Genomic DNA, 229,939 nt, shown 5'->3' on the forward strand with positions numbered 1-229,939 from the left:
GACATTGCGTCAGAGCTGCGCGCGCATCTCGCGCATGGCCTTCTTGCGGACCGCCTTGTCCAGACGGTCGAGGTAGAGCATGCCGTCCAGGTGGTCGGTCTCGTGCTGCAGGCAGCGCGCCATGAGGCCGGTGCCCTCGACCGTGATCTCGTTGCCGTCGAGGTCCATGCCCACGACACGTGCGTACCAGGCGCGTCGCGTCGGGTACCACAGGCCCGGGACCGAGAGGCAGCCCTCGTCGCCGTCCTGGATCTCGTCGGAGAGCTCGACGATCTTCGGGTTGAGGACGTAGCCGATCTCGTCCTCGATGTTCCAGGAGAAGGCGCGCAGGTTCACGCCGATCTGGTTGGCGGCGAGGCCCGCGCGGCCTTCGTAGTCGACGGTCTCGACGAGGTCGGCGACCAGCGAGCGGACCCGGTCGTCCACGGTGGTGATCTCGTCGCACGGGGTGCGGAGGACGGGGTCCGGAATCACGCGGATCTCTCTCATCGCCATGGGCGTCATTGTTTCATGACGCCCGTGCCGGTCTCACATCCGCGCGTACCGAGCACGCGCGAACGAGTACACCCCGTACGCCGCGAAGCCGACGCCCGTCGCGGTCAGGAGGAACGCGCCGAACGGCTGCGCGCCGATCGTCCGCAGCGCGGTGTCGAGACCGCTCGCCTTCTCGGGGTCCGCAGTGGCCGCCGCAGTGACGACGAGCACCCCCAGGACGGCCAGGGCGATGCCCTTGGCGATGTAGCCGACCCGTCCCAGGACGACGACGGCGTTGCCGACCTGCCCCTTCGCGTTGCCCTCGAGGTCGCGCAGGAACCACTTCTTCCAGCCCTTGACCACGTGGTAGACACCCGCTGCGGCGATGCCGACACCCACCACCCCGACGAGCACCCGCCCGGCGCCGTTGGCCAGGAGCGAGGCCGTGAGGCTGTCCTGACCGCCGCCGGAGCCCGAGCCGCTGACGACCTGGAAGGTCAGCACCCCGAGCGCGAGGTAGATCACGGCCTTGCCGACCGACTTGGCCCGGAAGGTCGCCTGGTCCTTCGCGTCACCGCTCGTCCCGGCGACGGCCTCGAGAACCTGCCAGACCCCGAGGGCTGCGAACGCGACGACGGCGAACCACAGGACGAACGCTCCCCCGGTCGTGCTCGCGACCTCCTGGAGGGCGCCGGTCTGGTCGGCCTCTCCGCCGCCCGATCCCGTCGCGATCCTGACCGCGATGACCCCGATCATGATGTGGAGCAGGCCGCTGACCGCGTACCCGGCCCGGGCGAGTGCCCGCAGCCCCTTGCTCTGCTGAAGCCGCTGGGCGGTCCCTGACGTCGTGCGGTTCGAGCCGGTGCTCATGGTGCATCTCCTTCAGGTCGTCGGACGTGGCATCGTGTCACGACCGGCCGTCACTCGCCCGCTGAACGGGACGATCCGGGCGTCAGGGAGGTATGGGGCGCTTCGGTCTCGATCGGTCGTGCGCGACCCTCTGGAGGCGCGCGGAGGGGTGCCGGTGCCCGGGGCCGGTCCTGTCCGGGTCGGTCGGTCCGGGACCGAGCACGAGGTTGCGACCGTTCTGGCGGCGAAAGCGACCGCAACCTCGTGCTCGACCGCACGCAAGGTCGTTCTCGGCAGGGTCCGGCCGAGGCAGGGGCCCGTCGAGTCAGCGCCCCGTCGCCTCCAGGTAGTCGCGCAGCACCACGGCCTGGTTGTCCTGCTCGTCCTTGGCCCCGTACAGCAGCGTCACGACGGGGTGCTCGGCCACGATCGCGCGCAGCTCCTCGACTGCCGGGTTCTCGTCGAGCTCGGCACGGTAGCACACGACGAACTCGTCGAACAGGGAGCGGTCGTGGTGGAACCATGTCCGGAGCTCGTTCGAGGGCGCGACCTCCTTGAGCCACCGGTCGACGTGCGCTCGCTCCTTGCTCACACCGCGCGGCCAGAGGCGGTCGACCAGGACGCGGTACCCGTCGTCGGGCGTGGCGGCGTCGTAGACGCGTCGGATGCGGAGGGGCATGCCTCCATGGAACGACGGGTGCGGTCTCTACGCACGACGACGGCGCGGTCCACACCAGGCCCCTCGGCGACGGATCTGCCGCCCGAGCCGACCACCGCCGTCGCGTGGCATCGAAGGGCAACCGCACACGCGGTCGACCTTGCCGCCACGCGCACCCGTCAGTCGCGCGGTCGGTGGCCCGTGGCGGCCTCGTACAGGTCGGGGTCCACGTCGAGGTAGTCGGCCGCGTGGGCCCGCACGACCCGGAACCCGGCGGCGCTCAGCACCCGGACCATCGACGCTCCGGCCGGAGCGTTCGTCGTGTGCACGACGACGATCCCGACCGCGACGGGCGACACTGTCGCCGCCCTCATCGACCGCGTCGCCAGGACGTTCGGGCAGGTCGTCGCCGCCACGATCGTCGCAGGCATCGCCTGGGGCGACATCCGCTGGGCAGACCTCCTCGTCCAGGCCACCGTAGCCGCACTCGGCACGCTCCTCATCGACCTGACCAGCACCCTCCCCGAAGTCCCCAACGACGTCCCAGCCCCGCTCGAGCGCGCCCACCACGTCACCGTCCGTCTCACGAGCCAGGGCGGGACGATCTCCTACACCGAGCAGCGCGACGACGGCTGGCACTGCGGCGTCCAGCTCGACGGCTCCGACCTCGTCACGATGTACCGCACGAACGACCTCACCTGATTCTCAACATGACGAAGCCCCGCCTTCGCTCCCTTCTGGGAGCAAGGCGGGGCACTCCGTCGTAGCCAGTGGGGCTACTCTTCCCCCGTGACCTCCTCGACTCTTGCAGATCTCCTTCGTGACTCTGAAACGCGCGGCTGGGCGGTGGCCGAGCCCAAAGGACCACATTTCATGGTGAAGCACCAGCTCACCAGTGAGGCCGAACTACTTGGGTGGAGACCTATTGAGAATCGACGTGGAGAGGACCCGGTCGCGATCCTGAAGCCCCAGACTCAGAAGGAGGCGCACCCTGCATCAATCAGTGCCGAGGTTGGCCTAGGGCAACAGCCCCTTCATACCGACGGGGCCCACCTGCGCAAGGTGCCGGACTATGTCTTGTTGTGGTCCATGAATGTGAGCACTACGCCAACCCGTGTCTGGGACGCCACGAAGTCCATCGAGCCTGCAGACCGCGACGGGATTTTCTCGGTCACATCTGGCGGTGAGACATGGCTGACCCCAGCTTGGGATGGGGGGCTGCGATTCGATCCAGTTTGCATGAATCCCCTGGATGCTTTTGCTCGAAGACTTGCTGTCATGCTTGAGAATCCGCCAGATGGTGCCGTAGATGAGATCGCCTGGAACACGGCGGGGAAAGTTCTTCTGATCCGGAACCGGCGGGTCCTGCACGGTCGAGCGGCGATAACTGATGGTGACACCGGCCGACGAATCGGGCGAGTCGCTTACCACGTCGGAGGAGCACGATGAGCGCGTTCGATGCTGACGCATTCTGGGTAAAGGCGCGACTCTTCGTGAACCGCGCTATGGAGCCGGGCGACGAACGAAGCCAGGACGAACGTCGGCTCTGGGCGGCGCTCGCCCTCGAGCTCCTTGCAAAATGGGCACTCGCGGAAACTTCACCGACGCTCGTCGCCGATCCGGTCAATGCTGGCGGCGACCAGTTGCTGAAGGCGCTAGGACTCAAGGAGGGTGGACCTTCCGTCACCGTGAGTGCGTCGACTGCATTCAAGCGTTGCCAGTCCATCTACCGCCCGTTCAGCGAACAGGATGCGTCCAAGTTCTCCAAGGCACGCAACGACTATCTGCACGGCGCGGAGTTCGCACTTGTTGGCCCTCCGGACAACGCATGGTGGTCAAGGTACTGGTCTCTCATTCATGTCTTGCTCACAGCACACGAGCGCCCTATCGACGACTTCGTCGGATCGGCACGCGTTGCAGAAGTAGAGGAACACCTCGCCCGTAACGCGATGCGCACTAAGCACCAGTTCGAGGCAGCCGTTGAAGCGGCACGCCGCAACTTGGCCCGCTTCGAGGCGGGGCAGATGACGGCGATCGAAACGCAACGCTGGGCGTTGCTGAGCGATCGCAGAGCGTGGCTTTCGTATAGCGACCAGGCGACTTGTCCAGCTTGCGGAGCCCTGGGCACAGTCGAATCTGACGATGCACTGGATCGGAATGTCAGTTACGAATACGACGACGGCTACGCCACGGTTGATGTGACGTTCGTGCCAGACCACTTTAGTTGCCCGAAATGTCACCTTCTGCTCGACGATCACGAACTCATCACAGAGGCCGGACTAGATGAGGAGCACGTGGTTCCTTCCGACGAGGATCCATACGACGAGGGTGAGTACGGGAACGACTGACGGGCGCAGGTGCCGCGAGCCCTTGCATCGCACCGACTGGCTGGCGATCACTAGTGCCCGCGGCATCCCGCCCATGCGCAGATCCAGAAGGTAGCCCTGGACCTGATCCCGGTCACCGTCAGAATCGCGTGGGAGTGCGACGGGCTCGAACTCGTCGACGCCGTCGCGCCGGCCGGGCCTCACGCCTGTTCCTGGCGACCATGTTCTATCGCCGCTCGCACGATCGGGGCGTCTGGTTCGGCCCGCCCTACGTCCGCCAGAGTTTGCCGCTAGCCTGGGCCGCACCTACCGAAGAGAGGCGGCCCAGTAGTGGCTGAGACGGCAGCACGCGCATGGATCGACTCGGGCTGGGGGTACGAGGTGAGAAGTCGAGATCAGCTTCTCAGGACGGTCGGTCGCGTCTCAACTCTTCGCAACGGTCGGATCTACGCGTGGAGAGGGCAGAGTCGAGCTCGCTACGACCTCTCATCGTCTCTCTACCGTCACCTCGCGAAGTCGGGCCCTGTAGACGAGGAGCGAATGCGAGAGACAGAGAAGAGGATCATCCGCGAGGCACGACGCTTTGGGCTTGGTCGTGATCTCGGGGCGTCGAACTCGGACGCTCATCTACTCGCCAGCCTGCAGCACCACGGCGTGCCCACCAGACTCCTGGACGTCACGTCGAATCCGTTCACCGCCCTCTGGTTCGCGACTCGTCGCCCGAAGGCCGGCCAGAACAGCGCCGGCGTTCTGTTTGCCATCGACGTCACCGAGATGCCATGGGCGCATACCTTCGCCCATGACGCAATAACATACGCCCAGGCGGCCGAGCCCCTGAGTGCTCAATTCACTCTTCTGCTCATGAAGTCGTTCGCAGAACGACAGCCGTTCCGGCTCTATCCCGCCATCCCGGACGACCGCATGCGCGCGCAGGAAGGGTACTTCATCGGTAGCCCAATGCCCGATGCACCGCAAGTCCCGCGCGTTCCCGACTTAGATCTCGCGGCAGGGAGTCCGCCAGGCGCCGACGCCCTTCTTCGCCTCGCTGAAGACTCCGATCGCGGAGTAGGGCGCCCTGCGCGCCTGCCCTTCCTTGCGCTCGTCATTCCTCCCAAGGTCAAGGCTGCGATGGATGACCCCCTCACCGGCACATTCAACCGTCGGCGCCGCGTCCTCTTTCCGGATGTCGACGGATTTCGTGATGCGTTCAATTACGAGGAACTGGATCTCAAGTCGCCCGGACCCTCCTACCGCTTTGAGGTGTACGACCGCTAGCGGCCGGCCCGTGGCCTCTGCTTCTCGTTCATCGCTTGGTTGGCCTTGCCCACTGTGGACTGGGCGATGCGGCAGGTCCGGCACCGGCGCCGGGCCCCAGCGTCGGACGGGAAGCGGTAGGTGTTCTCGGGCGGGTACTCATGCCCCTGGGGGCGGTGGGTCGTGGCAGCCTGTCTGTCGCCTCCGGACGAGCGCTCGGTGCGGCCCGTGCGCAGGCGCCGCTGGTAGTGCATCTTGCACACGTCCTGCCGGCCGGACCGCGGACGCTCGCACCCCTCGACGCTGCACGGCGCAGGTGCTCGCGGTGTGCGCAACGGGGCGGTCTGCTCGAACCGCTTGAACACCGCGGCCGCCTGCTCGTCGTCGAGGATCCACGGGCCCGACGTCGGCCGCTCTCAACTCTGCTCCGCGATCCACGACCACACACTCGGCGCGACACCCCGGCCTCGCGCGCGAGCTCACGAATCGTCCATCCCCCTGCCATGCCGGGAACCTACCCGTGCGGAGCCTCGATCCCCCGTCGCCCGGTCACTCTGGTAAAACTCGACGCTATCCCCTAGCGTTCGGACATGAGCAGACGATGGCGAATCACCGGGATTTCGACAGCAGCGGGCGGCCTTCAGTGGGAGTATCTCGACGGTGACGCGGAGATCGCACGGAGGGTGATCTCGATCCTCGAGGACAAGCGGATGCTGTGGGAGGACTTCGCATACGAGGTCCCAAACCACGTGCTGGAATCGGCGAGCCAAGCTCGAGACGACCTCACCGAACAAATCAGCACCAAAGGCATCTCTCCCGAACTTGCCAGTCTGCTGAAGGAGATCCGCAAACTGCTGGCGAACTTTATGACGACTGCGCCACTCCAAGACAACGGCTTCGCGGTCCTGAGGCCGGAGCCGTTCTTCGTTGCGCTCGGCGGGCTTCGAGCAGCGGTTGGCGAACGGCTAGCACTGCTGACCTCACGGTACAAACTCGACGTCGACGACGATCTCCGGAGCATCATCCCCGATACAGGGGCCTGGTTCTTCGAAGCGTTTGATGCGTAGCTCGGCACAAGAGATGGCAACCGGTCGAGTCGCACGACCGTGCCCGAGCCGCCTGCATCGGCCGGTGGTCCCGATCCTCCCGCTTACGCGGGATAGGTCTCCTCCACGAGCTCGAACCGCTCGCTAGCTGCGCGGACCTCGCGGACGATCTCGCAGACCCGCGTCCGTCCGAGCCCGAGGTCGCGGGCGATCTCCCGACCGGACGCCCCCTCGCGGACACGGCGCTCGATGTCCGGACAGACGGCCTCGACGGACACGGACGACCGTGCCGAGCGGACGGACACCGTCCGGGTGTCCGCATCGCTGTCCACCCGTCCGTCCGCCACGTAGGCGCTCGCGGCCATGACGGTCAGCTCGTCGACGACTTCGACCTCCGGGCCGGCCTGCTCGATCTACTCGAGCACGACGAACGGGTCCGGCATCCGCCCGTCCGCGTCCGTGTCGCTGTCCGTCCGGCTGTTCGCGTCCGTCTGCCTGTCCGGCTCGACGGCGCTCGCGGCCACGAGGGCCAGGCGTCCGATCATGATGCGTGCTGCGGTGTGCGAGGTGACTTGGGTCCCGATCGGGAAGAACGCGACGAGGCCAGCCCCGGCGATGCCTTCCCAGCCGCACGGGCCGGACGACCAGGCGTACGCCGCGTTGGCGGACGCGGACACGAGCGTCCAGAACGTAACCCACGTCCAGGCCCACGGTGTCGACTCGCTGCGGGCGAAGTGGATGAACGCCGCGAGGATGAAGTCGATCTGAGCTGCGTCGATCGAGACTGGGATGAGCCATGCGCGCCCGGGCCGGACTACCGCCCAGGGCGCGACGGCGGACAGGCCGTCGAAGCTGAGCAGGAACGACGTCGCGGCCAGGAGCCCAGTCAGGGACGCCGCGACGACGAGCACGGCGAGGTGGTCGGGGTTGATGCGTGCGGGGCTGTGTGCGGTCGTCTGGGCGGTTATGACGGGCCTCTCGGTGTCGGGGCGGCGCGGGAGAGTCTGGGCGGCTGCGGTGGCGCTCATGCTGCGATCCGGCGGTGTGCGGCGGCACGTACTGCGGCGATGGTCTCGGGGCTGGCGGGACGTGCGGTGGCGTGGGCGTCGTGCTCGGCCAGGAGTCGCTGCACGGCGGAGGGCCCGCGCTCGGCGACAGGGGTGACGGTGACGGGCTGCGGCGGGGTGCTGGTGGCGAGCGCGGCGAGGCGGTAGCGGAGCAGGCCGGGACCGCGGGCTCCGGTGAAGTCCTGGGTGCGCAGCTCGTGGCCGAGCGTCTCGCGGGTCCAGCCTGCGGTACGCAGCGAGGCGGCGTGTGCGCGGGTTGCGGTGGCCGTCAGGCCGATCGCCAGGGGGTGGGAGCGGATCTCCTCCACCAACCCGACAACGTCGTCGTCCTGGCCCTGGTTGGTGGGATGGGGAGAGGGATAGGTCAGGGGATCGGGGTCGTCTGCCGACACGATCTCGTCGCGAGGCGACACCCTTTCGTCGTGAGGCGACACGACCGGCGGCGTGCTCGTGCTCGTCGTCGTGGGGACCGGCATCGTCGCGGCGACCTCGTCGGGGATCGTCAGGGCGTACCTGGTGGCCACACCGGTGCTGCCCGGGGTCGTGACCTTGAGCCACCCGGCCGCGGCCAGCCGGCGCAGGGCGCCCGTCGTCGACGTGCGCTTGAGGGAGGTCCGCTGACGCAGGCGCTCGGGGCTCACCCAGACGCGCAGGGTGCCGCTCGAGGCGTGGTCGGCGTAGGTGAGCGCGACGAGCTTCTCGGTCGCGGTGAGGTCCGATGCCCAGATCGCGTCGCGCCAGGCGTACATGCGCCGCGCGGAGTCGATGGGGTGGTGCGCCGTGCCCGGCAACGATGCCGTAGGCAGGCTGATAACGTGTGCGTCAGCCATGGGAGAGCCCTAACTCTTCAGTGGTGAGGCCCCGGCTGAGTGTTCCACCACTCGTCGGGGCCGTTCTATGTCGTTGTGGGCGTCACTGTAGCGCAGATTCCCGCCGTTTACGCCAGAGCCCCGGCCCTCTTCGGAGGGTCGGGGCTCTGCGCGTATGGTTGCTGCATTTTTGCTGCACGACTGAACACGCATCAGTCAAGACCTGGCAAAACCCGCAGGTCACAGGGGTAGGGCAGGTGGGGCTTGAACCCACGACCGGCGGATTATGAGTCCGATGCTCTGACCGACTGAGCTACTGCCCCTCGGCGGACAAGCGTACCGGCAGGTGCGCGCCCGTCGGGCAGCAGGGCAGTACCGTGTCTGACATGGCTCTGTTCGCCCGTAGCTCCCTGCCCGACGACGCCCGCAGGTCCCTGCGCCTCGCCCCCAAGGACGCGGTGCTCGCTGCGGCGCAGCTCGTCGACGGCTCGTGGGCCGCGGCGACGCGCACGGTCCTGGCCACGACGGGTGAGGACGGCTCGTCCCGCCCCTGGTGCGACGTGGACCGCGCAGGCTACGACCCGGTCACCGCGTCGATCACGGTCGAGTGGGTCGACGGCGCCGCTCCCCTGGTCCTGCGTCTCGCCGACTCGCGGCGCACCACGCTGGCACAGACCGTCCGGGAGCGCGTGCAGTCTTCGGTCGTGCTCGCGGAGGTGGTCGCTCTCGGGGCCGGCCGGTCGGCCAAGGTCGCGGTCCGCCGCGACACCGACGGCTCGCTCTTCTCGCAGGTCGTCGCCGAGGCCGGGGTGGACCTCGACGACCCGCGGACACGGGCTGCGATCGACGCCGCGGAGGACCGGGTCCGCTCGATGTCCGGACTACCCCTCTGATGCTGATAGAGTTTTCTCCGGTCGCCCAACCGGTGCAAAACGGTGGGTGAGCGGTCCCGCGTAGCTCAGCTGGCAGAGCATCCGACTGTTAATCGGACGGTCGTAGGTTCAAGTCCTACCGCGGGAGCACGACGAGAGGCCCCTGATCTGCGGAGACGCAGGTCAGGGGCCTTTGTCATCCCTCGGGTCACCTCGAGCCGGCGAGAGGTGTGACCTTCATCTCAACGGGCTGAGCGGCTGTGCGCCACGACCTACCTGGGCCGGGACGAGGCCTCCTCCGGTACCTGCTCCCTCGACACGGCGCGGCATCACGGCGACCCGGAACGCGAGGTAGCGGTCGACGTTGGCGACCGCCCGGTAGAGGCCGACCAGGAAGGTCGCCAGTCCGGACAGGGCCACGAGACCACCGAGGACCAGGAGCGCAGCCACCCCCGAGGCGTCAGGCGACCCGCCGTAGGACGATGCGCCGTACGTCGCGGCCCCGTCGAGCGCGAGGGCTACGACGACGAGGAGCTGAGCGAGAGCCAGGGCGGACACCCCGCCCACGATCAGAGGGGCACTGCGGGCAAGGGTGGGTACCGCGACGACACGTGACATGAACGGTCTCCTCGGAGAGAGCCTGGAGCGACGGGGGTCCTCCCCGCGGTGGTGCCGGCCGGCACCCACCATCCTCACCCGGTCGAGGCGGCTCTCGGCCGCTGTCCACAGCACCTTGTGCGGGTCGATCGCACCGCGGACGGACGGAGGGCGGCACGCGTCACCCTCGACGACCGGGCGCGTCACCCTCGTCGACCGCGCGCACGCCACGTCCTCAGGCGCCTTCGCGCAGCTCTCGACGTTCCCGCTCGACGGCCAGGAGCTCGGCGAACGCCGCACCGTAGGCATCCTGGTCCCCCGCAGGGTCCAGGCGCTGGAGGCGGCTCTTGGCGTCCGCGACGCGCCGTGTGAGGCCCAGGTCGACGAACGCCTTGATGACACCCTTGACGTACCCCTGGATGACGTTCTCGCGGTCCTCGGGCAGCGGGGCGACGGCCAGCTGGTTGACGATGCCGCGCACCGTCTCCGGGGACTGCTCGATCACGGCCTCGACCCACTGCCCTGCCGGGTGCGCGGCCGCTCCGGCCATGCCGCCCGCGGCCCGGATCGCGTCGTGCACGGCTCGCCACGCGGGCGTCGCGAAGGCCGACTCGGAGAACGCGTCGAACTCCTCGGCGGGCACGAACTGGGGGTACTGGAGCGCGACGACGAGCGCCTGCCGCTCGAGACGGGCCACGGGGTCGCGCGGGTCCGGCGGAGAGAAGACCGGGCCCGACGGCGCGGCCGGAGCTGCGTCGTCGGGCGAGGGGGAAGGCGGGCGGACCGGGGCCGGCAGCGTCTGCGGGACCCCCGCCTTGCCCGCCGCCGCGACCGCGCGGCGCACCGACTCCGAGTCCATGCCGATCCAGCCCGCGAGCATGCGCGCATACTCGGGCCGCAGGGCCGTGTCGCGGATGCCCGCGACGACCGGGGCCGCGGCGCGCAGCGCGGCCACGCGCCCCTCGGCGGTGTCCAGGTCGAACGTGTCGAGCGTGGTGCGGATGACGAACTCGAACAGGGGCTGGCGGCCCTCGACGAGCGCGCGGACACCCTCCGGGCCGTGCGCCATGCGCAGCTCGCACGGGTCCATGCCGCTCGGCTCGACCGCGACGAACGTCTGCGCGTAGAAGCGCTGGTCCTCGCCGAACGCGCGGACCGCGGCCTTCTGGCCCGCCGCGTCGCCGTCGAACGTGAAGACGATCTCTCCCCCGAGCGACGCGCCCGACGCGAGCTGGAGCCCGCCGCCCGCGGTCGTGTCACCCAGGAGGCGGCGCACGATGCGCGCGTGGTCCGAGCCGAACGCCGTGCCGCACGTCGCGACGGCCGTCGTGATGCCCGACAGGTGCGCGGCCATGACGTCGGTGTACCCCTCGACGACCACGACGCGCTTGTTCTTGGCGATCTCCCGCTTCGCGAGGTCGATCCCGTAGAGCACCTGGGACTTCTTGTAGAGCGTGGTCTCCGGGGTGTTGAGGTACTTGGGGCCCTGGTCCTCGTCGAAGAGCTTGCGCGCACCGAACCCGATGGTCTCGCCCGTCACGTCGCGGATGGGCCACACGAGACGTCCGCGGAAGCGGTCGTAGATGCCACGCTGGCCCTGGCTCATGAGGCCCGACGCGATCAGCTCCGCCTCGGTGAAGCCGCGCCCGCGCAGGTGGCGCAGCAGCGCGTCCCAGCCCGTCGGCGCGAACCCGACACCGAAGCGCTCGGCGTCCGACCGGTCGAAGCTGCGCTCGGCCAGGAACGTGCGCGCGACCGTGGCGCCCGGAGCGAAGAGCTGCTCGGAGAAGAACTGCGAGGCCACGCGGTGCGCCTCGAGCAGGCGCTGTCGCTTGCCGGGCTCCTCGGTGCGGCGCGGGCCGCCGCCCTCCTCGTACCGCAGCTGGATGCCCACGCGGTCCGCGAGGTACTCGACGGCCTCCGTGAACGTCATGCCGTCGATCTTCTGGACGAACGAGATGACGTCGCCGCCCTCGTTGCAGCCGAAGCAGTGCCAGCGCCCCACCTGGGGGCGGACGTGGAAGGACGGGGAGCGCTCGTCGTGGAAGGGGCACAGGCCCTTGAGCGAGCCGACACCGGCCGGCTTGAGCGTCACGTGCGAGGACACGATCTCGTCGATCCTCGCGCGTTCGCGCACCGCATCGACGTCCTCGCGTCGGATCAGACCTGCCACGTACCCGAGTGTAGGTGCCGCCGGTGACGTCTCGCGCCGGGCCCCGTCCGATCAGCCATCAGCCGCGCCCACCGACCGCTCGGGTGACCTCAGGAGGACACGAGCTCGAGCAGCCTGGCCCGGGATTCCGCGCACCGCCGCGCGTACGCCCCGGGGGTGTGACCGGTCACGGAGACGAAGTCCACAGCCAGGTGCGCCTGGTCGTAGTAGCCCACGTCGACCGCGAGCGCCGACAGGTCCTGGCCGGGGTCCTGGGCGAGCCGCTCGGCCGCGAGGTGGACGCGATGGCGTTGCAGGACCCACTTGGGCCCGACGCCCAGCCGCTCGCCGAGCAGCCGCTGGAGGCTGCGCGTGCTCGTGCCCGCGACCCGGGCGAGGTCCGCGACGCGCGCTCGGGGTCCCAGGTCGCCCGAGGTCGCGGCGTCCAGCACGCGCGAGACCTGCGCGAGGTGCTGGTCCGGGGCGAGCCGCTCTCGCACGAGCCCCGCGAGGACGCGGACCGCGTCCTCGTCCTCGCCGCGCTCGGCGAGCGCGAGGGCGCGCTCCCCCGCCTCGTCCGCACCGGCGCCCAGCACGCCCGACGCCGGCACGGACGTCCCGCGCGGGACGTTCAGCGCGCCCGGACGCAGCTTGGCGGCCACGACGACGCCCGTCCCGACGAGGGTGCGGTCGAAGAGCCCCTCGGGGATGCCGTGGGCCGCGAACCCGCTGGGCTCTGCCACGAGGTTGACGCACGGGTGCGGGATGACGGTCTGCGTGAAGGACTCGCCCGCCGGCAGGTCCCACCGCACGAGCCAGAACCAGTCGACGCGGTCGGCGAGGTCCGCGGGAGCCGGGAACCGTCCGAGGGCGAACGCTCGGCGCGCGGCGACGGGGTCCACCACGCCGTAGGTGGTGGACGGGACGCCGGAGACCCCGGGGACGCTGCCGCGTTCGTGTCGCATTCCTCCAAGACTGCCACCGCGCACCGACAGACGATGGGGACATCAGCACCCGAGCACTGGAGGAACCATGGACATGTCCGCCCTGCACCCCAACCTGGCCGTCAGCGACGCCCGCGCGGCGATCGACTTCTACACCGCGGCGTTCGGCGCCGAGGTCGACGACGTGATCACGGCAGGGGACGCGATCATCCATTCCGACCTGCGCCTGCCCACGACGTCCGGGTTCTCGACGTTCACCGTCGCGCAGGAGTTCCCGGGGGCCGGCTCCGCGGCACCGGATCCCGAGGGCCCGACGCCCGTGTCGTTCACGGTGCCCGTCCCCGACACGGACGCGGCCTACGCCCGCGCGATCGCCGCGGGGGCGACGAGCACGGCCGAGCCCGCCGACTGGTTCGAGGGCTTCCGCCAGGCCGCGGTGCGCTGTCCGTTCGGGCACCGGTGGTACTTCGTGACGGTCGCGGGCTCGGTCACGCCCGAGGACGTGCAGCGGGCCAGCGACGCGTGGATGAGCGAGCAGCCGACCGGCTGAGCGCTCGCCCGTCCGCCCCGCCAGGGACGGTCGACCAGGCCCGGCCGACCAGGCCCGCCCGCCCGGCACGGGCGGTAACGTCCTGCCCATGACGAGCACCGAGCACCCCGGGAGCATCCGCATCTGGGGTGCTCCGTCGTTCACCGAGGAGCCCGCGGTGCCCTACCGGGCGCCCGAGGGGCGGTTCGTCGCCGACCCGTGGAGCCTCGCGACCAACGTGTTCGAGCCCGGCCACGCGCGCGAGTGGCCCGACGAGGTGCACTACGAGCACGAGCTCGTCTGGGGCGAGGGCGGGCCGCTCGACGTCGAGGCCACGGGCCGGCGGTGGCTGGTCCCGCCGAGCCTCGGCATCTGGTTGCCCGCCGGGACGCGCCACAAGGTCCGGGCCGACCCCGACGTGACCGTCTACGCGACCTACCTGAATCCCGACCAGGTCGCGCCGCGGTGGGAGAGCGTCGTGGGGGTACCGGTCAGCGCCCTGCTGCGCGAGCTGCTCCTGCACGACACCACGGCCGTCATGCCGGACACCAGCCGGCACAGCCTGCAGGCGCTCGCGATCGAGCAGATGCTGCCCCTGCCCGTGGCGAGCATCGAGCTGCGCATGCCGCGCGACGTGGACCTGCTGCACGTCGCCGAGCGGCTGCTCGCGTCCCCCGGCGACGGCCGGTCGCTCGACGCCTGGGCGTCCGACGTGGGCATGAGCCCGCGTTCCTTCATGCGGCGGTTCGTCGCCGAGACGGGGTTGTCCTTCGCCCAGTGGCGCATCCTCGCCCGGACGGGGGCCGCCCTGGTGCTGCTCGCCGAGGGCCGCTCGGTCCGCGAGGTCGCACGGACCGTCGGGTACTCGAGCCCGAGCACGTTCGTCACGGTCTTCCGTCGCACCACGGGCATGTCGCCTGCGGCCTACGCCCGCCTGCTCGGGGCCCCTGGCCACTGACCCTGGCGGGAAATCGGTCCGTGCTGGCAGGATTTCTCGATCCGGCCCGGGTTAGCCTCACCTTTGTTCCGCCAACTAAGGCTAGGCTCATCTAACTACCGAGCGCCTCGCATCGCGAGACGCTCGACGGAGGACCTCTTCATGACCCCGACCAGCTCCCGCCGACGGACCACGCCGCGGCACCTCCTGGGCGCCGTCGCCTCGCTCGTGACGCTCGCCGCGCTCGCGGCCTGCTCGACGGGTGGCACCGACTCCGCCACGTCCGCCCCCGCGGGGGGTGGCGACGTCGCCGCGACCCGCCTCGCCGAGGCCGACGCGTTCCCGGTCTCGATCGACCACGCCTACGGGTCGACGACGATCGAGAAGGAACCCCAGCGGGTCGTCACGATCGGCTGGAGCAGCCAGGACGCCGTCGTCGCGTTCGGCAAGGTCCCCGTGGGCATCGAGAAGTTCACGGGCCCCGGCATCGAGGACGACATCCTGCCGTGGCTCACCGAGACGTTCGAGGGCGCGACCCCCGAGCTCCTCACGTCCAACCCCGACGTCCCGTTCGAGCAGATCGCTGCGCTGCGCCCCGACGTGATCATCGCGGTCTACTCGGGGATCACGGACACGGCCTACGAGCGCCTCACGGAGATCGCGCCCACGGTCGCGTTCCCCGGCTCGGCGTGGGAGACGTCGTGGCAGGACCAGACGACCATGATCGGTGCGGCCCTCGGACAGCCTGCCCGTGCGGACGAGCTCGTCGAGGGCGTCGGGACCACGGTCGCCGAGACCGCCGCGGCCCACCCCGAGCTCCAGGGCAAGACCATCACGTACGCCATGAACGGCGAGGGCGGCGTCATCGTCTTCTGCCCCTCGGACCCGCGCATCGAGCTGCTGACGCAGATCGGGCTCGAGCCCTCCCCCGGCACGCTCGCGGTCTGCGGCGCCGAGGACGCCTCGTCGGTCTCGGTCAGCTCGGAGCTGATCCCCACGCTCGACGCCGACGCGTTCATCCTCATCGACGTCGACGAGACGGTCTACGACACCCTCCTGGGCAACCCGCTGTTCGCCGCGCTGCCCTCGGTCGTCGACGGCCGGGTCGTGCGGGTCGTGGGCATGGACTACGCCATGGCCACGTCCGCGCCCACGGTCCTGAGCATCCCCTACGCGCTCGACGAGTTCGTCGCGCAGCTCACCACGACGCTGGGCTGACCAGCGGCACGACGGCGGCCCGCACCCTCCGGGGCGCGGGCCGCGGTCGTGCGGTGGATCAGCGCGGCGACACCCACCGGTCGTGCAGCTGGTAGGCGCTGACGTCGGTGAGCGACGCGACCTGGTCGACGACCACGCGGAGGCGAGCGGCGTCGTCGGGCGCCTCGAGCCAGTCCGCCGCGAAAGGCGCCTCGAGCGCGTCGGGCGCCTTGTCGCTGAAGACCTCGACCAGGTCCGCGAGGACCTGGCGCTGCTGGTGGTGCAGCGGCTCCAGCTCGCGCGGGGCCATGACGTACGCCACGGCCATGCCCTTGAGCACCAGGATCTCCGCGGACGTCGTCGAGGGGACCACGAGGCGGGCCGAGTAGCGCGTGAGCAGCCCGTCGCCGTACTCCTCGCGCGTCGCGGCCTGGGCCGACCCGCTGAAGCGCCCGATGAGCTGGCTCGTCGAGTCCTTGAGCGCCGCGAGCGCCCGGCGCGACCCGTCGAAGCCGCGCATCAGGTGACCGGTCGCCTCGAGACGGGAGATCGCGGCGTCGAGCTCGGCCTCGTCGTAGGCGTCGCCGTACCAGGCGCGCACCGCGGCCACGACGCGCCCGCGCTCGTCGGGGTCGGCCAGGACCGCGAGGTCGAGCTTGCCGCCCACGATCGCGTCCTCGACGTCGTGCACCGAGTAGGAGATGTCGTCGGCCAGGTCCATGACCTGGGCCTCCATGCACTTGACGTGCTCGGGGGCCCCCTCGCGCAGCCACGTGTAGACGGGCACGTCGTCGGGGTAGACGCCGAACTTGTGGGTCGTGGTCCCGTCGGGGCGCCGCGGCCCCTCGCCCCGGCGCCACGGGTACTTGACGCTCGCGTCGAGGCTCGCGCGGGTCAGGTTGAGCCCGACGGGCGTGCCGTCCGCCGCGAAGACCTTGGGCTCGAGGCGGGTCAGCAGGCGCAGGGTCTGGGCGTTGCCCTCGAACCCGCCGTGCTGGGCCATGATCTCCGCGAGCGCCCGCTCGCCGTTGTGCCCGAACGGCGGGTGCCCCAGGTCGTGGGCCAGGCACGCGGTGTCGACGACGTCGGGGTCGCAGCCCAGGGCGCGGCCCATCTCCCGGCCCACCTGGGCGACCTCGAGGCTGTGCGTGAGACGCGTGCGCACGAAGTCGTCCGACCCCGGGCCCAGGACCTGGGTCTTGGCGCCGAGCCGGCGCAGCGCCGAGGAGTGCACGACGCGCGCCCGGTCGCGCTCGAAGGGCGTGCGGGACTTGCTCTTGGGCGGCTCGGGGACCCAGCGCTCGACGTCGGCGGCCGAGTACCCGAGGGCGTTTCCTGGCGTGGTGTGCGGCACGGGTCCCACCCTATCGAGGCGCACGGCGCGCGGTGGCGCGCCGCCCCCGCGCCACCACCGCGCCGAGAAGTGCGTAGGTGCCCCTGATCGCCGCGGACCAGGGGCATCTGCTCACTTCTCGTCGAAGACCACGTGTGCGTAACGGCTCAGCCGATCCGCCACACCCCGACGCCCGGTCCGTCCCCGGCCAGGTCGAGCCCCTCGGCGGTGACCTCGAGACCGAGCTCGCCGTACAGGCGCTCGGGCTCGGTGCCCGTGAGCAGGTGCCGCGGCAGCCGCGCCCCGGCCCACGCGTCGCGCGCGACGACGACGAGCACGCGCTCGTCGGTCGTCTCGCGCAGGTACGCCACGGCGTCGTCGTCGACCAGGAGCCAGCGCAGACCGCCCTCGCGCAGGGCGCGGCTCGCGCGGCGCATCGCGACGAGCCGCCGGTAGACCTCGAAGGTGTCGCTGTCCCAGCGCTCCGAGCGGCCCCACGGCATGGGCACGCGCGCGTGCTCGCCGTTGGTGCCCGTCAGGCCCACCTCGTCGCCCGCGAACATCACGGGCGTGCCGGGGTAGGTCAGCAGGAGCGTCGCGGCGACCTCGACCATCTCGGCCGACCCCACGATCGAGCGCAGGCGCGGTGTGTCGTGCGAGCCGAGCATGTTCCACTGGCGCGACGTGACGGCCCACGGCAGCACGGCGTCGAAGTCGCGCATGGTCTCGACCATGCTGCGCCCGCCCCGCCGCGGGGTCGTGACGGGCAGCCCGAGGAACGGGACGCTCGAGTCGTGCGGGGCGAGCCACGTCCAGACGGGACGCGTGAACGCCGAGTAGTTCATGTTGGCGTGCCAGCCGTCGCCAGCCAGGTCGAGCGACGCGTCGTGGAAGTGCTCGCTGACCAGGACCGAGTCCGGGTTGACCTCGGTCATGGTCGCCCGGATGCGGCGCGCGATCTCGAGCGTGCGGTCCTCGTCGGCGTAGCGGCCCGTCATGTTGGCGACGTCGATGCGCCAGCCGTCGAGCGAGAAGGGCTCGCCCAGGTACCGCCCGACGACGGAGCCCGGCCCGTCGATCATCCTCGCCCCGAGCGTGGGCGAGCCGTAGTTGAGCTTGGGCAGCGACGCGTGCTCGAGCCAGCCCACGTAGCCGGGCTCGCCCGGCGTCCAGTAGAACCAGTCGCGCTCGGCGCTCGACGCGTCGGCGTGCGCACGTTCGAACCACTCGTGGCCCGCGCCCGTGTGGTTGGTCGTCAGGTCGCCGAGCAGCCGCATGCCGCGTGCGTGCACGGCGCGCGAGAGCGAGGCGTAGGCCTCGTCGCCGCCCAGGAGCGGGTCGACGTGGTCGAACGTGCTCGCGTCGTAGCGGTGGTTGGAGCGCCCGGGGAAGACCGGGGTCAGGTAGACCGTCCCCACCCCGAGGGCCTGGAGGTGGTCGAGGTGCTCCTCGATGCCCCGCAGGTCTCCGCCGTAGTACTGCGTCCCCACGCCGGGGCCACCCGCGAGGGGCTCGTCGTCCCAGTCCGCGGGCTGGCCCCAGTCCGGGACCGGCCGGTCGTCGGCCTCGGCCGAGCGCGCGAACCGGTCCGGGAAGACCTGGTAGACGACGCCGTCGCCCATCCAGGACGGCGCGGGCGGGTGGACCGTGAGGCGGAAGTCCGCGGCGTCGGGCACGTCGCGGTCGAAGACCCCGCGCCCGTTGAGCCACTGGTACCCGCCCGGGTGGTCCAGGAAGAAGCGGTAGCTCGTGACCGGGTTGTGGACCAGGACGTCGGCGACGTACCAGGACTCGTGCTCGTCCTCGCGCTCGAGCCGTGCCTGCGACAGGCGGGGCTCGCCGTCGCGGACCGTCCGCAGCCACACGGACCGGACCTGGGCGGCGGGACCGCCCGGCACCCGGGGCACGCGGACCCGGACGAGGACCACGTCCCCGAGGGCGGGCGTGCCCCCGTGGACGTAGACCTCGGAGCCGTCGTGGTGCGCGGCCAGGGCGACCACCTCGCGGGGCGAGGCGGCCGACCCGGCGGACGTGACGTCGTCGGGCAGGGAGGTGCTCATGCTCAGCCCTTGACCGAACCGGCCGTCAGACCGCCCACGATGTACTTCTGCAGGTAGAGGAACAGCGCCAGCACCGGCAGCGCCGAGACCACGGCGCCGGCCGTGAACAGGCCCCAGTTCGCCTCGCGCAGCGACGAGACCCAGCCGTACAGGCCCACCGCGAGCGTCCAGTTGGACTCCGACGTCAGCACGATGCGGGCGATGATGAACTCGCCGTACGTGCTGATGAAGGACAGCAGCGCGACCACCGCGAGGATCGGGGCGACCAGGCGCAGGATGATCGTCCAGTAGATCTGCGCGTGCGTGGCGCCGTCGAGCTTGGCCGCCTCGTCGAGCTCGCGCGGGACCGTGTTGAAGAACCCGTACATGAGGAACGTGTTCACGCCCAGCGCGCCACCGAGGTAGACGCAGATCAGCGACAGCTTGCTGTCCAGGCCCAGGGCCGGGACCACGTCGCCGAGGCTCAGCAGCAGCAGGAAGATCGCGATGAACGCGAGCATCTGCGGGAACATCTGGATGATGAGCAGCGACGTCAGGCCGGCGCGACGCCCCGAGAAGCGGAAGCGCGAGAACGCGTAGGCCGCCGCGGCCCCCATGAGGACCGTGCCGATCGAGGTCACCACGGCGATCACGAGCGTGTTGAGCATCCACGTCCAGAACAGCGACTCGCTCAGCTGCGCGTAGTTCGCGGTGCTCACGTCGCTGAAGAGCGTGTTCGAGCCGGTCAGCGTGCCGTTCTCCGAGAGCGAGGCCGACAGGACGTAGACCAGCGGGAACGCCGCGAACACGACCGCGACGACGCCCACGAGGTGGCGCCAGCCGAGCTCGCTGAACCAGCGGCCGGGCTTCATGCGCTGACGGCCGACACCCGAGCCGGACGGGGTGCCCGACGAGCTGCCCGAGGACGAGCCGACGGAAGGGGAGACAGAGGTGGTCGCCATGTCAGTTGATCTCCTCGAACTTGCGGGTGCTCCGGAAGGCCAGGGCCGAGATGGTGCCGACGATCACGAAGATGACGATCGACAGCGCGCTCGCGAGCCCGAAGTTCTTGGGGGCCGAGCCGTCGACGCCGGAGATCTGGTAGACCATCGAGATCAGGATGTCCGTGTGGCCGAGCGGCACCGAGGCGTCCGCGAACCGTGGACCACCCCCGGTGAGCATGTAGATGAGCGTGAAGTTGTTGAAGTTGAACGCGAACGACGAGATCAGCAGCGGCGCCGTCGAGATGAGCAGCAGCGGCAGCGTGACCGAGCGCCACGTGCGCCAGCGCCCGGCGCCGTCGATCTTCGCGGCCTCCATGACGTCCGACGGCAGCGACTGGAGCGCGCCCGTGCAGATGAGGAACATGTACGGGAAGCCCAGCCACAGGTTCACGAACAGGACCGAGAGCTTCGCGAGGACCGGGTCCGTGAGCCACGGGATCTCCGCTCCCCCGAAGATGACCTCGTTGATGAAGCCGAACCGTGTGTTGAGCAGGCCCGACCACAGCAGGGCCGCGAGGAACCCTGGGATCGCGTACGGCAGGATCATGAGCACGCGGTAGATCTTGCGACCGCGCATGCGGACGTCGTTGAACGTGATCGCGAGGAACAGGCCGAGCAGGAACGTGGTCGCCACGGACCCGATCGCGAAGACGAACGTCCAGGCGAGGATCTTGACGAACGGCTGCGCGTAGCGCCCGTCCGAGAACGCGGTGACGAAGTTGTCGAACCCGACCGCGACGCGCCAGCCCACGGCCAGGGTCGAGCCGTCCTCGGCCTCGAACTGCCCGTCGTCGTTGGGCGTGTAGACGGTCCCGGTGGTCGTGTCCGTCATGGTGTCGCTCGCGGCGTCCCACTCGAGCGTCGAGGTGTAGACGTAGCCCGTCATGGCGTCGGGCGTGCGGATCGACCCGTCCTCGGGGTCGTCCGACACAGGCACCCGGAGGTTCGTGACCTCCTCCTGGCGCTCGAGCACCTGGCCGCGCTCGAGGACGTCGTAGCCCGGGACCTCGGCAGCGCGGCCGCCCACGACCTCGGCGCCGTCGACCACCGTGAGGGGCTGCTCGGCCGTGCCGACCTCGACGTCCCCGTCCGGGGTGACGATCGCGAAGGCGAGCTCGTCGCCGTCCACGAGGACCGTGAGCGGCGCGGACTCGGAGCCCTCGACGCGGCGCTCGTTCTGCACGAGCAGCGCCTCGACCGCCTGGTCCTTGGTCGTGTTGTGGCCCGTGCCGTAGTTGGTGAAGGCGATGTAGCCCGTGTAGGCCACGACGAAGATCTGGTAGGCCAGCAGGAACAGCAGGCCCGGCAGGATGTACTTGAGCGGCAGCGCCCGCTTGGAGAAGTAGACCCAGTTGGCGGCGACGAGCATGGCCAGCATCGCCGCGAGGATCCCGTACGACTCCGCGCTCCACGCGGACCAGACCACGTACACGCCGAGCGCGTCGATGACGGCCATGAGGGCGAGCTTGACGAAGAACCCCGGGCTGTAGTTCCGGGCGTGCGAACCGTCACGGTCCCGACGGGGGCGCTGTGCGCGGGGCCCCTGGGGCGGCCCGGAGTCCTCCGGAGCGCCGACTTCGCTGTCGGTGGGCGTGATCTGTGGGGCGGACATCGAGCCTCCGTAGTCGTGCGACACGGGGGTACGGCCCGCGTCATGGGGCTGGCGCAGCACCGCTGGTGCGGTCCGCGCCGACGGCTCGTGGCCGTGGCGCCAGGCGCCACGGCCACGAGGTCAGGTGATCAGGAACCGATCGCTGCCTGGATGTCGGCGATCATCTTGTCCCAGGTGGGGATCGGGTCTGCGCCAGCGACGATGGCGGCCTCGGTCACGCCCCAGAAGCTCCACACGGAAGCCATCTCGGGGATCGAGGGCATCGGGACGGCGTCGGCACCGACGGCGCGGAAGCCCGCGATGATCGGGTCCTCGGCAGCGGCCTTGTCAGCCGAGACGGTGAGCGCCGGCGAACGGTTGCCCGCCTTGTACAGGGCCGTCTGGGCTTCCTCGGTCGAGAGGAAGTTGACGAGGAAGTCGTTGGCGACGAGAGCGTTCTCGCTCTGGTTGCTCAGGTAGAAGCCCTGCACGCCCACGAACGGCTGGGCGGGCTGGCCACCGGCGCTGGGGACCGGGTCGATCGAGAGGTCCAGGCCCTCGAAGGACTCGATCATCCACGGGCCACCGACGATGAAGGGCGACTCGCCGTTCTTGAAGGCCTCGACCGCGATGTCGTACGTCGTGTCCTGGCTGAGGTTGCCCGCGGCACCCTGTGCGCCGAGCCACGTCGCGAACGCCTGGCCCTCGGGGCCGCCCATGGCGAGCTCGGAGGTGTAGGAGCCGTCAGCGTTCTGCGAGAACACCGGGGCGCCGAACGACGTCTGGAAGGGGTAGTGCGTGTACGGGTCGCCCTTGGCGCCGTCCGACTGGACGAGGATCGGGAACTTGGTCCCGGCGGCCTGTCCGGCGGCGATGGCCTCGTCCCACGTGGCGGGGGCCGCGGGGGCGAGCGCGGTGTTGCGGATGAGCGCGATGTTCTCGATCGCGTAGGGCAGGCCGTAGACCTGGCCGTCCTGCGTGAAGGCCTCGATCGAGACCTTCTCGAACTCGGACGCCTTGTCGCCGAGCTCGAGGGGGGCGACGACACCGTTGGTGGTGAACTCGCCGAGCCAGTCGTGCGCGCCGACCGTGATGTCGGGGCCCTTGCCGGTCGGGACCTGCGCGAGGAAGTCCGCGCGGATGTCGTCGAAGTTCTTGAGGACGACCTCGACCTTGGTGCCGTTCTCGGCCTCGAAGGCCTTCGCGGCGTCGGTGACCGCGGCCTGGCGGGTCTCGTCGACCCAGACCGTCAGCGCACCGGTCGAGCCGGTCGAATCGCCGGACCCCGAGGTGGTCTCGTCGTCTCCGCTGCCGCCGCCGGAGCAGGCAGTGAGCGCCAGCGTGGTGCTGAGCGCTGCGGCTAGAAGGATGCTCCGTCGCATCTGAGTCACTCCAAGCATTCGAGATGTCAGCCAAGGGTGGCGAACCTGCCCTCCTTGGCCCTGATGTGGACGACCGTACGACGTCGGGTAGCCATCGTGCAAGCGCTTGCGGTAACTTTCATGCAACGCTTTACACACAACGGCGAAACAAGCTCGTCGCACACAGTCGCCTGTCCAGAACCATCCGACCGGCGAGCAACCAGGACGAGGAGGTCCGGTGTCACCTACACTGCCCCACGTGCGTACCCGTCTCACAGATCTCGCCGAACAAGCCGGCGTCAGTACTGCGACGGTCTCGCGCGTCCTGAACGGGAAGGCCGGTGTCGCCAGCGAGACGCGCCAAGCAGTGCTCGCTGCGCTGGACCTCCTCGGCTACGAACGTCCCGAGAAGCTCCGCAACCGGTCCGCAGGCCTGGTCGGCCTGATCGTCCCGGAGCTGACGAACCCCGTCTTCCCCGCGTTCGCGCAGATCATCGAGTCGCTGCTCTCCGAGCACGGGTACACCCCTCTACTGTGCACGCAGTCCCCGGGGGGCACCACCGAGGACGAGTACGTCGAGATGCTCCTCGACCACGCGGTCGACGGCATCGTCTTCATCTCGGGCCTGCACGCGGACACGCAGGCGAGCCACGACCGCTACGAGCGCCTGCGCAGCCGCGGGATGCCCATCGTCCTGGTCAACGGCTACGCACCAGGCGTGGACGCCCCGTTCGTCTCGCCCGACGACGTCGCGAGCGTCGAGCTCTCGGTGCGCCATCTCGAGTCGCTCGGCCACCGAAAGATCGGTCTCGCGATCGGCCCCGGCCGGTTCGTGCCGGCACAGCGCAAGCTCGCCGGCTTCGCCGACGCGCTCGTGCGCCACGGGCTGGTCTCGGACGTGGCCGAGGCGCAGGAGCACATCGTGGTGACCCTCTTCACGGTCGAGGGCGGTCAGGCCGCGGCCGGCGAGCTCATCGACTCGGGGCACACCGCGATCGTGTGCGGCTCGGACCTCATGGCGCTCGGTGCCATCCGTGCGGCCCGCGCTCGCGGCCTGCGCGTCCCCGAGGACGTGTCAGTCGTCGGCTACGACGACTCGCCCCTCATCGCCTTCACCGACCCTCCGCTGACGACGGTGCGCCAGCCCGTGTCCGCGATGGGCCAGGCGGCGATCAGCGCCCTGCTCACCGAGATCTCCGGCGACAGGGCCCCGCGGTCCGAGCTGCTGTTCCAGCCCGAGCTCATCGTGCGCGGGTCGACGGGCGCGGCACCGGGCCCCCGACTCGACAACCCCTAGCCGCAAGCGCTTACACTCGGACGACGGCTCGTCGGGCCCGCCTCCTTCATCGGTCGCGCCCACGATCCCCGTACCGGTGATCCTCCGGGCCACGACGCCCGGTTTCCCGCACGGACCGCCTCGCCGCACCAGGCGCCCCGGACCGTCGGCCACCGTCCCCAGAACGCGCTCCACCACGCCACACCCCGCACACAGTGAGGACCTGTACTCCATGTCTCGTATCGATTCGATCCCGGCGGCCGAGGTCGACTCCGCACCTGCACTGACCGCCACCCAGCTCGTCCACGCGGCCCACGAGGGCCCGGGCGAGTGGTGGCGCGACGCGGTCATCTACCAGGTGTACCCGCGCTCCTTCGCCGACGGGAACGGCGACGGGATCGGCGACCTGCCCGGCGTGACCGCCCGCCTGCCGCACCTCAAGGCACTGGGGATCGACGCCGTCTGGCTCTCGCCGTTCTACCGCTCGCCCCAGAAGGACGCCGGCTACGACGTCTCCGACTACCGCGACGTGGACCCGCTGTTCGGCACGCTCGCCGACTTCGACGAGATGCTCGCCGCGGCGCACGCGATGGGCATCCGCGTCATCGTCGACGTCGTCCCGAACCACACCTCCGACCAGCACGCCTGGTTCCAGGAGGCGCTCGCAGCGCCCGAGGGCTCGCCCGAGCGCGCTCGCTACCTGTTCCGTGAGGGCAAGGGCGAGAACGGCGAGCTGCCCCCGAACAACTGGCAGTCGATCTTCGGCGGCCCGGCCTGGACGCGCGTGACCGCGGGCCCCGGCGCGCACGTCGTGACCGGCGCCGAGGGCGAGGTGGCAGGTCAGTGGTACCTGCACATGTTCGACTCGACCCAGCCGGACCTCGACTGGACCAACCCCGAGGTCCGCACCGAGTTCGAGGACGTCCTGCGCTTCTGGCTCGACAAGGGCGTCGACGGCTTCCGCATCGACGTCGCGCACGGCATGGTCAAGCAGGACGGGCTGCCCGACTGGGACGGCTCGGTCTCGATGGTCGAGGGCACCGACGCCGGCGCTCCCGAGGACGGTTCCACGGGCGCGGGCAACTCCGGCCCCATGTTCGACCAGGAGGGCGTGCACGACATCTACCGCGCCTGGCACAAGGTCCTGGCCGAGTACGACGGCGACCGCGCCCTCGTGGCCGAGGCCTGGGTCGAGCCGCTCTCGCGCCTGGCCCGCTACGTGCGCCCCGACGAGATGCACCAGGCCTTCAACTTCTCGTTCCTGACCACGGCCTGGGACGCCGCTCCGCTGCGGGCCGTCGTCGCCGCCTCGCTGCACGCCTCCGACGAGGTCGGCGCGCCCACCACCTGGGTGCTGTCCAACCACGACGTCGTGCGCCACCCCTCGCGCCTGGGCCTGGCCGAGCCCGGCCTGCGCCCCAACGGGATCTTCGCGCACGAGCCCCAGCCCGACGAGGAGCTCGGCCTGCGCCGGGCCCGCTCTGCGAGCCTGCTCATGCTCGGCCTGCCGGGCAGCTCCTACCTCTACCAGGGCGAGGAGCTCGGGCTGCCCGAGCACACGTCGCTGCCGAACGAGGTCCGCGAGGACCCCGCGTTCTTCCGCACCGAGGGTGCCGAGGCGGGCCGCGACGGCTGCCGCGTGCCGCTCCCCTGGTCCGCCGAGGCCCCCGGGCTCGGGTTCGGGGCCACGGACAAGACCTGGCTCCCCCAGCCCGAGTCGTACAAGGCCCTCGCGGCCGACGCGCAGTACGGCGTGGCCGGCTCGACGTTCGAGATGTACAAGGCCGCGCTCGAGATCCGCAAGGCGGAGAACCTCGGTGCGGGCTCGCTCGCCTGGGTCGACGCCTACGCGGACTCCACCGACGTCATCGCGTTCCGCAACGGCGACGTGGTGGTCCTGGCGAACCTGGGCTCCGAGCCCGTCGTCCTGCCGCACGGCGCGCAGGTGCTCGTCGAGAGCGGACCCACGTTCTCCGACCGCAGCGCCGACCCGCAGGTGCGCGTGCCCTCCGACACCACGGTGTGGTTCCGCGCGTGACCTTGTAGCCCGTCGGGCCGCGCGAGCAGCCCGACGAGCCCACGACCGCCCCCGGGAGCACGAGCACCCGGTACGCGACGACGGCCCGGTGCCGGAGGAGATCCTCCGGCACCGGGCCGTCGTCGTCGGGCGTGCAGCGTCCTGCGGGCCTCAGCCCCCCGAGACGCTCAGCTCCGCCTCGCGCAGCTTCTCCTCGAACTCCTCGGAGAGCTCGCGCGAGTCGAGCCAGCCGTAGGGCAGGTGCGGCTTCTTGGGCGAGCCCGCGCGGCCGCGCTGCCCCTCGGCCGCCTCGCCCGGGTAGGGCTGGTCGAGGTCGAGCGCGTCGAGCTTGCCGCGCAGCTCCTCGAGGGTCGAGACCATGGCGAGGCCCTGCCGGGCCTCGCCACCCACCGCGTACCCCTTGAGGTACCAGGCCATGTGCTTGCGCAGGTCGCGCATGCCCTTGCCCTCGTCGCCGCCGAAGTACTCGATCATGAGCTCGCCGTGACGGTAGATGGTCTCGGCGACCTCGCGCAGGCCGGGGGTCACGCGCACGTCCGAGCCGGAGAAGGCCGCGGCCAGGTCGGCGAAGAGCCACGGACGCCCCTGGCACCCGCGCCCGACGACGACGCCGTCGCAGCCCGTCTCCCGCACCATGCGCACGGCGTCCTCTGCCGACCAGATGTCTCCGTTGCCGAGGACCGGGATCTCGGTCACGGTCTCCTTGAGGCGCGCGATGGCCGACCAGTCCGCGGTGCCGCTGTAGTAGTCGGCGGCGGTCCGCGCGTGCAGCGCGACGGCCGCGACGCCCTCTGCCTGGGCGATGAGCCCGGCCTCGAGGTACGTCAGGTGGTCCTCGTCGATGCCCTTGCGCATCTTGATGGTGACGGGCACGCCGTACGGCTCGGCGGCCTTGACCGCAGCCCGGACGATCGAGGTGAACAGGTCCCGCTTCCACGGCAGCGCCGAGCCGCCGCCCTTGCGGGTCACCTTGGGCACGGGGCAGCCGAAGTTCAGGTCGACGTGGTCCGCCCGGTCCTCGCCCGCGATGATCTTGACCGCGGCGCCGACCGTGGCCGGGTCGACGCCGTAGACCTGGGCCGAGCGCGTCGCCTCGTCCTCCTCGAACGTGACGATCCGCAGCGACTCCTCGTTGCGCTCGACGAGCGCCCGGCTGGTCACCATCTCCGCGACGTACAGGCCGGCGCCGTGCTCGCGGCACAGCCGACGGAAGGCCGCGTTGGTCACGCCCGCCATGGGGGCGAGGACCACGGGGGTGTCGACGACGTGGGGCCCGATCCGCAGGGGCGGCAGCACGTGTCCGGTTGCGGGCGCCGGGGTCTCGGGCGCGCGCGAGGCGTCGGAAAGGGTGGGGAGGGTCACCGGGCCATTCTCCCACCATCCCCCCAGCAGGCGAAAAAGGGCCGCCGTCCACGGGTGGACGGCGGCCCTTCGCTGCCCCGCGGGGCGGACGCGCTAGGCGCCGAGGAGGCGCGCTGCCAGGTAGGCGGTCACCTGGTCGAGCGCGACGCGCTCCTGCTCCATGGAGTCGCGGTGACGGATCGTCACGGCCTGGTCCTCGAGCGTGTCGAAATCGACCGTGATGCAGAACGGCGTGCCGATCTCGTCCTGGCGGCGATAGCGACGACCGATCGCGCCCGCGTCGTCGAAGTCGACGTTCCAGTACTTGCGGAGCTCGGCCGCGAGGTCGCGCGCCTTGGGCGAGAGCTGCTCGTTGCGGCTCAGCGGCAGCACGGCGGCCTTGACGGGCGCGAGGCGCGGGTCGAGGCGGAGCACCGTACGGACGTCGGTGCCGCCCTTCGCGTTGGGCGCCTCCTCCTCGTGGTACGACTCGACGAGGAACGCCATGAGCGAGCGCGTCAGGCCCGCGGCGGGCTCGATCACGTACGGCACGTACTTCTCGTTCGTGACGGGGTCACGGTAGGTGAGGTCCTTGCCGGAGTGCTCCGAGTGCGTCTTGAGGTCGAAGTCGGTGCGGTTCGCGACGCCCTCGAGCTCGCCCCACTCGGACCCCTTGAAGCCGAAGCGGTACTCGATGTCGACCGTGCGGGTCGAGTAGTGCGACAGCTTCTCCTTCGGGTGCTCGTAGAGACGCAGGTTGTCGCGCGAGATGCCGAGGTCGACGTACCAGCTGGTGCGCAGGTCGATCCAGTACTGGTGCCACTCCTCGTCCGTCCCGGGCTCGACGAAGAACTCCATCTCCATCTGCTCGAACTCGCGCGTGCGGAAGATGAAGTTCCCGGGCGTGATCTCGTTGCGGAACGACTTGCCGATCTGGCCGATGCCGAACGGCGGCTTCTTGCGTGCCGCGCCCACGACGTTCTGGAAGTTCACGAAGATGCCCTGCGCGGTCTCGGGGCGCAGGTAGTGCATCCCGGACTCGTCCTCGACGGGGCCGAGGTAGGTCTTGAGCATCATGTTGAAGTCGCGGGGCTCGGTCCACTGACCACGGGTGCCGCAGTTGGGGCAGGCGATCTCGGCGAGGCCGCCCTCGGGGGCGCGGCCCTTCTTCTCCTCGAACTCCTCGATCATCTGGTCCTCGCGGAACCGCTTGTGGCACGAGAGGCACTCGGTGAGCGGGTCGGTGAAGACGCCGACGTGGCCCGAGGCGACCCAGACCTCGCGCGGGAGGATCACGGAGGAGTCGAGGCCCACCACGTCGTCACGGCTCGTGACCATGGTGCGCCACCACTGCTTCTTGATGTTCTCCTTGAGCTCGGTGCCCAGGGGCCCGTAGTCCCATGCGGAGCGGGTACCGCCGTAGATCTCGCCCGAGGGGAAGACGAACCCGCGCCGCTTGGCGAGGGAGACGACGGCATCGAGTCGAGAAGGCGCAGTGGCCACGGGCGATCACTCCAGGAAATCGTGTGTACCCCGCACGTGGCTTCGTGCGGGACGGTGCAGGACAGGCGCCCCGGTCGCCGCGTCGAGGCGGTCGAGGTCCGTGGGCGCCAACGTCCCAGGCTACTCGGTCTTTCCTGGCGAGGTGAGCCCGGGGTGGGCCGCAGGCCCGACGGCGCAGGCGCCGTCGGACGGTCGCGTCCCCCTGGGCGCGGTGTCACCCAGGCCACACCCACCCTTGTTGACATCCGTTATCAATATCAACGACGATGGGGACATGCCCCTCCTCTCTCGATCGCACCGTGCCGCCCTCGTCAGCTCCGTCGCCCTCGCGACCACGCTCACCCTGGCGGCCTGCGGCTCCGGGGGGACGTCGGGCGGCGGCGGGTCGGGCGGCGACGCCGCGGGAGACACCGTGCAGGTGCTCGCGTCGTTCTACCCCCTGCAGTTCGTCGCCGAGCGCGTGGGCGGGGACCGCGTCGAGGTCTCCAACCTCACCCCGCCCGCGGCCGAGCCCCACGACCTCGAGCTCTCGCCCGCCCAGGCCCGCACGGTCGGCACGGCCGACCTCGTCGTCTACCAGTCCGGCTTCCAGGCGGCCGTCGACGAGGCCGTCGAGGGTCGTCAGCCGGCGCACGTCGTCGACGCGTCCGAGGCCGCAGGCCTCGAGGAGCACCCGGGCGAGTCGGGCACGGGTGCGAGCACGACGGGCACCGAGGACGCGCACGACGACCACGCGGACGACGGAGACGCCGACGACGGGCACGACCACTCGTCGCACGGCGGCCTCGACCCCCACTTCTGGCTCGACCCCACGCGCCTGGTCCCGGTCGCCGAGCAGGTCGCTGCCGAGCTCACCGCGATCGACCCCGACGGCGCCGACGAGTACGCGGCCAACCTGGCCGAGCTCACGGCCGACCTGACCGCGCTCGACACCGAGTACAGCGAGGGGCTCGCGAGCTGCGCGAGCCCCTACCTCGTGACCTCGCACGAGGCGTTCGGGTACCTCGCCGAGCGCTACGGCCTGGAGCAGATCGGCATCACCGGGATCGACCCCGAGGCCGAGCCCTCCCCTGCACGCCTGCGCGAGGTCGCGGACGTCATCCGTGACCACGGCATCACGACGATCTTCTTCGAGACCCTCACGAGCCCCAAGGTGACCCAGACCCTCGCGCAGGACGTCGGCGTGCAGGCCGCGGTCCTCGACCCCCTCGAGGGCCTGAGCGACACCGGCAGCGACTACCTTGACGTCATGCGGAACAACCTGGAGGCGCTGCGCACCGGCCTGACCTGCGCATGAGCACCTCACCCCTGAACCCACCGGCGATCGAGGCCACCGGGATCCACGTGACCCTCGGCAACAGCGACATCCTGCGCGGCGTCGACCTCACGGTCGAGCGCGGCGAGGTCGTCGCGCTGCTCGGCGCGAACGGCTCGGGCAAGTCCACGCTCGTGAAGTCCCTCGTCGGCATCGTGCCGCTCGCGGCGGGCCACGTGCGGCTCCTGGGCGCGGACCTGGGCCCCCTGGTCCCGTGGGCGCAGCTCGGCTACGTCCCCCAGCGCGTCTCCGCACAGGCGGGCGTGCCCTCGACGGCCGAGGAGGTCGTCGCGTCGGGCCTGCTCCACGGGCGCCGCATCCGGCTGCCTCGTGGCTGGCGCGCGACGGCCCGCGAGGCCCTCGACCGCGTCGGCCTCGCCGACCGCGCGCAGAGCGCGGTGCACGAGCTCTCGGGGGGCCAGCAGCAGCGCGTCCTCATCGCCCGGGCCCTCGCGCGCGACCCGCGGCTGCTCATCCTCGACGAGCCCGTCGCGGGTGTGGACCAGCCCAGCCAGGAGGCGTTCGCCGCGACGCTGACCGAGCTCACGCGCGACGGCATGACGGTCCTGGTCGTCCTGCACGAGCTGGGCGCGCTCGCGCCGCTCATCCAGCGCTGCGTGGTCCTGCGCCACGGCCTGGTCGTCCACGACGGCACCCCGCCCCAGGTCACGTCGGCGCACGCCGGGCCGGACCACGAGCACCTGCACCCGCACGGCGACGACCCCGAGCGCAGCGCCTCGCCCGGTTCGGACATGGGCCTGACCGACGCCCCGCTCACGCGCCACTCCCCCGCCCCCGCCCGTATCGACCGTGGAGCCGCCTCGTGAACGCCCTGGACGAGCTCGTCGGGATGCTCTCCGACCCCTTCATGCAGCGCGCCCTGATCGCGGCCGTGCTCGTGGGGGTCACCGCACCCGTCATGGGGACCTACCTCGTGCAGCGCAAGCTGTCGCTGCTCGGCGACGGGATCGGGCACGTCGCCCTGACCGGTGTCGCGCTCGGCTGGCTGGTGGGCGGCGCCATGGGTGTGGTCCCCAACGACGCGCTCGCGATCCCCGGCGCCGTGGTCGCGGCCGTGATCGGCTCGGTGATCATCGAGCTCGTGCGCGAGCGCGGGCGCACGAGCGGAGACGTCGCCCTGGCCCTGATGTTCTACGGCGGGATCGCGGGCGGCGTGCTGCTCATCGGGGTCGCCGGCGGCAGCTCGGGCAACCTCATGCAGTACCTGTTCGGCTCGATCTCGAGCGTCTCGCCCACCGACCTGTGGCTCACGCTGTTCCTGGGCGTGCTCATCCTCGCGGTCGGCATGGGCCTGCGGGCGGCCCTGTTCGCGGTGAGCTACGACGAGGAGTTCTCGCGCGCGTCGGGCCTGCCCGTCCGGGCGCTCAACATCGCGATCGCGGTCATCGCGGCTCTGACCGTGACCGTGGCCATGCGCGTCGTGGGTCTGCTGCTCGTCAGCGCGCTCATGATCGTGCCCGTCGCGATCGCCCAGCTCGTGACCATCTCGTTCCGCCGGACCATGGCGCTGGCCATGGTCATCGGCGTCGTGGTCTGCGTGGTCGGGCTCTCCGTCACGTACTGGCAGACTCTGTCCCCGGGGGCCACGATCGTCGTCCTGGCGATCGCCCTCTACGCGGTCGTGGCGATCCTGCGGCCAGTGCTCGTGCGGCGCAGGCCGCGCACGTCGCACGACCCGCACCCCGACATCCCCGACGACGTCCACGTGGAAGGTGGCGAGCGATGCAGCGCATGACCCGGCAGCGGGCGGCGGTCTCCGAGGCTCTCGAGGACCTGCCCGACTTCCGCAGCGCGCAACAGCTCCACGAGCTGCTGCGCGCCCGCGGCGATGCGGTGGGTCTGGCGACGGTCTACCGCACCCTGCAGACCCTGGCGGAGGGCGGGCACGTCGACGTCCTGCGCACCGAGGACGGCGAGAGCCTGTACCGCAAGTGCGAGCGCAGCGAGCACCACCACCACCTGGTGTGCCGCGCGTGCGGCACGGCGGTCGAGATCGACGGCCCGACCGTCGAGACCTGGGCCTCGCAGGTCGGCGCGGCCCACGGCTTCACGGACATCCAGCACACGATCGAGCTCTTCGGTACCTGCGCGGCGTGCCGGGCGAAGCAGGACGCATGAGCGCGGTGTCCGCGCTCGCGGGCGCGCTCTCCGTCCCGACGGCGTCGCTCGCCTCCTCAGGCCCCGTCACCTCGGTCGTCTCGGCGGCCGGTGACGAGTCGTCCGGGATCTTCTCGATCGACGGCGTGCCGTACTGGATCATCTACGCCGCAGCGTTCGCGATCGTGTTCGTCCGCGCTCAGGCGACCTACTGGGCCGGTCGCGGTGTGGCCCGGGGCACGGTCAACACGTCGTGGTCGCGACGGCTCGAGAGCGAGCGCGCCCAGCGAGCGATCTCGACGATCAACACGTGGGGACCCATCGCCGTCACGCTGTCCTTCTTCACCGTGGGCGTGCAGACCGTCATCAACCTGACGGCCGGCTACACGCGCATGAAGTTCTCGCGCTACCTCGCGGCGCTGCTGCCCGGCTGCGCCATCTGGGCCGCGATCTGGACGACGATCGGGATCGCGGCGTTCAACACGGCCGTGCTGCTCGCGGCTCGCAGCCCCGTCGGGCTGGCCGTGATCGTGCTCCTCGTCGTCGGGCTCGTGGCGTGGATCGTCGTCGCCTCGCGGCGCCGTCGCCGCGCCCGCGCCCTCGCGTCGGACGCCGCGGACGGGACGAGCGGCTCGCCCGAGGGCGACGCCATCGCGACGGACGACCAGCCAGGGGCGGACGGGGCGGCGCGTTCGCGGCCGGCCGGTGCCAACCCGTTCGGCGACGTGGCGGACCTGCTGCTCGACGCACAGGACGACCCGCAGGACCACGCGCGTGGCACGCGCGGTCCGGACTCGACGCCCTCGCAGGCCCACCGCCCGCGCGACTGACGAGGTACCGGCGCGACCGCTCCCCGGGGACAGCGCGTCGGCGGCCGGTTCGGCCGTGTCCTCGGACGCGGCCTCGTCGGTCGTCCGCGAGGTACGTGACCGTCCGCCGTCCGCTGCGTACGCGACCACCCGCCACGACGCGGCCGACGGTCACGCCCCCGCCGTCAGGAGATCTCGGTAGCCGTCTCGTCGGGCTCGCCCAGGCAGAACTGGTTGCCCTGCGGGTCGGTCAGCACCGACCACCGGTAGCCCGGGATCGTGTGCTCTGCCACGAGGCCCGCACCGTCGGCGACGAGGCGCTCGACCTCGGCCGCCCGGTCCGGCGCGGACAGGTCCAGGTGGATCTTGTTCTTGCCGGGCGTCGGGTCGTCGACCTTCTGGAATCCGAGCACGGGCCCCTGGCCGTCGCCCGCAGGCACGACCTCGAGGAACCAGCCGTCCGCCTCGTCGACGAGGCGACCGCCCGTCTGCCGTGCCCACCACTGCGCCAACGGGCGAGGGTCGGTCGAGTCCACCGTGACCATGCCGATCGAAAGAGTCATACCGGGCAGGCTAGCGAAGGGCACCGACACGCGCAGGACGACGCCCCCGCCGTGCGGGAGGGACCCGTCGGGGGGAGGGTCGGACCCCTCCCCCCGACGGGAGACCTCGACCCAGGCCTCAGGGGAGGTCGGCCGACTTGTCGATCGCCCCGCCGTAGCGCCGGTCACGGCTCGCGTACTCCTCGACCGCGCGCCACAGGCTGCGTCGGTCCACGTCCGGCCAGTGCTCGGGCAGGAAGACCATCTCCGCGTACGCGGCCTGCCAGATCATGAAGTTGGACGTGCGCTGCTCGCCCGAGGACCGCAGGAACAGGTCCACGTCCGGCAGGTCCGGCTCGTCGAGGTACTTGGCGACGGTCTTCTCGGTGACCTTCTTGGGGTCCAGCCGACCGGCCGCGACCTCCTGCGCGATCGCCTGCGCCGCGTCCGCGATCTCGGCGCGGCCGCCGTAGTTCACGCACATCGTCAGGGTGCAGGTGTCGTTGCCCGCGGTGAGCCGCTCGGCGTCCTCGAGCTCCTTGATGACCGAGCCCCACAGGCGCGGGCGGCGACCCGCCCAGCGCATCCGCACGCCCCAGCTGCTCATCTCGTCGCGCCGACGACGGATCACGTCGCGGTTGAACTGCATGAGGAAGCGCACCTCCTCGGGTGAGCGCTTCCAGTTCTCGGTCGAGAACGCGTAGGCCGAGACGTGCGTGACGCCGATCTCGATCGCGCCCGCCACGACGTCGAGCAACGCGGCCTCGCCGGCCTTGTGCCCTTCCGTGCGCGGCAGCCCGCGCTCGTTGGCCCACCGGCCGTTGCCGTCCATGACGATCGCCACGTGGTTGGGCACGAACCGCGCCGGGATCCTGGGCGCGACGGCCCCCGACGGATGAGGCGGGGGCGGCTGGATCGGTCGGGCCATCAGGCCTCTCCTCCGGCCCGCGGAGTGACCGCTCCGTCTCGTTCCACCATCCGCAGTGATCGCAACGTTCTCTCCAGGTGATATTGGCTGTAGGCGGCCACGAGGCCGCTGGCTTCCTTGCGGTGGCGCGCGTCGGACGCGTCCGCCACGTCCCACTCGCCCGCGAGCAGCGCGGCGAGCAGCGAGAAGGTCTCGGGGGCGGGAGCTGTGGACCCCGGGGGCCGGCAGCGACCGCACACGGCTCCGCCGAGCGCCACCGCGAACGAGCGGTGCGGCCCTGGCTCGCCGCAGCGCGAGCAGTCCGTGAAGCTGGGTGCCCACCCCGCGACCGCGAAGGCGCGCAGCAGGTAGGAGTCCAGGACCAGGCCGGGGGCGTGGGCGTTGACCGCGAGAGAGCGGACGGCCCCCGCGAGCAGCCAGAACTGCTGCACCGCGGGCTCCTTCTCGGCCTCGACCAGGCGGTCGGCCGTCTCCAGCATCGCGGTCCCCGCGGTGTAGAGGCCGTAGTCCTCGCAGATCGCCCGGGCGTAGGGCCCCACGGTCTCCGCCTGCGTCACGACGTCGAGGCTGCGCCCCACGTGGAGCTGCACGTCGACGAACATGAAGGGCTCGAGCCGTGCTCCGAAGCGCGACGACGTGCGCCGCACCCCCTTGCCCACGGCCCGGACCTTGCCGTTCTCCCGCGTCAGCAGGGTGACGATGCGGTCGGCTTCGCCCAGCTTCTGGGTGCGGAGCACGATCGCTTCGTCTCGGTAGAGGACCACTCCCCTATTGTCCGCCATGCCACCCACGTCCCGGTGCACGCGCACCGCCTCGTGGGCCTACGTGCACAGGTCCCTCACGGGCCCGTGCCCGTGGGGGTGGAGCTCGTGCGCGCCGCGCCAGGCGTGTCGCGCACGAGCTCCGCCCCCACCGGAGGCCGGCAGGCTGCGAGGTCAGACCGCGACGCGCTCTGCGCGGTTGACGGCCGAGACGATCGCCTTGAGCGAGGCCGTCGTGATCGACGGGTCGATGCCGACGCCCCACAGCACCTCGTCGCCCACCTGGCACTCGACGTAGGCCGCGGCGTTGGCGTCGCCGCCCTCCGACAGCGCGTGCTCGGCGTAGTCCAGGACCCGTACCTCGACCCCGACGTGCGCGATCGCGTCGACGAACGCCGCGACCGGCCCGTTGCCCGAGCCGTCGAGCGTCAGCTCGTCACCGCGGTCCAGGACGTCGACGGCCAGGGTGTCCGGGCCGTCCTCGGTCGACGACGCCCGGGTGCCGCGCAGCTTCAGGCGGCCCCAGGGCTCGAGCCCCGAGTCCGGGTCGACCGGCAGGTACTCGTCCGAGAAGATCCGCCAGATGTCGTCGCCCGTGACCTCCTGGCCACCCGCGTCGGTGAACGCCTGGACGACGCGCGAGAACTCGATCTGCAGCCGGCGCGGCAGGTCCAGGTGCCGCTCCGACTTGAGCAGGTAGGAGATGCCGCCCTTGCCCGACTGCGAGTTGACCCGGATCACGGCCTCGTACGAGCGCCCGACGTCCTTGGGGTCGATCGGCAGGTACGGCACGCCCCAGACCAGGTCGTCGACGCCCTTGCCCGCGGCCTCGGCCTGCGCGGCCATGGCGTCCAGGCCCTTCTTGATCGCGTCCTGGTGCGAGCCGGAGAACGCCGTGAACACCAGGTCACCCGCGTACGGGTGACGCTCGTGGACCGCGATCTGGTTGCAGTACTCGACCGTGCGGCGCACGCGGTCCATGTCGGTGAAGTCGATCTGCGGGTCGATCCCCTGGCTGAACAGGTTCATGCCCAGCGTCACCAGGCAGACGTTGCCCGTGCGCTCCCCGTTGCCGAACAGGCAGCCCTCGATGCGGTCCGCTCCGGCCTGGTAGCCCAGCTCGGCCGCCGCGACGGCCGTGCCGCGGTCGTTGTGCGGGTGCAGCGACAGGACCACGTTCTCGCGGTGCGCGAGGTGGCGGTTCATCCACTCGATCGAGTCGGCGTAGACGTTGGGGGTGGCCATCTCGACCGTCGCGGGCAGGTTGATGATGACCTTGCGGTCCGCCGTCGGCTCGAAGACCTCGATGACCTCGTTGCAGATCCGCACCGCGAACTCGAGCTCGGTGCCCGTGTACGACTCGGGCGAGTACTCGTAGAAGACAGCCGTCTCGGGGATGGTCTCCTCGAACTTGCGGCAGAGCTTGGCGCCCTCCACCGCGATGTCGACGATGCCGTCCTCGTCGGTGCGGAACACGACGTCGCGCTGCAGGCGCGACGTCGAGTTGTACAGGTGCACGATCGCCTGCTTGGCGCCGCGCAGCGACTCGTACGTGCGGGCGATCAGGTGCTCGCGCGACTGGGTCAGGACCTGGATCACGACGTCGTCCGGGATGTGCCCGTCCTCGATGAGCAGGCGCACGAAGTCGAAGTCCGTCTGGGAGGCCGACGGGAAGCCGACCTCGATCTCCTTGTAGCCCATCTCGACGAGCAGCTGGAACATCTTCAGCTTGCGCTCGGCGTTCATGGGCTCGATCAGTGCCTGGTTGCCGTCCCGCAGGTCGACCGCGCACCAGCGCGGGGCCTTCTCGATGCGCTTGTCCGGCCACGTCCGGTCCGGCAGCGACACGTCGAACTGCTGGTGGAACGGCTCGTACTTGTGCACGGGCATGCCGGACGGCTGCTGTGCGGAGCGGGGGCTGGTCTGGGGGGTCTGCGCCGTGGTGCTCATCATGTCCTTCGCGATCTCTTCGTCGGTGCTGTTCAGCCGGCACACCAACCACCGCGACGAGGTTGCGGCCTAGAGGGCCTCGTCGCGGCAACGAAGGAGGAGCAGCTGCGTCAGGTGCACGTTGTCACCATACCCCCGTCCGGGGCCATGCTCAGGGACGTCCCGCAGGATGACATGCGAGAGGCGGGCCCGACGCGTCGCGTGAGCGACGTCGTCGGGCCCGCCTCAACGGGTCGCCGGGGTCAGCGTCCGCGCGAGCGCAGCGCGGCGTCGACCGCGGGGTCCCCGAGGTTGCCGAGCCACTCGAGCAGCGCCGGGTACGTCGACGGGTTCGCCGCGACCTGGGGCCGCAGGTGCGGCGCCTCCTGGACGATCTGCGCGAGGACCTCGAGCGGCGTCGACGGGTCGAGCGCCTGCGCCGCGCTGAAGCCGACCGGCTGCGGGTCCTGGTAGGCCGGCAGGACCGCGGTCTCCCCGGCCGCCTGGGCCGCGTAGCCCGGACGGGCCGCGTAGCCAGAGCGCTCCTGGACGGCCGGCTGCACGGGGCGCGCGGACTGGACGCCCTGTGCAGGCAGCACCTGGGTCGGCTGGTACTGCTCGACCGGGCGCGCAGGCTGCTGCTGGGGCTGGGCCGGGCTGTACGGCTGCTGGCTCGGCTGCGCAGGACGGTACTGCTCCTGCGCGACCGGCTGCGTGGGCTGCTGTGCCGGCTGCGCCGGACGGTGCGGCTCCTGCGCGACCGGCTGGGCCGGCTGGGCCGGCTGCTGAGCCGGGGCCGGGCTGTACGGCTGAGGGCTCGGCTGGTAGGGCGCCCGCGCGCCGGGCTGCGCCGAGGTCGGTCGCGACACGGGGGCCGCCGGGTCCTGCTCGCGGGCGCCCGCGGCCGGACCGTAGCCGTCAGGACCGGTCGCATAGCTCCCGCTGCCGTACGGGCCGGCGACAGGCTCCTGGGCGGGCTGGGGGCGCACGGGGCGAGGCGCGGGCGGCTGCCACACGTAGGCGCTCGGTGCCGCGTCGGCCCCGACGACGGACGTCGGACGGTTCTCGGCGAAGTGCGTGCGGACCTCCGCGGGCACCGTGAGCGCGAACGCCGTGATGGCAGGCAGGCCGAAAGCCAGCAGCAGCAGGTCGGTCCCGACACCGATCCCCAGGCCGGACTGGTTCGCGACGACGATGAGGAGCACGATGCCGAGGACCGCCACGACTCCCGCGCCGCCCAGCGCGAGCGTCCTGCCCGACACGGCGTCCCGGGCGAGAGCACGACGAGCGACGAGGCTCACGCCCACCATGAGGAGGCCGAGCACGAGCGCGAGGATCACGACGACCCCGCTCAGCCCGGCGGCGAGCCACAGGATCGCCTGGAGCGTCAGCACCGCCGCGACGACGAGGACCAGGTCCAGGGTGTCGACCGCCACGGCGACCCACGTCGCGACGGGGGACGCGGACGCCGTGCTGCGGGCGACCGCGGGCGAGGCGGCGACCGCTGCGGCCGCCGGGATCAGCAGCAGGCCGAACTGGCCGCCGCGCAGGCTCTCGTAGCTCACGAGGAAGCTGCCCGTGTTGAGGACGTAGAGCACCACGAGCGCGATCCCGAGGCCGACGAGCACCAGGCGCCAGGACTCCTGCTTGCGCAGGATCCCCCACACGGGCAGCCCGACGAGCCCGACCGCGAGCGCGGCGACGACCAGACGCGCGAAGATCCCGACGACGCCGAGGCCGAGCGTCAGGCTGAACACGAACGCGACGACCGCACCCACGACCGCGAGCGCGCCGATCCCGATCAGGACCTTGACCCAGGTCTGGGACACGGCCCGGTCCTGGTCGACCGGGCCGAGCTCCGCCTGGCGCGGCTGCGCGGCCAGCACGGCCCCGGCGAGACCGAGCGCGAGACCCGTGCCGAGTCCGCCCCACCCGTTGCCGGCCGTGCCGTTCACCAGGTCCAGGACGACGTAGACGGCGACCAGCAGCCCGTAGGGCGCGTTCGCCAGGAGCCGGACCCTGCGGGTCGTGTGCACCGTCCACGTCGTGGGCAGGACCCCCGTCCGCGCCAGGTACGGCAGGGCGAGCGAGAGCAGGGAGAGGACCGAGACGAGGATGACCTCGACCTTGTCCGAGGCTCGGTTCGCGAAGTCCCACGGCATGGTCAACGAGACGAACAGCAGGAGCGCCGCGACGCCGTCGCGCACGTAGTCGCTCACCGGGATCCCGGCGAAGGGGTTCGCCGGCGCGGAAGGTGACGTGGTGGCCGGCGCGGACGCCTTCTCCTCGGGCTGCTCGGACGGCTTGGCGGACGACGTGGCCGCAGGGTCCGCCGACGACGCCGGGGCGCTGCCGGGAGCCGACTCGTCGGACGTCCGAGCCGTGGCCCGGGCGAGCGGCCCGGTCCCCCCGGTCGGTTCCTGCTGATCGGGGCCGGGCCCCGGGTCGGTCTCGTTGGTCATCGTGCTCTCCCTACAGGTCGCCCCGGCCTCGGGATCGGTCGAGCACCGGATTCAGGCCATGACGGCCCCGTCAGTTTCTACCGGTTGATCACCGATGGCTCAAGTCTCCCACCAGGAGACCGGCCGACCCCTCAACCGATCCGGACCACTTCCGTGTCCGTGACCGCGAAGAGCTGTCCCTGCGCCGAGACGACTTCTCGGTACGTGGGATCCAGGACGTCTCGCCACTCGAGACCGCCGTCGAACAGGTTGAGCGAGACGAGCTCGGACGTCCCCACGTCCGGGTCGTCCCGGCGTCCCGTGATCGTGCTCGTCAGGAGCAGGGAGTCGCCGTCGGTGAAGGCCCGGTGGACCTCGCTCGGCAGCCAGCGCCGCCAGAGGTCTCGACCCGTGCGGGTCTCGATCGCGATCAGCCGGGAGCCCGACTCGACGACCAGGACGTCGTCGGTCTGGAGCCAGATCATCTCTGGCCACTCCTCCCGGTGCCACAGGCGGCGCCCCGAGAGTGCGTCGTACCCCGTGAACCCGGGTGACCGGACGACCAGGACGTGCGGCACCGTCCCGTCGGTCACCGCCGGGACGAACGGCTCGCCCGGCAGGACGTACCGCTCGCTGCCGTCCGCGTCGAGCACGTGCACCTCCTCGACCTGGCCCGAGCGGGGGTCGAGCGCTGCCCGGACGCGCAGGTCGCCCGGCAGGGGTCCGCCGGCGGCCCAGCCTCCGGGCACGGACCGGGGCCGCGCATAGCCGGTCGCGTACTCTCCGGACGCGTCGAAGGTCTCGCGCAGGTCCGGCGCCCGGACGTGGAGCAGCCCGCGCAGGCCGTGGAGCGCGATCGTCCCCGCGTCCCGGTCGCCCTCCCGGGTCGTCGAGCCGACGGCGTCGACCGGATAGCCCGCCGCGTGCAGGACACGCGTCCGCACGAGCGCCCCGTCGAGGGCCTCCTCCCAGCTCACGACCGCACGGTCGCCGTCCCGTCGGGCCGTCGCCACGAGCCCGCCGGCGAGGGGGGCGGCCGCGTCGGTCGTCCCCGCGAGCACACGGGTCCCCACGACCTGGCCTGCCGGGTCGAGGACGGTCACGACGAACGTGGCGCGCGAGGTCGACGGCTCGGAGGCGTCGACCGGGCCGTCTCCGGCGCCCGACGGCTCCCCTGCCGGCGCCGGGTCGACCTCCGTCACGCACACGAGGGGCGATCCCACGCTCCCCGGGTCGAGCAGGTCGGGGCCGCACACGCTCGCACCCTGGGGCAACGAGGCCGACCACAGCGGCTCGCCCGTCGCGACGTCGAGGCCCTGCAGGACGCCGTCGGCCTCGAGCACGACCTGCCCCTCCACGGCCGCGGGCCACCCTCCGTCGGTCGGCGCCCGCCAGACGACGTCGGGATCGGGGGCGACCGACCACAGACCGCCCGGCTGGGTCGCGACGAGTCCGGCCCGATGACGGTCGGAGAGACCCCCGACGACGAAGGACGCGCCCGTGCCCGCCACGGCCACGGCCACGGCGGCGACGACCAGGGCACGCACCGGGACCCGGCGGGCACGGGAGGGCAGTGCGGACCCGTCCGGCGCTGACGCACCGGCCGAGCCCGCCGAACCCACGGTGCTGCTGGAGACGCCGGTGCCGGGCGTGTCCGTGCCCGCACGGCCGCCACGTCGCGGGCTCGGGTTCCCCGGGCGGCCTCGATCCGGTTCCGGCGGCGACCCGTCCCTGCCCCCTCCCGCGGCGGCCCGCCCCCCAGGTGCCGGCCCCCAGGCCGCGTCGAAGTCGTCGTCGAGCTCGGCCACTTCGACCAGCTCGACGGCGTGGGCGGAGTGCTCACGACGGCGTGGGGCCACCCTTTCCACGGTAGCCCCGATCCGACGGGATGGAGCCGCCGAGCGTCGGCCTCCTCTCAGCCCAGTCCCAGGAGCCCGCCCTCGTCGGTCACGAGCACGAGCCGGCCCCCGGCACTGAACGTCCAGGTCGAGAGCTCCGGGACGTCGGTCGCCCAGAGCACCTGGCCCGACTCGACCGAGATCGCCGTGACCCGCGTCGCACCGGTCCCGCTCTGCCCGACCAGGTAGAGGTCCGTGCCGTCGGTGAAGGACTGGCCGTACGGCAGGGCTCCTTCGGCCTCCCAGACCCGCTCGCCGGTGGCCAGGTCGGCCCCCCACAGTCGCCCGGCGCCCGACAGGACGCCGACGTCCCCGACCTGTGCGACCGCACGGTCGAGAGGCCCCTCGCCCGTCCAGAGGGTCTGCCCGGTCCGGCGGTCGAGAGCCGAGAAGACGGGTCGGGCGATCGTCCCGGCCGCGTCCATCACGTCGCCCCCGTCCGAGACGAACAGGGGGGCGTCCACCGACCCGTCGGTCACGTCGAACGGCACGACGTTCCCCTCGACGCTGAACGACTCGCGGCCGTCAGGGGCGAAGACCGTCCAGGTCCCGTCGCCTTCCATCGAGACCCTGCCTCCGTCGGGGAGCGTCGAGTCCCACGACCCTGCCGCACGCCTGCCGACGGAGGCGCCGTCCGCATCGAGCGTCACGCTGAGGCCGGTCGCCTCGACACGGAGCCCGTCGCCGTCGGGCCACCCCTGGAGATAGCGCGCGCTCACCGCGCTCTCCTCGCGGTCGGGGAGCAGCTCTCGGGTCCACCGCACCTCCCCCGTGGCCAGGTCCTCGAGCGTCACCACGACCTGGCCTCCCGCACCCCACGCGAACGTGGCCAGGCCGTCCGTGAACGCGACGGTCGCCGCGGTGGTCTCCCCGTCGACGGCCCGCGAGGTGACCACCTCACCGGTCGCCGGGTCGATGACCTCGACGCCGCGCAGGTGCGCCTCCTCGGAGGTCTCGCCGAAGATGGTCACGGGGCGGAAGTCGGACGTCGTGCAGACGACGGGGCCCCGGTCCCAGCGCGGGCCGCTGCCGCTGCAGCTCGTCTGGTCCCCGCTGCGGGACGCGCTCGCCGCCGGCACCGACGACTCCGCCACCCTCCACAGACGCTTCCCCGTGACCGGGTCGTACCCCGCCACGGGATCCCCTGGGACGACGAGCACCCCGTCCACCAGGATCGGCTGGCTCCACCGGCCCAGGTCCGGGGCGTTCCCGCCCGCGACGGGGTCGATGCGCCAGAGCACCGCGACGTCCGCGCCCAGGCTCCGGACACCGCCCGGCGACGCCAGGACCCGCTCGATGCGTGCGGCCTCGTTCCGTTCTCCGACCACGAGCCCGCCCACGACGAGCACGAGCACGGCGGCGACAGCAGCTCCCAGCAGCCCACGGGCCCTGCGCGACAGGCGCCGACCGGGCCGTGTTCCTCCGGACGACCCGCCCGACACCGGACCGCGGCCCGCGGCCACGAGGTGAGCTCCGTCGTCGGGCACCTCACCGTGAGCCGGTGCGGTGCCCTGCACCCCCGGGCCCGGCAGGACCCGGGCAGGCTCGTCGAGGTCGTCCTCGACCTCCTCGAGCGCGAACGAACGCATCCGCCCCTCGGCCCCGTCGCGCGCGCGTCGTCCCATGCCTCGACCCTAGGCGCCCGACGCGTCCGGCGTCAGATACCCAGCTGGTAGACGCCCCAGTACGCGAGCGTGACGAGCAGGATCGTGGAGCCGGCGACCGTGGCCCACAGCGTCGTGCGCGCACCCACGCCCGTCGCCGGACGCACCACGACCCCGCCACCCTCGGGAGAGGCCAGGACCGCCTTGCGCGCCTGGCGCAGGTCCGACAACCTGTTGATGATGAACGCGGCCGCGACGACCGTCGCCAGACCGAGCAGACGCACCGCGATCCACCCACCCTGCACGACCCACGAGTCCGTCTTGTAGTCGAGCGCGAGCCGCGCGACCGCGACCAGGTACACGACCAGTCCCGCCATCGTCGCGACCGACCCCACGGCCAGCCCCACGAGCGGCCACCGCAACCCCGGAGCGAGACGACCGGCAGGGTGCGGGGTGCGCCGGACCCTGCGCACCACCCCCGTCACCAGCCACACCAGGGGGCCCACCACGAGCAGCACCCCGCCCACGATCACGAACCCGATGACGATGTCGCCGTTGCCGTACCAGCGCGGGTTCGGCACGGCCGAGGCCAGGTAGAGCTGGTTCGGCTGCCCGCCCGCGACCGTCGGCGGCGCGCCCGCGGTCCCCGGCAGACCCTGCACCCAGGCGCTGACGTCCCGCGGGAACTCGGGGACCATGACGTCGTCGATCTTGATGCCGTGGTTGGCGCCCTCGTAGAAGCGGACCGTGACGTCGTGGTTCCCGTTGGCCCCGGCGTCGGCGATGATGCGCAGCGCACCCTGCTCGACGGGCATCGACGGGTCGGCCGTGCCGTACGCCACGAGCGTCGGCACCGAGAGCCGCGCGAGGTAGGGCGTGACGTCGAAGTCCGCGTACTCGAAGCCCCCTCCGGGCATCTCCATGCCGACCGCCCGCGGGATCGCCCGGAAGACCCCCTGCGGCACCCCCGTGTTGCGCAGGTACGAGTCCACCGCGAACCCCGCCTGCTGGCGCGGCGGCACGACCGGGGCCGAGACCAGGACCACGAACGAGACGTCCTGGTCCTGGTCCGCGAGCACGGGCGCGACCCAGGTGCCCTCCGACTCGGCGTACAGCCCCACCCGCTCGGGGTCGACCGACGGCCTGGCGCGCAGCAGGTCGACCGAGCGCTCGTAGTCGTCGGCCATGTCGACGTAGTCCCGGTGCCGCGTCGTGTACGTGTCGAGCCGCTTGGACGGCACGAGCGTGACCACGCCCGCGCTCGCCAGGTCGGTCGCGACGTCGACGAACGCCTCGTCGGCCGAGCCCGTGCCCGCGCCGTGGAGGAAGACCACCCCGGGCAGGCCCTCGGGAGCGTCGAGGGGCTCGCGCACGATCCCGTCGACGCTCGTCCCGTCGAGCTGGACGACCACAGGGGTCTCCTGCACGGCGTAGGTCCCGACCGGCTGGACGTCGGGCCCCTGCCCGCCGATCGTCGTGTCGGGCGTCGAGGGCTCGAGGTGGTCGGTCACGGGCACGGGATCCCACTGGGGTCCCGTGACCGCACCGACCAGGGCGAGGCCGATCGCGAGGGCGGCGCTCGTGGCGGCGGTCCGGAAGATCACGTCAGGATCGTATCGAGGTGGGCTGGGGTCCCGCCTGCGTTCGAGGAAAGAGGCGGGACGTCCCGAGGGCGGACCGGGGGCCCACCCTAGAAGCCGAGCCTGCGCAGCTGCTTGGGGTCGCGCTGCCAGTCCTTGGCGACCTTGACGTGCAGGTCCAGGTAGACGCGCGCGCCGAGCAGCGCCTCGATCCCCTTGCGCGCCTCGGTGCCGACGTGCCGCAGCCGCGACCCGCCGCGCCCGATGATGATGGCCTTCTGGCTGTCGCGCTCGACGAACAGGTTGACGCGCACGTCCAGGAGCGGGGGCTTGCCCGTCGCCGGGTTGCCCGAGCCCTCGCGCGGCAGGATCTCGTCGACCACGACCGCGAGGCTGTGCGGCAGCTCGTCGCGCACGCCCTCGAGCGCGGCCTCGCGCACCAGCTCGGCGACCATGACGGCCTCGGGCTCGTCGGTCAGCTCACCACCGGGGTAGAGCTCTGGGCCCTTCGGCAGGTGCTTGACGAGGACCTGCTCGAGGACCTCGACCTGGAAGCCGTCCACGGCCGAGACCGGGACGATGTCCTGCCACTCGCCCAGCTGGTCGACCGCCAGCAGGTGCTTGGTCAGCGTCTCGCGGTCCACGAGGTCCGCCTTGGTCACGACCGCGACGACCGGGGTGGGTCGCCGGCCCTTCATCAGGTCGGCGAGCTGCGCCGCGATGTACTTGTCGCCCGGGCCGACCTTCTGGTCCGCGGGCAGGCAGAAGGCGATCACGTCGACCTGCGCGAGCGTCTCGCGGACCAGGTCGTTGAGCCGCTCGCCGAGGAGCGTGCGCGGGCGGTGCAGCCCGGGCGTGTCCACGAGGATGAGCTGGGCGTCGGGACGGTGCACGATGCCGCGGATCGTGTGCCGGGTCGTCTGCGGGCGCCCGGAGGTGATCGCGACCTTCTGCCCGACCAGTGCGTTCGTCAGCGTGGACTTGCCCGCGTTGGGTCGTCCGACGAAGCACGCGAAGCCGGACTTGTGCTCGGGTGCTGCTGGGTCGTTCTGGGTCACCGGTGTGCTTCTCTCTCGTTCGTCTGGCCCGCGCGGCGCGGGTCCTCGCTCGTCCTCCCGGCGCGCTCTGCACGCTCGGGGTGTGTCTGGTGGTCGCGCTCGGAGCGCTCCCGGTGGTCGTGGCGCTCCTGGCGGTCGGTACGGCCCGACGGCGTCTCGTCCGCCCCGTCCGTCTCGTGCTCCGGGGCGACGGCGCGCACGAGGACCGTCGCGAGCTGCTTGCGTCGTCCCTCGACCCGTTCGCCGATCATGTGCACGCCCTGCGCCTCGGCGACCGATCCCGGGAGCGGGACCTTGCCCAGCGCCTTGGCGAGCAGGCCGCCCACGGTGTCGACGTCGTCGTCCTCGATGTCGAGGTCGAACAGCTCGCCGAGCTCGTCGAGCGGCAGCCGCGCCGGGATGCGGAACTCCCCGTCGCCCAGGTCCTCGATCTCGGGACCGGACTTGTCGTGCTCGTCGGTCAGCTCGCCCACGATCTCCTCGAGCGCGTCCTCGATCGTCACGAGCCCCGCGACCCCGCCGTACTCGTCGACGACCATCGCGATGTGCGAGGCCGAGGCCTGCATCTCGCGCAGCAGGTCGTCGACGGGCTTGGACTCGGGCACGAAGATCGCGGGCCGGGCGACGTCCGCCACGCGCCGCGAGCCGGCCTCGGGCGAGGCGTTGACGACCTTGACGACGTCCTTGAAGTAGACGACTCCCACGAGGTCGTCGACCGACGTGCCCGTGACGGGCAGGCGCGAGAACCCCGAGCGCAGGAACAGCGACAGCGCCTTGGACAGCGGGGTGGTGGCCGGGGTCGTGATCATGTCGGTCCGAGGGACCATGACCTCACGGGTCAGGGTGTCGCCCAGCTCGAAGACGGAGCGGATCATCTCGCGCTCCTCCTCCTCGATGATCTCGGACTCGTTCACGCGGTCCACCATGTCGCGCAGCTCGCGCTCGTGCGGGCCGTCCGAGTCCTCCTTCGAGCCCGTGACGCGCGCGACCCAGCCCGTGAGCACGACCGCGGGCGCGAGCACGCCCGAGAGCAGGAGCAGGACCTGCACGGGGTGCCGGCGCCCCAGCGCGCGGGGCGCGATGCGCGCGAACACGAGCGCCACGACGACCGCGAAGACCAGCGCCGCGAGCAGCGCCTGCCACCAGTCGTCGAGCCACACCGAGACCAGGAGCGTGACGCAGGCGGCGGCCACCATCTCCGCGACGACCCGCAGGAACGCGAGCGCGGCCGCGGTGTGCGGAGGGTCCTCGGTCAGGGACTGGACGCGTCGCGCGCGGGCGACGCGCGGCGGGACCGGGCCTCCGGCCCCGCCCCCGGACGCACCAGCGGTCCCCGTGCCGGCCTCGGCCTCCGCGAGCGCCTCGGCGACCGCGGCTCGCGTGACCCGCATGACCGCGCTCTCGCCCGCGCCGAGCGCGCCCGCGAGGACCACGCAGAGCACGGCCAGGACGAGGAGCAGCGCGACGGGGACCTCGGTCATCGGCTGGCGAGGAAGGTCAGCAGGAGCTTGCGCTGGAGCGCGAACATCTCCTTCTCCTCCTCGGGCTCGGCGTGGTCGTACCCGAGCAGGTGGAGGATCCCGTGCGTGGTGAGCAGGAGCATCTCCTCCGCGGTGGAGTGGCCGGCCGTGACGGCCTGCTGGGCCGCGACCTCGGGGCACAGGACGATGTCGCCCAGCTCGCCGGCCGGGGTCACGTCGCCGTCGCGACCCGGACGCAGCTCGTCCATGGGGAACGACAGGACGTCCGTGGGTCCGGGCTCGTCCATCCACCGCACGTGGAGCTCGGTCATGACGTCGGTCTCGACGAAGCGGATGCCGAGCTCGCTCTGCGGGTGCACGTGCATGGCGTCCAGGACGTAGCGCGCCAGCGCCGCGAACTCGGCCTCGTCGACCTCGTAGCCGGACTCGTTGTTGATCTCGACGCTCATCAGCGTGCCCCTTGCTCTCGTTGGTCTCGTGGTCTGCCCTGGCGGGAGGTGCCTCCGCGCGCCGAGCCGTGCTGGTGGTTGCCGCCGTCGCGTGCGGGCCGTGCGCTGCTCACGTCCCAGCGGGCGTAGGCGTCGATGATCTCGCTCACGAGGCGGTGGCGGACGACGTCCGTCGACGTGAGCCGGCAGAACTCGACGTCGTCGACCCCGGTCAGGACGTCCTCGATGACGCGCAGCCCCGAGGTGGTGCCCCCTGGCAGGTCGACCTGCGTCACGTCGCCCGTGATGACCATCTTGGAGCCGAAACCGAGGCGCGTGAGGAACATCTTCATCTGCTCGGTCGAGGTGTTCTGCGCCTCGTCGAGGATGATGAACGCGTCGTTCAGCGTCCGGCCACGCATGTAGGCCAACGGGGCCACCTCGATGGTGCCCGCCTCGATGAGCTTGGGGATCGACTCGGGGTCGATCATGTCGTGCAGCGCGTCGTACAGCGGGCGCAGGTACGGGTCGATCTTCTCCGAGAGCGAGCCCGGCAGGAACCCGAGCCGCTCGCCCGCCTCGACCGCGGGGCGAGTCAGGACGATCCGGCTGACCTGCTTGGCCTGCAGCGCCTGGACGGCCTTGGCCATCGCGAGGTAGGTCTTGCCCGTCCCCGCAGGACCGATCCCGAAGGTCACGGTGCTCGCGTCGATCGCGTCGACGTAGCGCTTCTGACCGACCGTCTTGGGACGGATAGTCCGACCGCGGTTCGAGAGGATGTTGAACGTCAGGACCTCGGCAGGCCGCGACGCCGTCGCGGCCGTGAGCATCGCGATCGAGCGCGTGACGACGTCGGCCGAGAGCTGCGTGCCCGACTCGACGACCTCGACGAGCTCGTCGAGCAGCCGCGAGGCGAGCGCCACGTCGCCGACCGGCCCCTTGACCACGATCTCGTTGCCCCGCGCGTGGACGTCGACCGAGGGGAACCCGGCCTCGACCGCACGCAGGACCGAGTCACCGCTGCCGAGCAGGGCCGCCATGGAGACGTGGGACGGGACGACGATCCGGTGCTCGACCCGTGTGCTGGGGTGCTGGGCGCCCGGCGCCCCCCGGTCGTCCGTGCCGTTCGTCTGCTCGGAGCGCGCGCGCCCCGGGTCGCGGGAGGAGCCTCCGGGGCCGGGCGTCGACGAGCCGTGCGGCAAGGGTGGTGTCGAGGATGGCATGAGCCGGCTTGCGCCGAGGCACTCCTTCTGCAGGTCGGGGAGATTTCGTGGTGCATCCATGGTAACGAGCGCAGGGCGACGGGTCAGGGCGAATTACGCCCTGAGCGGGTGTGTCCTGCGCCCGGCACCCTCCGCGGGTCGTGACGAGGTCAGGCCGGGGTCCAGCCCAGCTCCTTGCCGCCGATCACGTGTCCGTGGACGTGGAAGACGCTCTGGCCTGCGCGCGGGCCCGAGTTGAAGATGAGCCGGAACTGGCCGTCGGCCTGCTCGCTCGCCACGGCGTCCGCGAGCGCGACGACGCCCGAGAGCAGCTCGGGGTCCGCGGCCGCGAGCTGCGCGATGTCGCCGTGGTGCGCCCGTGGCACCACGAGGACGTGCAGCGGGGCCTGGGGGTTGATGTCCTTGAAGGCGACCGCCTGGTCCGTCGAGGCGACGACCGTCGCGGGGATCTCCCCCGCGACGATCTTGCAGAACAGGCAGTCCGGGTCGGTGGGCCGGGAGGTGTCGTTGCTCGTCATGTCGGCAGGCTACCCCCGGTCGCCGGGCCACAGCCCGGCGACTGCACGCTCCGGAGCGCGTCCGCTCACGCGGGCGTCCCGTCCCAGCGGCCGAGCCGCTGGACGAGCAGCGCGATCGCGACGGGTCCGGCGGTCGACGTGCGCAGCACGTGCGGCCCGAGCCGCGCGGTCAGCGCGCCGGCCTCGGTGAGGGCCTCGACCTCGCGGTCGGAGATGCCGCCCTCCGGCCCGACGACGACGAGCACCTCGGGCGCCCGGCCCGCCAGGGACTCGTGCTCGGACGCGGGGACGGGCAGGGTCACCTCGGCGAGCGGGGCGCTCGCCTCCTCGTGCAGGACGATCACCGCGCCGCCCGACGCGACGACCTCACGCGTGCGCTCGACGAGCCCGCGCGTGTCGATCGCGACGTCGACGCGGGGCAGGCGCGCACGGCGGGCCTGCTTGGTCGCTGCGCGCACGGTCGCGAGCCAGCGGGCCCGCGACTTGGCGGCACGGTCCCCTCGCCACACGACGATCGAGCGCTCGGCCTGCCACGGGACGACGGCGTCGGCCCCGACCTCGGTCGCGGCCTCGATCGCCATCTCGTCCCGGTCGCCCTTGGCGAGGGCCTGGACGAGGGTCACGACGACGTCGGGCGCCGGCTCCTGCACGACCTCCTCGACACGCAGGCTGACCTGGGCGGCCTCGACGAGCTCGATGACGCACCGCAGCCGCAGCCCGTCGCCGTCGACGACGTCGACGTGCTCACCGACCCCGCGTCGCTGGACGACGCCCGCGTGGCGCCCCTCGGCGCCGTCGAGCACGTAGAGCGAGCCCGCAGGGTACCCGGCGAGGCCGCTCGCGGTCGCACCGTCCGACGAGCCGCCCGCCTCGGCGAGGAAGACCGGTGCGCTCATGCCTCAGCGCCCCGAGAGCTTGTCGCGCAGACGGGAGAAGACCCCCGGGTGCGCGGCCGACAGACGCGGGTCCGGGCGCTCCTCGCCGCGGGCCTTGGCGAGCGAGCGCAGCAGCTCCTGCTGCTCGTCGTCGAGGCCCGTGGGCACCTGGACCTCGACGTGCACGTTGAGGTCACCGCGGCCACCCGTGTGCAGGTGCCCGACACCGAGGTTCTTGAGCGTGACGATCTGGCCGGGCTGCGTGCCGGGGCGCAGGTCGATCTCCTGCGGTCCGTCGAGCGTCTCGAGCTCGAGGACCGTGCCGAGCGCGGCAGCGGTCATGGGGACCTGGAGCGTGCAGTGCAGGTCGTCGCCGCGGCGCACGAAGATCTCGTGGTTGCGCTCGCGGATCTCGACGTACAGGTCGCCCGCGGGGCCGCCGGCCGGGCCGACCTCGCCCTGGGACGTGAGCTTGATGCGCGTGCCGGTGTCGACGCCCGCGGGAACGTTCACGGTCAGGGTGCGGCGGCTGCGCACGCGCCCCTCGCCCGCACACTCGGCGCACGGCTCGGGGATGACGGTGCCGAAGCCCTGGCACGCGGCGCACGGGGCGGTCGTCATGACCTGGCCGAGGAACGAGCGGGCCACGCGCTGGACCGTGCCGCGCCCGTTGCAGACGTCACAGGTGCGCGGCGAGGTGCCGGGGCGACAGCACGAGCCGCTGCACGTCCCGCAGACCACCGCGGTGTCCACCTGGAGCTCGCGGCGCGCCCCGAAGGTCGCCTCCGAGAGGTCGATGTCGAGCCGGACCAGGGAGTCCTGGCCACGGCGGGCGCGCGGGATGGGGCCGGACTGCGCCTGTCCCCCGCCGAAGAACGTCTCGAAGATGTCCTGGAAGCCGAAGCCCCCGCCCATGCCGCCACCGGCGGCGGACGGGTCCGAACCGAGGTCGTACTGCTGGCGCTTGTCCGGGTTGGACAGGACCTCGTACGCGCGGGACACGTCCTTGAACTTGTCCTCGGCGGCCTCGCCCGCGACGTCAGGGTGCAGCTCACGGGCCAGCTTGCGGTAGGCCTTCTTGATCTGGTCCTGGCTCGCGTCCCGGGGCACGCCCAGGATCTCGTAGTAGTCGCTCACAGGTCACTCTCTACTAGCGCACGCCGACGGTGGATCGGCGACTTCCGACAACGCCCCGCGGCACGTACCTGGCCCGAGGGCCCGGTCGCCGCGCCCGGTGGCGCAAGAACCATGCTCATGCAGTCAGGACGCGCGACAGGTACCGCGCCACGGCGCGGACCGAGGCGATCGTCCCTGGATAGTCCATGCGGGTCGGTCCGATCGAACCGATCAGCGCGACCGAGTCGCCCTCGTTACCGTATCCGCTCGTCACGACCGAGGTCTCCGCGAGGCCCTCGAGCTGCGTCTCGTGACCGATCCGCACGCTCACCCCGGACTCCGCGGCCATCTCGGTCAACAACCCGAGCAGCACGACTTGTTCCTCGAGCGCCTCGAGGACCGGCCGCAGCGCGTGCTCGAACCGCATCCCGACCCGGGCCAGGTTCGCGGTGCCGGCCAGCACGATGCGCTCCTCGGACTCCTCCGAGAGGGTCTCCTCGACCAGCAGCGCGAGCGAGCGGGCCAGGTCCTGGTGCTCGGGACGGAACTGCTCGGCGACCTCGGCGAAGCCCTGCCCGAGCTCGGCGAGACGCTTGCCCGCGGCGACCGCGTTGAGCCGCGAGCGCAGCTCGGCGAGCGTCGCCTCGTCCGGGCCCGCGGCGACCTCGAGGGTGCGCTGCTCGACGCGGCCCGTGTCCGTGATGATCACCACGAGCAGGCGGCGGTCACCGACCGGCACGAGCTCGAGGTGACGCAGCCCGGAGCGGCGCAGCGACGGGTACTGGACCACGGCGACCTGCCCCGTGAGCTGGGCGAGGAGACGCCCGGCACGCGCCACGACGTCGTCGAGGTCGACCGCCTCCGACAGGAAGGTCTCGATCGCGCGACGCTCGGGCGACGACAGAGGCTTGACCGTCGAGAGCCTGTCCACGAACAGGCGGTAGCCCTTGTCCGTGGGGATGCGCCCGGCCGACGTGTGCGGCTGGGCGATGTAGCCGTCCTCCTCGAGGGCGGCCATGTCGTTGCGGATCGTGGCCGGGGACACGCCCAGGCGGTGCCGCTCGGCGAGGACCCGCGACCCCACCGGTTCCCTGGTGAGGACGTAGTCCTCGACGATCGCACGCAGCACATCGAGCCGTCGTTCCTCGCTCATGTCCACCTCCTGCCGATCGTCGCGCGTTCGCACTCTCTACCGTCGAGTGCTAATTCTACGCGGTCGCGGGAGACCGACGGGCGCCGTGCACATCCTCCTCACGGGGTCTGCGGGAAGGGTCCCCACCGGGGGGCGTGCCGCACCCGACCACACCACGCACGCTCCGCCGTCGGGCCTGGTGCGTTCGCCCGGCAGCACCGCGCGGCGCACGACGTGCCCAGCCCGACGGCGGAGCTCACGTCGCGGACGGCACCTTGCCCTCGGGAGCGCCCTGCTGGTGGCGCGCCCGCAGGTCCACGACCGCGACCACGAGCGAGACCGCGACCAGCGCGACCGTGATGAGCATCGCGGTGCTCGCGGCGACGGCGCCCGTCGCGCCGCCCGCCTTGAGCGAGTAGTACGTCGAGAGGACCACCGCGATGCCCATGGCCGAGCCCACGCGCTGCCCGAGCTGGAGCATGCTCCCCGCGACCCCCGCGAGCTCGACCGGCACCCGTGCGAGGGTCAGCGTCTGGTTCGGGGAGATGACGGTGCCGCTCCCGATCCCCGCGACCATCATGGTCAGGGCGATGGCCCACCCTCCGGCCGAGACGTCGTCGCCCGTCACGCGGATCGCGAGGATCACGCCTGCGAGCCCCACGAGCACCACGACCAGCCCGGCCACCACGAGCGGACGCCCCCAGCGCGCGACGCCGCGCCCCGCGAGCCACGACGCGACGCCCGACGCGATCGCGAACGGCATGCCGATGAGCCCCGCGTGCAGGGGCGTGAAGTGAAGGTCGTTCTGCAGGTAGAGCGTCGCGACGAGGAAGATCCCCGTGAAGCCCGCGAAGTAGGTGATCCCCAGCAGCGTGCCGTTGCGGAACGAGGTGAGCGACAGGACCCGCGGGTCCAGGACGGGGGCGCCCGTGGTGCGCTGGTAGCGCCGTTCCCACACCACGGCCGCGGCCACCGCGGCCGCCCCGACCGCGAGCCACCACCAGCGCCCCGGGTCGTCGTCCTGGCCCGACGTCGTGACGAACGGGAGCATGACCGCGACCGTCGCGACCGCGATGAGGACCAGGCCCACGGGGTCGAGCTTGCGCGGCCCGGGCTTGCGCTGCGTCGCGGGCAGGAAACGGATCGCGAGCGGCAGGACGACCGCGATGATCGGGACGTTGATCCCGAAGATCCACCGCCATCCGTTCTCCTCGCCCGCGACCTGGAGGATCAACCCGCCGAGAAGAGGCCCGAGGGCCGTCGAGACGCCGATCGTCGCGCCGAACATGCCGAACGCCTTGCCGCGCTCGTACCCGGAGAACATCTGCTGGATGAGCCCGATGACCTGCGGGTTCAGCATGCCCGCGCTCGCCCCCTGCAGGAGCCGCGCGATCGCGAGCCACTCGTCGCTCTGCGCCAGGCCCGCCGCGAGGCTCGTGAGCGCGAAGCCCACGAGCCCGACGATGAACAGCGTGCGGCGCCCGCCCGCGTCACCCAGGCGACCCGCGGGGACGAGCGCGAGACCGAACGCCAGCGTGTAGCCCGCGACGATGAGCTGCAGCTCGGTGGGGCCCGCGTCGAGCGCCTTCTCGATCGACGGGAGCGCGACGTTGACGATCGACACGTCGAGCATGGTGATGAAGCCGACCGCGAGACACAGCCCCAGGACGCGCCATCGCTGGGGGTCGGGCGCGGCCTGACCGCTCGAAGTGCTCACCGGCCAGTCGTACCACGGGCGGCGCCGCGGCACCCGGCGAGCCGTGCGGCGGTTCACGGGTCGCCGCGCGCCCCTTCCGGGCGGGGGGCCGACCACCGCCTAGGGTGAGTCGGGTGAGCTTCGATCGCTACGGTGCCGACGTCCTGTCCAGCGCGACCCCCGCCCCGGTCCCCCACCGCAGGCGCCCCGTCTCGCGTCCGCAGCCCGCCAAGCGCGGCCTCGTCGTCGAGGACGTCGAGACCGGCTGGGTCGGCGCGGTGGTACGGGTCGAGAAGTCGGGCGGCATGCACATCGTCGTCCTCGAGGACCGTGCGGGACGGACACGCACCTTCCCCCTGGGCCCCGGCTTCTGGGTCGACGGCGAGCCCGTCGAGCTGACGGCACCCGTGACCTCGCGAGCCCCCGCCGCGCCCACGCGCACCGCGTCGGGCTCGCGCGCGGTCGCCGACGTCCGCGCCCGCGTCGCCCGCGGTTCGCGCATCTGGGTCGAGGGCAAGCACGACGCCGAGCTCGTCGAGAAGGTCTGGGGCGACGACCTGCGCATCGAGGGCGTCGTGGTCGAGCTCCTCGACGGCGTGGACAACCTCGCGGAAGCTCTCAAGGACTTCAGCCCGACGGCGGAGCGCAAGGTGGGCGTGCTGGTCGACCACCTGGTCCCGGGCAGCAAGGAGACGCGCCTGGTCGCCGAGGCGCTGCGAGGCGTGCGCCCCGGCACGGTCAAGGTGCTGGGCCACCCCTACGTGGACGTGTGGCAGGCCGTGCGCCCCGAGCGCGTCGGCCTGACCACCTGGCCCGTGATCGAGCGCGGTACCGAGTGGAAGCGCGGGATCCTGCGCGAGCTCGGGTGGCCCGCGGCCGAGCAGGCCGACGTCGCCCGGGGCTGGCAGCGCATCCTCGGCACCGTGCGGACCTACGCCGACCTCGAGCCGTCCCTGCTGGGCCGGGTCGAGGAGCTCATCGACTTCGTGACGGTCGACTGAGCTACTTCACGATCCGCACGTCGACCGGGTAGCTGGTCGCCTGGCCCTTGCCGACGGCCTGGAAGTTCAGGACGCCGAACACGAGCGACGTGACCCACACGCCGAAGATCACGAGGCCCTCGAGGAGGCCGGGGAGCACGAGGTTCGCACCGACCAGCACGATCGCCACGAGGATCTGGAAGTTGAGGGCCTTCTTGGCCTCGCCGTCCACGACGTAGCTGCGCTCACGGAAGACCAGCCAGATCACGAGGGGCGCGAGGAAGCCGAGGATGCCGCCCAGGAGGTGCGACAGGCTGGCCCACGTCTTGGTGTCCGCCGGCGAGAGGGGCTGGGCCGGTCCCGGCTGGCCCTGCGGCGGGTACTGCCCGAACTGTCCGGTCGGCGGGTACTGCCCCTGCTGTCCCGGCTGCTGGCCGGCGGACGGCCCGTAGCCGCCGGGCTGACCGGGATAGCCGTTCTGGCCCGGATGTCCCTGGGGGCCGGGGGCGCCGCCCTGGTCGGCCGGCGGGACGTACTGCCCGTAGTCCGGAACCTGGTCGGAGGAGTGCTGGTCGCTCATCGTGGCCTCTCTGCGGTCGAACCGGACCCTTCGTGACGGACCGGGCGCCTCACGCTAGCCGGTCGCGATCGCCCGGGGCCACCCTGCCCGGGGGCTGGGCGCACCGGTCCCGCCCACGACCTCGCCCGACATGGCGCCGGGCCCCGGCGCCGCTCCACGAGAGCGGCACCGGGGCCCGGTGACCTTGGTCTGCTGTTCCGGTCAGACCGGCTGCTCGCCGATCAGACGGCGGTAGGCGTAGGCCACCGCGATGTAGGACAGCGGGAGCGTGACCAGCAGTCCGATCAGGCACACGAGGAAGCCCACGATGTTGATACCGAGGAGCGCGAGGAGCAGCAGGAAGACCGACCCGAAGTTCTTCGCGACGAGGGACCAGCTCGACTTGATCGCGGTGATCGCGTCCTGCTGCTTGTCGAGCGTGAAGTAGTAGACGAAGGCCGAGAAGATGCCGACCGCGATCCCGGGCAGGATGCACAGGAAGTAGCCGATGATCGACATCACCGCGACGAAGAACGCGGCCAGCAGGACGTTGCCCACGTTCGCGATCCGGAAGAAGGCAGCGACGTCGGGCTTGCGCCCCTGCGTCTCGTCGAGCGCCCCGCGCGAGTAGAACGCCGCGATCAGGTAGCTGATGATCACCCCGACGATCGTCAGCAGGATGCCGAGGAAGCTCAACCCGAACGACGCGAACATGCCGCTGTCACCGTAGTTGTCGGACGTGTAGTCGCCGAGTCGGTCGAACCCGCCGGAGAGCCAGCTGAAGAGCGTGTTGATCAGCAGGAAGATCAGCATCGCCAGGACCCACGGCCAGGGGTTCGCCCAGAACTTCTTCCAGCCGAAGCCGATCGCGTCACCGACCGCGAACGGCGCGGCGCCCGCGTAGGCGGGCTGCCCCGGAGGCGGGTACGCGCCACCGGGAGGTGGGTACCCACCCCCTGCCGGCGGGTAGCCGCCACCCGGGGGCGGATAGCCACCTCCGCCGGGAGGCGGAGCGACCGGAGGCTGACCTCCGGCTGGTGCGCCGTAGGGCGGTGCGGCCGGGGACGGGGTCGGTGCCCCGTAGGGGGGCGGGGCGACGGGCGGTGCTGTCGGGGGCGTGACCGGCGGTGCGGTCGGCGGCGTGGGCTGTGCGGGCGGGGTCACCGGAGGCGTGACGGGCTGCACGGGCTCGGAGGGAGGCGGCGCGGCGTCCGGGTCGGGCGTGCTCGCGTACGGGTTCTGCGGCGTGGGCTCGTTCTCTTCCGGCGGCGGCCCGCCTGCGGTGTTGTCGCTCATCGGGATCCCTCGGTCGTCGGGGTGCGGCAAGCCACACTGTGAACAGACTGTGACGATCGAACATTTCACAGATCGCTATCAACGATGACGCTTCGGGACGTTTCCCGCCACAGGAGCGCCGGGTGACGTCGAGGGCCAGGGGCGCCGGCACCTGTATGGCCGGGGGGTCCCGAACGCCCACCGCAGGTGACCGGTCCGGACAGCGCGGACCAGGGCCTCGCAGAGCGGAGGACGGTCAGCCGCGGAGCGCGACCGCCTGCGCGAGGCCGGCCGCGACCACGCTCGCGTAGAGCGCGGTCCCCTCCCCGGCCGGGTGCACGCCGTCGGGCCCCAGGAGCGTGGGCTGGGCCGCGATCGCCGCGCTCCAGTCCGCGACGACGACGTTGCCGAACCGCTGGGAGGCCCCGATCATCTCGGCGTTGGCGACAGGCACCCAGGACCTGTCGGCGTACCCCGTCACGAGCACCACGGTGTGGTCCGGTCCGATCGTCGCGAGGACCCGGTCCATCATCGCGGCGTCGACCGTGCTGTTCGTGCCCAGCGAGACCACGACGTAGGGCCGCAGGTTCCCGGCCGCCCGGACCGCGTCCACGAGCCCACCGGCGTCCTTCATCTGCCGGGAGACCGCGCCGTCGATGAGCACCCCGGGCAGTGCAGCCGCGAGCGCCGGTGCGCTCGCGAGGGTGACCGAGTCGCCGATGATCGTGACCTGGTCGCCCGGTGGGGGTCCTGGGACCGCGGCTGGCGCCGCGGGTTCCTGGACCGCCGGGTCCGGAGGCGCGGGCTCCGGGGCCGCTTCGGGGACCGGCGCCTCCTCGACCGCCGCTCCACCCGGCTGCTGCGTCCCCGCCGCCACCTCCTGCCCTGCGAGGATCTGCGACTCGACCGAGGAGACGGCCGGGGCCCGCACGAACCCCGCGACGGCCAGCCCCACGACGAGCACCGACGCCGCGAGCGTGACCCACCCGTGCACGGGCAGCGGGTTCCGCCCCGCGGCACCCCGCCGGGCCCACGCGACGACCGTGCGGACGTAGCCGCCGAGCCCTCGTCCCATGACCGGCCGTTCGACGAAGCGGTAGGACAGGGCCGCTGCGACTACGGTCACGGCCGTCGCGGTCAGAGCGACCCACGGACCGGGGGTCGCGTACAGGCCACCGCCGCCCGCGATCGCGGCGACCAGGACGAGCACGGGCCAGTGCCACAGGTAGAGCCCGTAGGAGCGGGCGCCGATCCAGCCTGCGGGGCCCTTGTCGAGCACCTGGCCCAGCCGAGGGGCGTGCAGGACGAGGTTGACGACCCCGGCGGTGGCCAGCGACACGACGAAGAGCCCGCCTCGGTAGGTCACCGCTGCGTCCCACGGCATCCGGAGCATCGCGAGCACCAGCACGACCGCGCCCACGATCCCCGCACCGAGCACGAACGCCGCGCCGCGCGTGGTCGACGTCCGCGGGGACTCGCGCACGAGCGTCGGGCGCCCGGTCCGCAGGTGCCAGAAGGCCAGGAACGCACCGATCATGAGCCCGAACAGGTGCGTGTCGGTGCCGAAGTAGACCCGGGTGGGGTCCGTACCCGGCACGTACAGCAGCGACATCGCGACGGCGGAGACCACCGCGAGAGCCCCTGCCAGGACCAGGGCCCGGCGCCGGGTGATCCGCAGCGCGAGCACCCCGAGGACCGCGAGCGGCCAGAGCAGGTAGAACTGCTCCTCGACCGCGAGCGACCACAGGTTGGCGAAGAGCTGCGGCGCGAGACCGCCCGAGTACGTGCTGCCCTGCGCGACGTAGACCCAGTTGCTCGTGAAGGTGGCCGCCCCGGCGACCTGCGCGCCGATCCCGACCAGGACGTCGCCGCCCACGAGCCCCGCGACCGCCGTGCTCGTGAGCACGACGAGCGCGAGCGCGGGGAGCAGTCGACGCGCCCTGCGGATCCAGAACCGGCTCAGCGAGAGCGTGCGCCGCTCCCGGAACTCGCGGACCAGGAGCGTCGTGATGAGGAAGCCCGAGAGCACGAAGAAGACGTCGACCCCGACGTACCCGCCCGGCAGCAGCTGCGGCGCGAAGTGGAAGAGCATGACCGAGACGACGGCCAGAGCCCTCAACCCGTCCAGGCCGGCGATCCGCCGGTAGCGGACCGTGGGACGGGCGGGGCGGGAGGGGCGCTCGGGCCTGCGCCCGGCAGGTACTTCACGGCCCGACGGCGGAGCGACGGCCCCGGTGGTCGGGTCCGCGAGCGATCCTGGACCCAGCAGCTCGGTCGGCTGCAGTCGTTGCCACACGTCGACGTGCTCGGTCGACGTCCTGGCCACCCCGGTCTGCACCGAGGCCGACTGTCCGACCATCGTCACCCGTCCGTCAGCTCCCGCACGACCGTGTCTGCCAGCAACCTCCCGCGCAGGGTCAGGACCCCGCGGCCGTGGATCGCCGCCCTGCCGTCGAGGAGGCCTGCCGCGACCATCCCGGCCACGTTGCGCCGGCCCACCTCGGTAAGGACGCTCAGGTCCAGTCCCTCTCGCAGCCGCACCCCCAGCATGACGCGTTCGAGGTGCGCCTCCTCGAGCGTCAGGAGCTCGCGTCCGGCGGCCGGGCTCTTGCCCGCCTCGAGCAGCGCCGCGTACCGCCGCGGGTGCTTCACGTTCCACCATCGCACGCCCTCACGGCCGCCCTGGACAGGCTCGCCCGACGCGTCCGACGAGTCGGTCGTCGACTCCGACGACGTGGTCAGCGTGCCGCTGACGTCCGTACGGTTCGCCGCGCCTCCGATGTACGAGTGGGCCCCTGGGCCGATGCCCCACCAGTCCTCACCACGCCAGTAGGCCAGGTTGTGCCGGCACGCGAAGGCGGGATCCGGGCCGACCGCCGCGCCGACCGCCGCGGCACCGGCGGCACCGGTGGACCGCCGCGCCCAGTTGCTCACCTCGTACCACTCGAGCCCGGCAGCGGTCAGCAGCTCGTCCGCGAGCTCGTACTTCTCGGCCTGGTCGTCCTCGCTCGGCAACGAGATCTCTCCACGGCGGACCTGGGCCGCCATCTTGGTCCCCTGCTCCACGACGAGCGCGTACGCCGAGACGTGGTCGACCCCGGTGGCCAGGGCCGCCTCGAGGCTCGTGCGCCAGTCGTCGAGCGTCTCGCCCGGCGTCCCGTAGATGAGGTCGAGCGACACCGCGAGCCCCGCCTCGCGGGCCCAACGCACCACGTCGGGGATGCGCCGGGGGTCGTGGGTCCGTTCGAGCGTCGCGAGCACGCGCGGCACCGCCGACTGCATCCCGAACGACACCCGTGTGAACCCCGACTCGGCGAGCTGCGCGAGCGACTCGGGGGTCACCGAGTCCGGGTTGGCCTCGGTCGTGACCTCGGCGCCCGGAGCCAGGCCCCACGCGTCGCGCACGCCCGCGAGCATCCGACCGAGGTCGCCGGCGGGGAGCAGCGTCGGCGTGCCACCGCCCACGAACACGGTCGAGACCGGACGCGACGCCAGGCCCGCCTGCTCCATGACGCGCGCCGCGAGCTCGATCTCCCGCAGGGCCGTGTCCGCGTACGAGGCCTGGCTCGCACCGCCGCCCAGCTCGGAGGCCGTGTAGGTGTTGAAGTCGCAGTACCCGCAGCGCACCGTGCAGAACGGCACGTGCAGGTACACCCCGAACGCGCGACCCGCGTGGTCGTCCGACCCGGCCCCGCCGGGACCGGGCCCCACCCACGCAGGGAGAGCGCCGTCGTCGGGCACGGGGATCCCGTCCGGGAGCGCCGGGCTCATGCCCGCACCCCGGACGCCGCAGAGCGCGCGGTCCCCGCGACAGCGAGGACCACGCGCTCACCAGGAGAGCAGCACATCACTTCTTGGACTTGTCCTTCGCGTCCTTGCCGCCGCTGCTGCCCGCGCCGTCGGAGGACAGCGCCGCGATGAACGCGTCCTTGGGGACCTCGACCGTACCGATCGTCTTCATGCGCTTCTTGCCCTCCTTCTGCTTCTCGAGCAGCTTGCGCTTGCGGCTGATGTCGCCGCCGTAGCACTTGGCGAGCACGTCCTTGCGGATCGCGCGGATGGTCTCGCGGGCGATCACGCGCGCGCCCACGGCGGCCTGGATGGGGACCTCGAACTGCTGGCGCGGGATGAGCTCCTTGAGCTTCTCCGTCATCATGACGCCGTACGAGTACGCCTTGTCCTTGTGAACGATCGCGCTGAACGCGTCGACCGTCTGGCCCTGGAGCAGGATGTCGACCTTCACCAGGTCCGCCGCCTGCTCGCCCGAGAGCTCGTAGTCGAGCGACGCGTAGCCGCGCGTCTTGGACTTGAGCTGGTCGAAGAAGTCGAACACGATCTCTGCGAGGGGCAGCGTGTACCGCAGCTCGACGCGGTCCTGCGAGAGGTGGTCCATGCCGCCCAGCACGCCACGCTTGCCCTGGCACAGCTCCATGACCGCACCGATGAACTCGGTGGGGCACAGGATCGTGGCCTTGACGATGGGCTCACGGATCTCGCCGATCTTGCCGCCCGGGAACTCGCTCGGGTTGGTGACCGTGACGACCGAGCGGTCCTCGAGGGTCACCTCGTAGACGACGTTCGGCGCGGTCGAGATGAGCTCGAGGTCGAACTCGCGCTCGAGGCGCTCGCGCACGATCTCGAGGTGCAGCAGGCCCAGGAAGCCCACGCGGAAGCCGAAGCCGAGCGCGACCGAGGTCTCGGGCTCGTAGTTGAGCGCCGCGTCGTTGAGCTTGAGCTTGTCCAGGGCGTCGCGCAGGACCGGGTAGTCCGAACCGTCGATCGGGTACAGGCCCGAGAACACCATGGGCTTGGGGTCGCTGTAACCACCGAGCGCGTCCTCCGCCGGCTTGCCCGCGTTGGTCACGGTGTCACCGACCTTGGACTGGCGCACGTCCTTGACGCCCGTGATGAGGTAGCCGACCTCGCCCACGCCGAGCCCCTTGGTGGGGTGAGGCTCGGGCGCGCTCACGCCGATCTCGAGGAGCTCGTGCGTCGCGCGCGTCGACATCATGACGATCTTCTCGCGCGGGTTCAGGCTGCCGTCGACCACACGGACGTAGGTCACGACACCGCGGTAGGTGTCGTAGACCGAGTCGAAGATCATGGCGCGCGCCGGGGCGTCGGCGTCCCCTTGAGGGGCCGGCACCTCCTGGACGATGCGGTCGAGCAGCTCGGTCACGCCCGTGCCCGTCTTGCCCGAGACCTTCAGGACCGTCGAGGGGTCGACGCCCACGAGACCAGCGATCTCCTCGGCGTACTTCTCGGGCTGCGCGGCCGGCAGGTCGATCTTGTTGAGCACGGGGATGATCGCGAGGTCGTTCTCCATCGCGAGGTAGAGGTTGGCGAGCGTCTGCGCCTCGATGCCCTGCGCGGCGTCCACGAGGAGCACAGCCCCCTCGCACGCGGCGAGCGAGCGCGAGACCTCGTACGTGAAGTCGACGTGCCCGGGCGTGTCGATCATGTTCAGGGCGTAGGGGACGAGCGGCGCCGACGTGTCGTCCGGGTCGTCACCCTCTCGCACGGCCCACGGCATGCGCACGGCCTGCGACTTGATCGTGATGCCGCGCTCGCGCTCGATGTCCATGCGGTCGAGGTACTGCGCACGCATGGCGCGCGCGTCGACGACGCCGGTCAGCTGCAGCATGCGGTCGGCCAGCGTGGACTTGCCGTGGTCGATGTGCGCGATGATGCAGAAGTTGCGCAGCAGCTCGGGCGGCGTCGCCGCGGGCTGGATGCGGGTGCTCAGCTGGGCGCTGGGGATCGGGGACAACGGGGGTGCGCTCCTGTGGTGGGTCAAGACGGGGCGGCGGACGGCGCCCGGACCTGCGGCTCGGTGCTCGACGACGGAGCGTGAGCCGCCGGGTTCTGCTCGGCAGGTCGCTGGTCGCCGCGCGCAGGGTCGGACAGCAACCATCATTGTCCCACGAGCCCGCACCCGGCCCGCACCCGGTGGCCCACGGCGGGCCGCGCGGGCCCGAGCCCGCCCGTGCGCAGGTCGGACCCCCGGCGCGCGACCCGGGGGCCCGGGCCGCGTCCCGGCCCGGCTCCCCCGGGCGGCCCGCGCCGCCAGGTGTCAGGCCGTGCGCGTGATCTCGACCGTGACCTCCAGGTCGCTCGCGGCCGCGCCGGCGTACACGCCCTTGAGCGGTGCCACGTCCTCGTACTCGCGTCCTCGCCCGAGCACCACGTGGTCGAGCCCCGCTCGGCGGCGGTTGGTCGGGTCGTAGCCGCGCCACGCGCCCGTCCACCACTCGATCCAGGCGTGCGACTCCCCCGTGACGGTCTCCCCGACCACCCCGTCCGTGACCGGGTACAGGTAGCCCGAGACGTAGCGGGCCGGGATGCCGACGCTCCGCAGCGCACCTGCGCACAGGTGCGCCATGTCCTGGCACACGCCCTTGCGCGCCAGCCACGCCTCGGCTGCGGGCGTGTGCGCCGTGGTCACCCCCGGGACGTAGTCGAGCCGGTCGCGCAGCGCGAGGCAGATCGCCTCGGCCGCCGACTCGGGGTCGAGCCCCGCGGCGACGTCGAGCGCGAGCGCCGCGACGTCGTCAGGCACCGCGGTGGTCGCACTGTCCGTGAGGTACGCCGCCTGGGCGTCCACGACGTCCTCCCCGCCGAGCTCCTCCCACGTGGCCTGCCCCCCGCCGCCCGGGGGTGGGGCGACCTCGACCGTCGCGGTCGCGACGATCGTCAGTCGGCGGTGGGGCTCGAGGACCTCGAACGCGGTCACCGTCGTGCCCCAGTAGTCGACGTACTCGTGCGACCACGTGGTCGGCTGGACCGCGACGGAGGCGTCGAGCACGTCCTGCGCCGGGCCCGCCGCGGGCGTCATGCGTGCCTCGTTGTACGACGCCGTCACGGGCGCCTCGTAGTCGAACGTCGTCGTGTGGACCACACGCAGGGTGCGCCTGCCGGCGTCCTCGATCGTCTCGGTGCTCACAGCGCCTCTCCTACCCATGTCGTGGCGGCAGCAGACGGGAAGTACCGCTGCTTGATCGCGTCGCTCGCGCGCGAGCAGGCGCGCTGGACGCGCTCCATCGCGGCGGGCAGGTCCTCGAGGACCTCCTCGAGCGGCGCGAACTCGAGGCTCGCACGGACGCTGCCGAGCTCGCGCCGCGCGTCGTCGCTGACCCCGTGCCGCCCCTCTGGCTCGAGCTCGCGCAGGCACGCCTCCGCGCTCTCGAGCGCGCACACGATCGAGCGCGGGAACAGGCGGTCGAGCAGCAGGAAACCCGCGGCCCGCTCGTCCGAGGCGATGCCGCGGTAGACCCGCAGGTACGACTCGTAGGCGCCGCACGAGCGCAGCAGGGTGGTCCACCCCGGCCCCGCGTGCCCCAGACGGGTCTGGGTCGTCACGAGCCGAGCCGTCATGTCCGCCCTCTCGATCGACCGGCCCAGGAGCATGAAGTGCCACGTCGCGTCCCGGCTCGTGGCCGAGTCCATGAGCCCCGCGACGATCGCCGCCCGCTCGCGCACCCACGAGAAGTAGTCGTGCGGACGGGCCAGGCGGATGCTGCCCGAGACCTGGTTGCGGGTCGTGTTGAGGCACTCCCAGAGCTCGGTCGAGATGATCTCGCGCGCACGCCGGGCGTTCTCGCGCGACGCGACGAGCGACCCCGCGATCGACGACGGGTTGAGCTGGTCGTGGGCCAGAACGCGCAGGACGTGGGCCCGGTCCACGAGCCCGGTGCCCGGCTCGACCGGGTGGTCCATGACCGTCAGGAGCGACCGGCAGGCCAGATCCTCCGCGGCCCACGGGTCCTCGCTGAGCATCTGGACGTGCACGTCGAGGATGCGGGCCGTGTCGTCCGCGCGCTCGACGTACCGACCGATCCAGAAGAGGGACTCCGCGATCCGGCTCAGCATGGTCGTTCCCCGTCCGTCGCCACGTGGCCCGGGGCCGGTGCGGCCTCGGGCTCGGGAGGGACCGCGCCCGGGCGGTCGCTCGCCTGCTGCTGCTGTTGCTGCTGGTGCCGGCTCCCCGCGCCCAGGGCCGCGTCCGCGGGGTTGGTCGCGATCGGGACGCCGACCGACGACGCCCCGGACGCCGCGAGCGCCACGGGCGCGACGTCGTCGACCACCTGCCGGGCCCCCTCGCCCAGGACCCACGTGTCCTTGGACCCTCCACCCTGGGAGCTGTTGACGACGAGCTGCCCCTCGGGCAGGGCCACGCGCGTGAGCCCGCCCGGCAGGACCCAGACGTCCGTGCCGTCGTTGACCGCGAACGGGCGCAGGTCCACGTGCCTGGGGCGGAAGCGCCCGTCGACGAAGGTCGGCGCGGTCGAGAGCTGCACCACCGGCTGCGCGACCCACCCGCGAGGGTCTGCCTGGAGCCGCCGACGCATGGCGTCGAGCTCGGCACGAGATGCCGCCGGACCCACGAGGATCCCCTTGCCCCCCGAGCCGTCGACGGGCTTGACGACCAGCTCGTCGAGGCGGTCGAGCACCTCCGCGAGCGCCTCGGGCTCCTGCAGGCGCCATGTGTCGACGTTCGGCAGCAACGGCTCCTCGGCCAGGTAGTAGCGGATGAGGTCCGGGACGTAGGTGTAGACCAGCTTGTCGTCCGCGACCCCGTTGCCCACGGCGTTGGCGAGCGTCACGGTGCCGAGCCGCGCGCACCCGAGCAGCCCCGGGACGCCCAGGATCGAGTCGGCACGGAACTGCACCGGGTCGAGGAAGGCGTCGTCGACCCGTCGGTAGATGACGTCGACGCGGCGGCGGCCCTTGGTGGTGCGCATGTAGACGCGCCCGCCCGCGCAGAACAGGTCGCGCCCCTCGACGAGCTCGACGCCCATGAGCCGGGCGAGCAGCGAGTGCTCGTAGTAGGCCGAGTTGAAGACGCCGGGGGTCAGGACGACGACCGTCGGGTCCGGGACGCCGTCGGGGGCCGCGGCGAGCAGCGCGGCCAGGAGCCGGCGCGGGTAGTCGATCACGCGACGGATGCGCAGGCTCGAGAACAGCTCGGGGAAGGTCTGCACCATGGCCTGCCGGTTGGAGATCACGTAGCTGACCCCGCTCGGGACCCGCACGTTGTCCTCGAGCACCCGGAAGTCGCCCGCCTCGTCGCGGATCAGGTCGATCCCCGAGACGTGCGCGCGCACCCCGTTGGGCGGCTCGATCCCGTACGCGGCCCGGTGGAAGTCGGCCGAGGACAGGATGAGCCGTTGCGGGACCACCCCGTCCCGGACGCAGCGCTGCGGGCCGTAGACGTCCGCGAGGAACGCCTCGAGCGCCCGGACCCGTTGGGCCACCCCCGCGGAGATCCGGTCCCACTCGTCGGCCTCGATGACCCGCGGGACCACGTCGAGCGGGAAAGGGCGCTCCTCGCCCGCGACGTCGAACGTCACGCCCTGCGCGAGGTAGGAGCGGGCCAGGGCCTCCGCCCGCGAGGAGACCTCGGCCGCGGTGAGGCGGGTCATGGTCGTGTGCACACGCTCGAACCGGGGACGCAGCCCGCCGTCCTCGTCGAGCATCTCGTCCCAGGCCCGTGAGCGGGGATAGTCGTCGAAGAGGTCTGCCATGACCGGGACCGTAGTCACGCGGTGTTCCCGTGGCGTGTCCCGCGTGTTACCGGTCGCGTCCGGGTGTGACGGGCGGTCGACGCAGGGGCTGGTCCCCGGCGGTTCGGCCACAGGTGCGGTGGCCGGTGCGTGCCGGGCGGCGGCTTGCCGACGGCCCGTGCAGGCCCGCTCGGGGCGCCGTGCCGGATACGGGTAGATTGCGGGCGTGGCTCAGAACAAGTGGATCTCCCTGCTCACGGACGCGGCCCGCGCGATCCTCGGCGCGCTCGGCGGCTCGTCGCGGTCGGGTGGCTCGGGCACGGGTCGTACGACCTCCGGCCCGACGACGCCGGGCACCCCGCGCGGTGTCGCTCCCCGACCCGGGTCCGGTGCGCCGTCGTCGGGCACGGCCCGCCCCAAGCCTGGACCGCGCACCACCGCGGGAGCCTCGCCAGGGGCCGCGAGCACGCGGCCTGCGGGCCGCAAGCCCGCCCCCGCCCAGACGCGCGGGCCCCAGCCCGGCGCGGGCACCTACCCCGGCGACTACACCGGCCGGGTGCGCGCCGAGTACGCGCCGCAGCTCGACGGCGACCCGGACCCCGGCGAGATCGTGTGGACCTGGGTCCCCTACGAGGAGGACTTCACCCAGGGCAAGGACCGTCCCGTGCTGCTCGTGGGGCGTGACGGCGGCTGGCTGCTCGCGATCATGCTCACGAGCAAGGACCACTCCCGCGACGCCGCGGACGAGGCCCGCTGGGGCCGGCACTGGCTCGACATCGGCTCCGGTCCCTGGGACGCTCAGGGGCGCGACTCCGAGGTGCGCCTCGACCGCGTGATCCGCGTCGACCCCGGCGCCGTGCGCCGCGAAGGGGCCGTCATGGGCCGCTCGACGTTCGACACGATCATCCGCGAGATGGGCAAGGTCTGAGGCTCCGTCCCGGCACGAGACCGTGCGGTCGGGGTCTGCTGGCCCCTGCGCAGGGCGCCGCACGGGGCGCGCGCGGGCGGCGTGAAGGGCGGCGCGGGCCGCACGAAGGGCGGCGTTCCAGCGTTCTGGCTGATCCTGCGGTCGGCTGGTAGTCTTGGTGGTCGCGTGTCCGCCCAGGTCGGCGGGCACAGTTCCAGCTCCTCTCCAAGGGTTCCCCACCCCCAGTCCCGGAGCTGGAATCGCCCTCTACGACCTATTCGATCGCTTCGGCGAACACACCAGAAAGTCCACACGTGGCTAACATCAAGTCTCAGATCAAGCGCATCAAGACGAACGAGAAGGCTCGTCTGCGCAACAAGGCTGTCAAGTCGGAGCTCCGGACGAACGTTCGCCGCGTTCGCGAGGCCGTCGCCGCCGGTGACAAGGAGGCCGCAACCAGCGCCCTCGTCGTCGCGTCGAAGAAGCTCGACAAGGCAGTCTCCAAGGGTGTCATTCACGAGAACCAGGCTGCTAACCGCAAGTCGGCACTCGCGAAGGCCGTCAACGCTCTCTGAGCCTGACACTCCCTTCCACGCGTGACCTTGTGCGCCCCTGATCCACCTCGGGCAGCACGGTGAACGTCGAGAGGCGCTGCTCCCTCCACGGAGCAGCGCCTCTCGTGTGTCCGGGGTTGGCTCTCAGGCTTCCTGAGGCATCCCGTCCAGCCCGGCCCGCAGCAGCACGCCGCTGCCTCCCGTGAACTGGATCGTGTGGAACGACGTGGCGCGCGCCACCTCGTGGAACCCCCACCGGCGGTGGAGCGCGATCGACGCGGCGTTCGTCGCGTTCACGACGTAGCAGACGAACGAGGCGCGACCCGAGACCCAGTCCATGCGTGCCTGGGTCAACGCGGCCCCGACGCCCCGACGGCGGGCCTCCGGGTCGACCGTGATCCCGCGCAGGTAGTGGCCGACCGGAGCGGGGCCGCCGGCGTACTGCCACCAGTGCGTCTTCGCCCACCCCGCCACGGCATCGTCAATCGTCGCGACGACCACGAACCGTCCCGGGTCGGCCATGGCGAGGCGCACCTGGTCGAGGTTTGCGCCGCGCGCCGCGCGGCGTTCGATTCCCGCGATGCTCGCGAGGTCGTCCTCCCCGGCCGGCCTGACCCGGATCGAGCTGCGGCCCGGGGTATCGCCGCCGGCGATGCTCCGGGGCCGGGTCACCGACCGGTGCCGTGCGCTCCCGCGATCACCAGGACCGCGCGCTCGACCGCGAACACCGGGTCGCGTCCGCCGCCCTTGACCTCGGCGTCGGCCTGGGCGACCGCCGTGATCGCCGCCGCGAGGCCTTCAGGGGTCCAGCTCGAGAGGTCTTTGCGGGCCCGGTCGATCTGCCACGGCGCCAGGCCCAGGTCCTTGGCCGACGCCCCTCCCCGCCCGCGCATGGCCGCGACCTTGGCGAGCGTGCGCAGCTTCATCGCGAGCACCGCGACGAGCGGCACCGGGTCCGCGCCGGTCGCCAGCGCGTGGCGCAGCAGGGACACGGCCTCACCAGCCTTGCCCGCCACGGCCGCGTCGGCCACGCGGAAACCGCTCGCCTCAACGCGACCGCCGTAGTACTTGTCGACCGTCGCGGCGCCGATGGTGCCGGTCGTGTCCGCCACGAGCTGGGCGCACGCGCTCGCGAGCTCGCGCAGGTCGTTCCCGAGCGCCTCGACGAGGGCCTTGACGGCCGCTGCGTCGGCACGGCGACCCGCCGCCTTGAACTCGGCTGCGACGAACGAGAGCTTGTCGGCGTCCTTCTTGATGGCCTCGCACGCCACGACCGGCGCGCCGCTCGCCCGGATCGCGTCGAGCATCTTCTTGCCTCGGACGCCGCCGCCGTGCACGATCACGACGGTCGTCTCCGGGTCCGGCGAGGCGACGTAGTCCACCACGTCGGGGATGAGCGCGTCGGCCGCGGCCTCGGCGCCCCGCACGACCACGAACTTGGGCTCACCGAAGAGGGACGGGCTCGCGGCGACCGTCAGCATGCCCGACTGATACGTCACCGCCTCGATCTCTGTCTTCTCCGCCTCCGCATCGCGGGCCCGTGCGAGCTCGAGCAACGAGTCGACGGCACGCTCCGCGAGCAGACCCTCCGGCCCCTGCACCAGCACCACAGGGGCGAGCTCGACCGCGTTCCAGGGGAGCGTCGCGGACGGGCGGGCAGAGGTGCGGGAGGGAGCGGGAGCCATGGGCACAACGATCCCACGGGCCACCCACCGAGGGCACATCGCCGACGCCTGGCGGGGCACGACTCACCAGCGCGCGGCGCCTGGGGGCGGGCCCTCAGCAGCCGACGCCCGGCTCGTCCGTCGCCGTCACCCGTCCTCGCACCCCGCGACCGCGAGCGCCCCGTCGCGCACGACGAGCGCGAAGGTCCCGCATCGGTCCGTGCGGAGGACTGCGGCTCCCACGCCCGCGTAGAGGTCGAGGGCCTCCTGAGTAGGGTGCCCGTACGTGTTCTCACCCGAGCTGACGATCGCGACCGCCGGGCTCAGCGTCGCGGCAAGGCGTGCGGACTGGACGCGCGAGCCGTGGTGCGCGACCTTGACGACGTCGACCGACGGGACGCCCGCGCGGGCTCGCAGCGTCCGGTCGAGCGTCTCCTGTCCCCCAGCCTCCAGGTCGCCGAGCGCCACGAGCGTGAGCCGCGGGGTCACGACACGCAGCGCGATGCTCGCGTCGTTGGCTCCCCCGTCGGCCTCGGCGAGACGGGGACGTCCGTCTCCGGAGGCGCCGGGACCGGGCGTGGAGCCCGCCTGCAGCACCTCCCACGACACGTCGCCGAGCGTGCCGCCCGCACCGGGTTCGGCCACCTCCACGGGAACACCTCGGTCGGCGAGGTCGTCGAGCACCCACTCAGCCTGCTCTGCGGGGTCACCGAGCCCGGTCACGAGCGCTCGTCCCACCTGGCGCCCGTCGAGCACCGCGCCGAGCCCCCCGACGTGGTCGGCATGGAAGTGGGTCAGGACGAGCAGGTCGAGGCGCTCGATCCCCAGGTCGTCGAGGCACCGCCCTGCGGCGTCTCCCGCCGGACCGACGTCGATCATGAGTCCGCGCCCGTCGCCGGTCCGGACCACGAGCCCGTCCCCCTGGCCGACGTCGCACGCGGCCACGGCCCAGTCCGCCGGGACGTCCCGGCCGGCCGGTGCGATCCAGCGGGGCCACGCGATCACCACGCACCCGACCGCTCCCACGGCGACCACGGCCCACGCCGCGACGAGGCGCAGGGTCGCGCGCCGCCGTCGGGCAGCCAACGCCTCCCGGACGCCCGCGCGCACCGCCGTGCGCCACGTGTGCGGCCAGCCGCTCCCCCGGCTCCACGGGACCCGCACGCCCAGCAGGCCCGCCACACGCCGCCAGCACCACACCAGGACCAGCGCCGCGAGGGTCAGCAGGGCGAGCGCCACCGCTCCCAGCGCACTACCCGGCCACGGCACGCGCGCCCCGGGCAGCCCGGTGAAGAACCGGGCGACCGCCGCGATCCACCAGGACGCGAGGCCCGCGGGCCACGCGAGCACGACCCCTCCCAGCGGGAACCAGGGGGCCACGAGCGTGGCGAGCACCCCGAGCACCGTCGCGGGCACGAGCGCGGGCGCCGCGACCAGGTTCGCCGGTACGGCGTACGTCGCGATCGACGGGTCGAGCAGGACCAGGACCGGCGCGCACGCGAGCTGGGCCGTGAGCGGGACCGCGAGCGCGAACGCGGGCCCCTTGCCGATCCACGGCGCGAGACGTCGTGCCACGGGCTGGGTGCCCAGCACGAGGGCGGCGGTCGCGACGCTCGACAGCACGAACCCGTACGAGCGCGCGAGCCACGGGTCGAGCACGAGCAGCACGACGACGACGGCCGCGAGCGCGGGCACAGCGCGCGAGGGACGCCCCAGCCCGATCCCGACCAGCCCGACCACCCCCATGGCCGCGGCACGCAGCACGCTCGGGTCGGGATGGACGAGCAGCACGAACCCCGCCATGACCGCGCCAGTGACCCCGATGCGCACACCGCGCGGCGCCCGGGCCAGCGCGCACAGCGCCGTCACGGTCGCCATGACGATCGCGAAGTGGCCGCCCGAGACCGCGGTGACGTGCGTCAGGCCGGTCGTCCTGAGGGCCGCGTCGAGCTCGTCGTCGATGCGCGAGGTGTCGCCGACCGCGACGCCCGGGAGCAGCGCACGGGCGTCGGCGGGCAGACCGTCCGAGGCCGTCAGCAGGTCCGCGCGGAGCACGCCCACGACGCCCAGCGCCCGGGAGGGCGGCGCGGTCACGACCGGCGGCCCGCTCGCGACGAGGGTGGCCACCGTCCGGTCGCCGGGGCCGGCAGGCAGGAGCCGGCCCGACGCGCGGACCTCGGCCCCGTAGTCGGCCTCGCCCCAGGCGAGGTCGCCCAGCACCCCGATCCGGCCCCCACCCGGCGCGACGACACCTCTCCCCTCGACCGTGGTCAGGTCCAGGGCCGTGCGGACGCTGTCCGACGCGCCCGACCACGGGTTCACGACCACGACGGGCTCCTTGACGACCCGTCCCACGACCTCGACCGTCGCCCCCTGGCCCGCGAGGTCCGCGGCTCCCCCACGCTCCCGCGCGACGAGGTCGGCCGTCCCGCCCAGCAGGACCGCGAGCGCGCACGCCGTCACGAGGACGCACTGACCGAGCCCACGGGGTGGGCGGGCCCGCCGCACGAGCAGCAGCACGCCCATCAGCGCGAGCAGTCCGGCTGCTGCCGCCGCTCCCACGAGGGCCGTCCTGGGCCCTGCCGCGGTGAGCCACCACGCGACTCCCCAGGCCACGAGCGCACCCGGGACCAGCCGCAGGTCGGTGGCCGAGACCTGGCGCGGCGTGGGCACCGGGGCCACGCCCGGAGCGGGGATCGTCGGGGCGCTCGCGGACACAGGGGCGCCTCTGGCCGGGGATCGGTTCCCCACCTCAGACCCGTACCTGGTCGCGCAGCCTCGCGAGCAGCGCGTCGCCGATCCCGCTCACCTCCCCGAGCTCCTCGACGCTCGTGAACCTCCCGTTGGCCTCGCGCCACTCGACGATCCGGGCCGCTAGCACGGGCCCGATCCCCGACAGGGCGTCGAGCGCGGTCTGGTCCGCCGAGTTGAGGTCGACGGGTCCGGCCTCGCTGCCCGGCGCGGTCGCGGGACCGGGCGCCGCAGCGACGACCTCCCCCGGGCGGGGCACGACGATCTGCTCGCCGTCGACGACCTCGCGCGCCAGGTTGACTCCCGCGAGGTCCGCCTCAGCCGTGGCGTCCCCTGCGGCGGCGAGCGCGTCGGCCACGCGTGACCCCTCGGGCACGGTCACGAGCCCGGGAGCACCCACCGCGCCGACCACGTGCACGACGACGTCGCTCGCCCCGGCCGCACCGGTCGCCCCGACGTCGCTCGCCCCGGTCGCACCCGGCCCGGTCGAAGCCCCGTCGTCCGAGGCCCTGGTCTCGCTCGACGCCTGCCCGCCCGGCCCGGCGCCGCCCTCGGAGGCGGCCGCTGGGTCGGCGAGCGTCGCCACAGGGCGCAGGTCGCCATCTCCCCGAAGGGTCCACGCGCCGACACCGACCGCGAGCAGCAGGACCGTGACCGCCGCCACCACGGCCGTCCGCGCGGCCACGGACCAGCGGCGGGGACCGCCGTCGGGCACGTGCTCGAATCCCGCGTGCGACGTCGGGTGGCCGTTCGCCGCGGTGTACGCGGCGGCGACCGCGTCGAGCGCGCCGCGTGTCCCGGCGGGGCCGTCCTGCACGCTCGACGGCTGCGGTCCCCCGTCGTCCAACCCTCGACGTGAGGTCGAGCGTAAGGGGCCGCGTCCCTCCTCACCGGGCCCTCGACCGTCGGTCGAGGGTTCGGTCGCCACGCCCGCCGAGACGCTCCACCACGCCGGTTCCGGCCCGGGGTCCTGCCGCTCCTCCGGCCTCAGGTCCGGGTCGAGAGTCACGGACGAGAAGCTGTCCGCAGGCTCGGCCCCCCGCACCGACGGGGCCGACGCACCCCGGACGGCCGCGGGCCCGGGTGCCGCACCCGGGACGCTCCGCAGCCTTCGCAGCCGGGCCGCGCCGTCCTCGCCCGGCGGCTCGGCGAGCGGGTCAGCAGGCGTCGTGTCGTGCGGGCGGCGCACGCGGGAGAAGGTCACCCCGGCACGCTAGGCGCGTCCGCTCACGCCTCGCGGGGCATCAGGGATCCCCTGTGGAGGAGGGGCCTTCGAACCCGCCTGTGCACGGCCAGACACCGCCCAGAGCCTCAGGTCGCGCGGTCGGCCACGACGATCGCCAGGACTCCCGGCCCCGCGTGCACGCCCACGACCGCGCTCACAGGAGTCACCGCAGCCCGCACCCCGGTTGCGTCGAGCAGCCGCTCGGCGACCTCGGTCGCCGCGGCGTCGTCCCCCAGGAAGTGGACCGCGAGCTCGGGCTCGGCGCGCCGCTCGACCGACTCGACGGCGACGTGCACGAGCCGCTCGACCGCCGCAGCCCGGGTCCGGACCTTCTGGATCACCTCGATCCGACCGTCGCGCACCGCGAGGAGCGGGCGCACGCCCAGCACCGTGCCGAGCGCAGCCGCCGCGGCCCCCAGGCGTCCGCCGCGCCGCAGGTGCTCGAGCGAGTCGACCATGAAGATCGCGCGGCTCGAGTCGGCGACCCCGATCGCCCTCCGGGCCACCTCGTCGATCGTCGCACCGGCCGCCGCGGAGTCGGCCGCGGCCAGCGCCGCGAAACCCAGGCCCATGGCCACGGTCCGGGAGTCCACGACGCGCACCGGGATCGGAGACCGCGTCGCCGCGAGGGCCGCCGCGTGCACGGTGCCCGACAGGTCTCCCGAGAGGTGGATCGAGACGACCGAGCGCGCCCCCGCACGGGCCGCCGCCTCGTAGGCCTGCACCAGGGCGTGCGGCGTCGGCTGGGAGGTCGTGACGCGCTGGCCCGAGCCGATCCTGGCGGCGACGTCGTCGGGTGACACGTCGACGCCCTCGAGGAACGTCTCGTCACCGACCAGCACCTGCAGCGGCACCACGGACAGGGACGGGCGGTCACCCGGGGGAAGGGAGGCGGTCGAGTCCGTGACGACGTGGACGGCCGGAGGCTTGGCAGGACTCATCTTCGGGAGATCCTACGTGGCGTGCCCCTGCGGTCGCACGCGGTCGGCCCGCGAGGGCGTGCGTGCGCCGCGCGCTCACCCCGGCGCCGCCCTAGGATCCGAGACATGCCCGACGACGCAGCCCCCTCCCCCGCAGAGCTCGCCGCCCTGAAGGCCGCCGCCGCACAGGCAGCCGCCGAGGCGGCCGAGGCGAAGGCAGCCGCGGCCCAGGCCGCGCTCGAGGCGGCGCAGGCCGCTGCAGCCTCGTCGGCCCCGGGCGCGCCGGCCGGTGGCGCACCGTCGGGACCCGCCGTCCCGGCCAGGTCCGAGGCCACCGCCGAGGCGAGCGCCGTAGCCGCGGACGCTCCGCCGTCGGGCAGCGACGAAGCCGGCCCCGCTCCGACGGACGCCGCTCCTCCCGCGGACGCTCCGCCGTCGGGCACCTCCCCCGGGCCGCTCGAGGGGTACCCCGCCGAGGTCGCCGCGGGCTACGCCACCAAGGGAGGGACGCTCGCGCTCGGCGCGCTGCTCGAAGCGCCCGACCGGACCCCCGGCGACCCCGTCCCACGCGCCGACGTCCAGGTCGGGTTCGCGCTCGCGATGCTCAACCGGCACGGGCTCGTCGCCGGGGCCACCGGCACGGGCAAGACCAAGACGCTGCAGGGCATGACCGAAGGACTCTCCGACGCCGGGGTGCCGACGTTCGTCGCCGACATCAAGGGCGACCTGTCCGGGCTCGCGGTGCCGGGCGCGAGCGGCGAGAAGATCCTCGAGCGGACCGCGAGCATCGGGCAGGACTGGAAGCCGACCACCTATCCGGTCGAGTTCTACTCGCTCGGCGGGCTCGGCAAGGGCATCCCGATCCGGACGACCGTGAGCGACTTCGGGCCCCTGCTGCTGTCCAAGGTGCTCGGGCTCAACGACACGCAGGAGTCGAGCCTGGGCCTGATCTTCCACTGGGCCGACACGCAGGGCCTCGCGCTGCTCGACCTCAAGGACCTGCAGTCGACCATCGCGTACCTCACCTCGGACGACGGCAAGGCCGAGCTCAAGGGCATCGGCGGGCTGTCCGCGGCCACGGCCGGGGTCATCCTGCGCGAGATCGTGACGCTGCAGGCACAGGGGGCGGACGTGTTCTTCGGCGAGCCCGCGTTCGACACGACCGAGCTCCTGCGCGTCGCGTCCGACGGCCGCGGCACCGTCTCGGCGCTCGAGCTGCCCGCCGTCCAGGACCGGCCCGCGCTCTTCTCGACGTTCCTCATGTGGCTGCTCGCGGACCTGTACCAGGACCTGCCCGAGGTCGGCGACCTCGACAAGCCCAAGCTCGTGTTCTTCTTCGACGAGGCGCACCTGCTCTTCACAGGCGCGTCCAAGGAGTTCCTCCAGCAGGTCGTGCAGACCGTGCGTCTCATCCGTTCCAAGGGCGTGGGCGTGTTCTTCGTGACGCAGAGCCCCAAGGACGTGCCCGCCGACGTCCTGGCCCAGCTCGGCAACCGGGTCCAGCACGCGCTGCGCGCCTTCACGCCCGACGACGCCGCGGCCGTGCGGACGTTCCCCACGTCCCCGTACGACCTGGAACAGCTGCTCCAGTCGCTCGGGACCGGCGAGGCCGTGGTCACGGTGCTGACCGAGAAGGGCGCCCCCACGCCGGTCGCCTGGACCCGGGTCCGGGCGCCCCAGTCGTCCATGGAGCCGGCGCCCGAGACCGTGATCGACGGGATCGTGGCGGGGTCGCCGCTCGCCGCGCGGTACGCCGTGGCGGTCGACAACGAGTCGGCGTACGAGCTGCTCACCGCGCGCATCGCCGCGCAGCACGCCGCGGCCGAGCAGGCGGAGCTCGCCGAGCAGCTCGCCAAGGAGCAGGAGGCCGCCCAGAAGGAGGCCGACAAGGCGGCCAAGAAGCAGGCCGACGAGCTCGAGAAGATGCGCGCCAAGCTCGAACGGGACGCGGCGCGCGCCGGGAGCGGGACGCGGACGAGCACGGCCCGGAAGTCGACCGCGTCGTCGGGGCTCGACAAGTTCCTGGGGTCGATGGCGACGCAGCTCGGCCGGGAGATCACGCGGACGGTGTTCGGGACGCGGCGGCGGTGAGCGCCGGGCTGTCCGGTTGAGTGCGGAGTAGTTGTCGTCGGTCTGCCCAATCGGCAACATCTACTCCGCACTCAGCGACGTGGTTGTCCACAGATTCCTCGGCAGCGCTCCGCGACCGCCTCCATGTCAGCAGCATCGTGTCCGTGGATACTGACGCGTTCCGAACCTCCGACGCCCTTGCCGCGGGCGTGAGCCCTGGTGTTCTCCGTGGCCCGCGCTTCACCACGCCGACCCGCGGGGTCCGCTTGACCGATGCGGCGCCCGACCTGACCAGAGCCTGTCGTGCCCTGTCGCTCGTCCTGTGCCCCGCCACGGCTCTGCACCTGCTAGGGGTCGAGCTTCCCTGGCGCCTCTCCCGCGACCGAAGCATCCACGTCGTGGCCGCCGCACGTCATACCCGCCCGGCGCGCAAAGGTGTGGTCTCGCACTACTGCGGTCAGTCGAACCTGACGACGGTGCTGCATCACGGACTGCTCGTGACGTCGGCCGCCCAGACCTGGCTCCATCTGTCACACCGGCTCACCATCGACGAGCTCGTCGTCCTGGGCGACGCGATGCTCCGGCGCAAGGGAGCGGCCACGAACCTCGCCGACCTGCGCACCCTCACGGACTCGACCCATAAGATGAAGGGGCTGACGAAGGCCCGCGCTGCGCTCGATCTCGTCCAGCCCGGTACGGACTCCAGCATGGAGACCAGGGCCAGGCTCCTGCTGGTCCACGCCGGGCTTCCCTGCCCGGTCGTCAACCGGGCGGCGATCGACGACCAGGGCCGTTTCCTCGCCCTGCCCGACATGTCCTACCCCGAGCGACGCATCGCGATCGAGTACGACGGCGACGTCCACCGCACCGACCCCGCCACCTGGCGGCGCGACGTCGAACGCCGCCAACGCCTCGAGGCCGCAGGCTGGATCATCATCACCGCCACCGCCGACGACGTCCTCCGGCACCCCGAACGGTTCGTCGCCCGCGTCCGGGCAGCCCTCCAGAAACGCTGAGTGCGGAGTAGTTGTCGCAGATCATCTCGATCCACGACAACTGCTCCGCACTCAAGCGACGAACGTCAGGCCGGGACCACGTTCACGAGCTTGGGCGCCCGCACGATCACCGTGCGGATCCCGCGCCCGTCGAGCGTGCGCTGCACGTTCGCGTCCGCCAGGGCCAGCTCGCGCAGCTCGTCGTCCCCGATCGAGGGCGAGACCTCGAGCCGGCTGCGGACCTTGCCCTGGACCTGCACGACGCACGTCACGGTGTCCTCGACCAGGTACTCGTCGAGAGCGACCGGGAAGGGCTCGTGCGCGAGCGACTGCGGGTGACCGAGCCGGGACCACAGCTCCTCCGCGATGTGCGGCGCGATGGGCGCGACCATGAGGATCAGCGGCTCGATCGCCTCGCGGGGCACCCGGTCCAGGCCCGTGAGGTGGTTGTTGAGCGCGATGAGCTTGGCGATCGCCGTGTTGGAGCGCATGTGCTCCATCTCGACGCGCACGTCGGCGATGGTGCGGTGGACCAGGCGCAGGGTCGCGACCTCCGCGGGCTCCTCCGAGACCGTCGTCTCGCCCGAGTCCTCGGACACGACGTTGCGCCACAGCCGCTGCAGGAAGCGCTGCGAGCCGACGACCGCGCGCGTGTCCCAGGGGCGCGACAGGTCGAGCGGTCCCATGGACATCTCGTACACGCGGAACGTGTCGGCGCCGTAGGCCTCGTACATGTCGTCGGGCGTCACGACGTTCTTGAGCGACTTGCCCATCTTCCCGTACTCACGGTTGACGGGCTCGCCCTTCCACAGATACCGGACCTCATCGCCGCTGCTCTCCTCGACGACCTCTTCCGCGGGCACGTACGCGCCACGCGAGTCGGTGTACGCATAGGCCTGCACATAGCCCTGGTTGAAGAGCTTGTGGAACGGCTCGGTGCTGGTCACGTGCCCCAGGTCCAGGAGCACCTTGTGCCAAAAGCGCGCGTAGAGCAGGTGCAGCACGGCGTGCTCGACGCCGCCCACGTACAGGTCGACACCGCCCGCGGGGCCGGCCGTGGCGTTGTGCCCGGGGCCGGTCCAGTACTTCTCGAGCTCGGGCGAGGCCATGTGCTCGGTGTCCGCCGGGTCGAGGTAGCGCAGGTAGTACCAGCACGACCCTGCCCAGTTGGGCATGGTGTTGGTGTCGCGGCGGTAGGTCTTGGGGCCGTCGCCCAGGTCGAGCGTGACGTTGACCCAGTCCTCGTTGCGGCCCAGCGGCGGCTCGGGCGAGGAGTCGGCGTCGTCCGGCTCGTAGGTGCGCGGCGAGTAGTCCGGGACCTCGGGGAGGTTGACGGGCAGCAGCGAGTCCGGCAGCGCGATGGGCTGGTCGTTCTCGTCGTAGACGATGGGGAACGGCTCGCCCCAGTAGCGCTGACGGCTGAAGAGCCAGTCGCGCAGGCGGTAGGTCACGGTGCCGCTGCCGATGCCCTTGGCCTCGAGCCACTCGATCATGGCGCGCTTGGCGTCGGGCACGCTCAGGCCGTCGAGTGAGATCTCGTCGTTGGACGAGTTGACGATCTCGCCGTCGCCGGTCCAGGCGCCCTCGTGGTCCTCGGGGGCCGCGACCGTGCGGACCACGGGCAGCTCGAAGGCCTCGGCGAACGCGTGGTCGCGATCGTCGCCGCCGGGGACCGCCATGATGGCGCCCGTGCCGTAGCCCATGAGGACGTAGTCCGCGGTGAACACGGGGATGAGCACACCGTTGACGGGGTTCACGGCGAGGTGGCCCGTGAACACGCCGGTCTTCTTGCCCGCGTCGGCCTGGCGCTCGACCGCGGTCTTGGCGGCGGCCTCCTTGCGGTAGGCCGCGACGGCGTCGATCGGGGTCGCGTGCCCGCCGGTCCAGACGTCGTGCGTGCCGTCGGGCCACTCGGCCGGGACCTCGTCGAGCAGCGGGTGCTCGGGCGAGACGACCATGAACGTCGCGCCGAACAGGGTGTCGGGGCGCGTCGTGAAGACCTCGACGTCGCCGACGGGGCTGCTCCCGCCGATCGCACCGTCGATCGCGAAGCGCACGGTGGCGCCCTCGCTGCGACCGATCCAGTTGCGCTGCATCGACTTGACCTTCTCCGGCCAGTCGATGAGGTCCAGGTCGTCGGCCAGGCGGTCCGCGTACGCCGTGATGCGCATGTTCCACTGGCGCAGGCTGCGCTGGAAGACGGGGAAGTTGCCGCGCTCGGAGCGACCGTCGGACGTGACCTCCTCGTTCGCGAGCACGGTGCCCAGGCCCGGCGCCCAGTTCACGGGCGACTCGGACACGTAGGCCAGGCGCTGCGGGTCGATCACGGCGCGCTGCGCGACGCGGTCGAGGTCCTCCCAGCGGGTGCCCTCGGGGTGGCCGGGGACGGCACGCGTACCTGCGGCGTACTCGGCCACGAGCTCGGTGATGGGGCGCGCACGGCCCGTGCCGCCGTCGGGACGCTCGGCGTCCTCGTCGTACCAGGCCTCGAAGATCTGCAGGAAGATCCACTGGGTCCAGCGGATGTACTCGGGGTCGATCGTCGCGAACGAGCGGCGCGAGTCGTGCCCCAGGCCGAGCCGGCGCAGCTGGCGCTTCATGTTGGCCATGTTGGCCTCGGTCGTGACGCGCGGGTGCTGGCCGGTCTGCACCGCGAACTGCTCGGCGGGCAGGCCGAACGCGTCGTAGCCCAGCGCGTGCAGCACGTTGTCGCCGCACATGCGTCGGAAGCGTCCGACGACGTCGGTCGCGATGTACCCGAGCGGGTGGCCCACGTGCAGGCCCGCGCCCGAGGGGTACGGGAACATGTCCATGATGAAGTACGGCGAGCGGCCGTCGGCGTGCCTGCCCTCGCCGTCGGTGAGGTGCCCCGAGGGGTTGGCCGCGAAGAACGTGCCGCGCTCCTCCCACGCGTCCTGCCACCGGAGCTCGATGTCCTGCGCGAGGGCGGGCGTGTAGCGGTGGGAGGTCGTCTCGAGCGAGGCCGCGGGGGCGGTGTGCGCGGACTCGGCGGGGTTCTCGGGGGCGGGGTTCTCTGGCGTGCTCACCCCGCGAGTTTACCGTTCGGCGCGGGGGCGCCCGGCAGCGTCGTCGCTGCTGGGCACGGGGTGCTCCGGTCGCCGCCCGCCGGGGTGTGACCGGCCCGACGGCGCAGCGCACCCCGCGCTGCCCGGTCGCTGTCCGTCCGGGTCTCCCGGGCGAGCGGGGGCGGGTCACCGGGCCGGTGGTGCCGGCCACCGGCCCGGTGGGTTCTGGACCTGTCAGGTGCTGCCGAGGGCCGTCCGGCCCCTCCGGCCGCCGATCAGGTGCTCTGGAGGTAGGTGACGATCGTGGGGCCCATCTCCAGGAAGACCCAGGCCACGAGGAGGACGTACATCACGGCGAGCAGGATCCCGCGGTTGTCGACGATCAGCCGCTTCGCGCCCTCGCCGACCGGGAGGTACCCCTCCTGCACGGCGTGCACGACCTGGTACCAGAACAGCGGGATCATCGCGGCCCACACGACCATGCAGAAGGGGCAGAGCACGACGAGCACGTAGAGGCTCGTCCACACGAGGAAGACGATGAGCCCCATCGCGACCGTCGTGACGGCGAGCATCGTGAGCCAGAACCAGCGCGGCAGACGCGCACCGGTCAGCACCACGACGCCGATCGTCATGACCACGGGGAACGCCGCTACCCCGAGGTAGGGGTTGGGGAACCCGAGCAGGGTGCCCTGCCACGACGCCATCGCGGGACCGCAGTCGAGGAACGGGTTGAGCGAGCACGACGCGACGTGGTTCGGGTCGATGAGCTTGAGGTACTTCTCGATCGCGAGCCAGGCGGCGCCGACCAGGCCGATCGCGCCCGCCACCACGAGGACCCACCCGAAGGCTCGGGTCGAGAGGTTCTTGGCGTCGACGTCGGGCAGCTCTGCGGCTGCGTCCGGGCGCTGCGCGCGGGGCGCCGGGGTGCGCCCGGCACGGGAAGGACGGGTGGGGCTCTCGCTCACGAACCGCTCCTGGAGGTCTGCGTGTGCACTTCCGGCACACAGGTGGGCCCAAGGTACCGGCGAACTCTGAGGTTTGGCTGGAGGTCTCGCCGGTCCGTCACCTCAGGACGCGGCGACCGTCTCCTCGACGGGCGCGTCTGCCGGGACCACGTCCTCGCGGACGTGCGCGACGCGCTGGCGACCGAAGGCCACGATGATCGCGAGCCCCACGAGCGTCAGCGCGAGCCCTGTCCAGGCCGGGGCGAGGTAGCCCCAGCCCGCGGCGATCACGAGACCGCCGAGGAACGCCCCGTTGGCGTTGCCCACGTTGAGCGCCGAGTGGCACAGCGCGGCGCCGAGCGAGGGGGCGTCCGGCGAGAGGTCCATGAGGCGGGTCTGGAGCGCGAGCCCCAGGATCTGGGAGGTCACGCCCAGCAGGAACAGCGCCGCGACCGCGGGCACGGGGCTCTGGCCCGTGAGCGCGAACGCGACGAGGGCCGCGGCCGTGGACCCGAACCCGATCCAGACCGTGCGCATGACGTCCTTGTCCGCGAGCCTGCCCCCGACGACCGTCCCGAGCGTCATGCCCAGGCCGAAGATCGCGAGGACCACGGGGACCACGCCGAGCGAGAGCCCGGTGACCTCGGTCATGGTCGGGGCGACGTAGGAGTAGACCGCGAACATGCCGCCGAACCCGATCGCCCCACCCACGAAGCTGATCCAGAGCGCGCCGTTCTTGAGCGCCGCGAGCTCCTGGCCCACGCTCGACCCGGTGTCGCCGGACCCGGCCGGGACCCAGCGCCACAGGGCAAGGAGCGTGATCCCGCCCAGGACGCCGATGAGCACGAACGCCGCGCGCCACCCGAGCACCTGCCCGGCGTAGGTCGAGAGCGGCACGCCCACGACGTTCGCGACGGTCAGCCCCGTCATCATCATGGCGACGGCGTGGCCGCGGCGTCCGGGGCCCGCCACGGCGGCCCCGACGGCCGCCCCGACGCCGAAGAACGCGCCGTGCGGCAGCCCGGCGAAGAACCGGCCCGCGATGAGCCACTCGAGGCTGGGGGCCGCGGCGGACAGCACGTTGCCGAGCGTGTAGGCGAGCATGAGGCCCACGAGGAGCTTCTTGCGCGAGACGCGTGCGGCGAGCACGGTCAGGAGCGGCGCGCCGACCACGACGCCCACGGCGTAGGCCGTGATCGCGTGCCCGGTCAGGGGGATGGAGGCGTCGAACGCGGTCGCGATGTCGGGCAGCAGGCCCATGGTCGCGAACTCGGTGGTGCCGATCGTGAAGCCGCCCACGGCGAGCGCGAGCAGCGCGAGGCCTGCGGTCCGGGTGCTGCGGGGTGCGCCGCCGGTGCGTGCCCGACGGCGGTCCGCGCCCGGGACGGGCGCGTCGGAGCGGGTGTCGGTCGTCCCGGGCAGGCCGGTGCTGTCGACGGTCAAGGCGCCCCCTTCAAGGGTGTCGTTGCAAGGATCGAATCGTTTCGAACGCAGCGCCGGCGCCATCGGCAGCGTGATGCGGGAAGACCGTCAGTCTAGACCGGGGCGGAGTCCGTGGCGAGAGGCGCGGGCACGACCCACACGCGCGACGCCGCCGGCAGTCCCAGGTGGACCGGGCTCGCGTCGCTCCCCCACGTGATCGCCATGGTGCCCGCGTACTCGCGCCGCTCGTGCACGCGGACCTCGGCGTCGAGGCCCAGGCCCAGCTCGGCCAGGTAGCGCAGCACGTCCGGGTCCGAGTCCGAGATCCGCGCCACGACCGCGCACGCCCCCGCGTCGAGCTCCGAGAGCCGGATCGCCGCCGGACGCGGGACGAACCCGGACGCCGTGGGGATCGGGTCGCCGTGCGGGTCGCGCGTGGGATGGCCGAGCAGGGCGTCGATGCGGTCGAGCATCAGGTCCGAGACCGCGTGCTCGAGCACCTCGGCCTCGTCGTGGACCTCGTCCCACGAGTAGCCCAGCTCCGAGACCAGGTACGTCTCGAGGATCCGGTGCCGACGGACCATCGCGACCGCGTGCGATCGCCCGAGGTCCGTGAGCTCGATCGCACCGTAGCGCGCGTGCACCAGGAGCCCCTGCGACGACAGGCGGCGCACGGTCTCCGAGACGGTCGAGGCCCCGACGCCGAGCCGGTCCGCGAGGAGCTTGGTGGTCACCGGCTCGTCGGACCACTCCTGCGCGGACCACACCACCTTGAGGTAGTCCTGGGCGACGGAGGTCAGGTCGAGGGGATGGTCCACGGCGCCCACTCTATTTCACGGCCCTCCCCCAGGGCCGGGAGGACCGAGGTCCGGACGCCGGCGCGCACCCGGCGCCCGCCCCCTCGCCACGCCCCGGCCACCACCTCACCCCGCGACCAGCTCCGCGGGCTCGCGCTCCGCCGTCGGGCCGGAGGACGGCACGACGCGCGGGCGGCGCGCCAGGTGCACCACGTACGCGACCGCGAACACGACGCCCTGCGCCACCACGATCGTCGCGGCGCTCGCGGTGTCGAGGTAGTAGCTCGCGTAGATCCCCACCACGGCGCACCCGACCGCGACGAGCGGCGCGACCACGAGCATGCGCGACATCCGGTCGACCAGGAGGTAGGCCGTCGCGCCCGGCGTGATGACCAGGGCCACCACGAGCACGACCCCGACCGCCTGGAGCGCGACCACCACGGTCAGCGCGAGCGACCCCAGGAGCAGCGCGGACAGCCGCCGCGGCGAGATCCCGACGGCGTGCGCGTGCACGGGGTCGAACGCGAACAGCGTCAGGTCGCGCCGCTTGAGCACGAGCACCACGGTCGTCAGCGCACCCAGGACCACGACCTGCCACAGGTCCGTGTCGGTGATGCCCAGCATGTTGCCGAACAGGATGTGCCCCAGGTCGATCTGGCTCGGGGTCACCGAGATGAGCACGATCCCGATCGCGAAGAGCGTCGTGAAGACCACGCCGATCGCCGCGTCCTCCTTGAGCCGGCTCGTGTCGCGCACGGTCCCGATCAGCGCGACCGCACCGACCCCGAACACGAGCGCCCCGATCGCGAACGGCACCCCCACCACGTACGACAGGACCACACCGGGCAGCACCGCGTGCGAGACCGCGTCGCCCAGCAGCGACCAGCCGATCATGATGAGCCAGCAGCTCAGGAGCGCGCACACGATGCTCGCGACGACCGCGACGAGCAACGCGCGCTGGACGAACTCGTACCCGAGCGGCGCGGCGAGCCAGTCCCCCGCGCTCGCGAGAAGGTCGACGGGGTTCAACGGGCTGCTCCTTCGGACGGGGCGTCGGACAGGTCGGCGACGGCCGAGCCGTGGTCGGCGACACCAGAGGTGGTGGTCCAGGCGACCGAGCTGTCGCTCGCACCTTCGCGGCGCGCCGACGCGAGCGGGTCGATCCCGAACGTGCGCGCGAGGTTCTCGGGGCGCAGCACCACGTCGGGCGGCCCGGTCATGATGATGCGTCGCTGGAGGAGGATCGCGTCGTCCACGAGGTCGGGCAGCGACGCGAGGTCGTGCGTCGAGACGAGCACGGCGCAACCCGCGGCGGCGAGGCTCCGGAGCACCGAGGTGATCTGCGCCTCCGAGACCTTGTCGACCCCGGCGAAGGGCTCGTCGAGCAGCAGCAGCCGCGCGCCCTGCGCGATCGCGCGCGCCACGAAGACGCGCTTGCGCTGCCCGCCCGACAGCCTCCCGATCTGCCGGTGCGCGAGGTCGGCGAGCCCCACGCGGTCCAGGGCGTCGGCCACGGCCCGCCGGTCCTCGGCGCGGGCGCGGCGCGTGGGTCCGAGCCCCCCGTAGCGCCCCATGGTCACGACGTCGCGCACGTCGACCGGGAAGGACCAGTCGACGTCCTCGGACTGCGGGACGTATCCCACGAGCCCGTCCTTGCGCGCCGCGTCGGCGTCTCGGCCGTAGATCCGGACGTCTCCCACCTGGGTGACGCCGCTGCCGCGCGTCATGCCCATGACGGACCGGAAGAGCGTCGACTTGCCCGAGCCGTTGGCCCCGATGAGCCCGGTCACGGTGCCCGGGGCGAGCGAGAGGGCGACGTCCTCGAGGGCCAGCGTCTCGCGGTAGCGGACCGTGAGCCCGCGGACCGCCAGGGCTGCAGGTGCAGAGGGCTCAGCAGGCTCGACCGGTGCAGCGCTCCGGGCCAGGGCCGACCCCGCGTCCGTCCCTGGTGCCACCGCACCGCTCCCGACACCCGCGCTCACGACTCGCCCCGCAGACCCTCGCTGATGACGCGCGCGTCGTAGGCGAGGAGGTCGAGGTAGGTGGGGACGTCGCCGTCGGGCCGGGAGAGCGAGTCGACGTAGAGCGTGCCCGCGTACGTCGCGCCCGTCTCCGCGGCGACCTGGCGCTGCGCGGAGTCCGAGACGGTCGTCTCGCAGAACACCGCGCGCACGCCGTTGTCACGCACGTGGTCGATCACGCCCGCGACCTGCTGGGGCGTGCCCTGCTGGTCGGCGTTGACCGGCCACAGGAACTTCTCGTCGAGCCCGACGTCGCGCGCCAGGTAGGAGAACGCCCCCTCGCACGTCACCAGGACGCGCGACCCCGCGGGCACCTGCTCGACCTCGGCAGCGAGCTCGCGCCCCACGGTCTCGATGCGCTCGGCGTAGTCGGTCGCGTTCGCCCGGTAGTCCGCAGCGTGCGCAGGGTCCGCGACGGCGAACGCCTCACCGATGTTGCGCGCGTAGATCGCGCCGTTGACGGGCGACATCCAGGCGTGCGGGTTGGGCCGCCCGTCGTACGCGCCCGAGGCGATCGAGAGGACGTCGACGCCGTCCGAGACCGTGACGTGGGGCGCGTCGAGGCGTGCGACGAAGGGTTCGAACCACTTCTCGAGCCCGAGCCCGTTGTCGAGGACCAGGTCCGCGCTCGCAGCGCGCCGCAGGTCCGCGGGTGTGGGTTCGTAGCCGTGGATCTCCGCGCCGACCTTGGTGAGCGAGGAGACCTCGACGTGCTCTCCACCGACCTCGCGGGCCATGTCGGCCAGGACGGTGAAGGTCGTCAGGACCTCGAGACGCCCGACGGCGTCGCTCGCCGCCGGATGGTCGGCGGAGGTTCCGGCGGGCTCGCCCGGGGCGGTGTCGGCCGCGCACGCCGCGGCGAGGAGCAGGGCCGTCAGGCCTCCGAGGAGACCTTTCACCCCTGTGCGAAGTTGAAAGTTCGGCATACCGAACTTTAACCACGAACGAGGTGCCGCGTCGAGTCCTCAGGGCGGATCGAACGGGTTCCTCGAACAGGTTCAGGGCGAGGTGGGCGCCGGGGACGGCGCCTCCGGGACACGCTCGAGCTCGAGCAGCATCTCGACCGTCCCCGAGGGCTCGACCGTCACGAACGGCAGCTCGGGCAGGTGCACGCCGTAGTCGACGAAGGTCACGGGGATCGCACCGCTGACCTGGACCCCGTCGCCCGAGCGCCGCGCCTCGAGCGTCACGGTCACGGGCTCGGTCACGTCGCGGATCGTCAGCGTGCCGCGCGCCTGGACCGTGAGGGGCTCGTCGCGCTCCTCGACACCCTCGAGGTCGACCGGCTCGGTGAGGATGAACACCGCGTCGGGGAAGACGTCGGTCTCGAGCAGGCGCCGGAACGCGTCGTCGCGCACCACGCTGCTGCTCGCGATCGACCCGGTCTTGACCGTGATCTCGGCCCGGACGAGCTCGCCGTCCGTCACGACGAGCGTCCCTCCGACCTCGTCGGTCCGGCCGACGACCGTGCCCTTCTCCCCGCTGAGCACCTCGTCCACCCGGTAGCCCGCCTGCGACCCGGCGCCCACGACCCAGGTGCCGTCGGGGTCGAACGGGCCCGGGTCCGGCGTGGCCGTCGGGGAGGCCGTCTCCCCCGGGGTCTGGAGCCCGAGGGGCGGCGGGGCCGTGCCGGCCGAGAGCCGTGCGACCAGGTATGGACCCGCGAGCACGATCACCAGCGCCGCGACGATCGCGGCGAGGATCCATCGGGCACCTCTGCTCATACCGCGTATTCTGCCGCGTCCGCGGTCGGGGTCGGGACCGCGACCGGTCGATTCACCCGCTCCGTCGGAGTCGCGCACGAGCCCCTCACTCCTCCTTCGCGGAGTCGTCCGTGATGGTCGCGGCGGGCGCCCCGTCCGCGCCGTCACCGGTCCCGTCGACGCCGTCACCGGTCCCCGTCCCGTCCGGCGCCTCGGTGCCCTCGCCGGTCCCGTCGAGGACCTCCTCCGGCACCGGCACGGGGAACGCCTCGCGGGCGCCGACCTGCGCGGAGCCGTCGGGGAAGACCTGCACGAGCTGCCAGTCGACGAACTCGCGCAGCACGGGGTCGAAGCGCAGGACGGTCATCTCCGCGACCCCCTTGAGCGGCCCGACGGTCGGCTCCCCCGACTCGGCCCCCGCGGTGCTCGCGTTGACGTACCGGATGCCCAGACCGAACTGCTCGGGCCCGCTGCGGCGGTGCGTGTGCCCCGAGACCTGCAGCGGGACGCAGCCCGTCTCGAGGGCCTCGTTCCCGGCACGCGGCGAGTGCACGAGCAGGAGGTCGATCCCGTCCTTGGCGTCGCACGCGGTCTGCGCGAGCCGCTCGGCCTGCTCGGCGGGGGTCTCGGGACGGGCGGCCTTGGACCCGGCACCGATCCTGGTCTCGAGCGCGTCCCGGTCTCCGAGGATGCGGACCCCGTCGACCTCGATCACGTCGCCGTCGAGGATCTTGACGCCTCGCTTGCGCTCCTGCGCCGAGGTCTCGACGCTGTCGTGGTTCCCGTCCGCGACGACCATCGTGGCGCCGTCCGGGACAGCGGACGTGAACGAGTTCACGCAGAACTGCTCGACGCTCGTGCCGTTCATGGTCGTGTCGCCCGCGTTGAGCACGACGCTCGCCCCGGAGCGCTCGGCCGCGGTGCGGATCAGCGGGGTCATCCCGATGTTGCAGTGCAGGTCGCTCACCACGAGCATCGAGACGAGCTCGTCCTCGGGGGTCGCGGACGGCGACTCGGTCGAGCCGTCCGAGGGGGTCGCGCCTCGACGCGCAGCAGGGCCTTCCGCGCCCTCGGTCACCTGGTCGCCCTCGCTGCCCGACGGCGCCTCGCCCGCAGGGTCCTGGGCCGCACCGTCTGCGCCGGTCGGGTCGTCCGGGCCCACCTGGTCGCCCGCGACGCCGCCGTCGACCCCCTGCTGCCCTTCGGCGGGCGGTTCGGTGGCTGCGTCCCGCGCGGCCTGCTCGTCGGCCTCCCGCTGGGCGGCGGCCTCCTCCTCGAGCACGTCGCGCTCGTCCCACGCGACGCCCAGCGCCGTGTTCGCGCGGGCGTAGAAGGCCTCGTTGTCCTTGTAGGCGTTCATGAGCATGCCGCCGTAGGTGTCGACGACGCCCGCGAGGCGGCCCGTGATCCGGGCTCCCTCGAGCGGGGTGCCCGCGAAGACCGCCGATGCGGGGCGCGAGTCGGTCGTCGACGGTTCCTCGGCCGAGGCGGACAGCGCACCGAAGACGAGCGAGACCACGACGACGCCCGCGGTGATCTCCCAGGTCCTCGGCGCGACCGCCTCGCCGATCTCACGCCGTCGGGCCGCTCCGAGGAGCAGGTAGAACCCCGCGCCCGCGGCCGCGACCACCAGGATCGCGAGGCCCGTCCGCCGCGCGGCGTCGGCCACGAGGCTGCGCGTGACCTGCTCGATCGTGTCCTGCGGCCCGCCGAAGAACTGCAGGTACCCCTGGAGGTCCTGCGTCAGGGCGGCGATGGTCGTCGCCTGGTCGAACGCCGTGAGGTCCGCGGGGATCTCCTCGACCGTGATCCGTGCACCGAGACCCACGGGGAGCGGCGAGTCGATCTCGAGCGTGCCGAGCGGGCCGAGGTCGACCACGACGAGGCTGTCGGTCGTCACCTCGTACCGGGCCTCGTGCGGGCCCAGGCTGAGGTCCGCGGTCGCGGTGGTCACGCCGAACACGACGCACGGGACGAGCAGGGCGACGACGGACAGCGTGTAACGGACCCAGCGGGGCGGGGTGCGACGGGGACGATTCATCACCTCTCACCCTTGCGGATCGGACGCCCGGATGCCAGCGGGCACGCTCGCCGGCATCCGGGTGAATCTCACGCGCGTGCGGAACGCAGGGCCACGAGCGCGATGACCGACGCCACGAGCATGAGCCCGAAGCCGATCCAGGACGTGGTCCCGACGCCGCTGCCGAACGCCTCGTGCGCCGAGGCGAGCAGCGCCTGCGCCTGCTCGGTCGGCAACGTCTGCGCCACCTGCGTGGCGCCGCCGAGCGTCTCGGCGGCCGCCGCCGCGTCCGCGGCGGGCACCCCGTCAGGCACGACGACGTTGCGGTGGTAGGAGGCCGTGAGGATGCTGCCCAGCACCGCCGTGCCGAGCACGGCCCCGACCTCGTACGCGGTCTCCGAGATCGCCGAGGCGGCGCCCGCCTTGTCGGCGGGGACCGCCGAGACGATCAGGTCGTTCGACACGGTCTCCGCGGCGCCGATCCCGATCGCGAGGACCACGAACGCGACCACGAGCCCGGTCAGGGTGCTCGCCCCCGCGGTCAGGGCGACCATCGCGTACCCCGCGGCGGCGAACAGGATCGCGACCGCCACGACGTGGGACGGGCGCACCCTGCGCACGACCCGGACCACCAGGAGGCCCGCGACCACCATCGCGACCAGGCCCGGCAGCAGGGCGTAGCCCGCCTTCATGGGGCTCAGCCCCAGCACGAGCTGCACGTCCTGGGACACGAAGAACAGGAAGCCCACGAGAGAGAAGACCGAGAGCAGGTTGATGACCACGGCCCCCGAGAACTCGCCCTTGCGGAACAGCCGGACGTCGATCATGGGGTCCGGGCGCCCGAGCTGACGGCGCACGAAGACCCAGCCCGCCACGAGGCCGAGCACGAGCGCCCCGAACGCCAGCGCGCTGGGACCGGACTTCGCGAGGGTCTTGATCCCGAGCACGATCGGCGCCATGGTCGCCATGGAGAGCACGATCGAGACCACGTCGACGCGGCCGGGGTTCGAGTCCCTGGACTCGGGCACGAAGACCGGCGCGAGCACGAGGAGCAGCACGAGGACGGGCACCGCCAGCAGGAAGACCGAGCCCCACCAGGCATGCTCGAGCAGGAACCCGCCGGCGATGGGCCCGATCGCGTTGCCCGCGGCGAAGCCCGCGGCCCAGATCGCGATCGCGAGCCGCCGCTCCTCACGGTCGGTGAAGATGTTGCGCAGCAGCGAGAGCGTGGGCGGCATGATCATGGCGCCGAAGAACCCGAGCCCCGCGCGCGAGGCGATGAGCGCCTCGGCGCTCGGAGCGTAGGCCGCGACGACGGAGAGCAGAGCGAACCCGACCGCGCCGACGAGCAGGAGCCTGCGCCGGCCGATCCTGTCCGCGAACGAGCCCATCGAGACGAGCAGGCCCGCGAGCACGAGCGGGTAGATGTCGATCATCCACAGCAGCTGGGTCCCCGTGGGGCGCAGCGCCTCGGAGATCTGCGGCAGCGCGAACGTCAGCACCGTGTTGTCGATCGAGACGAGCAGCACGGGGAGCATGAGCACGGCGAGCGCGACCCACCGGCGCCTGCGGGTCAGGGGCGTGCCACCGGTAGGGGTCGTGGGGTCCTGCGGTGCGCCGACGGGGCCGTTCGGGTCCCGGGGCGTCCGGTTGTCCTGGACGAGAGTCACGGGAGCGTCCTTTCACGTACGAGGACGGCTGGGGCGGCGCTGTGGCGCCGGACTGCCAACCGTCCAGACGGTATAGTAACCGTCCGGTCGGTACACTTTCAAGATGCCGCCGCCCCCCGCCGCTCGCGCCAAGGTCCTCGAGGCCTTCGCCACCCTGCTCGTGACCCAGGGAGAGCGCGCGACCACGCTCGACGCGGTCGCCGCCGAGGCCGGCGTGTCCAAGGGCGGCCTGCTCTACCACTTCGGGTCCAAGGTCGCGCTGGCCGAGGGGCTCATGGAGCACCTGCGAGACCTCACGGCGGCCGACGTCGACGCCATGCGCACAGCCCCCGCAGGCCCGGTGGACTACTTCATCCGCACGTCGGCCGACTCCGACAGCGACTTCGAGCTCGTCTACGTCGCGGTCTCGCGGCTCGCTCAGGGCAGCTACCCGCAGGCACGCGCCGCGCTCGACGACGCGCACGACGCCTGGGCCGGGGCCGTGCTCGAGGTCGTCGGCGACCCTGTGCTGACCCGCGCGATCATGCTCATCGGCGACGGCCTCTACGCCCAGGCGAGCGAGCACTTCGCGAGCGGCGCCTCGCCCGCGAACGCGGCGACACCCCAGGGCGGGTCGATCGACGACCTGCTCGCCCTGATCGACCAGATGATCGCGCTGCGCGCACAGCGCGCCTGAGGACGCCGGGCCCGGCCGGCCACAGGCAGGCGGCGCGTCGCCGTCGGGCAGGGCGCTCCTTCGTCGCCGGACATGCGAGAGGCGCCGTTCGCCCCCAGTGGCAACCGGCGCCTCTCCCTCCCGCACACCTCTATGCGGTACCCCCGCCCTGCGAGCAGCGCGGGGGATTCCCTCGTGCCTCGCCCGGGGCTCCCACGGTCCGTAGCGTGGTGCGTCCGGTACGACGACGGTCAGGGGGCCCGAGGGCCCACGAGCCAGTCTCCACTGTCTCGGCCCTGACCGCCAGGGTGACACGAGGCCGGAGGTCGGTTCGCACCGACCTCCGAGCAGCGGCAAGGCGTCCGGGGACGCCGTCGGTCGAGCCTCGGCCCGCCCGACGGCATCCCCGTCCCCCTCGTCAGGTCAGCCGACCCCGCCGTACGCGACGGTCCGGTCGACGCTCACCTTCTTCCCGTCCACGGTCCTGGTCACGGTGACCGTGACCTCACCCGCGGGGATCGTCGCGGCCCGAGCGTTGAAGCTCTGGCTCGCACTCTTGCCCGGCAGCACGCCGACGAACGTCTTGGTGCCGAAGGGCGTCGTGACGGCGACGTCGACCGGGACGTCCTCCTCGTTGACGGCGCGCACCGACAGGAGCACCGAGGCGCCGCTGCGCTTGGCCGAGGCCTCGGCCGAGAAGGCGATCTCCGGGGCAGGCTCGGCGCACGTGAACCTCGCGTCGCCCCACACGCCGTGCGCGCCGTTGATGGCGCCCGGGCTCGTGGGGTCGACGACCAGGTCGATGTACTGGGCCCCCGTGACGTCGACCGAGACCTGCTCGGTCGGGAAGCCCGCCTGGAACGTGGTGCCCTGGTACCGGTTGGCGCCGTCGACGTCCACCTTGAAGATCACCGACCCCTTGAAGGGGTCCTCGAGCCCGACGTCCGCGGTGAACGCCGTGCACTGCCCGCCGAGGTAGTACGTGACCTTCGACGCCGCGTGGACGCCCAGCCCCTTGGTGTAGGTCTTCTTGAGCTCGGGCGTCGTGTTGATGACGAGCGGCTTGTCCGGAGAGGAGGCCGAGTCCTTGTTGGCGACGTCCTTGCCGATCACGCCGTAGCCGTTGGTCGCCGACGTCCACGTGAGGTCGGAGGCCCAGACCGTCCCCTGCGGTGCCTCCGGCAGCCCGAGCGTGGCGACCTTCATCGCGAACAGCTTGGCGTTGGTCTGCACCGGGAACGTGACGGACCGCAGCTCCTTGGCCGGGTTGAGGATCACGGTGTCGGAGTAGACCTGGTACTTGTACGTCGGGTACTCGTACCCCGCCGGGTTGTTCTTGTTGTTGCGGCCCTGGCTCGCGACCGCGACGCTCGACCCGTTCAGACCGCCCTGGAGCAGCCAGTTCGGGAAGAAGAACGACTGCTTGGACGTGGTGCCGTCCGCGTAGGTGATGGTCACCTCGGGAGTGACGCCAGCCCCGGCGGACGCCGAGCCGAGGAACGCGAGGTGCGTCCCCTTGCCCGAGAGCGCGACCGTCTGACCGTCGAGGGCCATCGAGTTGGCGACGCCCGGCGCTGCCGCGGGCCACGTGTACTCGATGGTGTCCTCGCCGCTCGTCACGGTCAGGGGTTCGCCCCACGTGGCCCCGGCGGCCGCGAGCGCGTCCTCCGAGAACGAGGCTCCCCCGCCGTCGAAGTTGCCGGCGTCCTTGGTCGCGAGCGACGTGACGGACACGTGGTTGAAGGCTGCCGCCAGGGTGCCGTAGGCGACGTAGAGCTGGTTGGCCCCCGCCACCGTGCGCTCGTCGCCCGCCGCGTCGCGGTAGGTCGCACGCGCACCCACGGTCTGCTGCCCGGCCGCGGACCCCGCGGCCGGCGAGACCACCACGCGGGCCGTCACGCTCGCCCCCGGCGCGACCGAGGCCGCCGTCGTCCCGGTGCTGCTCACGAGCGTCCAGCCCTGAGGGAGGACGGGTTCGATCACCAGGTCGGTCTTGGCCTTGGTGCCGGTGTTGGTGAAGGTGAGCTCCGCCGTCGTCTCCTGCCCCTGGAAGACCTGGGCCGCGAGGCCCACGGTCACCGAGGCACGGCCCGCGTCGGAGTCCTTGCCGCCGACCGCGCTGGTCCCGGCCAGGACGACGGTCGCCGAGGCGTCGGACGAGATCGCGCCGAGCTTGACGCGGACCACACCACCCGGTGCCGACGCGTCGTAGAACCATCCCGTCGTGGCGGACTCGAGGGCCGCCGCGTCGGCGACCTGCGTGAGCGCCGCTCCCCCGACCGTGACACCCGAGGGCGCCGAGCCGGTGTGGACGTCGAGCAGGTACGGGCGCGCCGCAGCCTTGCCCGCGTAGTCCCCGACCCGCTCGCCGACCGTGACCGTCACGTCACCACCGTCCTGCTCGGGGGCCGAGACCGTGAGCTCCTGGGACGACGTCGCGTCGTCCTTGTAGGCACGCGTGAGCTTGTCGTCCTCGTACAGCGTGAAGCTCTCGTCGCCCTGGGGGTAGACGTCGAGCGTGATCGCCGAGTCCTCGGGCACGAGCGACGCGTTGCGCGCCACCAGGCCCTGCGGGACGACCGCACCCGCCCGCACGAACACGGGCAGCGTGTCGAGCGGGGCGCTGTACCCGTTGAGCACGCGACCGCCGTCGAGCACGTCGCCCGTCCAGTAGTCGACCCAACGCCCCTCGGGCAGGTATATCCCGTTGCGGATCTCCGAGTCGGAGAACACGGGCGCGACGAGGAAGTCCTCGCCGAGCAGGAACTCGTTGTTCGCCTCGGCCCCGTAGGACATGGGGTCCTGCGGGTACTCGAGCGCGAGCGAGCGCATCATGGGCGTGCCCGTCTCGTGGGACCCGGCCGCGAGCGTGTAGATGTAGGGCATGAGCCTCTGCCGCAGCTGGAGGTACTTGCGGTTGATCTCGGTGGCCTCGTCGCCGTAGAGCCACGGGCGCTTGTCGACCGACGCCCAGCCGCTCATCGAGTACAGGGCCGGCGCGAAGGCCTTCCACTGCAGGTCGCGCACGTAGGACTTCGTGGACCCACCGAAGATCCCGTCGACGTCGCCCGTGCTGAACGCGAGCCCCGAGTTCCCGGCCCCCGTGAGCGCCGAGATCTGCCAGCGCACCGCGTCGAGGTTGCCCGAGTGGTCACCCGTCCACTGCATGCCGCACCGCTGCGACCCCGCCCATCCCTCGACCATGAGGGACGTGCCGCGCGCGTCCGAGTAGTCCTCGAAACCCTTGTAGGCGGACTCGCAGCCCGTCAGCGCCATGCGGTAGCCGTTGCCGACCCACGCGACGTCGAGCTTGCGCATGCGCACGCCCGCCTCGCCGACCTCGTACTCCTGGTTCGTGAGCGACCGCTGGGTCCACAGGCCCGTGACCAGGTCCGAGTCCTCGGCGATCTGGGCGACCGTCTCCGGCAGGTCCTGGTACTCGCAGCCGTAGCCGTCGTTGACGAGCATCCAGCCCGCCGGCATGTCGTTCTCCTTGAAGCGCGCGGCCGTGATCGCCGCCTGCGGCGTCTTCTGCTTGATCCCCTCCGGGTCGCCGAAGCCCGACGACGAGTACGTGGGGTTGGAGCGGTTGTAGCAGTCGGCGTCCCCGTACTCGAGGGCGTAGACGGGCGGCATGAGGGGGCGGCCCGTGAGCTGGGTGTACCCGTCGAGCGCACCCTTGTAGTCGCCGACGAAGTAGTAGGCGTCGAAGCGCCGCTCCTCGTGGGTCGTCGTGGCCTCGTCCGTGAAGGCGTAGGTCCCTCGGGCGAACGTGTTGCGCAGCGCTCCGTAGCCGTTCGACGTCATGTAGTACGGCACCGCGTTGGGGTAGCCGTCGTCGTCCCAGTCGAAGTTCCGCGCGATGTTGATGGTCGCGCCCGTGTGGATCGAGCGGCCGTTCTGCATGCCGCCGCCGAGGAACTGCTCGTCCGACGCCGTGCGCAGGTGCTGGGTCGCGGACGAGGCACCGAACGAGAGGGGCGCCGACTCGTCCCAGACCACCGAGCCGTCGGCACGCACGAGCGTCATGCGGCCCGTGGTCTTGTCGATCTTCAGGGTGACCTTCGCGGTCGCGAGCGTGATGGTCGCGCCTTCGGTCACGGTCGGCGTGGCGCCTGCGAACTCGTCGAGCCCGACGACGATGTTCGCCGTGCGCGTCGCGTCGCCCTGGGGCGTGTTCGCCGGGTCGGAGAACGTCCCCGAGGGGTCGGCCTCGACGCGCAGCGTCTCGTCGTCGAGGAACGTCACACGGTAGGCGCCGGTGCCCGCCGTGAGAGTCACCTTGTTGCCGACGGCCGTGACCTGGGTGATCGCCCCGAGCGGCTTGCCCGCCGCATCCACGGGGACCTCGGGGGTCACGGGCTTGGGGGCGGCGGCGGCTGCCGCGAGCGAGGTCGCTGCCGGCGCGGCGGGTGCCGCGCCGGCAGGGACGGAGACGAGGCCTGTGCCCACGAGCGCCAGTGCGGCGATCGAGGCAGCGAGGACTCGGGATGAAGGCGGTGCGCCGCGACGGGGGGTCGCGGGGCGGCGCTGTACGACCGGTTTCATTGAGCTCCCTTGCCTAATGACTGGTTGTGCGTGTTTTAGCCTTGAACCACGCACTAAGAATCAGTCACCTCGACGCCGGAGGCAAGAGATACGGAAGTACTAGCGCAGATGTACAACTTTCAACCAGGCCTCGGCGAGGAGGTCGTGGCCCGCGGGCGTGGGGTGGACACCGTCGTACGCCCACGCCTGGGGACCCAGCCCGCTCGTCGCGACGGCCTGGGCGAAGGGCCCGTCGGTCGCCACGAGCGGCAGGCCGTAGGCCCCGGCGAGCCGGCGCACGACCTGGATCTTCGGGTCGAGGTCCTCGCGCCAGCCCCACTGCTCCGGGCGCACGGGCACCAGGAACGGCTCGACCAGGACGAGCGCCGCCTGCGGAGCACCGGCGAGCGTGCGGTCGAGCAGGTCGCGATACCCGGCCTCGAAGTCCTCGGCACTCGTCTCGTCGCCCGCGTCGTAGCGGCGCCACGTGTCGTTGATGCCGATCTTGATCGAGACGAGGTCGGGCTCCAGCGCGAGGACGTCCTGGTCCCAGCGCGCCTGGAGGTCGACCACCCGGTGGCCACCCACCCCCCGGTTCAGGACAGTGACGCCGCGACGCCCGCACACACCCGCGACACGGGCCGCATAGCCGTGCCCCAGGCCGAACTCCCCCTCGGCGAGGCGACCCGCGTCGGTGATCGAGTCACCGATCAGCACGACCCGCGAGCCCGGGCCGAGCGACGGGCCGCTCACACGACACCGCCCCGCACGCCCTGGGACTCCTGGGCACCGGCGGCCGTTGCCGCGGCGACGCGCCCCTCCTCGACCGTCGAGGCCATCTGCGTGAGCGCGTCCCGGAGGGGCGCGTAGTGCGCGACGACGGCGTCGCGGTAGGCCTCGGCGTCCCCGGCCTCGGCAGCGCGGAGCATGGCCCCGTGCGCCTTGGCCGTGAGGTCGATCTGGTCGGGGGCCGGCAGGCCGAGCTTGGGCGAGACGACCTGGTGCACGTCCCAGAAGGCGGTGCCGAGCTGGGCCACCAGGAAGTTGTCGAGGTGGGCGAGCAGGTGCGAGTGGAACGCGCGGTCCTCCTCGAAGAAGTCCTCACCCGCGCGCGCCTTGCGCTCCATCTCCGCGACGAGCCGCTCGAGCTCGGGGTTCCTGCTCCCGGCCATCTCCGTGACGATCTGCTCGGCCATCGAGATGTCGAGCGCCTGGCGGACCTCGACGACCTCGCGCAGCGCCGAGAAGTCGTCCCCCGGGATCAGGACCCCGCGGAAGACGAGCCCCTCGACCAGCGGCTTGAGCGAGAGCTGCCCCACGTACGTGCCGTACCCGTGCCGCACCTCGACGATGTCGAGCGCCGCGAGCGTCCGGATCGCCTCCCGGACGTTCGACCGGCTGACGCCGAGCAGCGAGCACAGCTCGGCCTCGGTGGGCAGCAGGTCACCGGGCCGCAGGTGGGCCCGCAGGATGTACTCCTTGATCTGCTCCGTCGTCGTCGGGGGACGAACCCCCTGTCGAGCGAATCCCCCATGATCCACGGGATCGGTAGCTGTCATGCGCCTTGACCTCCTCAGGAATTGCCTCTACCGTTCAACCCTACCAGCGTCAGACATCAGACGTCCTATATCTGGAGAGTTCATGGCTACCTCGATGGCGAATAGCACGAACGCGACCGACACCTCTCGCCGCAGCTTCCTCAAGCTCGCCGGCGTGATCGGCGCAGGAGCGGTCCTGGCGAGCGCGGTCGCCGCCTGTGGCGGACCCGCGTCCACCTCGGCCGACCCGCAGACCACCCCCGCCGGCAGCGGGGCCAAGCCCAACCTCGACGGCACGATCGAGGCCGGCATCTCGTACGCCCTGTCCACGGGCTTCGACCCCATGACGACGTCGGGCGCCGTGACCATGGCCGCCAACTGGCACGTCCTCGAGGGGCTCGTCGAGCTCGACCCCGCAGCCCGCACGCCCTACGCCGCGCTCGGCAAGGAGCTGCCCAAGAAGATCGACGAGACCACCTGGGAGGTCACGCTCCGCGACGGGGCCACCTTCCACGACGGCTCCCCCGTCACGACCGACGACGTCGTCTTCAGCTTCAACCGCGTCCTCGACCCGGCGAACGCCTCGCTCTACTCCCAGTTCCTGCCGTTCCTCGCCTCGGTCACGGCAAAGGACGACAAGACGGTCACGTTCACGCTCAACTACCCGTTCGGGCTGTTCGTCGACCGCGTCTCGGTCGTCAAGATCGTCCCGAAGGCCATCGTCGAGGCCGACCCCAAGGCGTACGACTCGCTGCCCGTCGGCACCGGCCCGTACAAGCTCACGAGCGCCACGGTCGACGACAAGATCACGTTCGAGCGCTTCGACGCGTACAACGGTTCGCGCCCGGCGCTCGCCAAGGCCATGACCTGGAACCTGCTCTCCGACGCGGCCGCCCGCGTGACCGCGGTCGAGTCGGGTCGCGTCCAGTCGATCGAGGACGTGCCCTACCTCGACGTCGAGCGCCTCTCCAACGCCGTCACGGTCGAGTCGGTCCAGTCGTTCGGCCTGCTCTTCATGATGTTCGACTGCACCAAGGCGCCGTTCACGGACAAGCGCGTGCGCCAGGCGTTCTTCCACGCGCTCGACATGGACAAGATCATCAGCACGGGCCTGCTGGGCAACGCGACCGCGGCCACGAGCTTCCTGCACAAGGAGCACCCGTCCTACGTCGAGGCCGGCACGGTCTACACGTACGACCCGGCCAAGGCCAAGAAGCTCCTGACCGACGCCGGCGTGAGCGACCTGTCGATCACCCTCCTGACGACCGACACGAGCTGGGTCAAGGACGTCGCCCCGCTCATCAAGGAGGACCTCGACGCGGTCGGGATCTCCACGACGCTCGACATCGGCCAGTCCGGCGGCCAGTACAAGAAGGTCGACGACGGCCAGCTCGAGGTCATGGTCGCCCCGGGCGACCCGTCGGTCTTCGGCAACGACCCCGACCTCCTCCTGCGCTGGTGGTACTCGGGCTCGGTGTGGCCGGTCAAGCGCTACCGCTGGGCCAGCACGCCCGAGTTCGCCGAGGTCACGCGCCTGCTCGACGCGGGCGCTGCCGAGCAGGACGCGACCGAGCAGAAGAAGACCTGGGGCGAGATCTACGACATCCTCTCGGACGAGGTCCCGCTCTACCCGCTGCTGCACCGCAAGCTCCCCACGGCCTGGGAGGACTCCGCGCTCACCGGGTTCAAGCCCATCCCCGTCACGGGCCTGTCCTTCCTGGACGTCTCCCGCACCGCCTGACGTCCCCGTGTTCCGGGTGGCGGCGGCGCCCCTCCCTGCGCCGCCGCCACCCACCCCGACCCCGAGGAGTACCGCGTGACCGCGCTCCTACGACTGACCGGACGACGTCTGCTCGCCCTGCCCGTCATGATCCTGGGCATCACCCTGCTCGTCTTCGTCGTCATGCAGTTCGCGCCCAGCGACCAGGCGACCAACGCCCTCGGCGAGTCCGCCACGGACGCGGCCAAGGAGGCCTACCGCGCGGCGAACGGTCTGAACGACCCGATGCTCGTGCAGTACGGCAACTTCCTCGCCGGCCTCGTGCGCGGCGACATGGGCATGACCGTGCCGCCCTCCCAGCCCGTGAGCGAGCTCATCTCGAACGCGTTCCCGCTCACCCTCCAGCTGACCTTCATGGGGCTGGCGATCGCCGTCGTGCTGGCCCTGGTGCTCGGCGTGAGCGCCGCGCTCTACCGCGACCGGTGGCCCGACCAGGTCATCCGCGTCCTGTCGATCGCGGGCGTCGCGACGCCGTCCTTCTGGCTCGCGATCCTCCTCATCCAGCAGTTCTCGCTGCGCCTCGACTGGTTTCCCTCGGGCGGCTACACGAACCCCGCGGACGACTTCGGGATGTTCCTCGCCTCGATGTTCCTGCCCGCGCTCTCCCTCGCGATCCCCGTCGCAGCGTCGCTGACCCGCGTGGTCCGCACCGCCATGGTCGAGGAGCTCGACCGCGACTACGTGCGCACCGCGATCGGCTCGGGCCTGCCCCGCGGCGTCGTCGTGGGACGCAACGTCCTGCGCAACGCGCTCATCACGCCCATCACGGTGCTGGGCCTGCGCGTCGGCTACCTCATGGGTGGCGCGGTGATCATCGAGGTCATCTTCGACCTGCCCGGGATGGGCAAGCTCATCCTCAACGGCGTGACCGCGAGCGACACGGCCCTGGTGCAGGGAGTGACGCTGACCGTAGCCCTGACCTTCGTGGTCGTCAACATCCTGGTCGACCTCCTCTATCTCGTCGTCAACCCTCGAATCCGGACGGTGTGACATGCGTCGGAAGCTGACAGAACGACTGTCCCGCCCGGGTCTGCGCCTCGCCGCTCTCCCCCTGGGCTCCAAGATCGCCCTGGCGTTCGTGCTCCTGGTCGCGCTCCTGGCGATCTTCGCCCCGCTCGTCGCGGCCTACGACCCGCTGCAGTCGGGCACCCCGGCCCAGCCGCCCTCGGGCGAGCACTGGTTCGGCACGGACCGCACGGGTCGCGACATCTTCTCGCGCATCGTCTACGGTGCTCGCTACTCGCTCGTGATCGGCCTGGGGGCCACTGCCGTGGCCCTGGTCGCCGGTGCGATCCTCGGCTCGGTCGCCGCGACGGCCCACAAGGCCGTGAGCGAGACGCTCATGCGCATCCTCGACATCATCATGGCCTTCCCGGGCATCGCCCTGGCCGTGGTCTTCGTGGCCGTGTGGGGCAAGTCCCTGCCGGTCCTCATCTTCACGATCGCGTTCCTCTACACCCCGCAGATCGCCCGCATCGTCCGCGCCAACGTCCTGAGCCAGTTCGGCGAGGACTACGTGTCGGCCGAGAAGGTCATCGGAGCGCGGACGTCGTTGATCCTGATGAAGCACGTGGCCCGCAACTGCATCGCCCCGATCATGGTGTTCGCGACCGTCCTGGTCGCCGACGCGATCGTGTTCGAGGCGAGCCTGTCGTTCATCGGCGCGGGCGTGCAGGACCCCGAGCCCTCGTGGGGCAACGTCATCGCCTACGGGCGCAACCTGCTGCTCAACGGCGGCTGGTGGGCGACGTTCTTCCCGGGCATGGCGATCCTCCTGACGGTCCTCTCGCTCAACGTCCTGTCCGAGGGCCTGACGGACGCGATGGTCCGCCCCGCGGCCCGCAAGCCGGCCGAGGCTCGTGCCGCGGCCGCTGCGTCCGAGGACGCCGCGCACGCCACGGACCCGCTCACGGAGCCCGACGCCGACGCTCCCCTCGAGTACTCGGGTGCGGCCGACCTGCGCGAGCCTCGCGTGCTCGACGAGCTGGTCGCGGACACCTCGGTCATCCCCGACCCGCAGCTCGCGGTCGCGGCGGCCGCCGCCCAGCGCGAGGCCCTCGCGGTCCAGCTCGAACGCCTGCGGGTGGCCGAGCGCGAGCGCTCCGACCGCCTGGTCTACACGGGCGACGCCGCTCCCCTGCTCGAGGTCAAGAACCTCTCGATCCGGTTCCCCGAACGGCACGGCGACGTGGCGGTCGTGGACGACATCAGCTTCGCGGTGCGCCCCGGGGAGACCATGGCGCTCGTGGGCGAATCGGGCTGCGGCAAGTCGCTCACGAGCCTCGCGGTCATGGGCCTGCTGCCCGCGTCCGCGCAGGTCACGGGCGAGATCCTGCTCGACGGCGTGGACCTGCTCACGGCGACCCCGGCCCGCCGGAACGCTCTGCGCGGCCACGAGATGGCCATGGTCTACCAGGACGCGCTCAGCTCGCTCAACCCGTCGATGCTGATCCGCACCCAGATGGCGCAGCTCGTCAAGCGTGGCGGGACGCGCACCGCGGTCGAGCTCCTCGAGCTCGTGGGCCTCGACGCCCAGCGCACGCTCAAGAGCTACCCGCACGAGCTCTCGGGCGGCCAGCGCCAGCGCGTGCTCATCGCGATGGCACTGACCCGCGACCCACGCCTGGTCGTGGCCGACGAGCCGACCACGGCCCTCGACGTCACGGTCCAGAAGCAGGTCGTGGACCTGCTCAACGAGCTGCGCGACGAGCTCGGGTTCGCCATGGTCTTCGTGAGCCACGACCTGGCGCTCGTCGCCTCGCTCGCGCACCGCGTGACGGTCATGTACGCGGGCCAGGTCGTCGAGTCGGCCCCCGTGCCGAGCCTGCTCATGAACCCCCAGCACGAGTACACGCGGGGTCTCCTCGGGGCGGTCCTGTCGATCGAGTCGGGCGCCGAGCGCCTGCACCAGATCCCCGGCACGGTCCCGTCCCCGCGCGACTTCGCGACGGGCGACCGGTTCGCGCCTCGGTCCTCTCGACCGCAGGACGCGTTCGTGCCCCGGCCCCCGCTGCGCACGCTGCCGGGGACCGACCACCGCTATGCGAGCCACACGGAGTCGACCGAGAGCGGTCTCCTCGTCCAGGAAGGTGCCCGATGAGCGACGACACGCCCGTGCTCGAGCTGAAGGACGTGCACGTGGTGCACAAGGCCCGCACCGGCAAGCTCTTCCGCCCGGACCGCGTCCACGCGGTCGCCGGGGTGGACATGGCCGTGCGGCGCGGCGAGACCATCGGGATCGTGGGTGAGTCGGGCTGCGGAAAGTCGACGCTCGCGAAGGTCATGGTGGGCCTCCAGGCCCCCACGAGCGGCGACGTGGTGTTCAACGGCCGCAGCGTGCTCAAGCGCAACGCCCGCACCCGCAAGGAGTTCGGGCGCGCGATCTCGATCGTGTTCCAGGACCCGTCGACGGCCCTCAACGGCCGCATGCTGGTGCGCGACATCCTGCGCGACCCGCTCGACGTGCACGGGATCGGCTCGCCGCGCGACCGCGAGAAGCGCGTGTCCGAGCTGCTCGACCTCGTGGGTCTTCCCCAGTCGGCCCTCGACGTGCTGCCGAGCCAGGTCTCGGGCGGCCAGCGCCAGCGCGTGGCGATCGCCCGCGCCCTGGCGCTCGACCCGGACGTGATCGTCGCGGACGAGCCCACGTCGGCGCTCGACGTCTCGGTGCGGGCCCAGGTGCTCAACCTGCTGACCGACCTCAAGGCGCGCCTGAACCTCGGGCTCGTGTTCATCTCGCACGACATCCAGACCGTCCGGTACGTCTCGGACCGCATCGCGGTCATGTACTTCGGGAAGGTCGTCGAGGAGGGCACGGCCGAGGAGGTCTTCGACCACCCGACGAACGACTACACCCGGACCCTGCTCGGCGCCGCGCCGACGCTGCTCTGACGGTCCCCCCCTCATCCACCCGGTGCCGGGCGGTCGTCCCGCCCGGCACCACCGCACCATCCTTGGAGTCCGCTGTGCCCACCCCGACCACGCCCACCTTCTCCGGCGTCATCCCTCCCGTCGTCACGCCTCTCACGGCGGACGGCGAGCTCGACCGCGCATCGTTCGAGCGCGTCATCACCAGCCAGCTCGACGCGGGCGTGCACGGCCTGTTCGTGCTCGGCTCGTCCGGTGAGGTCGCCTATCTCGACGACGCCCGTCGCTCCCAGGTCATGGAGGCCGCCGTCGAGATCACGGCCGGCCGCGTCCCCGTCATGGCGGGCGTGATCGACCTGACGACGCACCGCGTCGCGGACCAGGTCCGGCGCGCGGTCGACGCGGGCGTCGACGCGGTCGTCGCGACCGCCCCGCTGTACATCCGCACGAACGACGACGAGATCGAGCGTCACTTCCGCGGCGTGGCCGCGGCGAGCGACCTGCCGTTGTTCGCGTACGACGTCCCGGTGTGCGTGCACTCGAAGCTCGACCTGGGCATGCTGGTGCGACTGGGCACCGAGGGCGTCATCGCGGGCGTCAAGGACTCGAGCGGCGACGACGTCGGCTTCCGCCGCCTGGTCGCGGCGAACCGTGCCGCCGGCAGCCCGCTGCGCCTGTTCACGGGTCACGAGGTCGTGGTCGACGGCATGCTGCTGCTCGGCGCCGACGGCGTGGTCCCCGGCCTCGGCAACGTCGACCCCGCGGGCTACGTGCGCCTGTGGGATGCGGCGCAGGCCGGCGACTGGACCGCGGCGCGCGACGAGCAGGACCGGCTCGCGGCCCTCTTCGAGATCGTCTTCCAGCCTCGCGGCTACAGCGGCGGCGCGAGCGGCCTGGGCGCGTTCAAGACCTCGCTCCAGCTCCTCGGCCTGATCGAGTCCAACGTCATGACGACGCCGGCCCCCGCCCTGGAGGGCGAGGTCGTCGACCAGATCAAGGTGATCCTCGCGGAGGCCGGGCTGCTGTGACGAGCTCCCCGATCAGCCACCGCACCGCCGTCGGGATCGACCTGGGCGGCACCAAGATCGCCGCCGGGCTCGTGCGCGACGACGGCACGGTCCTCGCCCGGGCCGGGGTCCCCACCCCGGCCCGGGAGGGGGCGGCCGCGATCCTCGACGCGGTCGCGCGCCTGGTCGGCCTCGTCCTGCCCGACGGCGCCGACGCGCCCGGGTCATCCGGCTCGCCCGACCTCCTGGTCGGGGTGGGCATCGGCTCGGCCGGGGTGATCGACTCGGGCCGCGGGACCGTGGTCTCGGCGACCGACGCCCTCACGGGCTGGGCCGGGACCGACCTCGCGGGCGGGGTCGCGGCGCGGCTCGCGGCCTCCGGCAGCCTCGCGGCGCGCCTGCCCGTGCTCGCCGAGAACGACGTGCACGCCCACGCGCTGGGCGAGCACTGGCTCGGCGCGTGCGCGGGGACGCGCACCGCGCTCGTGGTCGCCGCGGGCACGGGGGTCGGCGCGACGCTCCTGCTCGACGGCTCGCCCCAGCACGGCGCCCGGCACGTCGCGGGCCACCTGGGGCACCTTCCCGCGGCCGAGGCCGCAGGGCTCGCGTGCACGTGCTCACGCACGGGCCACCTCGAGGCCGTCGGGTCCGGTCCCGCGCTGCACGCGCTCTACCTGCGGCTCGGCGGCGACCCTGCGCACACGACGGCACGGGCCGTGTGCGAGGTCGCCGACGTCGACACGACCGCGCGGCACGCGGTCGTCGTCGCGGCGACCGCGCTCGGTCGCACGGTCGGCGGCGTCGCGAACATGCTCGACCCGGAGGTCGTCGTGGTCAGCGGCGGGCTCGCCGGGGCCGGGGCGCTCTGGTGGGACACCATGAGCGCCGCGCTCGCCTCCGAGCTCATGCCTCCGCTCGTAGGTCTGCCCGTGGTCCCGGCCGTGCTCGGCGGGGACGCCGCGGTCCTCGGTGCCGCCCGGCTCGCGCTCGCCGCGCACGACCGGACCCCTGGCGGTGCCACCGCCCTCCCGCACGACCCCGAGGTCGGCCTCGACCTCGTCACCGCTGTCCCGTCCGCCCCCTCGGCTCCCCGGAGGAACTCGTGACCGACCGCTCGTCGACGCCGCCCGGCGCCCCCGCCCAGGACCCCTTGATCGCCCTGCGCGGCGGGCTGGTCGTCTCGTGCCAGGCCTACCCGGGCGAGGCCATGCGCGACCCGCGCACCATGACCCAGGTCGCGCTCGCCGCGGTCGAGGGTGGTGCGGCGGGCATCCGCGTCCAGGGCATCGCCGACATCGAGCACGTCACGCGTGCGTTCGCGGAGCGCAGGATCACGGTGCCCGTCACGGGGCTGTGGAAGGACGGGTCCGACGGCGTCTTCATCACCCCGACCCTGCGCCACGCGGTCGCGGTCGCCGAGGCCGGCGCGACGATCGTCGCGATCGACGGGACCCGCCGCCCGCGTCCCGACCGCCTGAGCCTCGCGGGCACGGTCGCCGGGCTGCGCGAGCACACGTCCGCCCTCGTCATGGCCGACTGCGGGAGCCTCGACGACGCGCTCGCGGCCCTCGACGCCGGGGTCGACGTGGTCGGCACCACGTTGTCGGGGTACACGGGCGAACGTCCCCGCACCGACGGGCCCGACCTCGAGCTGCTCGCCGAGCTCGTCGACCGCCTCGACCTGCCCGTGATCGCCGAGGGCCGCGTCCACTCGCCCGCCCAGGCCCGGTCCGCTCTCGACGCGGGCGCGTGGGCGGTCGTCGTGGGGACCGCGATCACGCACCCCACGAGCGTCACGGGATGGTTCGTCGACGCGCTGACGCGCTGACGCGCTGACGCCCCCGCTCCTCCCGCCCGAACCCGCCCCGTCCTGGGTCGTCCGCACCGCCGCCGACGCCCCGGGCCCAGACCGGACGCCCTCACCAGCACCACGGGTCGCGACGACCACGACGGTCCCGCACCCTCCCGCCCGACGCACGCTCCGCCGTCGGGCACCTCGCACCAGGAGCACCACAGACCGGACCCCCGCACCCGACTCGGTGCCGAGGCGGAGGTCCGCGCCGTGCTCGCCCCGCGCCCCGGGGCAGGCACGGCACCCGCAGGACCGCACCGTGCACCAAGAGCTCTGACCCGACGAAGCCAGGAGTATCTGATGCCACTGCACCCTTCCACCCCAGCGCCCCCGCCCGACCCGCGCTCACCGGCGTGCGCCCGCCGCCGCGGGTCGCGCACGGCCCTCGCGGCCGGGCTGTCCCTGCTCCTCGTGGCCCCGGCCGCGAGCGCCCAGGCGTTCGACCCGTTCCCTCCCGCCGCGACCGACGGGCCGGGGACGTTCTCCGAGCAGACCCTCGCGGTCGGCGGCACGGGGGGCTACGCGAACTACCGCATCCCCGCCCTCACCACGACGAACGACGGCACGATCCTCGCCTCGTACGACGGGCGCCCGTTCAACGCGGGCGACGCCCCGCAGCCCAACTCGATCCTGCAGCGCGTGAGCCGTGACGGTGGCGCGACCTGGGAGCCCACGACCGTCGTGGCCGCGGGGTACGGGACGAACTCTTCCCCCGACAAGTACGGGTTCTCGGACCCCAGCTACGTCGTGGACCGCGAGACCGGCACCATCTTCAACTTCCACGTGAAGTCCTTCGACCAGGGCTTCGGCGGGTCGGCCACGGGCATCGACCCGACCAACCGCCAGATCCTGCACGCCGCGGTCAGCGTCTCCGAGGACGGGGGCGAGACCTGGGAGGGGCGCGTCATCACCGAGGGCGCCAAGGACCCTTCGTGGGCCGGCATCTTCGCGGCCTCGGGCGAGGGCATCCAGCTGCGCTACGGCGAGCACGCCGGACGCCTGGTCCAGCAGTTCACGGCCCGCACGGGCGGGACCTACAAGGCCTACAGCGTCTACTCCGACGACCACGGCGCCACGTGGCAGCACGGCGAGGCCTTCGGCACGGGCATGGACGAGAACAAGTCGGTCGAGCTCTCCGACGGGCGCGTCATGATGAACTCGCGCGACTCGGCCGGCAGCAAGTACCGCAAGATCGCGTTCTCGAGCGACGGCGGGCACACCTACGGCCCCGTCACGCTCGACCGCCAGCTCCCCGACCCGACCAACAACGCGTCGATCTCGCGACTGTACCCCGACGCCCCCGAGGGCTCGGCCGAGGCGAAGATGCTGCTGTTCAGCAACTCCAACAGCACCACGGGCCGCGAGAACGTGACCGTACGTCTCTCGTGCGACGACGGTGCGACCTGGCCGGGCTTCCGGGTCGTCAACCCCGGGTCGGGCGCCTACTCGACGCTCTCGCCGCTCGGCAACGGGCGCTTCGGGCTCCTGTACGAGACGCAGGGCATGAACGCCATCTCGTTCGCGAGCTTCGACCAGGCGTGGCTGAACGCGACGTGCGCCTCGACCGTCGTGCCGGACACGACCGTCGCGACGGGCGCCACGGTCCAGGTCCCCGTCCGCGTCACCAACCAGAACCAGGCGCCGCTGGCCGCCTCGCGCCTGACGATCGACGCCCCCGTGGGCTGGAGCGCGACGACGGTCGACGTGCCGGCGCTCGCGGTCGGCGAGACCGCCACGGTGCAGGTCGCGCTCACGGCGTCCGCGACCGCTGCGGCGACCACGGCTGCCAACCCCGTCCGTGTCCAGAGCGTCCTGACCGCGGCCGACGGCACGCAGGCGCGTGCGTACGGCTACGTGACCGTGACCGGCGGCCCCGCGGGGGGAGCCGTGACCTCGCTCGCGGTGTTCGGGAAGTACACGACCGACCGTGACGTCGCGGCCCAGCCGTACACGGTCGGCGAGCGCGTCCCCTACTCGTTCCGCGTCTACAACACCGGGACCACGGCCTACCGCTCGACCGCGACGGGCAACCTGACGAACCTCTCCCCGGGCTGCAACTGGAGCAGCCTGCCCGCGGGCGGCACCTACCTGTGCGCGCTCGCGTACCGCGTGGTGACGGCAGGCGACCTCGCGGACGGCTTCTTCGTCCCCGAGACCCGCTGGTACATGAACGCGGACCAGGCCTCGTCGGTCTCTCTCACGGGCGAGCCCGTCGACCTGGTCGACCGCCGCCCCTCGCTCGCGGTGACGGTCGGCGAGCCCACGGTCGAGGACACCGACGGGACCGGCTCGGTGAACGCGGGCGACGTCGTGGTCAACCAGGTCACGGTGCGCAACACCGGCAACGTGCGGCTGACGGGCGTCGGGGCCACGGGCCTGTGCACGCTGCCCGAGCTCGCGGCAGGAGCCGAGGCCTCGTGCGGCACGGTGCGACGCACCCTCACCGCGGCGGACGTCGCGGCAGGCTCGCTCGCGGGCCGGACCGTCACGGTGGATGCCGCGAACGGCGACCTCGCCGTGACCGGACGGGTCGACGTGGCGCCCTACGAGCTGCCCACGACTCCCGTCTCCCCCGTGGCCGTGGACGTCACCGCGAGCGCCCAGTGCGTGGCGGGCAAGGTCCAGCTCACGGGCCGCGCGGTCAACGCCGGGGACGAGGCGGTGGACGTCACGATCCGCACGAGCGCGGGCTCCAAGTCGTTCGCGGGCGTGGACGCCGGCCGCAGCGCGTCGCAGCGGTTCGCGACCCGTTCCGCCTCGGTCGCGGCCGGCGAGGTCGCGTTCGACGTCATGGCCGGTGGGTCGACGGCGACGCTCGTCGCACCCTACGACGCGACGTCGTGCTGATCGGCGGCTGATCCGCGACTGGCCCACCTCGGGGTGCGGCGCCCTGCCTGGCGCCGCACCCGCACCACAGACCTCGGCCCTCGTCCCCATGCCGGCGGGGACGAGGGCCGAGCCTCGCGCGGCACTGTCGCTAGGAGAGCACCACGACGACGACGGCGCACTAGCTCCCTGCGAACGCAGCCCGCAGCGCGGGCATCTCGAGCTTGATCATCTGCATCATGACGCCCATCATCCGCGCCACGGCCTCCTGGTCGTCGGACTGAGCGAGCTCCTCGAACTCGACCGGCACGACCTGCCACGACAGCCCATAGCGGTCCTTGAGCCAGCCGCACTGCGACTCGGTGCCGCCGCCCGAGAGCAGGGCGTCCCAGTAGCGGTCGACCTCCGCCTCGTCCTCGCAGCGCACGATGAACGAGACGGCCTCGCTGAACGGGAACAGGTGGCCGGGGCCGCCGTTGATGAGGTTGAAGGGCTGCCCCTGCAACGTGAAGTCGATGGTGACGAGTGTGCCGTCGGGCATCCTCAGGGAGTCACCGACGGAGCTGTCGGGGAACACCGAGGTGTAGAAGGCCACGGCCTCCTCGAGTCCTCCGTTGAACCACAGGCTCGGGACGATCGGTCTCATCGCACTCCTCCTCCCGCGCGGCGCGCGGTGCGTCGCGCTCTTCAGGTTCGACCGGCAGGGACCGGCGAACTCATCGGTCGGCGCACCCGGTCAGGCGCGGCGGCGCGGCGGGCGCGTCAGGCGGCGGTCCGCAGGAACGTCCGCAGGGCCTCGACCACGAGCAGGTGGTCGTCGCGCTGGGCCAGGCCGGACACGGTCACGACGCCGATCACCCCGACGCCCTCGACCCGCAGCGGGAAGGCCCCGCCGTGGGCCGCGTACTCCTGGAGCGACAGCTCGTGCTGCGCCGTGAACGTCGTCCCCTTGGCCTTGGCGCGCAGCCCCATGAGGTACGACGACGCGCCGAACCGCTCGACCACGCGCACCTTGCGCTGGACCCAGGAGTCGTTGTCGGGCGTGGTGCCCTCGGTCGCGGCGTGGAAGACCTGCTGCGGCCCGCGGCGCACGTCGATCGTGATCGGCAGGGACCGCTCCGCGGCGAGCTCGACGAGCAGGCAGCCGAGCCGCCACGCGTCGTCGTGCGTGAAGCGCGTGAGCACGAGGTCGCGTTCGTGCTGCTCGGCCTCGGCGACGAGGCGGGCGAGGTCGGGGTTCTCGGGCTGGTCGTGAGTCATGGCGTCAGCCTGGCACGCCGGGGCTCGTCACGCCGAGGCCTTCTTGCGCGTCGTCTTCTTCGCGGGTTCCTTCGTCGAGGCGGGCGCCTTGGTCGAGGCGGCCTTGCCGCCCGAGGCGCGCGACGCCGTCGGGCGCTCGCTCTTCTTCTTCGTGGTGCCCGACGACGCAGCCTCCTTCGCTGGCACCTCACCCTTGGCGTCACCCGACTTCTTGCCGCGCGAGCTCTCGACGCTGCGGCGCAGCGCCTCCATCAGGTCGATGACCTCGGCGCCGTCGCCGCCCTTCTCCTCCTGCTCGCCGAAGGTCTCTTCGGTGCTGAACGTGTCCCCTGCTTCGATCTTGGCCTCGATGAGCTGGCGGAGCTGGGCCTGGTAGTCGTCCTGGTACTCCTCGGGCGTGAAGTCGGCCGCGAACGACTCGACGAGCTGCGACGACATCGCGAGCTCCTTGGCGCTGACCTTCGCGGGCTCGTCGAGCGTCGGGAACGCGGCCTCGCGCACCTCGTCGGCCCACAGCAGCGTCTGCAGCACCAGCACGTCGTCGCGCACGCGCAACGCCGCGAGCCGCGTGCGCTGACGCAGCGCGAACTTCACGATCGCCGTGCGGTCGGTCTCCTCGAGCGTGCGGCGCAGCAGCACGTAGGCCTTGTTCGAGGACGAGTCCGGCTCGAGGTAGTAGCTGCGGTCCAGGAGCATGGGGTCGATCTGGTCGGTGGGCACGAACTCGACGACCTCGACCTCGCGACTCCGCTCGGCGGGCAGCGACCCCAGGTCCTCGGCCGTGAGCACGACCGTGCGCTCGCCGTCGTCGTACGCCTTGTCGATGTGCTCGTACGCCACGACCTCGCCGCAGACCTCGCACCGTCGCTGGTAGCGGATCCGACCGCCGTCCTTGTCGTGCACCTGGTGCAGCGGCACGTCGTGGTCCTCGGTCGCCGAGTACACCTTGATCGGCACGTTGACGAGACCGAACGTGATGGCACCCTTCCAGATGGCCCTCATGTCTCCATGGTGCGCCCGGGCGCGGGGGCTGGCGAGTCGTCAGACCATCTGGAGCCGGTGGTGCGGGCCCACGGGCAGCTCGACCCCGATCACGTCGCCGACCGTCTCGCCCCTGTGGGCGGCGCTCGGCATCATGGGCGCATGGTCGGCACCAGGTACGAGTTCGAGGCGGAGCTGTGGCGCTGGACCGCGCGCAGCGAGAAGTGGGTCTTCGCGTCGCTGCCCGACGACGTCAGCGACGAGATCGCCGACTCCCCGCTGCCCCCGGCAGGGTTCGGGTCGGTCAAGGTCGAGGCCACGATCGGCAGGACGCGCTGGTCCACGTCGATCTTCCCGGACGCCGGGCGCAGGACGTTCGTGCTGCCTGTCAAGGCCGCGGTGCGTCGCGCGGAGGACGTCGACGTCGGGGACACCGTGCGGATCGCGGTCGAGACGCTGATCTAGCCCGCAACCCCTGAGGCTCCGGCGGTGTCCTCGGAACCGGGAGCGTCCGTGGCGCCTTGTCCTCCCGGGGTGCCCCGCAGGTAGGAGTCGAGCAGGTCCCACGAGGGCGCGAAGGGGCTGGCCCCCTTGCCCTCGGGGTGCTCGGTCGCGGTGTCGCGCGAGTGCTGGAGCACCTCGTCGTGCAGTCGCTCCATCTTCTCGTCGAGCGCGGAGGCCGCGAGCGAGGCCTCCTTGAGCTCGTCGAGCAGGCGCTGCGGGACGGCCTTGTCGTACTTGTAGTAGATCTTGTGCTCGAGGCTGGCCCAGAAGTCCATGGCGATGGTGCGGATCTGGATCTCGACGACCACGGGCTGCACGCGGTCGGACAGGAACACGGGCACCTCGACAATCAGGTGCAGGCTCTTGTACCCGTTGCCCTTGGGGTGGGAGATGTAGTCGCGCTCCTCGAGCACCACGAGGTCCTGCTGCGCCGCGATCATGTCGCGGACCTTGTAGATGTCGGACACGAAGCTGCACGTGACGCGCACGCCCGCGATGTCGAAGATCTCGGCGCGCAGGGCCTCGATCGTCAGGTCCACGCCCTTGCGCCGCGCCTTGGCGAGCAGCGACTCGGGCGACTTGAGGCGCGAGGACACGTGCTCGATCGGGTTGTACTCGTGGGCGTAGGCGAACTCGTCGCGCAGGATGGTGATCTTGGTCATCACCTCGTCCATGCCGAACCGGTACGTCATCATCAGCCGCGTGAAGTGCTCCCGCAGGGCCCGTAGCTCTGCCCCGACCTGGGGTTCACCGCTCATGAGTTCCTCGCTGCTCGTGCTGACACCGACCATCTACCGTCGCACACCGCGCACCCCCGGAGGGACCACGTCCGCCCTCGCCCCCGGGCCGTCTCACGTCGTGGCGGGGGGCGAGCGGCGGGGCACTGCCCGGTCGCGGGCCCAACGACCCAGTTCTCCGGGACCTACGTCCTGACCTGCCGGAACACTGTTGACGCTGTGTCAATAGCGGTCCTAGCGTCGGTGTCATCAGCTCGGGAAGGAGCCCCAGATGACCGACGCCACGAGGCCCAGACGCCGACGTTCGGCGCCCGAGGTGCGGGCCGAGGAGATCGTCCTCGCGGCGCGCGACCTCTTCGCCGAGCAGGGCATCGCCCACACCTCGACCAAGGACGTCGCCGAGCGGGCGGGCGTCGCGCGAGGGCTCGTCTACTACTACTTCCCCGACAAGGACGCGCTCGTCGACGCGGTGCTCGAGGGGTACGTCGCCGAGTTCGTCGAGGCCGTGCACGCGTGGGACGCGGCCCGCGAGCCGGGCAACATCGACAAGGCGCTCGTCGACTGCGTCGCGATGTTCCGCACCCACCTGCGGTCGGTCGACCCGCTGCGCGACGACCTGCAGCGCGCCGAGCACACGGGGCTGTACAACCGGTTCCTCGACCGCGCCGTGCGCGCGGTCGTCGAGTGCGTCGAGGCCACCACGGTCGAGGCCTACGCGGCCCGGCACCAGGTCCGCATCGAGCACGTGCCCGAGACGTTCTACGTCCTGGTCTACGGCCTCGTGGGCCTGGCCCGGAACTGTCCCGAGGTCGACGACGCGGTGCTCGTGACGATCGTGCGGCAGGCACTGCACCTCGAGGGGGCGCGGGCCGATTCCGAGTGACGCGACAGCACGGACCACACCGGTGCGCCAGGGTCCGCGCCCGTCCACCTGGCGCACCTCCCCCACCCGCCGGGACGACACCTGCCGTCCCGCCGTCCTGAGAAAGGGAGCGACGTGTTCCTGTTCGACTCCATCCCCTGGCAAGCCGCCGTCATGTGGTTCGTGGTGCTCGCGGCCCTCGTCGGCCTCAACGAGCTGGTCCGCTGGTCCAAGGCCGCCGCGATCGGGATCTTCATCGTCCTGCCGGTCCTGCTGACGATCTTCGTGTGGCCGCACACCGCGGGCGCCGGGTCGTCAACCGGCACCTGGTTCCACTGGGTCAAGGTGTACTCGGCCCTCGCGGGTTGCATCGGCTTCATGCTCATCCGCTACAACCCCCGCATCGCGGCCATGAAGTACGCGTTGCTGTTCCCGCCGGCGATCCTGGGCCTCAACATCCTCGAGGCCGTGATCCGCGACTTCCAGGTCTCCGGCATGCACGGCATGGTCGACGGCGTCTTCATGGTCGGCGGCTCGTGGAACATCATGAACGGCGTCGCGGGCATCCTGAACCTGCTGACGATCTGCGGCTGGGCCGGCATCTACATCACCCGCGACCGCTTCAAGGACATGGTCTGGCCCGACATGATGTGGTTCTGGATCATCGCGTACGACCTGTGGAACTTCGCGTACGTCTACAACTGCGTGGGCGACCACGCGTTCTACGCGGGCGCGGCGCTGCTCATCAGCTGCACCATCCCGGCGTTCTTCCTGCGCAAGGGCGCCTGGCTCCAGCACCGCGCTCACACGCTCGCGTTCTGGATGATGTTCACGATGGCCGTGCCGACGTTCGTGTCGGACTCGTCGTTCGCGGTCGACTCGTCGCACAACCCGACGGCGCTGTTCGTCGTGAGCCTGGTCTCGCTCCTCGCGAACGTCGCGGTCGCGGTCTACCAGGTCAAGGTCATCGTGACCAGGCGGCGCAACCCGCTGCGCGACGAGCTGTTCACCGACCACCGGTCGTACCAGGAGCTCGCCAAGGACCGTCCCGCCCCGAGCCCCGTGGCGGCGACAGCGGGCAGCGCGGCGACGGCCTGAGGTCCTCGGGCCACGAAGCACAGAGGGACCTCCTGCCGCGGCCGGAGGTCCCTTCGTGCGCGGTGGGTCTACCGCTCGCGGTGCTGCGGCCCGCTGGTCGCGTCCTCGAGGGGCCCGACGGCGTCGCTCGCCTCGTCCTCGTCGGTCACCAGGAGCTGGCCCTCGGCCAGGGACTCCGCGGCGATCTCGTGCTCGACCGAGGTCGCGAGCGGCTTCTCGTGGACGAAGCACAGGGCGATCGCCGCGATGATCGCGAGCGGCACCATGTAGAGGAAGAGCGGCACGAGCGCCTCGTTGTAGGACTCGATCACGAGGGCGCGCACGCCGTCGGGCAGGGACTGGACCAGGTCCGGGGTGAGCGAGCCTGTCCCTCCCGCCGAGCCCGTGCCCTGCGGGAACTTCTCCGCGATGAGCGTGGTCAGGCGCGAGATGAAGACGCTGCCGACCACGGCCGAGCCCAGCGTGGCGCCGACCTGACGGAAGTAGTTGTTGGCTGCGGTCGCGGTGCCGACCTCGCGCAGGGGGAACGAGTTCTGCACGATCAGCGTGAGGATCTGCATGCTGCTGCCCAGCCCGATCCCGATCACCCCGAGGAACACGCAGATCATGGGGGTCGGGGTGTCGGCCTTGACGGTCGAGAGCAGGGCCAGGCCCACACCCAGGATCAGCGACCCGACGATCGGGAGGACCTTGTACTTCCCGGTCCGCGAGACCATCTGCCCCGTGACGACCGAGGTGACGAGCAGGGACCCCATCATGGGGATCATGAGCAGGCCCGCGACGGTCGCGCTCGCGCCGGTCGCCATCTGCAGGTACGTCGGCATGTAGCCGATCGCGCCGAACATCGCGATCCCGGTCGCGAGGGCCGCGATGGTCGTGACCGTGAAGTTGCGGTCGGCGAACAGGTGCAGCGGGATGATCGGCTCGTCGGCACGCTTCTCGACGAGCACGAACGCCACGGCGGCCACGACGGCCAGCGCGATGAGCCCGAGGATCGTCGCCGAGCCCCACGCGTACTGCGAGCCGCCCCAGGTCCCGACCAGCACGATCGCCGTGGTGGCCACGGCCATGAGGGCCATGCCGAAGTAGTCGTGGCGCACGCGCTCGGGGCCACGCTGCTTCTTGGGCAGGTGCAGCAGGAAGATCGCGGCGAGCGCTGCGAGGATGCCCAGCGGGATGTTGATCCAGAACACCCAGCGCCAGCCCGGCCCCTCGGTGAACCATCCGCCGAGCAGCGGGCCGGCGACCGAGGAGACCGCGAAGACGGCGCCCATGATCCCCATGTACCTGCCGCGCTCGCGTGCGGGGATGACGTCGGCGATCGCGGCCTGCGACAGGATCATGAGACCTCCGCCGCCCAGGCCCTGGACCGTGCGGCCCACGATCAGCATGTTCATGTCGCCCGCGACGGCGCCGATCACCGAGCCCGCCATGAACAGCAGGATCGCGGTGATCAAGAGGGGCTTGCGCCCCAGGACGTCGGAGATCTTGCCGTAGATCGGCATGGTGATGGTCGAGGCGAGGATGAAGGCCGTGATGACCCAGCTCATGTGCTCGACGCCGTTGAGCTCGCCCACGATCGTCGGCAGCGCGCTCGAGAGCACGGTCTGGTTGAGGGACGCGAGCAGCATGGTGACCATGAGGCCCATGAAGAGCAGGACGATCCCGCGGTCCTTCTGCGCGACCTGTGCTGCGGGCGCTGCCTGGCCGGGCGCGGTGGGAGCCGCGCCTCGCGTGGGTGCCGGCGTGCTGCCGGCTCGGGTGGGGTTGGTCATAGCGTGGCCTCGAAGACCTCTCGGAAGATGGTGATCGCTTCGCTGATCTCGGCTTCGGCGTCGGCGTCGCTCAGGGCGGCTCCGGGGTCGCGCGAGTACGCGAAGCGCATGATGGTGCCGGCGAGCATGAGGAGCGCTCGCGCGGTGTCGGGGCTGTCGGGCAGGCCCAGCGACGCGAGCTCGCTGAACCCCGTCCCGTCCTCGGCCCGGTCCGACAGCAGGTCGTTGACGAGCCCCTCGACCTGGGAGACGTAGCCCATGGCGTGCCGCCGCAGCTCGGGGTGCTCCCGCACGAGCGCCTTGCGCTCGGCGAACGGCACGCCGGGGTGCAGCGTGGACCGCAGGATCGAGAGCAGGAACCGCACGACCCGCTCGAACGCGGGCCCCTCGGTCTCCGCCCGGAAGGCTGCGAGCGCCTCGTCGGAGACGCGCGGGGGCACGAGCCCCAGGATCGCCTCTTCCTTGGTCGCGAAGTAGTTGAAGAACGTCCGCTGCGAGACACCCGCCGTGGCGGCGATCTCCTCGACGGTCGCGTGCTGGAGCCCCTTCTCACGGACCAGCGCGGCGGCTGCCTGATGGATCGTGAGCCAGGTCTCGGCGCGCTTGCGGTCGCGGAGGGACGTCGGGGCGTTGTGCATTACTGCACTATATGCAGCACTGCAATGATTGCACAACTGCACCTTTGCGCAGCGGGGCCTGCTGAGTGCGGAGCGGCTGTCGCCCGACGGACAGATCGACGACAGCCACCCCGCGCTCAGGCGCGTCGTCGCCGCGCTCGCCGGCTCCGGTTCACATCCCCATTCCGCCGTCCACGGGAAGGCCCGCGCCGTTGACGAACCGTGCCGCGTCCGACGCGAGGAACACGACGGCGTCCGCCATGTCCTCGACCGTCCCCAGGCGTCCTGAAGGAGTCAGGTCGACCACGGCGCCGACCGCCTCCTCGGCCGAGCCGTACAGCCCCAGGGCCGCCATGTCGTTCGCGAGGCCCGCACCCATCGCGGTCGGTACGAGGCCGGGGTAGACGCAGTTGACCCGGACGCCGTAGCCGAGCTTCCCGCTCTCCATCGCGGCGACCCGCGTGAGGCGGTCGACCGCGGACTTGGTGGCCGAGTAGACGGAGATGCCGGGGAACGCGATCGTGGCCGCGACCGAGGAGACGTTCACGATCGCGCCGCCGGACCCCGCCGCCCCACCCGGGCGCATCGCCCGCAGGCCGTGCTTGATCCCGAGCGTGGTGCCGAGGACGTTCACCTCGAGCATCCGCCGGACGTCGTCGGGATCGACCTCGGTGAGCAGACCGGAGATCTCGATGCCCGCGTTGTTCACCAGGATGTCGAGGCCACCCAGGGCATCGACCGTCGCGGCGATCGCCCGTTCCCAGTCCGGCTCCGCCGTGACGTCGAGGCGGGTGAACGCATGGTGCTGGCCCCCGCCTGACGGCAGTCCGGCCGCGACCTGCGCCCCGCTGTCCTGCAGGTCTGCGATCACGACGCTCGCGCCCGCCGCCGCGAGCGCGCGGGCCATCCCTTCGCCGAGGCCCTGGGCCCCGCCGGTGACGAGGGCCCGGCGCCCGGTGAGGTCGAACACGGTCATGGCGTCTCCTGTGGTGTCGGCAGGGCGGCCGGGACAGGGAGGACGAGCCGCCCGCGGGCCGCTCACCGCCGCCGAGACGGCCGAGAAGTGGTGCGGGTCACATGCTCGTCGAGTCCCCGGTGCCCGTCAATCGCTCGCTTCCCGCCCACCGACCGAAGCCCTCACCGAGCGCGACCACCCGCCCCGGGCAACCATGGACCCATGGCCTCCTCGACGGCGGCGCAGACCGTGAGCGTCGGCGGTCATCGCCTCAAGCTCACCAACCTGGACAAGGTCCTGTACCCCGCCACGGGCACGACCAAGGGCGAGGTCCTGGCCTACCTCGCGGCGGTCGCCGACGTCCTGCTCCCCCACGCCTCGAACAGGCCGGCGACGCGCAAACGCTGGCCCAACGGTGTCGAGGGGCCCGTGTTCTTCCAGAAGAACCTCGACGCGGGAACCCCCACGTGGGTCCGGCGCCGCACGATCCAGCACAAGCACAGCACCAACGCGTACCCGCTCGTCAACGACCTCGCGACCCTCACGTGGCTCGGGCAGATCGCCGCCCTGGAGATCCACGTGCCGCAGTGGCAGTTCGGCCGGACCGGGGTCCAGAAGAACCCCGACCGCCTGGTCCTCGACCTCGACCCCGGCGAGGGTGCGGGCCTGCCCGAGTGCGCCGAGGTCGCCCGCCTGGCCCGTGACGTGCTGCGCGGCATGGGCCTGAACCCCCTACCCGTGACGAGCGGCTCCAAGGGCATCCACCTGTACGCGGCGCTCGACGGGCACCAGACCACCGACGAGGTCAGCGCGGTCGCGCACGAGCTCGCCCGCTACCTCGAGGCCGAGCACCCGGACCTCGTCGTGAGCGACATGAAGAAGGCGCTGCGCGGCGGCAAGGTGCTCGTCGACTGGAGCCAGAACAACGGCAACAAGACCACCATCGCGCCCTACTCGCTGCGGGGCCGCGCCCACCCCACGGTCGCGGCACCGCGCACGTGGGACGAGCTCGACGACCCCGACCTCGCGCACCTCGACAAGGACGAGGTCGTCGAGCGGGTGCGGACGATCGGCGACCCGCTCGCGGCCCTCACCGCGGGCCACCTGGCCTCGCTCGAACCCACGCCCGAGCGCATGGCGACGTTCGCGCGCAAGGGGGCGACGCCGTCGGGCAGCACGCGCGGGAGGAGCGGCGAGGCCGAGCAAGGCGGCGAGGCCGACGCCGCTCCCCGGCGCGACCGCCTCGAGACCTACCGCGCCAAACGCGACGCCTCCCGGACCCCCGAGCCCGTCCCGGGCACCGCAGAGCCGGCCGACGGGTCGCCAGGGGGCAACAGCTTCGTCATCCAGGAGCATCACGCACGCCGCCTGCACTGGGACTTCCGCCTGGAGCACGACGGCGTGCTCGTGAGCTGGGCCCTCCCGCGCGGCGAGCCGACCGACACGAAGCAGAACCACCTCGCGGTCCAGACCGAGGACCACCCGCTCGCGTACGGCTCGTTCGAAGGGACGATCCCCGCGGGCGAGTACGGGGGCGGGGAGGTGACCATCTGGGACGCGGGCACGTACGAGCTCGAGAAGTGGCGCGACGACGAGGAGGTCATCGTCACGCTGCACGGCGAGCAGCACGGCACGCGGAGGCTCGCGCTCATCCACACGGGAGGTCATCAGGAGCGCGGCTCGTCGGGCAGTGCGGGCAGAGCCGAGGAGAACAGCTGGCTCATCCACCTCATGGCCCCGCGCGACGAGGCGCACCCCCCGAAGCGAGCGGGGCACGGCAGCGCGACACTCCGCCCCGCGGAGCCCGACGACGAGCCCGCCGGTCCCGCCCTGCCCCGCCCCATGCTCGCGACCGCCGGGACGGTCGAGACGCTGACCGCCGAGGGCGACCCCGACGACTGGGCCTACGAGATGAAGTGGGACGGGTTCCGCGTGATCGCGCAGGTCACGGGCGCGGCCGACGACGCCACGGTCCGCCTCGTGAGCCGCAGCGGCAAGGACATGACCCTGACCTACCCCGAGCTCCAGGACCTCGCGGCCCGCGTCCCTGCCGCGGACCTGCCCGTGGTCCTGGACGGCGAGATCGTGGCGCTCGACGCGCGCGGGCGGCCGAGCTTCCGCCGCCTGCAGCAGCGCGCGAACCTCACCAAGGCGGGTGACGTCGCGGCGGCCCGCGCCAAGGTCGGGGTCGAGCTCATGCTGTTCGACGCCCTGTCCGTCCGAGGGCGCTCGCTCGTCAGGCGAACGTACGACGAGCGGCGCGAGATCCTCGAGGACCTGGTCGACGGGTCGGGGATCGTGCACGTGCCGCCCGCGTTCGACGGCGACCTCGCGGGGGCCGTCGCGACGAGCAGGCAGCTCGGCCTCGAGGGTGTGGTCGCCAAGCGGCGCACGAGCACCTACACGGCAGGGCGGCGCTCGCGGAGCTGGATCAAGGTCAAGCACTCGCACACCCAGGAGGTCGTGGTGATCGGCTGGCGTCCGGGGCACGGGGACAGGTCGCACCTCGTGGGCTCGTTGCTGCTCGCGGTGCCCGACGACGAGGGGCTGCGCTACGTGGGCCGCGTCGGGTCGGGTTTCACCGAGAAGGACCGGCGCGACCTCGTGACCCGGCTCGGCCGGATCGAACGGGTCACGAACCCTGCTCTCGACGTGCCGGCCGCGGACGCCTCGGACGCCCGCTGGGTCACGCCGCACCTGGTCGGCGAGGTCGACTACGCGGACTGGACGAGCGCCCCCGAGGGCGACGGCAAGCTGCGGCACGCGGTCTGGCGCGGCTGGCGCCCGGACAAGTCGCCCGAGGACGTGCGCCGGGAGGGCTGAGCCCTCAGTCCTGCGGTGCGTCCCGTCGCGCGACCCCGCCGCGCTGGGCGAGCCGCGCGCGCGCCGCGTCGCGGCTGGTCCGCAGGTGCCCGACGGCGAGCCGCGCCGCCTCCTGCCCGTCGCCCGCGCGGATCGCAGCCAGGAGCGCACGGTGCTCGTCGACCATCTCCTGGAGGTCGACGTGCTGCCCGAGCAACCAGCGCAGCCGGCTCGCGGTGATCGCGCCGATCTCGTCGAGCAGGGGGCTCGCGGCCGTGGTCGCGACGAGCTCGTGGAAGTCGGCGCCTGCCCGGTGGGCGGCCGTCGCGTCGCCCTCCCGCGCGGCGCGCTCCTCACGGTCGAGCGCGGCCTCGAGCTCGACGAGACGCTCGGGGGTCCTGCGCTCGGCCGCGAGGCGGAACGTCAGGGTCTCGATCGCGGAGCGCACCTCGATGAGGTCCTCGACGTCGGCTTCGGTGAAGGTACGCACGACCGCCCAGGTGCGGGGGCGCGGGGTCACGAGCCCCTCGGCGATGAGCGTCTTGAGCGCGTCGCGCACCGGGACGCGGCTCACGCCGAGCTCGGTCGCGAGGTCGCGCTCGACGAGCTTGTCCCCCGGGGCCCGCTCGCCGTCGATGATCTGCTCGCGCACGATCCGGGCGACGCGCTCGGCCTCGGGCTCGAACTGCTCCGCTGGGCTCATCCCACCATTCTTCCCGGTCAGCCTCTCCAAAAATGGTATACCGTTTGAGCGCAGGCTGCTCCGGGGGGTGGGCCGGCCTGCGATCGCCGAGCACCGCCCGAGGAAGGACCTCTCATGCCCCCGTTCTCCACCACGCCGCAGGTCGCCGTGTCCGTGCTGCGCAACGTCCGCCCCTGGGGCGGCGACGCCGTCGACCTCCACGTCGCGGACGGGCGCATCACCCAGGTGACGCCCCACGTCCCGGCCGCCGAGGCGCCGTCGGGCAGCACGACCGCCGTCCCGGGTGAGGTCGACGGGCGCGGCCTCCTCGCCCTGCCCGGGTTCGTCAACGCGCACGCGCACGTCGACAAGAGCTGGTGGGGCAAGCCCTGGGTCAGCTACGGCGGCGAGGCCACCACGCAGGGGCGCATCGCGCACGAGCGCGAGCACCGCGACGAGCTCGGCATCCCCGGCGTCGACGTCACGGTCGCGGTCCTGCGCGAGTTCCTGCGCCACGGCACGACGGCGATCCGCACCCACGTCGACGTCGACCTGGGCCTCGGGCTGCGCGGCATCGACGTGGTCCGTGAGTCGCTGTTCGTGCTGGGCGGCGCGGTCGACGCCGAGATCGTCGCGTTCCCCCAGGACGGCGTCCTGCGCCGGCCCGGCGTGCTCGAGCTGCTCGACGCCGCGGCTGCCGCGGGGGCCGAGCACATCGGCGGTCTCGACCCCGCCTCGATCGACCGCGACCCCGTGACCCAGCTCGACGGGCTGTTCGAGATCGCCGAGCGGCGCGGCGTGGGGGTCGACGTCCACCTGCACGACGGCGGCGAGCTGGGCGCGTTCCAGATCGAGCTCATGATCGACCGCACGATCCGCGCCGGGCTCCAGGGCAAGGTCAACGTGGCGCACGGCTTCGCCGTCGGGCAGCTGCCCGCGACCCGCATGGCCGACCTCGTCGAGGCCATGGGCGACGCGGGCATCAGCATGACGACCGTCGCCCCGATCGGCGCCACCCCGCTCCCGCTGGACCTGCTGCGCGAGCACGGCGTGCGCGTGGGCCTGGGCACCGACGGCATCCGCGACCTGTGGGCCCCCTACGGGACGGGCGACCTGCTCGCGCTCACCACGCGCCTGGCCCAGCTCGCACGCTTCCGCTACGACGAGGACCTGGTCCGCGCGGCCCGGCTCGCGACGAGCGACGCGGGCTTCTTCGTGGGCCACGACGTCCACGACCTGGTCGTCGGGTCGCGGGCCGACGTCGTGCTGGTCGACGCCGAGAACACCCAGGACGCCGTGGTCCGCGCGCCGGCCCGTGCGCTCGTCGTCGCGGCCGGCCAGGTCGTGGCCCGCGACGGCGAGGTGCTGGTCTGACGCGTCCGCCGAGATAGAGGGCTCGCGTCGAGGTGGAGGGCTGCGACCCTCTACCTCGACGCATCCCCTCTGTCTCGGCGCCAGGGGCTCCGAGGAGCACCGATGAGTTCTCCGGGGGTGCCCGGTCTACACCGACGACACCCTGTCCTCGCCGACCGGAGCAGCACCCGGCGGCACGTCCGAAGGAGAACGTCATGGCCGGAACCCAGATCTTCGTCAACCTGCCCGTGGCAGACCTCGAGAAGTCCAAGGCGTTCTACACGCAGCTCGGCTTCTCGATCAACGAGCAGTTCACCGACGAGAACGCGTCGTGCGTGGTCATCAGCGACACGATCTACGTGATGCTCCTGACCCACGAGTTCTTCCGCCGGTTCACGCCCAAGGCGATCGTCGACGCGCAGGGCGCGACCGAGGCGATCAACGCGATCAGCGCCGAGTCCCGCACCGGTGTCGACGACCTCGCCGACCGCGCGCTCGCCGCGGGAGGGGCGCAGACCAACCCGCCGCAGGACGAGGGCTTCATGTACTCGCGCAGCTTCTCGGACCTCGACGGCCACCTGTGGGAGGTCATGTACATGGACCCCAGCGCGATTCAGGGCTGACCTGCCGGGACGCGACGGGCGGCGGAGTCGGGGAATGCCTCGGCGCCGTCGCCCGTTGCCGCCTGCATGCGAGCCATCACCTACTCCCGCTTCGGCGGAGCCGACTTCCTCGAGCTCAGCGAGCTCCCCACGCCCAAGGTCGGACCGGACACCGTCCTGGTCCGGGTCAAGGCCACGAGCGTGAACCCCGTGGACTGGAAGGTCCGCGAGGGCTACCTCGACGCGATCATGGACACCACGTTCCCCGTGGTGCCGGGCTGGGACGTCGCGGGCGTCGTCGAGCGCGTCGGCCTGGACACGCCCGAGCTCTCGGTCGGCGACGAGGTGTTCGGCTACGTCCGCAAGGACGTGGTCTCCGGAGGCACCACGGCCGAGCTCGTCGCGGCCCCGGTCCGCACGCTGGCCCGCAAGCCCGCGTCCTGGACGTGGGAGCAGGCCGCGGGCGCGCCGCTCGCCGGGCTCACGGCCCTGCAGACGATCGACCGCGCCGGGGTGACGAGCGGCCAGACCGTGCTCGTGCACGCGGCCGCGGGCGGCGTCGGGTCGATGGCCGTCCAGATCGCGGTCGCGCGCGGGGCGCGCGTGATCGGCACCGCGTCCGAGCGCAACCACGAGTACCTGCGGTCGCTGGGCGCCGAGCCCGTGACGTACGGCGACGGCCTCGCCGAGCGCGTACGTTCCCTCGCGCCCGACGGCGTGGACGTCGTCCTCGACTACATCGGCGGCGAGGCCCTGGCCACCACGCCCGACGTCCTGCGCGAGGGCGGGACGGTCGCCTCGGTCGTCGACGCCGCGGCCCGCGACGAGCTCGGCGGACACTACGTCTGGGTCCGGCCCGACGTCGAGGGGCTCACCGAGCTGGCCCGCCTCGCGGACGCCGGACAGCTCACGGTCGACGTCGCCGAGGTCTACGACCTGGCCGACGCCGCGAAGGCCCACGAGGCGAGCCGGACCGGGCACGTGCGCGGCAAGGTCGTCATCACGGTCTGAGCCGCCCGGCCGCTGAGTGCGGAGCTCTTGTGCGACTCGCCGGGCGTGTCGCACAAGAACTCCGCACTCAACCGCGAAGGTGTCCGGGTGAAGCACCACGAGACCGGCGCGCCTGACGACGAAACTGCGGACGGTCCCGACGACGTCGATCACCCCAGAGCGCCCCTCGACGCGCATTCCGCGCACCGGATCGCGCTCCGCTATCGCGAGTGGTCCCTCCTCGACCGAGGCGGACGCGCTGGACGGCTCGAGGCAGACCGCCGCATCGAGGACTCGGAGGAGGTCAGCCAGCGGGTCCTTTACGACCTCGATCCCCTGCCGCTGCTCGACGCCCTGGTCGCACTGGGTGTCGAGACCGACGACGACGGGGCCTTCCTCGACCGGGTCAGCACGGGCGCCGTCGAGGACGTCCTGAACCACCGCGCCGACCTGCACCAGCAGATCGCGGCCAGGTGCCGCACCGATCCCCGCTGGTCCCACGCCGTGCGCGGGGCCTCGATCGACGACGAGCTCGCGTCTCGGCTACCGTCACCGCTCCCGGACCTCTTCCCCGTCCCTCCCCCGCAAGTGCTGGGCACCGGCGACCGACGGCGTCGGAACGGCCGCAGGCCGTCCCTCCGGCAGGACCGCACCGGCCGACGCGGGGGCCGCACGGTTTGACCGTAGCGCGGCCGTGCTGCACCGTGAAGCCCATGCCCGCCACCGTCCCCGCCCTCGTCGCAGCCGACTCCGCACGCCTGCGGACCCGCGCCGCACGGCACGCCCGCTCGCTCCCGCTCGCCGCAGCAGGGGTCGCGACCCTGGTGATCACGGGGCTGAGCCTGCTCGCGGGCGACTGGCTGTGGCTCATGGTGCTCGTGCCGGTCGCGGCGTTCCTGCTGACCTTCCTGGCGGCGTTCGTCCTGCGACTTCCTACCGGGGTAGGGGTCGGGAGCGACGGGTACGGGATCGCGATCGTCCTGAGTGCCGTGATCGCCTTCCTGCTCCCCTCGATCAGTTTCTGGATCGGCGTGCCGTCGATCCTGGGGATGGGGCTCGCCGTCCTGGGGCTGCGGGCCTCGGACCGCTTCCTGTGGCTCGCAGGCATCGCGACGATGGCGGTGTCCTTCGTGCTCACCGCGACGGGTGACGCCCTGTTCGACCCGTCCGCCCCCACAGCGGTCGGCGGTCTCGCCCTCGGCCTGGCCCTCCTCGTGGTCGCGGGCCTCGCGCTCCGCGGCGAGCGGCAGACCCTCGCGAGCGGCGGCGACGCGCTGAGCATCGGCGACCCCGCGACCGACAACCTGCGCGTGCTCGCGGTGCTCGGGGACGCCGACGAGGCCGACCAGCCCGCGCTCGCCCGCCTCACGGGCGTCGAGGAGCGCAACCTCGCGGCACGCCTGCACGACCTCACCGAGGCCGGACTGGTCCATGCCCGGATCACCAAGAACCGGAACTGGGCGCAGATCACGCGCGAGGGCCGCGAGGAGCTGCGGACCCGGCGCGAGGCGCTGCGCGGCGTCGCGGAGCACCGCAAGGCCTGAGCCCCACCTACGGCGGACGGCGGCGCCCGGGCCGCGCTCCACCGTCGGGCCCCTTCTGCGCCGGTGCGACCCGCTCGTCCGGCGCGTCCGCGCCGCCGGTGGCAGGCTGACCCCATGAGGGAGTTCACCGCACAGGACTTCGCCGCGCGCATCGACCGCGCCGCTGCCCAGGCCCGCGACGCCGGCCTCGCCGGGGTGCTCGTCACCCCCGGCCCGGACATGACGTACTTCACGGGGTACACGCCCACGGCCATGACCGAGCGCATCACGCTGCTCGTGGTGCCGGCCGAGGGCGAGGCGTCGATCGTGGTGCCCGTCCTGGAACGGCCGGACCTGGACCGCGCGGCCGGCGCCGCAGCCCTGCACGTCACCCCGTGGACCGACGGCGTCGACGAGTACGCGGTCACGGCCGGCCTGCTCGACGCCGCGGGGCGCTACGCGATCTCCGACTCGGCCTGGGCCATGCACCTGCTGGGTCTCCAGCGCACGCTGCCGGGCTCGTCGTACTCCGCGATGACGCAGGCCCTGCCCATGCTGCGCGCGGTCAAGGGGCCCGACGAGATCGAACGGCTCGCGTCCGCGGGAGCGGCGAACGACGCGACGTTCGCGGACATCGTCGAGATCCGGTTCAGCGGACGCCGAGAGCTCGACGTCGCCGCGGACCTCGCGGGCTTCCTGCGCGATCACGGGCACTCGCAGGTCGACTTCACGGTCGTCGGCTCGGGGCCCAACGGTGCCAACCCGCACCACGAGGCGGGCGACCGGGTCATCCAGGAGGGCGACATGGTCGTGCTCGACTTCGGCGGCCTCAAGGACGGCTACGGCTCGGACATGACGCGCATGGTGCACGTCGGGGGCGACGTCACGGACCAGCAGCGCGAGGTCTTCGAGATCGTCCGGGCCGCGCAGCAGGCCGGCGTCGAGGCCGTCCGCCCGGGGGCGACGTGCCAGGACGTCGACCGCGCAGCGCGCGCCGTCATCACCGAGGCCGGGTACGGCGAGCAGTTCATCCACCGCACGGGCCACGGGATCGGCCTGACGACGCACGAGCCGCCGTACATGATCGAGGGCGAGGAGCAGCCGATCGTCTCCGGCATGTGCTTCTCGGTCGAGCCGGGGATCTACCTCCCGGGGAACTTCGGGGTGCGCATCGAGGACATCGTGGTCGCGTTCGGCGACGACGTGCCCGACGGCGCCCGCCGCCTCAACAACGCGCCGCACGAGCTGCACGTGGTCGAGTAGGCCGGACTGCGTCTCAGGTGGCCGGAGCGTCGGCGACGCCGCCCGCGGCCACGACCTGCTCGTTGCGGATGCCTACCCAGCTCACGAGACCGCCCGCGACGAGCAGCGCGGCCGTGACGATCAGTGCCCGGTGGAACCCGGCGACGTCGAGCACGGGACCGATCACGATCCCCGCGCACGCGATGACCACGAGGCCCGCGATGCGCGACACCGCGTTGTTGACGGCTGAGCCGATGCCCGCGTCCGCCGCAGGGATGGAGCCGAGGATCGCGGCTGTCAGGGGCGCCACCGTGATCGCGAGTCCCAGGCCGAACAGCAGGATCCCGGGGAGGAGCTGCGTGAAGTAGCGCGCCTCGGCGGTCGTCGTGAGCATGAGCAGGTAACCGCAGCCCGCGATCAGCGGGCCCACGGTCATGAACAGGCGCGGCCCGTACCGGCCCGCGAGCGCCCCGAAGCGCGAGGACAGGAACAGCATGAGGAGCGTCACGGGCAGCAGGGCCAGGCCCGCGAGGGTCGCGCTGTACCCGGCGACCTGCTGGACGAACAGGGTCACGGCGAACCCGCCGAACGCGAGCGCCCCGTAGATCGCGGCCGTCGCGACGTTGCCCGCCGCGAAGTTGCGCACCGAGAACAAGGACAGCGGGAGCATGGGGTCGGGGGCGCGTCGCTCCCAGCCGAGGAACGCCACGAGCGCCACGATCCCGACGACGAGCGGCACCCAAACGACGGGGCTGGCCCACCCGAACCGCCCGTGCTCGATGAGCGCGAAGACGGGCCCGGCGAGCCCGACGGCCGCGAGCACCGCGCCGCGCACGTCGATCCGCCGCCCGGTCGCGGTGTCTCCCTCCTCCAGTCCGCGCAGGATCCACAGGGTCACGGCCACGGGCAGCAGGTTGATGCCGAACACCCAGCGCCACGAGAGCGTGTCGACGAGCACACCTCCGAGCAGCGGGCCCGCGATCATCGCGGTGCCCGTCCAGGCCGTCCAGGTCCCGATCGCCTTGGCCTGCGCCGCGCCGCTGAACGCCGAGATGATCATCGCGAGCGAGCTCGGCACGAGCAGTGCGCCCGCGACGCCCTGGAGCCCGCGCGCGATCACGAGGACGACTCCGGTGGGCGCGAGCGCGCACAGCACCGAGGTGACCGCGAACCCGACGAGCCCCCACCACATGACGCGGCGGCGGCCGTGGACGTCGGACAGGGAGCCGGCCACGAGGATGAGCGAACCGAGCGTGATGAGGTACGCGTCGACGACCCACTGCTGGAGGGCGAGCCCTCCGAGCGCTCCCCCGGCCAGCTCGTCCGCGATCGCGGGCAGCGCGACGTTGACCACCGTCCCGTCGAGGAAGGACACGAACGAGGCGAGGATCGCGACGAGCAGCACGCGGCGTTGAGCGGGCGTCACGCCTCCACGCTAGCCCCGCCGTCGAACCTCCACCGGGTCGCGGTGTAGTCCTCGCCGCGCCCGTACGCGTGGACGGTGACGGGGCGCACCTGGAAGACGAACGCTTCCCCGGCAGCATGCTCGTCGGAGGGCGTGCCCTCCGAGGGCGCCTCGCTGTCCCAGAACGCCCCGTCACGCACCTCGAAACGCCAGTCGTACTTGCACGCCCAGCGGTCGGCCAGGCGTCGGAGCACATGGTCCTCCGTGAGGCGTCGAGCGGCTCCGGCGAGCACGACGTCGAGCCCCTCGTTCATGAGGTTGGTGCCGGTGGTCAGCACGCACCAGGGGTTCTCCTCGAGGTTGCGCGCCTTGCGCTCGGTACGGCCCGTGCAGAAGTGGAGCGCACCGTCGGCCCAGACGGTGATGAGCGGCGTGACGTGGGGGCGCCCGTCGGGGCGGACCGTGGACAGCCAGAAGATCTCGGCGGTCTGGAGCACGGTCAGGGCGTCCGCCCAGGAGGTGGGGGCGGCGCCCGAGGACGAGAAGTCGGTCATCAGCTCTCCGACGGGACCGTCGTCGGGCGACTCCGCGGGGGCGGGCTGGACAGGTTCTACGACCATGGGAGGTCCTCCGTCTCTCGGGTGGCTCCGTCGCCACACCGTCCTCCTTCGACCGGCGCGGGGCCCCGAACTCATCGGCGGGTTCCGCAGGTCATCACCGCCGAGACCAGGACGAGGACGGCGAGCGGGAGGACGACCGACCACGGCGGCACGACGTGCCACACCTGCGCAAGGGCAGCAACGGTCGCCGCGGCCCCGAGCCCGGTGCCGAGGGCGACGGCCGCACGGTGCACCCCCGTCCGGGCGGTCCGGAAGACACGGTTCGCCACCGCTCCGAGCACGCTCGCGACGACCGCCGCAGCCGCCCCCGTGAGCGCCCCGAGGAACATCGACCACGTGGCCCAGGCCGGGTCGGTCAGCCCGAAGGCCAAGCCGGCCACAGCCCCGACCAGAGGACCCGCCGCGAGCGTAGCCACCGGTCGGTACCAGGCCTCGGGCGTTGCTCGGCCGGCCTGGTCGACCGCGGTCGGAGTCTTCGGGTCGTCGACGCGCATGGCTGCCATCCTGCACTGAGGACACCGTGGGCACGAGCAGCGGCCGCGTAACGGTCGGGCCCGAGTGACGGAACTCACGCGTTGGGGGCGACGGACGTCCCGGGGCCGCGGCGACGAACCGTCACGCCGGTCTCGCTCGACGGAGCACCGGCGCCGCTCCCCACGATCGCCGTGTCGTGCTCGTCCGGGAGTGCCGTGGCTCGTCCATCACCGTCGGCCCCCTCCACCACGAACCCTCCGTCGGCGAGCAGGTCGAGGTCCGCCTGCGCCGCCTGCCCCTCGCTCGTGAGGTAGTCACCCAGGAAGATCGAGCTCACGATCTCCAGCGCGAGCGGCTGGAGCGTGCGCAGGTGCACCTCGCGGCCGGCCGCGAGCCGGAGCTCGGCAGCGGGGCACACGAACCGCAGCATCGCGAGGATGCGCAGGCACCGCTGGGGCGTGAGGTCCCAGGTTCCCGCGAGCGGGGTGCCCTCGAACGGCACGAGGAAGTTGACCGGGACGGAGTCCGCGCCGAGGGCGCGCAGCGCGAGGGCCACGTCGACCAGGTCCTCGTCGCTCCCGCCCATGCCCGCGATGAGCCCCGAGCAGGGCGAGAGCCCCGCTCCCCGCGCCCGCTCGACGGTCTCGACGCGGTCGGCGTACTCGTGCGTCGTGCAGATGTCGGCGTATGTCGCCTCGGACGTGTTGAGGTTGTGGTTGTAGGCGTCGGCGCCTGCCGCGGCCAACCGCTCGGCCTGCCCGTCGCGCAGCAGCCCGAGGCACGCGCAGACCTCGACGTCGGGGTGCTCGCTCTTGATGCCGTCGACCATCGCGGTCACGCGCGTCACGTCGCGTTCGCTCGGCCCGCGTCCGCTCGCGACGAGGCAGACGCGACGCGCTCCGCCCGCGATCCCGGCCCGGGCCGCCGCGAGCGCGTCCTCGGTGCTCAGCCACGAGTACTTCAGGACCTGGGCCGTCGAGCCGAGGCGCTGCGAGCAGTACGTGCAGTCCTCGGGGCACAGCCCCGACTTCAGGTTGACCAGGTAGTTGAGGCGCACGCGTCGGCCGAACCGGTGACGACGGACCCGACCGGCGGCGGCCACGAGGTCGAGCAGGTCGTCGTCGGTCGTCCGCAGGACCGCGAGCGCCTGGGCGCGGGTCGGCGACTCGTCGCGCAGGCCCTGCGCGACGAGCACGTCGAACAGTGCGCGGGCATCGTGAGGATCGTCGTGGTCCGGCGCGAGGCGGTCGGTGTGGAGAGCGGGGAGCGGGTTCACGACCCACGATCCTTCTCGCCCGGACTCTCCTTCTCCCCGGCCGACCTCCACAAGGCGACCGGCCGCTCGTTGGGCGGGACCGCAGCGGGTGGTGGGCTTCCTCCAAGAACCCGGCCCACGGGTTGGCGCCGGCCCATCTCTCGACACCATACCTAGAGGTAGGTATGGTGTCGGCATGAGCGATCCCGACCTTCCCCGCCGCGAACGCCTGGTCCGCGCGGCACGCGACCTCTACTGGGCCCAGGGGGTCGAGGGCACGAGCCCGCGCCAGGTCCTGGAGGTGAGCGGCGTGGGGCAGGGCAGCCTCTACCACCACTTCCCTACCAAGCACGACCTCTCGCTCGCCGCGATCAGCGCGACGACGCAGGAGGCGCTGGCCTCGGTCGAGGGGGACCTCACCGACACCGACCGCCCGCCCGTGGAACGGCTCGTGGCCTATCTCGAACGGCCGCGACCGGCGCTCGCCGGGTGCAAGGTGGGGCGTCTGACGAGCGACCGGTCGGTCATGGCGGACGAGGAGCTGCGCTCGCCGGTCCACGCCTACTTCGCGGGGCTGGTCGCGCGGGTCCAGGAGGTCTTCGAGGAGACCGGCCTGCCCGACGACGTCGCTCACGACCGCGCGTACGCGGCGGTCGCGATCGTCCAGGGCGGGTACGTGCTCGCGCGCGCCCTCGACGACCCGGCGGCCCTGACCGCAGCGGTCGAGGGATTCGTGTCGATGCTCGAACCGGTACTCGAGACCGGCACCGCGGTGACCCGATGAGCGACCGGTCGCAGAACCTCGCAGGAGCGGGACACGGCCAGGCCCGGACGGCCGGTCGGACCGAGGGCCCCGGGGGCGCGGGCGGCAGCACCGAACCCGCGCCTGCGACCTTCCGCGAGCGACTGCGCGCCCTGCCGACGTTCGGCCCCGGGCTACCGACGCTCGACCCGGCCACGGCGCCGCCGGACCCCGCGACGCTGTTCCTGGAGTGGATCGGGCAGGCGATCGACGCCGGGGTACCTCTCCCCCATGCCATGACGCTGTCCACCGCGGGGGCCTCAGCTCGGGTGACGGCGCGCACCGTGATCCTCAAGGACGTCGACGCGTCGGGCTGGTGGTTCGCGACCAGCTCGTCGAGCCCCAAGGGCCACGACCTCGCGGAGAACCCGAACGCCGCCCTCACATTCCTGTGGCCCGCGCTCGGGCGTCAGGTCAGGATCGTCGGGCCCGCGCTCCCGGCCGACGCCTCGACGAGCGCGGCGGACTTCCTCGCCCGCTCGGACGGTTCGCGTGCCGCGGCCCTCGTGGGCCACCAGAGCGAGGACCTCACGTCGCGGCAGAAGTACTGGGACGCCTTCGCGGGCACGCTCGCGGCGGTGCAGGAGGACCCCACGGTCCTCGCACCCGCCTGGACCGCGTACGCGCTGGCGCCCACGTCGGTCGAGTTCTGGCAGGCGTCGGACGACCGCGGACAGACCCGGCTGCGCTACCGCGCGGCCGGACGCCACTGGGAGAAGGGGCTGCTCTGGCCATGACAGGGACCACGCAGGACACGACCGCACCGCACGCCGTCGACCCGGCACGCACGGGCCCGCTCGACGCCCCACCGGCAACGGGCCGCGAGGACCTCCCGGCAGTCCGGCGTGACGCGGCAGCCGCGCTGCGCGCGGTCATCGAGGCCGCCCACGACCTCGACGACGACTCGCTCGGGTCCCCGAGCTCCCTCGACGGGTGGACGGTCGGGCACGTGCTGTCGCACGTGGCCATGGTCGGCGAGGCGCTCGCCCGGCAGGCCGAGCTCGCCGCCCAGGGCGAGACCGCCGAGGTCTACGAGGGCGGGGCCGAGGGGCGTGCGGCGGGCATCGAGGCGGGCGCGCACCGCACCCGGGACGAGCACGTCGACGCACTCACCGCGACAGGCACGAGGCTCGAGGCCGCGTGGTCCCTCACGGACAGCACGGGGTGGGACGCCCCGGTGACCTACCGCGAGGGGACCGTCGCCGACGTCCTCGACTGCTGGTGGCGCGAGGTCCGCATCCACGCGACCGACCTCGGCGAGGTCAGCGCCGCCCAGCGCCTCACGCCGTCGCAGACGTGGGAGCTCGCGTTCACGGACCACCTGCTCGACTTCCTGAGCCCGCGCCTGCCCGGCCCCGTGGTCGCGGTGCGCCACGAGGACGGGGCGCGCTCCGTCGTCGGGCCCGAGGGCGTGCGGCCCGCCGCCGAGGACGCGGGCGACGACGACCTCACCACCGTGACCGGCAGCGCGGCGGACGTCGCCGCGTGGCTCGCGGGACGCGCGACGGCCACCGACCCGACGGCGCACCGGCACGGCGAGACCGTCGACCTTCCGGCGCTCGGTCCGTGGCCGTCGGGCGTCCCCGTCCGGCGCTAGGTGCGACTCACGCCCGGACCAGGACCGTCCCGTCCTCGACCGCGACCTCGAAGGTCCGCAGCGCCTCGGGCTCCTTGCCGCTCGGGTCGAGGCACTCGCCCGTCGTCAGGTCCCACACCTGCTTGTACATGGGGGACGTGATGGTCGGTGTCTCGCCCACCGAGCCCACGATCCCGCGCGAGAGCACGTTCGCCCCCGAGTACGGGTCACGCTGCTGGACCGCGAGCACGCGGTCGTCCGCCAGGCGGTAGACCGCGACCTGGGTCCCCTCGACGAGCGCAGCGACACCGCGCTCGGGGACGAGCCGCTCGAAGGGGCAGACCGTGGTCCATGCCGTCGCGCTCACTTGCGAACCTCCACCGTGCGGGCGATCACCGGGTTGTTGTCCGAGGGCTCGCCCGGGCGGGCCGGGCGCACCTGCCCGCGCACGCCCACGTAGGCGAGGTCGGGGTCGTGCTGGTCAGGGGCGTTGACGAACGACACGAACCGCGACAGGCGGTCCGGGTCGTCGAGTGTCTGGGCCCACTCGTCGACGTACGACTCGACGTGATGCGCGATCTCGGCCTCGAGGTCGGCCGCGATGCCGAGCGAGTCCTCGACCAGGACCTTGCGCAGCTCGACGATCCCGCCCGGGAAGTCCGCGACCCAGGGAGCCGTCCGCTGCAACCGGTCCGCGGTCCGCACGTAGTACGCGAGGAACCGGTCGATCACGGCCACGAGCCGTTCGTCGTCGAGGTCCTCCGCGAGGAGCTCGGCGTGCCGCGGGGTGAAGCCGCCGTTGCCGCCCACGTACACGTTCCAGCCCTTCTCGGTCGCGATCACGCCGACGTCCTTGCCGCGGGCCTCGGCGCACTCGCGTGCACACCCCGAGACGCCGACCTTGAACTTGTGCGGCGAGCGCAGCCCGCGGTACCGCAGCTCGAGGCGGACGGCCATGCCCACCGAGTCCTGGACCCCGAACCGGCACCACGAGGAACCGACGCACGACTTCACGGCCCGCAGCGACTTGCCGTAGGCCTGGCCCGACTCCATGCCGGCGTCGACCAGGCGGCGCCAGATCTCGGGGAGCTGGTCGATCCGCGCCCCGAACAGCCCGATGCGCTGGGCTCCCGTGACACGCGTGTAGAGCCCGAAGTCCTTCGCGACCTGCCCGATCACGATGAGGTTCTCGGGGGTGATCTCCCCGGCCGGGACACGCGGCACCACCGAGTAGGTGCCGTCCTTCTGCAGGTTGGCGAGCGCCCGGTCGTTGGTGTCCTGCAGCGCGGCCTGCTCGCCGTCGAGGATGTACCCGCCCCACAACGACGCGAGGATCGAGGCCACGACGGGCTTGCAGACCACGCAGCCGCGACCCGTGCCGTGCGCCGCGACGATCTGGGTGAAGGTCCGCAACCCGTCCTGGCGCACGAGGGCGAACAGCTCGGCGCGCGACATCGAGAAGTGCTCGCACATGGCCTTCGACACCGTCACGCCGCTGGCCTCGAGCGCGGTGTTGACGATCTTGGTGAGCACCGGCACGCACGACCCGCACACCGTCCCGGCCTTGGTGCAGGCCTTGACCTCGCCCACGCTCGTGCAGCCGTGCTCGGTCACCGCCCCCCGGACCGTCCCGGCCGTGACGTTCGCGCACGAGCAGACCACGACGTCGTCGGGCAGGTCGCCCCCGATCGCCGGTGCCCCGCCCTCCGGGGCGAGGAACGCCGACGGGTCCGCGCCCAGCGAGCGCCCCAGCATGGGGCGCAATGACGCGTACAGCGCCGCGTCCCCCACGAAGACCCCGCCCAGCAGCGTGCGCGCGTCGTCCGAGACGACGAGCTTGCGATACGTGCGGGCGACGGGGTCCGCGAACGTGACCTCGAGCGCTCCGGGAGTCAGCCCGAACACGTCGCCGAAGCTCGCAGCCTCGATGTCCACGCCCTTGAGCTTGGTCCCCTCGGGGGCCGGGGAGTACGTGGCGCTGCCGCCCAGCAGCCGGTCCACCACGACGTCGGCCATGGCGTTGCCCGGCGCGACCAGGCCCACGCACTGGTCCTCGAACGACGCGCACTCGCCCGCGGCCCACACGGTCGGGTCCGAGGTGTGGCACGCCGCACCCACGACGACGCCGCCGCGCTCGCCGATCGCCAGGCCCGCCTCGCGCGCCACGCGGTCACGCGGCCGGATGCCCGTCGAGAAGATCACGACGTCGGCCGGGATGCGCGACCCGTCGGAGAGGTCCATGGTCCCCACGGCACCGTCGCCCGCGGCCGTGAGCCCCGTCGCGCCCGTCGACGTCCGCACGTCGATACCGCGGTCCGTCACGAGCACGCGCAGCGCCTCGCCTCCCGCGTCGTCGAGCTGGACGCTCATGAGCCGGTCGGCGAACTCCACGACCGTCGCGTACGTGCCGAGCCCCTGGAGCGCGGCCGCGGCCTCGAGCCCCAGCACGCCTCCCCCGACCACGACGCCGTGCAGCGTGCGCCCCAGCCGCTCGGTGCGCAGCTCGACGTACTCGCGCAGCGCCTGGACGTCGGCCATGGTCCGGTAGCTGAAGACCCCCGGCAGGTCCGTGCCCTCGGTCCGCGGCGTCCACGCCCACGAGCCGGTCGCCAGGACCAGGTGGTCGTACGCGAGGACCCGGCCCGACCGCGTGGTGACGGTCTGCGCCTCGCGGTCCACGGCCGCGACCGCGTCGCCCGTGACCAGCTCGGTGCGCGGGTCCTCCCAGACGGCAGGGTCCATCGTGAGGTCGTCGGCCGAGCGGCCGCCGAAGAACTCGGACAGGTGGACGCGGTCGTAGGGGGCACGGTCCTCGTCGCCGACGACGGACACCCGCCACTCCCCCTCGGGCGAGCGTGCGATCATCTGGCTCACGAATCGGTGGGCGACCATGCCGGCGCCGACCACCACGACGCGACCGGGGGTGGGAGTGCTCATCTGGGGGGCCTCACAGGACGTTGGGGTGTGACGTGGAGCGACGTGACGAGTCGAGGCCGACCGGGGCGAGATCTGCCTCGCGCACCATCCTCGTCCATAGATACGAGGGATCCTGGTCAAAACTGCTGATCAGCGCGTCGTGAGGACCTTCGAGGGGCTGTCGAGGGACCTTGGTCCCGAGAAAGTGTGACCCACGACCGTGACGGACCGCACACCATGTGCACTCCTTCACAAGCGTAAAATCGAGCGCGTGGCGACTAAGAAGACAACGGGTCAGAACACCATCGACGTAGCCCTCATCGGCGGCGGCATCATGAGTGCGACCCTCGGCGCCCTCCTGAAGCTCCTCGAGCCCTCGTGGACCATCAAGGTCTTCGAGCGCCTTGACGCGGTAGCCCAGGAGTCCTCCAACCCGTGGAACAACGCTGGCACCGGCCACGCCGCGCTCTGCGAGCTGAACTACACCCCCGAGAAGGCCGACGGCACCGTCGAGATCTCCAAGGCGGTCGCGATCAACGAGCAGTTCGAGGTGTCGCGCGAGTTCTGGCACCACCTGCTCACCGGCGGCCACCTGCCAGAGCCCGCGAGCTTCATCAGCCACACCCCGCACATGACGTTCGTGCGCGGCGCGGCCAACGTGGACTACCTCAAGCGCCGCTTCACCGCGCTGAGCGCCCACCCGCTGTTCAGCGAGATGGAGTTCACCGACGACCCTGCGGTCATCGCGCAGTGGGCCCCTCTCCTGGTCCTCGACCGGGACAGCGACGAGGCCGTCGCGGCGACCCGCGCGACGAGCGGCACCGACGTCGACTTCGGCGCCCTGACCTCCCAGCTCTTCGCCTACCTCACGGCCAACGGCGTCGAGCTGAACCTCCAGCACGAGGTCAACCGGCTCAAGAAGCGCAAGGACGGCACCTGGGACGTCACCGTCAAGGACGTGTCCTGGAACGCCAAGGCCGCCCCGCGCACCGTCAACGCGCGCTTCGTGTTCGTCGGTGCGGGCGGTGGCGCGCTGCCGCTCCTGCAGAAGGCGGGCATCAAGGAGGCCAAGGGCTACGGCGGCTTCCCCATCAGCGGTGAGTTCCTGCGGACGGACGACCCGGAGCTCGTCGCGCAGCACCAGGCCAAGGTCTACGGCAAGGCCGACGTCGGCTCGCCGCCCATGTCCGTCCCGCACCTCGACACCCGCGTGGTCGACGGCAAGACGTACCTGATGTTCGGCCCGTACGCCGGGTTCAGCCCCAAGTACCTCAAGAAGGGCTCGCTGCTGGACCTGTTCACCTCGCTGCGGACCCACAACATCGGGTCGATGCTCGGTGCGGGCCTCAAGAACATCGACCTCACCCAGTACCTGGTGGGCCAGCTCCTCGCGAGCCCCGAGTCCAAGTTCACGGCGCTCCAGGGCTTCATGCCCACCGCGCACCCCAAGGACTGGGAGAAGATCACCGCGGGCCAGCGCGTCCAGGTCATCAAGAAGGACCCCAAGAAGGGCGGCGTGCTCGAGTTCGGCACCGAGGTCATCGCGGCTGCAGACGGCTCGATCGCCGGCCTCCTGGGCGCCTCGCCGGGCGCCTCGACCGCGGTCCCCGCGATGATCGACCTGCTCGAGCGCTGCTTCCCGCAGCAGTTCGCCGCCTGGCGTCCCGAGCTCGCGACCATGATCCCGAGCCTCGGCCAGGCCCAGTGGGAGGCGACCGAGCTCGACTCGCTCTCCGCTGCCGCCGGCCCCTCGGAGGAGGCGGTCGGCGCCCGCTGACCCCGCTCCGCAGAACGCACCGACGCCCCGGTCTCCACACGGAGACCGGGGCGTCGTGCTGTGCGGCGCCGTACCGTCCGATCGCTCGTAGCCCGGGCGTCGCTACCGCCGCGCACCGACCAGGTCGACCTGCCGACGCGGGTCCCCCCGACCGGCCGGCGGCAGGGTCCATCCGTCGTTCGTCCCGGCGGGGAACCGGCCTCCTGCCGGCGGGCGCCGCAGCGCCATCACCACGAGCGGCGCCACGAGCGCCGCGATCACGACCAGTCTCATCACGAGCTCCAGGATGTCCATGCCTCCACCCTGGTCCGGCCGCGCGGCGTGCACGAGTGGCAGGAGGGACAGGTATCGACAAGATCCTGCCAGCGGCGTAGCGTCGAAGGATGTTGCGCACCGTGGCGGCCGTCGTGGCCGACGGACTGGCCCCGTTCGAGTTCGGCGTCGTGTGCGAGGTCTTCGGCCTCGACCGCACGGACGACGGGGTACCCCTGGTCGACTTCCGCGTCTGCGGCCCGGTCGCGGGAGTCCCTGTCCGCACGAGCATGGGCGCCTCGCTGATCCCCGACCACGGCCTCGACGCGCTCGAGGACGCGGACCTCATCGCGATCCCCGCGCTCCTCATCCGCGACGAGTACCCGCAGGAGATCATCAACGCCCTGCGCGCGGCCCACGCCCGCGGCGCGGTCCTGCTGAGCGTCTGCTCGGGCTCGTTCCTCCTCGCCGAGGCGGGGCTCGTCGACGGACGCCGCATCACGACGCACTGGCGCCACGCCGACGAGCTCACGGCCCGCTTCCCGCAGGTCGAGGTGGACCCGGACGTCCTGTTCGTGGACGACGGCGACATCATCACGAGCGCGGGCACGGCCGCGGGGATCGACGCGTGCCTGCACATCGTGCGCAAGGAGTTCGGCAGCGCGGCGGCCAACGCGATCGCGCGCCGCATGGTCGTCCCTCCCCAGCGCGACGGCGGCCAGCGCCAGTACATCGACCGCCCCGTGCCGCAGTGCGAGGAGCAGAGCATCCGCGAGGTGCTCGCCTGGATGGACGAGCACCTCGACGAGCCCCAGACCGTCGAGGACCTCGCGCGCCGCGCCCACCTGTCGACGCGCACGTTCGCGCGGACGTTCGTCGCCGAGACCGGCACGACCCCCATGCAGTGGCTCGCGACCCAGCGCGTGCACCACGCGCGGACGCTGCTCGAGGAGTCGGGCCTCGACCTCGAGGAGATCGCGCGCCTGAGCGGGTTCGGGTCGGCTGCGCTGCTGCGCCACCACTTCCGGCGCGCGGTCGGCGTCCCGCCGACCGACTACCGCCAGACGTTCCGCCACGCGTCCTGAGTCGCGCCCGGGTGAGGTGACCGGCCGGGCGCGCGGCGCCGTCGGGCACGGTTCTCCACGTTGCACGACGGCGGCACGCGCCTAGGGTCGAGAGGGTCCGGTCCCGTACGATGTGAGGCGCGCTCCATGACCATCCCCACGACCCTGCTGTCCTCGGGCCACCCCATGCCGCTCCTGGGCCTGGGCACCTGGCCGCTCGACGACCACGCCTCGGCGCGGGCGGTCGAGAGCGCGATGGGCCTCGGCTACCGGCTCGTGGACACCGCGTCCCGCTACGAGAACGAGGTCGGGGTGGGGCAGGGCCTCGCCGCGTCGGGCGTTGACCGCGCCGAGCTGTTCGTCACGACCAAGCTCCGCGGGGCGGACCAGGGGTACGACGCGACCCGCGACGCTCTGCACGCGAGCCTCGACCGGCTGGGGCTCGACTACGTCGACCTCTACCTGATCCACTGGCCCCTCCCCCGCCTCGACCGGTACGTCGAGTCCTACCGCGCGATGATCGACCTCGCCGCAGAGGGCCTGGTCCGCAGCATCGGCGTCTCGAACTTCCGCGAGCACCACCTGGACCGGCTGATCGCGGAGACGAGCCACGTCCCGGCAGTGAACCAGATCCAGCTCTCGCCCGCGCTCGCACGCACCGACCTGCGCCGCTACCTCACCGACCGCGGCATCACGGTCGAGGGCTGGAGCCCGCTCGGGCAGGAGGAAGGCGTGCTGACCGAACCTGTGATCCAGGAGATCGCCGCCGCCCACGGACGCTCGCCCGGCCAGGTCGTGCTGCGCTGGCACGTCCAGCAGGGCATCGTCACGATCCCCAAGTCCGCGAGCCCCGAGCGCCAGCGCTCCAACGCCGAGATCTTCGACTTCGCCCTCACCGAGGACGACATGGCCCGGATCGCGGGCCTCGACCGCGGCGAGGACGCCGCGCGCGACTCCGACGAGCACGAGGAGTTCTGATGAGCGACCTGCCGACCGTCACCGTGCTGGGCACCGGGACCATGGGCACGGGCGTGGCGCACTCGCTGCTGCGCGAGGGCTTCGACGTCACGGTGTGGAACCGCACCGGGTCGCGCGCCGCGCCGCTCGCCGACGCCGGAGCACGCGTGGCACCGACCGCGGCGCAGGCGGCCCACGGTGCCGACGTCGTGCTCAGCATCCTGTTCGACACGGCCGCGGTTCTCGACGTCCTCGATGCCGCGGGCCCCTCGGTCGGCACCGGAGCGGTATGGGTCCAGGCGTCGACGATCGGGCGCGAGGGGACAGCCCTCGTGGTCGAGCGCGCGCGACAGCTCGGCGTGACCCTGGTCGAGGCCAACCTGCTCGGCACCAGGCAGCCCGCCGAGGAAGGGAAGCTCACGGTGCTCGCAGCGGGCGACCCCGACGTCCTGGCCGGCGTCGCCCCCGTGCTCGACGCGATCTCGGCCAAGGTCGTGATCGCGGGCACCGAGGTGGGGCAGGGCACCGCCCTCAAGCTCGCGTGCAACGCCTGGCTCGCGACGATCACGGCCGGCACGGCACAGTCGATCGCCCTGGCCCGCGCCGAGGGGATCGACCCGCACCTGTTCCTGGACGCCATCGCGGGCGGCGCGTCCGACTCCCCCTACGCCCACCTCAAGGGAGCCGAGATGATCGCGGGCGAGTTCGCCCCGCAGTTCGCGCTCGACGGGCTCCGCAAGGACATCGGCCTCATCTCGGAGGCCGCGGCCCAGGCGCACCTGGACCCCGCGCTGCTCGACGCGCTGACCGACCTCTACGGCAGCGCGGCCGCGCGCGGGCACGGCCGCGACGACATCGCGGCCGTGTACACGGCGTTCGGCACGGCCCGCGCGCCGTCGCCGGCTCGCGGCTGACCTGCACGCCGGCGGCACCTCCGGGCACGCAGGCCGGGACCCCGACGAGATGTCAGCAGGCCGGGCCGTCTGCGTCGACTGCGCGGCGCGGCGCCGCGCCGCGCCTGCGCCCGCGCCAAGACGTCGCAGGTCAGGCCGCGGCGCGTCCGTGACGCCAGTACCCGATGAAGTCGACGTGCGCCTTGGGGACCCCGCGGTCGTTCACGAGGTGACGGCGCGCCCCCGTGACGAGGCTCGACTCACCGACCACGTAGGCGTAGACGTCGCCGGACGGAAGGTCCGCCCGCTTCAGCACGTCCAGCGCGAGCCGCCCGGGGACCGCGTGCGGGTCGGACCCGTGCTCGTCGCGCGCGACCCACCGGAGCTCCACCCCGGCCGGGACGCGGAACTCCTGGGCGTCGGCCGCGTGCGGGAGCTCGACGATCGCGACCCCGCGCGCGTCGTCGGGCAGCGAGGCGCAGATGCCCGCGACCGCGGGCAGGCCCGTCTCGTCCGCGACCAGGAGCGTCCAGCCGTGCGGGACGCGCGGGTTGTAGCCGACCCCCTGGTCGAGGATGCCCACGGGATGACCGGCGCTCGCTCCGAGCGCGAACGCCGACGCCGGCCCGCCGTCCTCGTGCGCGACGAAGTCGATGTCGATCTCACGATCCGCCGGGCGCGCGTCCCGGACCGTGTAGTTGCGGACCCACGGCCGCCGCGCCCTGGGCGTCGCGAGGTACTGCACGTACCAGAGCCCCGAGGTGGCGGTCGGCAGTCGTAGCGACTCCTGCTCGTCCCGGGGCAGGAAGAGGCGGAACCACTGGTCGAACCCCATGGGTGAGAAGTGCTCGACGCCCTCGCCCCCGACCGTGACCCGCACGATCGACGGACTCACCCGCTGCGAGGCGACCACCTCCGCGGCGATGACCTGCACGACGGACGGCTTGACCATCTGGAACCCGGCCACGACACTCCTCTGCTCGGAAAGAAGGCCAGGCTAACCTAACTGCCGACCGGTCGTCACCGTCGTCCACGAGCGCGGCACAGGCCGGCACGGCCCTCGCTTCCCGGCCCGCGACACGCCCGAGCAGGCGTCCCGACTGGGCTGCGCGACGTCGTTGTTCCCGTACGGACTCGGCCAGGTCAGCACCGGACCTTCGTCCTTTCTCCACGCCGATGCCGACGCCACACGTAGACTCGGGCCATCTGTACAACGGGCATCTCGCTCACCCCGCGGCTGGGAAGTCGACCCCCAGCCCTGTGAGGGACGCATGACCGACGCAGCCGTTCTCCCCGGATTCCGCCCCACCAAGCCCCGCACGGGCGACGGGACCAGCATCACCAGCACCTACACGGACCTGTCCAAGCGCGTCCGTGAGGCCGGGCTCCTCGAGCGGACGCACGGGTACTACGGCTGGGTCGCGGCGATCCTCACGGTCGCACTGGGCGGGGCCGTGGCCGGCTTCGTCCTCCTGGGCGACTCGTGGTTCCAGCTCCTGATCGCGGGCGCCCTGGGCCTGATCCTCACGCAGTTCGCGTTCCTGTCGCACGAGGCAGCGCACCGCACGATCCTGACCTCGGGCCCCGCGAACGACCGTGTGGGGCGGTTCCTGGCCAACGGCGTGGTCGGCATCAGCTACTCGTGGTGGATGAACAAGCACACCCGCCACCACGCGAACCCGAACCGCGTGGGCAAGGACCCGGACATCGAGACGGACACCATCTCGTTCCTCGAGGAGAGCGCGGCCGAGCAGAAGGGCTTCCTCGCCCTCATCACGCGCCACCAGGGCTGGCTGTTCTTCCCGCTGCTCACGCTCGAGGGCATCAACCTGCACATGATCTCGATCCGGTCGCTGCTCTCCTCGGCCAAGAGCCGCGCACGGACCATGGAGCTCGTGACGATCGCGCTGCGCCTCACGCTCTACGTGGGCGTCGTCTTCTGGTTCCTGCCGCTCGGCATGGCGTTCGCGTTCCTCGGTGTACAGCTCGCGGTGTTCGGTGTGTACATGGGTGCGTCGTTCGCCCCCAACCACAAGGGCATGGCGATCATCCCCGCGGACAGCAAGCTCGACTTCCTGTCCAAGCAGGTCCTGACCTCGCGCAACATCACGGGCGGACGCGTCATGAACGTCCTCATGGGCGGGCTCAACTACCAGATCGAGCACCACCTGTTCCCGAGCATGCCCCGCCCGCACCTCGCCAAGGCCCGCCTCATGGTCCGTGAGCACTGCGCCCGCCTCGGCATGCCGTACACCGAGACCAACCTGCTCGCGTCCTACGCGATCGTGGTCCGCTACCTCAACCAGGTGGGCCTCGCGGCGCGCGACCCGTTCGACTGCCCCCTGTTCAACCAGCTCCGCAAGGTCTGAGCGCTCGCGGGGGCCGGCCCCGCACCGGTCAGAGGGGACGGACGGGCTGACGCAGCACCGTCCGCAGCTTCTCGGGGGCCGTCCGGCGCACGTCGCTGAGATAGACCTCGTGGTGCGGCCCGTTGAACGTCAACCCGTGCTCGGGCAGGTACTCGTCGTGCAGCCGCGCGAGCGTGGGCGCCTCGTCGTCGTACGACCCCACGTGCAGGACCTGCACGCAGTCGCCCTCGTCGTACGCGGCGAACCGCACGCGATCGAGCGCCGGCAACCCCTTCTTACGACGCGTCGTCTCGGCCACGTCCGCGACGAACGCGTCGTCGAGCCAGCCGGGCTGCAGGACCATGAGCGTCCAGCTCCACGCGTCCTTGTCGCGGCGCACGAACGCCGCGGGGTCCTCGGCGGTCCACAGGCCTTCGAGCGGCCCGACGACGTAGTCCCTGCCCAGGTCCTTCTTGCTCGCGAACTTCACGGCGTACGCGAGCGAGAAAAGCGCCTCGACCGCCTCAGCGTAGGCCGGGGCCGAGTTGGGGTCGCCCTCGCCGTCGATCTGCAGGTAGGTCAAGGGCGGCACGACGACCCGGACGAACTCACGGGGCGGCGCGTAGAGCTCGCGGTACTCCTTGCGCAGATCGACCTTGTCCATGGGGTCCTCCAACGGACGTCGTGGTGGCTCATCGGTGCGTGGGTCGGCATCGGGTGCTCGAGGTCGGCGTCACGCACGGCCCCGGGTCGGCACCATGCTCCACCCGGCCCTCGCTCCGGGCCACCCGACGGCGAACGGCTCGCTCCGCCGTCGGGCGGGCGGACGACGAGGAGGCGGGCCCGTCGCCCTGCCTGACGACCGACCCACCTCCTCGCTCCCCTCACCTCACGCGGGTCGCTCCACCCGCGCCGGGCCTCAGAGCGCCTGGATGATGTTCTCCACCTGGTCCTTGGCGTCTCCGAAGAGCATCGCGGTGTTGTCCTTGAAGAACAGCGGGTTCTGGACCCCCGCGTACCCCGTGGCCATCGACCGCTTGAACACGACGACCTGCTTGGCCTTCCAGACCTCGAGCACGGGCATGCCCGCGATGGGCGAGCCCGGGTCGTCGAGCGCTGCCGGGTTGACCGTGTCGTTGGCCCCGATGACCAGCACGACGTCGGTGTCCGGCAGGTCACCGTTGATCTCGTCCATCTCGAGGACGATGTCGTAGGGCACCTTGGCCTCGGCGAGCAGCACGTTCATGTGCCCCGGCAGACGCCCCGCGACGGGGTGCACGCCGAACCGGACGTCGACCCCTCGCTCGCGCAGCCGCCGCACCAGGTCCGCGACAGGGTACTGCGCCTTGGCGACGGCCATGCCGTAGCCGGGCGTGACCACGACCGAGCGGGCGTGCTTGAGCAGGTCCGCGACCTCGGCCGCCTGGATCTCGTGGTGCTCACCGTAGTCCTGGTCGGACGCCACGACCGTGCCGCCCTCGGCCCCGAACCCGCCCAGGATCACGCTGATGAACGAGCGGTTCATGGCCTTGCACATGATGTAGCTGAGGATCGCACCCGAGGAACCCACCAGTGCTCCCGTGATGATGAGCAGGTCGTTGCTGAGCATGAAGCCCGCCGCGGCCGCGGCCCACCCGGAGTACGAGTTGAGCATCGAGACGACGACCGGCATGTCGCCGCCGCCGATCGAGGCCACCAGGTGCCAGCCGAGCGCGAGGGCCACCACGGTCATGAGGACGAGCGGCACCAGTCCGTGGCCCGCGATGAACCAGGCCATGAGGCCGCCCGAGGCGACGAGCGCCCCGAGGTTCCACCAGTTGCGCCCCGGCAGCATGAGCGGGTTCGACCGGATGCGCGCCGACAGCTTGAGGTAGGCCACGATCGAGCCCGTGAACGTCACGGCGCCGATGAGCACCCCGAGGAAGACCTCGACCAGGTGCACCACGTCGCCCTGCTCGGTCAGGTACGAGTTGAAACCGACGAGGACCGCAGCGAGGCCCACGAAGCTGTGCAGGAGCGCGATCATCTCCGGCATCTGCGTCATCTCGACGCTGCGCGCACGCCACGTCCCGACGACCGCGCCGATCACGAACACCATGCAGATGAGCAGCAGCGTCACCATCACGGGACGCTCGCTGTCCTGCAGCGCGAGCGCGACCGTGGCCACGAGGGCGAGCCCCATGCCCGTCATGCCGAGCAGGCTGCCGCGACGGGCCGTCTCCTGCTTGGACAGGCCCGCGAGGCTGAGGATGAACAGGACGGCTGCGATGACGTAAGCAGCCTGGACCAGGGAGGTCAGCACGGGTCAGGCCTCCTTCCGGAACATGCCGATCATGCGGTAGGCCACGAGGAACCCACCGAAGATGTTGACGGAGGCCAGGGCGGCCGCGACGAAGGCGATCGTGGTGACCACCCAGCTCGAGTCGCCGATCTGCAGGAGCGCGCCGACCAGGATGATCCCGGAGATCGCGTTCGTCTGGGCCATGAGAGGGGTGTGCAGCGAGTGGCTCACGTTGGAGATGACGTAGTAGCCCACGACCACCGCGAGGGCGAACACGGTGAAGTGCCCCACGAACGCCGGGGGCGAGAACGTGATGGCCAGCGCGGCCAGGACAGCGGCCAGGGCGTACCCGACCGCCCGGCGGGTGCCGCGCCGTCGGGCGTCGTCCAACGCGGTCGCCGCGTCGAGCGCGGCCTGGGCCTCGTCGACCACGGGCGCTGGCGGGGCCGCGGGGGCCGCGGCCGAGACGGCGACCGGGGGCGGCGGCCACAGGACCTCGCCCGCGCGCGCGACCGTCATGCCGCGCAGCACCTCGTCGTCCAGGTCGAGCACGACCTGTCCGTTGCCGCCCGGGGTCAGGAGCTTGAGCAGGTTGACGATGTTCGTCCCGACGAGCTGCGACGTGTGCTTGGGCATGCGGCTCGTGAGGTCGGTGTAGCCCAGGATCACGACGCCGTTGTCCGTCACGACGCGCTCCCCCGGCACCGTGAGCTCGCAGTTCCCGCCGCCCGAGGCCGCGAGGTCCACGATCACGCTGCCGGGCCGCATCGCCGCGACCATCTCGGCGCTGAGGGTGCGCGGCGCGCGGCCCCGCACGAGCGCCGTGGTGATGACGATGTCGGCGCGCGCGCTCTCCGCCGCGTACATCTCCGCGGTGAGGCGCTCCTGCTCGGCCGTCAGCGCACTCGCGTAGCCGTCGGTGCTGACCTCCTGGCGCGCGCCCTCGGCCTGGACGAACTCGGCGCCCATCGACTCGATCTGCTCACCGACCTCGGGCCGCACGTCGAACGCACGCACCTGCGCACCGAGGCTCGCGGCCGTGCCGATCGCCGCGAGACCCGCGACGCCGGCGCCGATCACGAACACGGTCGCGGGCGCCGTCTTGCCCGCCGCGGTGACCTGGCCGGCGAACATGCCGCCGTACTCCTCCGCGGACTCGACCACGGCGCGGTACCCCGCGACGTTCGACATCGCGCTGAGCACGTCGAGCGACTGGGCGCGCGAGATGCGGGGCACGGCGTCGAGAGCCAGGGCCGTGACGCCGTGGTCCGCGAGCTGCTGGACGAGCGCCTCGTTCGAGCCGGGGGCCAGCATCGCGATCAGGGTCGCATCCTCCGGCAGCGACGCGACCTGCTCGGCCGACGGGCTGTTGACGGCCGTGACGACATCGGCTCCCCACGCCTGCGCCGCGTCGCCCAGGCTCGCGCCCGCCTCCACGTACGCCTCGTCGGGGTAGCTCGCGCGCTTACCGGCGCCGCGCTCGACCACGACGTCGTACCCCAGGCCCACGAGCTGGGCCACGGTCCGGGGCGTCGCGGCGACGAGCCGCTCGCCGGGACGGGTCTCTCTGGGCACGCCGATGCGCATGCTGACCTCCTTGCTCGGATGGCTGCACGGTATCGGTACGGCAAAGGATCTGCCGCAAAGCACGCATCGTGGACGGATGTCGTCCATGCGATTGAAGGTCCGGGACGCGAGGCGGGTGGCCCCGCGCCCGCTACTCCTGCCCGACGGCGTCAATCACCTGGCGTGGTCTGTGCGCCCTTGGCTACGGTCGCCGCATGAGCAGATCTGGCCCGCCCGACGCACGCGGGCGACTCGTCGACTCCCCGTTCGACCACCGTGTCACGGCGTCTGGCTCCGTCCACGCCTACCGCGGGGGTCGGCTGGTCGCGACGATCTCCGGTGCCCGGGCCGACCGGCTGATCGCTGCACTGGAGACCGCTGACGAGGACCGGACGCAGCACCTGCTGGCACGGGCCACCGGGAACTACCGTCGAGGGAACGAGCGGCGGTGACCCCTTCCTCCTCATCGTCGGACCACGTCCGGCTGGTCGTCGACCCGCACGCTCACCGCGTCCACACCGTCATCGTGCACGCTCCTCAGACTGGCCAGCACCCTCAGCCCCCGCCCCCGTCGGCCAAGGACCCAGGCCGGGATCGGAGTACAGGCAGGGCAGCGGCCGGTCTGCCGTCACGGCCAGCTCCAACGACTCCTCGACACTCGACCCGAGCTCCCAGATCCACCCCATCCCGGCGGCGACCACTCTTCCCCGAGATTCGACGAACACACTGGAATGGCTGAGCCACTCGCCGATCGGGAAGTACCGTCCGCCGAGGACACTCTCCAGCTCCGTGGCCAGTGCACGTTGGCCGAGGCCGGCCCCGAACGGGTCGAAGCTGTACGGCTCGTCGTTCATGAAGTTCGGCCCAGCCCGGTTGACGGGTTCGATCGACAGCCCCCAGCCTCCGGAGGACCTCCTCGGCTATCGGGTGCACCCGATAGCCCTCGCCCTCCAGCGGGCCCACCCATCGATCGACGTCGACAGCCCGTCCGGGGCTCCACCCGGATGCGGCGAGAGCCCGACACGTCGTCTCGCTCAGCGCATCGAAACGAACGAGCGACAAGTGCCCGTCTCCCGCGTCTTCAGACATGGGTTGCAAGGCTAGCGGCCATACGACTGGACTCCCGCTGCCTCGACACTGCGGCACTGACGCCGTGCCTCGACGCCGGCACAAGGGCATCGACGTGCCTTCGCCGAAGGCTCCGTCCTGCCGGGGAGCGAGCAGGCACCACCTGTACAGGTACAGAGTCCACGGTCCAGTCGGGCTGAACTCGCAGGGCGGATCAAGACTCCGACAAGAAGTGATGGCTGGAGCAGAGACCAACGGCGCATACAGAACCAGGAGAGTCCGTGAGCGGGCACCATCTCCCCTAACTCCTCTCGATAGAGCCCCGAGATCACGCCTTCTTCACTATCGACCGTTCCGACATCCGCCCACTTCAGGAGTTCTGCCCGGACAGGTGCCTGCTCAACGCGGACCGGCAGAGGCACCGGCCGACACCAGTTACCACGGAACCGCAAGTAGATGGAGAAAACGGTGCAGATTCTGAAACGCCGCTCCTCGGCTCGCGCGGACTAAGATCACTGCATCTCCGTGAGTACGATCCAGAGCTGTGACGATTCCTCCGCATCGTCCCCATACACGTCAACGGTGTTTCGCTCTCTCGCAACGGGTAGACGAAGGTCGACAGCCCCATCTGGATCATAGATGGCTAGGCTTGCACCTGGAAGGACGAGGTCTCCGGTGTACATCCGGCCAACCCCCTCGGGTACGTACGGGCCTTCTACGCACGCAATACTCACCATTCCGCCCACTGCCGGTTGGATCGATATGTAGAGAGAATCCGGACCGGCGTGAAGTGGCTGCACGCTCGGATCCCAATCACTGTGCGCATCGGTGCTAGCGGGCGCAGACACGACCACGAGCCCAAAAGTAAACCTGGCCACACAAGCTCCATAGAGTCGATCCATCACCAGGTCCACATCAGCGCGCTGGAAAATCATATTATTCCCTCAGATCCCATTGACAATTCTAGCCCGCTGACGAGAATATGCACCACCATGCGGAAACCCGCGAGTTTCTGGACTCCTAGAGGCTTCCCATCCGAAGCGGCTTCGGCCCTCGCGCGACCAGATTCACGCCCAAAGCCCCGAGCCCTTCCCCCACCAAAGTGGTCTCACGCTCTCCGCGCTGGCGCCGGCAGACGAGGACCGGGCGCAGCACCCTCATGCTCGGGCGACCGGGACCTGCCGTCGGCGAACGAGCGGCAGAAACCTGAGCCCCGGCACCGCAGCAGCGTAACGCCCCCGGCCACGAGAAGGCTGAGCACGACCTCGTCGTGCCTGTGCGAAGAGCGCTGCCACGGACGAGTCGAGGCGCAGCACGAGTCCCCGACACAGGCGGACGCGTGTCCGGCTTGTCCAGGGGCTAGCAGCCTCACCATGAATTGCGCACACCCCCTGCCTCGTCATATATGACGAAAGCGGGGTCATCAACCAGAGTCTCAGTGATTGCCACCATCGAAGAAAGGTCCGGATCTCGCCCTGAAGCCGTCCAGGATACAATCACGTTGGGACGGGCACGGTCAACGAAGAGAGTCTTGGCCACGCCGTCGGCGTACCAGTTTAAGAGATCCTCCCACAGATCAATCTCCACATAGAGACGGCCGTCACCATTACCGACGTAGAAATCCAACTTCTCACGACTCGGATTTCGCAGGTTGAAGAGTTCCCACTTGCTGCACATCTCACTGACAAAGCTGGCGTCTACCAGCCTTCGTGGGCGCGAGCTCACGGCAATTACCATCAACTGATACATCGATTTATGTCGCGTCTTCTTACCGCACTAGCGTGGCATACGAGGCCCTGCGGGTTGTGAGGTCTTCGACATCCCCACCAAGCCCGCCGGCCTTCCCACGTGACGACCGGAACGAGCGCCAACGTCATGACAGGGTACACCTAGTCGGCTTGCATGCCCACTAACACTGCGAGCGCCTCCGAGCGACGCTCATCCAAGGCCGTCGCCTCGAGACGAATCAGGGCTGAGGTCCGAGGAGACGCTCCTAGCTCGGAGATGAGCACATTCAGGGAAGATCGGACCGCCCAGTCCACCCACTCCCCGTGGCCGACTTCTGCCATGACCAGATCCTCCTCCCTCTCAAACTCACGTGGCGTAATAGCAACAATCACGCAAGGCGACCCATCCGCGCGTTCATTCACCAGCACCTGAGCGACGCGTCTCGCAGGGTCGGCACCGCAACACTCACCCCGACATGAGAGTATTCACCAGGAGCCACATCGCACGCGCTCGCAGTTTCAGCGAGCCCTCCAGGTTGGAACCCAAATGGGAACAATGGGTCGAGCGCCGGGCGAACTTGCTGGAATCGCCTGGCACCGCCACTCGCAATCGCGAACTCCGATATCCCCCCGTTCCCTGATTGGGCGGACTCAGCAACTGAGAACCTGCCGCCACATCGTCGGAGATGCTCGTCAGTGTCGGCGCTTCGTGGTCGACTCGATCAGCGCAACCGCGAGCCAGTGTCCACCCAGTCGCGCCATGTGAAGTGCCGATCCACCAGGTGCAAGGGACGAGGCGAGTGGATCGGCGCCCCGAGCGAGCAGGTAGGCCGTGACGTTGACCTGTAGCGGCTCTCCGCTTTGAACATGTCCGTCCAGCTCGACGTCGATCGCATGCTGCAGCAGCGTCAGGCCACCTTCGATCTCCTCGACGTCGACTCCACCGTCCAACAGGTCTCGAAGGCGGAGAAGGTCCCCGTGCTCGACCGCCTCATGCGCCGGTGTCATCCTGCACCCCCCTGTTCACTCTCGTGTCACACCGCACGCGGCCGTCGCCAACGCACGATGCATCCACGCCTAACCGGCCAGATCGTGATCGCCGAAGTCAGTGTGGCAGGTCAGTCTCTCCCTTTTCGACGACGCCGACAGCAACGACTCGGACGATTGACCCCGATCGAGTACGAGACCATCATGACCACTCAGGTAGCACTCGCCGCCTGAGAACCACTGTCACCTATCCGTGCAGCAGACCCAACTTTGCCGGAGCCCTGACACGACCCCGCCCGACGCCATCTTGCAGTTTGCGCCCACACGCAGCAGCCCGAGATCGACCCCCATCGTGCGGACGTGAGGATCCGGGCCTTCAATCAGGACCTCGAGTACCGCGAGCGGAATAGTCTAGTTCGAGAATTCATCATTCCGAGAGGAAGACAACAAAGAAGTCCAGGTCATCGCGACGCAGAACGTCCTCCTCAACAAGACCGCTCAACACTTCTCGCACACCAGAATCCACTTTCCACATTGCACCCAGCAGCTCTTCGGGGTTGCCTAGGGCCGCACCGATTGTCACAGTATCCAGCAATGGCAACTGCACCTCCAAAACAATTTCTTTCGACTCGCGCCCATAACCCTCCAGGTACCACATCAGATCTTGCACGTCCGCCCGGGAACTGCTGGCTTCGTCTCTTCGCCCGTAAGCGGGTCGAACTCGCACATGTGGTGCCCTCTCTTGTTGTACTTCTCAACCGTTCCATGCTGGGAATCCCACTCGAGGATGAACTTCTCCCAGGTCCAGCGCTTTCTCAATCCGCCACCCCCGGTGATCGGCGTCATCGGCGACGCCCTTCGCGCACCCGGGAAACCAGGCAGGTCCTTTGGCGCCGGGACGTAGCCCGTGTTGTGGACGAGAACATCGTCGGCAACCAACATGGTAGGTGTGCCAGTCGGCGACTGTCAGGTTGTATGCAGACTCCAGTCGGGCCGAAGCAAGATCGAGCTCACGCGTGACGGTGAGAACACCACTTCCCGCGTCGAGCACGCCCTCGCCCAAGTCGAGGTCCTGCGGCCCCTCCCATCGCCCCTCTGCCGCCGACCAAAACGGATGATCCTCGGTTGTTACAATCTGCTGACCGTTAATCTCAAATTCGAACAGGACGTCCTGATGGACCCAGACACGAGTTACGGTCTTGGCACCTCGTTCGCCCGATTCAAGATTCGTTGCAACAACTTTGTCTCCAACCTGAATCTCAGAGATTTGCTTACGGCTGCCATCACCCATTAGAACCAAGGTTGCACCCGCAAACGAACACTGACCTGCTGCATCATCGATGGAACTAGATCCTGCCGGCAGATCGTCCGAGTTTGATCTTGCAGTTGTCCTGTTCACAACGCTCGGCTTTGACACTCCGGTCGACGCATTTGCGGTCTCGGAAGGGCGCGTGGCGGTCGGGCGGGGTATGGCTGCCACGATGGGCTTGATCCGCGCAACTGCCATTGACATTGTTGACCGCAGACCCGAAACAACGGTTCGCGCCGAGGACGCGACTGCCTGACCTCCCTTTGACAGGCTCGCCCGGACCGCTGACGCAGCCCCTTGCACCTCACGGTTCGCCACCGGTGCAAGCCACTTGGAGGCGGCCGCACCGATGCCGAAGCCCATTAGCCCAACTGCCCCACCAAGGGCGGTCTCGGTCGCGAACGACTTCCACGAGAACGGCTTCCCCGATGACGACTGGCGGATCGTGTTCGTGATCGCTCCGGCCAACGCCCCGCCGGCCACCGCACACGCCACCGACCCCCAGCCGACCGTGAGCGCAGCACACCCGACCCCCACGACGGTGCCCACGACACCGCCGATGATCTCGGCCTTGTTCTTGCTGACCCACTTCCCCGCCGCCGAGTTCTTGACCTTCGACCACGCGCCCTTCCAGGACAGCAGCCCCGTCGGGTCCGACCACGTCACCGGGTTGTTGTTGGCGTACGTGTACGCCGACCACTGCTGCGGGTCGCCCAGGTCCATCACCGGGTCGACCGAGACGAACCGGCCCAGCCCCGAGTCGTAGTACCTTGCCCCCACGCTCGTCAGCCCCGTGGTGTCCTCGACCTTGCCCAGGAACCCGCGGTCCCCGGGTGTGTCCAGCACCTCACCACGACGACCGCCGAAGAGGTCGGCGAAGTTGCGCGTCAGCGTGTACTTCGTGTTGTGCACCACGGCGAGCGCCGTCCCGTGCACGTCGTTGACCAGGCTCGAGACCCCGCCCAGGCCCCTGCCGTCACGCACGGCGACCGTGTGCCCCCCGAACCCGTAGTACCGGGTTGCGGTCGTCGTGCCCGCCGACGAGCCGGCCGTGTGGTGCGTCAGCTCCTGCCCGCCAGGCAGGTACAGCGTCGTTCCCGACGCGTCCTTGCGGACGATCCGCTCGCCGTCGGCCGAGTAGGCGAACGACGCCTCACCGGCGGCCAACTGGTTCTCGCCGGCGCCTCCGGTACCGGACGTGACGACCTGGGCAAGACGCCCCTCACCGTCCCATCCGCGCACCTGGGTGCCCGTGCCGAACAGACGGTTGACGGTGTTGCCCGCGGCGTCGTAGACGTACGACGCCGCGGTCGACGCACCGCCCGCCGTCGTGGTCGCGACACCCGTCAGGGCGTGGACCCCGGCGTCGGGGTCGTCCTTCGCGGAGAGGATGTTCCCCGCGACGTCGTACCCGTAGCGCACGTCCAGCTCAGTGCCATTGACCCGCTCACGGTCACGGCCGATCCGCACCAGGCGGTGCGTCGCCTGCTGGTACTCGTAGGAGACGACCGTCCCGAACGTGTTGCCCAGGTCGAGGACCGACTTCTCGCCGAACGCGGTGTACCGCGCGTCGGCGACCTAGGCACCCCAGCCGAACCCGGACCCCATCCACTCGGGCATCCCCTGCTGGCCGTACCTGGTCGTGATCTCCTCCGCGCCGAGACCACCCGCCGCAGGCAGGGTCACCGTCTCCGGGTAGCCACCCGCGGTGTACGAGTAGGCGGTCGTGAACGACGACGTCGTGCCGGCCGCGCCCCCGAGCACCGAGGCCGGGACCGTGACCGTCTGGCCAGAGGGCCGGTAGGCGACGTCGTATCCCGTGACCGCGGTCGTGTACTGCGCACCGTCGAGGACCCGCGTCGAGGATGTGGCCAGGGCCGAGCAGATGAGGGAGCGGCGATCATGACCTACGTCACACCTGCTCCGTCGCAGGGCGAACCTCGTCGCTCGAGAACGACGAAGGCCGCCTCCCGTGAGGGAGACGGCCTTCGTGTCGGGTGGAGCTGAGGGGACTCGAACCCCTGACCCCCTGCATGCCATGCAGGTGCGCTACCAGCTGCGCCACAGCCCCGAGAACCATTGCTGGTCCCGCACTTCCTTGAGGTTTTCCCCCTCGGAAGCATCGCTAGTTTATGCCGAAGTCGGCTGGAAAATCCAATCGGGTCCAGAGCTCCACTCGTCGAGCGAGAAGTCGGCTCCGACGTTGTGCGCGACGAGCCTCCACGAGGGGTACGCGTTCGCTCCCGAGCGCTGCAGCTGGGACCAGTGGACGTTGTTCAGTCCCGAGATCCCCCGCCAGCCCGTCGGGTCCAGACCGAGCATGGCCGTGATCGCCAACGTGATGGCCGCACCGTGCGAGACGACGACGAGCGTGTCCTTCTCGCCCAGTGCGTCGGCGTGCTCGGTGACGGCCGCGACCATGCGCGCCGCGACGTCGGCCCGCGACTCGGCGCCCGCACGAGCGGGCTCCTCGCCACGGCGCCACGCCGCGTACTCGTCGGGCCAGCGCTCGGAGAGCTCCTCGCCCGTCATGCCCTCCCACTCGCCGAACCCGCGCTCGCGCAGACGCTCGTCGAGAGAGACGGGCATGCCCGTCGCCTTCCCGTAGTACCCGGCCGTCTCGGCCGCACGCGTCAGGTCCGACGCGACGACGAGCGTCGGGGAGTGCGCGGCCGCGAGCGATCGCGCCCCCTGCTCGGCCTGCCAGTGCCCGACGGCGTCCAGCGGGATGTCGACCTGCCCCTGGAGGCGCATGGCCGCGTTGTACTCGGTGCGCCCGTGGCGCAGGAAGACGACGGTGCGCGCGCTCACGCCTGCGTGTCCTCCGCGAGGTAGATGGCGCCGTCGTCCGAGGCGTCGGCACCCTCGGTGCTCGATGACCCGTCTCCGCCACGCGCGTCCTCGGGCAGCTCGATGACCGGGCAGTCCTTCCACAGGCGCTCGAGCGCGTAGTAGACCCGGTCCTCGGCGTGCTGGACGTGCACGACGATGTCGCCGAAGTCCAGCAGGACCCAACGGGCCTCCGCCTTGCCCTCGCGACGGATCGGCTTGACGCCGACCTTGTGCAGCTCTTCCTCGACCGCGTCCACGATCGCGGACACCTGCCGCTCGCTCGTTCCCGAGGCGATGAGGAAGACGTCCGTGAGCACGAGCTGCTCACTGACGTCCAGGGCGATGATCTCTTCGGCCTTGCGGTCCGATGCGGCGCGAGCCGCAATCACCGCAAGCTCGACAGCGCGTTCCGTTGCAGTCACGACTCTCCGTTGTGTGTTCCGAGGCCTGTCAGGAGGACAGGCCGACGTGTGGGTGGGTGGCACTGGCCACGATCTCGCCGGGGATGGCGGCTGCGGCCTCTGCAGAGCTGCCCTTGAGGAGCATCTGCCAGATCAGCAGGCCGAGCACGAACGCGACGGCGATCAGGATCAGGTAGTGGAGCCAGGTGTAGGCGTGGCCCGGGGGACGTTCGTCGATGTCCTGCTCGTCGTCCATCGCGCGCCGTGCGGGCGTCGCCGGGCGAGCACCACCAGCGACGGGGAAGAGGGAATCGACCGGCTCGTCGCGCACCGCGGCGCCCGGTGCACCGAACGGCGAACCGGCCGCGGGACCGGTCTCCCACGGCAGTACCGGGGGCGCCTCGCTCGCTGGCGCCTGCGGCGGGACCGGCGGGGGTGCCGCAGGTGCGGTCGCCTGCTGCCAGGGCAGCGTCGGCTGCGCAGGCGCGGGCGTCGCCGCAGCTCGCGGCGTCTCCGAGGGCTGGATCCGCGAGGACACGGACTCTCGGGCAGGGGTGGCCGTCTGGGACGGCGGGAACGGCGACGGGACGGGGGCTGCCTGCGTCGCGGGCGGTGCGGCCTGGGGAGCCGGGGTGGGCCGCGAGGCCGGGGCCTCGAACGGGGACGGCGCGGTCGACGGCGCCCGCATGCTCTGACGGACCGGGGGTGTCATCCCTGCCGGCGGTGCCTGGTTCGGTCGGATCGCGACGTGCTCGACGGTCTCCTGGATCGGCGTGAGCCGGCCCGTCTGGTCGACTCCTCGCATGCCGCCCGTCATGGAGGGCGGACGCACGACCGGCGCCTGACTCGGGAAGCCGTCGCCCGCCGTCGGGCCGACCGGCTCACGCATCGAGCGGCGCGAGGGCGGCGGTCCTGCCGGCGCGACCGGGGCCTCCGGCGCGGGAGCGGGTGCCGGCGGCGGGAACCCACCCGAGGCGGGCGGGGCGGAGGCGGCGGCCTGCTCGGCTGCGGCGGCCTCGCGCTCGCGGATCTCTCGGCGCGTCAAGGGACGGACGGGCTGCATGCTGCCCCCGTGCTGATCACTCATGGTGCTGACCTCTATACAGACCGTGCTTCGCGATGTACTGGACGACACCGTCCGGTACCAGATACCAGACCGGCTGGCCGGCCTCCGCCCGCTGCCGACAGTCCGTCGACGAGATGGCGAGCGCGGGGATCTCCAGCGTGGAGACGACCCCCGGCGGCAGTCCCTCGACGCTGAGCTGATGACCCGGACGGGAGACCGCCACGAAGTGTGCCATCTTCCACAGGTCGTCGGCATCCTTCCAGGTCAGCATCTGCTCGATCGCGTCCGCTCCCGAGATGAAGAAGAGGTCCGCGTCCGGGCGCTGCGCGCGCAGGTCGCGCAGCGTGTCGACCGTGTAGGTGAGCCCCGGTCGGTCGACGTCCACCCGGCTGACCGTGAACCGTGGGTTCGAGGCCGTCGCGATGACCGTCATCAGGTAGCGGTGCTCGGGAGCCGTGACCTTCTGGTGCTGCTTGAAGCTGGGCTTGCCCGTGGGGACGAAGACGACCTCGTCGAGACCGAAACGGGCTGCTGCCTCGCTCGCCGCGACGAGGTGGCCGTGGTGGATGGGGTCGAACGTGCCACCCATCACCCCGAGCCGGGGCCTGCTCGAGGTCATGTCCGACGGGTCCACCAGCGACCGGGTCAGTGGCGGGTACCGACGCTACGGAAGGCGTAGGTCACGAGGAGGAGACCGATGAGCACGCCGAACCCGACGATGCCGAACCCGATCGGCGGGATCGGAAGGTGGGTGACGGCCTCGGCGTTCTCCTGGGCAACCTGTGCGGCAGCAGCGAGCACGATGTCCTCCTACTAGTTCTGGTACGTGGTGCGTGGATCAGTGGATGACCGGCGCCGGGCGCCGATCGTCGTCCAGTCTCTCACGGTCGTGCTGGACGCAGGGCAGCCTGTGATCAGGGACGCACGTGGCCGTCGCCGTGGACGACCCACTTGGTCGTCGTGAGCTCGGCCAGGCCCATGGGCCCGCGCGCGTGCAGCTTCTGGGTCGAGATCCCGATCTCCGCGCCGAGTCCGAACTGGGCCCCGTCGGTGAAACGGGTCGAGGCGTTGACCATGATCGCGGCCGAGTCGAGCTCGGCGACGAAGCGCTCGGACGAGGCCAGGTCGCGCGTGACGATGGCCTCGGTGTGCCCCGACGTCCAGGTGCGGATGTGCTCGAGCGCGGCGTCGAGGTCCGGGACGACACGCACCGCGATCTCCGGCGCGAGGTACTCGCGCGCCCAGTCGTCGTCGGTCGCAGCGAGGACCTCGACACCCGCGGGAGCGAGCTCCGCGGTGCGCGCGTCGCCGTGCAGCACGACCCCGGCCCCGTCGAGCGCGGCGAGCGCCGAGGGCAGGAACTCGGGGGCCGCGTCGGCGTGGACCAGCAGCGTCTCGGCGGCGTTGCAGACCCCGACGCGCTGCGTCTTGGAGTTGAGCAGGATCGCGAGCGCGCTCGCCTGGTCCGCCGAGGCGTCCACGTAGACGTGGCAGTTGCCGACGCCCGTCTCGATCACGGGGACGGTCGACTCGCGCACGACCGTCTGGATGAGGTCTGCTCCCCCGCGCGGCACCAGCACGTCGACCAGACCGCGCGCGTGCATGAGCGCGACGGCGCCCGGACGCCCGTGCCGGTCGATGGACTGGACGAGGTCTGCGGGCAGCCCCTGGGCCCCGAGCGCACGCCCGAGCACGTCGACGATGACCTCGTTCGAGGCCGCCGCGGCCGAGCCGCCGCGCAGGATCACGGCGTTGCCGCTCTTGAGCGCGAGGCCCGCCGCGTCCACGGTCACGTTGGGGCGCGCCTCGTAGATCATCCCGACGACGCCCATGGGCACGCGGACCTGTCGCAGGCGCAGGCCGTTGGGCAGGGTCGAGCCCCGCACGACCTCGCCGACCGGGTCCGGCAACGACGCGAGGTCGCGCAGCGCGTCGGCGATCGCGGCGATCCGCTCGGGGGTCAGCGCGAGGCGGTCGAGGAGACCGGCGGACGTGCCGTTCTCGCGTCCACGCTCGAGGTCCTGCGCATTGGCCGTGACGATCTCCTCGGTCGCCTCGACCAGCGCGTCGGCCAGCGCGAGCAGCGCGGCGTCCTTGGTCGCGCGCGTGGCGGTCGCGAGCGTGCGCGAGGCCGTCTTGGCGCGGCGCGCCGTCGCCTCGACGGCCTCCGCGACCGTGGGGGCCGGGGTGCCGGGCGCCTGCGGGGCACCTGTGGCGGTGGTCGCGGTCTGGTCGAGGTCCGAGTCGGGGATCAGCGCGGTCATGCGACGAGCCTACGTCGCACGAGCCGAGCCTGTCTGCGGCGTCCGGGGACTGAGGCGGTCATCCCCCGAGCAGCTCCATCTGGGGGTGCCGCTGGCCACGGACCTCGCTGCGCGGCCACAGCGCACCGATGGACTCGACCTCGTCCGCGCTCAGGTCCACGAGCGCCGCAGCCACGTTCTGCTCGAGGTAGGCGGTGCGCTTGGTGCCCGGGATCGGGACGACGTGCTCCCCCTGGGCGAGGACCCACGCGAGGGCGAGCTGCGCCGTCGTGACCCCACGCCCTGCGGCGACCTCCTCGAGCCGGGCGACGAGCGCCCGGTTGTGCGCGAAGTCCTCGCCGCGGTAGCGCGCGTGGGAGCGACGGACGTCGTCGGCGGCGAAGCCCTCGGTCAGGTCGACCGTCCCCGTGAGGATGCCGCGCCCCAGCGGTGAGAACGGCACGAACCCGATCCCGAGCTCGGTCAGGGCGGGCAGCACCTCGTCCTCGGGGTCGCGCGTCCAGAGCGAGTACTCGCTCTGGACCGCCGTCACCGGGTGCACGGCGTGCGCGCGCCGGACCGTCTCGGCCGAGGCCTCCGAGAGGCCGACGTGGAGCACCTTGCCCGCGGTGACCAGCTCGGCGAGCGCCCCGACCGTGTCCTCGACAGGGACCTGGGGATCGACGCGGTGCAGGTAGTAGAGGTCGAGCCGGTCCGTGCCGAGACGGCCCAGGCTCGCGTCGATCGCGCGGCGAACGTAGGCAGGGCGACCGTCGACGGGGCGCCCGTCCGGGTGACCCCCGGCCGGGGGCAGGCCCAGCTTGGACGCGATGACGACGCGGTCCCGTTCCGGCCCGAGGACCCGTCCGAGCAGTTCCTCGTTGCGACCGTGCCCGTACACGTCGGCCGTGTCGAACAACGTGACACCGGCGTCCAGGGCTGCACGCAGGGTGTCGGTGGCCTCGCGCTCGTCGGCCGGCCCGTAGGCGTCCGTGACGGACATGCCGCCGAAGCCGATCGCGGAGACCGTGAGCGGACCGGCGGGCGCGGCGCCGCCGAGGGTGCGGGTGGGAAGACTCATGCGCGCATGCGATCACCCCGAGGGCCGGAGGACAAGGCCTGCGCCCGTTCTTCCCACCGTTCGAGAACTGGTGTCGACCGAGAGGCTCACGCAGGCTGCAGCGCGGCCTCGGCTGCGGGGCTCCCGGCTCGGGCTCGACGGCGGCGCGCCAGCACGTCGTCGAGCACCGAGCACACCGTGGCCGCCACGGCGAGGAGCGCGGTCACGACGACCGCGCCCGCGAGCGCCGCATCGTGCCCTGCCGGGCTCGCGGCGGCGCCGACGAACGCGCCGGTCATCGCGGCGATGCACACGGTCGCGGAGAGCCGCTGGGAGACCTGGAGCATCCCGGCCGCGACGCCGTGCTGCCCGGTCGGCGCCTGGTCGAGCGTGAGGGCCTGGTTGGTCGAGATGCTCAGGCCGCCCGTCACCCCGGTGAGCACCTGCCCGACGACGAGGCTCGCCACCACGAACCGGTCCGGCAGGAGCAGCACCGCCAGGAGGAGCGCGACGGCGACCGGGATCTTGGCCCCGACCGCGGCGGTGACCCCCGCACGGCCGAAGCGTCGCACGAGCCGCCACGAGAGGTGGGCCGCGACGACCGACGCCAGGGCGCCAGGGGTCGTGGCGAGCCCGGCCTGGAGCGGGGTGAGCCCAGCCCCCTCCTGGAGATAGATCATGAGGACCGCCGAGAACCCGAGCGCCGAGCCGAACGTGAACGTCGCCACGAGACAGCCGAGCGCGAAGCCCGGCGCCCGGAGCAGCTCGGGCGACAGGACCGGGGTCCGCCCCGAGCGGGAGTAGCGGCGCTCCCACCACACGAGGGTCGTCGCGCCCACCACGGCGGCCGCACCCCACGACGCCCGTCCCGCGACCGAACCGGGCAGGACGAACGGCACGAGGAGCCCGAGCGCCGTCACCGAGAGGAGCGCGAGGCCCACCGGGTCGATCCCGGGCGCCGACCTGAGCGGACGGCCGGCGCCCGGCACGAAGCGTGCGCACAGCGCCGCGGCCGCGAGCGCGAACGGGAGGGTCAGGACCAGGGAGATCCGCCAGCCCGCTGGACCTGCCGCGGCGAGCACGACCCCACCGACGAGCGGGGCGATCACGGCGGCGAACGCGCCCGTCGAGGCGTAGGAACCCAGGCTGCGCGCTCGCGCGGGGCCGTCGAAGTGGTCCTGGAGCAGCCCGATGACCTGCGGGTTGGCCATGCCTGCCCCCACTCCCTGGACCAGTCGCGCGACGACGAGCACGTCGGCGTCCTGCGCGCTCGCCCCGACGAGGCTCGTCAGGGCGAACAGCACGAGACCGGCCACGAGGAACCACGGGCGTCCGTAACGGTCGCCCAGTCTCCCCGCCGGGACGAGCGCGAGCCCGAACGTCAACGAGTACCCCGCGAGGATCCACTGGAGCTGGACCGTGCTCGCCCCGAGCCCGTCGCGCAGAGCAGGCGCGGCGACCGTGAGCACCGCGGAGTCGAGGAGCGTCGCGAATCCCGTGACGAGGCACACGACCAGGACGCGGGTCTGGAGCGGTGTGCGGGTGGGGACGACGGGAACGAGCCGTCTCGACATGGTGTGCTCTGCTCCGTGGTGGTCGTCGGCCCGCCGACCGCGGGACCGTGGTTCGGACGACGGTCGGGACGCGCCCGGTGGGACCGCCCCGGACGGAGCGGTCCCACCGGGACCCGGGATGCTAGTCGGCGTCCTTCCAGGTGCTGACGAGCGAGTCGAGCCGGGAGTCGGCACCGAACGTGAGCCCGTGCACGGTCGGCTGGGTGCCGATCACGCTCGTGAGCTCGTGCACCGGGATCTGGTAGTACTGGCTCGCGAGGCGCTCCTGGGCCTGCGCCAGGATCTCCGCGCGCTCGGCCGGGTCGCCGGCGGCCAGCTGGGCCTGGAGCAGAGCCTCGAGCTCAGGGTCGGTGATGCGCGGGTAGTTCGTCGCACCGGTCGAGAAGGCCGTCCGCAGGATGTCCCCGTCGGCACGGGACTGGTTGTGCCAGGCGAAGTCGTAGTCCCCGCCCTGCTGGCGCTCGAGGAACTCCGGCACGGTCCCGCCTTCGAGGGTGATCTCGATGCCGACCGCCTTGAGCTGCTGCTGGAGGAGCTCGAGCGAGGTCTGGTTCGGGCCGAAGTTCGTGATCCACGCGACCTTGAGGGACAGCTTCTGCCCGTCCTTCTCGCGGACGCCGTCGGAGCCGACCGTCCACCCGGCCTGGTCCAGGAGCTTCTCGGCCTTGGCGCGGTCGAACGCGAAGTACGAGCTCTGGTCGGCCCAGCCGGGTGTGGTGCTCGCGAGGACGCTCGTCGCGACCGCGAAGCTCCCGTTGAGCGACGTGTCCCTGATCTCCTCGGCATCGATCGCGAAGGAGATCGCCTCGCGCACCTCGACGTCCGAGACGATGGGGCGCGAGTTGTTGAAGTAGACGCCGAACACGTTGCCCGGGTTGGCGCGGCTGATGACCGGGAAGTCGCTGATCTCGAGCGTCTCGATGTCCGTCGGCTGGATCCCTCCGGCGACGTCGACCTGGTCGGAGGTCAGGCTGCCGGTGCGCACACCCGCCTCGGGGACCACCTGGAACGTGACCTGCTCGAGGTGCGGGGCACCGTCGTTGCCCAGCGCGGAAGGTGCCCAGGCGTACTCGGCGCGCTGCGCCAGGACCGTCTCGACGTCCTTGGTGTACGACTCGAGGACGAACGGACCGGTGCCGACGACCCCTTCTCCCGTCGCCCGGTCGTCGAACGGGATCGCGACCGTCGACGCGGCGACGATCCCCAGGGCGGGCGACGCCGTCGAGCTGGGGAAGGCCGCGTTGGGCGTCGCGAAGTCGACCTCGACGGTGTCGTCGTCGATCACGTTCGTCCCTTCGTAGCCCACGAAAGAGCTGAGCGCGCCGCTCTTCGCCCCTGCCGCCACGATGTCGTCGAAGGTCCCCTTGACCTCGGCCGCCGTCAGGGGCGTGCCGTCGGAGAACGTGACGTCGTCACGCAGCTCGAACGTGAAGGTCGTGGCGTCCGCGTTGGCGCTCCAGCTCGTCGCGAGCCACGGTTCGAGCTCGTTCGTGTCCGGGTTCTGGTAGAGCAACGAGTCCACGATCTGCCGGGTGACGTAGAGGGTGTCGTTGCCCGACCCCGTGCCGGAGGGGTTGAGCGAGATCGGGTCGTTCCCGATCGCGAAGGTGAGCTCACCTCCGTCGACCGGGCTCGAGGTCGAGGCCGAGACGTCGTCCGCGGCCGAGCCGGTCCCGGTCCCCCCACCGCACGCGGTCAGGGCAAGGGTGGCGGCGACGGACGTCGCGAGGGCGGTTCCTCCCCGTCGGATACGTGCGTTCATGATTCTCCTTCGTCGTGGACCGAGGTCCGGTGGTGGGTGGTGCGGAAAGCTTCGGTCAGCCCTGGTGGAGCGCTCGGGCGCCCGGGATCGCGTCGAGCAGGTTGCGGGTGTAGTCGTGCTGGGGCGAGCGGAAGACCTCGTCGACCAGCCCGGTCTCGACGACCCGTCCTCGGTGCATGACCGCGACCGTGTGCGCGATCTCCCGGACGACCGCGAGGTCGTGCGAGATGAACAGGTAGCTGAGACCGAGCGACTCCTGGAGCCCGGAAAGCAGCCCGAGGATCTGGGACTGCACCTGGACGTCGAGGGCCGAGACGGGCTCGTCGAGCACGAGGAGCTCAGGGTTGATCGCGAGAGCCCGTGCGATCGCGACCCGCTGGCGCTGCCCGCCCGAGAGCTCGGACGGCTTGCGGTCCAGCGCCGAGGCCGGCAGGGCGACGACGTCGAGCAGCTCGAGCGCGCGCGAGCGCCGCTCGTGCCTCGTACCCAGGCCGTACGCGGCGAGCGGGTCGGTCACGACCTCGCCCACCGACAGCCGGGGGTTGAGCGAGGCGAACGGGTTCTGGTGCACGAGCTGGACCCGGCGCCGGAGGTCGCGCAGACGTGCCCCACGCACCTCGGTCACGTCGGCCCCGTCGAACGTCACGGACCCGCTCGTGACGTCGGTCAGCCGCAGCGCGAGCCGCACGGTCGTCGACTTCCCGGAGCCGGACTCCCCCACGAGGGCGAACGTGTGGCCGCGCGGGATCCGGAAGCTCACGTCGTCGACGGCACGATGGGTGCCGCCCCCGGCGGCGCGCGGGAGGGGGAAGTCCTTGACCAGGTGCCGGGCCACCAGGACGTCCTGCCCGGTCGGGTCCGCCGGTCCGTCGTCGGCCGCCCGTGCGACGAACGGGTCCCCCGCGCGCCCGGCGAACGTCCGTTCGCTCACGGCACGGGGCAAGGGTGTTGCTGTCCGACGCAGCTCGCCGTGCGCGTTGAGGCTCGGAGCCGAGGCGAGGAGTGCTCGTGTGTAGGGGTGCTCAGGGTGCTCGAGCACCTCGCGCGGGGTGCCGACCTCGACGACCCGCCCCTCCGACATGACGACGATCCGGTCTGCCCGGTCCGCTGCCACGCCGAGGTCGTGGGTCACCAGGAGGACGCTCGTCGCGGTCCGTCGGGTCAGTGCCGCGAGGTGGTCGAGGATCTGTCGCTGGACCGTCACGTCGAGCGCGCTCGTGGGTTCGTCGGCGATCAGCAGCGCGGGTTCCGCGATGATCGCGATCGCGATGAGGACGCGCTGGCGCATGCCGCCCGAGAGCTCGTGCGGGTACTGCTGCGCGCGGACCTCGGGGTCCTCGAGGCCCGCGGCCCCGAGCGCCTCGACGGCCTGCGCCCTGGCAGACCTGCGGTCGGCCAGACCGTGGACGAGCAGCACCTCTGCCACCTGGTGGCCGATGCGCTTGACCGGGTCGAGCGAGACCGTGGGGTCCTGCGGGACGAGCCCGATCTGCCGGCCGCGGAACGATCTCAACGCCGCGGGCGAGGCGGTCGCCAGGTCGGTTCCCTGGAAGACGATGCGGCCGTGCGTGACCGCCGCGGACGACGCGAGGAGCTGGACGATCGCGTGCGCGGTCGTGGACTTCCCCGACCCGGACTCGCCGACGACCGCCACGGTCTCGCCGGGGAGCACGTCGAACGAGACGTCCTGGACGGCCGCGACCGTCCCGCGGCGCGTGCGGTACTCGACCGCCAGGCTGTCGATGCGCAGCAGCGGTGCGCTCCGGTCCGTGCTCATCGGTTCCGCCGTCCTTCGGTGTCGAGGGCTCGCGAGATGCGGTTGGCCGAGAGGACCGTCAGCACGATCGCGAGCCCGGGGAGGGTCGTGAGCCACCAGGCGTTGCGCAGGAAGTCACGTCCGGTCGAGACGAGCTGACCCCACTCGGGGGCAGGCGGCGGCGCCCCGTAGCCCAGGAAGCTGAGGGACGAGACCGCCAGGATCGCGGTGCCGAGCTCGAGGGTCGCGAGGACCACGACGGGCCCGGCCGAGTTCGGCAGGACGTGCCGCAGCAGCACGCGGTGCCAGCGGTTCCCCGACGCCTGCGCGGCCTCGACGAACACCGAGCTGCGGACGCGCACGACCTCGGACCGCATGATGCGGGCGACGCTCGCGACGCTCGCGAGCCCCACCGCGATCGCGACGTTCACGGTGCCGAACCCGAGGACCGTGACGAGCGCGAGCGAGAGCAGCAGGCTCGGGATCGCGAGCAGGACGTCGGCGACCCGCATGACGGCGTCGTCGACCCAGGAGCCGAAGAACCCCGCGAGCAGGCCCAGCGTCGAGCCGACGACGAGCCCGAGGCCGACCGCGATGAGCGAGGCCTGGAGCGTGAGCGCCGTGCCGTGGACCACCCGGGAGTAGAGGTCGCGGCCGAGCTGGTCGGTCCCGAACCAGTGCTCGGCCGACGGCGGCTGGAGCTTGTCGGCCGGCACCCCGGTCAGCGGGTCGGAGTGCGCGAGCAGCGTCGGGGCGAAGGCAGCCACCAGGACGACGACGATCCAGACCACGGCCGCGAGCAGCCCGGGCCGCCGGACCACGAAGCCCAGGCCCGCCACGAGGCTCGCGAGTCCACGGACGCGGCCGGGCGGCAGGTCCGCGGACGAGGGCCGCTGGAGGCCGGGCGTGGTGCCGTCGACGGCATCGGCCTCCGGCAGGACGCTCTGCTCGTGCGGGGCGAGGGCGGTGTCGGTCATGCTGCACCTCCGTGAAGGACGGCGACCTCGGGGGTCGACGATCTGGTGGGTACGGTCTGGTCCTCGGGGGTGGCGGCCCCTCCCCCGGGCGTCGCCCCAGGCGTGGTCGCGCCTCGGCGACGTCCCGTCACCACGCGGGGATCGAGCAACGGGTAGGCCAGGTCGACGAGCAGGTTGGACACGACGAACACGACGGCGGCGAAGATCACGATGCCCTGCACGACCGGGATGTCCTGGGTCTGCACCGCGGACGCGGTCACGCGGCCGAGTCCCGGTCGGGAGAACACCGTCTCGGTGACGACCGTGCCGGAGAGCAGCTGCCCGACGATCAGGCCGGTCATCGTCAGCGCGGGCAGCGCGGCGTTGCGCAGGGCGTGCGAGAAGAACACCCTCGGGCGCCCGGCTCCCTTGGCCCACACCGCGTCGATGTAGGGCTCGCGCAACGTGGTGGCCAGGCTCTTGGACAACAGCTGGGCGATCGTCGCCCCCGTGGGCACGGCGAGCGTGATCGCGGGCAGGACGATCGAGGCGAACCCCTTGTTCCCCATCGCGGGGAAGATCGGCAGCGTGAAGGAGAACCACTGGATGAGCAGGAGGCCGAACCAGAAGGCGGGGATCGCGACCCCGAGCGGCGGCAGCCCGAGGAGCAGCTGCCCGAGACCGCGGAACCGGGTGTAGGTGGCCGCGACGGCCAGCCCTCCGCCGAGCACCACCGCGAGCAGCAGACCGGCCGCGGCGATCTGCACGGTCGGTGGGATCGCCTCGACGATGAGGTCCGCGGCGGGGCGCCCCGTGCTGATCGACTGGCCGAGGTCGCCACGGAAGAGCCCAGCGAGCTGCGAGAAGTACTGGACCACGAGCGGGCGGTCGAGGCCGTGCTCTGCCCTGAGCGCATCGAGCTGCTCGGGGGTGATGTCGTTGGCGTCTGCCCCGGCCATGAGCTGGGCCGGGTCGCCAGGCAGGGCGTAGAGCACGATGAAGGACACCGTGTAGGCGGCCCAGAGCACGCCGACCGCCTGGGCCAGTCGCGTCGCGAGATAGCGTCCCATGGTGGTTCTCCTCCTCCGTCAGGCGCCGACGGCGACGGCGGCGGCGGTCCGCTCGACGAGCGGCGATCCCGGCACGGTCGAGCCGGCCGTTCCCGCACGGTCCGTGGCCGGCGCCCAGCCGAGGGCCGGGGCGACGAGCGTCGCGACGTCGTGCAGGATCTGCTCGTACTCCTCGTCGCTGAGCTCGTAGGGCAGCTCGAGGCGCAGCTCGCTGACCTCGCCCACGACGGCGTCCGCCACGAGCCGCTCGAGGATCTCCTCGCTGGGCCCCACGAGATCGGGCGCGAAGAGCGTCCGGCGCTCGCCCTGCGGGGCGAGGGTCCGGGCTCGGCGCGACTCCTCGAAGGCTCGGTAGCGTCGGCGCGACGAGGCGTCGGCGCTGTCGGTCGGCACGATGACCCGCCCGAGCGCGACCCGCGTGGGCCGCCCGTCGCCGCGCCCCGCGCGGTAGGCGGCGAGGTTCGCGAGCTGGGCGGTGACGAAGTCGTCCGACTCCTCGCCTGCCACGATGTTGCCGGTCAGGAGGTTGAGCCCGTTGCGCGCGGCCCACTCGGTCGACCGGCGCGAGCCGGCGCCGTACCAGAGGCGGTCGACGAGCCCCGGGCTGTGCGGCTGCAGCCGGGGCCGCTGGACGTTCCCGGGCGAGTGCACCACGGTGTCCTCGTCGCCGATGAAACCGCCCGACAGGTTGGCCGCGAGCCGCTCGATGCGTGCGTGCGAGAAGTCGTGGGACTCCCAGTCCCCGTCGAAGACCAGGTCACCGATCAGGTCGGCGTGCGGCGGACGGCCCGCGCTCAGGCCCACCTGGAGGCGCCCCTGCGCGAGGACGTCGGCGGTCGAGAGGTCCTCCCCGAGGCGGAACGGGCTCTCGTACCCGATCGGGATGACGCCGGTCCCCAGCTCGATCGTGCTCGTGCGCTGGGACGCCGCTGCGAGGAAGACGGTCGCCGACGAGATCCCGTGCTCGAGGTGCCGCTGGCGGACCCACGCTCCGTCGAACCCCCAGGCCTCGGCGCGCTCGAACAGCCGCAGCGTCGCCTCGAGACCGCTGGCGGGGTCGTCGTCCGGGAAGTTCCCGGGGGTGAGGAAGGCCAGCGAGGAGATCGCCGGGGTGCTCTGGCTCACGATGGTGCGTCCTTCGGTCGGACGACGTGCGGGTCCCGCCCGTCCCCGGGCACGCCACAGGAACCCGTGGACGGGGGTCGTTCGTCACGTCGTGTGCTTACCGCGACCTGTCGGCGCGGTCAGGTCCTGCCCGGAGCACCCCGTCACATCGAAGGGTTGCTGGCCAGCGAGCCGGGTCTTGGCGCTGGCGCTCTTCACCTGCCGCACAGGAAAGCCTCCCGGCGCCGTGCAGTCAAGGAGTGAGAGCGGCGTCCCACTCCATGAGACAACGCAAACGAGAGACGGGGCCCGGAGACCGTTCCAGGTCTCCGGGCCCCGTCGTGGGACCGAGCGCTGCGGCGCGCTGCAGTGCGCCGCGAGCCGCCCTCAGGACGCCTTGCGCCTGCGCCCCACGAGCACCAGGTCGTCGCGGTGCACGACCTCGCGGTCGTAGCCCTCGCCGAGCTTGTCGCGCAGCTCGTGCGTCGAGCGACCGAGGAGGTCGGGGATGTCGGTCGAGTCGAAGGCCACGAGGCCGCGCGCGATCACGCGCCCGTCGGGCGCGACGAGCTCGACGGGGTCGCCCGCGTCGAAGTCGCCCGTGACCCCGACCACGCCCGCGGGCAGCAGCGAGGCCCTCCCGCCCAGGACCGCGGTCACGGCCCCCTCGTCGAGCTCGAGGCGCCCCCGCGTGCGCGCGGCGTGCGCGAGCCACAGGCGTCGGCGCGTGGTGCGCTTGCCCGTCACGGCGAACCAGGTCCCGACCTCGCGCCCGGCGAGCGCGCCCTCGGCGTTCGCGGCCTTGGTCAGCACGACCGGGATGCCCGAGCCGGTCGCGATGCGCACGGATTCGAGCTTGGTGAGCATGCCGCCCGTCCCGACCGAGCTGCCGCGCCCCGTGACCTCGATGCCCTCGAGGTCGAGCGGCGAGCGGACCTCGCGGATGCGCTGGGTGCCGGGGCGCGAGGGCGGGCCGTCGTAGAGCCCGTCGACGTCGGTCAGCAGCACCATGACGTCGGCGCGGACCAGGTGCGAGACGAGCGCCGCGAGGCGGTCGTTGTCGCCGAAGCGGATCTCGTCGGTCGCGACCGCGTCGTTCTCGTTGACGACGGGCACGACGCCCAGGTCGAGGAGCCGCTCGAGCGAGCGCTGCGCGTTGCGGTAGTGCCCGCGGCGGATGGTGTCCTCGGCCGTGAGGAGGACCTGCCCCACGCGGATGCCGTACTCGGCGAACGCCTGGGCGTACCGGGCGACCAGGAGGCCCTGGCCCACCGAGGCCGCGGCCTGGGCCGTGGCGAGGTCGCGTGGTCGGGCGCTGAGGCCGAGCGGACCGATCCCCGCCGCGATCGCCCCGGACGTCACGAGCACGACCTGCCCGCCCGCGGCGTGCCGCGCGGCGATGACGTCGACGAGCGCGTGCAGGGCCGGGACGCTGAGGTGCCCGTCCGGTCCGGTGAGCGAGGAGGAGCCGATCTTGACGACGACCCGGTGGGCCGTGGCGACCTGGGAGCGTGCGGAGAGCGCATTCACCGGGACATCATCGCGCGCCGGGCGCCCGGGCGCGGAGTCATGTCACCGTGTGACACCCCGGGGTGAGACGGCATGGACCCCGCCGCGCCGTGGTGTCAGAACTGCACCGGCGCATGGCCCGGTGCACTTCTGACAGCTTCTCCAGCGTGAGCCCGCCCGACGACGTCGCCCACCTCCCGCTCCCGTCCCACCCGGGCGGTGGTCGTCGCTCGACCGGTACGCCACAGGGCGGGCACGACCCGAGGGGCCGTACCCGCCCTGCGGGCGGACGTCGTGGGCGACAGCACCGGCGCGGGAGTCGGAGGTCGGGGCACCCGACCGCTCGGCCCGTCGCTGCGGCACCGTGTCCGGAGGTCAGTCCTTCTCGGGGTCCGTCCAGTGACCGGACTCGCGCTCGGTCCAGAGCTCTGCGCGGGCCTCGGCCTTGGCGTCCATGCGCTCGTTGTACTCGCGACGCTTGTCGTTGCGCGTGGGGCGCGAGTGGTCGTCGAAGCGCAGGTCGGTGCCGCGGGGTCCGCCGAGGTGCTCGGAGCCGGTGATGAGCGTGGGCTCCCAGTCGAAGACCACGGCGTTCTTCTCGGACCCGATCCGCACCTCGTCGCCGGCGACCGCCCCGGCCTTGAAGAGCTTCTCCTCGACGCCCAGGCGGGCGAGACGGTCCGCGAGGTAGCCGACGGCCTCCTCGTTCGCGAAGTCGGTCTGACGGACCCAGCGCTCGGGCTTGGCACCGCGGACCTCGAAGTAGAACGTGCCGTCGCCCGCGTTCTTGTGGGTGACCGTGAACCCGGCGTCGTCGACGGCCTTGGGGCGCAGGATCGTGCGCACCGGAGCGGGCGCGGGGGTCTCGCGGCGCGCCGTGTCGACGAGCCCGGCGAGCGCGTAGGTCAGCTGGCGCAGGCCCTCGTGGCTCGCTGCCGAGATCTCGAAGACCTGCAGGCCGCGGGCCTCGAGGTCGGGGCGGACCAGGTCGGCGAGCTCGCGCGCCTCGGGCACGTCGATCTTGTTGAGCACGACGAGGCGCGGGCGCTCGTTGAGCGGGAGCCCGCCCACGACGCCCGAACCGTCGAGGTCGCCCGAGTAGGCGGCCAGCTCGGCCTCGAGGGCCTCGAGGTCCGAGATGGGGTCGCGGCCCGGCTCGAGCGTCGCGCAGTCGAGCACGTGCACGATCACGGCCGTGCGCTCGATGTGTCGCAGGAACTCGAGCCCGAGCCCCTTGCCCTCGCTCGCACCGGGGATGAGGCCCGGGACGTCGGCGACCGTGAAGCGCACGTCGCCGGCCTGGACCACGCCGAGGTTCGGGACGAGGGTCGTGAACGGGTAGTCGGCGATCTTGGGTCGTGCGGCCGAGATCGCGGCGACGAGCGAGGACTTGCCCGCGCTCGGGAAGCCGACGAGCGCGACGTCCGCGATCGACTTGAGCTCGAGGACGAAGTCGACCTCCTCGCCGGGCTCGCCCAGGAGAGCGAAGCCCGGGGCCTTGCGGCGAGGGGAGGCGAGGCCGTGGTTGCCCAGGCCGCCGCGGCCACCGGCGGCGGCGACGTACTCGGCCCCCTCGCCGATGAGGTCGGCCAGCACGTTCCCCTGACGGTCCTTGACCACGGTGCCGTCGGGCACGCGCAGGATCAGGTCCTCACCGTTGGCACCTTCCCGGTAGTCGCCCTTGCCCTGGGTCCCGGACGCGGCGTGCCGGTGCGGCGAGTGGTGGAACTCGAGGAGCGTCGTGGTCTGCGTGTCGACGACGATCCGCACGCTCCCACCGTCCCCACCCTTGCCGCCGTCGGGGCCGGCGAGCGGCTTGAACTTCTCCCGACGGATGGAGGCGCAGCCGTTTCCGCCGTCACCGCCGGAGGCGTGCAGAACGACGCGGTCGACGAACGTGGCCATGGAAAGGGTCCTCTCGAGCGGGGGGAAGAACACCAGGAGGGGCGCACCGCGTCGGTGCGCCCCTCCTGTCAAGCATGTGCAGCGTCGTGGATCAGGCCTCGGCAGAGACGATGTCGACGACCTTGCGGCCACGGCGCGTACCGAACTGGACGGCGCCGGCGGTCAGGGCGAACAGCGTGTCGTCGCCACCGCGACCGACGTTGTTGCCCGGGTGGAAGTGGGTGCCGCGCTGGCGGACGATGATCTCGCCGGCGCTGACGACCTGGCCACCGAAGCGCTTCACGCCGAGGCGCTGGGCGTTGGAGTCACGACCGTTGCGCGAGGAGCTCGCGCCCTTCTTGTGTGCCATGTCGAACCTGCTTTCGTGCTGGAAGAAGAGGGGGTGGGATCACCTGCGGCGGCTCTCACGAGCCACCGAGGGAAGTCACTTGATGCCGGTGACCTTGAGGCGGGTCAGCTGCTGACGGTGACCCTGGCGCTTGCGGTAGCCGGTCTTGTTCTTGTACTTGAGGATCGTGATCTTCGGGCCCTTTTCGTCCCGGACGACCTCAGCAGTGACCTTGACCTTCGCGAGCGCCGCAGCGTCGTGGGTCACCTTCTCCCCGTCCACCAGCAGGATCGCAGGAAGCTCGACGGACTGTCCGGCACCAGCCGACAGACGGTCGACGACGACGATATCGCCGACGGACACCTTCTCCTGGCGGCCACCGGCCTTGACGATCGCGTACACCACGTTGTTGCTCATCTCTTCTAGTCTTGGCGTGCTCGCCATGTCTGGCCGTCTTGGCAGGACTCAACACACCTGTGCGTGCGAGTGCGACCTGTCCATGGGCACACGGGACCAGTGCGCACCGAGCGCACCGACGTTCAAGATTACGGAATCCCAGGCGCAGGGTCAAATAGCCGCACCCGGGCCCGCCGGTCAAGTCGGCACGCCCGGGCGCGGCGATCGGCCCCCCGTTCGAGGACCGGGTTCAGTCGAGGACGAACGTGACCTCGAGCGCCACCTGCCAGGCCACGATCTTCCCGTCCCTGACCTCGACCTTCTGCTCCTTGACCCACGCGCCCGTGAGGTTGCGCAGGGTCTCGCTCGCCCGCTCGATCCCGGTCTTGACCGCGTCGTCGAAGCTCACGTCGGACCGTGCACTGATCTGGGTGATGCGCGCTACCGAGCCGCTCATGACGTCCTCCGTCATCGTCGGGCGGACGCCTCGTCGCGCCCGCGCTCCCCTCCACGATCCTCCGCGCCCCCGCGGGTCGCCAGCGCAGCGGCCGGATCGCCCGCCGGTGTGCGAGCCCGACCGCCCGAGGCCGGGCGGGACGGGGCCGCCGACGAGCGCGTCGGCACCGGTCCTCACCCGAGCCGCGTCGCGAGCCCCGCCACGATCACGTCAACCCCGAACACGAACCGCTCCTCGAACGCCGCCGCATGCGAGCGGTCGAGCTCGCGCCGGTCGACGGCCTGCTCCTCCACGACGAAGCCCAGGACGAAGGCGAGCAGCGTCCCCCAGGCACGTGCGGCGTCGTCGGGCCCGAACCCTGCCGCCGTGAGGATGCCCATGGGCACCTCGACCGCGCCGCGCAGCGACTCGTCGGTGACGAAGGTCCCGCTGAAGACCCGCGCCCCGTCGCGGTGCGAGAGCAGCATCTCGCGCAGGGCGGTCGCGGACTCGCGCACGCACTCCTGCCAGGGCGCCCCCGCAGCCACCGCCTCGTCCCAGGCCGCGCCCTCGACGAGGTCGCGCAGCATGGTGGCCGCCATCTCGTCGAGCAGGTCACGCTTGCCCGCGAAGTGCCAGTAGAGCGCGGGCGCCTTGACGTCGAGGTCCTGGGCGAGCCGGCGCAGCGTCAGCCCGTCGAGGCCGACCTCGTCGAGCAGCGCGAGCGCCGCCCGCACCACCCGTTGCCGGTCGAGCCGCTCGGCCACCGCTCCACCTCCTCGCACGCCCGGCACGTCCGGACCACCACACCTTGACACCTTAACGATGTTCAGCAACTCTAACGCTGTTAGATTGAACGACGTTAAGGAGACTCTGATGCGCGTCCTGCTCGTGATCGACCACCCCTACGAGGGCAGCTACAGCCGGGCGCTCGCCGCGGCCGCGATCCGCGGGGCCACGACGGCCGGGCACGAGGTCGACGTGATCGACCTCGACCTCGACGACTTCGATCCCGTGGTCCGGCGCGCGGACCTGGGCGCATGGCGCGAGGGACGGACCGTGGACCCACGGGCCGCGGAGTACCAGGAGCGGCTGGCCGCGGCCGACCACCTCGTCCTCGTCCACCCGGTCTGGTGGGAGGTCATGCCCGCGCGCCTCAAGGGCTTCTTCGACAAGGTCCTCGTGCCCGGGTTCGCCTACACAGAGAACCGGGTCGGGGCGCTCCAGGGCCTGCTCGGGCTCTCGGGGGTCACGCTCGTGACGACCATGACGACCCCCGGCCCGCTCTACCGCACGTGGTTCGGCGCGCCGGTCCAACGGGTCGTCGCCCGCGGGGTCTTCGGCCAGCTCGGCGTGCGGCGGGTCCGGTGGGTCAACCACGCGCGCGTCGCCCAGGTCTCGCCGGCGCGACGCGAGCGCTGGCTCCGGCGCCTCGAGCGCCTCGCCGCGGAGCTCCCCGAGCCGTCGGGAGCCGTCCGCGACCGCGCGGCCCGGCGCCGCCGCGACCTGGACGCGCAGGAGGCCGCGCGGCACGCCCTGCCGAGCCCGACGCCCGTCGGGCCCGCGGCCTGAGCGCCTGACCCCGGGACGACGAAGGACCCCGGCCGGAGCCGGGGTCCTTCGTCGAGCTGCGTGCGCCGGAGCGTCAGGCGTCCGCCTGACCGTTCGACCCGGCGGCCTGCGCCTGGGCGATCTGGGCGCGGACGTCGTCCATGTCGAGGCCCTTGACCGCCTCGACGACCTGCTCGAGAGCGGGTGCGGGGAGCGCGCCGGGCTGCGAGAAGACGAGCACGCCCTCGCGGAACGCCATGAGTGTCGGGATCGAGGTGATGTTCGCCGCGGCCGCGAGGCCCTGCTCGGCCTCGGTGTCGATCTTGCCGTGCACGACGTCCGGGTGGGTCTCCGAGGAGGCCTCGAACACCGGGGCGAACTGGCGGCACGGGCCGCACCACGACGCCCAGAAGTCCACCAGGACGATGTCGTTGTCCTTGATGGTCTGCTCGAACGTGGCGCCGGTGAGTTCCTGGGTTGCCATGAAGGTCCTTCCTGAGGGGTTCACCAGGTGCAGCAACCTGCCGCGGCCGGGTATTCCCGGCGCGGCGGGCGGGAGTCCGCGCGTGCTGCCGGCTCGGACCTTCCCCGTCAGCCCTGCCTGCACGGCCGTGAGCGAGGTCACGTCTAGGCTGTGGCGCGTGGAACGCCTCAGGCCGCGCACGATCGCGGGATACGCCATCGGTTCGGTCGGCACGGGTGGGTTCGGCACGCTGCCCGGCCTCATGCTCCTGTACTACCTGACCGACGCGCTCGCCGTCCCGGCCGCGGTCGCGGGCCTGGTCGTCACCGGCGCCAAGGTCTGGGACGTCGTGATCGACCCGTTCATCGGGTACGGCAGCGACCGCGACCTAGTGCGCACCGGGTCCAGGCGGCGCTTCATGACGATCGGCGCGGTCGCGATCCCGGTGTTCTTCGCGCTGACGTTCGCCGTGCCGGCGGGGGCCTCGACCGTGGCCGCCTCGATCTGGGTGCTGGTCGCGTTCCTGCTCGCGGCCACCGCGTTCTCGATGTTCCAGGTCCCCTACATCGCGCTGCCCGCGGAGATCGCCCCGACGTACGACGAGCGCACGCGCCTCATCAGCTGGCGCGTGGCGACGCTCGCGTTCGCGATCCTGCTCTTCGGGGCCGGGGGCCCGGTGCTGCGCGGCGAGACGAGCTCGCTGTCCGGGTACCTGACGCTCGGCGTGGTCGCGGGCCTGGTCATCGGGGCAGGCATGTTCGTCGCGTCGCGCGTGGCCCCGCGGGGCGCACGCGCAGCAGGCCCGACGGCGCCGCTCCCCCCGGGCGCGCAGGCCGCGGCCCCGGCAGCGGCGGTCTCGGCGCTGGGAGCCTTCCGGATCGCGGTCGCCGAGGCGGTCTCGACCCTGCGCCGGAGCCAGCCGTTCCGCGTGCTGCTGACCGCGTTCTTCCTCCAGGCGCTCGCGACGGGCCTCATGCTCGCGGCCGCGAACTACGTGGCGACGTACGTCCTGGAGTCGGACCTCGCGGTGAGCCTGCTGTTCGCGGCGCTCATCGCCCCCGCGCTGCTCGTCATGCCGCTCTGGAACCGGCTCGCGCGCCGCGTCGGCAAGGAGCGCAGCTTCATCCTCGCGAGCGCGCTGTTCGCGCTCGCGACGCTGTGCATGGTGCCCCTCGCGTGGACCCCGGGGGCCTGGGTCTACCTGCCCACGGCCCTCGCGGGCGTCGGCTACGCGGGCATGCAGGCCCTGCCGCTCGCGATGCTCCCCGACGTGATCGCGCACGACGCGCGCACCACACCTGGTGTCGCCGACCGTGGTGGGGCGTTCAGCGGCGTGTGGACCGCGGGCGAGACGACGGGCATGGCGTTCGGCGCCGGCCTGCTGAGCCTCGTGCAGTGGGTCACGGGCTACCAGTCCTCGAGCGCAGGCGTCACGCCCGAGCAGTCCAGCGCCGCGATCGACGGCATCGCGCTCTCGTTCTCGCTGGTCCCGGCGGTTCTTGTCGCGCTGAGCCTCGTCGCCCTCGTACGCTATCGACTGCGCAGGGGCGACATCGACGTGCCCACCGAGGAGTCCGCCGCGCATGAGCGCCCTTGACGACACCCCCCTGCCCGCCCCGCCCGTCCTGAGGACCGAGGGCATCCTCGACCGCCTCGCAGCACTGCGAGCGGCCGACGCCCCCACGCACGGGGGCCGCGTGCTCTCGTACGTCTACGACCCGGACCTGGCCGAGCTCGACGCTCTCGCCGGCGACGCGATCCGCGCGGTCCAGCCGCTCAACGCCCTGGACCCCACGACCTTCTCGTCGGTCGCGGTCATGGAGCGCGAGCTCGTGTCCTTCGCGCGCGACATGCTGCACGGGACGGGCGCGCAGGACGCGAGCGGCGTCGTCGGGACCGTGACGTCCGGCGGGACCGAGAGCTGCCTGCTGGCGGTCAAGACCGCGCGCGACGCGTTCCTCGCCGCCCAGCCGGCACAGGCCGACGGGTCGCCGCGCACCCTCGCGACGCTCGGCTTCGCGCTGCGCGTCGTCGCACCCACGACCGTGCACGCCGCGTTCCACAAGGCCGCGGCCTACCTGGGGCTCGAGCTCGTGCTGGTCCCCGTCGACCCCGCGTCGTGCCGCGCCGACCCGTCCGCCCTGGCCGAGGCCGTGGGCGACGGACGCGACGTCGCGCTCGTCGTGGTCTCGGCGCCCTCCTACCCGCACGGGGTCGTGGACCCTGTCGAGGAGGTCGCGGCGGCCGCGAGCGCCCTGGGCGTGCCGGTCCACGTGGACGCGTGCGTGGGCGGCTGGGTCCTGCCCTTCTGGCCCGACGCCGCAGCCCAGGTCCCGGTCTTCGACTTCCGCGTCCCGGGGGTCACGTCGATCTCGGCCGACATCCACAAGTACGGGTACGCCCCCAAGGGCACCTCGGTCCTCCTGACACGCGACCGCGACCGCCAGCGCCACCAGCTGTTCGCGACGACGCGCTGGCCCGGCTACCCCGTGGTGAACTCGACCATCATGGGCTCCAAGTCGGCGGGGCCGCTCGCTGCGGCCTGGGCCGTGACGCAGGCGCTCGGCGTGCCCGGCTACCAGGCCGTGACGGCCCGCTGCGCGGAGGCCACGTCCGCCCTGCACGAGGTGCTCGGGTCGATCGAGGGCCTGCGGGTCGTCGGGCTCCCGGTGGGGCCGCTCGTGGCGGTCGCGACCGACGAGTCCGTCCCTGCCGGCCGCCGGATCGACCCGCACGTGTGGTCGGACGCGGTGCGCGCGAGCGGGTTCGTGCTCCAGCCCCAGCCGGGCTTCACGCAGCCCGACGGCTCGCGGCTGCCGCACACGACGCACTTCACGGTGACCCCGGTGACGGCGGGCGTCGTCGGCGAGCTGGGAGCCGCGCTCCTCGACGCCGCGGAAGCCGTGCGCGGTGTACCGCGGCCCGACCCCGGGCAGGTCCTGGCCGGGCTGCTCGCGACCCTCGCCCCGGGCGTCGAGCCCGCTGACGCGGTCGCCGCGCTCGGGTCGCTCGACTCGGCCACGGCCTGGGAGCTCGTGCAGCGCACGGTGCTGGGGGGCGCCGACACGCGCGGAGGCGACACGCCCGAGCCCGGCACGGGGCCCATGGCCCCGCTCCTGGCGCTCGTCGAGGCGTTGCCGCCCGCGGTGAGCGAGCGCCTGCTCGTCGAGCTCATCGCCCGGCTCGCCGAGCCCGTTCCCCGGTCGGTCGAGGACTGAGGCCCCCGGGTGGAGGGCGTCGCGGTGCTCGCTCGACGAGACGCCGCAGCGCCCCTCCCGTCGGGGTCCCGTCGCCCGCGGTCCAGCGCACGGACGGGCGCGGGTGGTAGAACAGTCGGGTGACGGACACCGCGGACTTCCCGCCCGACGACTTCTCCCGTGAGCTCCCCCAGCCGGCCGGGTGGCTGAGCGCCGAGGACCTCGCGGCCGCACGGTCGCACCTTCCCCTCGTCTACGTCGACGCCATCCCGGTCCGGGTCGACGACTCGGGCGACGTCGTCGCGGTGGGCCTGCTCCTGCGCGTGACGCCCGAGGGCCAGATGACACGGGCCCTGGTGTCGGGGCGCGTGATGTACCACGAGCGGATCCGCGACGCGCTGCTGCGGCACATCGAGAAGGACCTGGGCCCGGTGGCCCTCCCCCACGTCCCGGCCTCCCCGCAGCCGTTCACGGTCGCCGAGTACCTCCCCACACCCGGCATCACGGGCTACCACGACCCGCGTCAGCACGCGGTCTCGCTCGCGTACGTCGTCCCGGTCTCGGGAGACTGCCAGCCCCAGCAGCAGGCGCTCGAGCTGGCGTGGCTCACGCCAGAGCAGGCGTGCAGCGACCAGGTGCAGCTCGAGATGCACGGCGGGCAGGGCACGCTCCTGCGCCAGGCCATGGCGTACGTCGGCCGGCTCACGTGAGCACGGCGCGGGTCGCCTCGCCGTCGAGCACCGGATGGCGAGGCCTGACGGCTGCCCGCTGGTGGCACGGCGTCGTCGCAGCCATGGCGCTCGTCGGCGTCGTCTGGGAGCTCTTCGGCACGCTCGGGCGCGGGCCGCTCCCGGGCGACACCACCGTGGACCTCGTCGTCCACTTCTTCAGCTACTTCACCATCCTGTCGAACATCCTCGTCGGGGTCACGTGCGCGCTGCTCCTCGTGGACCCGCAGCGCGACGGGAGGGTGTTCCGCGTCGCGCGGCTCGACGCGCTGCTGTGCATCGCCGTGACCGGGATCGTCTACAACACCGTGCTCGCGGGGCTCCACGAGCTGAGCGTCGCCGGCTTCTTCACGAACCTCCTCATGCACCAGGCAGGGCCGTTGCTCGCGGTCGTGGGCTGGCTCGTCGTGGGCCCGCGCCCGCGCATCGACACCGCGACCGTGTGGTGGTCCGTCGTGGCTCCGCTCGCGTGGATCGTCTACATCTTCGTCCAGGGAGCGTTCTCCCGCTGGTACCCCTACCCGTTCATGGACGTCACCCAGATCGGGTACCCGCAGGCGCTGGTCAACACGGGCATCGTGGCCGTGGTCTTCCTGGGGCTCGCGGCCCTCCTGGGCTGGATCGACCGGCGCATGAAGCCGGCACCCGCGCGGGGCTGACGGCCGCGTCCCGTCGGGCTCGCGAGACGTCCTGATCTTCACCCGCTCGGCCCGGACCGCTCGTCTCGCGCGCCTGCCGGAGCGGCCCCCTGGCGGCGGTAGCGTGTCGCCATGTCGAAGACGTCGAAGAAGAAGTCGAAGAAGGACAAGGCCCCGTCCCTGTCCCGTGAGGTCTACGAGGCCGAGCTGTTCCGGCTCCAGGCGGAGCTCGTCAAGCTCCAGCAGTGGACGCAGGCCACGGGCGCTCGGGTCGTGGTGATCTTCGAGGGCCGTGACGCCGCGGGCAAGGGCGGCACGATCAAGCGCATCACGCAGTACCTCAGCCCCCGCGTCGCCCGCATCGCGGCACTGCCCACGCCCACCGAGCGCGAGCGCTCCGAGTGGTACTACCAGCGCTACATCGCCCACCTGCCGGCGGCGGGCGAGATCGTGCTGTTCGACCGCTCCTGGTACAACAGGGCAGGCGTCGAGAAGGTCATGGGCTTCTGCACCCCCCAGGAGTACCAGCGCTTCATGCGCCAGACCCCGGTCTTCGAGCAGATGCTCATCGACGACGGGATCCTGCTGCGCAAGTACTGGTTCTCGGTCTCGGACGCCGAGCAGCTCAAGCGGTTCCGCTCACGCCTGTCCGACCCGGTGCGTCAGTGGAAGCTGAGCCCCATGGACCTCGAGTCGATCCACCGCTGGGAGGACTACTCGCGCGCCAAGGACGAGATGATGGTGCACACCGACGTCCCCGAGAGCCCGTGGTTCGTCGTCGAGTCGGACTCCAAGAAGAACGCCCGGCTCAACATGATCGCCCACCTGCTCTCGACCATCCCGTACGTCGACGTGCCGCACGACAAGGTCGTGCTGCCCGACCGCCCCCAGGCGTCGAGCAGCTACGTGCGCCCGCCGCGCGAGCTGGCGAACTACGTCCCGGACCACGTGGCCCAGCTCCTGGGCGACCCCGAGAACGGGTTCTGAGCGGCGCGCTCTAGAGCTCGAGCGTGGGCCAGTCCGCGAAGTCCTCGCGCATCCTGCGGTCGTGCGTCGCGACGACCACGGCCGCAGGCGTGACGCGCAGCGCCTGGGTGAGCTCGTCGACCAGGTCGATCGAGAGGTGGTTGGTCGGCTCGTCGAGCAGCAGGACGTGCGGCACCGCGAGCAGCGCGCGGGCCAGGTCGAAGCGGCGACGCTGCCCCGCGGACAGCTCGCGCAGCGGGCGGTCCAGGTCTTCCTCGGCCAGCAGCCCGAGGAACGCGACGGGTACCAGGTGGTCCGGGTCGAGCGTTCCGGCCGAGAGCAGGTCGAGCGCCTCCTGCGCGTACTCCTCGAAGCCCGTGCGCTCCTCGGCGCCCGGCGGGAGCGCGGGGCCCTCCTGCGCGACGATCCCGACCCGCACCCCCTCGGCGACGGACCGCGTGCCGCGGTCGAGCCGGACCGTTCCCGCGAGCGCCGCGAGCAGGGTCGACTTGCCCGACCCGTTCGGCCCGGTGATCAGCAGCCGTCCCGACGGCGGGATCGCGATGCGCGTCCCGGGCAGATCGAGCCGGGCACCGGCGGGTGCTGCAGCGGTAGCCGGGACGTCGTCGCCGTCGGGACGGCCGCCGGGCTCGCTCTGACGCTCGCGCTGCCCCGCGTCCACGCGCGGGCTGCGCACCTCGAGCAGCGACAGGTCGGGAGCCCACCCGGGCGACATGGCCAGCAGGTCGGGGAAGCGCAGCTCGAGCGGGGGCACGGGCACCTCGACGGCCTCGGCCTCGAGCTTCTGCACGAGCCGGTCCGCGGCCTTGACGTGGATGCGCGCGTGCGTCGCACGACGGTGCTTCTGGCTCCCCTTGGCGGGTCGCCACTCGTCGGAGAGCCCCTCGTACGACGCGTCGAGGCGCTCGGCGAGCTTCTCGGCACGCTTGCGCTCGGCCCGGTAGCGCTGACGCCACCGGTGCAGGGCCTGGTTCTTGGCGAAGCGGTAGGCGAGGTAGCCCGGCTGCCCGTACAGGACGGGCTTGCCGTCCATCGCGGGGTCGAGGTCGAGGATCTCGGTCGCGACGTCGTCGAGCAGCTGGCGGTCGTGCGTGACCATGACGATCCCGCCGCCCCACGCCACGATCTCGCCCGTGAGGAAGTCGATGCCGCTCGTGTCGAGGTGGTTGGTCGGCTCGTCGAGCAGGAGCAGGTCGCTGCGCTCGGCCAGGCGGCACGCGAGGCGCACGCGGTAGCGCTCGCCGACCGAGAGCGTCAGGAGCTCGCGGTGCGGGTCGCGGCACGCGCCCAGCCGGGACAGCGCGACCTCGACGCGACGGTCGGCGTCCCACACGGCCAGGTGCTCGGCGCGGGCCAGGACGTCCGAGAGCTCGGCGAGGCTGCCGTGCTCGTGGTCGAAGTCGCGCGTCACGGCGTCGAGCTCCGCTCCCACGGCGCGCACGGTCGCGAGGCTGTCGCGGACCAGGTCGCCCACGGTCTGACCGGGCAGCGGGACGAGCTCCTGCTCGACGACGGCGAGCGTGCCCTGGCGACGCACGTCGCCTCCGCTCGGCGGCAGCGTCCCGGCCAGGACGCCCAGGAGCGTCGACTTCCCACTGCCGTTCTCACCGACCACGCCGAGGCGCGTGCCGGGGGCGACGCGCAGGGAGACGCCCGAGAGGACGGGGCGTCCGGGGTAGGAGAAGGAGAGGTCGTCGACAGCCAGGTGCACGGGTCAACCCTAGAGGGAGCAGAAGGGCGAGCGCGCCCTTGCCTCCAGCCTGGCCTTCGTCCCGGCCGTGGACGTGGCCCGCGCAACAGCGGGCAGGGCGCCGCGGGGAGCCAGGAGAGGGTGGTGCTCCGGTAGCGTCGTGGCCATGACCTCGACGCCTGCCACCGCCCCGAACCCGACCCGCCCGACCGTCCGGACGGGCGTCGTCGCCCTGGCCGTCGTGCTCGACGTCGTCGCGGTCCTCGCGTTCGCGGCGGGAGGCCGGGCGACGCACTCCGCGGACAGCCCGCTGACCGCGGTCCTGTCGATCGCCTGGCCGTTCCTCGTGGGCCTCGCGGCGGGCTGGGTCCTGCTGCGCGCGTGGCGCCGGCCGCTCGCGGCCTGGCCGACCGGGGTCGTGCTGTGGGTCACGACGTGGGTCGTGGGGATGGCGCTGCGCTGGGCCACGGGCGAGGGGCTGGCGACCGCGTTCCTCGTGGTGTCGGCAGCGTTCCTGCTCGCGACGCTCGTGGGCTGGCGGCTCGTCGCGCTCCTGGTGGTCACGCTGCGCGGGCGGCGGTAGGGCGGTACGTCTCGCGACCTGGGCCCCCTGCGCGGGCGAAGGTAGCCCGTCTCGTGACCGAGCACCGCTCGATGCCCTGCACCCCCTGGTGCCGAGAACGAGGTGGAGATCGTTCTGCCCGGTCTGGCGGCCGCAACATCGTGGTCGAGCGCACGGAACGTCGTTCTCGACGTGCGGCTCGACGTCCGAGCGAGCGCGACCCGGAGGTCGCGCTCGCTCGGACGCTCGTGGCCGATCCGACCCGTGGCCCGGCGACCGGGGCACCCCGGCGACCGGGGCACCCCTTCGACCGGGGCACCCCGGCGACCAGGCAGGCCGTCGCCAGGCGCAGCTCAGGCGAGCGGCTGGACCTGGACCTCGTCGACGGCCGTCCCCGTGAGCACCGCGACGACCTGCGGCGCGAGAGCGCGGAACGCCTTGCCGCGGTGGCTGATCGCGTTCTTCTCCGCGGCCGACAGCTCGGCGGCCGAGCGGGTCTCGCCGTCGGGGAGCAGGATCGGGTCGTAGCCGAACCCGCCCTCGCCACGCGGGGCGGTCAGGAGCGTGCCACGCATCTCACCGGTGCGCACCCACTCTCCCCCACCCGGCGTCACGAGCGCGGCCGCGCACACGAAGCCCGCGGCCCGGTGCCCGGCGGGAACGTCACCGAGCTGCGCGAGCAGCAGGTCGAGGTTCGCCTGGTCGTCGCCGTGACGACCGGACCAGCGTGCCGAGAAGATCCCCGGCGCCCCGCCCAGGACGTCGACCGCGAGCCCCGAGTCGTCCGCCACGGCGGGCAGGCCCGTCGCCGCAGCCAGCGCTCGAGCCTTGATGAGCGCGTTCTCCGCAAACGTCACGCCGTCCTCGACGGGTTCCGGCGCTCCGACCTCGCCCGCCGAGACCACGGCCTCGGGCGGCAGGTCCAGGCCCGGCTGGGCGGCGAGGATGGCCCGCAGCTCGGCGAGCTTGCCCACGTTGTGGGTCGCGAGCACGAGCCGTGCGCCGGCCGGGACGCTCACGCCGGACGCAGCGCTCACCGCGACGCCTCGTCGAGCGCGAGCTGCTGGATGATCGCGAGCTCGGACGTGCCGTGGAGGGCGAGGTCCAGCAGGACGTCGAGCTCGGTGCGGTTGAACGGCGCGTGCTCGGCCGTGCCCTGCACCTCGACGAAGTCGCCCGAGCCCGTGACCACCACGTTCATGTCGGTGTCCGCGCGCACGTCCTCGACGTAGGGCAGGTCCAGCATGGGCGTGCCGTCGATGATGCCGACGCTCACGGCCGACACCGAGTCCGTGAGGACCTTCTTGCCGCCCTTGATCGCGCCGTGCTTCTTGCCCCAGGTCACGGCGTCCGCGAGCGCGACGTACGCGCCCGTGATGGCCGCGGTGCGCGTGCCGCCGTCGGCCTGCAGGACGTCGCAGTCGAGCACGATCGTGTTCTCGCCGAGCGCCGAGACGTCGATCACGGCACGCAGCGAACGGCCGATGAGGCGCGAGATCTCGTGCGTGCGCCCGCCGATGCGGCCCTTGACGGACTCGCGGTCGCTGCGGGTGCTGGTCGCGCGCGGCAGCATCGAGTACTCGGCCGTGACCCAGCCCTGACCCGAGCCCTTGCGCCAGCGCGGCACGCCCTCGGTGAACGAGGCCGCGCACAGCACGCGCGTGCGGCCGAACTCGACGAGCACGCTGCCCTCGGCGGCGTCGAGCCAGTTCCGGGTGATCGTGACGGGACGGAGCTCGTCGGGCGCGCGGCCGTCCGCGCGGACGGTCTGGGAGGTGGAGGCTGAAGTCATGGAGCCAGCCTATCCGGGCTCAGAGCGTGAAGACCCGGCCCGTCGCGGCGAGGTCGACCGGACCCGCGTAGACCGCGGTGGCCTCGTCGCGCGCGGCCCGCTTGTCGTTCCACGCGGGCAGGTGGGTGAGGACCAGGCGCTTGGCGCCCGCCGCGGTGGCAACCTCGCCCGCCCGCCGTCCCGTGAGGTGGATGCCGCGGTCGACCGCGTCGTCGCGCCCCTCGTGGAACGCGGCCTCTGCCAGGAGCAGGTCGGCGCCACGGGCCAGCTCGACCACGCCGTCGCAGACGTCGGTGTCGCCCGTGTACGCGAGCGTGACCCGCTCCCCCAGGGCCAGGCTCGAGGGCCCGGTCACGCGCACGCCGTAGGCCTCGACCGGGTGGAACACCCGGAACGGCTCGATCTCGAGCGGGCCGACCCTGACGACCTGCCCCGGGACCCACGCCCGGAAGTCGAACTGGGACTCGAGGGACTCCCCCGCCTCCAGGCCGTAGGTCGCCCCGATCCGCTCGGCCGTGTTCGAGGGGCCCCACACGGGCAGCGTGCCCGCCGTGGCCTGGTCGGCGGACCCACCAGGGGCGCCGGAGGCCGCGGCCGCTCCCGTGCCCGAGGCGGCCGCCGCCGCCGTGAGCCGGTCCGGGTGGTACTTGAGGTACACGTACAGCCCGCACACGTCCACGAAGTGGTCGGGGTGCAGGTGGGACAGGCCGATCGCGTCGAGCCGGCGCGGGTCGAGGATCCCCTGGAGCGCACCGAGCGCGCCGTTGCCCATGTCGAGCAGGAGGTTCCACTCCCGCCCGTCCGGGGAGTCCGCGGCAGGCACCTGGACCAGGTAGGAGGACGCAGGAGAGTCGGGACCGGCGAACGAGCCGGAGCAGCCGACGACGACCAGCCGCATCAGACGGCCTCCACGAGCGAGACCTCGGGCCCGAGGAACCGGCGCGCGAGCTGGTCGAACGGCTCGGCGCTCCCGGTCGCGCGGAAGCGGTGCCGCGGCGCGCCCGCCTCGCGCGAGCGCTCCAGGCCGTGCGCGACGAGCGTGCGATAGACGTCCTTCGCGGTCTCCTCGGCGCTCGAGACGAGCGTGACCTCGTCGCCCATGACGTAGGAGATGGCGCCCGCGAGCAGCGGGTAGTGCGTGCAGCCGAGCACCAGGGTGTCGACCCCGGCGGCGCGCACCGGTGCGAGGTACTCGTGCGCGATCTCCAGGACCTCGGGGCCCGAGGTCACCCCGGCCTCGACGAGGCGGACGAACTCCGGGCAGGCCTGCGACGTGAGCCGCAGCCCCGGGGCCACGGCGAACGCGTCGTCGTAGGCGCGCGACTCGATGGTCCCCCGCGTCCCGATCACGCCGATGTTCCCCGTGCGGGTCGCCGCGACCGCGCGGCGCGCCGCGGGCAGGATGACCTCGATCACGGGCATCCCGTAGCGCGCCGTGTACCGCTCGCGCGCGTCGCGCAGCACCGCGGACGACGCCGTGTTGCACGCGATGACGAGCATCTTGACGCCCTCGTCGACCAGCTGGTCCATGATCGAGAGCGCCATGGCCCGCACCGCGGCGAGCGGCTTGGGCCCGTACGGGCTGTTCGCCGTGTCCCCGATGTACAGCAGCGACTCGTTCGGCAGCTGGTCGAGGATCGAGCGGGCGACGGTGAGTCCCCCGACTCCCGAGTCGAAGATGCCGATGGGTGCGTCGTTCACGGGGTCGAGCCTAGTGCCGCCCACCCCGGTTGGACGTCTCCGGCGCCCCGGCACCCCTGTGTCGACCGACACAAGGGGCGCCGGGCACGACGAAGGGCGCCGCACGTGCGTGCGGCGCCCTCCGGTCCTGGCCCCGGGTCTGCCTGTCAGGACGGCGACCCGGGCTGCCTAGACCTTCGCCTTGCCCCGTCCGATCAGCCCCACGACGAGGCTGACGACGAGCACGATGATGCCGAGCCAGATCAGGAACTTCGCTGCTTCGACGGCCACACCGAACACGAGCAGCACGACTCCGACGAGCAGGATGATGAGCCACGTAGGCATGTTGTCCCTCTTTCTCTCGGCCGGGACGCGGACGCCCCGGTTCAACAAGGACAATCCTGGCACCACTTCACCCTCTGCGCATCTTGACAGAAATGTGGCGAGTGACCTACAAGCATGCTACGTCGCGCGGGTCGCTCAGCGGGGCGAGCGGCGGACCTCGGCGAGCATCAGGTCCACGAGCGACTCCTGGAGCCAGCCGGACATGAGGAACACGCTCGCGAGGAACCGTCTGGCGGCGTCGGGAGCGCCCTCGTCCTCCTCCACGTCAGCGGCCTCGCGTGCGAGCACCTCGTCGTGCAGGTCCTCGACCTGGTCGTCGGTGCGCAGCTCGAGGCGCTCCGCCAGGACGACCCGGACGTCGGTGAGGGCCCCCGCGACGCGACGTGCGTCGTCGGGCCGGACGACGAGCGGCGTGAGCGCCTCCGCGTCCTGCGGGTCCCCCGCGAGCAGGAGGTCCGCGAGCAGCAGCAGCCGCTGCGACTTCTCGGCCGCCAGGTCGCCCTGGGTGAACCGGCGGAACTCGGCCGAGACCCCCGCGTCCTCGGGAGCGGCGTCGGGGAGCAGACGGCGGACCGCAGGGTCCGTGGGCGCGCGTACCTCCTCGGGGGGCGCAGAGAGCGGAGCGACGCCCTCGATGGTCGCAGCCTCCGAGGTCGGCGCGGCCTCCTCGCTCGTGGGTCCCGCCTGCTCCTGCAGCAGCTCGACGACGTCACCCACGACGTGCGCGAGGACGAGCCGCTCGGCGGCGCTCAGCTCCGCGACGTAGCCGCGGCGCGCCCGACGGAACGGGCGCACTACTCCCCGCTCCGCTGCATCGTGGCCCACAGCCCGAACTCGTGCATCGCCTGCACGTCCACCTCGACCTTCTCCCGCCCACCGGACGAGACCACCGCCCGGCCCTCGTGGTGCACCTGGAGCATGAGCGTCTTGGCCTTCTGCTGGCTGTACCCGAAGTAGCTCTCGAAGACGTAGCTGACGTAGCTCATGAGATTCACCGGGTCGTTCCACACGAGGGTCACCCAGGTGTCGGCGAGGGAGAGCCCCTCCCGCGTGTCGATCTCCTCGTCGAGGCGAGGCCCCGCTGTCGCCGTTCCAGTCACGACCCCACTCTATGCGGTGCCCCACCACCCGCCGCGCGCCGTCCATGCGCAGGTGGGAGCCCTGAACGCGGGTGCACGGCGCCCCGGCCGGCCCCTGCGTGCGCCCGCTCGTGCGGGCACGCACGCCCCGCGAGCCGCTTCTGCCCTAGGTTGGGCACATGAGTCCCGCAGACAGCCCGGGCACCGGCGCCCCGGCCGCTCACCGTGCCCCGTTCGCCCCCTCCGCCCAGACCTCGCTGCTGACGGACCGCTACGAGCTCACGATGCTCCAGGCCGCGCTCGCCGACGGCACCGCCGAGAGGCACTGCCTCTTCGAGGTCTTCACGCGACGCCTGCCCGCTGGACGCCGCTACGGCGTGCTCGCCGGGACCGGTCGCGTCCTCGAGTCGCTCGCGACGTTCCGGTTCACCGATATCGAGCTCGACTGGCTCCGAGAGGCGGGCGTGGTCGACGACCGCACGCTCGACTACCTCGCGGGCTACCGGTTCACTGGCTCGATCACCGGGTACGCCGAGGGCGACGTGTTCTTCCCGCAGTCCCCCGTCATGGTCGTCGAGGGCACGTTCGCCGAGGCCGTCCTGCTCGAGACGCTCGTGCTCTCGATCCTCAACTACGACTCCGCGGTCGCCTCGGCCGCCTCGCGCATGACGAGCGCAGCCGTCGAGCGCCCCTGCCTCGAGATGGGGTCGCGCCGGGCGAACGAGCACGCGGCCGTCGCGGCGGCCCGCGCGGCGGCCGTCGCCGGCTTCGCGGGGACGTCCAACCTCGAGGCGGGGCGCCGCTACGGGATCGAGACGATCGGCACCGCCGCGCACGCGTTCACGCTCCTGCACGACGACGAGCCCTCGGCCTTCGCGGCCCAGGTCGCCTCCCTGGGGGCGGGGACCACGCTCCTCGTCGACACCTACGACGTGCGCCAGGGCGTCAAGAACGCGATCGCCGCGGCAGGGACCGGGCTCGGGGCCGTCCGCCTCGACTCGGGAGACCTCGGCATCCAGGCCGTCGAGGTCCGCAAGCAGCTCGACGGCCTGGGGGCCCAGAACACCCGGATCACCGTGACCTCCGACCTCGACGAGTACGCGATCGCCGCGCTCGCGGCGGCGCCCGTCGACGCCTACGGCGTGGGCACCTCGCTCGTGACGGGCTCGGGCGCCCCGACCTGCGGCATGGTCTACAAGCTCGTGTCCCGCGCCGACGCCGACGGGATCCTGCAGCCCGTCGCGAAGGCATCGACCGCCAAGACCAGCACGGGCGGTCGCAAGTCCGCGGCCCGCCAGTTCGGCGACGACGGGCGGGCCGTCGCCGAGGTCCTCGTCACCGGGCCCGACGACGTCGTCGCAGCCTGGGAGGCCGACGCCGACGAGGACCTGCGCCCCCTGCACGTCCCGCTCGTCGTCGACGGCGCGGTCGACTCCCGCTGGATCGGCGCGTACGGCGTGCACAACGCGGCGCGGCGCCACGCCGAGGCACGCGCGGAGCTTCCTCGCGGCGCCCGACGCCTGTCCGCGGGCGACCCCGCGCTGCCGACCGTGGTGCGCCGCCTCGACTGACGGGATGCGGCCCGTGCCGCCATGGCGGTCCGAGACTCGTCGGCACCTCGACTCTCGGTCGCTCTCGGCAAGATGGTCGGTCGCCGTCGGCGGGCTCGTCCCTTCCGACGCCAGAGGGCCCGCACGCTCGGTGAGCGTGCGGGCCCTCTGCGGTCGCGGAGCGCGCGCCGCGACGACGACCGCTACTTCTTGCCCACGAACCAGCCGCGGAGCACGGCCACGCGCGCGTCGAGCTGAGCGACCGTCGCGAGCGGGACCTCGGGCCCACCGCACCGACGGCGCAGCTCGGTGTGGACCGTGCCGTGCGGCTGCCCGCTCCGGCGCGCCCACGCGCCGACGAGCTGGGACAGCTCCTTGCGCAGCTCGGCGGCCCGCCGGTGCTCGAGCTCGCTGCGCTCGGCCTCCGAGCTCTTGGCCTTCTTGGTCCGGGCGGTCATCTGGTCGGCCTGGCGCTGACGCAGCAGGCTCGTCACCTGGTCCGCGTCCAGCAGACCGGGCAGCCCCAGGAAGTCCTGCTCCTCGTCCGACCCGACGTCGGCCTCGGTCCCGAACTCTCCCCCGTCGAACAGCACGCGGTCGAACGAGGCCTGCGCCTCGAGCGCCTGGAACGAGCCCTGCATGCCGTCCGTGAGGTCGTCGGACGCCTTGTCCTCCCGGTTCGCGGCTGCCATGAGCGCGTCCTCGGGGTTGTACATGTCCCCCTGCTCCTCGGCCGTGAGCGGGCGGTCGAGCGCATGGTCGCGCTCGAGCTCGAGGCCGTTCGCGAGCGCCAGCAGGTGCGGCACGCTCGGAAGGAAGACCGACGCGGTCTCACCGCGGCGTCGGGCACGCACGAACCGCCCCACCGCCTGGGCGAAGAACAACGGCGTCGCGGTCGAGGTCGCGTACACGCCCACGGCGAGGCGGGGGACGTCGACTCCCTCGGAGACCATGCGGACCGCCACCATCCACCGGGCGTCGCCGTCGGAGAACTCGTCGATCCGCCCGCTCGCGCCCTCGTCGTCGGACAGCACGACCGTGGGCGACTTCCCCGTGATCCGAGCCAGGTGCCCTGCGTAGGCACGTGCGTCGGTCTGGTCGGTCGCGATGACCAGGCCGCCCGCGTCGGGGATCGCCCGACGGACCTCGGTCAGACGCTTGTCCGCGGCGGCCAGGACCGACGGGATCCACTCGCCCTCCGGGTCCAGCGCGGTCCGCCACGCCTGACCCGTCATATCCTTGGTCAACGCCTCGCCCAGACGCGCGCTGACCTCGTCACCGGACTTGGTCCGCCACCGCATCTGCCCCGAGTAGGACAGGAAGATCACCGGGCGCACGACGTGGTCGCGCAGCGCGTCGCCGTAGCCGTAGGTGTAGTCCGCCGAGGAGCGCCGGATCCCGTCGGCCCCTCGTTCGTACGTCACGAACGGGATGGCCGCGGTGTCCGAGCGGAAAGGCGTACCGGTCAGCGCCAGGCGCCTGGTCGCGGGCTCGAAAGCGTCCCGGACCGCCTCTCCCCAGGACAGCGCGTCGCCGCCGTGGTGGACCTCGTCCAAGATGACCAGGGTGCGCTCGGCCTCGGTGCGCGCCGTGTGGAGCGCCGGCTTGGCCGCCACCTGGGCGTACGTCAGAGCGACCCCGTCGTAGCCCGCGCCATGGCGGCCCTGGCTGTTGCGGAAGTTCGGGTCGATCCGGATCCCGACGCGCGCGGCCGCGTCGGCCCACTGGTGCTTGAGGTGCTCGGTGGGCGCGACGACCGTCACGCGCCGGACGACCCCCTGCTCGAGGAGCTCGGTCGCGACGCGCAGCGCGAAGGTCGTCTTGCCCGCGCCAGGGGTCGCGACCGCGAGGAAGTCACGCGGTGCGCGTGCACGATAGGTCTCGAGCGCTTCTGCCTGCCATGCGCGCAGCTTGGAGGCGGTGCCCCACGGGGCACGACGGGGGAACGCGGGCGACAGGTGCGAGGCAGCAGCCGACGAGGCCCCCAGCGGGGCGGAGGGGGGAAGGTTCGAGGACGGGCGAGCGGACGAGTTCGAGAGAGGCTGTCCACTCACTTGCCGGAATCACCCTCGCCGTCCTGCGGGGCGCGAAGGCCGTCGTAGATCTCCTTGCACGTGGGGCAGACCGGGAACTTCTTGGGGTCGCGGCCCGGGACCCAGACCTTGCCGCACAGGGCGATCACGGGCTTGCCGGACAGAGCCGACTGCATGATCTTCTCCTTGCGCACGTAGTGCGCAAAACGCTCGTGATCCCCCGGCTCGACCTCGGCCGTGGTCTCCGTGCGCTCGAGGACGCTCGTCGACGTCCCGCCGTTCGGGTCGCAGTCCGGAACGAGCGGTTCCGGTCCGGCCGGGCTGCCTGCGGCGGGTCCGCTGGTGGGGATGGTCAAGGGTTCGATCATGGTCTCGAGTCTACGTCGGGGAAGAAGAGACCCGCCGACCCAGGTCAGGGGCGTGACCAGGGTCGGCGGGTTGTCCTGCGGCCTCCCCGGAGGGGTGGCCTCGGAGAGCTGGGGTCAGAGCCCCTGCCACTCCGGCTTCGAGAGGAACGTCTGACGGTAGTAGTCGCCGAGCTGCAGGCGCGAGGCCGCGGCGTCGTCCACGAGGACGGTCGCGTGCGGGTGCATCTGCATGATCGTCGCGGGCCACATCGCGGACACCGGGCCCTCGACGAGCTGGTGGACCGCCTCTGCCTTGCCCTTGCCCGAGGCGAGGAGCACGAGGTGCTTGGCCGACATGATGGTCGCCAACCCCTGCGTGAGGCAGTGCTGCGGCACCTGTGCGAGGTCGTCGCCGAAGAAGCGCGCGTTGTCCTCACGCGTCTGGGCCGTCAGCGTCTTGATACGCGTGCGCGAGGCGAGCGAGGATCCCGGCTCGTTGAACGCGATATGCCCGTCGGTGCCGATCCCGAGGATCTGCAGGTCCACGCCCCCTGCGTCGACGATCTTGCGCTCGTAGTCGGCGCACGCGGCGACCAGGTCCTCGGCGTTGCCGTCAGGCCCCTGCACCGCACCGGGGGCGAAGTCGACGCGCGAGGCGATCTCCTTCTCGATCACGTTGCGGTAGCGCTCCGGGTGGTCCTCCGCGATCCCGACGTACTCGTCGAGCATGAAGGCCTTGGCCTGCGCGAACGAGAGCCCCTCCTCGGTGTGGCGCCGGACCAGCTCGTCGTACACCTTCAACGGGCTCGAGCCGGTCGCCAGTCCCACGACCGCGGTCGGGGTCGCGCGGACCAGCTTGTCGATCGCCTCGGCGGCGAGCACCGCGAGCTGATCGGCGGGGGCAATGACAACTTCCATCAGGACACCTTCCTACGGCCGGCGATGGCTGCTCCCACCGCGGCAACGGGCACATCACTCGGAGCCAGAGAGACACGCTTCTCGAGCTCCAGGGAGGACAAGAACGGCGAGGTGCTCGACTGCGCGACGAGCGCGCTGCGCACCACGTCGAGGAGAGGCTGGCCGAGACCGGTGACCCCTCCCCCGAGGACGACGTGCCGGACGTCGACCGTCAGCTCGAGGATGCGGATCGCGCTCGCCACCGCAGCGGCGAACTCGTCCCGGATCCTCAGCGCTTCCGAGTCTCCGGCCGCTGCCGCCTCGAAGAGCTCCGCGGGGGCCGGGCGACCGAACCTCGAGGGCCACCGCGCGCTGAGCGCGGTCCCCGAAGCATAGGTCTCGACGCAGCCCCGTTGGCCGCACGCGCACAACGGACCCTCGGGATTGATGGGGATGTGTCCGATCTCACCAGCAGCCCCGCTCACGCCTCGTCGGAGCTCGCCACCCAGGACGATGCCTGCCGCGAGCCCCGTCCCGAGCGCGAGGAACGCCAGGTCCTGACCGTCCTGCCCCATGGCGTGCGAGGCGCCGAGCGCAGCCACGTTCAGGTCGTTGTCCACGTCCACCGGGATCCCGCCGAACAGGGCCGAGAGCTCGTGGGCGAGCCCGAACGGCTCACCCTCGATCCCGAGGTTCACCGCGTGCATCACCGATCCGCTCTCCGGGTCGACCAGCCCGGGCACGCCCAGGCCGAGACCCGCGAGCGCGGCGGGCGCGAGGCCCGCCGCGTCGGTGAGGGACCTGACGGCCTGGGCTGCGCTCGAGACCACGCCCTGCGGGCCGCGGACGGTCGGCAGCTTGACCGACCCCTCGATCGCTCCGTCCGGTCCGAGCAGGACGCCGAGGACCTTGGTCCCACCGACGTCCAGCCCGACCGAATGGCCGCCCGGTAGTGCGACTGCCTCGCCGAGCGACGAGGTAGCCGTGCTCACCTCACTCACGTCAGCCCTTCACCGCACCTGAGACGAGACCGCCGGTCATCCGCCCCTGGACGATGAGGAAGAAGATGACGACCGGGATAGCGATCAGCACCGAGCCGGCCATCAGGCCACCCCAGTTGGTGGCCTGCGTGGCCTGCTGGAACGTACGCAGCCACAGCGGCAGGGTCATGGACTCCGGTCGCGTCATGATGATCAACGCCATCACGAACTCGTTCCAGGCCTGGATGAACGCGAAGACTCCCGTCGCCACGAGGCCCGGCGCCAGCAAGGGGAACGTGATCCGCCAGAAGGCCTTGGCGCGCGAGCAGCCGTCGATCATGGCCGCCTCCTCGAGCTCGGCCGGCACCCCGGCGACGAACCCGCGCAGCGTCCAGATGGTGAAGGGAAGAACACCCGACAGGTAGACGATGCCCAGGCCGATGATCGAGTTGAGCAGCTGCCACCCGTCGATGATCCGGAAGATCGAGATCATCATGGCCTCGCCCGGGATCATCTGGACCGCGAGGATCGCGATGATGAAGGCCTTGCGGCCCTTGAAGTTGAACCGGGTCACGGCGAGCGAGGCCAGGAAGGCCAGGACCATGGACACGATCAGGACGAAGAACGTGACCATGACCGAGTTGCCCAGGGCGGGCAGGAACGGTGCGCGCTCCTGGTCGAAGATCGCGTTCTTGTAGTTGTCGATCGTGAACGAGGACCCGGGGAAGAACGTCAGGTCCGTGCTGCGGATCATGTTCGTCGGCAGGAAGGACGAGTTGATCATCCAGTAGACCGGGAAGGCCGAGGCCGCGAAGACGATCACGGCGATCACGCTGTAGACGACGTTCGAGACCTTCTTGCGCTGTCCCTCACGGGTCTTGCGCGGGCCGCTCCCCGAGGATCGAGGTGCCGTCGTGGCGGTCCCTGCGACGGTCGGGTTGAGGGTGCTCACAGCTCTTCCTCCTTGACGGTCTGACGCACGTAGTAGTACGAGATCCCCATCATGATGAACACCAGGATCACCGCGATCGCGCTTGCGGTTCCGTAGTGCCCCTGGGCCATGCCCATCTGGTAGATGTACACGCCGATGGTGTTGGTCTTCTCGGCGATGCCGCCGATGCCCTGGAGAACGAAGATCTGGGTGAAGACGCGCAGGTCCCAGATGATCGACAGGATGATGAGGACGACGATGATGCTCCGCACGTAGGGCACCATGATCAGGCGGAAGCGCTGGGCCGGGGTCGCCCCGTCGAGCGAGGCGGCCTCGAGGACCTCACCGGGAACCTGGGTCAGACCGGCGTACATGGTGAACGCCACGAAGGGCACGCTCTGCCAGACGATGATCAGGGCAGCCACGATGTAGAACATCAAGGGGTTGATGAGCCACGAGTGGCCCATCCAGTTGTCTCCGGTGATCTTCGTCAGCACGTTGTTGACCACCCCGTACTGGGTGTCGAAGATCCAGCCCCACACGATCACGGCCGCGAGGGCGGGCATGGCCCAAGCCAGCAGCAGGCCGATCGAGACGAGCAGACGGAAGAACTTGTTGAGGCGCATCATCAGCAGCGCGAGCAGGATGCCGATGGCCATCGTCAGGAACACGCAGACCACCATGAAGGCGAAGCTGCGGGCGAGGACGGTCCAGAAGACCGGATCGGTGAGCGTGTCGGTGTAGTTCTGGAAGCCCACCCATTCGGCAGGGACTCCCATGAGCTGGGCTCGCTCGTACTTCTGGAACGACATGATGAAGAGGTTGACCAACGGGTAACCGACCATGATGGCCAGGACCAGGAGGCTAGGGGCCAGCAAGAGCCAGGGCAGCTTGGATGACCGCTTCTTCGGGGGCTTGAGAGTGTCCTTCAGCTCGACCGCTGGGGACGACTCGAGGGTGGATGAGCTCATTTTCTCACTCCGTCGAGGGCTTGCACGGTTCGAGCAGGACCGTGCGGAGGCAGGTGGTGCGAGGGGGTCCAGTCATGCCGAGGGGTGGGAGCTCCGCGGAACTCCCACCCCTGCGGCATCTGGTCGATGGCCCTCCCTCACGGGAGGGCCATCCGGGATCAGCTGTTGAGCGTCGACTCGATCTGCTCGTCGAGCTTCGTGGCGATCGCCTGGACGTCGCCACCCTGAGCGAGCTGCACGAATGCGTCCTGGAGGTAGCGCTTGGCCTCGACGTCGGCCCACTTCGGGGAAGCCGGGGTCAGCTTGGCAGCAGCTGCGGCAGCGGCGCCCGCCTGCGTGATCTCGTCGTCCGGCAGGAACTTGGCCTGCGAGACCTTGGCCGGGATCAGACCGTTGGTGGCCATGATCTCCTGGTAGCCGTCGCTCAGCATGATCTCGAGCGCGCTCAGCGCGAGCTCCTGGTTCTGGGACTTGGTCGCGATGGCGATGTTCGAGCCACCGGCCATGACCTGAGCGGCCGTGCCGGCCTCCTTGCCCGGCAGGGCGAAGGCGTGCAGGTCGGAGCCATAGGTCGTGGCGCAACCCGGCGCCTCGGCCGTCTCCTCAGCCTTGATGGACCACTGGACCCACGTGGGCGCGGAGAGGAAGCCGATGTTGCCCTCGCAGAAGGGGATCTGCTGGTCGGTCTCCTGACCGTCCTTCGGAGCCTTCGAGGCCGTCAGCATGACGTCCTGGATCTGCTCGAGGCCCTTGATGCCGCCCTCGGAGGAGAAGCCGGCCTCCCACTTGTCGCCCTTCTTCTCGGCGATGAAGCCACCGTTCTCCCAGATGTACGGGAGACCGTTGTACCAGTCCTGGCCAGGCCAGTAGATGCCCGAGCGCGTGTCGGTCGTGAGGGCCTTGCCCTGCGCCACGTAGTCGTCGAGCGTCTCGGGGGCGACGAAGCCGTCGCCGACGATCTGCTGCGAGTAGAAGACTGCACGTGCACCGGAGTAGTACGGGGCTGCGTAGAACTTCTCGTCGTACGTGCCGGCCTCGACGAAGCCGGGGAGCAGGTCGTCGCCGCCGAGCGCCTCGTACTTGTCCGTCAGGTCGGTGAAGAAGCCGGCCGAGGTGAAGGCGGCGGCCTGGGTGTTGCCGACCTCGACGACGTCGGGGCTGTCGGAGCTGGCGAGCGAGGTCGTGAGCTTGTCGACCAGACCCGTCCAGGACTGCTCCTCGATGGTGAGGGTAGAACCGGGGTTCTCCTTCTCGAAGGTCGTCTTGAGGTACTCGCGAGCGTCCGCGGGCGTGTCGGTGCCGACGAGCCAGACGCGGATGTCGCCCGTCTTCGCGGCGTCGCCCGAAGCGCCGTCGCCGGAGCCGGAGTCGCCGGAGCCACAAGCGGTCAGCGCGAGCGCCAGGGTGATCGTCGAAGCCACCGTGGTGGCAACGAGGCGGTTCCTCTTCACTGGGGTACTTCCTCTCGGTAATTCGAAGTGGCGGCGTCGATGACACCACCTGAGGTGATACGGGAGGTACTGCGGTACTGCTACTGGGATTACTGCAGGACCGGGTCAGCCCGACGGCTGTGAGACGAGCTCACGAGACGCCCAGCTGGCCGGACAGGATGAGGACGGCTGCCCCGGCGAGGACGACGTCCTCGTCGAGCGAAGCCATCCGGAGCTCGAGACCGGCGTTGATCGCCGGCATGGTCCGAGCGTTGATGGTGTCGATCGCCGCATCACGGAGAGGACCGTCGAGCAGGTCCGCGGGACCGCTGATGAGGATCTCGCCGAGGTTGAGCGCTGAGACAACAGGAGCGAGGGCGATGCCCAGGAGCCTGCCGACCGACGCCAGGACGGCATCGGAAGCTTCTTTGTCGAGCCCCTCGACGGCACGGCGGAGCGCCGGCACCGAGAGGATGGTCTCGAGGCAGCCCGTGCGCCCGCAGGCGCAGGGCAGTCCGTCGTCGACGACGGTGACGTGCCCCAGCTCGCCGGCCGCGTCGACCGCGCCGCGAACCCTGGACCCGTCGAGCATGATGCCGGCCCCGACCCCCTCACCGACCGTGAGAACCATGAGCCCGGTGCCGTCCGCGCCGCCGAAGGTGAACTCACCGAGCGCGGCGATGTTCGCGTCGTTCGCGACATGGACGGGAAGAGCGAGACTCTCCGCGAGCTGCTCGGCGAGCGGCACGTCGTACCAGCGACGGTTCGGGGCCTCGATGACACGGCCGGCGGTGTCCACCACTCCGGGCGAACCGATGCCCACGCCGAGGACGGGGCGCGTCGCGACGGCGATGAGCCCGCGGCAGAAGCGAGTGAGGAGGTCCACCAGCTCGACGCCGGCACGACCCTCGATCGCGAGGCTCTGGCGGACCACGAAGTCGCCCGTGAGCGACATGACCGCACCGCGCATGAGCGCGTCGTCCGTCAGGTCGACCGAGACGATCTGGTACGCGCTCGTCCGCATCCCGATGAGGATCGCGGGCTTGCCCACGCGCTGTCCGGGGCGGATGCCGAGCTCCTCGACCAGGCCCTCGGCGATGAGCACCGCGACCAGGTCGGAGATGGTCACCCTCGTCAGCGAGGTGGCGCGAGCCAGGTCCGCACGGGAGGTGGGCCCCTCGTGGAACAGGTGCTGGAGGACCAACGACCGGTTGTGCGCACGAGCGTGCTCGGGGAGCACCTTGGAGGTGGGTCGGAGGCCTGTGCTCAGACCCCTCCGTGCTGCTGCACTTCTCGTGACTGCCGTTGTCATGTTTGTTAGTAGACCTCCTTTACTAAGCGCATGTCAACCCGTTCAGCGCGTCGTGTCCAAACCGTTGTACTTCGTTCACACTCCCGCGATATGCGGCAGGATCGTGCGACTCTCCGCCGTCCCTGTGCCCCCGCCCCGTGCCCGTCGCCTCCGGGGCACGGCGTCCGTCGTCGTCGGTCAGCGCCCTGGCGCGCCGCTCTGACGGATCCACCCCCTGGCGCCCGGAAGAGTCACGGAACGCGAGGCGACCACGGCCGCTTCCTCGAGCGCGCGCTCCCACGGCCCCCCGCGGGCGACTCCGGCGGCGAACGCACCGTGCAGCACGTCACCCGCCCCCAGGGTGTCGATGACCTCGTGGACCACCGGGACAGGGACGGTCGACCTGGCGCCCTTGTCGAGCAGCTCGAGCGGCGCCGCCCCGCGCGAGCGCGCGACGAACGACGGGCCGAGCTCCGCGACCGCGTCGAGCACGCGGCCGACGGGCACGTCCGGGACACGGAAGTCCTCCGAGAGCACGACCGCGTCGCACAGCGGAAGGAGATCGGCCGTCCCGTCCTTCCACGACCCGCCGTCGAGGACGACGACATACCCAGCGGCTCGCGCTCGTCGCGCCACCGCCGAGGCGAGCGCCGGGTGGTGCCCGTCGAGAAGCAGGACGTCCCGCTCCCGGTCGCGGACTTCTCCCTCGTCGCGGCCCTTCGGCCGGGGCCCGAACACACGGTCGAGCAGCGACCCGTCCGGCAGGGCCGTCGGCCGGTTCGCCGCGTTCGTGCTCACGACGGCCCGCTCTCCGGTCCCCGCGGTCACGAGCACCGTGGACACCGCCGGGCCGCTCGCTCCGCCCGGCGGGACGGCACCCTCCGCACGGTCGACGGGTTCTACCAGCTCGACCCCCGCGGCAGCGACCTCTGCCCTCACGACGTCCGCGAGCACACCCGAACCCACAGCGGTCACCAGCCGGACGGGGACGCCGAGCGCCGCGGCCGTCGCCGCCGCGTTGGCTGCCGGACCTCCGAAGGTCGCGTTCTGCGAGAGCGCCACGACCTTCGCGTTCGGCCCCGGGAGAGCGTGGACCACCTGGGTCAGGTCGAGGGTCACGAGACCGCAGCAGATGAGCACGCCCCCATCCTTCCCCATCTCTCCGGGAGCAGGACGTCCGGGGAATAAGGCGCCGCTCCATGCGTTTGCATACACATGCAACTTGGCTTCTACACCTTCGGCGACAACGCCCCCGACCCCACCACCGGCGAGCAGATGCCGGTCTCCCAGCGCTTGCGCGACGTCCTCGAGCGGATCCGCGTCGCCGACGAGGTCGGCCTCGACTACGCCGGAATTGGCGAGCACCACCGCTCCGACTACGCGATCTCGTCCCCTGCGACCATGATCTCCGCGGCTCTCGCACAGACCGAGCAGATCACGGTGGGGAGCGCCGTGACGGTCCTCTCGACCGAGGACCCCGTGCGCGTCTACCAGCAGTTCGCGACCATGGACCAGTTCTCGGGCGGCCGCGTCGAGCTGCTCGCAGGGCGCGGCTCGTTCATCGAGTCCTATCCCCTCTACGGCGCGGACCTCGACGACTACGACGCGCTCTACGACGAGAAGATCGTCCTCCTTCGCCTGATCGACGAGGGCAACCCCGTCACGTGGTCGGGCCGATTCCGGCCCGCGCTGGACGAGGCCGTGATCCTCCCCCGGCCGTTCGACAAGCCCGGTCGCGGCGAGCACCTCGACATCGCGATCGCCACGGGCGGCAACCCGCAGTCCTCCGTGCGCGCGGGCGTGCTCGGCCTCCCGATCAACTACGCGATCATCGGCGGCAAGCCCGCCCAGTTCGCGCCCCTCGTGGACCTCTACCGGCGGGCCGCCGCGCAGTCGGGCCACGACGCGGCCTCGCTCGAGGTCTCGGTGTCGACCATGGGCTTCCTCGCCGACGACGGCAAGCAGGCCAGGGACTTCTTCTACCCGTACTACCTGCAGAACATGAAGAAGATCTCGGCCGAGCGCGGCTTCCCGATGCCCAACCGGATCTCCTACGACGCCACCGCAGCACGCGGAGGCGCCTACTTCATCGGGTCGCCCGAGGAGATCGCCGACCGCATCGTCGAGCTGCACGGTGCCCTCGGGCACGACCGTCAGATCTTCCAGATGGACCTCTCCGGAGTTCCGCAGAAGGAGTCTCTGCGGGCGATCGAGCTCCTCGGGACCGAGGTCGCCCCTCGCGTGCGGGCCGCGCTCGGCTAGGTCGACCGGCCCGCTCCACGCAGCCGCGCCTGGCTCCACCGCCGGCAGCGGCCGCCCGACGCCGGATCCTCTCGGATGGGAGCGTTCCCGCAGGTCCGGGGCGTCCCCGGACGTCCCGGACCCGGCACGGCTCGACGTGCGAGGCCCGGTGACGGTGCGGTGACGGCCAGTTCACAACACGGTCACGATCTGCCCGAACCCCCACCCTCCGGGCGAACCCACGCCTAGGGTCGTCGCATGCGCACCTCCTCTCGCACGTCGGGCGTCCTCGGGACCGCTCTCCTGGCCGTCCTGCTGCTCGCCGGCTGCACCGGATCGGGGAGCGACGAGTCCTTCTCGGCCTCCGCGGGCGCCGACAGCGCGGCCGACGTCGCAGCGGAGGCGCCCGCCGAGGCAGCCGGGATCCGGCTCGACGGCGCTGTCGAAGGGGATCTTCGCGAGGTCATCACGACCGGCAGCCTGACCTTGGTCACCGACGAGCCACGCGCGGCCGTGCAGGCGATCGCCGAGCTCGTCGAGTCGTCAGGCGGCCGGGTCGAGAGCCGGTCCGAGCACTCGGCGCAGGACGGCTCCGACGCCTCCGGACAGATCACGGTCCGCGTGCCCGCGGCCCAGGTCACGGCCACGGTCGACGCGCTCGACGGCGTGGGTGAGGTGCAGGACGTCTCGCTCGACGCCGAGGACGTCACGGCGACGGCCATCGACCTCGACGCGCGGGTCCAGGCTCTCGGGACGTCCGTCGCGCGTCTCGAGGCCCTCATGGGGCAGGCGGCGACCACGGCCGACCTCCTGGCCGCGGAGAAGGAGCTCACCGCGCGCCAGGCCGAGCTCGAGAGCCTCCAGTCGCAGCGCGCCTCGCTCACCGACAGGGTGGACATGTCGACCCTCCACGTCCAGGTCGTCGCCGAGGCCCCTGCCGCGACGATCCGGCCCGCCGGGTTCCTGGGAGGTCTGGACCGCGGCTGGAGCGCCCTCCTGAAAACGATCGACGGGCTCGTGGTCGTCCTCGGGGTCCTGCTCCCCTGGATCGCCGTCGCGGCCCTCGTCGCGCTCGTGGTGAGGATCGTCGTCCGACGCACGCGACGCCGTCGGGCAGGGGGGAGCCCCACCGACACCGGACGTGCGCCCCTCTCCGGCCCTGACGCCGGGCCCGGCGACTCACCCCACGAGAGCAAGCCGCTCGTCGAGGCCGGTGACCGCCGTGGATGACGCGTCGAGGCCCGGACAGGGGCCCGTCCGGCTCGAGACGTACCGGCGCAGGATCGGGCGCCTGCACGACGCCGACGGCCCGGTCGGGCACCTCGTCACCCGGGTCTGCACGCACTGGGAGACCGTGGGGCCCCACTCGTTCCCGACGTACGTCAATCCCGAGGAACGCCTCCAGTGGAGGGTCCACTTCGACGACCCGGCGCGCCCGGACACCTTCAGCGACGACCAGGACCGCTGCGTGGACCTCCTGCGCGGGCACGAGACCGACGCCTGGGAGGCCGGACTCCTCGAGCTCGACGAGCAGACGCTGCGCATCGAGTGGCTCGACGGCTCCGACGCCGACGCCGCCTGGGCGGCCAACGGCTGGTAGGGCACGAGCCACGGACACGACGAAGGGGCCGCCCGACGGGCGGCCCCTTCGCAGTGACAACTGGGTGATGCGCCGCCCGAGGGCGACGTGGTGGAGGTGCGGGGAATCGAACCCCGGTCCGGTGACGCAAATCCAGGTCTTCTCCGGGCGCAGTCTGCTGTTGATTTTCTCGGCCCCAGCACTCACACAGACAAGGTGCTGACGGGCTCAGTCATCTAAGAGTCCCTACGCCGCCAATGACGAGCGTCGTAAGCAGTGGCTCTCTAGCTGACGCCAGGAACCGGGGCGAGAGCAACCCCGGGCTGACGGACTTCGAAGACTCGCTCAGGCGGCGAGTGCGAAGTCGGTGCGCTTGGAATCGGCACCTATTGGTTTGCAGACGTCGTTTACGAGATAAGTCTGCATCCTCGGCCCGCTTCTCCTCGAAGCACGACCACCGTCGAAACCGATCACCCCCTGTGCAGTTGTCAATCACCGACCGATTCCACCCGTCCGTCCGCCGAGGCGTCCGTCCGGTGCGTCACCGAGTCAGTGGTACCAGCCTACGGGATCAACACCACCGCGGGCGAACCTATTTCCGTGGCTACTTCTTGCGGCTCAGCGCGTCGACCAGCAGACCACCCGCGATGCCCAGCAGGAACACGTCCTTCGCGAGCCCGATCCCCTGCGGCGTGGGGCGGATCCCGTCCGACTCCGTCATCCCCGGCGTCTTGAGGTACATCGCGACGAGGCCTGCGGAGAAGGCCCCGAGGCCGAGCGCGACCACTCCCGTCGGGACGAAGGGCACGAGCAGCGCGGTACCCAGGGAGATCTCGGTCGTGGACAGCGTCCGGGTGAACTGCACGGGGTCCTGGTCCTCGAGGAACGGGAACGTCCCCGCGGCCATGCCGTGGATCCCCTGTGCGGTCGCCTCGTCGGCGTTCCTCTTGTTGAGCCCGGAGTTGAGGATGAACGCACCCGCGGCGACGCGCGGGATGTACTGACGGAGCTTGACCATGGGGCCTCCTCGGCAGGGTGACGTCGACTACCCTGCGACGCTACGTCGTCGGGCAGGAGGATGCATCCCCACGCGGCGTGTCCCCCGACACGTCCTCACCCGCGTGTCGACCGCCCTCGTGACCCGTCCGGGACACGGCCGTCACCAGCCGCCCACGCCTCCGCCCCCACCGCCGCCGCCACCCGAGAACCCGCCACCGCTCGAGAAGCCGGAGTCCCCCGAGGAGCTGGGCGTCGCGGCCGAGATCGACGTCGTGGCCGCGTCCGAGAAGGCGGTCAGCGACGACCCGAACGACGAGTACCCGACCCAGAACATCCCCGGCCCGTAGCCGGGGCCGACGTACCAGGTGGGTTCCGCCACGGACTGCCCCTGCGCCGCGAGCCGCGCGAAGATCCCGGCCCACCGGTCCGCGACACCGAACACGATCGCGTACGGCAGGTACCGCGAGAACACGTCCTCACCCTCCTCGAAGCGGAGCTGCCCGGTCTCCGCGGTCTCGAGGTAGCGCCGGAAGCCGAGCGTCTGCGTGAGCACCGCGGTCCCCTCGGCAGTGCGGGCGGGCGCCTTCTCGCACAGCACGAGCGCCAGCACTCCGAGCACCGCCACGGGGGCCGCGACGAGGGCCCACGTCGAGCCGAAGACCGCCCCGAGCACCAACGCGAGGACCACTCCTCCCACGAGCAGCACCACGCCCGCGAGGAGCCAGTGGTTGCGCACGGACCTCGGGTTGGCGCGGAACCAGCCCCGTCGCGTGACCTCGGCGTAGAGCTCGGACTGCACGAGGGCCATCGAGGCCGCGAACGTCGTGCGGAGGTCGGAGAGCGTCACGCTCTCGCGCCCCGCGAAGATCTTGTCCAGGAGCGTGCGCTCGAAACCGAGCAGCTCCTCGTCCGGGCCGGCGAGCCGGTCCAGACGCCAGTCGCCGCCCTTGCCCCGCTTGCTCGGCGCCTCGACCTCGACGATCTGCAGGTGCCCGCGGACCGCGAGATCGACGATCGTCGCGGTCACGTCGTGGGGGTCGGCACGTTCGTCGACGAGCGTCCCGATCTCACCGGGCCTGCTCGCGGCCGGTGGCGTGAACTGGACGGCGACGGGAAGCCGACGGTCGCGGGGGCCCACGCGAGCGTCGTCACCCGCCACGGGAACCGTGCCCGGGACCAGCCCCAGGTACTGCTCGTCCCGTCCGCGCTGCCGGACGCGGTGCACCATGAACCACGCGCCACCGCCGAGGATCAGCGCGGTCAGCCCACCGGAGACCGGGGTCACCTCGAACGGACGCTCGCCCGTGGCCTGGGCGCGGTCGACCACGACGGGCTCGGCGCCCTCGAAGGTTCCCGCCGGGTACTCGGCAAGGACCGTGAAGAAGGTCCCGGCCGGCACTCCGGCCTGGGCGAAGGTCGCGACGGTCCCGGCCGCGGAGTGCGCGGTGCACGGGTCGCTCGACCCTCCGGGCCCGGCGAAGCAGCTCGTGCGCGACACGTCCCCGGGGCCGTCGAGGGTCACGCTCGCGTTCTCGATGTCGATCTCGGACGTGTCCGGCAGGACGTTCCAGTAGACCTCGTCCTGGCCCTCCGCGCCGACGCCGGGGTTCACGAGACCGCGCAGCGTGTAGGTGATCGTGTACTGCTCGAGCCCGTCGAACGTCCGGTCGGCGGACCCGACCCGCACCAGGAGGTCTCCCCCACCCTGGTCCTCGACCTCGACGTCGGCCGCTGCCCCCGAGTCGCTCGACGCGCGGACGTCCGAGACCTCGTAACGGCGCAGGTGGTCCGGGTCGCCGTCGATCTCGAACAGCGTGGGGATCACGAGCGTGGGCCCGTGCCCCTCGTCCCCCCGGAAGTCGTAGTCCATGTCGATCGACACACCCATGGTGCCGTCCCGCTCGATCTGGGCCGCGACGTCGTACCGCGTCACTGCGCGGTCCGAGACGTCTGCGGCGGCGACGGGGGCGAGGACCAGGCTGCTCAGCGCGGTCGCGACGGCCGCGAGGCCCAGGAGCCGTGCGCGTGCGGCGGCGCGCGCCCGCATCCCCGGCCCGACGGCGGCACGCGCCGCACGCACCCGGTTCACCGGTTCTGGCGGTGGCGCATGGCGCGCTGTGCCTCACGGTTGTCCTGCTGCTCTCGCAGCGCCTGACGCTTGTCGTACTCCCGCTTGCCCTGCGCGAGGGCGATCTCGACCTTGGCCCGGCCGTCGAGGAAGTAGAGGGCGAGGGGGACGATCGTGTACCCCTTCTCGCGCAGCTTGGCCTCGAGACGCAGGATCTCGTCCTTGTGCAGCAGGAGCTTGCGCTTGCGCCGCGGGGCGTGGTTGTTCCACGTGCCCTGCGAGTACTCCTGGATGTGGACGTTCTCGAGCCACGCCTCACCGCCGTCGACCGCGACGTAACCGTCGAGCAACGACGCCCGGCCCTGCCGCAGCGCCTTGACCTCGGTGCCGCTCAGCACCAGTCCCGCCTCGAGCACGTCCAGGATGAGGTAGTCATGGCGGGCCTTGCGGTTGCTGGCGATGATCTTGCGGCCAGTCTCCTTCGCCATGGGTACGTCGTCCGATCTGCTCGTGCTCTGGGTAGGGGCCCAGGAAGGACCCGCCCGCGCCGTGCGGCGCGACGTCCCAGGCTACGCGAAACCTGCCCCCGACCTGTAGGTGAATACCTCAGAGCATGGTCTGCGGGTCCACCGTGCTGCCGTTGACGTACACCTCGAAGTGCAGGTGGCAGACCTGGCTCGTCCCCGTCGTGCCGGAGTACCCGATGAGGGTCCCTTGCGCGACGCTCTGTCCGGGCGAGACCGCGAAGCGGGACAGGTGGTTGTAGCTCGTCATGAGGTTGGCCCCACCGACCGTGCCGTGGTTGATCATGACCTGGTTGCCGAGCCCCCCGTAGGTGCGGGCGAACAGGACCGTTCCCCCCGCGGCCGCGTAGATCGGGGTACCGCAGTAGGCGCGCAGGTCCGTCCCGGCGTGCAGGCGGTAGACCCCCGGAAGGAAGGGGTGGTGCCGCATCCCGTACTTGGACGTGATGTGCGGGACCGCGGTCGGATAGGCGAGGAACTTGCCGGTCGGTGCGCCGCCGCCACCGCCGCCACCTCCTCCTCCGGAGTTTCCGCCGCCACCTCCTCCACCGCCACCGCCGGTCGCGGGCGGGGGCTGCTTGGCCGCCTCCTCGGCGGCCTTGCGGTCGCGCTCGGTCTGCGCGGCGATGATCCCCTTGAGCTCCGTCGTGAGATCGGCCTGCGCCTTCTCGTTGGCCGCGATCTGCGCGAGCGCCGCCTCCTTGCGCGACTCGATCGTGGCCTGCTTGGCCTGCTGCTCGACGATCAGGCCCTCGATCTCGGCCTTCCGGTCGGCTGCGGCCTTGCGGGCAGCGTCTGCCGCGACGACGTTCTGGTCGGCCTGCACCTTGAGGTCGGCGATGGTCTCGCGGATCGCGGTCAGGCGGGCCTCGCGGTTGCGCGCGATCGACTCGGCCTCCTGCAGGTCCGTCAGGGTACGGGCCTGCGTACGCGCCGCGGTCGAGGACATCGCGTACTGCTCGATGAAGTCGTCGGTGCTCTGCGCGCCCGTGACGATCCCAAGCCCGCTCACCTCGCCCTGCCCTCGATACGCCTGCCGGGCCATCTCGGCGATGCTCGACTTCGCGGTGCTCACCTTGCCCGCGGACTCCTGGATCTCCTCGTTGATGGCCGCTTCCTCGACCTGCGCGTCCTGGAGCCTGACCGCGAGCTGCGCAGCCTCTCGCTGTGTGCGCTCGAGCTCGGCCTCGGCCTGGTCGAGCTCTGCCTGCGCCACGGGGAGACGCGCCTCGATCGTCTGGAGGTCGAGGATCGCCTGCGCGAGCTCGGCGTCGGTGCCCTCGAGCTGCGACTCGAGGCCCTCACGGTCCTGCTGCGCCTGGGACTGACGACGCTCGGCCGCTGCCCGTTGGTCGTCCAGGTCGTCGGCGGTCGCGACGACCGCCGTCCCGAGGAGAAGGATCAGGGCGGTTCCCGCAGCAGCGAGACGTCGGGTCAGCTGGGACATGTCACACCCTCGTGTAGCGGCTGAGCGTGACGACCGAGGAGATGGCCGCCAGGACGAATGCGATCAGGATCAGGAGCGGCGCGATGCGCAGCACGTCCGTCTCGGAGATGTATGCGATCCAGCTGACGGAGCTCTGCAACCAGTCGGTGACCAGGTACTTGACCCCCAGCCAGAGGCCACCGACGGCGAGGAGCGCGCCCGTGACGGCGGCGATGGCCCCCTCCAGGATGAACGGCAGCTGGATGAAGAGCTTGGAGGCCCCGACGAGCTTCATGATCTCGGTCTCGCGCTGCCGGCTCATGGCCGACAACCGGATCGTCGTCGTGATGAGGAGCACCGCGGCGAGCATCATCACGACCGCCAACCCGCCCGACATGAGCGAGGCGCGGTTGAGCGCGAGGAAGAGCGAGTCGAAGATGCGTCGCTGGTCCTCGACGTCCTCGACCCCCGGCCGCCCCGTGACGACGTCGTTGACGACCTCGTAGTTCTCGGGGTTGGTGAGCTTGAGCCGGAACGAGGCCTGCATGTCGTCCACCGTGAGCTGGGTGCCGTTGAACCCGTCGGGGAACCGCTCCTGGAAGGCGGCGAACGCCTCCTCCTTGGTCTCGAAGAACACCGTCTCGACCTCGTCGCCGAGCTCGCCCGCGAACACTCCCTCGAGCGCCTCGATCTGCTCGGGCGACGCCTCGCCCCCGGCACACGTCGGGTTGGGCGAGTCGATCGGGCACAGGAAGACGGAGACCTCGACCCGGTCGTACCAGTCGTCCTTGAGCTTGTCGATCTGGATCTGGAGCAGCGCCGAGGCGCCCACGAAGGTCAGGGACACGAAGGTCACGAGGACGACCGAGATCGTCATCGCCAGGTTGCGACGCAGACCGGACCCGATCTCGGCGAGGATGAACTGAGCGCGCACCGGGCTACCACTCCCCGCGGCTGGAGGACTGGGCTGGTTCAGGTTCGCCGGGCCGCTCGGTGACGTCCTCGCCCGGGGCGACGAGCGTCGTCGTGCGCGGGCCGAGGTGCGATCCCGCCCGCCCCGCGAGGTGACCCGACGGCTCGCGCAGGGCGTCGTCGTCGGACAGCGGTACGCCGGCGCCGTACACGCCGTCCTTCTGGTCCCGGACCACGACCCCCGAGGCGAGCTCGATCACTCGTTGACGCATCTGGTTGACGAACCCCGAGTCGTGCGTCGCCATGACGACGGTGGTCCCCGTGCCGTTGATGCGCGAGAGCAGGTTCATGATCCCCAGCGAGGTGTTCGGGTCCAGGTTCCCGGTCGGCTCGTCGGCGAGCAGGATCGAGGGACGGTTGACGAAGGCTCGCGCGATCGCGACGCGCTGCTGCTCGCCGCCCGAGAGCTCGTGCGGGCGCCGCTTCTCCTTGCCCTGCAGGCCGACCATCTCGAGGACCTCGGGGACGGTCACGGCGATCGTGTGGCGCGGCTTGCCCGTCACCTGCAGCGCGAACGCGACGTTCTCGAAGACGGTCTTGTTCTGGAGCAGGCGGAAGTCCTGGAAGACGACGCCGATCTGTCGACGCAGCGACGGGACCTTCCAGCTCGACAGGGTCGAGAGGTCACGGCCCGCGACGAACACCTTGCCCCGCGTGGGCCGCTCCTCACGCAGCACCAGGCGCAGGCACGTCGACTTCCCGGAGCCGGACGCGCCGACCAGGAAGACGAACTCGCCGCGCTCGATCTCTGCGGACATGTCGTCCAGGGCAGGCCTGGCGCCGCGGGCGTAGACCTTCGAGACGTTCTCAAATCGGATCACAGCTGTTGACCAGTCTCTCGGTGGGGGAAGCGAATTCGTTCGCTGGTCGCCCACGAGAGTAGGCACGCCCCGCAGGGCTGACACCGCTGACACGCCGGGCTCGCCCGGATCGGGCACGGTTCGCGATCGTGGCGGCCCGCGGTGGTCCGGCGCGGGATCAGGTGCTGGGCCCGCCGGGGCCGGGCCGGGGTACTGAGCACGGCCGGGCGGGGCAGGCTTTGGCCGGGCGCCCCGGCCCGGCCCGCCCCCGGCGCGTGGCGTCAGGCCTGCTCGGCGCCCCGTCGCCAGCGGATGCCGGCCTCGATGAAGCCGTCGATGTCCCCGTCGAACACGCCCGAGGTGTTGCCGACCTCGTACTCGGTGCGCAGGTCCTTGACCATCTGGTACGGGTGCAGCACGTAGGAGCGCATCTGGTCGCCCCAGCTCGCCTTGATGTCGCCTGCCATGGCCTTCTTGGCCGCGCTCTCCTCGGCCTGGCGCTGGAGCAGCAGACGTGACTGGAGGACGCGCAGCGCGGCGGCACGGTTCTGGATCTGCGACTTCTCGTTCTGCATCGACACGACGATCCCGGTAGGGATGTGGGTCATGCGCACGGCCGAGTCGGTCGTGTTGACGGACTGGCCGCCCGGGCCCGACGAGCGGAAGACGTCGACCTTGATCTCCGACTCGGGGATCTCGACCGAGTCCGTCTGCTCGATGAGCGGGATGACCTCGACCGCGGCGAACGACGTCTGACGACGCCCCTGGTTGTCGAACGGGGAGATGCGCACCAGGCGGTGCGTGCCGGCCTCGACCGACAGGTTGCCGAACGCGTAGGGGGCCTTGACCTCGAAGGTCGCGGACTTGAGCCCCGCCTCCTCCGCGTAGGACGTGTCGAGGACCTGGGTCGGATAGCCGTGGCGCTCGGCCCAGCGCAGGTACATGCGCATGAGCATCTCTGCGAAGTCGGCCGCGTCCACGCCGCCTGCCCCCGCACGGATCGTCACGACGGCCTCGCGGGCGTCGTACTCGCCCGAGAGGAGGGTCTTGACCTCGAGCGCGCCCAGGTCCTTGCGGATCTGTTCGAGCTCGGAGGCCGCCTCGGCGAGCGTCGCGGCGCTGTCGGCATCGCCGACGTCGGCGTCACTCGCCATCTCGACGAGCGTCTCGAGGTCGTCGATCCGGTCGCCCATGTTCGTGATGCGGTCCAGCTCGGACTGCGTCTGCGAGAGGGCCGTCGTGACCTTCTGGGCGGCGTCAGGGTCGTCCCAGAGGTCGGGAGCCGACGCCTTGTCCGAGAGCTCCGCGATCTGGACGCGCAGCGCGTCCGGGTTGCTCACGGCGCTGATGGTGCCGAGCGTCGTACGGAGGGCGCGGATCTCGTGCGGGAAGTCGATGGTGGCCACGATCGTCTAGGTTACGCGACGCGAGGGCAGGCGTGGCTCGGTGCTCGCCACAGCGGGCACCGAGCGACCCGTCACGTCACGCGCCCGACGACGGAGCGTCGGGTCCGGCGGCGGTGTCGCCGCGGTCCGTGCTCCCGGCCGAGGACGTCGCGGGCGCCGTCGGCGCGGGGGCGGTCGCACCGCCCTGCTCCTGGTCGACGTCTCCTGTCCCGGCCGCCGCGCGACCTTCGGCGCGCGCCTTGGCGAGCAGCGCCTCGAGGCGCTGCTTCTTGCGCTTGCGGTTGTCGCGCAGACCGATCACCAGGACGGCCACCGCGGCGAGGAGGAGGATCTGGACCCACGGGATCGCCCAGGTCGTCACGGTGACCGTGACGGGCTCGAACGGAGCCTCGACCGGGACGTCCACGGCCCCTCCCGTGCTGACGGGCACAGGAGTCACGGTGACCTCGGTCGTCACGGGCCCGACGGGCCAGATCCCCGCCACGGCGAACGCGGTCGAGCGGGAGGTCCCCGGGATCAGCTCCTCGACGCCCTCCGTCCCCCGGTCGACCGTGGTGTCGCCGATGCCGAACGGGCCGGACACGTGCGCCTGCTGCTCGGCCCCGACGCGGAGGTTCCCGTCGTTGGTCACGCCGTACGCGACCCGCACCGAACCAGGGGCGAACGGGTTCCACGACGGCTCGTACGTCGCCTTGACGTCCGTGAGCGCGAGCGAGGGCGTGACCTCCCCGGGCACGCGGAGGTTGACGCGCACGCCGACGCGGCTCTCGACCCCGACGCCGGGACCCGCGGCCGTGGACGCGGACGTGACGGTCGCGACGATGCCGGCCGGGTGGTCGCCCGGGGTCGCATTCTCAGGGACCGTGATGGTGAACGGCACGATCACGGTCTCCCCCGCGGGCACGTCCACGGTCGGCTGGACCTCGAACCACCCGCCCGAGTCCTGAGGTTCCTGGTCCGAGGTACGGATGTCGAACTTGCCCATGGGTGTGAAGATGCCGTCGTTGGTGACCATCGTGAACGTGACCGGTCCGGCCCCGTGGTTCGAGACGGCCACCTGATCCTGGATCTGCTCCCCCGGCTCGGCGACGAAGTCGAAGATCCGACGCTCGTCCGGCCCCTCGGGCGTCGCCGTCGTGACCGAGAAGCGGATCTCCCCGGGATCCTTCTCGTCAGCGTGCGCCGCCCCGAGGCCGCCGGCCAGCGCCAGCAGCAGGGCGCTCAGCCCCAGGACGCTCCTGCGGAGACGGCCCGCACGACGAGAGACCACGGGCCGAGATCCTGCGCCCGACACCTTGTGCACTTCCTTGCTCACCACGACTTCCGATCATCCTCGAACGGTCTACCTGCTCCGGAGACGGTACAGGGCCGACGGAGATCCGCCGGCCCTGTGTCGTCACCGTCCGTGACACTGATCGCGTGAAGCGGTCAGCTCTCCATGAGCGTCAGCGTCAGCGTCGACGCGTACGCACCGGAGGGGGTGCTCTTCGGCACGGTCAGGTTGAGCCCGGCCTTGACGCCGAACGTCTGGCCGTTGGCCTCGGCGGACGAACCGGACGAGACCAGGAGGTCGCCGACCTGGACACCGCCCGTGAGCCAGTCGCCACCGGGACCCTCGGTGTCCGGCACCTCCTGGAGCTCACCGGCGATCGGCTGGCCCGGGGTGACGTTGAAGTCGCCGGGGATCGGGTTGGTCAGCTCGGGGACCCAGCCGAGGTTGGCGGAGTCGATCTCCGGCAGGCCGGCTGCCACGAAGTTGCTCACCTGGCCGCTGACGTTCCAGGCCGCGTCGGCACCCACGTCGTTGCGGTCGTCGGAGACGCTGACGCCGTCGAGGGTGCCCGTGAACTCACGGTTGCCCGCTGCCCAGATGTCGTCGCTGGTGGACTCGTTCAGCGTGACGGACGGGTTGGCGACCGTGAGCGTGAGCGCTCCGACCGGGGTGACCGAGACCTGGATCTGAACGTCCTCGTCCTGGTTCACGTCGGCCGCGGCCGACGACGCCATCGCGATGGTCCCGAGCAGCATCGCGCTGAGCGCTCCGCCAGCGATCCACTGCTTCCTTGCACGTGCATTCATGTAAGTCTCCGTCGTTGGAGGGTGTCGGACCGGATCACCATAGCGGCGAACCGGCGGTTTTGGCAGCCCCCAGTCAAAAGTCGCACCTTTCGTTAAGAAAGTTAACGATCGTGTTAGCGCTAACTCAATCATGTTCACTCGCCCGACACCTTTTTCGTGAGGGGAGGGTCGATCACCAAGCTCGCGCACTGGACTCTGCACGCACGATGATGCCATCAGACCAGAGCTGCGTCACCCAGCTGACGAGAACCGGGCGCGACCGTGCCGCCAGCCGGACGGTCGCCGTGCGCCCGTCGGGCGCGGAGGCTTCGACGATCGTGACGTCGTCCAGCCCTGTCAGCATGGCCGGGTGGGCGACGAGGAACGACCGGACGGACGACTCGACGTCCGCGTCGCTCAGGACCAGAACCGCCCCCTCGACCGGGTCCGCCAGACCCCCCTGGTAGACGGTCTCGGCGGGCATCGCGTCGGCAGCGTCGAGAGCCGAGACGTCGGCCAGGTCGAACAGCCGCTTGCGGTCCAGGTGGACCGCCGTCGCGGAGACGACCACGGCCACCAGGACGAGCGCGAACGCGACGAACATGCTGGTGAGAAGCATGATCTGGCCGCCCTCGCGGTCTCGCTCGTGCGCATGCCCTCGTCCAGGGATGCCCCGGGAGCGCCTCACGACCGCGCCCTCGCGTAGCTGTCGACGGGCGAGGTGTGCACGGCCTGGACCGGGATGGACAACGGGACCCAGGACCCGATCCCCGAGGGGACGAAAGGCAGCCCGACGTCGTATCGCACGACCGCCACGACCTCGCTTCCCGGAGAGAGGCAGGGGTCGCCGGAACAGGAGAGCTCGAGGACGTCCGCGGGCCGCACGTCATCGAAACCCTGGTCGGAGAGCGCCAACGAGGTGGCCACCCCCGCCCGCACCTGCCCCTCGGCCACCGAGTGCGCTGTCACGAACGCGCGGGCGGACTCCTTCGCCGCGCCCTCGACCGCGAAAGTCGCGGCTTGGATCCGGCCGAGTGTCAACGCCAGGTACAGGACCGGGAGAATCAGGACAAGTGCCACACCGAGGAACTCGACCTGCGCGTTCCCTGCGTCGCCGCTCACCCGGTTGACGGGCCGACGGAGAAAATTCACCCGGTCGACATGATCCGGCAGCGAGTGGGAACACCCATCGACGACCTTCACGACCCCGCGCGGGCACCTCTCGTGGACCGGGCGCGCCCGAGATCTCACGGCTCCTCCTCCAGCGCGTGGCCGCTCACCGTCAGTGTCCCGGCCGGACCGAGAAGACCGATCACCGGGAACGGGGCCGTCACGGTCACCTCCACGACCGGCATGCCCCCCAGCTCGACCTCGCGTGCCGTCACGTCCTGCGCGAAGCGCTCTGAGATCGCGGCATCGATCAGCTGCTGCGTGCGTTCGACGCCGTCCGCCGGCGTACGGTCCGCCCGCCCCGCGAGGCGCGCCCCCTCCGCCGCACTGTCGATCACGACCGCGCGCACGTGGAGCGCGAGCACCACCTGCACGACGCCGAGGAGGAGCACGACGACGAGGACCGACACCAGCACGAAGTCGACGACGGCAGATCCGTCCTCTGCTCCTCGCGCCGCCCCCCGGTCGGCGTCCCGGCCCATCTCAGGGACCACTCACGCTGCTGATCGCGTCGCTGAAGGTGGAGGTCAACGCCGGTCCCGCCACAGCCCAGAGCGCGATGACGAGACCTGCCGTCATGAGCGTCACCAGGACCCATCCCGGGACATCACCCCGCTCGGTCCCACCGTGCGAGACACGTCGCACCAGCCTGCTCGTCCAGCCCTTCACCAGCTGCTCCACCGCTGCTCCTTGGTCGTTCTCTTCTGGGATCCTGACCTGGACAGGCGTCCAGGACGAATGTTCATGTCGGTTGCCCGTCAAAGGCCGAGGCCCGCCCGACGGCCGATCGCACGCCACAGCGCACCCGAGGCAGTGCCCTGCCGAAGTGCTCGCACCTCCGGCCCCCACACTCAGAGGCCGATCTGCAGTGTCACGATCGAGGGATAGACCGCGAAGACGACCGTCACCGGAAGGATGAGGAACACCACCGGGATCATCATGAGCACCTCCTTGCGCCCGCCGGACTCCATGAGTCCTCTCCTTCCCGCCTCGCGCACGTCTTGGGCCTGGGCTCGGAGAACCTCCGCGAGAGGCGTTCCTCGCTCGACGGCCACCGCCACCCCCTCGGCGAACCGGGTCAGGCTCGCGAGCGTGGTCCGGTCGGCGAGGTCCTCGAGCGCGCGGGCCAGGGGAACCCCGGACCGGACGGCCGACAGCGTGGCTGCGAGCTCGACGGAGAGCTCGCCGTGCGCGCTGGTGGCGACCCTCTCCATCGCCGCGACCGGCCCTTCTCCGGCTCCGACCGACAGGGCGAGCAGCTCGGCGATCGTCGGGAACTCGCTGAGCATCCGCTCCTCGCGCCGAGCGATCCGGCGCGAGAGCAACTGGTCGCACGACAGCAGCCCACCGACCCCGCAGAGGAGCACCAGCAGGAGGAGCACGACGACCGAGGACCCCCGCGTGGCCGCGAGGAGGAGCGCCACGACCAGTCCACCGGCGAGCCCCACGGCCCCCCAGACGACCTGACGGGCGCGGAACTGGTCCACGCTCTCCTGCGAGCCGGCCCGGTCGAGGCGACGGCGCACCTCGGACCGTGAGGAGCCGAAGCGCTCCAGCAGCCGGCCCGCCGCCGCGATCCTCAGCCCGAGGACACGGTCGACAGTGTGGAGCCTGCTCGCCGACGACGTCTCCGCCAGCAGTCCCGAGGTCGCGCCGTGGAGCCTCAGGTACGGACCGACCCGCTCGTCGAGCCGGACCCGCCGCGCCCTGAGCCGGGAGGCGATCACCAGGACCCCCCACGCGAACAGGGCACCGACCGTCGCCCCGGACCACAGGAGCCCAGAACCGTCCGTCCCGCTCACCGCAGCACCCGCGCTTCCTCGGGCAGGCGACCGATCCTTCGCATCAGCTGGTAGGCCACGAGCGAGCACACCGCGCCTCCCCCGAGGACCGCGACCCCCTGCATGGAGTTGTAGGCCTGCGCGGTCTCGGGCCGGGTCGCCAGCAGGGCGAGGACGACCCAGGGACCGGCCACCGCGAGCCGAGCGCCGCTGACCGTCCACGACTGCCGCGCCTCGAGCTCGCCACGTGTCCTCGCATCCTCGCGCAAGAAGAGGGCGAGCGTACGCAAGAGCCTCCCGAGGTCGGTCCCGCCGACCTCCCTGGTCATGCGCAGCGCCTCGACGATCCGGTCCGCGACCGGGTCTGCGAGCCGCATCTTGAGCGCGTCCAGGCAGTCACCGAACCGGCCGGAGGCCCGAAAGTCCTGGGCGAACTGTGCGAACGGCTCCCTCAGCTCGACAGGACCGCGCTCTCCGAGCTGCCCCACGGCCTCCGGGAGCGAGAGGCCCGCACGCACACCCGACGCCAGGTGGTCGACGGCCTCCGGCCACACGTCCCGCAGGCTCGTCCTTCGACGTCGGGCCCGCGAACGCACGACTGCGACCGGTGCCAGAGCGGCGAACAGCGCGAAGCACGCGGCGATCGGCAGAGCACGCGTCAGGGCGAGCCCGACGACGAGCACGAAGAGCCCTGCCCCCACGCTCCCGGCGACGAGCGCTCGAGGCGAGACACCCGGAAGCCCCGCCTGCACCAGGGCGTCCTGGGTACGGACAGACCAGCCGTCCGCCTCCCGCGGCGCGCGAGGACGCGGCTCCCACCAGGACGACCACAGACAGACGAGCCCCGCGCCCAGCAACAGACCGACCACGACCCCCATGTCAGCCCTGCCCCCCGGCCCGCAGCGACATCAGCTCGGCCAGGTCGACACCCGCCCGCGCGAAGCGGTCCTCGGCCGGCGGGAACCCGTCACCGCGGACCAGTCGGCCGCCGGACCGGTGGAACAGGTCCGAGACCTCGACGACCCCCTGCTCCACGCGCCCCGTCACCCCGACGATCTCGCGGACCTCCCGCCGGCCGTCCGCCGTCACCCCGAGGTGCACGACCACGTCCACGGCGCTCGCGACCGTCGGGACGACGAAGCGGTCCGACACGTTCTCCCCGGCCAGGAGCGGCAGGGTGCACATCTTGGAGATCGCTTCCCGGGCCGAGTTCGCGTGGATCGTGCACATCCCGGGCACACCCGCGTTCAGAGCGATCAGCAGGTCGAAGCTCTCGGCCTCGCGCACCTCCCCGATCACGATGCGGTCCGGGCGCATGCGCAGCGCCTCCTTGACGAGCCGTCGCAGCGGGATCTCGCCCGTCCCCTCGAGGCTGGGCTGGCGGCACTGCATCGAGACGATGTCTCGCACCGCGAGCCGCAGCTCGAACACCTCCTCGCACGTGACGACCCGGTCCTGGGACGGGATCGATCCGGCGAGAGCGTTGAGCATGGTCGTCTTGCCCGCCTGGGTCGCCCCGGCGACGAGGACGTTGAGACCGGCCCGGACCGAGGCGTGCAGGAACGCCGCCGCGTGCGGGGTCAGGGAACCCAGACGCACCAGGTGGTCCAGGTGCGAGGCCCGCACGACGTGCTTGCGGATGTTCACCGCGAAGTGCTCGCGGGTCACGTCCGGGATCACCACGTGGAGCCTCTCCCCGCCGGGCAGCGCGGCGTCGACGAACGGGCTCGAGAGGTCGAGGCGACGGCCGGAGGACTTGAGCATCTGCTCGACGAGGTCGCGGACCTGCGTCGAGGTCAGGATGGTCGAGGTGAGCTCGGCGCTGCCGCCCCGGGCGACGAACACCTTGGCGGGCGAGTTGATCCATATCTCCTCGACCTCCGGGTCGTCGAGGTACTTCTGGAGCGGACCGAGCCCCGCGACCGCGTCGAGGACCGCACGCATCGCGCCCTGCGCGTCGGCGAGCGGTGGCACGACCCCGAGAGCGGTCCGGGAGTCGTAGTCGGCCAGGGCGTCCGCGACGAGGCGGTCGATCCCGTCCTTGTCGCGCACCGGGTCCACTCCCCGCCGACGGATCAGCTCGCGCACCTCGGTCTCGAGGATCGTCACACCGCTGGTGCTCACGTCGTCGTCACGCCCCCCTTGCGTCCCCCTGCACGCCCCCCGCGCAGCCAGCGGCCCCGGTGTCGCGGAGCGGCTGAGCGCCGACACTAGGGCACATCCCCCGGGGCGCGCACGCGCCCTGTGGACGACTGGTCAGGATCGGCAGCATTCCGCGCCTGGGAGCACTCAGCACTGTCCGGGATGTGGTCACCGTCACGTTCGCTCCGGGACCCGGGCGCGCTCGTTCGAGCGTCCAGCCACGTTCGACCTGGCGGCGCCCACCCCCGGCGAACCCGACGCTGCCCCGCCCGGCGACGCCCTCGGCACGCACCGACGCCACCAGGCTTAGGGTCGTGGTCATGTCGACGCCCCACCCCGCAGACCCGAGGCCCCCGCAGCGCACCCAGTCCTCGCCCCACGTCCCGGGCCGCTGGCGCGCGGCCGCGGCAGCCACCGGGCTCCTGCGCGCCGACGGCAGCGTCGCGTCCACGATCTTCGCCGAGATGACGAACCTCGCCGCGCGCACGGGCGCGATCAACCTGGGCCAGGGCTTCCCGGACATCGACGGCCCGCACGCCATCAAGCAGGCCGCGATCCGCGCGATCGAGGACGGGTACAACCAGTACCCGCCGGGCACGGGAGTCCCCGAGCTGCGCCGGGCCGTCGCGGACCACCAGCGACGCCACTACGGCCTGGACCTGGACCCGGACACCGAGGTCCTGGTCACCACGGGGGCCACCGAGGCGCTCGCGGCCACCGTCCTGGCCCTCGCGGGCCCGGGCGACGAGGTCGTGACCCTGGAGCCCTTCTACGACTCCCACGCGGCCGTCATCGCGCTCGCGGGAGCCACGCACGTGACCGTGCCGCTCCACCCGACCCCGGACGGCTTCCGCCTCGACCCCGCCCAGGTGCGTGCCGCCGTCGGGCCGCGGACCCGGCTGGTCCTCGTCAACACGCCGCACAACCCGACCGGGACGGTCCTGACGCGCGCCGAGCTGCAGGTCGTCGCGGACGCGGCCCGCTCCGTGGACGCGATCGTCGTGACCGACGAGGTCTACGAGCACCTCGTGTACGACGACGCCGTGCACGTGCCCGTCGCGACCCTGCCGGGCTTGGCCGAGCGCACGATCACCATCTCGTCGGCGGGCAAGACCTTCTCGTTCACGGGCTGGAAGATCGGCTGGCTGCACGGGCCGGCACACCTCGTGGAGGCCGTGCGGACGGTCAAGCAGTTCCTGACGTACACGTCGGGGGCGCCGTTCCAGCCCGCGATCGCCCAGGCGCTCGCCGACGACGACGCCCCGCGCGCGCTCGCGGCGTCCTTGCGCGACCGGCGGGACCTGCTGTGCGAGGGCCTCGTGGCGGCCGGGTTCGAGGTCGTCGTACCGCGCGGGACGTACTTCGTGGTCGCGGACGGCGCCCCGCTGGGCTTCGACGACGGCGTCGAGCTGTGCCGCCGGCTCCCGGGCCTCGCGGGCGTCGTGGGCGTGCCCGTGAGCGCTTTCTGCCGCGCGCCAGGAACGCCGGGTGACGAGTCGCACGGCCCGACGACGGCCCGCGCCCTCGCCTCACGGGTCCGCTTCACGTTCGTCAAGCGGGAGGACGTGCTCCGTGACGCGGTCGGGCGCCTCGGCGCACTGCGCGAAGGCCGCTAGACGCGAGGCGCGACGACGCGCGTGCGCTCCGAGCGTCCGGCTCGCGTCGTACGGGACGTCAGGACGTCAGCAGACGCCCGGTAGCCGCTCCTCGACCACCGGGGGCGCGACCGGAGGCGCAACCTCTCCCGTGCCGGCACCGGGGTCCGTTCCCGGATCGGTCCCCGCTGCCGGGTCCGTGCCGGCCGCGGGGTCCGTGCCCTGGACCGCGCCGGTGTCCGGCACCACGTCGGTGGGGGCGGGGGTCTCGTGCCCGGGCGGCGGCTCGTCGGCGGCCATGCGGTCCCAGATCGCCTGGGCGTCCTTGGTCCACACGACGCGGTTCTTGTTGGTCGGCGCATCGATGACGGGCAGCTCGGTGAAGACGATCTCGTTCGTGTCGATGTCCTTGAGCGAGAACGCCAGTCCGGCGAGCGAGTCGAGGCCCGCGAGGCTGGGGCTCGCGCTCACGGAGGACAGGACGGCCTTGATCATGCCGTAGAGCTCGGGCGCGTTGGTGATGAGGTTCTTGGACAGGACCTCGCGGAGCATCGAGTCGATGAACGCCTGCTGGCGCGGGATCCGGGAGAGGTCGCTCCCCATCTCGAGGCCCATGCCCGTCCCGTGGCGCGCCCTCAGGTAGCTGATCGCCTGGTCGCCGTTCAAGGTCGTCTGACCCGCCGGCAGGTCGAGCGTCCCGTACCGGGGGTTCTCCTTCATGGGTTCGGGGAGGCACATGGTGACCCCGCCGATCGCGTTGACGACGCCCACGACGCCGTTCATCTTCAGCACGACGTGGTCGGTGATCGTCAGCCCGGTGAGCGACTGCACGGTCGTGATGGTGCAGGCGGCGGCGCCCACCATGTCGTCGTCCTGCCCGGCCCCGATCTGGAACGCCTCGTTGAACATCGTGTCCTTGCGCGGCTTCGAGGTCGACCCGTTCGAGAGGTTGCACGACGGGATGTCGACCAGCGAGTCACGCGGGATGGAGACGACCTCCATGCGCGTGCGGTCACCCGAGACGTGCACCACGAACGTGGTGTCCGACCGCATGCCCTCTTCCTCGCCCGCGATCGCAGCGTTCTCGGCGTCGCGGTAGTCCGTGCCCATCACGAGGATGTTGAGCGCCTTGCCCGCGAACGGGTCGTCCGGGTCACGAGGAGGCTCCGGTGACGCGCCCTCGACGAGGTCGGAGACGTCGCTCACGTCCACCGCGTTCTGGAAGTCGACGTACATCGCGGCCGCGGCCGTGCCGGCGAAGACCAGGCTCCCGGTGGCGACCATTCCGACGATGCGAAGGGCCGTGTGCGAGCGCAGGGAGCGCGCGTGATGAGGGCCGCTCTTCGAGGCGGTCTTCGGGCTGGGCATGGGAAGAGCCTAGAGGCACCAGAAGGGTGCGGCCTTCGTGTCGTGCAAAGGAAGTGTGAAGTGTCCCGTCGACGTGGGGGCGCACGGCGGCCCCACGGCCCGTCAGGTCGGCAGGTGCCAGCCGCCCTTGCGGAAGGCCGGGGTGGCCAGACCGAGCACCAGCAGGGACGCCACCACGGCGCCGAGCATGACCGCGCTCATGGCCACCTCGTCGCCCCCGAGGACGCCCACGAGGGGGCTCACGAGGCCTGCGACACCGGCCTGGAACGCCCCGATGACTGCCGCTGCGGTGCCGGCCCTCTCGCCGTGGCGCGTGAGCGCGAGCGCTGACGCGTTGGCCGGGATGAGCCCCTGGAGCGCGAGCGTGAGCCAGAGCGCCGCGAGAAGACCGATCAGCCCTCCCGCCCCGGTGAGCGCCACGACGAGCAGACCCACGGCGAACACCGACTGCAGGACGAGGGCCGTGCGCAGGATCCGGATGGGCGCGACGCGGCGCACCAGCGAGGCGTTGACCTGGGCGGAGATCACGAGCCCGATCCCGTTCACCGCGAAGAGCGCCGCGAACTGCCCGTGCGTCAGGCCGTAGCCCTCCTGCAGCACGAACGGTGAGCCGACGACGTAGCTCATGAGGACGGCCATGCCGAGCCCGGGCAGCACGGCAAGGGCCAGGAAGTGGCGGTCGCGCAACAGGGTCCCGTACCCACGGAAGACGCTGCCGATCCCGCCGGTCTGGCGCCGCTCGGTCTCGAGCGTCTCGGGCATGAAGCGCAGCACGATCAGGGCCAGGATCACGCCGAGCACCGCGAGGACCCAGAAGACCCAGCGCCACGTCCCGTGCGAGGCGATCAGCGAGCCGAACGTCGGCGCGAGGAGGGGCGCGAGCCCGATCACGAGCATGAGGCGCGACAGGATGCGTGCCGCGTCCGACCCGGTGAACCGGTCGCGGATCACGGCGATCGAGACGACCTGGGCCGAGGCGTTGAAGAAGCCCTGGAGCACGCGCAGCGTGATGAGCCACCCGATCCCGGGCACGACCGCGCACAGGATCGAGGTGACGACGTGCAGCGAGAGCCCGATGATCACGGGCGCACGGCGTCCGTACCGGTCGGAGAGCGGTCCGATCACCAGCTGTCCCACGGCGCCGCCGACGAGCATCCCGGCCAGGGTGAGCTGCGCGAGCGCGGGGCTCGCGTCCAGGTCGGTGGCGACGTCGGGCAGGAGCGGCAGGTACATGTCGACCGTGAAGGCCGGGAGCGTCGCGAGGGCGCCGAGGAGGAGGACCCACTTGACCGTGGAGCGGCCGGACCTGCGGGCCGGGGTGCCGACGGTGCTGCGGACGGCGTCGAGGGGCGGCGCCGTCGGGGCGGAGGCAGGTCCTGCCGGTGGGGTGCTCATGGGAGCCAATCATAACGATTCGATGATTGCCCCGAGCCACCGCCACGAGGCGGTGGCCCTCGCGGCTCCGTGGCGCGGGGCGAGCGCGGCGTCCCGGCCGGACGCCCCAGCGGGTACTGGACGCCTAGGGTCCCGCGAAGAGCCAGGCCGCACCGAGGGGGGCGAGCGCGAGGAGCGGGACGGTCCAGGTGATCAGGGACGAGGCGACCCGTGCACCTCGGTCTGCCGCTTCCCCAGCCCCCTCTCCCGCGACCGGCAGCGGCGAGACGACGGGGTCGTCGAGGGCACCCTGGCGGACCTGGACGACGCTCCAGACCGTGCCCGCGACGAGGGCCAGCGCCCCCGCGGTCGCGACCGGCACCGCCGAGAGGACGAGGACCTCGCTGTCCAGCAGGACGGCACAGACCCCGAGCGATCCCGTCAGCAGCGTGAGGACGAGCCAGGAGACCACCGGCCGGTCGAGGATGTGCCGCAGCACCGTCGAGCTGTGTCGCGCGAAGAGCAGGAGCACGACGCCGAGCGCCACGACCATGAGCAGCATCCCGACCGTGAGGCCGACGGTCGCGCCCGCCGCACCCGTGCGCCACGCGTCGACGGCGGCGCCACCTCCCCACCCGAGCACCAGCATCCCGAGGACCTGACTCCCCACGGGCCCCAGGACCGTCACCATGTCCCACCGCCCTGCGGGCTGCACGGGCAGGTCGAGGCTGCGCGCGTAGGCCACCGGGTCCCCGAACACCTCGGACGCCTTCTCGCCGCTCTCGGCGCAGTGGGACTCGACCTCTGTGAGAGCTGCCCCGAGCACGTCCCCGGGCACGTCGAGCAGGCGCAGCTCGATCACGAAGCCCTCGGCCCACTCCTCCTCGACGTGAGGCGCCAGGCTTCGCTCGATCTCGTAGCGCGCGGCTCTGCGCCTCTCGCGCAGGGGGGATGTCTGAGGGGTGCGGGACATCAGGTCTCCTCGGTCTGTGCTGGTCGGTCGGCGGGCTCGGTGCGGTCCGGTCCGACGACAAGGTCATGGGTGGTCTGCACGAACGCGTCCCACAGCGCGGTGCGCTGTGCGAGCTCGGCGCGGCCCGCCGGGGTCAGGTCGTAGTACTTGCGCCCGGGTCCGCCGTCGCCGGCCCGCCACTCGACGGTCACGAGCCCACCGGCCTCGAGGCGCCCCAGCAGCGGGTAGAGCGTGCCGCCCTTGATCGCGCCGAGCCCGGCGTCGGCGAGGCGCGCCGCGATCGCGTACCCGTAGGTGGGGCCGTCGGCGAGGATGCGCAGCGCGCAGACGTCGAGGACGCCGCGCAGCCACTCGCTGGGCCAGGTGTTCTCGGACATGACTAGATAGTGTCGCGAACTAGTCAGGCTGTCAATCTAGTTGGGTCACCATGCCCGACGGCGCCGCTCGCCCCGCCGACGACACGGCGGCCGAGCGCAGCGTGGGTGGCGCGAGGCATCCTGGGAGGCATGTGCGGACGCTATGCCTCCTTCCGGGACGCCCAGGACCTGGCCGACGAGTTCGCGATCGCCGACCTCGCCGACGACGCGCGCCTCCTGCCGCCCTCCTGGAACGTCGCCCCGACCGACCCCGTACGGATCGTGGTCGAGCGTGCAGCCAAGGACACGGGCGAGGTCCGCCGCTCCCTGCGGGTGGCCCGGTGGGGGCTCGTGCCGAGCTGGGCCAAGGACCCGGGCGTCGGGGCCCGGATGATCAACGCGCGCGCGGAGTCGCTGCTGGACAAGCCCGCGTTCGCCAAGCCGTTCGCGGCCCGCCGCTGCCTGGTGCCCGCCGACGGGTACTACGAGTGGCGCCGCATCGAGACTCCCCCGGCCCCGGGCTCGACCGCCCGCAAGCCCAAGGTCTCCAAGCAGCCCTTCTTCATCCACCCCGAGGGGCCCGCGGTCGCCGCGTTCGCGGGTCTCTACGAGTTCTGGCGCGACCGCACCAAGGCCGACGACGACCCGGACCGCTGGCTCGTGTCGACGACCGTCGTGACGACCGCAGCCACGCCGGCGCTCGCGTCGATCCACGACCGCATGCCGCTGACGCTCGCCCCTGACCTGTGGGACGCGTGGCTCGATCCTGCGGTCGGCAAGGACGAGGCGGCCGGTCTGCTCGTCGCCCCCGAGGTACGCATGACGGCGCAGGAGGTCGCACCGCTGGTCAACAGCGTCGCCAACGACGGGCCCGAGCTGGTCCTCGCGGTCTGAGACCCGGGGCGGCGTTCCGGCGGCCACGGGCGTGCACTGCGACGCGGACCGGTCACCGGTCCGCGCCGCCCTGACCGAAGGGCGGTCAGCCCTTGTACGCCCACTGGAGACGCACGGGCTCGATCACCCCGAGGCCATGGACCTCGCGCTCGGGCTGGGCCGTCAGCGCGAACCGCGAGTCCCGCGACAGGAGCGCGGCCGTCTCGCGGTCGATCAGCACGGTCGCCGGCTCGGCGATCTCGGTGAGCCGCGACGCGAGGTTGACCGACGGGCCGAACACGTCACCGAAGCGCGAGAGCACCCTGCCCCAGACGAGGCTGACCCGGACGGGCGGGACCTCGACCCCCTCGCCGGCCCGCTCGGCCTCCTCGGCGAGACCGAGCGCGACCTTGGCACCCGTCGCGACGTCGTCGGCGACGTACAGGACCGCGTCGCCGATGGTCTTGACGACCCGACCGCCCGCGGCGGTGATGACGTCGCGCGCCCGGGTCTCGAAGAGCTGGACGAACTCGGCGAGCTCGCTCGACCCCAGACCCGCCGTCCGCTTGGTGAACGACACGATGTCGGCGAACCCGACGGCCCGCGGGAGCGGCAGCGCCTGGGAGTCCGTGACGTCGCCCGCGCGCGCGTCGGAGAACTCGACCGTGAAGCGCGCGGCGACGGCCGCGAGCTGTCGTCGCCAGGCGTGGCTCAGCTGGGTCTCCAGCACGGGCGCGAGGTCCGGGAGGCGGTCGAGCACGAGCAGCCGGGCGCTCGTGTCGTCGAGGTCGAACCGCTTGGTCATGTGCTCGACGAGCGCCTCGACCTGCCAGAGCACGAGCCGTTCGGTCGTGTGGCCCATCGACCGGATGAGGGTCGTCAGCGACCGGTCGTCGAACTGCTCGCGCTCGGCGACCGAGTAGATCTGCTCGAGGGCGACCGCGTCGTCCTCGGTGAACATCTGCTCCTGCTCCTCGGTGATCGGGAGCCCGAGCGCCTGCCAGTACGAGCGCACCTGCTTCTCCGTGAGCCCGGCCCGCTCCGCGAGCCCCTCGACCGTGAGGGCACGGGGCCCACCCAGGAGGGCCGCATCGACGTCTGCCTCGACCGTCGCCCGCTCGGGGACACCAGGGCCGTCCGCTCGACTCTCCTCGGCTGCCTTCGTCGTCTCGGTGGTCTCTTCGGCTGCCTCAGGGATGTCGTGCGTCACAGACAGATCCTAGTTCAGCGCGGCCGTGCGCCTCGGCCCGCTCACCCGGCGGGAGCACCGACGGGGCCGCCGACGGGCCCCGAGGAGGCCGTCCCGCCGGTCACCGAGGAGGTCCCCGAGCCGGCCGCGGATCCCGAGCCCACGCGCAGGTGGTGCACGTCGCCGCTGTGCAGCGAACGGACCGTCCCGTCGTCGCCCCGGACGAGCAACGAACCGTCGGGGCCGAACCCGTAGGCCTCACCCGTGACCTGTCCCCCGCCCGTGAGGTCGATGCGCACGTGCGCACCCAGCGTCCCGCTGACCTCGACGCACTCCGCGACGAGGCCCGCGGCCTCGGCGTCCCCGCCCGCGTCCTGCCACCGACCGAGCGTCAGCGCGAACGACTCCTCGAGCGCGGTGAGCAGGACCTCGCGGTCGGTCGTGGCCGCCCCCGCCAGGGCGAGCGACGTGGCCGAGGCGACCGGGAGCTCGCCCTCGCCCTGCAGGACGTTGAGCCCGACGCCCACGATCGCTCCGCCGTCGGGCAGGAGCTCGCACAGGATGCCCGCGACCTTGCGGTACGTCCCCCACCCCTCGATCTCCTCCGCCTCCTCGCCACCGGCAGCGGCGCCCGGCCCCGGGACGAGCACGTCGTTGGGCCACTTGACCACGGCCTCGACGCCCGCGGTCGCGCGCAGGCACCGGACCGTCGCGAGGCCCGCGAGCAGCGGCAGCCAGCTCAGGCTCTCGCGCGGCACGTCGGGGCGGACCAGGAGCGAGCCCGTCAGCGCGGTCCGCGCGGGCGTCTCCCAGGTGCGCCCCGCACGTCCCCGCCCACCGACCTGGTGCTCGGCCACGAGCAGCGCGGGCGCAGGCCAGGCCCGCGGGTCCGCAGCCACGGCCGCGGCCAGCTCGGTGTTGGTCGAGACGGACTCCTCGACGACCTCGAGGCGCTCGAGCGGGCCGTGCGGGACCACGAGCAGGTCCCGCAGGAAGTCGGGGCGCAGCGCGGGGCGGTCGGCAGTCGTCATGCCCCCATCATGCACGGACGCGCCCGGGGGACGGCAGCACCACCCGCACGACGAACCGGCATCCCGCACGACGACGGGCACCGCCTCGCAACGGATTGTGGGAACCCTCCAACGCCGACGCGGACGCCGGTGCGATCCCCCGCACCCGCTTGGTCCCACCCACCAACTAGGCTCGTCTGCGTGAACGAACCTGTCGCCGGCACCACCCCGGCCCCCACCGGTCAGCTCATCGGCACCGCAGCGAAGCTCGCCGACCTCGACCGTCGGCGCGCCGAGGCGTCCGTCGCGCCCGAGGAGACGGCTCGCGCCAAGCAGCACGCCCGGAACAAGAAGACGGCCCGCGAGCGGATCGAGGCCCTGCTCGACGAGGGCAGCTTCGTCGAGCTCGACGCGTTCGCCAAGCACCGCTCGACCAACTTCGGGCTCGAGAAGAAGCGGCTCGCGGGCGACGGCGTGGTCGTGGGGCACGGGACAGTCGACGGCCGTCAGGTGTGCATCTACTCCCAGGACTTCACGGTCTTCGGCGGGAGCCTCGGCGAGGTGCACGGCCAGAAGATCACCAAGGTCCAGGACCTGGCGCTGCGCACGGGCGTACCGCTCATCGGGATCTCCGACGGCGGCGGCGCACGCATCCAGGAGGGCGTCGCGGCCCTGACGCAGTTCGCGGAGATCTTCCGCCGCAACGTCGCGGCCTCGGGCGTCATCCCGCAGATCTCGCTCATCCTCGGCCCGAGCGCGGGCGGGGCCGTGTACTCCCCGGCCCTGACCGACTTCATCGTCATGGCCGACCAGACGTCGAACATGTTCATCACGGGCCCCGACGTGATCCGTGCGGTCACGGGCGAGGACGTGGGCTTCGAGGAGCTCGGCGGGGCGCGCACCCACAACGAGCGCTCGGGCGTCGCGCACTACATGGGCACCGACGAGGACGACGCGATCGACTACGTGCGCCACCTCATCGGCTACCTGCCGCAGAACAACCTCTCGGACGCCCCCGGCTTCCCGCCCGAGGACACCGAGCTCGAGGTCACGGACGAGGACCTCGAGCTCGACACCCTGGTGCCCGACTCGGACTCGCAGCCGTACGACATGCGCACCGTGATCGAGCACGTCCTGGACGACGGCGACTTCCTCGAGGTCCAGCCGCTGTTCGCGAAGAACGTGCTGATCGGGTTCGGGCACGTCGAGGGCCAGTCGGTCGGCGTCGTGGCCAACCAGCCCCTCGCGATGGCCGGGACGCTCGACATCGACGCGGCCGAGAAGGCCGCGCGGTTCGTGCGCACGTGCGACGCGTTCAACATCCCCGTCCTGACGCTCGTGGACGTCCCGGGCTTCCTGCCGGGCGTCGACCAGGAGCACCAGGGCATCATCCGTCGCGGCGCCAAGCTCATCTACGCGTACGCCGAGGCCACGGTCCCGCTCGTCACGCTCATCACCCGCAAGGCGTACGGTGGCGCGTACATCGTCATGGGCTCCAAGCAGCTCGGCGCAGACGTCAACCTCGCGTGGCCCACGGCCCAGATCGCCGTCATGGGCGCGGGCGGCGCGGTCAACATCCTCCAGCGCGGCACCCTCAAGGCCGCGGCGGACGCGGGGCTGGACGTCGACGCCGAGCGGGCCCGCCTGGTCGGGGAGTACGAGGAGGCCATCGTGAACCCCTGGGACGCGGCCGAGCGCGGCTACGTCGACGCGGTGATCCGTCCGTCGGAGACCCGCGTGCAGGTCGTGCGTGCGCTGCGCGCGCTGCGCACCAAGCGTGCGAGCCTGCCCCCCAAGAAGCACGGGAACATCCCGCTGTGACCTCAGCACCGCACGACGACGCGAACCACGAGACGAACCGCGAGGACGACATGCCCGACGAGCACACGAGCGACAGCCACGAGGGCCACGAGGGCCACGACCACCCGGACAACGGTCACGACAGCGTGTCGCACGGCGCCGAGCCGCTCGGCCCGGTCGACGAGGCACCGCTGCACGCCGCGGTCGACGCCCTGGCAGCGGCGCTGCACGACTACATCGGCACCGCGGTCGGCGTGCGCTCCGAGTTCGGCGCGTCCGAGGCCGACGAGGACCCGCGCGTCCTGGCCCTCGAGGCGCGCATCAGCACGCTCAACGCCCAGGTCTACGACGCGCTGCACGGTTCGCTCGGAATGCACCCGGACCTCACGTCGCTCGTGTGGGCCTCGGACGAGGAGCTCGGCGCGGGCGTCGACGCGGACGCGCCCCCGGCCCCGGAGGTCGCCGAGCCCTTCTACCTGGGCTTCGTCGTGGGGCCGGGCTCGACGCCCGACTCCTCGCTCGACTCGGTCATCGACTTCCTCGACAACGCGGGCGAGCAGGTCGTCGCGGCCCTCGCCGAGGCCGGCTTCGACATCCCCGAGTGGGCCGCGTCGCGCGGCGAGGCCGCCGACTTCGAGGGGTACGGGGACGCGGCGGACGACCCGACGGACGGCAACCTGTGAGCGGGACCCCCGAGGCGTCGTCGGGACGTTCGCTGCGCGTGGTGCGCGGCGCTCCCGACGACCTCGAGGTCGCGGCGCTCGTCGCCGGCCTCGCCGCGGCCGCGGCGGCCGCGCACGTGCCCGACGACGAGGCGCCCCTGTCCGAGTGGACCAACCGTGCGCGCGGTCTGCGCGGGACCGGGGCGGGCGCGACGGCCAAGAGCTTCGGTGGCCGCTCGGGTCGGCACAACGCCGACTCCTGGCGGTGGAGCCTGCAGTCATGAGCCAGTCCACGACCGTCCTGGTCGAGCTCGCGGACGGCCCCGGGGCCGTCGAACGTCCGCTCACGGCCGACGGCAGCGGGCCCGCCCTGCCCCCGCTCCCGGCCCGCACCGGCTGGCGCCGGTGGGCGTGGATCGTCCCGACCGTCCCGACGGTCGCGCTCGTCGCCTACCAGCAGCTCGCCCCGTCGCAGGGCTGGCCCCTGCCGGCCGCCGTGCTGGGCGTCCTGACCGTCCTGCTCCTGCTCGTCGCGGTCCTCGCGCTCGCGCGCTACCTCGACGACCGCGACGCGCAGCGCGAGACCCGCGCACGCGACGCCCTGCTGACGGCGGCCGAGCGCACCACGGGCTCGGTGCTCGTCGACGTCACGGCCGGGGTTCCCTCCGGATCCGCACGCGAGCTGCCCGACGGCGCCGCGCACGTGAGCGGTCGGCTCACCTTCTCGGTCGACCACGTCCCCGTCCGGGCACCGTTCACGGTGCCCGTCCCCGCCGGGACGGACGGCCCCCGCTCGGGCGACCCCGTCGCGGTCTGGTACCCCCGGGGCACGGAAGGACGCCCACGCGTCGTCCTCGTGCGCTACCAGCGCGCCTGGGCCGACGACCTGCTCGCGGCGATGCACCCGGAGCGGACCGGCGGCGACGATCCGGACGACACGGGTACCACGCAGTAACCTCTACCGGGTGACCTCACCCACCTCGCCGGCCGAGCCCGGCACCCCCACCGCCCGGACCCCCCGCACGCCCTCGGCGATCGACGCGATCGCCGACGCGTACGTGCTGA

Annotated in this window: 211 protein-coding genes, 3 tRNA genes, 1 other RNA gene and 1 riboswitch (1 of these 216 cut by a window edge); of the genes, 68 read left to right on the top strand and 147 right to left on the bottom strand. The window is 71.8% G+C overall.

Features of this window, described 5'->3' with window-relative positions:
* Positions 1–9: 9 nt before the first annotated feature.
* The 4 genes from def to ACIPWA_RS11100 all read right to left on the bottom strand — a co-directional run bounded on the left by def (position 10) and on the right by ACIPWA_RS11100 (position 2,310).
* Positions 10–495 (bottom strand): peptide deformylase, encoded by a 486-nt coding sequence (gene def, locus ACIPWA_RS11085; protein ID WP_056651026.1) that lies wholly within the window; start codon positions 493–495, stop codon positions 10–12.
* A gap of 33 nt (positions 496–528) precedes the next feature.
* On the bottom strand, positions 529–1,344 hold the full coding sequence (locus tag ACIPWA_RS11090; protein ID WP_056651023.1) for a DUF1206 domain-containing protein: 816 nt from the start codon (positions 1,342–1,344) through the stop codon (positions 529–531).
* Positions 1,345–1,648: 304 nt separating this feature from the next.
* On the bottom strand, positions 1,649–2,002 hold the full coding sequence (locus tag ACIPWA_RS11095; protein WP_400290153.1) for a DUF488 domain-containing protein: 354 nt from the start codon (positions 2,000–2,002) through the stop codon (positions 1,649–1,651).
* A gap of 158 nt (positions 2,003–2,160) precedes the next feature.
* Positions 2,161–2,310 carry a hypothetical protein gene (locus ACIPWA_RS11100; RefSeq protein ID WP_400290155.1) on the bottom strand — a complete coding sequence of 50 codons (150 nt, stop codon included), beginning with the start codon at positions 2,308–2,310 and terminating at the stop codon, positions 2,161–2,163.
* Between ACIPWA_RS11100 and ACIPWA_RS11105 the strand changes: the two genes are divergently transcribed.
* From ACIPWA_RS11105 to ACIPWA_RS11120, 4 genes are all read left to right on the top strand, one after another.
* Positions 2,303–2,683 carry a hypothetical protein gene (locus tag ACIPWA_RS11105; protein ID WP_400290157.1) on the top strand — a complete coding sequence of 127 codons (381 nt, stop codon included), beginning with the start codon at positions 2,303–2,305 and terminating at the stop codon, positions 2,681–2,683. The two genes, ACIPWA_RS11100 and ACIPWA_RS11105, sit on opposite strands and share 8 nt — an antisense overlap.
* 743 nt (positions 2,684–3,426) lie before the next feature.
* Entirely contained in the window at positions 3,427–4,329 is a 903-nt protein-coding gene (locus ACIPWA_RS11110; RefSeq protein WP_400290159.1) for a hypothetical protein, read from the top strand.
* A gap of 360 nt (positions 4,330–4,689) precedes the next feature.
* Positions 4,690–5,583 (top strand): FRG domain-containing protein, encoded by an 894-nt coding sequence (locus tag ACIPWA_RS11115; protein ID WP_400290737.1) that lies wholly within the window; start codon positions 4,690–4,692, stop codon positions 5,581–5,583.
* A 569-nt stretch (positions 5,584–6,152) separates the two neighbouring features.
* The gene (locus ACIPWA_RS11120; RefSeq protein WP_400290162.1) at positions 6,153–6,629 is read left to right on the top strand and encodes a DUF6650 family protein; all 477 of its coding nucleotides are present in this window, start codon (positions 6,153–6,155) and stop codon (positions 6,627–6,629) included.
* 83 nt (positions 6,630–6,712) lie between these two features.
* Here ACIPWA_RS11120 and ACIPWA_RS11125 read toward each other — a convergent pair whose 3' ends face one another.
* From ACIPWA_RS11125 to ACIPWA_RS11140, 4 genes are all read right to left on the bottom strand, one after another.
* Positions 6,713–6,973 (bottom strand): hypothetical protein, encoded by a 261-nt coding sequence (locus tag ACIPWA_RS11125; RefSeq protein WP_400290164.1) that lies wholly within the window; start codon positions 6,971–6,973, stop codon positions 6,713–6,715.
* Positions 6,974–7,021: 48 nt separating this feature from the next.
* Complete coding sequence (locus ACIPWA_RS11130) at positions 7,022–7,636, bottom strand: DUF2637 domain-containing protein (RefSeq protein ID WP_400290167.1); 615 nt, start codon at positions 7,634–7,636, stop codon at positions 7,022–7,024.
* Positions 7,633–8,505, bottom strand: coding sequence for a hypothetical protein (locus ACIPWA_RS11135; RefSeq protein ID WP_400290169.1), 873 nt, complete (start codon positions 8,503–8,505; stop codon positions 7,633–7,635). The genes ACIPWA_RS11130 and ACIPWA_RS11135 overlap by 4 nt, the downstream gene beginning before the upstream one ends.
* A gap of 228 nt (positions 8,506–8,733) precedes the next feature.
* Positions 8,734–8,807: transfer RNA gene (locus ACIPWA_RS11140), tRNA-Ile, on the bottom strand.
* Positions 8,808–8,870: 63 nt separating this feature from the next.
* Here ACIPWA_RS11140 and ACIPWA_RS11145 point away from each other — a divergent pair.
* Complete coding sequence (locus ACIPWA_RS11145) at positions 8,871–9,377, top strand: hypothetical protein (protein ID WP_056650858.1); 507 nt, start codon at positions 8,871–8,873, stop codon at positions 9,375–9,377.
* Positions 9,378–9,431: 54 nt separating this feature from the next.
* Positions 9,432–9,504: transfer RNA gene (locus ACIPWA_RS11150), tRNA-Asn, on the top strand.
* Between the two features lie 89 nt (positions 9,505–9,593).
* On the opposite strand, the gene ACIPWA_RS11155 is transcribed toward ACIPWA_RS11150, so the two are convergent.
* From ACIPWA_RS11155 to ACIPWA_RS11165, 3 genes are all read right to left on the bottom strand, one after another.
* The gene (locus ACIPWA_RS11155; RefSeq protein ID WP_400290172.1) at positions 9,594–9,974 is read right to left on the bottom strand and encodes a hypothetical protein; all 381 of its coding nucleotides are present in this window, start codon (positions 9,972–9,974) and stop codon (positions 9,594–9,596) included.
* A gap of 214 nt (positions 9,975–10,188) precedes the next feature.
* Positions 10,189–12,126: a DNA primase gene (gene dnaG, locus ACIPWA_RS11160; RefSeq protein WP_400290173.1), complete on the bottom strand. Its 1,938-nt coding sequence runs from the start codon at positions 12,124–12,126 to the stop codon at positions 10,189–10,191.
* Between the two features lie 89 nt (positions 12,127–12,215).
* Positions 12,216–13,070, bottom strand: a complete 855-nt coding sequence (locus ACIPWA_RS11165; protein ID WP_068625789.1) for an AraC family transcriptional regulator — start codon at positions 13,068–13,070, stop codon at positions 12,216–12,218.
* Between the two features lie 73 nt (positions 13,071–13,143).
* Here ACIPWA_RS11165 and ACIPWA_RS11170 point away from each other — a divergent pair, with 73 nt between their 5' ends.
* The 3 genes from ACIPWA_RS11170 to ACIPWA_RS11180 all read left to right on the top strand — a co-directional run bounded on the left by ACIPWA_RS11170 (position 13,144) and on the right by ACIPWA_RS11180 (position 15,733).
* Positions 13,144–13,599, top strand: a complete 456-nt coding sequence (locus ACIPWA_RS11170) for a VOC family protein (RefSeq protein WP_169834213.1) — start codon at positions 13,144–13,146, stop codon at positions 13,597–13,599.
* Positions 13,600–13,687: 88 nt separating this feature from the next.
* Positions 13,688–14,536, top strand: coding sequence for a helix-turn-helix domain-containing protein (locus ACIPWA_RS11175; RefSeq protein ID WP_056650843.1), 849 nt, complete (start codon positions 13,688–13,690; stop codon positions 14,534–14,536).
* A 141-nt stretch (positions 14,537–14,677) separates the two neighbouring features.
* Positions 14,678–15,733, top strand: coding sequence for an iron-siderophore ABC transporter substrate-binding protein (locus ACIPWA_RS11180; protein WP_400290176.1), 1,056 nt, complete (start codon positions 14,678–14,680; stop codon positions 15,731–15,733).
* A gap of 58 nt (positions 15,734–15,791) precedes the next feature.
* On the opposite strand, the gene ACIPWA_RS11185 is transcribed toward ACIPWA_RS11180, so the two are convergent.
* The 5 genes from ACIPWA_RS11185 to ACIPWA_RS11205 all read right to left on the bottom strand — a co-directional run bounded on the left by ACIPWA_RS11185 (position 15,792) and on the right by ACIPWA_RS11205 (position 23,061).
* Positions 15,792–17,066 (bottom strand): deoxyguanosinetriphosphate triphosphohydrolase, encoded by a 1,275-nt coding sequence (locus tag ACIPWA_RS11185; RefSeq protein WP_068708711.1) that lies wholly within the window; start codon positions 17,064–17,066, stop codon positions 15,792–15,794.
* A gap of 146 nt (positions 17,067–17,212) precedes the next feature.
* Entirely contained in the window at positions 17,213–19,105 is a 1,893-nt protein-coding gene (locus tag ACIPWA_RS11190; RefSeq protein ID WP_400290179.1) for a glycoside hydrolase family 13 protein, read from the bottom strand.
* A gap of 2 nt (positions 19,106–19,107) precedes the next feature.
* On the bottom strand, positions 19,108–20,046 hold the full coding sequence (locus tag ACIPWA_RS11195) for a sugar ABC transporter permease (RefSeq protein ID WP_056650834.1): 939 nt from the start codon (positions 20,044–20,046) through the stop codon (positions 19,108–19,110).
* A 1-nt stretch (position 20,047) separates the two neighbouring features.
* The gene (locus ACIPWA_RS11200; protein ID WP_056651450.1) at positions 20,048–21,700 is read right to left on the bottom strand and encodes an ABC transporter permease subunit; all 1,653 of its coding nucleotides are present in this window, start codon (positions 21,698–21,700) and stop codon (positions 20,048–20,050) included.
* 128 nt (positions 21,701–21,828) lie between these two features.
* A complete protein-coding gene (locus tag ACIPWA_RS11205) occupies positions 21,829–23,061 on the bottom strand; it encodes a sugar ABC transporter substrate-binding protein (RefSeq protein WP_056763427.1) in 1,233 nt (410 codons plus the stop codon).
* Positions 23,062–23,299: 238 nt separating this feature from the next.
* On the opposite strand from ACIPWA_RS11205, the gene ACIPWA_RS11210 reads away from it, so the two are divergent.
* The gene (locus ACIPWA_RS11210) at positions 23,300–24,337 is read left to right on the top strand and encodes a LacI family DNA-binding transcriptional regulator (RefSeq protein ID WP_231907767.1); all 1,038 of its coding nucleotides are present in this window, start codon (positions 23,300–23,302) and stop codon (positions 24,335–24,337) included.
* Between the two features lie 211 nt (positions 24,338–24,548).
* Positions 24,549–26,354, top strand: a complete 1,806-nt coding sequence (locus tag ACIPWA_RS11215; protein ID WP_400290182.1) for a glycoside hydrolase family 13 protein — start codon at positions 24,549–24,551, stop codon at positions 26,352–26,354.
* Positions 26,355–26,504: 150 nt separating this feature from the next.
* On the opposite strand, the gene dusB is transcribed toward ACIPWA_RS11215, so the two are convergent.
* Together dusB and ACIPWA_RS11225 are read right to left on the bottom strand one after the other, a co-directional pair.
* The gene (gene dusB / locus ACIPWA_RS11220) at positions 26,505–27,716 is read right to left on the bottom strand and encodes a tRNA dihydrouridine synthase DusB (protein WP_056650822.1); all 1,212 of its coding nucleotides are present in this window, start codon (positions 27,714–27,716) and stop codon (positions 26,505–26,507) included.
* Between the two features lie 93 nt (positions 27,717–27,809).
* Positions 27,810–29,198 carry a glycine--tRNA ligase gene (locus tag ACIPWA_RS11225; protein WP_056650819.1) on the bottom strand — a complete coding sequence of 463 codons (1,389 nt, stop codon included), beginning with the start codon at positions 29,196–29,198 and terminating at the stop codon, positions 27,810–27,812.
* Between the two features lie 274 nt (positions 29,199–29,472).
* On the opposite strand from ACIPWA_RS11225, the gene ACIPWA_RS11230 reads away from it, so the two are divergent.
* From ACIPWA_RS11230 to ACIPWA_RS11250, 5 genes are read left to right on the top strand one after another with little or no spacing between them, the layout of a single operon-like run.
* On the top strand, positions 29,473–30,495 hold the full coding sequence (locus ACIPWA_RS11230; protein ID WP_068708709.1) for a metal ABC transporter substrate-binding protein: 1,023 nt from the start codon (positions 29,473–29,475) through the stop codon (positions 30,493–30,495).
* Entirely contained in the window at positions 30,492–31,340 is an 849-nt protein-coding gene (locus tag ACIPWA_RS11235; protein ID WP_400290186.1) for a metal ABC transporter ATP-binding protein, read from the top strand. Before ACIPWA_RS11230 ends, ACIPWA_RS11235 begins: the two co-directional genes overlap by 4 nt.
* Positions 31,341–31,363: 23 nt before the next feature.
* Positions 31,364–32,269 carry a metal ABC transporter permease gene (locus ACIPWA_RS11240; protein ID WP_056651447.1) on the top strand — a complete coding sequence of 302 codons (906 nt, stop codon included), beginning with the start codon at positions 31,364–31,366 and terminating at the stop codon, positions 32,267–32,269.
* Positions 32,257–32,652, top strand: a complete 396-nt coding sequence (locus tag ACIPWA_RS11245; RefSeq protein ID WP_056650813.1) for a Fur family transcriptional regulator — start codon at positions 32,257–32,259, stop codon at positions 32,650–32,652. The genes ACIPWA_RS11240 and ACIPWA_RS11245 overlap by 13 nt, the downstream gene beginning before the upstream one ends.
* Positions 32,649–33,461, top strand: a complete 813-nt coding sequence (locus ACIPWA_RS11250; RefSeq protein ID WP_068625781.1) for a DedA family protein — start codon at positions 32,649–32,651, stop codon at positions 33,459–33,461. The genes ACIPWA_RS11245 and ACIPWA_RS11250 overlap by 4 nt, the downstream gene beginning before the upstream one ends.
* Positions 33,462–33,625: 164 nt before the next feature.
* Here ACIPWA_RS11250 and ACIPWA_RS11255 read toward each other — a convergent pair whose 3' ends face one another.
* From ACIPWA_RS11255 to ACIPWA_RS11335, 17 genes are all read right to left on the bottom strand, one after another.
* Entirely contained in the window at positions 33,626–34,003 is a 378-nt protein-coding gene (locus ACIPWA_RS11255) for a VOC family protein (protein ID WP_068625780.1), read from the bottom strand.
* Positions 34,004–34,121: 118 nt separating this feature from the next.
* The gene (locus ACIPWA_RS11260) at positions 34,122–34,910 is read right to left on the bottom strand and encodes an isoprenyl transferase (protein WP_400290189.1); all 789 of its coding nucleotides are present in this window, start codon (positions 34,908–34,910) and stop codon (positions 34,122–34,124) included.
* A complete protein-coding gene (gene recO / locus ACIPWA_RS11265; protein ID WP_056763420.1) occupies positions 34,910–35,674 on the bottom strand; it encodes a DNA repair protein RecO in 765 nt (254 codons plus the stop codon). The genes ACIPWA_RS11260 and recO overlap by 1 nt, the downstream gene beginning before the upstream one ends.
* Before the next feature lie 171 nt (positions 35,675–35,845).
* Positions 35,846–37,624 (bottom strand): 2-isopropylmalate synthase, encoded by a 1,779-nt coding sequence (leuA, locus tag ACIPWA_RS11270; protein WP_056763779.1) that lies wholly within the window; start codon positions 37,622–37,624, stop codon positions 35,846–35,848.
* Between the two features lie 239 nt (positions 37,625–37,863).
* A complete protein-coding gene (locus ACIPWA_RS11275) occupies positions 37,864–40,062 on the bottom strand; it encodes a DUF7937 domain-containing protein (RefSeq protein WP_400290192.1) in 2,199 nt (732 codons plus the stop codon).
* 131 nt (positions 40,063–40,193) lie between these two features.
* Positions 40,194–41,900: an outer membrane protein assembly factor BamB family protein gene (locus ACIPWA_RS11280; RefSeq protein WP_400290194.1), complete on the bottom strand. Its 1,707-nt coding sequence runs from the start codon at positions 41,898–41,900 to the stop codon at positions 40,194–40,196.
* A gap of 56 nt (positions 41,901–41,956) precedes the next feature.
* Positions 41,957–43,564: an outer membrane protein assembly factor BamB family protein gene (locus ACIPWA_RS11285; RefSeq protein WP_400290197.1), complete on the bottom strand. Its 1,608-nt coding sequence runs from the start codon at positions 43,562–43,564 to the stop codon at positions 41,957–41,959.
* Between the two features lie 32 nt (positions 43,565–43,596).
* Entirely contained in the window at positions 43,597–45,147 is a 1,551-nt protein-coding gene (locus tag ACIPWA_RS11290) for an alpha/beta hydrolase family protein (RefSeq protein ID WP_400290199.1), read from the bottom strand.
* 86 nt (positions 45,148–45,233) lie between these two features.
* Positions 45,234–46,181: a GTPase Era gene (gene era, locus ACIPWA_RS11295; protein WP_056763410.1), complete on the bottom strand. Its 948-nt coding sequence runs from the start codon at positions 46,179–46,181 to the stop codon at positions 45,234–45,236.
* Positions 46,178–47,662, bottom strand: coding sequence for a hemolysin family protein (locus tag ACIPWA_RS11300; RefSeq protein WP_068708531.1), 1,485 nt, complete (start codon positions 47,660–47,662; stop codon positions 46,178–46,180). Before ACIPWA_RS11300 ends, era begins: the two co-directional genes overlap by 4 nt.
* The gene (gene ybeY, locus ACIPWA_RS11305) at positions 47,659–48,111 is read right to left on the bottom strand and encodes an rRNA maturation RNase YbeY (RefSeq protein ID WP_056650782.1); all 453 of its coding nucleotides are present in this window, start codon (positions 48,109–48,111) and stop codon (positions 47,659–47,661) included. The genes ACIPWA_RS11300 and ybeY overlap by 4 nt, the downstream gene beginning before the upstream one ends.
* Complete coding sequence (locus tag ACIPWA_RS11310; protein WP_082848983.1) at positions 48,111–49,130, bottom strand: PhoH family protein; 1,020 nt, start codon at positions 49,128–49,130, stop codon at positions 48,111–48,113. Before ACIPWA_RS11310 ends, ybeY begins: the two co-directional genes overlap by 1 nt.
* A gap of 332 nt (positions 49,131–49,462) precedes the next feature.
* Complete coding sequence (locus ACIPWA_RS11315) at positions 49,463–49,831, bottom strand: histidine triad nucleotide-binding protein (RefSeq protein WP_354507129.1); 369 nt, start codon at positions 49,829–49,831, stop codon at positions 49,463–49,465.
* 65 nt (positions 49,832–49,896) lie between these two features.
* A complete protein-coding gene (locus ACIPWA_RS11320) occupies positions 49,897–50,727 on the bottom strand; it encodes a 16S rRNA (uracil(1498)-N(3))-methyltransferase (RefSeq protein ID WP_400290204.1) in 831 nt (276 codons plus the stop codon).
* A gap of 3 nt (positions 50,728–50,730) precedes the next feature.
* A complete protein-coding gene (gene dnaJ / locus ACIPWA_RS11325) occupies positions 50,731–51,843 on the bottom strand; it encodes a molecular chaperone DnaJ (protein ID WP_056650773.1) in 1,113 nt (370 codons plus the stop codon).
* Between the two features lie 115 nt (positions 51,844–51,958).
* Positions 51,959–52,975: a heat-inducible transcriptional repressor HrcA gene (gene hrcA, locus ACIPWA_RS11330; RefSeq protein WP_068627623.1), complete on the bottom strand. Its 1,017-nt coding sequence runs from the start codon at positions 52,973–52,975 to the stop codon at positions 51,959–51,961.
* A 235-nt stretch (positions 52,976–53,210) separates the two neighbouring features.
* Positions 53,211–54,671, bottom strand: a complete 1,461-nt coding sequence (locus ACIPWA_RS11335; protein WP_400290206.1) for an MFS transporter — start codon at positions 54,669–54,671, stop codon at positions 53,211–53,213.
* Between the two features lie 113 nt (positions 54,672–54,784).
* Between ACIPWA_RS11335 and ACIPWA_RS11340 the strand changes: the two genes are divergently transcribed.
* Positions 54,785–55,651 (top strand): DUF3097 domain-containing protein, encoded by an 867-nt coding sequence (locus tag ACIPWA_RS11340; protein WP_400290208.1) that lies wholly within the window; start codon positions 54,785–54,787, stop codon positions 55,649–55,651.
* Position 55,652: 1 nt separating this feature from the next.
* On the opposite strand, the gene ACIPWA_RS11345 is transcribed toward ACIPWA_RS11340, so the two are convergent.
* From ACIPWA_RS11345 to ACIPWA_RS11380, 8 genes are all read right to left on the bottom strand, one after another.
* Positions 55,653–56,210, bottom strand: coding sequence for a DUF4870 domain-containing protein (locus ACIPWA_RS11345; protein ID WP_400290210.1), 558 nt, complete (start codon positions 56,208–56,210; stop codon positions 55,653–55,655).
* A 201-nt stretch (positions 56,211–56,411) separates the two neighbouring features.
* Positions 56,412–57,485 carry a DUF2189 domain-containing protein gene (locus ACIPWA_RS11350; protein WP_400290212.1) on the bottom strand — a complete coding sequence of 358 codons (1,074 nt, stop codon included), beginning with the start codon at positions 57,483–57,485 and terminating at the stop codon, positions 56,412–56,414.
* A 235-nt stretch (positions 57,486–57,720) separates the two neighbouring features.
* Positions 57,721–59,823: an acyltransferase family protein gene (locus ACIPWA_RS11355; RefSeq protein ID WP_400290214.1), complete on the bottom strand. Its 2,103-nt coding sequence runs from the start codon at positions 59,821–59,823 to the stop codon at positions 57,721–57,723.
* Between the two features lie 2 nt (positions 59,824–59,825).
* On the bottom strand, positions 59,826–61,235 hold the full coding sequence (hemW, locus tag ACIPWA_RS11360; protein ID WP_068626412.1) for a radical SAM family heme chaperone HemW: 1,410 nt from the start codon (positions 61,233–61,235) through the stop codon (positions 59,826–59,828).
* Between the two features lie 76 nt (positions 61,236–61,311).
* On the bottom strand, positions 61,312–63,234 hold the full coding sequence (gene lepA / locus ACIPWA_RS11365; protein WP_400290216.1) for a translation elongation factor 4: 1,923 nt from the start codon (positions 63,232–63,234) through the stop codon (positions 61,312–61,314).
* A gap of 303 nt (positions 63,235–63,537) precedes the next feature.
* Complete coding sequence (locus ACIPWA_RS11370) at positions 63,538–64,407, bottom strand: transglutaminase family protein (RefSeq protein ID WP_400290219.1); 870 nt, start codon at positions 64,405–64,407, stop codon at positions 63,538–63,540.
* Entirely contained in the window at positions 64,404–65,333 is a 930-nt protein-coding gene (locus tag ACIPWA_RS11375; protein WP_068626416.1) for an alpha-E domain-containing protein, read from the bottom strand. Before ACIPWA_RS11375 ends, ACIPWA_RS11370 begins: the two co-directional genes overlap by 4 nt.
* A complete protein-coding gene (locus tag ACIPWA_RS11380) occupies positions 65,327–66,988 on the bottom strand; it encodes a circularly permuted type 2 ATP-grasp protein (RefSeq protein WP_083201479.1) in 1,662 nt (553 codons plus the stop codon). Before ACIPWA_RS11380 ends, ACIPWA_RS11375 begins: the two co-directional genes overlap by 7 nt.
* 205 nt (positions 66,989–67,193) lie before the next feature.
* Here ACIPWA_RS11380 and ACIPWA_RS11385 point away from each other — a divergent pair, with 205 nt between their 5' ends.
* Both ACIPWA_RS11385 and rpsT read left to right on the top strand, forming a co-directional pair.
* Positions 67,194–67,895: a type II toxin-antitoxin system PemK/MazF family toxin gene (locus ACIPWA_RS11385; protein WP_400290223.1), complete on the top strand. Its 702-nt coding sequence runs from the start codon at positions 67,194–67,196 to the stop codon at positions 67,893–67,895.
* 293 nt (positions 67,896–68,188) lie between these two features.
* Positions 68,189–68,449: a 30S ribosomal protein S20 gene (rpsT, locus tag ACIPWA_RS11390; protein ID WP_056650751.1), complete on the top strand. Its 261-nt coding sequence runs from the start codon at positions 68,189–68,191 to the stop codon at positions 68,447–68,449.
* A gap of 123 nt (positions 68,450–68,572) precedes the next feature.
* Here the strand turns inward: rpsT and ACIPWA_RS11395 are convergent, their stop codons facing one another.
* From ACIPWA_RS11395 to ACIPWA_RS11415, 5 genes are all read right to left on the bottom strand, one after another.
* A complete protein-coding gene (locus tag ACIPWA_RS11395) occupies positions 68,573–69,100 on the bottom strand; it encodes a GNAT family N-acetyltransferase (RefSeq protein ID WP_400290225.1) in 528 nt (175 codons plus the stop codon).
* Entirely contained in the window at positions 69,097–70,113 is a 1,017-nt protein-coding gene (gene holA, locus ACIPWA_RS11400) for a DNA polymerase III subunit delta (protein ID WP_068708523.1), read from the bottom strand. The genes ACIPWA_RS11395 and holA overlap by 4 nt, the downstream gene beginning before the upstream one ends.
* A 126-nt stretch (positions 70,114–70,239) precedes the next feature.
* The gene (locus tag ACIPWA_RS11405; protein WP_400290227.1) at positions 70,240–72,810 is read right to left on the bottom strand and encodes a ComEC/Rec2 family competence protein; all 2,571 of its coding nucleotides are present in this window, start codon (positions 72,808–72,810) and stop codon (positions 70,240–70,242) included.
* 34 nt (positions 72,811–72,844) lie between these two features.
* Complete coding sequence (locus tag ACIPWA_RS11410; RefSeq protein ID WP_400290229.1) at positions 72,845–74,047, bottom strand: ComEA family DNA-binding protein; 1,203 nt, start codon at positions 74,045–74,047, stop codon at positions 72,845–72,847.
* Between the two features lie 107 nt (positions 74,048–74,154).
* On the bottom strand, positions 74,155–75,009 hold the full coding sequence (locus ACIPWA_RS11415; RefSeq protein ID WP_400290231.1) for a DegV family protein: 855 nt from the start codon (positions 75,007–75,009) through the stop codon (positions 74,155–74,157).
* A gap of 105 nt (positions 75,010–75,114) precedes the next feature.
* On the opposite strand from ACIPWA_RS11415, the gene ACIPWA_RS11420 reads away from it, so the two are divergent.
* Both ACIPWA_RS11420 and ACIPWA_RS11425 read left to right on the top strand, forming a co-directional pair.
* The gene (locus ACIPWA_RS11420) at positions 75,115–77,079 is read left to right on the top strand and encodes a helicase HerA-like domain-containing protein (protein WP_400290233.1); all 1,965 of its coding nucleotides are present in this window, start codon (positions 75,115–75,117) and stop codon (positions 77,077–77,079) included.
* Between the two features lie 455 nt (positions 77,080–77,534).
* Positions 77,535–78,074, top strand: a complete 540-nt coding sequence (locus ACIPWA_RS11425) for an endonuclease domain-containing protein (protein WP_400290236.1) — start codon at positions 77,535–77,537, stop codon at positions 78,072–78,074.
* 65 nt (positions 78,075–78,139) lie between these two features.
* On the opposite strand, the gene leuS is transcribed toward ACIPWA_RS11425, so the two are convergent.
* The 10 genes from leuS to ACIPWA_RS11475 all read right to left on the bottom strand — a co-directional run bounded on the left by leuS (position 78,140) and on the right by ACIPWA_RS11475 (position 91,563).
* Entirely contained in the window at positions 78,140–81,100 is a 2,961-nt protein-coding gene (gene leuS, locus ACIPWA_RS11430) for a leucine--tRNA ligase (protein ID WP_400290238.1), read from the bottom strand.
* 254 nt (positions 81,101–81,354) lie between these two features.
* Entirely contained in the window at positions 81,355–82,044 is a 690-nt protein-coding gene (locus ACIPWA_RS11435; RefSeq protein WP_400290241.1) for a vitamin K epoxide reductase family protein, read from the bottom strand.
* Positions 82,045–82,146: 102 nt separating this feature from the next.
* On the bottom strand, positions 82,147–83,337 hold the full coding sequence (locus ACIPWA_RS11440; RefSeq protein ID WP_056763774.1) for an MFS transporter: 1,191 nt from the start codon (positions 83,335–83,337) through the stop codon (positions 82,147–82,149).
* A 221-nt stretch (positions 83,338–83,558) separates the two neighbouring features.
* Complete coding sequence (locus tag ACIPWA_RS11445) at positions 83,559–84,263, bottom strand: metal-dependent transcriptional regulator (RefSeq protein ID WP_282956068.1); 705 nt, start codon at positions 84,261–84,263, stop codon at positions 83,559–83,561.
* A 105-nt stretch (positions 84,264–84,368) separates the two neighbouring features.
* On the bottom strand, positions 84,369–85,271 hold the full coding sequence (locus ACIPWA_RS11450) for a metal ABC transporter permease (protein WP_400290245.1): 903 nt from the start codon (positions 85,269–85,271) through the stop codon (positions 84,369–84,371).
* The gene (locus ACIPWA_RS11455) at positions 85,268–86,197 is read right to left on the bottom strand and encodes a metal ABC transporter ATP-binding protein (RefSeq protein ID WP_400290248.1); all 930 of its coding nucleotides are present in this window, start codon (positions 86,195–86,197) and stop codon (positions 85,268–85,270) included. Before ACIPWA_RS11455 ends, ACIPWA_RS11450 begins: the two co-directional genes overlap by 4 nt.
* 23 nt (positions 86,198–86,220) lie before the next feature.
* Positions 86,221–87,189, bottom strand: coding sequence for a metal ABC transporter substrate-binding protein (locus ACIPWA_RS11460; RefSeq protein ID WP_400290250.1), 969 nt, complete (start codon positions 87,187–87,189; stop codon positions 86,221–86,223).
* Positions 87,190–87,261: 72 nt separating this feature from the next.
* On the bottom strand, positions 87,262–87,987 hold the full coding sequence (locus ACIPWA_RS11465; RefSeq protein ID WP_400290252.1) for a YceI family protein: 726 nt from the start codon (positions 87,985–87,987) through the stop codon (positions 87,262–87,264).
* A gap of 85 nt (positions 87,988–88,072) precedes the next feature.
* Entirely contained in the window at positions 88,073–90,007 is a 1,935-nt protein-coding gene (locus ACIPWA_RS11470; protein ID WP_400290254.1) for a metallophosphoesterase family protein, read from the bottom strand.
* Between the two features lie 68 nt (positions 90,008–90,075).
* Positions 90,076–91,563, bottom strand: coding sequence for an MFS transporter (locus ACIPWA_RS11475; protein ID WP_056651424.1), 1,488 nt, complete (start codon positions 91,561–91,563; stop codon positions 90,076–90,078).
* Between the two features lie 196 nt (positions 91,564–91,759).
* Here ACIPWA_RS11475 and ACIPWA_RS11480 point away from each other — a divergent pair, with 196 nt between their 5' ends.
* The gene (locus tag ACIPWA_RS11480) at positions 91,760–92,332 is read left to right on the top strand and encodes a TetR/AcrR family transcriptional regulator (protein WP_068626445.1); all 573 of its coding nucleotides are present in this window, start codon (positions 91,760–91,762) and stop codon (positions 92,330–92,332) included.
* A gap of 402 nt (positions 92,333–92,734) precedes the next feature.
* On the opposite strand, the gene ACIPWA_RS11485 is transcribed toward ACIPWA_RS11480, so the two are convergent.
* The 3 genes from ACIPWA_RS11485 to ACIPWA_RS11495 form a co-directional block, all read right to left on the bottom strand.
* Positions 92,735–96,763, bottom strand: a complete 4,029-nt coding sequence (locus ACIPWA_RS11485; RefSeq protein ID WP_400290257.1) for an NPCBM/NEW2 domain-containing protein — start codon at positions 96,761–96,763, stop codon at positions 92,735–92,737.
* Between the two features lie 195 nt (positions 96,764–96,958).
* The gene (locus ACIPWA_RS11490) at positions 96,959–97,591 is read right to left on the bottom strand and encodes an SGNH/GDSL hydrolase family protein (RefSeq protein ID WP_400290259.1); all 633 of its coding nucleotides are present in this window, start codon (positions 97,589–97,591) and stop codon (positions 96,959–96,961) included.
* Positions 97,588–98,397 carry a FadR/GntR family transcriptional regulator gene (locus tag ACIPWA_RS11495; protein WP_082848967.1) on the bottom strand — a complete coding sequence of 270 codons (810 nt, stop codon included), beginning with the start codon at positions 98,395–98,397 and terminating at the stop codon, positions 97,588–97,590. The genes ACIPWA_RS11490 and ACIPWA_RS11495 overlap by 4 nt, the downstream gene beginning before the upstream one ends.
* A gap of 94 nt (positions 98,398–98,491) precedes the next feature.
* Between ACIPWA_RS11495 and ACIPWA_RS11500 the strand changes: the two genes are divergently transcribed.
* The 8 genes from ACIPWA_RS11500 (at position 98,492) to ACIPWA_RS11535 (ending at position 109,729) form a co-directional block, all read left to right on the top strand.
* Complete coding sequence (locus ACIPWA_RS11500) at positions 98,492–100,117, top strand: ABC transporter substrate-binding protein (protein WP_068626453.1); 1,626 nt, start codon at positions 98,492–98,494, stop codon at positions 100,115–100,117.
* Positions 100,118–100,192: 75 nt separating this feature from the next.
* Complete coding sequence (locus tag ACIPWA_RS11505; RefSeq protein WP_139107857.1) at positions 100,193–101,146, top strand: ABC transporter permease; 954 nt, start codon at positions 100,193–100,195, stop codon at positions 101,144–101,146.
* Position 101,147: 1 nt separating this feature from the next.
* Positions 101,148–103,256 (top strand): dipeptide/oligopeptide/nickel ABC transporter permease/ATP-binding protein, encoded by a 2,109-nt coding sequence (locus ACIPWA_RS11510; protein ID WP_068626455.1) that lies wholly within the window; start codon positions 101,148–101,150, stop codon positions 103,254–103,256.
* Complete coding sequence (locus ACIPWA_RS11515) at positions 103,253–104,047, top strand: ATP-binding cassette domain-containing protein (protein ID WP_056650711.1); 795 nt, start codon at positions 103,253–103,255, stop codon at positions 104,045–104,047. Before ACIPWA_RS11510 ends, ACIPWA_RS11515 begins: the two co-directional genes overlap by 4 nt.
* A gap of 74 nt (positions 104,048–104,121) precedes the next feature.
* Positions 104,122–105,051: a dihydrodipicolinate synthase family protein gene (locus ACIPWA_RS11520; RefSeq protein WP_400290262.1), complete on the top strand. Its 930-nt coding sequence runs from the start codon at positions 104,122–104,124 to the stop codon at positions 105,049–105,051.
* Positions 105,048–106,136: an ROK family protein gene (locus ACIPWA_RS11525; protein WP_400290264.1), complete on the top strand. Its 1,089-nt coding sequence runs from the start codon at positions 105,048–105,050 to the stop codon at positions 106,134–106,136. The genes ACIPWA_RS11520 and ACIPWA_RS11525 overlap by 4 nt, the downstream gene beginning before the upstream one ends.
* Entirely contained in the window at positions 106,133–106,858 is a 726-nt protein-coding gene (locus ACIPWA_RS11530) for an N-acetylmannosamine-6-phosphate 2-epimerase (protein WP_400290266.1), read from the top strand. The genes ACIPWA_RS11525 and ACIPWA_RS11530 overlap by 4 nt, the downstream gene beginning before the upstream one ends.
* Before the next feature lie 324 nt (positions 106,859–107,182).
* Positions 107,183–109,729 (top strand): exo-alpha-sialidase, encoded by a 2,547-nt coding sequence (locus ACIPWA_RS11535; protein WP_400290268.1) that lies wholly within the window; start codon positions 107,183–107,185, stop codon positions 109,727–109,729.
* Positions 109,730–109,889: 160 nt separating this feature from the next.
* Here the strand turns inward: ACIPWA_RS11535 and ACIPWA_RS11540 are convergent, their stop codons facing one another.
* The 3 genes from ACIPWA_RS11540 to ku form a co-directional block, all read right to left on the bottom strand.
* Positions 109,890–110,354, bottom strand: coding sequence for a VOC family protein (locus ACIPWA_RS11540; RefSeq protein ID WP_400290270.1), 465 nt, complete (start codon positions 110,352–110,354; stop codon positions 109,890–109,892).
* 116 nt (positions 110,355–110,470) lie between these two features.
* Positions 110,471–110,968 (bottom strand): heme-degrading domain-containing protein, encoded by a 498-nt coding sequence (locus ACIPWA_RS11545; protein ID WP_400290272.1) that lies wholly within the window; start codon positions 110,966–110,968, stop codon positions 110,471–110,473.
* Between the two features lie 27 nt (positions 110,969–110,995).
* Complete coding sequence (ku, locus tag ACIPWA_RS11550) at positions 110,996–111,970, bottom strand: non-homologous end joining protein Ku (RefSeq protein ID WP_056650690.1); 975 nt, start codon at positions 111,968–111,970, stop codon at positions 110,996–110,998.
* 141 nt (positions 111,971–112,111) lie between these two features.
* Between ku and ACIPWA_RS11555 the strand changes: the two genes are divergently transcribed.
* Positions 112,112–112,414: a DUF1905 domain-containing protein gene (locus ACIPWA_RS11555; RefSeq protein WP_400290275.1), complete on the top strand. Its 303-nt coding sequence runs from the start codon at positions 112,112–112,114 to the stop codon at positions 112,412–112,414.
* Here the strand turns inward: ACIPWA_RS11555 and ACIPWA_RS11560 are convergent.
* Positions 112,411–113,211 carry a GTP pyrophosphokinase gene (locus ACIPWA_RS11560; protein ID WP_400290278.1) on the bottom strand — a complete coding sequence of 267 codons (801 nt, stop codon included), beginning with the start codon at positions 113,209–113,211 and terminating at the stop codon, positions 112,411–112,413. The genes ACIPWA_RS11555 and ACIPWA_RS11560 overlap by 4 nt on opposite strands.
* A gap of 250 nt (positions 113,212–113,461) precedes the next feature.
* Between ACIPWA_RS11560 and ACIPWA_RS11565 the strand changes: the two genes are divergently transcribed.
* Together ACIPWA_RS11565 and ACIPWA_RS11570 are read left to right on the top strand one after the other, a co-directional pair.
* Positions 113,462–114,073: a TetR/AcrR family transcriptional regulator gene (locus ACIPWA_RS11565; protein WP_400290279.1), complete on the top strand. Its 612-nt coding sequence runs from the start codon at positions 113,462–113,464 to the stop codon at positions 114,071–114,073.
* A 114-nt stretch (positions 114,074–114,187) separates the two neighbouring features.
* A complete protein-coding gene (locus ACIPWA_RS11570; protein ID WP_400290281.1) occupies positions 114,188–115,150 on the top strand; it encodes a DUF5692 family protein in 963 nt (320 codons plus the stop codon).
* 68 nt (positions 115,151–115,218) lie between these two features.
* Here the strand turns inward: ACIPWA_RS11570 and ACIPWA_RS11575 are convergent, their stop codons facing one another.
* From ACIPWA_RS11575 to ACIPWA_RS11585, 3 genes are all read right to left on the bottom strand, one after another.
* Positions 115,219–116,925, bottom strand: a complete 1,707-nt coding sequence (locus ACIPWA_RS11575; RefSeq protein WP_400290283.1) for an MDR family MFS transporter — start codon at positions 116,923–116,925, stop codon at positions 115,219–115,221.
* Complete coding sequence (locus ACIPWA_RS11580; RefSeq protein ID WP_056650677.1) at positions 116,922–117,563, bottom strand: TetR/AcrR family transcriptional regulator; 642 nt, start codon at positions 117,561–117,563, stop codon at positions 116,922–116,924. The genes ACIPWA_RS11575 and ACIPWA_RS11580 overlap by 4 nt, the downstream gene beginning before the upstream one ends.
* A 151-nt stretch (positions 117,564–117,714) precedes the next feature.
* The gene (locus ACIPWA_RS11585) at positions 117,715–118,518 is read right to left on the bottom strand and encodes an SDR family NAD(P)-dependent oxidoreductase (RefSeq protein ID WP_400290285.1); all 804 of its coding nucleotides are present in this window, start codon (positions 118,516–118,518) and stop codon (positions 117,715–117,717) included.
* Positions 118,519–118,719: 201 nt separating this feature from the next.
* On the opposite strand from ACIPWA_RS11585, the gene ACIPWA_RS11590 reads away from it, so the two are divergent.
* Positions 118,720–121,320: an ATP-dependent DNA ligase gene (locus ACIPWA_RS11590; protein WP_400290287.1), complete on the top strand. Its 2,601-nt coding sequence runs from the start codon at positions 118,720–118,722 to the stop codon at positions 121,318–121,320.
* Positions 121,321–121,324: 4 nt separating this feature from the next.
* On the opposite strand, the gene ACIPWA_RS11595 is transcribed toward ACIPWA_RS11590, so the two are convergent.
* Positions 121,325–122,002 (bottom strand): GntR family transcriptional regulator, encoded by a 678-nt coding sequence (locus tag ACIPWA_RS11595; RefSeq protein ID WP_056650666.1) that lies wholly within the window; start codon positions 122,000–122,002, stop codon positions 121,325–121,327.
* Between the two features lie 114 nt (positions 122,003–122,116).
* On the opposite strand from ACIPWA_RS11595, the gene ACIPWA_RS11600 reads away from it, so the two are divergent.
* The 6 genes from ACIPWA_RS11600 to ACIPWA_RS11625 all read left to right on the top strand — a co-directional run bounded on the left by ACIPWA_RS11600 (position 122,117) and on the right by ACIPWA_RS11625 (position 127,712).
* A complete protein-coding gene (locus ACIPWA_RS11600; protein ID WP_056650664.1) occupies positions 122,117–123,355 on the top strand; it encodes an amidohydrolase in 1,239 nt (412 codons plus the stop codon).
* Between the two features lie 194 nt (positions 123,356–123,549).
* Entirely contained in the window at positions 123,550–123,957 is a 408-nt protein-coding gene (locus ACIPWA_RS11605; protein ID WP_400290290.1) for a VOC family protein, read from the top strand.
* 66 nt (positions 123,958–124,023) lie between these two features.
* Positions 124,024–124,947 carry an NADP-dependent oxidoreductase gene (locus ACIPWA_RS11610; RefSeq protein WP_400290292.1) on the top strand — a complete coding sequence of 308 codons (924 nt, stop codon included), beginning with the start codon at positions 124,024–124,026 and terminating at the stop codon, positions 124,945–124,947.
* Between the two features lie 87 nt (positions 124,948–125,034).
* Positions 125,035–125,607, top strand: a complete 573-nt coding sequence (locus ACIPWA_RS11615; protein ID WP_400290294.1) for a hypothetical protein — start codon at positions 125,035–125,037, stop codon at positions 125,605–125,607.
* Positions 125,608–125,639: 32 nt separating this feature from the next.
* The gene (locus tag ACIPWA_RS11620) at positions 125,640–126,470 is read left to right on the top strand and encodes a hypothetical protein (protein ID WP_400290297.1); all 831 of its coding nucleotides are present in this window, start codon (positions 125,640–125,642) and stop codon (positions 126,468–126,470) included.
* 114 nt (positions 126,471–126,584) lie between these two features.
* Entirely contained in the window at positions 126,585–127,712 is a 1,128-nt protein-coding gene (locus tag ACIPWA_RS11625) for an aminopeptidase P family protein (RefSeq protein WP_400290299.1), read from the top strand.
* 13 nt (positions 127,713–127,725) lie between these two features.
* Here the strand turns inward: ACIPWA_RS11625 and ACIPWA_RS11630 are convergent, their stop codons facing one another.
* The 4 genes from ACIPWA_RS11630 to bioB form a co-directional block, all read right to left on the bottom strand.
* Positions 127,726–129,117 carry an MFS transporter gene (locus tag ACIPWA_RS11630; RefSeq protein ID WP_056763358.1) on the bottom strand — a complete coding sequence of 464 codons (1,392 nt, stop codon included), beginning with the start codon at positions 129,115–129,117 and terminating at the stop codon, positions 127,726–127,728.
* A complete protein-coding gene (locus tag ACIPWA_RS11635; protein ID WP_400290301.1) occupies positions 129,114–129,716 on the bottom strand; it encodes a pyridoxamine 5'-phosphate oxidase family protein in 603 nt (200 codons plus the stop codon). Before ACIPWA_RS11635 ends, ACIPWA_RS11630 begins: the two co-directional genes overlap by 4 nt.
* Before the next feature lie 71 nt (positions 129,717–129,787).
* The gene (locus ACIPWA_RS11640) at positions 129,788–130,210 is read right to left on the bottom strand and encodes a hypothetical protein (protein ID WP_400290302.1); all 423 of its coding nucleotides are present in this window, start codon (positions 130,208–130,210) and stop codon (positions 129,788–129,790) included.
* A gap of 74 nt (positions 130,211–130,284) precedes the next feature.
* Complete coding sequence (gene bioB / locus ACIPWA_RS11645; RefSeq protein WP_400290741.1) at positions 130,285–131,385, bottom strand: biotin synthase BioB; 1,101 nt, start codon at positions 131,383–131,385, stop codon at positions 130,285–130,287.
* A 256-nt stretch (positions 131,386–131,641) separates the two neighbouring features.
* Here bioB and ACIPWA_RS11650 point away from each other — a divergent pair, with 256 nt between their 5' ends.
* Genes ACIPWA_RS11650 through ACIPWA_RS11660 form a run of 3 tightly spaced genes read left to right on the top strand, consistent with a single transcriptional unit; the run spans position 131,642 to position 133,844 of the window.
* The gene (locus ACIPWA_RS11650; protein WP_400290304.1) at positions 131,642–132,229 is read left to right on the top strand and encodes a TetR/AcrR family transcriptional regulator; all 588 of its coding nucleotides are present in this window, start codon (positions 131,642–131,644) and stop codon (positions 132,227–132,229) included.
* Complete coding sequence (locus ACIPWA_RS11655; protein WP_400290306.1) at positions 132,226–132,984, top strand: pyridoxine/pyridoxamine 5'-phosphate oxidase; 759 nt, start codon at positions 132,226–132,228, stop codon at positions 132,982–132,984. The genes ACIPWA_RS11650 and ACIPWA_RS11655 overlap by 4 nt, the downstream gene beginning before the upstream one ends.
* Positions 132,981–133,844, top strand: coding sequence for a maleylpyruvate isomerase family mycothiol-dependent enzyme (locus ACIPWA_RS11660; protein ID WP_400290308.1), 864 nt, complete (start codon positions 132,981–132,983; stop codon positions 133,842–133,844). Before ACIPWA_RS11655 ends, ACIPWA_RS11660 begins: the two co-directional genes overlap by 4 nt.
* Positions 133,845–133,851: 7 nt before the next feature.
* Here ACIPWA_RS11660 and nirD read toward each other — a convergent pair whose 3' ends face one another.
* Both nirD and nirB read right to left on the bottom strand, forming a co-directional pair.
* Entirely contained in the window at positions 133,852–134,190 is a 339-nt protein-coding gene (nirD, locus tag ACIPWA_RS11665) for a nitrite reductase small subunit NirD (protein WP_068708463.1), read from the bottom strand.
* Positions 134,187–136,760 (bottom strand): nitrite reductase large subunit NirB, encoded by a 2,574-nt coding sequence (gene nirB, locus ACIPWA_RS11670; protein WP_400290310.1) that lies wholly within the window; start codon positions 136,758–136,760, stop codon positions 134,187–134,189. Before nirB ends, nirD begins: the two co-directional genes overlap by 4 nt.
* Before the next feature lie 241 nt (positions 136,761–137,001).
* On the opposite strand from nirB, the gene mqo reads away from it, so the two are divergent.
* Entirely contained in the window at positions 137,002–138,516 is a 1,515-nt protein-coding gene (gene mqo / locus ACIPWA_RS11675) for a malate dehydrogenase (quinone) (protein WP_255354314.1), read from the top strand.
* Between the two features lie 102 nt (positions 138,517–138,618).
* Here mqo and ACIPWA_RS11680 read toward each other — a convergent pair whose 3' ends face one another.
* Complete coding sequence (locus ACIPWA_RS11680) at positions 138,619–138,810, bottom strand: hypothetical protein (RefSeq protein ID WP_400290311.1); 192 nt, start codon at positions 138,808–138,810, stop codon at positions 138,619–138,621.
* Positions 138,811–138,899: 89 nt separating this feature from the next.
* Here ACIPWA_RS11680 and ACIPWA_RS11685 point away from each other — a divergent pair, with 89 nt between their 5' ends.
* From ACIPWA_RS11685 to ACIPWA_RS11695, 3 genes are all read left to right on the top strand, one after another.
* Complete coding sequence (locus ACIPWA_RS11685) at positions 138,900–139,853, top strand: helix-turn-helix domain-containing protein (protein ID WP_400290313.1); 954 nt, start codon at positions 138,900–138,902, stop codon at positions 139,851–139,853.
* 126 nt (positions 139,854–139,979) lie between these two features.
* Complete coding sequence (locus tag ACIPWA_RS11690) at positions 139,980–140,810, top strand: aldo/keto reductase (RefSeq protein ID WP_400290315.1); 831 nt, start codon at positions 139,980–139,982, stop codon at positions 140,808–140,810.
* Positions 140,810–141,703 carry an NAD(P)-dependent oxidoreductase gene (locus ACIPWA_RS11695; RefSeq protein ID WP_400290317.1) on the top strand — a complete coding sequence of 298 codons (894 nt, stop codon included), beginning with the start codon at positions 140,810–140,812 and terminating at the stop codon, positions 141,701–141,703. Before ACIPWA_RS11690 ends, ACIPWA_RS11695 begins: the two co-directional genes overlap by 1 nt.
* 130 nt (positions 141,704–141,833) lie before the next feature.
* Here ACIPWA_RS11695 and ACIPWA_RS11700 read toward each other — a convergent pair whose 3' ends face one another.
* Positions 141,834–142,649 carry a siderophore-interacting protein gene (locus ACIPWA_RS11700; RefSeq protein WP_400290319.1) on the bottom strand — a complete coding sequence of 272 codons (816 nt, stop codon included), beginning with the start codon at positions 142,647–142,649 and terminating at the stop codon, positions 141,834–141,836.
* A gap of 304 nt (positions 142,650–142,953) precedes the next feature.
* On the opposite strand from ACIPWA_RS11700, the gene ACIPWA_RS11705 reads away from it, so the two are divergent.
* Complete coding sequence (locus ACIPWA_RS11705; protein ID WP_082608880.1) at positions 142,954–144,051, top strand: fatty acid desaturase family protein; 1,098 nt, start codon at positions 142,954–142,956, stop codon at positions 144,049–144,051.
* 28 nt (positions 144,052–144,079) lie between these two features.
* On the opposite strand, the gene ACIPWA_RS11710 is transcribed toward ACIPWA_RS11705, so the two are convergent.
* The 3 genes from ACIPWA_RS11710 to ACIPWA_RS11720 form a co-directional block, all read right to left on the bottom strand.
* Positions 144,080–144,694, bottom strand: a complete 615-nt coding sequence (locus tag ACIPWA_RS11710) for a GyrI-like domain-containing protein (protein WP_400290322.1) — start codon at positions 144,692–144,694, stop codon at positions 144,080–144,082.
* Between the two features lie 255 nt (positions 144,695–144,949).
* Positions 144,950–146,332, bottom strand: a complete 1,383-nt coding sequence (gene pntB / locus ACIPWA_RS11715; RefSeq protein ID WP_400290324.1) for a Re/Si-specific NAD(P)(+) transhydrogenase subunit beta — start codon at positions 146,330–146,332, stop codon at positions 144,950–144,952.
* 3 nt (positions 146,333–146,335) lie between these two features.
* Positions 146,336–147,898: a Re/Si-specific NAD(P)(+) transhydrogenase subunit alpha gene (locus ACIPWA_RS11720; RefSeq protein WP_400290326.1), complete on the bottom strand. Its 1,563-nt coding sequence runs from the start codon at positions 147,896–147,898 to the stop codon at positions 146,336–146,338.
* Between the two features lie 194 nt (positions 147,899–148,092).
* Here ACIPWA_RS11720 and ACIPWA_RS11725 point away from each other — a divergent pair, with 194 nt between their 5' ends.
* Positions 148,093–148,329 carry a hypothetical protein gene (locus tag ACIPWA_RS11725; protein WP_400290328.1) on the top strand — a complete coding sequence of 79 codons (237 nt, stop codon included), beginning with the start codon at positions 148,093–148,095 and terminating at the stop codon, positions 148,327–148,329.
* Between the two features lie 103 nt (positions 148,330–148,432).
* Here ACIPWA_RS11725 and ACIPWA_RS11730 read toward each other — a convergent pair whose 3' ends face one another.
* Together ACIPWA_RS11730 and ACIPWA_RS11735 are read right to left on the bottom strand one after the other, a co-directional pair.
* On the bottom strand, positions 148,433–149,056 hold the full coding sequence (locus ACIPWA_RS11730) for an SUKH-3 domain-containing protein (protein WP_400290330.1): 624 nt from the start codon (positions 149,054–149,056) through the stop codon (positions 148,433–148,435).
* Positions 149,057–150,313: 1,257 nt separating this feature from the next.
* The gene (locus ACIPWA_RS11735; protein WP_191805504.1) at positions 150,314–150,670 is read right to left on the bottom strand and encodes a hypothetical protein; all 357 of its coding nucleotides are present in this window, start codon (positions 150,668–150,670) and stop codon (positions 150,314–150,316) included.
* Between the two features lie 869 nt (positions 150,671–151,539).
* Here ACIPWA_RS11735 and ACIPWA_RS11740 point away from each other — a divergent pair.
* Complete coding sequence (locus tag ACIPWA_RS11740; RefSeq protein WP_191805505.1) at positions 151,540–151,893, top strand: hypothetical protein; 354 nt, start codon at positions 151,540–151,542, stop codon at positions 151,891–151,893.
* A gap of 193 nt (positions 151,894–152,086) precedes the next feature.
* Here ACIPWA_RS11740 and ACIPWA_RS11745 read toward each other — a convergent pair whose 3' ends face one another.
* The 24 genes from ACIPWA_RS11745 to ACIPWA_RS11860 form a co-directional block, all read right to left on the bottom strand.
* Positions 152,087–152,329, bottom strand: coding sequence for a hypothetical protein (locus ACIPWA_RS11745; protein WP_400290333.1), 243 nt, complete (start codon positions 152,327–152,329; stop codon positions 152,087–152,089).
* On the bottom strand, positions 152,317–152,505 hold the full coding sequence (locus ACIPWA_RS11750; protein ID WP_225220596.1) for a colicin E3/pyocin S6 family cytotoxin: 189 nt from the start codon (positions 152,503–152,505) through the stop codon (positions 152,317–152,319). Before ACIPWA_RS11750 ends, ACIPWA_RS11745 begins: the two co-directional genes overlap by 13 nt.
* Positions 152,414–154,438, bottom strand: a complete 2,025-nt coding sequence (locus ACIPWA_RS11755) for a polymorphic toxin-type HINT domain-containing protein (RefSeq protein WP_400290336.1) — start codon at positions 154,436–154,438, stop codon at positions 152,414–152,416. The genes ACIPWA_RS11750 and ACIPWA_RS11755 overlap by 92 nt, the downstream gene beginning before the upstream one ends.
* Positions 154,439–154,546: 108 nt before the next feature.
* A complete protein-coding gene (locus ACIPWA_RS11760; protein ID WP_400290338.1) occupies positions 154,547–154,732 on the bottom strand; it encodes a hypothetical protein in 186 nt (61 codons plus the stop codon).
* Positions 154,733–154,966: 234 nt separating this feature from the next.
* A tRNA-Ala gene (locus ACIPWA_RS11765) sits at positions 154,967–155,039 on the bottom strand.
* Positions 155,040–155,098: 59 nt separating this feature from the next.
* Positions 155,099–155,779, bottom strand: a complete 681-nt coding sequence (locus ACIPWA_RS11770) for a histidine phosphatase family protein (RefSeq protein WP_400290340.1) — start codon at positions 155,777–155,779, stop codon at positions 155,099–155,101.
* Positions 155,776–156,222, bottom strand: a complete 447-nt coding sequence (gene rsfS, locus ACIPWA_RS11775) for a ribosome silencing factor (protein WP_191803566.1) — start codon at positions 156,220–156,222, stop codon at positions 155,776–155,778. Before rsfS ends, ACIPWA_RS11770 begins: the two co-directional genes overlap by 4 nt.
* 28 nt (positions 156,223–156,250) lie before the next feature.
* Positions 156,251–157,288, bottom strand: coding sequence for a hypothetical protein (locus ACIPWA_RS11780; RefSeq protein WP_400290342.1), 1,038 nt, complete (start codon positions 157,286–157,288; stop codon positions 156,251–156,253).
* Positions 157,281–157,886, bottom strand: a complete 606-nt coding sequence (gene nadD / locus ACIPWA_RS11785; RefSeq protein ID WP_056650547.1) for a nicotinate-nucleotide adenylyltransferase — start codon at positions 157,884–157,886, stop codon at positions 157,281–157,283. The genes ACIPWA_RS11780 and nadD overlap by 8 nt, the downstream gene beginning before the upstream one ends.
* Before the next feature lie 26 nt (positions 157,887–157,912).
* A complete protein-coding gene (locus tag ACIPWA_RS11790; protein ID WP_169834194.1) occupies positions 157,913–158,068 on the bottom strand; it encodes a hypothetical protein in 156 nt (51 codons plus the stop codon).
* 113 nt (positions 158,069–158,181) lie between these two features.
* On the bottom strand, positions 158,182–159,531 hold the full coding sequence (locus ACIPWA_RS11795) for a glutamate-5-semialdehyde dehydrogenase (protein ID WP_400290344.1): 1,350 nt from the start codon (positions 159,529–159,531) through the stop codon (positions 158,182–158,184).
* A 58-nt stretch (positions 159,532–159,589) separates the two neighbouring features.
* Positions 159,590–160,591 (bottom strand): aldo/keto reductase, encoded by a 1,002-nt coding sequence (locus ACIPWA_RS11800; protein WP_400290347.1) that lies wholly within the window; start codon positions 160,589–160,591, stop codon positions 159,590–159,592.
* An 86-nt stretch (positions 160,592–160,677) separates the two neighbouring features.
* Positions 160,678–162,144: an MFS transporter gene (locus tag ACIPWA_RS11805; protein WP_400290348.1), complete on the bottom strand. Its 1,467-nt coding sequence runs from the start codon at positions 162,142–162,144 to the stop codon at positions 160,678–160,680.
* 121 nt (positions 162,145–162,265) lie between these two features.
* Positions 162,266–163,906, bottom strand: coding sequence for an ABC transporter substrate-binding protein (locus tag ACIPWA_RS11810; protein WP_400290350.1), 1,641 nt, complete (start codon positions 163,904–163,906; stop codon positions 162,266–162,268).
* 55 nt (positions 163,907–163,961) lie between these two features.
* A complete protein-coding gene (locus ACIPWA_RS11815; RefSeq protein ID WP_400290353.1) occupies positions 163,962–165,683 on the bottom strand; it encodes a dipeptide ABC transporter ATP-binding protein in 1,722 nt (573 codons plus the stop codon).
* Positions 165,680–166,639: an ABC transporter permease gene (locus ACIPWA_RS11820; RefSeq protein WP_400290354.1), complete on the bottom strand. Its 960-nt coding sequence runs from the start codon at positions 166,637–166,639 to the stop codon at positions 165,680–165,682. The genes ACIPWA_RS11815 and ACIPWA_RS11820 overlap by 4 nt, the downstream gene beginning before the upstream one ends.
* The gene (locus tag ACIPWA_RS11825; protein ID WP_400290356.1) at positions 166,636–167,688 is read right to left on the bottom strand and encodes an ABC transporter permease; all 1,053 of its coding nucleotides are present in this window, start codon (positions 167,686–167,688) and stop codon (positions 166,636–166,638) included. The genes ACIPWA_RS11820 and ACIPWA_RS11825 overlap by 4 nt, the downstream gene beginning before the upstream one ends.
* Before the next feature lie 18 nt (positions 167,689–167,706).
* Positions 167,707–168,813 carry an LLM class flavin-dependent oxidoreductase gene (locus ACIPWA_RS11830; RefSeq protein ID WP_068709198.1) on the bottom strand — a complete coding sequence of 369 codons (1,107 nt, stop codon included), beginning with the start codon at positions 168,811–168,813 and terminating at the stop codon, positions 167,707–167,709.
* Between the two features lie 88 nt (positions 168,814–168,901).
* Positions 168,902–169,012: riboswitch (SAM riboswitch) on the bottom strand.
* 167 nt (positions 169,013–169,179) lie between these two features.
* Positions 169,180–170,322 (bottom strand): glutamate 5-kinase, encoded by a 1,143-nt coding sequence (proB, locus tag ACIPWA_RS11835; protein ID WP_068625112.1) that lies wholly within the window; start codon positions 170,320–170,322, stop codon positions 169,180–169,182.
* Between the two features lie 354 nt (positions 170,323–170,676).
* Complete coding sequence (obgE, locus tag ACIPWA_RS11840; RefSeq protein WP_400290359.1) at positions 170,677–172,206, bottom strand: GTPase ObgE; 1,530 nt, start codon at positions 172,204–172,206, stop codon at positions 170,677–170,679.
* Between the two features lie 91 nt (positions 172,207–172,297).
* Positions 172,298–172,555: a 50S ribosomal protein L27 gene (gene rpmA, locus ACIPWA_RS11845; RefSeq protein ID WP_030151568.1), complete on the bottom strand. Its 258-nt coding sequence runs from the start codon at positions 172,553–172,555 to the stop codon at positions 172,298–172,300.
* Positions 172,556–172,630: 75 nt separating this feature from the next.
* Positions 172,631–172,939, bottom strand: a complete 309-nt coding sequence (gene rplU, locus ACIPWA_RS11850; RefSeq protein WP_191789147.1) for a 50S ribosomal protein L21 — start codon at positions 172,937–172,939, stop codon at positions 172,631–172,633.
* A gap of 241 nt (positions 172,940–173,180) precedes the next feature.
* Positions 173,181–173,387 (bottom strand): dodecin family protein, encoded by a 207-nt coding sequence (locus ACIPWA_RS11855; RefSeq protein WP_056651409.1) that lies wholly within the window; start codon positions 173,385–173,387, stop codon positions 173,181–173,183.
* A gap of 173 nt (positions 173,388–173,560) precedes the next feature.
* Positions 173,561–174,133, bottom strand: coding sequence for a TetR/AcrR family transcriptional regulator C-terminal domain-containing protein (locus ACIPWA_RS11860; protein WP_400290360.1), 573 nt, complete (start codon positions 174,131–174,133; stop codon positions 173,561–173,563).
* A gap of 109 nt (positions 174,134–174,242) precedes the next feature.
* Between ACIPWA_RS11860 and ACIPWA_RS11865 the strand changes: the two genes are divergently transcribed.
* Positions 174,243–174,938, top strand: a complete 696-nt coding sequence (locus ACIPWA_RS11865; protein ID WP_400290362.1) for an NAD(P)H-dependent oxidoreductase — start codon at positions 174,243–174,245, stop codon at positions 174,936–174,938.
* A 73-nt stretch (positions 174,939–175,011) separates the two neighbouring features.
* Here ACIPWA_RS11865 and trxA read toward each other — a convergent pair whose 3' ends face one another.
* Positions 175,012–175,401: a thioredoxin gene (gene trxA, locus ACIPWA_RS11870; protein WP_056650509.1), complete on the bottom strand. Its 390-nt coding sequence runs from the start codon at positions 175,399–175,401 to the stop codon at positions 175,012–175,014.
* 157 nt (positions 175,402–175,558) lie between these two features.
* Between trxA and ACIPWA_RS11875 the strand changes: the two genes are divergently transcribed.
* The 5 genes from ACIPWA_RS11875 to ppk2 all read left to right on the top strand — a co-directional run bounded on the left by ACIPWA_RS11875 (position 175,559) and on the right by ppk2 (position 180,930).
* The gene (locus ACIPWA_RS11875; protein ID WP_400290365.1) at positions 175,559–176,977 is read left to right on the top strand and encodes an MFS transporter; all 1,419 of its coding nucleotides are present in this window, start codon (positions 175,559–175,561) and stop codon (positions 176,975–176,977) included.
* A complete protein-coding gene (locus ACIPWA_RS11880; protein WP_400290367.1) occupies positions 176,964–178,598 on the top strand; it encodes a pyridoxal phosphate-dependent decarboxylase family protein in 1,635 nt (544 codons plus the stop codon). Before ACIPWA_RS11875 ends, ACIPWA_RS11880 begins: the two co-directional genes overlap by 14 nt.
* 119 nt (positions 178,599–178,717) lie before the next feature.
* A complete protein-coding gene (locus tag ACIPWA_RS11885) occupies positions 178,718–179,287 on the top strand; it encodes an NUDIX hydrolase family protein (RefSeq protein ID WP_056650504.1) in 570 nt (189 codons plus the stop codon).
* Positions 179,284–179,964: a Pr6Pr family membrane protein gene (locus tag ACIPWA_RS11890; RefSeq protein WP_400290369.1), complete on the top strand. Its 681-nt coding sequence runs from the start codon at positions 179,284–179,286 to the stop codon at positions 179,962–179,964. Before ACIPWA_RS11885 ends, ACIPWA_RS11890 begins: the two co-directional genes overlap by 4 nt.
* Positions 179,965–180,075: 111 nt before the next feature.
* The gene (gene ppk2 / locus ACIPWA_RS11895) at positions 180,076–180,930 is read left to right on the top strand and encodes a polyphosphate kinase 2 (RefSeq protein WP_400290371.1); all 855 of its coding nucleotides are present in this window, start codon (positions 180,076–180,078) and stop codon (positions 180,928–180,930) included.
* A 10-nt stretch (positions 180,931–180,940) separates the two neighbouring features.
* Here ppk2 and ACIPWA_RS11900 read toward each other — a convergent pair whose 3' ends face one another.
* Positions 180,941–182,641, bottom strand: a complete 1,701-nt coding sequence (locus tag ACIPWA_RS11900; RefSeq protein WP_400290373.1) for an ABC-F family ATP-binding cassette domain-containing protein — start codon at positions 182,639–182,641, stop codon at positions 180,941–180,943.
* Between the two features lie 145 nt (positions 182,642–182,786).
* On the opposite strand from ACIPWA_RS11900, the gene ACIPWA_RS11905 reads away from it, so the two are divergent.
* Entirely contained in the window at positions 182,787–183,203 is a 417-nt protein-coding gene (locus ACIPWA_RS11905) for a DUF3054 domain-containing protein (RefSeq protein WP_400290374.1), read from the top strand.
* 332 nt (positions 183,204–183,535) lie between these two features.
* Here ACIPWA_RS11905 and rdgB read toward each other — a convergent pair whose 3' ends face one another.
* From rdgB to clpS, 7 genes are all read right to left on the bottom strand, one after another.
* A complete protein-coding gene (rdgB, locus tag ACIPWA_RS11910) occupies positions 183,536–184,201 on the bottom strand; it encodes an RdgB/HAM1 family non-canonical purine NTP pyrophosphatase (protein WP_400290743.1) in 666 nt (221 codons plus the stop codon).
* A 14-nt stretch (positions 184,202–184,215) separates the two neighbouring features.
* Positions 184,216–184,974 carry a ribonuclease PH gene (rph, locus tag ACIPWA_RS11915; protein ID WP_056650494.1) on the bottom strand — a complete coding sequence of 253 codons (759 nt, stop codon included), beginning with the start codon at positions 184,972–184,974 and terminating at the stop codon, positions 184,216–184,218.
* Between the two features lie 19 nt (positions 184,975–184,993).
* The gene (locus ACIPWA_RS11920; RefSeq protein ID WP_400290377.1) at positions 184,994–185,872 is read right to left on the bottom strand and encodes an MBL fold metallo-hydrolase; all 879 of its coding nucleotides are present in this window, start codon (positions 185,870–185,872) and stop codon (positions 184,994–184,996) included.
* Positions 185,872–186,675 carry a glutamate racemase gene (gene murI / locus ACIPWA_RS11925; protein ID WP_056650490.1) on the bottom strand — a complete coding sequence of 268 codons (804 nt, stop codon included), beginning with the start codon at positions 186,673–186,675 and terminating at the stop codon, positions 185,872–185,874. Before murI ends, ACIPWA_RS11920 begins: the two co-directional genes overlap by 1 nt.
* Positions 186,676–186,843: 168 nt before the next feature.
* On the bottom strand, positions 186,844–186,999 hold the full coding sequence (locus tag ACIPWA_RS11930; protein WP_168210118.1) for a hypothetical protein: 156 nt from the start codon (positions 186,997–186,999) through the stop codon (positions 186,844–186,846).
* A 135-nt stretch (positions 187,000–187,134) separates the two neighbouring features.
* On the bottom strand, positions 187,135–187,794 hold the full coding sequence (locus ACIPWA_RS11935; RefSeq protein ID WP_400290380.1) for a DUF2017 family protein: 660 nt from the start codon (positions 187,792–187,794) through the stop codon (positions 187,135–187,137).
* A complete protein-coding gene (clpS, locus tag ACIPWA_RS11940; RefSeq protein WP_056651395.1) occupies positions 187,794–188,057 on the bottom strand; it encodes an ATP-dependent Clp protease adapter ClpS in 264 nt (87 codons plus the stop codon). The genes ACIPWA_RS11935 and clpS overlap by 1 nt, the downstream gene beginning before the upstream one ends.
* A gap of 200 nt (positions 188,058–188,257) precedes the next feature.
* Here clpS and ACIPWA_RS11945 point away from each other — a divergent pair, with 200 nt between their 5' ends.
* Entirely contained in the window at positions 188,258–189,649 is a 1,392-nt protein-coding gene (locus ACIPWA_RS11945; protein WP_400290381.1) for a nicotinate phosphoribosyltransferase, read from the top strand.
* Between the two features lie 182 nt (positions 189,650–189,831).
* On the opposite strand, the gene ACIPWA_RS11950 is transcribed toward ACIPWA_RS11945, so the two are convergent.
* The 9 genes from ACIPWA_RS11950 to ACIPWA_RS11990 form a co-directional block, all read right to left on the bottom strand.
* Positions 189,832–191,616, bottom strand: a complete 1,785-nt coding sequence (locus ACIPWA_RS11950; protein ID WP_400290747.1) for a DEAD/DEAH box helicase — start codon at positions 191,614–191,616, stop codon at positions 189,832–189,834.
* 62 nt (positions 191,617–191,678) lie between these two features.
* Positions 191,679–192,029 (bottom strand): DUF3039 domain-containing protein, encoded by a 351-nt coding sequence (locus tag ACIPWA_RS11955; protein ID WP_400290383.1) that lies wholly within the window; start codon positions 192,027–192,029, stop codon positions 191,679–191,681.
* 114 nt (positions 192,030–192,143) lie between these two features.
* Positions 192,144–192,926, bottom strand: coding sequence for a glucosamine-6-phosphate deaminase (nagB, locus tag ACIPWA_RS11960; protein WP_068625121.1), 783 nt, complete (start codon positions 192,924–192,926; stop codon positions 192,144–192,146).
* Positions 192,926–193,897 carry an ROK family protein gene (locus ACIPWA_RS11965; RefSeq protein WP_400290385.1) on the bottom strand — a complete coding sequence of 324 codons (972 nt, stop codon included), beginning with the start codon at positions 193,895–193,897 and terminating at the stop codon, positions 192,926–192,928. The genes nagB and ACIPWA_RS11965 overlap by 1 nt, the downstream gene beginning before the upstream one ends.
* Before the next feature lie 10 nt (positions 193,898–193,907).
* On the bottom strand, positions 193,908–194,837 hold the full coding sequence (locus tag ACIPWA_RS11970) for a carbohydrate ABC transporter permease (RefSeq protein WP_056650473.1): 930 nt from the start codon (positions 194,835–194,837) through the stop codon (positions 193,908–193,910).
* Entirely contained in the window at positions 194,834–195,787 is a 954-nt protein-coding gene (locus tag ACIPWA_RS11975; protein WP_056650470.1) for a carbohydrate ABC transporter permease, read from the bottom strand. The genes ACIPWA_RS11970 and ACIPWA_RS11975 overlap by 4 nt, the downstream gene beginning before the upstream one ends.
* 158 nt (positions 195,788–195,945) lie before the next feature.
* Positions 195,946–197,238, bottom strand: coding sequence for an extracellular solute-binding protein (locus tag ACIPWA_RS11980; RefSeq protein ID WP_082608873.1), 1,293 nt, complete (start codon positions 197,236–197,238; stop codon positions 195,946–195,948).
* Positions 197,239–197,368: 130 nt separating this feature from the next.
* Complete coding sequence (locus tag ACIPWA_RS11985; protein ID WP_400290390.1) at positions 197,369–198,529, bottom strand: ROK family transcriptional regulator; 1,161 nt, start codon at positions 198,527–198,529, stop codon at positions 197,369–197,371.
* A 177-nt stretch (positions 198,530–198,706) separates the two neighbouring features.
* Complete coding sequence (locus tag ACIPWA_RS11990) at positions 198,707–199,648, bottom strand: PfkB family carbohydrate kinase (protein WP_400290392.1); 942 nt, start codon at positions 199,646–199,648, stop codon at positions 198,707–198,709.
* Positions 199,649–199,723: 75 nt separating this feature from the next.
* Between ACIPWA_RS11990 and ACIPWA_RS11995 the strand changes: the two genes are divergently transcribed.
* From ACIPWA_RS11995 to ACIPWA_RS12005, 3 genes are all read left to right on the top strand, one after another.
* Positions 199,724–200,770 carry an LLM class flavin-dependent oxidoreductase gene (locus ACIPWA_RS11995; RefSeq protein ID WP_400290394.1) on the top strand — a complete coding sequence of 349 codons (1,047 nt, stop codon included), beginning with the start codon at positions 199,724–199,726 and terminating at the stop codon, positions 200,768–200,770.
* A 237-nt stretch (positions 200,771–201,007) separates the two neighbouring features.
* Entirely contained in the window at positions 201,008–201,979 is a 972-nt protein-coding gene (locus ACIPWA_RS12000) for a DUF4349 domain-containing protein (protein WP_400290396.1), read from the top strand.
* Positions 201,972–202,349 carry a hypothetical protein gene (locus ACIPWA_RS12005; protein WP_400290398.1) on the top strand — a complete coding sequence of 126 codons (378 nt, stop codon included), beginning with the start codon at positions 201,972–201,974 and terminating at the stop codon, positions 202,347–202,349. The genes ACIPWA_RS12000 and ACIPWA_RS12005 overlap by 8 nt, the downstream gene beginning before the upstream one ends.
* Positions 202,350–202,437: 88 nt before the next feature.
* Here ACIPWA_RS12005 and ssrA read toward each other — a convergent pair.
* From ssrA to ACIPWA_RS12090, 17 genes are all read right to left on the bottom strand, one after another.
* Positions 202,438–202,806, bottom strand: a transfer-messenger RNA (tmRNA) gene (gene ssrA, locus ACIPWA_RS12010).
* Between the two features lie 126 nt (positions 202,807–202,932).
* The gene (locus tag ACIPWA_RS12015) at positions 202,933–203,346 is read right to left on the bottom strand and encodes a hypothetical protein (protein WP_056650455.1); all 414 of its coding nucleotides are present in this window, start codon (positions 203,344–203,346) and stop codon (positions 202,933–202,935) included.
* Positions 203,347–203,487: 141 nt separating this feature from the next.
* Positions 203,488–205,416 carry a DUF2207 domain-containing protein gene (locus ACIPWA_RS12020; protein ID WP_400290400.1) on the bottom strand — a complete coding sequence of 643 codons (1,929 nt, stop codon included), beginning with the start codon at positions 205,414–205,416 and terminating at the stop codon, positions 203,488–203,490.
* On the bottom strand, positions 205,413–205,883 hold the full coding sequence (gene smpB, locus ACIPWA_RS12025) for an SsrA-binding protein SmpB (RefSeq protein ID WP_056650441.1): 471 nt from the start codon (positions 205,881–205,883) through the stop codon (positions 205,413–205,415). The genes ACIPWA_RS12020 and smpB overlap by 4 nt, the downstream gene beginning before the upstream one ends.
* Before the next feature lie 118 nt (positions 205,884–206,001).
* Positions 206,002–207,366, bottom strand: a complete 1,365-nt coding sequence (locus ACIPWA_RS12030) for a peptidoglycan DD-metalloendopeptidase family protein (protein ID WP_400290403.1) — start codon at positions 207,364–207,366, stop codon at positions 206,002–206,004.
* Between the two features lies 1 nt (position 207,367).
* Positions 207,368–208,279, bottom strand: coding sequence for a permease-like cell division protein FtsX (gene ftsX, locus ACIPWA_RS12035; protein WP_056650434.1), 912 nt, complete (start codon positions 208,277–208,279; stop codon positions 207,368–207,370).
* A 4-nt stretch (positions 208,280–208,283) separates the two neighbouring features.
* Positions 208,284–209,138: a cell division ATP-binding protein FtsE gene (gene ftsE, locus ACIPWA_RS12040; RefSeq protein ID WP_082608872.1), complete on the bottom strand. Its 855-nt coding sequence runs from the start codon at positions 209,136–209,138 to the stop codon at positions 208,284–208,286.
* Between the two features lie 260 nt (positions 209,139–209,398).
* Complete coding sequence (gene prfB / locus ACIPWA_RS12045; RefSeq protein ID WP_056650431.1) at positions 209,399–210,523, bottom strand: peptide chain release factor 2; 1,125 nt, start codon at positions 210,521–210,523, stop codon at positions 209,399–209,401.
* A gap of 76 nt (positions 210,524–210,599) precedes the next feature.
* Entirely contained in the window at positions 210,600–211,793 is a 1,194-nt protein-coding gene (locus ACIPWA_RS12050; RefSeq protein ID WP_400290408.1) for a WxL protein peptidoglycan domain-containing protein, read from the bottom strand.
* A gap of 158 nt (positions 211,794–211,951) precedes the next feature.
* On the bottom strand, positions 211,952–212,602 hold the full coding sequence (locus ACIPWA_RS12055) for a hypothetical protein (protein WP_139107718.1): 651 nt from the start codon (positions 212,600–212,602) through the stop codon (positions 211,952–211,954).
* Between the two features lie 172 nt (positions 212,603–212,774).
* The gene (locus ACIPWA_RS12060; RefSeq protein ID WP_400290410.1) at positions 212,775–213,200 is read right to left on the bottom strand and encodes a hypothetical protein; all 426 of its coding nucleotides are present in this window, start codon (positions 213,198–213,200) and stop codon (positions 212,775–212,777) included.
* Positions 213,201–213,265: 65 nt separating this feature from the next.
* Positions 213,266–213,703 carry a pilus assembly protein gene (locus tag ACIPWA_RS12065; RefSeq protein WP_400290411.1) on the bottom strand — a complete coding sequence of 146 codons (438 nt, stop codon included), beginning with the start codon at positions 213,701–213,703 and terminating at the stop codon, positions 213,266–213,268.
* A 125-nt stretch (positions 213,704–213,828) separates the two neighbouring features.
* Positions 213,829–214,245, bottom strand: coding sequence for a TadE/TadG family type IV pilus assembly protein (locus tag ACIPWA_RS12070; RefSeq protein WP_400290414.1), 417 nt, complete (start codon positions 214,243–214,245; stop codon positions 213,829–213,831).
* Positions 214,235–214,423: a hypothetical protein gene (locus ACIPWA_RS12075; protein WP_400290749.1), complete on the bottom strand. Its 189-nt coding sequence runs from the start codon at positions 214,421–214,423 to the stop codon at positions 214,235–214,237. Before ACIPWA_RS12075 ends, ACIPWA_RS12070 begins: the two co-directional genes overlap by 11 nt.
* Positions 214,424–214,602: 179 nt before the next feature.
* Positions 214,603–215,553, bottom strand: a complete 951-nt coding sequence (locus tag ACIPWA_RS12080; protein ID WP_400290417.1) for a type II secretion system F family protein — start codon at positions 215,551–215,553, stop codon at positions 214,603–214,605.
* Positions 215,550–216,410 carry a type II secretion system F family protein gene (locus ACIPWA_RS12085; RefSeq protein ID WP_400290420.1) on the bottom strand — a complete coding sequence of 287 codons (861 nt, stop codon included), beginning with the start codon at positions 216,408–216,410 and terminating at the stop codon, positions 215,550–215,552. The genes ACIPWA_RS12080 and ACIPWA_RS12085 overlap by 4 nt, the downstream gene beginning before the upstream one ends.
* 1 nt (position 216,411) lies before the next feature.
* Positions 216,412–217,656 (bottom strand): TadA family conjugal transfer-associated ATPase, encoded by a 1,245-nt coding sequence (locus ACIPWA_RS12090; RefSeq protein ID WP_400290422.1) that lies wholly within the window; start codon positions 217,654–217,656, stop codon positions 216,412–216,414.
* Positions 217,657–217,994: 338 nt separating this feature from the next.
* On the opposite strand from ACIPWA_RS12090, the gene ACIPWA_RS12095 reads away from it, so the two are divergent.
* A complete protein-coding gene (locus ACIPWA_RS12095) occupies positions 217,995–219,290 on the top strand; it encodes a pyridoxal phosphate-dependent aminotransferase (RefSeq protein WP_400290424.1) in 1,296 nt (431 codons plus the stop codon).
* 66 nt (positions 219,291–219,356) lie between these two features.
* Here the strand turns inward: ACIPWA_RS12095 and ACIPWA_RS12100 are convergent, their stop codons facing one another.
* The 4 genes from ACIPWA_RS12100 to ACIPWA_RS12115 form a co-directional block, all read right to left on the bottom strand.
* Positions 219,357–220,637 (bottom strand): LCP family protein, encoded by a 1,281-nt coding sequence (locus ACIPWA_RS12100; RefSeq protein ID WP_400290427.1) that lies wholly within the window; start codon positions 220,635–220,637, stop codon positions 219,357–219,359.
* A gap of 102 nt (positions 220,638–220,739) precedes the next feature.
* The gene (locus ACIPWA_RS12105) at positions 220,740–222,032 is read right to left on the bottom strand and encodes a multidrug effflux MFS transporter (protein WP_400290429.1); all 1,293 of its coding nucleotides are present in this window, start codon (positions 222,030–222,032) and stop codon (positions 220,740–220,742) included.
* A 124-nt stretch (positions 222,033–222,156) separates the two neighbouring features.
* The gene (locus ACIPWA_RS12110; RefSeq protein ID WP_400290431.1) at positions 222,157–222,984 is read right to left on the bottom strand and encodes a hypothetical protein; all 828 of its coding nucleotides are present in this window, start codon (positions 222,982–222,984) and stop codon (positions 222,157–222,159) included.
* A complete protein-coding gene (locus ACIPWA_RS12115; protein WP_400290433.1) occupies positions 222,984–223,361 on the bottom strand; it encodes a PadR family transcriptional regulator in 378 nt (125 codons plus the stop codon). The genes ACIPWA_RS12110 and ACIPWA_RS12115 overlap by 1 nt, the downstream gene beginning before the upstream one ends.
* Positions 223,362–223,490: 129 nt before the next feature.
* On the opposite strand from ACIPWA_RS12115, the gene ACIPWA_RS12120 reads away from it, so the two are divergent.
* Positions 223,491–224,234, top strand: coding sequence for an SOS response-associated peptidase (locus ACIPWA_RS12120; RefSeq protein WP_400290436.1), 744 nt, complete (start codon positions 223,491–223,493; stop codon positions 224,232–224,234).
* A gap of 85 nt (positions 224,235–224,319) precedes the next feature.
* On the opposite strand, the gene ACIPWA_RS12125 is transcribed toward ACIPWA_RS12120, so the two are convergent.
* Together ACIPWA_RS12125 and ACIPWA_RS12130 are read right to left on the bottom strand one after the other, a co-directional pair.
* On the bottom strand, positions 224,320–225,423 hold the full coding sequence (locus ACIPWA_RS12125; protein WP_056763318.1) for an adenylate/guanylate cyclase domain-containing protein: 1,104 nt from the start codon (positions 225,421–225,423) through the stop codon (positions 224,320–224,322).
* A 41-nt stretch (positions 225,424–225,464) separates the two neighbouring features.
* Positions 225,465–226,433 carry a biotin--[acetyl-CoA-carboxylase] ligase gene (locus tag ACIPWA_RS12130; protein ID WP_400290438.1) on the bottom strand — a complete coding sequence of 323 codons (969 nt, stop codon included), beginning with the start codon at positions 226,431–226,433 and terminating at the stop codon, positions 225,465–225,467.
* A 180-nt stretch (positions 226,434–226,613) separates the two neighbouring features.
* On the opposite strand from ACIPWA_RS12130, the gene ACIPWA_RS12135 reads away from it, so the two are divergent.
* The 5 genes in view from ACIPWA_RS12135 to ACIPWA_RS12155 are tightly spaced (at most 10 nt apart) and all read left to right on the top strand, a layout consistent with a single transcriptional unit that may run on beyond the window.
* Entirely contained in the window at positions 226,614–228,233 is a 1,620-nt protein-coding gene (locus ACIPWA_RS12135) for an acyl-CoA carboxylase subunit beta (protein ID WP_068627642.1), read from the top strand.
* Positions 228,230–228,895: a hypothetical protein gene (locus tag ACIPWA_RS12140; protein WP_400290440.1), complete on the top strand. Its 666-nt coding sequence runs from the start codon at positions 228,230–228,232 to the stop codon at positions 228,893–228,895. The genes ACIPWA_RS12135 and ACIPWA_RS12140 overlap by 4 nt, the downstream gene beginning before the upstream one ends.
* Complete coding sequence (locus tag ACIPWA_RS12145; RefSeq protein ID WP_056650394.1) at positions 228,892–229,158, top strand: acyl-CoA carboxylase epsilon subunit; 267 nt, start codon at positions 228,892–228,894, stop codon at positions 229,156–229,158. Before ACIPWA_RS12140 ends, ACIPWA_RS12145 begins: the two co-directional genes overlap by 4 nt.
* Complete coding sequence (locus tag ACIPWA_RS12150; RefSeq protein WP_400290443.1) at positions 229,155–229,829, top strand: hypothetical protein; 675 nt, start codon at positions 229,155–229,157, stop codon at positions 229,827–229,829. Before ACIPWA_RS12145 ends, ACIPWA_RS12150 begins: the two co-directional genes overlap by 4 nt.
* Before the next feature lie 10 nt (positions 229,830–229,839).
* Positions 229,840–229,939: the start of a DUF885 domain-containing protein gene (locus ACIPWA_RS12155; RefSeq protein ID WP_400290444.1), read on the top strand. The gene runs 1,655 nt beyond the window's last position; the window shows 100 of its 1,755 coding nt (coding positions 1–100); the start codon lies at positions 229,840–229,842; its stop codon lies beyond the right edge, outside the window.

This window comes from Oerskovia enterophila, from assembly GCF_044748475.1.
Lineage (GTDB): Bacteria > Actinomycetota > Actinomycetes > Actinomycetales > Cellulomonadaceae > Oerskovia > Oerskovia enterophila.

Coding starts and splice junctions, on each gene's coding strand:
- def (WP_056651026.1), bottom strand. CDS start 495: ATGGCGATGAGAGAGATCCGCGTGATTCCGGACCCCGTCCTCCGCACC.
- ACIPWA_RS11090 (WP_056651023.1), bottom strand. CDS start 1,344: ATGAGCACCGGCTCGAACCGCACGACGTCAGGGACCGCCCAGCGGCTT.
- ACIPWA_RS11095 (WP_400290153.1), bottom strand. CDS start 2,002: ATGCCCCTCCGCATCCGACGCGTCTACGACGCCGCCACGCCCGACGAC.
- ACIPWA_RS11110 (WP_400290159.1), top strand. CDS start 3,427: ATGAGCGCGTTCGATGCTGACGCATTCTGGGTAAAGGCGCGACTCTTC.
- ACIPWA_RS11120 (WP_400290162.1), top strand. CDS start 6,153: ATGAGCAGACGATGGCGAATCACCGGGATTTCGACAGCAGCGGGCGGC.
- ACIPWA_RS11125 (WP_400290164.1), bottom strand. CDS start 6,973: ATGGCCGCGAGCGCCTACGTGGCGGACGGACGGGTGGACAGCGATGCG.
- ACIPWA_RS11130 (WP_400290167.1), bottom strand. CDS start 7,636: ATGAGCGCCACCGCAGCCGCCCAGACTCTCCCGCGCCGCCCCGACACC.
- ACIPWA_RS11135 (WP_400290169.1), bottom strand. CDS start 8,505: ATGGCTGACGCACACGTTATCAGCCTGCCTACGGCATCGTTGCCGGGC.
- ACIPWA_RS11145 (WP_056650858.1), top strand. CDS start 8,871: ATGGCTCTGTTCGCCCGTAGCTCCCTGCCCGACGACGCCCGCAGGTCC.
- ACIPWA_RS11155 (WP_400290172.1), bottom strand. CDS start 9,974: ATGTCACGTGTCGTCGCGGTACCCACCCTTGCCCGCAGTGCCCCTCTG.
- ACIPWA_RS11165 (WP_068625789.1), bottom strand. CDS start 13,070: ATGCGACACGAACGCGGCAGCGTCCCCGGGGTCTCCGGCGTCCCGTCC.
- ACIPWA_RS11170 (WP_169834213.1), top strand. CDS start 13,144: ATGTCCGCCCTGCACCCCAACCTGGCCGTCAGCGACGCCCGCGCGGCG.
- ACIPWA_RS11175 (WP_056650843.1), top strand. CDS start 13,688: ATGACGAGCACCGAGCACCCCGGGAGCATCCGCATCTGGGGTGCTCCG.
- ACIPWA_RS11180 (WP_400290176.1), top strand. CDS start 14,678: ATGACCCCGACCAGCTCCCGCCGACGGACCACGCCGCGGCACCTCCTG.
- ACIPWA_RS11190 (WP_400290179.1), bottom strand. CDS start 19,105: ATGAGCACCTCCCTGCCCGACGACGTCACGTCCGCCGGGTCGGCCGCC.
- ACIPWA_RS11195 (WP_056650834.1), bottom strand. CDS start 20,046: ATGGCGACCACCTCTGTCTCCCCTTCCGTCGGCTCGTCCTCGGGCAGC.
- ACIPWA_RS11200 (WP_056651450.1), bottom strand. CDS start 21,700: ATGTCCGCCCCACAGATCACGCCCACCGACAGCGAAGTCGGCGCTCCG.
- ACIPWA_RS11205 (WP_056763427.1), bottom strand. CDS start 23,061: ATGCGACGGAGCATCCTTCTAGCCGCAGCGCTCAGCACCACGCTGGCG.
- ACIPWA_RS11215 (WP_400290182.1), top strand. CDS start 24,549: ATGTCTCGTATCGATTCGATCCCGGCGGCCGAGGTCGACTCCGCACCT.
- ACIPWA_RS11230 (WP_068708709.1), top strand. CDS start 29,473: ATGCCCCTCCTCTCTCGATCGCACCGTGCCGCCCTCGTCAGCTCCGTC.
- ACIPWA_RS11235 (WP_400290186.1), top strand. CDS start 30,492: ATGAGCACCTCACCCCTGAACCCACCGGCGATCGAGGCCACCGGGATC.
- ACIPWA_RS11240 (WP_056651447.1), top strand. CDS start 31,364: ATGCTCTCCGACCCCTTCATGCAGCGCGCCCTGATCGCGGCCGTGCTC.
- ACIPWA_RS11245 (WP_056650813.1), top strand. CDS start 32,257: ATGCAGCGCATGACCCGGCAGCGGGCGGCGGTCTCCGAGGCTCTCGAG.
- ACIPWA_RS11250 (WP_068625781.1), top strand. CDS start 32,649: ATGAGCGCGGTGTCCGCGCTCGCGGGCGCGCTCTCCGTCCCGACGGCG.
- ACIPWA_RS11255 (WP_068625780.1), bottom strand. CDS start 34,003: ATGACTCTTTCGATCGGCATGGTCACGGTGGACTCGACCGACCCTCGC.
- ACIPWA_RS11260 (WP_400290189.1), bottom strand. CDS start 34,910: ATGGCCCGACCGATCCAGCCGCCCCCGCCTCATCCGTCGGGGGCCGTC.
- leuA (WP_056763779.1), bottom strand. CDS start 37,624: ATGATGAGCACCACGGCGCAGACCCCCCAGACCAGCCCCCGCTCCGCA.
- ACIPWA_RS11275 (WP_400290192.1), bottom strand. CDS start 40,062: ATGACCAACGAGACCGACCCGGGGCCCGGCCCCGATCAGCAGGAACCG.
- ACIPWA_RS11285 (WP_400290197.1), bottom strand. CDS start 43,564: ATGGGACGACGCGCGCGCGACGGGGCCGAGGGGCGGATGCGTTCGTTC.
- ACIPWA_RS11300 (WP_068708531.1), bottom strand. CDS start 47,662: ATGACCGAGGTCCCCGTCGCGCTGCTCCTCGTCCTGGCCGTGCTCTGC.
- ybeY (WP_056650782.1), bottom strand. CDS start 48,111: ATGAGCGTCGAGATCAACAACGAGTCCGGCTACGAGGTCGACGAGGCC.
- ACIPWA_RS11310 (WP_082848983.1), bottom strand. CDS start 49,130: ATGGCGGCCCTGCTCGGCAGCGGTGACTCGGTCCTGCGTGCGGTCGAG.
- ACIPWA_RS11315 (WP_354507129.1), bottom strand. CDS start 49,831: ATGACGAGCAACGACACCTCCCGGCCCACCGACCCGGACTGCCTGTTC.
- ACIPWA_RS11320 (WP_400290204.1), bottom strand. CDS start 50,727: ATGAGCGCACCGGTCTTCCTCGCCGAGGCGGGCGGCTCGTCGGACGGT.
- hrcA (WP_068627623.1), bottom strand. CDS start 52,975: ATGAGCGAGGAACGACGGCTCGATGTGCTGCGTGCGATCGTCGAGGAC.
- ACIPWA_RS11345 (WP_400290210.1), bottom strand. CDS start 56,210: ATGAGCGACCAGCACTCCTCCGACCAGGTTCCGGACTACGGGCAGTAC.
- ACIPWA_RS11350 (WP_400290212.1), bottom strand. CDS start 57,485: ATGAGCGACAACACCGCAGGCGGGCCGCCGCCGGAAGAGAACGAGCCC.
- ACIPWA_RS11355 (WP_400290214.1), bottom strand. CDS start 59,823: ATGGTCGGACAGTCGGCCTCGGTGCAGACCGGGGTGGCCAGGACGTCG.
- hemW (WP_068626412.1), bottom strand. CDS start 61,235: ATGAGCCCGGCGCTCCCGGACGGGATCCCCGTGCCCGACGACGGCGCT.
- ACIPWA_RS11375 (WP_068626416.1), bottom strand. CDS start 65,333: ATGCTGAGCCGGATCGCGGAGTCCCTCTTCTGGATCGGTCGGTACGTC.
- ACIPWA_RS11380 (WP_083201479.1), bottom strand. CDS start 66,988: ATGGCAGACCTCTTCGACGACTATCCCCGCTCACGGGCCTGGGACGAG.
- holA (WP_068708523.1), bottom strand. CDS start 70,113: ATGGCTCCCGCTCCCTCCCGCACCTCTGCCCGCCCGTCCGCGACGCTC.
- ACIPWA_RS11415 (WP_400290231.1), bottom strand. CDS start 75,009: ATGAGTCCTGCCAAGCCTCCGGCCGTCCACGTCGTCACGGACTCGACC.
- ACIPWA_RS11420 (WP_400290233.1), top strand. CDS start 75,115: ATGCCCGACGACGCAGCCCCCTCCCCCGCAGAGCTCGCCGCCCTGAAG.
- ACIPWA_RS11460 (WP_400290250.1), bottom strand. CDS start 87,189: ATGCCGAACTTTCAACTTCGCACAGGGGTGAAAGGTCTCCTCGGAGGC.
- ACIPWA_RS11465 (WP_400290252.1), bottom strand. CDS start 87,987: ATGAGCAGAGGTGCCCGATGGATCCTCGCCGCGATCGTCGCGGCGCTG.
- ACIPWA_RS11470 (WP_400290254.1), bottom strand. CDS start 90,007: ATGAATCGTCCCCGTCGCACCCCGCCCCGCTGGGTCCGTTACACGCTG.
- ACIPWA_RS11480 (WP_068626445.1), top strand. CDS start 91,760: ATGCCGCCGCCCCCCGCCGCTCGCGCCAAGGTCCTCGAGGCCTTCGCC.
- ACIPWA_RS11495 (WP_082848967.1), bottom strand. CDS start 98,397: ATGACAGCTACCGATCCCGTGGATCATGGGGGATTCGCTCGACAGGGG.
- ACIPWA_RS11500 (WP_068626453.1), top strand. CDS start 98,492: ATGGCGAATAGCACGAACGCGACCGACACCTCTCGCCGCAGCTTCCTC.
- ACIPWA_RS11510 (WP_068626455.1), top strand. CDS start 101,148: ATGCGTCGGAAGCTGACAGAACGACTGTCCCGCCCGGGTCTGCGCCTC.
- ACIPWA_RS11515 (WP_056650711.1), top strand. CDS start 103,253: ATGAGCGACGACACGCCCGTGCTCGAGCTGAAGGACGTGCACGTGGTG.
- ACIPWA_RS11535 (WP_400290268.1), top strand. CDS start 107,183: ATGCCACTGCACCCTTCCACCCCAGCGCCCCCGCCCGACCCGCGCTCA.
- ACIPWA_RS11540 (WP_400290270.1), bottom strand. CDS start 110,354: ATGAGACCGATCGTCCCGAGCCTGTGGTTCAACGGAGGACTCGAGGAG.
- ACIPWA_RS11545 (WP_400290272.1), bottom strand. CDS start 110,968: ATGACTCACGACCAGCCCGAGAACCCCGACCTCGCCCGCCTCGTCGCC.
- ku (WP_056650690.1), bottom strand. CDS start 111,970: ATGAGGGCCATCTGGAAGGGTGCCATCACGTTCGGTCTCGTCAACGTG.
- ACIPWA_RS11555 (WP_400290275.1), top strand. CDS start 112,112: ATGGTCGGCACCAGGTACGAGTTCGAGGCGGAGCTGTGGCGCTGGACC.
- ACIPWA_RS11560 (WP_400290278.1), bottom strand. CDS start 113,211: ATGAGCGGTGAACCCCAGGTCGGGGCAGAGCTACGGGCCCTGCGGGAG.
- ACIPWA_RS11565 (WP_400290279.1), top strand. CDS start 113,462: ATGACCGACGCCACGAGGCCCAGACGCCGACGTTCGGCGCCCGAGGTG.
- ACIPWA_RS11575 (WP_400290283.1), bottom strand. CDS start 116,925: ATGACCAACCCCACCCGAGCCGGCAGCACGCCGGCACCCACGCGAGGC.
- ACIPWA_RS11580 (WP_056650677.1), bottom strand. CDS start 117,563: ATGCACAACGCCCCGACGTCCCTCCGCGACCGCAAGCGCGCCGAGACC.
- ACIPWA_RS11585 (WP_400290285.1), bottom strand. CDS start 118,518: ATGACCGTGTTCGACCTCACCGGGCGCCGGGCCCTCGTCACCGGCGGG.
- ACIPWA_RS11590 (WP_400290287.1), top strand. CDS start 118,720: ATGGCCTCCTCGACGGCGGCGCAGACCGTGAGCGTCGGCGGTCATCGC.
- ACIPWA_RS11595 (WP_056650666.1), bottom strand. CDS start 122,002: ATGAGCCCAGCGGAGCAGTTCGAGCCCGAGGCCGAGCGCGTCGCCCGG.
- ACIPWA_RS11600 (WP_056650664.1), top strand. CDS start 122,117: ATGCCCCCGTTCTCCACCACGCCGCAGGTCGCCGTGTCCGTGCTGCGC.
- ACIPWA_RS11605 (WP_400290290.1), top strand. CDS start 123,550: ATGGCCGGAACCCAGATCTTCGTCAACCTGCCCGTGGCAGACCTCGAG.
- ACIPWA_RS11610 (WP_400290292.1), top strand. CDS start 124,024: ATGCGAGCCATCACCTACTCCCGCTTCGGCGGAGCCGACTTCCTCGAG.
- ACIPWA_RS11620 (WP_400290297.1), top strand. CDS start 125,640: ATGCCCGCCACCGTCCCCGCCCTCGTCGCAGCCGACTCCGCACGCCTG.
- ACIPWA_RS11625 (WP_400290299.1), top strand. CDS start 126,585: ATGAGGGAGTTCACCGCACAGGACTTCGCCGCGCGCATCGACCGCGCC.
- ACIPWA_RS11635 (WP_400290301.1), bottom strand. CDS start 129,716: ATGGTCGTAGAACCTGTCCAGCCCGCCCCCGCGGAGTCGCCCGACGAC.
- ACIPWA_RS11640 (WP_400290302.1), bottom strand. CDS start 130,210: ATGCGCGTCGACGACCCGAAGACTCCGACCGCGGTCGACCAGGCCGGC.
- ACIPWA_RS11650 (WP_400290304.1), top strand. CDS start 131,642: ATGAGCGATCCCGACCTTCCCCGCCGCGAACGCCTGGTCCGCGCGGCA.
- ACIPWA_RS11655 (WP_400290306.1), top strand. CDS start 132,226: ATGAGCGACCGGTCGCAGAACCTCGCAGGAGCGGGACACGGCCAGGCC.
- ACIPWA_RS11660 (WP_400290308.1), top strand. CDS start 132,981: ATGACAGGGACCACGCAGGACACGACCGCACCGCACGCCGTCGACCCG.
- nirB (WP_400290310.1), bottom strand. CDS start 136,760: ATGAGCACTCCCACCCCCGGTCGCGTCGTGGTGGTCGGCGCCGGCATG.
- ACIPWA_RS11680 (WP_400290311.1), bottom strand. CDS start 138,810: ATGGACATCCTGGAGCTCGTGATGAGACTGGTCGTGATCGCGGCGCTC.
- ACIPWA_RS11685 (WP_400290313.1), top strand. CDS start 138,900: ATGTTGCGCACCGTGGCGGCCGTCGTGGCCGACGGACTGGCCCCGTTC.
- ACIPWA_RS11690 (WP_400290315.1), top strand. CDS start 139,980: ATGACCATCCCCACGACCCTGCTGTCCTCGGGCCACCCCATGCCGCTC.
- ACIPWA_RS11695 (WP_400290317.1), top strand. CDS start 140,810: ATGAGCGACCTGCCGACCGTCACCGTGCTGGGCACCGGGACCATGGGC.
- ACIPWA_RS11705 (WP_082608880.1), top strand. CDS start 142,954: ATGACCGACGCAGCCGTTCTCCCCGGATTCCGCCCCACCAAGCCCCGC.
- ACIPWA_RS11710 (WP_400290322.1), bottom strand. CDS start 144,694: ATGGACAAGGTCGATCTGCGCAAGGAGTACCGCGAGCTCTACGCGCCG.
- ACIPWA_RS11720 (WP_400290326.1), bottom strand. CDS start 147,898: ATGCGCATCGGCGTGCCCAGAGAGACCCGTCCCGGCGAGCGGCTCGTC.
- ACIPWA_RS11725 (WP_400290328.1), top strand. CDS start 148,093: ATGAGCAGATCTGGCCCGCCCGACGCACGCGGGCGACTCGTCGACTCC.
- ACIPWA_RS11730 (WP_400290330.1), bottom strand. CDS start 149,056: ATGCCCTTGTGCCGGCGTCGAGGCACGGCGTCAGTGCCGCAGTGTCGA.
- ACIPWA_RS11740 (WP_191805505.1), top strand. CDS start 151,540: ATGTCCGTCCAGCTCGACGTCGATCGCATGCTGCAGCAGCGTCAGGCC.
- ACIPWA_RS11750 (WP_225220596.1), bottom strand. CDS start 152,505: ATGACGCCGATCACCGGGGGTGGCGGATTGAGAAAGCGCTGGACCTGG.
- ACIPWA_RS11780 (WP_400290342.1), bottom strand. CDS start 157,288: ATGAGTGATCAGCACGGGGGCAGCATGCAGCCCGTCCGTCCCTTGACG.
- nadD (WP_056650547.1), bottom strand. CDS start 157,886: ATGACCTCGAGCAGGCCCCGGCTCGGGGTGATGGGTGGCACGTTCGAC.
- ACIPWA_RS11795 (WP_400290344.1), bottom strand. CDS start 159,531: ATGACCGCGCTGATCCCCGACTCGGACCTCGACCAGACCGCGACCACC.
- ACIPWA_RS11800 (WP_400290347.1), bottom strand. CDS start 160,591: ATGAGTCTTCCCACCCGCACCCTCGGCGGCGCCGCGCCCGCCGGTCCG.
- ACIPWA_RS11805 (WP_400290348.1), bottom strand. CDS start 162,144: ATGTCGAGACGGCTCGTTCCCGTCGTCCCCACCCGCACACCGCTCCAG.
- ACIPWA_RS11810 (WP_400290350.1), bottom strand. CDS start 163,906: ATGAACGCACGTATCCGACGGGGAGGAACCGCCCTCGCGACGTCCGTC.
- ACIPWA_RS11815 (WP_400290353.1), bottom strand. CDS start 165,683: ATGAGCACGGACCGGAGCGCACCGCTGCTGCGCATCGACAGCCTGGCG.
- ACIPWA_RS11820 (WP_400290354.1), bottom strand. CDS start 166,639: ATGACCGACACCGCCCTCGCCCCGCACGAGCAGAGCGTCCTGCCGGAG.
- ACIPWA_RS11825 (WP_400290356.1), bottom strand. CDS start 167,688: ATGGGACGCTATCTCGCGACGCGACTGGCCCAGGCGGTCGGCGTGCTC.
- obgE (WP_400290359.1), bottom strand. CDS start 172,206: ATGGCCACGTTCGTCGACCGCGTCGTTCTGCACGCCTCCGGCGGTGAC.
- rpmA (WP_030151568.1), bottom strand. CDS start 172,555: ATGGCACACAAGAAGGGCGCGAGCTCCTCGCGCAACGGTCGTGACTCC.
- ACIPWA_RS11855 (WP_056651409.1), bottom strand. CDS start 173,387: ATGAGCGGCTCGGTAGCGCGCATCACCCAGATCAGTGCACGGTCCGAC.
- ACIPWA_RS11865 (WP_400290362.1), top strand. CDS start 174,243: ATGCGCGTCCTGCTCGTGATCGACCACCCCTACGAGGGCAGCTACAGC.
- trxA (WP_056650509.1), bottom strand. CDS start 175,401: ATGGCAACCCAGGAACTCACCGGCGCCACGTTCGAGCAGACCATCAAG.
- ACIPWA_RS11880 (WP_400290367.1), top strand. CDS start 176,964: ATGAGCGCCCTTGACGACACCCCCCTGCCCGCCCCGCCCGTCCTGAGG.
- ppk2 (WP_400290371.1), top strand. CDS start 180,076: ATGTCGAAGACGTCGAAGAAGAAGTCGAAGAAGGACAAGGCCCCGTCC.
- ACIPWA_RS11905 (WP_400290374.1), top strand. CDS start 182,787: ATGACCTCGACGCCTGCCACCGCCCCGAACCCGACCCGCCCGACCGTC.
- rph (WP_056650494.1), bottom strand. CDS start 184,974: ATGACTTCAGCCTCCACCTCCCAGACCGTCCGCGCGGACGGCCGCGCG.
- ACIPWA_RS11920 (WP_400290377.1), bottom strand. CDS start 185,872: ATGCGGCTGGTCGTCGTCGGCTGCTCCGGCTCGTTCGCCGGTCCCGAC.
- ACIPWA_RS11930 (WP_168210118.1), bottom strand. CDS start 186,999: ATGCCTACGTGGCTCATCATCCTGCTCGTCGGAGTCGTGCTGCTCGTG.
- ACIPWA_RS11945 (WP_400290381.1), top strand. CDS start 188,258: ATGAGTCCCGCAGACAGCCCGGGCACCGGCGCCCCGGCCGCTCACCGT.
- ACIPWA_RS11955 (WP_400290383.1), bottom strand. CDS start 192,029: ATGATCGAACCCTTGACCATCCCCACCAGCGGACCCGCCGCAGGCAGC.
- nagB (WP_068625121.1), bottom strand. CDS start 192,926: ATGGAAGTTGTCATTGCCCCCGCCGATCAGCTCGCGGTGCTCGCCGCC.
- ACIPWA_RS11975 (WP_056650470.1), bottom strand. CDS start 195,787: ATGAGCTCATCCACCCTCGAGTCGTCCCCAGCGGTCGAGCTGAAGGAC.
- ACIPWA_RS11985 (WP_400290390.1), bottom strand. CDS start 198,529: ATGACAACGGCAGTCACGAGAAGTGCAGCAGCACGGAGGGGTCTGAGC.
- ACIPWA_RS11995 (WP_400290394.1), top strand. CDS start 199,724: ATGCAACTTGGCTTCTACACCTTCGGCGACAACGCCCCCGACCCCACC.
- ACIPWA_RS12000 (WP_400290396.1), top strand. CDS start 201,008: ATGCGCACCTCCTCTCGCACGTCGGGCGTCCTCGGGACCGCTCTCCTG.
- ACIPWA_RS12015 (WP_056650455.1), bottom strand. CDS start 203,346: ATGGTCAAGCTCCGTCAGTACATCCCGCGCGTCGCCGCGGGTGCGTTC.
- smpB (WP_056650441.1), bottom strand. CDS start 205,883: ATGGCGAAGGAGACTGGCCGCAAGATCATCGCCAGCAACCGCAAGGCC.
- ACIPWA_RS12030 (WP_400290403.1), bottom strand. CDS start 207,366: ATGTCCCAGCTGACCCGACGTCTCGCTGCTGCGGGAACCGCCCTGATC.
- ACIPWA_RS12055 (WP_139107718.1), bottom strand. CDS start 212,602: ATGAATGCACGTGCAAGGAAGCAGTGGATCGCTGGCGGAGCGCTCAGC.
- ACIPWA_RS12060 (WP_400290410.1), bottom strand. CDS start 213,200: ATGCTTCTCACCAGCATGTTCGTCGCGTTCGCGCTCGTCCTGGTGGCC.
- ACIPWA_RS12085 (WP_400290420.1), bottom strand. CDS start 216,410: ATGGGGGTCGTGGTCGGTCTGTTGCTGGGCGCGGGGCTCGTCTGTCTG.
- ACIPWA_RS12095 (WP_400290424.1), top strand. CDS start 217,995: ATGTCGACGCCCCACCCCGCAGACCCGAGGCCCCCGCAGCGCACCCAG.
- ACIPWA_RS12100 (WP_400290427.1), bottom strand. CDS start 220,637: ATGCCCAGCCCGAAGACCGCCTCGAAGAGCGGCCCTCATCACGCGCGC.
- ACIPWA_RS12105 (WP_400290429.1), bottom strand. CDS start 222,032: ATGAGCACCCCACCGGCAGGACCTGCCTCCGCCCCGACGGCGCCGCCC.
- ACIPWA_RS12110 (WP_400290431.1), bottom strand. CDS start 222,984: ATGTCCCGCACCCCTCAGACATCCCCCCTGCGCGAGAGGCGCAGAGCC.
- ACIPWA_RS12115 (WP_400290433.1), bottom strand. CDS start 223,361: ATGTCCGAGAACACCTGGCCCAGCGAGTGGCTGCGCGGCGTCCTCGAC.
- ACIPWA_RS12120 (WP_400290436.1), top strand. CDS start 223,491: ATGTGCGGACGCTATGCCTCCTTCCGGGACGCCCAGGACCTGGCCGAC.
- ACIPWA_RS12130 (WP_400290438.1), bottom strand. CDS start 226,433: ATGACGACTGCCGACCGCCCCGCGCTGCGCCCCGACTTCCTGCGGGAC.
- ACIPWA_RS12150 (WP_400290443.1), top strand. CDS start 229,155: ATGAGCCAGTCCACGACCGTCCTGGTCGAGCTCGCGGACGGCCCCGGG.